This is a genomic window from Subtercola endophyticus (assembly GCF_021044565.1).
GTDB lineage: Bacteria > Actinomycetota > Actinomycetes > Actinomycetales > Microbacteriaceae > Subtercola > Subtercola endophyticus.
Map to the genome: position 1 here is coordinate 1,262,340 of NZ_CP087997.1, position 230,686 is coordinate 1,493,025.

The following is a 230,686-nucleotide window of genomic DNA, read 5'->3' on the forward strand; positions in this document are numbered from 1 at the left end:
TCAGAACGAGGTGGTCGCGTCATGACCGATTCGAATTCGAAGCGCGGGCAGGGGTCGCAGCCGGCGAACGGAGAGCGCCCGAAGCACCGTCGGCCAGGAGCCAATCAGGGTCGGGGGCCCGTACCGACTAGACAAGGCGCCACCATCGTTCAGCCGGCGCGGCGCATCGCCTTCGAAGTGATCCGTGCCGTTCGTGAAGACGACGCCTATGCCAACCTGCTGCTGCCCACGAAGATCCAGCGCGCCAAGCTCAACCCCGCCGACGCCGGGCTCGCGACCGAACTCACCTACGGCACCCTCCGCATGCGCGGCTACTACGACCGGGTCATCGAACTCGCCGCGGCCCGGCCCGTCTCCGAGATCGACGGAGTAGTGCTCGACGTGCTCGAGCTCGCCGCGCATCAGCTCTTGTCGCTTCGCGTGGCCAGCCACGCAGCCGTCAACGAGGCGGTCGAACAGGCGCGTGTCGTGGCGAGCCGATCATCCACGGGTTTTGTGAACGGCGTGCTGCGCACCATCACGCGCTCGACCCCCGATGAGTGGCAGCAGCGTGTGCTCGACTCGGCGCGCAACGACGACGAGCGGCTCGAGGTGCTGTATTCGCACCCGGCGTGGATCATCCGGGCGTTCCGCCGCGCGCTGCTCACCGACGGCGGCAGCGCGGCAGAGGCCGAGGTCGACCTGGTCGAACTGCTCGAGGCCGACAACGAGGCCGCGCGGCTCGGGCTCGTGGCCCTGCCCGGGCTGGCGACTCGTGACGATATCGCTGCCGACGGGCATCCTGCGGCCTACTCGCCGTTCGGCTTCATCACCGACGCGGGCGACCCGCGACAGATCGCGCAGGTGCGCTCGGGAACGGTGCGGGTGCAAGACGAAGGGTCGCAGCTGGCGGCGCTCGCGCTCGTGAATGCGGCTCCGATCGTGGCGGGGGAGCAGTGGCTCGACCTGTGCGCCGGCCCTGGTGGCAAGTCGGCGCTGCTCGGCGCCTCGGCGTCGCTTGCGGGCGCCACCCTCATCGCGAACGAACCGGTTGCCGCGCGCGCCGAGCTCGTGCGCAATGCCGTCGCCGCCCTGACCGCGCCACCCGAGGTCTGGCAGCTCGACGGTACCCGCCTCGGTTCGGAGCACGACGAGCAGTTCGACCGCATTCTGGTCGATGCCCCCTGCACCGGCCTCGGTGCCCTGCGCCGCCGGCCCGAGGCGCGCTGGCGCAAGTCGCCCGCCGATGTGTCGGCGCTCGGGCACCTGCAATCGCGGCTCATCGACTCGGCCGTGGCGGCTCTGAAGCCCGGCGGCGTTCTGGCCTACGTGACGTGCTCGCCGCACGTCGCCGAAACGCGCGGTCAGGTGGCGGATGCTCTGAAGCGCCACTCCGGAGTGCTCGAGCCGCTCGCCACCCAGTCGGTGCTGCAGTCGTTCGTCTCGTCGCCTCTGACGCTCGGCCGCGACGAGACGCAGGCCCAGCTCTGGCCGCACGCCCACGGCACCGACGCGATGTTCATCGCGCTGCTGCGCAAGGTGGGGTAAGGCTCCGGTATCGGGTGGGCGATGGTATCGCTCGCGATATCCACGACCAAACACAATTGCGCTTGTCCACAGGGTCGTGATTCGCCGACTTGTCCACCGAAAGGTTCTCTTCGTCACCGATGTCAGAGGGTGATGATTGAATCGAAGCATGAATCGAGCAAACCTCACCGCGAGCGACCCGCAGCCTCGGCACATGCTGCGCGAACGCTACGCTGCGGCGGTCAGCGCGGTCGTCAACGGCGCACACGAAGTCGCACGGGTGCACGCGCAGCAAGCTGCGCGAATCGAGAAGGCGCGACTGGCGTGCGAGGCGATGGGTTTCGCCGATCAGTCGACGGGCGGCCCCGGCTGGTCACCCGACGTCGTCACGCAGCGTGTGCTGGTGACCGAACTCGCGGTCGCCCTACATCTCAGCGAGACGGATGCCCGACGACAGGTCGACACGGCCGAAGGCCTGGCCGGCGCATTCGCCGCGACTCGACTCGCGCTCGAAGCCGGCCGCATCTCGTATCGGCACGCCGAGAAAATCGTCGAACATGGTCGCGCTGTGCCACCCGAGTCGCTGGCTGACTACGAGGCCAGACTCCTGCCTGTAGCAACTCGTGTCAGCGTTCAGCGGCTGGTACGCCACGCGCGGGCTGTCGCAGAAGAGGCGCAAGCCGCCACCTCGATCGAGCGGCACCAGGCGGCAATTGCCGATCGCCATATCACCTTCGACCCCGCCGCCGACGGAATGGCTTTTCTCACGCACTATCTGCCGGCCGTGGAGGCGGTCGCCATCTACAACCGCGCCACCGACGTGGCACGCGGGCTGAAGTCGTCCGGTGATCCGCGAACGCTTGCTCAGTTACGGGCCGACGTGCTCACAGACCTGATGGTGAACGGCGAGACGAGCATTCCGGGCGCGACGAAAGGCGTGCGGGCACACGTACTCGTGACGGTGCCTGCGCTCACGCTACTCAAAGACGAGCTCGGCGCAACACTGGAGCCAGGCAGCAGTCCGGCTCCCCACAGCCATCACGCGCTCGGCCCAGACGCCGCGCATGCCCACCCCGGGGATGCCAACGCCTGGGCCGCCGACCTCGACGGCTACGGCCCCATCGACCGGCTCACTGCGCTCGAGCTGACGCGAGAGGCGCCGAGCTTCTATCGAGTGCTGACCGACGCCGTCACGGGAGTTGCGCTCAATTACGGGCGCACACGCTACAAACCACCTGCCGATCTCGATCAGCTCATTCGCGCCGTTCACCTCGAGTGCACCTTTCCACTCGATTGTTCGCCCTCGAGCACCGCAGACCTCGACCACACCGAGCCATGGGAAAGCGGCGCCAACACAGCCTTCGCCAACCTCAGCCCCCTGTGTTCGAGTCACCACAAAGTGAAACACCACACCGAATGGAAGGTCGTCCAAGACCCGGCGGGCTCGGGCGCCATCATCTGGACATCTCCGGCGGGCTTCGAGTACGTCGTCGCATCGACCCCGATCGCGCGACCCGCCGCGCTGACTATTCCCCGGTTCGCCGAGGCCCCACCGCCCTACCGATATGACTCACCCCAGTTCTGAGATTTGTTCACCGCGCAGCCGTTCGCTAAGTCGTCTGTCGTCGCACGGTCATTCGCTGCGGGTGGGAGGCCGAGCGTGCCACGGCGATGGGGGCGAGGCGTGCGGCTCGAATAGGCTGGCGGGTATGCCCGTGCGAATTGACCCCAGCATCTTGGCCGCCGATTTTGCGAACCTCGAGTCGGAGCTGGGGCGCATCCGCTCCGCCGATCTGGTGCATGTCGACGTGATGGACAACCACTTCGTGCCGAACCTCACGCTCGGGCTGCCGGTGGTGGAGAGTCTGCAGCGGGTGTCGTCGCTGCCGCTCGATCTGCACCTGATGATCAGCGACGCCGACCGCTGGGCGCCGGTCTATGCGGAGACGGGCGCCTACTCGGTGACGTTTCACGCCGAAGCGGCCAGCGACGTGGTGGCCACGGCACGCAAACTGCGCGAGCGGGGCGCCCGTGCCGGGCTTGCGGTGAAGCCGGGCACCGACATCGATCCGTACCTCGAGCTGCTGCCCGAGTTCGACATGCTGCTCATCATGACGGTCGAGCCGGGCTTCGGTGGGCAGTCGTTCATGCCCGAGATGATGCCGAAGCTCCGCCGCGCATCCGCTGCGGTGGCGAAGAGCGGGCTCGATGTGTGGCTGCAAGTCGACGGGGGAATCGCCGCCGAGACGATCGAGATCGCGGCCGAAGCGGGCGCCGACACCTTCGTGGCCGGGTCTGCGGTGTTCGGTGCCGAGAATGCGGCCGAGCAGATCACGTTGCTGCGCGAGCTCGCGGCGAAGCACACGCACTGAGCTCAGGCACCGAGCACACGCACTGAGCACACGCACTGAGCTCAGGCACGGAACCCGCGGACCGAGCACACGCCTCGACCCGATACCCTAGAACCGTGAAAACCTTCGACGATCTGTTCTCCGAGCTCAGCGAGAAGCAGTCGCTGCGCCCCGAGGGCTCCGGCACCGTGCGCGAACTCGACGCGGGCGTGCATGCCATCGGCAAGAAGATCGTCGAAGAGGCCGCAGAAGTGTGGATGGCCGCCGAATTTCAGAGCGACCTCGAGACGGCCGAGGAGATGTCTCAGCTGATCTACCACGTTCAGGTCATGATGCTGGCAAAGGGCCTCACTCCGGCCGACATCTACCGACACCTGTAGCCCATCATTCGATGCGCCCCTGCCGCATCGAATGATCGGCCGAACTATCGAGCAGGCAGAGCGAAGATTTCTATCTCAAAGCACATGCGTCCCACACTCTTGAAAGCCAGAAAATGCTGAAAATCGCGGTGCCCAACAAGGGCTCCCTGTCAGAAACCGCCGCCCAGATGCTCGCCGAAGCGGGCTACAACGGTCGGCGCGACCCGCGCGAGCTGGTGATTCAAGACCCGAAGAACGACGTCGAGTTCTTCTACCTGCGCCCCCGCGACATCGCCACCTACGTGGGCTCCGGTGCGCTCGACGTGGGTATCACGGGCCGCGACCTGCTGCTCGACTCCGAGTCGCCGGCGGTCGAGGTTGCCGAGCTGAATTTCGGCGAGTCGACTTTTCGCTTCGCTGGTCCCGGCGGCGCTTTCGACTCTCTCGAACAGCTGCAGGGCCGTCGCGTAGCAACAAGCTATCCGGGCCTCGTCGGGGCCTTTCTGGCCGAGAGCAATGTGACGGCGACTCTGGTCAAGCTCGACGGCGCCGTCGAATCGGCCGTGCGCCTGGGTGTTGCGGATGCCGTGGCCGACGTCGTCTCGACCGGAAGCACTCTGCGCAAAGCCGGCCTCGAGATCTTCGGGCCGGTGATTTTGCAGAGTACCGCGGTGCTCATCAGCTCGGTGTCGCTCAGTTCAGGGTCGCTCGATGAAGGCACTCAGACACCCGGCGCTCTCACTCTGTTGCGGCGCCTTCAGGGCGTGTTGCTCGCCCGTCAGTACGTGCTGATGGATTACGACGTGCCGCGCATCCACCTCGACGCCGCCTCGGCCCTCACGCCCGGCATCGAGTCGCCCACGATCTCGCCGCTGGCCGACCCCGACTGGGTGGCCGTGCGGGCGATGGTGCCGCGGCTCGAGACCAACCTCATCATGGACGCCCTGTGGGAGGTCGGCGCGCGCGCCATTCTGGTGAGCCCGATTCACGCCGTGAGAATGTAGCGGACGGGGTCGAGAAATGAGCCTCGCCGTACGCGTCATTCCCTGCCTCGACGTGGCCGCCGGCCGCGTGGTGAAGGGCGTCAACTTCGAGAACCTGCGCGATGCGGGCGATCCCGTCGAGCTCGCCCGGCTGTATGCCGAGCAAGGTGCCGACGAGGTGACCTTCCTCGACGTGACCGCCACCGTCGACGAGCGCTCGACCACCTACGACATCGTGCGGCAGACGGCCGAACAGGTGTTCATTCCGCTGACCGTCGGCGGGGGAGTCCGCAGCACCGAAGACGTGGCGCGCCTGCTCGCCAGCGGCGCCGACAAAGTGGGCGTGAACAGCGCCGCCATCGCCCGGCCGGCCCTCATCGGCGAGATAGCCGATCGCTTCGGCGCGCAGGTGCTCGTGCTCTCACTCGACATCAAGCGCGGCCCCACGTTGTCGGGCGGCCGCACGGAATCGGGCTTCGTCGTCACCACCCACGGCGGCCGACGCGCGACCGAACTGGATGCCCTGGCCTGGGCCCAGACCGCCATCGAGCTCGGCGCGGGTGAACTGCTCGTCAACTCGATCGACGCCGACGGCACGAAAGACGGCTACGACCTCGAGCTGATCCGCCTCATGCGCGGCATCAGTACCGTGCCCGTGATCGCTTCTGGCGGCGCCGGAAAGACAAGCGACTTTCCCGAGGCGATCGCCGCCGGGGCCGATGCTGTGCTGGCCGCCTCGGTGTTCCACAACCGTGAATTGACCATCGCCGATGTCAAGTCGGCCCTCTCAGAAAGCGGGGTGGTGGTGCGATGAGCGACACAGCAGCTCTGGATGCCGCGGCTGGCGACACTGCAGCACTCGACATCGACGCAGCACTCGACATTGACGCGGTGCTCAGCCGGGCGACCTTCAACGACAAGGGGCTGCTGCCCGCGATCATCCAGCAGTTCGACAGCCACGAAGTGCTGATGCTGGGATGGATGGATGCCGAAGCCCTGCGCCGCACGTACACCAGCGGTCGCGTGACCTTCTGGTCGCGTTCACGCCAAGAGTACTGGCGCAAGGGCGACACCTCGGGGCACGCACAGTACGTTCGCGCTGCCGCGCTGGACTGCGATGGAGATACGCTCTTGGTACAGGTCGAGCAGATCGGCGCCGCCTGCCACACGGGCAACCACACTTGTTTCGACGGCGACGAACTGGCGCCGGTGCAGGGCTTTTCGCCGGCACAAAGCGTCAGCGATAGTAGCGACGACAAGTAGACGACAAGCAATATTGATAGCAAGCAATGGTGAGAGCAAGCAGATGGTGACGGCGGGCAGATGGTGACAACGCAGAGCAGGGCCGGCTCGACCTCGCGGCAGGAGTTCGATGAGCTGCTCGCCACGCATCGGGTGATTCCGGTCATCCGTACGCTCTTCGCCGACGGCGAGACGCCGATCGGCATCTACCGCAAGCTGAGCGACAACCGGCCGGGCACCTTCTTGCTCGAGTCGGCGGGCCAGGGCGGGGTCTGGTCGCGGTTCTCGTTCATCGGCGTGTCGAGCTACGGCGTGTTGAGCGTCGACGGCGACCGCGCCGTGTGGATGGGTTCTGGCCTCAGCACCTCCCGCGCCTTTCCGAACGGCATGCCCGGCGGGCCCCTCGAGGCCCTCGCGGCCCTCTACGAAGAGTGGAAGACCCCCGTCATCGCCGGCCACCCGCCGCTCACGGGCGGGCTCGTCGGCTTCATCGGCTGGGAGACGGTTCGCCAGATCGAGCACCTGCCCGACGCACCACCAGCCGACTTCGACATGCCGAGTCAGGCTCTTTCGTTCGTCTCCGACCTCATCGCGGTCGACCATCTGCTCGGAACCGTCACTCTGGTGTCGACGGTGCTCGCCGATCGTAAGAACCGAGAAGATTCCGGCGAGCTGTGGGCGGATGCGGTTGCCCGACTCGATTCGATGCAGCACCGCCTCTCGCGTCCGGCAGAGGCGTGGCTGGCGGAGGCCGACTTCGATGTCGTCGCTGCTCCCACCCCGCGAACGCTGCGTGAAGACTTTCTCGCCTCGATCGACGTCGCCAAAGAGCACATCAGGCAGGGTGACATCTTTCAGGTCGTCATCGCCCAGCGGTTCGATCTCGAATGCACGGCAGAGCCGATCGAGGTGTACCGCGTTCTGCGTACGCTGAACCCGAGCCCGTACATGTACCTGCTCAACCTCGAATCGCCCAGCCGGCGCCCCTACGCCATCGTCGGTTCGAGCCCCGAAGCGCTGGTCAAGGTCGAAAGCGGTCGGGCGTACACCCACCCGATCGCCGGATCGCGGCCGCGCGGGCACTCGATCGACGAAGACAACCGGCTCGAAGCCGACTTGCTGGCCGATCCGAAAGAGAAAGCCGAGCATCTCATGCTCGTCGACCTCGCCAGAAACGATCTGCTGAAGGTGTGCGCCGCGGGTTCCGTCGAGGTCACCGAGTTCATGCGCATCGAGCGTTTCAGCCACATCATGCACATCGTGTCGTCGGTCGAAGGCGAGCTTGCGCCCGACGTCACTGCGATCGACGTGTTCCGCGCGACGTTCCCGGCCGGCACGCTCTCGGGCGCACCGAAACCCCGCGCCATGCAGATCATCGACGACCTCGAGCCGGCTCAGCGCGGTGTCTACGGGGGAGTGGTCGGCTACTTCGACTTCGCCGGCGACGCCGACGTGGCCATCGCCATCCGCACCGCGGTGATCTCCGACGGCATCGCCCGGGTGCAGGCCGGCGGCGGTCTCGTTGCCGACTCCGACCCGAACTCGGAGTTCATCGAGTCGCAGAACAAGGCGGCGGCACCCTTGCGCGCCGTTGCCATCGCAAACGCCATGACGAGGGTCGGATGACCGGCAGCACAGATTCCCCAGAACTGAAGTCTGAAGAACAGAAGTCTGAAGAACAGAAGTCGTCGCAGTCGCGCCGCCTCAAGTCGCTGACGATCTTCGCCGTGGTCATCTGGAGCGCCCTCGTCTTTCTGGCCTGGTCGCAGCCGTGGTTCACGCTCAGCGCTCAAGGCCGCGCCGGCGACACGATCTCGGTCACCGTTCAGGGTGCCGCCGCGGCGCCCGCACTCTCGGCGCTCGCTCTCGCCGGGCTTGCTCTGGCAGCAGCACTGGCCATCGCCGGCCCCGTGGTGCGTATCGTGCTCGGCGTGCTCGAATTCGTGCTCGGTGCGTCGATTCTCGCTTCGACCATCGGCGCCCTCTCGAACCCCGTGCTGGCCGGGCAGTCTGCCGTCACGACAGCGACCGGGGTCACGGGCAATTCGTCGGTCCAGGCGATCGCCACGACCTCGGGGTCGTCGCTCTGGCCCTACCTCGCGCTGGTCGCGGGCACCCTCATGGCGCTCACGGGCATCCTGATCGTCATCACGATGCGCCGCTGGCCGGTGTCGGGCCGCAAGTACCAGCCCGTGCAGTTCGCGGCCGCGGATGGTCGTACCGCCGGTAATCCGGTCGACCTGATCAGTGACGAAGCGCAGTTCGACGAGGCCGAGCTCGACGATGCAGATGCAGAGGCAGATGCAGAGGCAGATCTCGACCGCGCAACCGACACGAGCGTGGCCGACACTTCTGACCAGATGACCGGCATCGACGAGGTGGCACGCGCCGCCGCCGTCGACAAGTGGGACAGCCTCAGCCGGGGTCAAGACCCGACGGCGTGACCCACGGCCCGATACACTTATTTTCGACCCGCGCACACACTTTTGAGGAGCACCATGAGCATTGAGTCAGCAGAACCGGGCCACGGCAGTTCGACCGCTTCGTGGACGGCGGTGGTCATCATGCTCGTAGCGTTCGCCATCGGCACCGTCGCGTTCTTCTTCTCCATCGTCTGGCTCGTCTGGGCCAGCGTCGGCCTGCTCGTCGCCGGTCTCCTCGTGGGATACGTGCTCGCCAAGCTGGGCTACGGCGTCGACGGAGCCAAAACAACCGCCAAGGGGCATTAGTACCAGTGCTCGAATCGCTTACCGCCGGCGCCGCAGAAGATGCGGCAGCCCGGCGAGAACTCGTCAGTTACGACGAGGTCGAACGTGCCGCACTCGAGAGCGAGCCGGCACTCGATGCCCTTGCCTTTCTCGCACCGGCCGAACGTGTCAAGATCATCGCCGAGGTGAAACGGGCCAGCCCGTCTCGCGGTGCGCTCGCTCCGATCACCGATCCGGCGGCGCTGGCGTCGACCTACCAATCCGCCGGGGCGAGCGCCATCAGCGTGCTCACCGAGGGCCGCAAGTTCAAGGGGTCGCTCGAAGACCTCGAGCTCGTGCGCGACACGGTGTCGGTGCCGGTGCTGCGTAAAGACTTCATCACCCTCGAGTACCAGGTGCTCGAGGCCCGCGCGGCCGGGGCCGACCTCGCGTTGCTCATCGTGGCGGCCCTCGACCAGCCGGCGCTCGTGCGCTTGCACGGTTTCATCGAAGAGCTGGGCATGACCGCGCTCGTCGAGACCCATTCCGCCGACGAGGTGGAACGCGCGCTCGACCTGGGCGCCTCGCTGATCGGCGTGAACGCCCGCAACCTCAGCACGTTCGAGCTCGACCGTGACCTGTTCGGAACCCTGGCCGACCGTATTCCGGCCGGCGTCATCCGCGTCGCCGAGTCGGCTGTGAAGACCGCCGCAGACGTCAGCCACTACCGATCGAGCGGCGCCGACGTCGTGCTCGTCGGCGAAGCGCTCGTGACCGGCGACCCGGCCCGCACGCTCGAAGAGTTTTTAGGAGTGCAATGACCGACACCGTGCCCACCGACGGGGCAGCAACCCACCTGCGCGACGAAACCGGCCCGTTCTTCGGCGAATTCGGCGGCCGCTTCATGCCGGAGTCGCTGATCGCCGCTCTCGACGAGATCTCTGCCGTCTACGAAGAGGCCAAGACCGATCCGACGTTCGCGGCCGAGCTCGCCGAGCTGCACCGCACCTACACGGGGCGCCCCTCGATCATCACCGAAGCACCCCGATTCGGCGAATACGCCGGCGGCGCGCGCATCATTCTCAAGCGCGAAGACCTGAACCACACCGGTTCGCACAAGATCAACAACGTGCTCGGTCAAGCCCTGCTGGCCCGCCGCCTCGGCAAGACGAGGCTCATCGCCGAGACCGGGGCCGGGCAACACGGCGTCGCCACCGCGACCGCCGCAGCGCTGTTCGGCATGAGCTGCGTCGTCTACATGGGCGAGGTCGACACCGTGCGCCAGGCGCTGAACGTGGCGCGCATGCGCCTGCTCGGGGCGGAGGTCGTCTCGGTCACCACCGGCACTCGCACACTGAAAGACGCCCTGAACGAGGCGTTCCGCGACTGGGTCGCCAATGTCTCCGACACGCACTACGTGCTCGGCACGGTCGCCGGGCCGCATCCGTTTCCTGTCATGGTGCGCGATTTCCACAAGATCATCGGCGAAGAGGCCCGCGCTCAGGTGCTCGAGCTCACGGGCGCGCTGCCCGATGCGGTGGTTGCCTGTGTCGGCGGCGGCTCGAACGCCATCGGCATCTTCCACGCCTTCCTCGACGATCCGGATGTTTCGCTGTACGGCTACGAAGCAGCCGGTGACGGCGTCGAAACTCTGCGCCACGCGGCCACCATCACGAAGGGCCGCCCCGGCGTGCTGCACGGATCGCGCAGCTTCATGCTGCAAGACGCCGACGGCCAGACACTCGACTCGCACTCCATCTCGGCGGGGCTCGACTACCCCGGCGTCGGGCCCGAGCACGCCTGGCTGTCGTCCATCGGCCGGGCCACCTACCTGCCCATCACCGACGCCGAGGCGATGAACGCGTTCCGCATCCTGTGCCAGACCGAGGGCATCATTCCGGCCATCGAGTCGGCACACGCTTTGGCCGGCGCCATCGAGCTCGGCCGTGAGCTCGGCCCCGACGCGACCATCCTGGTCAGCCTGAGCGGTCGCGGTGACAAAGATGTCGAGACGGCAGGCCGGTACTTCGGCGTGCTCGATGAACAAGCCTTGGTGGCGAGCACCCTCGAACAAAACGAACTAGAAGACGGCGAAGTCGAGGTCGAAGAACTCGATCGCGATGTCGCGCAGGGGTTGGGAACACAGCGATGAGCGTGCAGTCCACACCGACGTTCCGGGCGGTCTCACCGGTCGGCACGGCGATCCAAGCCGCGAACTCCGCCCGCAAAGGCGCACTCATCGGCTACCTGCCCGTCGGGTTTCCGAATCTCGCCGAGAGCATCGACGCAGCCGTCGCGCTGGTCGAGAACGGTGTCGACATTCTCGAGCTGGGGCTGCCGTATTCCGATCCCGTGATGGACGGCCCGGTCATCCAGAAGGCCACCCAGACCTCGCTCGAGAACGGGTTTCGGCTCAGCGACGCCTTCACGGCCGTCGAGGCGATCCGCGAGCGAGTGGATGCCCCGATTCTGCTTATGACGTATTACAACCCCGTGGTGCAGTATGGCATCGACCGTTTTGCCGACGATCTCGTTTCGGCGGGCGGAGCCGGGCTCATCACGCCCGACCTGACGGTCGACTCCGGCGCCGACTGGATCGCCGCGAGCGACCGAACCGGCCTCGACCGGGTCTTTCTCGCCGCACCGACCTCGACCGACGAACGGCTGCGCCTGGCGGTCGATAACAGCCGAGGCTTCGTCTACGTCGTTTCGACGATGGGCGTCACCGGCGCCCGTGGCGACGTCGACGCCGCCGCCCGCACCCTGGTCGAGCGCTTGCGGGCGAACGGGCTCGCCGAGGGTTCGCCCGCCGCATCCACCACCGGCGCCTGCGTCGGCATCGGCATCTCGACCGGCGACCAGGTCGCCGAGGTACTCGAGTACGCCGACGGCGCTATCGTCGGTTCGGCGCTCGTGCGCGCTCTGGCCGACGGGGGAGTCGCCGAGGTGGCGCGCGTCGCCGCCGGGCTCGCGGTGGGCACCGCCCGCTGAACCCGTGTGATGCCCCTCGGACTGACCCGTCAGGCTGAGTCGCGGCGCTGAGAGATCTCGCAGACGCCAGGTGTGCGTCTGAGGTTTTCGCCGTCACACCTTAGAATGACATTTGCCGTGTGCCCGCAGACGGCGTCGCCTACGTATGGAAGGTTTACCACCAGGTGTTTCTGCCGCAAAGCATTCCCAGCCCGCAAATCGACTCGCTCGACATAACAGGCTGGCTCCGTACGCTCGGAATCGACCTGCCTTTCACGATCGACATCCGCTTTTACGCGCTGTGCATTCTGTTCGGCATCGTGGTCGCGACCATCATGACCTCCCGGCGTCTCACCAAGCGGGGGGCCGAGCCGGGAATCGTGCTCGACATCATTCTCTGGGCGGTTCCGCTCGGCATCGTCGGTGCGCGCTTCTTTCACGTTTTCACCCACCCCGGCGACTATTTCTACGCCGGAGCCAACTTCTGGGAGATCTTCGCCGTGTGGGACGGCGGCATCGCCATCTTCGGCGGGCTGATCGGCGGCGCCATCGGTGCGTTGATCGGATGCCGCCTCACGGGCATCCGATTCTGGACGTTTGCAGATGCCCTGGCCCCCGGTCTGCTACTGGCTCAGGCCTGCGGGCGGTTCGGCAACTACTTCAACCAAGAACTCTTCGGCACGCCGACAGACGGCTGGTGGGGTCTTCAAATCGACGCGATCAACCCGAACACCGGTTTGGCCAACCCAGCGATTCCTGTTGGGCTCGCGCCGGGAACGCTGTTTCAGCCGACCTTCGCGTACGAGGTCATCTGGAACGGCCTCGGAGTGCTCTTCTTGCTGTGGATCGGCAAGCGCCTTAACCTGCAGTGGGGCAAGCTCTTCGGGGTCTACCTCATCTGGTACGGCGCGGGCCGCACGGTGTGGGAGACGATTCGAATCGACCCCAGCGAGATCTTCTTCGGTGTGCGTACCAACGTGTGGGCGGCCTGGCTCGCCATCGTGATCGGCATCGTGATCATCGTCGTGCAGTCGCGCCGGCACAAGGGCGCGGAGCGCAGCGCGTACGTTTCGGGCATTGCATGGTCACCGGCAACGCCTGAGGTAGACTCGACAGACCGGTACACAGACGAAGAACTCCGCGGCGACGGTGCCGCTGACGACGAGGCTGAGCCGAAAGATCTCGAGCCGAGCGCCACAAGCACTACCGGAGCGAAGCCCTAGGTTCCACCCACCGCACGGCACACATCACACCTTCCACCACATTCGGGCCACCGGCGTCCCAGTCAGAACAACCCGGTAGTGCGATTGCCGGGGGGATGGATTCTCATGGTTGAAACCTTCAGTGCTTCTCGGTCTCACTCGGTCGAGCCTGCGAGCAGCGCATTTTCGTCGCTCCCGGCCGCGCAGGGCATGTATGACCCGGCCGCGGAGAAAGACGCGTGCGGCCTGGCCATGGTCGCCACGCTGCGCGGCACCGCCGGCCACGACATCATCGACACGGCACTCGAAGCGCTGCGCAACCTCGAGCACCGCGGCGCCGTGGGTTCCGATGCCGGCACCGGCGACGGCGCGGGCATCCTGACGCAGATTCCCGACGAGTTCTTGCGCGCGGTCTCCGGGCTCGAACTGCCCGAGGTCGGCCACTACGCGGTCGGCAACGCGTTTCTGCCGCTCGACCACGACGAACGCGAGAAGGTCGTCGCCCGAATCGCCGAGATCGCCGACGAAGAGGGCCTGCGGGTGCTCGGCTGGCGCGAGGTTCCGGTGCGCCCCGACGAGCTCGGGCGACTGGCGCGCGAGGCGATGCCGGCCATCCGCCAGCTCTACGTAGAGGCGAAACACCATGACGCTACGGGCGAGAAGGCCACGGGCATCCACCTCGACCGGCTCACCTACCGGCTGCGCAAGCGCATCGAGCACGAGCATGAGGTCTACTTCATGTCGCTCTCGAGCCGTACGCTCACCTACAAGGGCATGGTCACCACGCTTCAGCTCGAGCCGTTCTACCCCGACCTCTCTGACGAGCGGTTCGCGTCGAAGCTCGCTCTGGTGCACTCGCGCTACTCCACCAACACGTTCCCGTCGTGGCCGCTCGCGCAACCCCTGCGCATGATGGCGCACAACGGCGAGATCAACACGGTGCAGGGCAACCGCAACTGGATGCGCGCGCGCCAGTCTCAGCTGAAGAGCACCGTCATGGGCGAAATCGCCCCGCTGCTGCCGATCGTCACGCCGGGCGCCAGCGACTCGGCTTCGTTCGACGAGGTCGTCGAACTGTTGACTCTCGCGGGCCGCCCGCTGCCGCACGCCATCATGATGATGGTGCCCGAAGCGTGGGAGAACAACGCCTCGTTCGACCCGGCCCGCCGCGCGTTCTACGAGTTCCACGCCACGCTGATGGAGCCGTGGGACGGGCCGGCAGCGCTGGTCTTCACCGACGGATCGCTCGTCGGTGCCACGCTCGACCGTAACGGCCTGCGCCCGGGTCGCTACCTCGTCACCGATGACGGCCTCGTCGTGCTTGCCAGCGAGATCGGCGTGCTCGACGTCGACCCCGCCAAGGTCGTGCGCAAGGGCCGGCTGCGCCCGGGAAAGATGTTTCTCGTCGACACCGAGGCCGGCCGCATCATCGAAGACGACGAGATCAAAGACGAGCTGGCCGCGAGCGAGCCGTACGCCGAATGGCTCGAGCAGGGCCGCATCAACCTGCGCGACCTGCCCGAGCGTGAGCACATCGTGCACACCCCGGCGTCGGTCACGCGCCGGCAGCGCACCTTCGGTTTCACCGAAGAAGAGATTCGCATTCTGCTGACCCCGATGGCCAAGAACGGCGCAGAGCCGCTCGGCGCCATGGGCTCCGACACTCCCATCGCGGTGCTCTCGAACCGGCCGCGGCTGCTGTTCGACTACTTCACGCAGCAGTTCGCGCAGGTGACGAACCCGCCGCTCGACTCGATTCGCGAAGAAGTCGTCACCTCGCTGCGCCTCGGGCTCGGCCCCGAACGCAACCTGCTCGACGCCACCCCCGGTCACACCGGCCAGGTCGTGCTCGACTTTCCGGTGATCGACAACGACGAGCTCGCGAAGATCCAGCACATCGACCCGAGCCCGGGCAGCTTCACCACGACCACCATCAAGGGGCTGTACCGTTTCGAAGACGGCCCGAAGGCGATGCAAGACCGCATCGCCGAGATGTGTCTCGAGGCCGACGAGGCCATTGCGAACGGCGCGAAGTTCATCGTGCTCAGCGACCGCGACTCGAACAAAGAGAACGCTCCGGTTCCGTCGCTGCTGATGTTGGCGGGTGTGCACCACCACCTCATCCGCACCCAGAACCGCATGAAGGTCGGCATGATCGTCGAGGCCGGCGATGTGCGCGAGGTGCATCACGTCGCGCTCTTGATCGGCTACGGGGCATCTGCCATCAACCCGTACCTGGCCATGGAGACCTGCGAGAACCTCGTGCGCTCGGGCATGATCACCGGCATCAGCCCCGAGAAGGCGGTGAAGAACGTCATCAAAGCGCTCGGCAAGGGCGTTCTGAAGATCATGTCGAAGATGGGCATCTCTACAGTGTCGTCGTACGCGGGCGCCCAGGCGTTCGAAGCCGTCGGCCTCGACAAAGAGTTCGTCGCGCAGTACTTCACCGGCACCTCTTCGAAGCTCGGCGGGGTCGGCATCGACGTCATCGCGGCAGAGAGCGCCAACCGGCACGCGGCAGCGTTCCCCGAAGACGGCAGTGTGACCGTGCACGAACCGCTCGCGGTCGGCGGCGAATACCAGTGGCGCCGCGAGGGCCCGCCGCACCTCTTCAACCCCGACACGGTGTTCAAGCTGCAGCACTCCACCCGCGCGCGTCGGTATGACATCTTTCGCGAGTACACCAAGCTGGTCGACGACCAGGCCGAGTCGCTGATGACCCTGCGCGGGCTCTTCAAGCTGCGAACGGATGCCCGTAAGCCCGTTCCGCTCGATGAAGTGGAGTCGATCGAATCCATCGTGAAGCGGTTCTCGACCGGCGCTATGAGCTACGGATCCATCAGCGAAGAGGCGCACACCACGCTCGCCATCGCGATGAACCGGCTCGGAGCCAAGTCGAACACCGGTGAAGGCGGCGAAGACACGGCACGCCTGCTCGACCCCGAACGGCGCAGCGCCATCAAGCAGGTCGCATCCGGTCGCTTCGGTGTGACGAGCATGTACCTCACGCACGCCACCGACATTCAGATCAAGATGGCGCAGGGTGCGAAGCCCGGCGAGGGCGGGCAACTGCCCCCGACGAAGGTCTACCCGTGGGTCGCCCGCACGCGTCACGCGACGGCAGGCGTCGGCCTCATCTCGCCGCCGCCGCACCACGACATCTACTCGATCGAAGACCTCAAGCAGCTCATCTTCGACCTCAAGCGCGCCAACCCCGAGGCTCGGGTGCACGTCAAACTGGTGAGCCAGAACGGCATCGGCGCGGTTGCGGCCGGTGTGACGAAGGCTCTGGCCGACGTCGTGCTGGTCTCCGGTCACGACGGCGGAACGGGCGCCAGCCCGCTCAACTCGCTGAAGCACGCCGGTACGCCGTGGGAACTCGGCCTCGCCGAGACCCAGCAGACGCTGATGCTCAACGGCATGCGTGACCGCGTAGTTGTACAGGTCGACGGCCAGATGAAGACGGGCCGCGACGTCATCGTCGGTGCTCTGCTCGGCGCCGAGGAGTTCGGTTTCGCGACCGCGCCTCTGGTGGTGTCGGGCTGCGTCATGATGCGGGTCTGCCACCTCGACACCTGCCCGGTAGGTGTCGCGACGCAGAACCCCGAACTTCGCGCGCGCTTCAGCGGCAAGCCGGAGTTCGTGGTCAACTTCTTCGAATTCCTGGCTCAAGAGGTGCGCGAATACCTCGCCGAGCTCGGCTTCCGCACGCTCGAAGAGGCCATCGGTCACCACGAGCTGCTCAACGTCGACCACGCCTTGGAGCACTGGAAGGCAGACGGTCTCGACCTGTCGCCGATCCTCGTCGGCCCGACGTTCAGCGACGACGAACCGCGCGTCAACCGCAGGCCACAAGAGCATGAGCTGGAGAAGCACTTCGACAAGCGACTCATCCGCGATGCATCCGAAGCCCTCGAGTTCGGCGAGCCGGTGGTCATTTCGCTGCCCATTCGCAACACCGAACGGGCCGTCGGAACCATGCTCGGCCACGAGGTGACCGTTCGGCACGGCGAACAGGGCCTGCCCGACGACACCATCCAGATCAGCCTGCAGGGCTCGGCCGGGCAGTCGCTCGGCGCCTTCATGCCGGCGGGCATCACCCTTCGGCTCGAAGGAGACTCCAACGACTACGTCGGCAAGGGGCTCTCGGGCGGGCGCATCATCGTGCGGCCGTCGCGTGAAGCAACGTTCGACGCCGCGCGCAACGTCATCGCCGGCAACGTGATCGGTTACGGCGCGACCCGCGGCAGCATGTTCATCCGCGGCATCGTGGGGGAGCGCTTCTTGGTGCGCAACTCGGGTGCCACGGCGGTAGCCGAAGGCGTCGGAGACCACGCGCTCGAGTACATGACCGGCGGAATCGCGCTGATTCTGGGCACCACGGGCCGCAACCTCGGCGCCGGTATGTCGGGCGGCACCGCCTACGTGTACAAGCTCAGTACCGATCTGGTGAACACCGATTCGCTGGCCAGTGGCGAGCTGCAACTCTCGCCCCTCGACGCGAACGACACCGAACTGGTGCGTTCGCTGCTCACCGAACACGAGGCCGAGACCGGGTCGACGCTGGCAGCGTCGATGCTGGCCGACTTCGACACCGTGGCGGCTGAGTTCGTCAAGGTGCTGCCGCGCGACTACGCCGCGGTTCTCGCTACTCGCCAGACGGCGGTCGACGAGGGGCTCGACCCCGACGGCGACGTGGTCTGGGAAAGAATTCTGGAGGTAACCGGTGGCTGATCCCAAGGGATTTCTGAAGGTCACTGAGCGTGAGCTGCCCAAGCGGCGGCCCGTTCCGATTCGGCTCATGGACTGGAAAGAGGTCTACGAGCCGGCTAATTCCAGCGAAACTCGGCGTCAGGCCGGCCGCTGTATGGATTGCGGCATTCCGTTCTGTCACAAAGGATGTCCGCTGGGAAACCTCATTCCGGAGTGGAACGACTTCACCTGGCGCGGCGAGGGCCGGCAGGCCATCGAGCGACTCCACGCCACGAACAACTTTCCCGAGTTCACGGGCCGGCTCTGCCCGGCGCCGTGCGAGAGTTCGTGCGTACTCGGCATCAACCAGCCTGCGGTGACCATCAAGCAGGTCGAGGTGTCGATCATCGACCAGGCGTTCGCGAACGGCTGGGTGCAGCCGCACCCGCCCGAGCGCCTCACGGGCAAGACGGTCGCGGTCGTCGGATCGGGGCCTGCGGGCCTCGCCGCCGCCCAGCAGCTGACCCGCGCCGGCCACACGGTCGCCGTCTACGAGCGTGACGACCGTATCGGCGGGCTGCTGCGTTACGGCATTCCCGACTTCAAGATGGAGAAGCGCCACCTCGAGTCTCGCCTGAGCCAGATGATGGCCGAGGGCACCCGCTTCCGCGCCGGAATCAACATCGGCGTCGACATCACCTGGGCCGACCTTCGCTCGCGGTACGACGCCGTGATCGTGTGCACGGGCGCAACCGTTCCCCGTGATCTGCCGATTCCGGGGCGCGACCTTGACGGCGTGCACTACGCCATGGAGTTTCTGGTTCAGGGCAACAAGGTCGGCGCCGGCGACACCGTCGTCGATCAGATCACGGCCGAGGGCAAGCACGTCGTCGTTCTGGGCGGCGGTGACACCGGCGCCGACTGCATCGGCACCGCGCACCGCCAGCAGGCCCTCTCGGTGACGAACCTCGCCATCGGCACGCAGCCGCCCACCGAGCGACCGGATGCCCAGCCGTGGCCCATGGTTCCGAATCTCTTCGAGGTGTCCAGCGCCCACGAAGAGGGTGGGGAGCGCATGTACCTCGCCTCGACCGTCGAGTTCCTCTCGAACGAGGCCGGCGAGGTGCGGGCGATCCGCGTCGCCGAGACGGAATACCTCGATGGCCGCCGGGTTCCCAAGGCGGGCACCGAGCGGGAGATCCCCGCCGACCTCGTTCTTCTGGCGCTGGGCTTCACCGGCCCCGAATCCGCCGACCTGGCCAACCAGGTCGGGGCACAGTTCGACGGCCGCGGAAACGTCGAGCGCAACGAAGACTACGAGACGAGCATCCCGGGCGTGTTCGTGGCCGGCGACGCCGGTCGCGGTCAGTCGCTCATCGTCTGGGCCATCGCCGAGGGGCGCGCCGCCGCCGCTTCGGTCGACCGCTACCTCGAGGGCGACACCGAGCTGCCGTTCCCCGTCGCGCCGAACGACCGGGCGATCTCGATCTGAGTCGCTGGGCTTCGACCCGTTCATCCATTTTCGACCGTTCACCACCACGTCACCTTCGAAGGCAAGATCACGAACTGATCGTCACTTCGAATTACCCGTTCACCACCACGTCACCTTCGAAGGCCATAATGGGCCTGTGAGTGCAGTGGACTATTTCACCAATGCGCACCCGCGCAGAAGCATGGAGCACACCAAAGAATGAGACGCGCAAAAATCGTCGCCACGCTGGGGCCGGCCACCTCGTCGTACGAGAACATCCGGGCCATCATCGATGCCGGAGTCGACGTCTGCCGCATGAACCTGAGCCACGGCTCGTACGACGTGCACGAGGGCATTTACGCCACCGTGCGCCAGGCCGCAGAAGACTCGGGCCGCGCGGTAGCGGTGCTCGTCGACCTGCAGGGCCCGAAGATCCGTCTCGGAAAGTTCGAGGCAGGCCCCTACTACCTCGAGCAAGGCGACATCTTCAAAATCACCACCGAAGAGGTCATCGGAACGCGCGAGCTCTCGGGCACCACGTTCAAGGGCCTTCCGCAAGACGTCGCCCCCGGCGACTTTCTGCTGATCGACGACGGCAAGGTCAAGGTCAAGGTTCTGGAGACCGACGGCACCGTCGTCACCACCGAAGTCATCGTGGCCGGCAACGTGTCGAACAACAAGGGCATCAATCTGCCCGGCGTCGCGGTCAACGTGCCGGCGCTCTCAGAGAAAGACGAGGCCGATCTTCGTTGGGGCCTTCGTCTCGGCGCAGATCTGATCGCGCTCTCATTCGTTCGTGACGCCGCCGACATCAAGCGAGTCCACGAGATCATGGCAGAAGAGGGTCGCAAGATTCCCGTCTGCGCCAAAATCGAGAAGCCGCAAGCCGTCGACAACCTCGAAGAGATCATCGACGCCTTCGACAGCATCATGGTCGCCCGTGGTGACCTCGGCGTCGAGCTGCCGCTCGAAGCGGTGCCGATCGTGCAGAAGCGCGCCATCGAGCTCTCTCGCCGCATGGCCAAGCCGGTCATCGTGGCGACGCAGATGCTCGAATCGATGATCTCCTCGCCGATTCCCACTCGGGCTGAGACCTCCGACGTCGCCAATGCGGTGCTCGACGGGGCCGACGCGGTCATGCTCTCGGGCGAAACGTCTGTCGGCGAGTACCCGGTCATCACCGTTCAGACCATGGCCCGCATCGTGGAATCGACCGAGGTGCACGGCCTCGAGCGCATCCCCGCGCTCGGCACCAAGCCGCGCACCCAGGCCGGCGCGGTCACCCTCGCCGCGGCCGAGGTCGCCGACTTCGTCGAGGCGAAGTACCTCGTGGTGTTCACCGAGTCCGGTGACTCCGTGCGGCGCATGGCGCGGCTGCGGTCGTCGATACCGATTATCGGGCTCACCCCTGAGCCGGGCATCCGTCGCCGCATGGCCCTGTCGTGGGGTGTCGATCCGTACCTGGTCGATCGCGTCAAGCACACCGACCAGCTCATGGTTCAGGCCGACGACGTGCTGCTCGGCGAGAACATGGCCCAGCTCGGCGACAAGGTCGTGGTGATCTCGGGTTCCCCTCCCGGAAAGGCCGGCACCACCAACGACATGCGCGTGCACATCGTCGGTGAGGGCCACAACCCGCAGAAGCCGTCGCCCGACGAGCTCGACCACTAAGCCGTCAGACAACAAAAAGGCCCGGGAGATCTACTCTCCCGGGTCTTTTCGTAATTCTGTACCGGTGGCGGGACTCGAACCCGCACGTCTTGCAACAACGCATTTTGAGTGCGCCGCGTCTACCATTCCGCCACACCGGCTCGCATCAACAGTGATCAGAATACCGTAGGGTTGAGGTGTGACTGACCAAGATACTCCAACGACTGCGCCACGCCGCGTTGTCGTCGCCGAAGACGAATCCCTCATCCGCCTCGACATCGTCGAGATTCTGCGTGACGCCGGGTTCGAGGTCGTCGGCGAGGCCGGTGACGGCGAAACCGCCGTCGCTCTGGCCACCGAACTGCGCCCCGACCTGGTCATCATGGATGTCAAGATGCCGCTTCTCGACGGAATCTCCGCTGCCGAACGCCTCAGCAAGGGCCACATCGCGCCCGTCGTGCTGCTCACCGCATTCAGCCAGAAAGAACTCGTCGAGCGCGCCACCGAGGCCGGCGCCCTTGCTTACGTGGTCAAGCCGTTCACGCCGAACGACCTGCTTCCCGCCATCGAGATCGCTCTCTCGCGTTACGCGCAGATCATCACCCTCGAGGCCGAGGTCGCCGACCTCGTCGAGCGGTTCGAGACCCGCAAGCTCGTCGACCGGGCGAAGGGTCTGCTCAACGAGAAGATGGGGCTCACGGAGCCCGAGGCGTTCCGCTGGATCCAGAAGGCGTCGATGGATCGCCGCCTCACGATGCACGACGTTGCACAGGCCATCATCGAGCAGTTGAGCGTCAAGAAGAGCTAGCTTCGCGTGCGTTCGGTACGGGCATCCGGATGCCCGGGGTTCGCGTTCTCAGAGGCTCAGACCTCACGAATGATGTTCGTGATGCGCACCGTCGAAAGTCGCCGACCTTTTTCGTCTGAAATCGCCACCTCGTGCACCGTCAACGTGCGCCCGAGCTTGATGGCGGTGCAGACACCGGTCACCGTTCCGCTGCTCACCGAACCGGTGTGACTGGCGTTCACCTCGATGCCCATGCCCACCTTGCCCGGACCGGCGAACACCGTCGCGGCAGACGACCCCAGACTCTCTGCCAGCACCACATACGCGCCGCCGTGCACCACACCGAACGGCTGAGTGTTGCCCTCGGCGGGCATGGTGGCGACCGAATGCTCTGGGGTGATTTCGAGGAACTCGATTCCCATCTTCTCGGCGAGTGAGCCCTTGCTCAGGCCGCTGAAGACGGCCTCGAAGTCGAGAGGCTCGGCGCCGGCCGTCACTCCTGTCGGCACATCGGACGGCGCACTGGTCGGAACATCGGACGGCACGGAGGGAGGCGGCGTTGACATTTGTTACCCTAACTGCGCTGTTGAGCATCCGGAGCCCGCTGAACTGCCTGCTCGAACGCCCCATCGGTGCGCCGAATCTGCGTCGGAAGACTGTCGGAGGGCCTGTGTAGGCTTGGCGTGTGTCCGACATCGAACAGCCTACCCTTCTCATAATCGACGGGCATTCGCTCGCTTTCCGAGCGTTCTACGCGCTTCCCGTCGACAGTTTTCAGACCAGAGACGGGCAGCACACGAACGCCATCCACGGCTTTTTGTCGATGCTTTTGCTGCTTCTGAAGAACGAGAAGCCGACACATCTGGCTGTGGCGTTCGACATGTCGAGGCAGTCGTTCCGCACGCGTGAATACCCCGAATACAAAGGCACACGACACGAGACCCCGCCAGAGTTCTCGGGCCAGGTTCCGCTGCTGAAAGACGCCCTCAAGGCGATGAACATCGAAACGCTCGAGAAAGAAGACTTCGAGGCCGACGACATTCTCGCCACGCTCGCCCGGCAGGGCACCGAGCAGGGGTATCGCGTGCTTGTCGTGTCGGGCGATCGCGACGCGATCCAGCTTGTCAACGACAACGTCACGCTGCTCTACCCGTCACGGCAGGGTGTCACCGAACTCACGCGGTACGACCGCAACAAGGTGTTCGAGCGCTACGGCATCGAGCCGCACCAGTACCCCGAGGTTGCCGCGTTGGTCGGCGAGACGAGCGACAATCTGCCGGGCATCCCGAAGGTCGGCGAAAAGACCGCGGTCAAGTGGCTGAACCAGTTCGGCAGCCTCGACGAGATTCTGCGCCGCTCCGACGAGATCGGCGGCAAAGTCGGCGAGAGCCTGCGCGAGTTCCAAGAGAACGCGGTGCGCAACCGCAAACTGAACCGGCTGCTCACCGACGTCGAGCTGCCGCTCGGGCCGGCCGACTTCGGCAAGCGGCCGATCGACGAGCAGGCCGTGCGCGACCTGTTCGCTCGGCTGGAGTTTCGCACACTGCTCGAGCGGGTGTTCAAGCTCGAGGGTGTCGGCGACGACGGCACCGGCAGCAGCGCGTTCGGCGGCGGCCTCGGCAGTGGTGCCGGTGCTGGCGGCGCCGGCGCGGGCGGCCGTCTTGTCGACGAAAAGGCCGCCGTGGCTCCGGCCCCGACGACGCTGCTCGACGAAGAACTGCAGGCGTGGCTGGCCCGGGCCGTTGCGGCCGAGCCGTTCGGCCTGGGGCTCGAGGTCGAGTTGCTCGACGGCAAACCCATCGGGTTCGGCCTCGCCAGCGCCGAATCGACCGTCTTTCTGCCGTGGATCCCTGACCGCGCCGACTACCTGCCGTTCGAGAACTGGCTGGCGAGCCCCGCACCGAAGCTTCTGCACGGCGCGAAGCACCAGCTGAAGACTCTGTTGACAGCAGGCCTCACGGTCGATGGAATCACCTTCGACACGTCGGTCGCGGCATGGCTGCTCAAGTCAGACAGCGCGTCGCCGGCACTCACCGATCTGGTCGATCGCTACCTCAACGAATCGTTGCCGACACCCGATCCCAACCAGCTCGTGCCCGACGACGACTCGGTGGTCGGCCCGGCGGGCACCGCCTGGTACGTGGCGCGCGTCGCGCGAGCGATCAATGAGAAGCTCGACGACGGGTCGCGCTCGGTTCTCGTCGACATCGAGATGCCCGTTCTGGCCGTACTGGCCCAGATGGAGCTCGACGGCGTCGCCGTGAGTCACACCCAGCTCTCCGAGCTGTCGAACGAGCTCACCACACGCTCGGCCCAGATAGCGAGCGACGCGTTCGGCATCATCGAGCGCGAGATCAACCTGGGCTCGCCGAAGCAGATCCAAGAGGTTCTGTTCGACCAGCTCGGCATGCCGAAGACCCGCGCCACGAAGACCGGCTACTCCACCGACGCGGTCGCGCTGGCCGACCTGCAGGCGAGTTCGCCGCATCCGTTTCTCGATCTGTTGCTGCTCCACCGCGACGCCACCAAGCTCAACCAGATCGTCGAAACCCTCGACAAGTCGATCAGCACCGACCGGCGCATCCACACCACGTACATCCAGACCGGCAGTTCGACCGGCCGCATCTCGTCGACCGACCCGAATCTGCAGAACATTCCGGTTCGCACCGAGGAGGGCCGGCGCATCCGCAAGGCTTTCATGGTGGGGGAGTCGTACGAGACGCTGCTGACCACTGACTACTCGCAGATCGAGATGCGCATCATGGCGCACCTCTCCGAAGACGAGGGGCTGATCACCGCTTTTCAGTCGGGCGAAGACCTGCACCGGTTCGTGGGCGCCCGCATCTTCGGTGTCGAGCCTGAAGACGTGACCTCGGCCATGCGGTCGAAGGTCAAGGCCATGTCGTACGGCCTCGCCTACGGTCTCTCGGCGTTCGGGCTCTCGAAACAGCTGCGCATCCCCACCGCCGAGGCGAAGCAGCTGATGACCGACTACTTCGAGCGTTTCGGTGCGGTGCGCGATTACCTGCGCAACGTCGTCGTGCAGGCGCGCGAAGACGGCTACACCGAAACCATCTTCGGTCGCCGCCGCCTCTTTCCCGACCTGTCGAGCCCGAACCGCGTTCTGCGTGACAACGCCGAGCGCCAGGCGTTGAACGCGCCCATCCAGGGCACCGCCGCCGACATTCTGAAGATCGCCATGGTCAACATCTCTCTTGACCTCGCGTCGCATTCTCTGCAGTCGCGCATGCTTCTCCAGGTGCACGATGAGCTCGTCTTCGAGGTGTTTCCGGGCGAGTGGGATTCCCTGGCCGCCATCGTCGAAACCCGCATGTCGACCGCCGCCGAGCTCAAGGTGCCGCTCGACGTGCAACTCGGCCGCGGCCAGAACTGGAACGAGGCGGCGCACTAGCGCCCGCCCTCCTTCTTGCGCCGCCCTCCTTCCCGCGCCGCCCGCCTCCTTTCCCCCTCCAGAGGGTTGAAAGCGACGTTTTCGGACGAGCGCGACCGCCCCGGCGGCTCATCTCGACCGCAAACGTCGCTGTCGCACGTGTTGCCATGGCGGTCGGCTCAGCGAAAGTCGCGGGAGCGGGTGGGGGCGCCGAGGGGCAGCAGCTCGAAGCGGTCGGCGATGAGGTTGAGAATGCCCTCGGGGGAGCGCTCGATGATGCCGCGCACGATCATCGCCGGCGCCTCACGAGCGACACGGCGGTAACGGCTCCACACGCCGACACTGCAGATGACGTTCAGGATGCCCGTCTCATCTTCGAGGTTCACGAAGGTGATTCCGCTGGCGGTCGCGGGGCGCTGGCGATGGGTCACGACTCCACCGACTTCGATGCGCCGGCCGTTCTCCGTGGTGGAGCATGCCGCGATCGAAAGGGCACCCCGGGCATCCAGTAGCGCCCGCGAGTGGGCGACCGGATGATCGTCGGGCGAGATGCCGGTGCTCCAGAGGTCGTAGATCACCTGCTCGGTGGGGTTGAGCATCGGCAGCAGAGGCGGCTGAACGCTCACGAACGTGCCCGGCAGGTATTCGGACTTGTCTTGAGCGGCGTTGCCGGCCTCCCACAGCGCCTCCCGGCGGGTGAGCTTAAGACTGGTGAACGCCCCCGACGAAGCGAGCGCCTCCATCTGCACGGTGTTGAGGTCGTTGCGCCGAGCGACGTCGGCCATGCTGAGGTACTCGCCGCCGCGGTCGCGCTCGGCCACGATGCGCTCGGCCACCTTTTTGCCGATCGACTTGATCTCGGCGAGCCCGAGCCGCACGTCGAGGTTGCCGTCGCGCCGGTGCTGCGCATGGTCGGGCGGCACCTCCCGGTCGAACACCTCGGCGGGCGTCGGCTGCTCGAACACCGCGCACGCATCCATCCCTGTCGCCGCCACCATCTGCGGCGATCGAGCTACGAGTTTGTGCGGGTGTTCGGTGCCAGCACCCGCACAAACTCGTAGCTCGATCGATTCCGCGGGCTCGAGCCCGGCCAGCACGCCCGAACGCTGGATGTCGGGGCGGTGCACCACGACGCCGTGCCGCCGGGCATCCGCCACCAGCGTCTGCGGCGAGTAGAACCCCATGGGCTGGGCACGCAGCAGCGACGCGAGAAACGCGGCCGGGTAGTGCAGCTTGAACCACGAGCTGGCGTAGACCAGCAGCGCGAAGCTCTGCGAGTGACTTTCAGCGAACCCGAAGTTCGCGAACGCCTCGATCTTCTGGTAGATCTGCTCGGCGACCTCAGGCTCAATGCCGTTCGCCGCCATGCCCTCGAACAACTTCGAGCGCAGCGACGAGATCTTCTCGATGCCGCGCTTGGACCCCATTGCGCGCCGCAGCAGGTCGGCGTCTTCGGCCGTGCAGTTGCCCACCGCTACGGCCATCTGCATGAGCTGCTCTTGAAACAGCGGCACCCCGAGAGTTCGCTCCAACGGAGCCTTGAGTTTCGGGTGCAGGTACGTGATGGGTTCGAGCTTCAGCTTGCGCCGGATGTACGGATGCACGGCTCCGCCCTGAATCGGCCCGGGGCGGATGAGCGCGATCTCGACCACGAGGTCGTACATCTTGCGCGGCTGCAGCCGCGGCAGTGTGCCCATCTGCGCTCGGCTCTCCACCTGGAACACCCCGATCGAGTCGGCTCGGCAGAGCATGTCGTACACGCCCTGCTCTTCTTTCGGAATGTTCTTGAGAGTCCAGTCTTCGCCGAGATGCTCCCGCACCAGGTCGAAGCTGTGCTGCAGCGCCGAGAGCATGCCGAGCCCGAGCATGTCGAACTTCACGAGGCCCATCCAGGCGCAGTCGTCTTTGTCCCACTGCAGAACGGTGCGATCATCCATTCGCCCGTTCTCGATGGGGCAGACCTCGCCGACGGGCCCGTCGGTGAGCACCATTCCTCCCGAATGAATGCCGAGGTGGCGCGGAAACTTGAGTACCTGCTCCACCAGCTCCATCACGTCGGCAGGAATGTCGTGATCTTTCGTCTCGACCGCCGGGCCCCAGCGCTCGACCTGCTTCGCCCAGGCATCCTGCTGGCCGGCAGAGTAACCGAGCGCCTTCGCCATGTCGCGCACCGCGAACTTGGGCCGGTAACTGATGACGTTCGCGACCTGCGCGGCATTTCGTCGACCGTACTTCGTATAGACGTACTGAATGACCTCCTCCCGTCGATCCGAATCGAAATCCACATCGATATCGGGTTCTTCGTCGCGCAGGTGCGACAAGAACCGTTGAAACGGCAGGTCGAACTTGATCGAATCGACGGCCGTGATGTCGAGGATGTAGCAGACCGCCGAGTTGGCCGCCGACCCGCGCCCCTGGCAGAGAATGTTCTGGCTGCGCGCGTAGCGCACCATGTCCCAGACGATCAGAAAGTAACCCGGAAAGTCTTTCTGCTCGATGACCGCAAGCTCGCTCTCGATGCGCTCGCGCACGGCATCGGTGGCGTCGGGGTAGTGGTCGGGCATGCCCTTCTCGACCAGTTCGCGTAGATAGCTCATTGGTGTGTGCCCGTCGGGCATCTCTTGGCGGGGGAGGCGCGGCCTGGCTGTTCGCAGCTGAAACGAGAGGTCATCCGCCACCTCCACCGTACGTTCGACAGCCCCCGGGTAACGCGCGAACCGTGCCGTCATCTCGGCCCCCGAACGCAGATGCGACCCAGCGGATGCCGGCAACCACCCCTCGAGGTCGGTGAGACTGCGACGAGCGCGAACGGCGGCGAGGCTCTGCGAGAGCTCGAACTGCTGCGGGGTGGCGTAGTGCACGTTGCCCGTCGCGACAACGTCGAGCCGGTGTTTCGCCGCCAGCTCGGCCAGCGCGTCGTTGAGGTCGCTCGCCAGCGGATCACCGTGATCGAACAGCTCGACCAGAACGTTGCCGCGCCCGAACAATGCGACGAGCCGGTCGAGTTCGCGCGAGGCGGCGGCGGGCCCGTCGGTGACGAGCGCCTGGCGCACGGCGCCCTTGCGGCAGCCGGTGAGCACCGTCCACGCGGAGTCGCCGAGCAGGCCTGCGCCTGCACCTGCACCCGCACCAGCGCCCGCGCCCACGCCCGCGTGGCTGGGGCGTCGCGCCGCCTCGGCCAGTTGCTCGAGGTCGAAGATCGGCCGCCCCTTCTCCGCATCGGTGGCCAGCTGTGCCGAGGTGATGGCACCCGCGAGCCGGTGATACCCCTCCTGTTTGCGTGCCAGCACCACGAGGTGCGAACCCTCGGGATCAGCTTCTCCGTTCTGCGGTTTGCTCAGCCCGAGCGAGAGCTCGGCCCCGAAAATCGTCGCCACCTGCGGATGAGCCTCCGCCGCTTCGGCGAGATGCACCACCCCGTAGAACCCGTCGTGGTCGGTGAGCGCAAGCCCGTGCATCCGGAGCCGGGCCGCCTCTTCGAGCAGGTCTTCGGGCGACGATGCGCCATCGAGAAAACTGAAGTTCGAGTGCGCGTGCAACTCGGCGTACGGCACGAGCGGCTCGTCGGGCGGTGCAGCGACCGTGACGGCCGGTGGCACGTACGGCTGGCGTTTGCGCGAGAACGCCGGCCCATCGCCTCCGTCTTTCTCGGGGCTGGTGCCGGGTCGCCGATCGGAAAGCGCGCGCTCGAGTTCGGCCCACTTGATGGGCGGATTATTGAACCCCATCGCTGCACCCTCCTCGGAATGTGCCGAAGTTTTCAGTCATAACGCGCCTCCGCCCACCAGCGCCGGTCGTGCAGCGCGAGCAGCCACGCCGTTCCCGAGGCGTCGACCACCTGAAAACGGTGGAACGCGCGGGCCTTCTCCGCATCCCACCAGCGCTCCTGCACCGGCCACGGGCCCGCCCACGCCTCCAGCGGCCGCAGCCGCTCGACCGGCGCGCCCGGCTCGTCGGCCACCGGCAGAAACAGGTTTGGGATGCCCGACAGCACCCCTCGTTGGCTCACCGTGATCGACTCGCCACCGGCACCCCGCACCGTGACCGCCTGCGGGCGCTCGAACACCGTCGACGGTGCCGGCAGCGGAACGGCCCCCGGCCACGGCGGCGGCACGGCTTTCGCCCCCTTCGGGGCGGCGGCACTCGCACCAGCACCCTTCGGCCCGGCTACCCGCCCGGCAACGCGCGCGGCCGCACTCTTCGTCACAGCGCCCTTTGCGCCTGCACGTGGTCTGCCGGCTGCGCCGGCCGTATGCTGCCCGGCCGCACGCTGCCCGGCTGCGTCTTGCGCCACCACCGCGTCACCCCAGGGCACCAAGACCTGGCGCTCGGCCAGCCCCCGCCCGCCGCCGATGCTCGCCGTCACCACACCCTCGTGCCCCAGCAGGCTCTGCACCCGCGACAGCCCGTGATGCACCCGGTCGTCGGGCGTGCTGCCCCAGAGCCCCGCCTCATAGTTGCCGATCGAATCGAACTCCTGCGGCACCACCCGCACCTTCGTGATGGCCGAACCGAGCGCGCCGTTGCCCGCGCCGGTTCGCCCCTGCACCTGCCAGCGGATGCGATCCACCACATCAGACGCACTGAACCAGCGCGGATGCCCCCAGCTGCGCTCGTGCATGGCCCCGTTCTCGGTGTGCAACTCCACCAGGATGCTCGTGCACACGAGCAGTGCCTGCGTGAGTTCTGCGACGAATCTCTCTGCCGCCGTACGAAAGGCGAACGTGATCTGGTCGACCAGCTCGAGCGGTGGTTCGAACGACATCTCCACGTCGCGCAGCTGAGGCGGCAGACGCGGAACGACCCGTCGAACATCGCTACCACTCGCGAGGGTGTGCGCATGCACCCCGGCTTCAGCGAACCGGGCCCGCACGTCGCGAAAGTCGAGCGCGGCGAAGTCGCCGAGGGTGGGCATGCCGAGCCGGCGCAGAAGCGTGGCCAGGGCGGGGTCGCCGATGGCCTCGATGGGCTGCGGCGCGAGAAACGCAGGCGAGCCGCCTGGCGGAACGATGCGGATGATCGGGGCCGGCCCCGGGGTCGGCCCCTGTGCCACCACCGGGGCAGACGCTTCCGGCCAGCCGGGCATCCGTGTGGCCTGCTCGGCAGCGAACCGCCCGTCGGCGATGGCGATGCGTGCGGCTGGAGTCGACCCGCCTTCGGCCGTCAACGCATACAGAGAGGCAAGCGTATTGAGCACCACCTGAGCCGCCTGCCGTTCACCTCCGTAATACCGGCTGGGCCCCCGCGCCCGCAGGGCACACATACCCGGGCGCAGCACCTGCACCCCCGGCATCAGCGCCTCCAGCGCCGACACGATCGGCTCGAAGCTGCGGTGATCGAGCGCCTCGTCGTAGTCGAGCGCGAGAAGCCCGGGGCACTTCGCCCGCGACTCGCGAATGCGCTGGCCTCGGCGCACCCCCTCGGCCCGGGCCGCCGCCGAGCACGCGAACACGAGCCCGCGGTCGACCACGGCAAGGGGGGAGTCGGGCGAGATCTCCACGGCGAGGGCGTGGGCGCGAACCGGCCAGTCCGGAACCCAGACGACCATCATTCGAGTGACATCGTTCACTGTATTCACCCGATCACCCCGCCAGCTTCTCGGGCGCGAAAGCCGCCCACTCGTCTGCACGGTCGGTCTGCGCCCAGCCGCCCTCGGCGCCCGCCCCGAAACCGGGATTCACCGGGCGAACCTGCTCCCGGGCATCCGGCAGCCACAGCCGCGCCTGCCGTTTCTGGCCGGAGAAGCCCTTGCCCGCCGAACTGACCACCACCTGCCTGCTCGCCAGATGCCCGTGGCCCTGCCCGATGCCGCCCCAGCTGCTCTCAGTGATGCGCAGGGTCGCCTCGCTGGCGGCCCACGAGCCCAGCACGATGAGCGTCGCCTCGCGCTGCCGGATGCGCGCCGCGAGCCGCGCGGCAACCGCATCGCTGAGGCGCGGTGGAGTCGCCGTGACCACCACCGTCACCACGTCGATGACGGCCGAGGCGACCGCGAGCCACTGGTCGCCCGGATGCGGCACCAGCACCAACCGATCGAGCTCTACTCCGGCGCGCGCCGCCGCCTCTGCCCCGAAGTCGGGGATGCCCACCACGGCGCACCAGGCCCCGGCGGCCGACGGGCCGGCCATCAGCGCCATCAGCAGCGCCTGCGACCCCTCGACGGAATACGACGCGCCCGCCTGCAGCGCGCCCCCCGGCAACAGCGGCGCCAAGGCAGGCACGGTCTGCAGGCTGCGGGTCGACAGCTTCGTGCTCTGCATCTGCTTGATGCGTTCTTGCAGTTCGCGCACCGTGCCCGACGCAGCTGCACCCGTCGCAGTCGTGCCCGACGCAGCCGAAACGGCCACGCGGGCGGGGCCCGGGGTGGCTTCGGCGAGAAGAACGGCTGGTTCAGACACCACCTAATATTCGAATATATGTTCGAATAAGTCAATGCGAAACCGGCCTGAATCGCCCCGAAATCGCGCCTCTCGGCGTGTCGTCACGGCGTCACGCGCAGCCGCACGATATGCATCGCGACAGGCTCACGTCTCTCCACTGCACACGGTAGATCCATCCACCGACACCGCTGGAATCGCACCCCCATATCGCGTAGCGTTGCCCCATGACCTTCGACAGAGAAGCCCGCGAGACCCGCCATGCCGAGCATGACGCCGCCAAGCACCACTCGAAGCATGGGCTGAGCGACCGCGATCTCACGGCTCTCGACCGCGCCTACGACCCGGCGAGCGAAGACGAGACCGAGGCGCTGCAAGACGACAGCGTCGCCGCGAGCGCGGCAATCGATTCCGACATCAACCAGGCCGACATCCTCGTTCTGCCCGGCACCGGCGGCCCCGATGACGACGGTGACGTCGAGGTCGACCCCGCCGAACTGAACATGAGCGGCGACTCGATTCCCGGGCATCCGAAGCCCGCATCGCACCCGCACTGAAAGTTATCCACAGCCTGACGCCCCGGCCCGATGGCTCGGCACACGCAGGCATAAGCTGAATGGATGATCGACTCCACCAGCTCCGAAACCTCCGGCCCGAGCATCCACTCGGGCGACACCCGCCCCGACGCTGCAGCACGCACCCCGACCCCCATCGACGCCATCGCTGAGCGCTGGGTCGACACACTGGTGCGCCTGCAACCCGCGGTTGGCACCTATATCGGGCACAACGAGGCGAACGACCGCTACGCAGACTACTCGCCGGCGGGCCACGACCAGCTGCTGGGCGAGGTGCGCAGCACCCTCGGCGAACTCGAGAGCGAAAAGCCGCTCGACGACGTCGATGCCGTCACTCTGGCCGACCTCGGCAGCTCGCTGCGCCTCACTCTCGAGAGCGCGGAGGCGCGACTGCAGCTGCGCGACCTGAACGTCATCGAGTCTCCGTCGCAAGAGATTCGCGAGGTCTACGACCTCATGCCCACCGAGACCGTCGACGATTGGGAGGTCGCGGCGACCCGCCTCTCGAACGTCGGAATCGCCCTCGACAGCTACATCGACACCCTGCGCGAGGGCATCAGAGAGGGCATCACGCCGGCCAGGCGGCAGGTGCGAGAAGTGCTGACCCAGGCGAAGAAGAACGTGGGCGAAGACGGCTTCTTCTACAACCTGGTGCGCTCGGCCGCCAATCCCGATTCGTCGGCCTCGCCGCTCCTTCCCGGTGAGCCCGGTTCCGGGGCGCAGGCACCGGATGCCCTGCCAGACTCCCTCGTGCGCCAGCTCACCCACGGGGCCGAGGTCGCCTCCGCGGCCTACGATCGCTTCGCCGAGTTCTTGACCCAGGAGTTGATGCCCGCCGCCACCGAGCACGACGGCGTCGGCCGCGAGATCTACGCCCTCGAATCCCGCAAGTTCCTCGGCGCCACCATCGACCTCGACGAGACCTACGAGTGGGGTGTCGACGAGCTCGCCAGAATGGTGGCCGAGCAGGAGTCGATCGCCCGCGAGATCCTCCCCGGCGCGACCGTACTCGAGGCCATCGCGCACCTCGACGCCGATACGTCGCGCAAACTGCACGGCACCGAGGCTCTGCAGCGCTGGATGCAGGAGACCAGCAACCGTGCGGTCGCCGAGCTCTCCGTGAGCCAGTTCGACATCCCCGACGAGATCAAGACGCTCGAGTGCCTCATTGCACCCACCAACGAGGGCGGCATCTACTACACCGGCCCGACCGACGACTTCTCGCGCCCCGGCCGCATGTGGTGGTCGGTGCCGGAGGGCGTCACCGAGTTCGACACCTGGCGCGAGCTGACCACCGTCTTTCACGAGGGCGTTCCCGGCCACCACCTGCAGATCGGGCAGGCCGTGGTGAACCGCGACAAACTGAACACCTGGCGCCGTCAGCTCGCCGGCACCTCTGGTCACGCCGAAGGCTGGGCGCTGTACGCCGAGCGCCTCATGCAAGAACTCGGCTATCTCGACGACCCGGCCGACCGGCTCGGCATGCTCGACGGCCAGCGCCTGCGCGCGGCCCGCGTCGTGCTCGACATCGGTGTGCACCTCGGCAAGCCACGACTCGACGGCACCGGCGTGTGGGATGCGCCGTACGCCCTCGACTTCTTACGCAAGAACGTCAACATGAACGACGGTTTCGTGCGCTTCGAGGTCAACCGTTACCTCGGCTGGCCGGGCCAGGCCCCCTCCTACAAAGTCGGCCAGCGCATCTGGGAGCAGCTGCGCGCCGACTACCGTGCCAAGCAAGGCGCCGCCTTCGACATGCGCGAGTTCCATCGTCGCGCCCTCGACCTCGGCGGCGTCGGCCTCGACACCCTCGTCTCCGCCCTCACGAAGTGAAGGCGACACTATGAGTTCTGGCGCGATCATCCACCGAGACACCATCGGCGAAGCCTGGCTCGGGGTCGCGCGAGTCATCCTCGACGAGGGCGTACCCGAGCACTACGACGGCCTGCCGATTCTCGAGATCGAGCACGCGACGCTTGTGGTTGAGGCTCCAGACCCGAACGACGAACTCATCGCCCGCTTCGGCGACCCGACACGCCTGGCCTGGATGCGGGCCAACTTCGTCGACCATGAAAGAGTCGAAGCGCTCGGGGGTGCTCGCAGCTACGCCAGCCGCTTCTTCGACTACGCAGCGACAGGCCGTGACCAGATGGCCTGGGTCATCGACCGCCTGCGCAGTGACCCCACCAGCCGGTCGGCGACCATCACGACGTTCGAACCGCTCATCGACACCACGTACATCCCGTGCGTCAGTCTGCTCGACTTCTGGCTGCGCGACCAGCCGGGCCGCCCTGGTGAGAAACGTGTCGAGCTGGTGGTCTACGCGCACAGCATCGACTTCGGCGCCAAAGGGTACGGCAACCTCACCGAGCTGGCGATCATCCAGCACCAGGTGGCGGATGCCCTGCAGCTCCCGGTGGGAACGCTGCGGTTCATCGTGAAGTCGGCCCACATCTACGACACCGAACGAGCCGAGATGGGGCAGATCGTCGCGGTTGCCGCTACCTGATTCCAGGGGCTAAGATTGATTGGCGCAATTTGCGTCGACATCGATTCATCCATCGCCGTGCGGTGACGAAACTCCCACCATCGAAAAGTGTGAGCTTTCTGCTGTGCGGCCCGAAATATGTCCATACTGGAGCAACTACTACATGACAATCGTAACGACCGACAGGGCACCCAAGCAGGTCGCCGTCAACGACATCGGGTCTGCTGAAGACTTTCTTGCCGCGGTCGAGAAGACACTGAAGTTCTTCAACGACGGAGACCTCATCGAAGGCACCGTTGTAAAGATTGACCGCGACGAGGTTCTGCTCGACGTCGGTTACAAGACCGAGGGTGTAATCCCCTCCCGCGAACTTTCCATCAAGCACGACGTCGACCCCACTGAGGTCGTACAGGTCGGCGACCTGGTCGAGGCCCTCGTTCTTCAGAAAGAAGACAAAGAAGGCCGCCTCATCCTGTCGAAGAAGCGCGCTCAGTACGAGCGTGCCTGGGGCGACGTCGAGAAGATCAAAGACGCCGACGGTGTTGTCACCGGTTCGGTCATCGAGGTCGTCAAGGGCGGGCTCATCGTCGACATCGGCCTCCGTGGCTTCTTGCCGGCATCGCTCATCGAGTTGCGCCGCGTTCGTGACCTCACGCCGTACCTCGGCCAGGAGATCGAAGCGAAGATCCTCGAACTCGACAAGAACCGCAACAACGTCGTTCTGAGCCGCCGCGCGCTGCTCGAGCAGACGCAGAGCGAGAGCCGCACCACGTTCCTGAACAACCTCCAAAAGGGCCAGGTTCGCAAGGGTGTCGTTTCGTCGATCGTCAACTTCGGCGCATTCGTCGACCTCGGCGGCGTCGACGGACTGGTTCACGTCTCCGAGCTCAGCTGGAAGCACATCGAGCACGCTTCAGAGGTCGTCGAGGTCGGCCAAGAGGTCACCGTCGAGATTCTCGAAGTCGACCTCGAGCGCGAGCGCGTCTCCCTGTCGCTCAAGGCGACGCAGGAAGACCCGTGGCAGGTCTTCGCCCGCACCCACGCCATCGGCCAGGTTGCACCGGGTAAGGTCACCAAGCTCGTTCCCTTCGGCGCGTTCGTTCGCGTCGCAGAGGGCATCGAGGGCCTCGTGCACATCTCCGAGCTGTCGGGCAAGCACGTCGAACTCGCCGAGCAGGTTGTCTCGGTCGGCGACGACGTGTTCGTCAAGGTCATCGACATCGACCTCGAGCGTCGCCGCATCTCGCTGAGCCTCAAGCAGGCCAACGAGGGTGTCGACCCCGAGGGCACCGAGTTCGACCCGGCACTCTACGGAATGCTCACCGAGTACGACGACCAGGGCAACTACAAGTACCCCGAAGGCTTCGACCCGGAGACCAACGAGTGGCGCGAGGGCTTCGAGACCCAGCGCGAGAAGTGGGAGCAGGACTACGCTGCCGCCCAGGCTCGCTGGGAAGCGCACAAGAAGCAGGTCGCCACGTCGAACGAAGAGCAGCCTGAGGGCTCCTCCACCGCTTCGGCCGGTTCCTCCTTCTCGAGCGAGTCCACCGGCGCCGGCACCCTTGCCGACGACGAGACGCTCGCCGCGCTTCGCGAGAAGCTCAGCTCAAATAGCTGATCCTTCGGATCACCGTTTTCACACCAAGACGGCCGTTCTCCTTCGGGAGGGCGGCCGTTTCGGCGTTCTGCCGTGTTACGTCGCGGGCACCGGATGCCCGGCAGCGGGCATCCGTTTCGATACGATATTCAGATGTACCTGATCGGTCTCACGGGCGGAATCGCCTCTGGCAAGTCAACCGTCGCCACGCGCCTCGCCGAGCACGGGGCCGTGCACATCGACGCGGACCAAGTCGCCCGCGACGTCGTCGAGCCCGGCACCGATGCCCTGCGGCAGATCGCAGAGACCTTCGGGCAGCACCTCATTCGCCCCGACGGGTCGCTCGACCGGCCGGCGCTGGGCGCCATCGTGTTCGGTAACGCGAGCGAACTCGCAAAACTGAACGCCATCGTGCATCCGGCTGTTCTCGACCTCAGCAACAGCTACATCGAGCAGGCCCAGACGCACGACCCGAATGCGATCGTCGTTTATGACGTTCCGCTGCTGGCCGAGTCCAAGCTTCCCCGGCGATTCAACCTCATCGTGGTCGTGCACGCCGATGACGAGACGCGCATCGAGCGGCTCATCAAGCACCGCAACCTCACCCGCAGCGAGGCGCAGAAGCGCGTCTCCTCGCAGGCGACCGAAGCCGAACGGCTCGCCATCGCCGACATCGTCATCGATTCCGACGGCACCCTGGCCGAAACCCTGGGGCAGTCGGATGCCCTTTGGGCTCGCCTCGTAGAGCTCTCCCGGGCATCCACCGCCTGAACCCGGCCTCGCGCGTCGATTTTGGCCGCATCCACTCGCTGTTTGCGGCAGAAATCGACGCGCGAAACGGAGATACGCCGCCGCAGCGGCCTCAGCCGAAGAGCAGGGCCGCCTCGTCGTAGCGTTGCTGCGGCACGGTCTTGAGCCTGCCGAGAGCCTCTTCGAAGCCGACGTGAACGATGTCGGTGCCGCGCAATGCCACCATCTGGCCCCAGCGCTCTTCGAGCACCGAGTCGCTCGCCGCCATGCCGAGCCGCGTCGCGAGCACGCGGTCGTAGGCGCTGGGAACCCCACCGCGCTGAATGTGGCCGAGCGTGGTCGCGCGCGTTTCGATGCCGGTCATCTCTTCGATCATGGGCGCGAGCCGCTCGCCGATCCCTCCGAGCCGGGGTCGGCCGAAGGCGTCGAGTCCGCGCTCGGAGTGCGCGTCGTCGGCCTCGCCGGGCACGAACCCCTCGGCGACGACGACGAGCGGTGAGCGTCCGCGAGCGTTGGCGCTCTCGACCCAGTCGGCGATCTGCTCCATCGTGGTCTTCTGCTCGGGGATGAGAATGGCGTGAGCGCCCGCGGCCATGCCGGAGTGCAGCGCGATCCAGCCGACGTGCCGACCCATCACCTCGGCGACCATGCAGCGGCTGTGCGCGTCGCCGGTGGTGCGAAGTCGATCCATCGCGTCGGTGGCGATCTGCACGGCTGTGTCGAAGCCGAACGTGTAGTCGGTCGCATCGAGGTCGTTGTCGATGGTCTTCGGCACTCCGGTGATCTTGAGCCCGGCATCCGTGAGCCGTTTGGCGGCAGCCAAGGTGCCCTCGCCACCGATGGCGATGATGGCGTCGATACCTTCGCGCTGCATGTTCTCGAGGATGCGATCGGGGCCGCCATCACCCTCGAAGGGGTTCGTGCGTGACGTGCCGAGAACGGTGCCGCCCTCTTTCGAGATGCCGCGCACGTTGGCACGCCCGAGTTCTATCAGGTCGCTGTTGACGACTCCGCGCCAGCCGCCCCTGAACCCGACGAACTCTTGCCCGTTGATCTCGGTTCCCTTCAAGACGACACCACGGATGACCGCGTTGAGGCCGGGGCAGTCGCCACCGCTTGTCAGAATTCCGATTCGCATCGTGTACCTACGTTCTCTCTCAGTGGATTCGGCTTTGGGCGTACCGGGGTTTCCGTCGCAGGGGAGGCAGTGTCAGTGCCTCTACGTAAACTTATTGCATGGAACCAACTCGCTCTGTTCGCCCCTTTGAAGTCGTCAGCGACTACACCCCCAGTGGCGACCAGCCGGCGGCGATCGCCGAGCTGACGGCACGCATCAACGCCGGTGAAACCGACGTGGTTCTGTTGGGCGCAACCGGTACGGGCAAGTCGGCCACCACCGCCTGGCTCATCGAGGCCGTGCAGCGCCCCACCCTCGTTCTGGCCCACAACAAGACGCTCGCGGCGCAGCTAGCGAACGAGTTCCGCGAGCTCATGCCGAACAACGCGGTCGAGTACTTCGTGTCGTACTACGACTACTACCAGCCAGAGGCGTACGTGCCGCAGACCGATACGTTCATCGAGAAAGACAGCTCGATCAACTCCGAGGTCGAGCGGTTGCGGCACTCCACCACGAACTCGCTGCTGAGCAGGCGCGACGTGGTCGTCGTCTCGACGGTGTCGTGCATCTATGGCCTCGGCACTCCAGAGCAGTACATGAACGCCATGATGGCCTTACAGGTGGGCATGAAGGTCGACCGAGACTGGCTCATCCGTAAGTTCATCTCCATGCAGTACCAGCGCAACGATGTCGATTTCTCGCGCGGCAACTTCCGCGTTCGCGGCGACACCATCGAGATCATTCCGATGTACGAAGAACTGGCGATCCGCATCGAGATGTTCGGCGACGAGATCGAGGCGCTGTACACGCTTCACCCGTTGACGGGCGACATCGTCACCAAACGCGACGCCATCTCCGTCTTCCCCGGCTCGCACTACGTCGCCGACACGAACGTCATGCACCGCGCTATCGGAACCATTCAAGAAGAACTGGCCCTGCGACTCACGCAACTCGAACGCGAGGGCAAACTGCTCGAGGCTCAGCGGCTCAGAATGCGCACGACCTTCGACCTCGAAATGATGCAGCAGATCGGCTTCACCTCGGGCATCGAGAACTACTCGCGGCATATCGACGGCCGCCAGCCCGGTGAAGCGCCGCACTGCCTCATCGACTACTTTCCCGACGACTTTCTCGTGGTGATCGACGAATCGCACGTCACCGTGCCGCAGATCGGCGCCATGTACGAAGGCGACTCGTCACGCAAGCGCACGCTGGTCGAGCACGGCTTCCGGCTTCCGAGTGCGCTCGACAACCGGCCGCTGCGCTGGAACGAGTTCAACAACAAGGTCGGCCAGAAGGTCTATCTCTCGGCGACCCCGGGCAAGTACGAGATGGGGCTGGCCGACGGAGTTGTCGAGCAGATCATCCGGCCCACTGGGCTCATCGACCCGGAGATCGTGGTGAAGCCCTCGAAAGGTCAGATCGACGACCTGCTCGAAGAGATTCGCATCAGAGTCGCCAAAGACGAGCGCATTCTCGTCACCACTCTCACCAAGAAGATGGCCGAAGAGCTCACCGACTTCATGGGGGAGCATGGGGTGCGCGTGCGTTACCTGCACTCCGATGTCGACACGCTGCGCCGGGTCGAGCTGCTGACCGAATTGCGCGCAGGAGTTTACGACGTGCTCGTGGGCATCAACCTCTTGCGCGAGGGTCTCGACCTGCCCGAGGTGTCGCTGGTCGCGATTCTGGATGCCGATAAAGAAGGTTTCCTCCGATCGTCGACGTCGCTCATCCAGACCATCGGCCGGGCCGCACGTAACGTGTCCGGTCAGGTCATCATGTACGCCGATGTCATGACGGATTCGATGGCCCGGGCGATCGACGAGACCACCCGTCGGCGTGCGAAGCAGGTCGCCTACAACCTCGAGCGCGGAGTCGATCCGCAGCCGCTGCGCAAGAAGATCAACGACATCACCGAGCTGCTGGCTCGCGAGGGCGCCGATACCGAGCAATTGCTGGCCTCTCGGGGTGGTAACGGCCGCAAACGGAGCCCAACGCCGAATCTGCGCCGTGAGGGCATCGCGGCCGCCGGCGCAAATGAGCTCGAGTCGATCATCGCCGACCTCAACACCCAGATGATGACGGCCGCCGCCGAACTCAAGTTCGAGCTTGCGGCGCGCCTGCGCGACGAGCTCGGCGACCTCAAACACGAGTTGCGCCAAATGGAGAAGGCCGGGCATATCTAACGCGTTGCCTCCGGCGCTAGCGCTGGGTTGTGTAACTGCGACTCCGTACCTCAGGCATAAGTGCCTCAGGTACAAGATCTATGGAGTCAAAAGCCTGCGAAACGCAGGCTTGAGGCATGACACGCATACGTTCTGAAGCGTCTCGCATTCTCGGCGAGCGAGTCAAAGCGGCCCGTTTGCGCATCGGAATCAGCCAAGAAGATCTCGGCGAGCTCGCCGACATCCACTTCTCGAACATCGGCAAGATCGAGCGCGGCAACTCCAACCCGAACCTCGCGACGATCGTCGCGCTGGCGGGCCCGTTGGGCATCGACCCGGGGGAGTGGCTCACCGGCCTAACGCCCGCCATGCTTCCCGGCCGCACCCACCACGTGACGGCCGCCGACCTCATCGCCGCTCGCGCTGACGAACGCTCCTAGCTCCGCCGTCGACCGCGCGCCCCACCTGTGAGGTCGTTTCGACTCTTTTGAGGTGGTTACGTCGGCCTCAAAAGTGTCACAACTGCCTCACCCGCACGGTCGTAAGTGCGCCCGTAGCGAAGGCGGGGCCGGGAGGGGAGGCAGTGTCGGTGGCGCAACATAGACTTCTGGAGTGTCGATTACAAAGGTAGATTCCGTCGGAAAACTGAGCGTACGCGGGGCCCGCGTACACAATCTGCGTAACGTCGACCTCGACATTCCGCGCGATTCACTGGTGGTTTTCACGGGGCTTTCTGGCTCCGGAAAGTCGTCGCTTGCCTTCGACACGATCTTCGCCGAGGGGCAGCGTCGTTACGTCGAGAGCCTCAGCGCCTACGCGCGCCAGTTTCTCGGTCAGGTCGACCGACCCGACGTCGACTTCATCGAGGGCCTGAGCCCCGCGGTCAGCATCGACCAGAAGTCGACCAACCGCAACCCGCGGTCGACTGTCGGCACCATCACCGAGATCTACGATTACATGCGCCTGCTCTGGGCGCGCATCGGCATTCCGCACTGCCCCGTCTGCGGCGAGCAGATCTCGGCGCAGACCGTGCAGCAAATAGCCGATCAGTTGATGGAACTCGAGACGGGCATCCGGTACCAGGTGGTGAGCCCGGTCATCTCGCAGAAGAAGGGCGAGTTCGTCGACCTCTTCAAAGAGCTGGCGGCGGGCGGCTACTCGCGTGCGGTCGTCGACGGCGACATCATCCAGTTGAACGACCCGCCTAAGCTGAAGAAGCAGATCAAACACGACATCTCTGTCGTGGTCGACCGGCTGGTGGCCGGCCCCGACATTCTGAGCCGACTCACCGACTCGCTCGAGACGGCCCTGCGGCTCACCGACGGTCTCGTGCAGGTGAACTACGTCGACGCCGACGGTCCGGATGCCTGGCAGACCTTCAGCGAGAAGCTGAGCTGCCCCAACCAGCACCCGATCCAGCTCACCGAGATCGAGCCGCGCACGTTCTCGTTCAACGCTCCGTTCGGCGCGTGCCCCGAGTGCTCCGGCCTCGGCACGCGTATGTCGGTGGATGCCGATCTGCTCTTGGGCGACCCCGAGCTCAGCATCGCTGAGGGTGTCATCATTCCGTGGACGACGCAAGGCAAGGGCCTCTACAACTACTACGAGAAGCTGCTCGAGGGCCTCGCTCGCGACCTCAACTTCGACCTCACGACGCCATGGAACGAGTTGAGCTCCACCGTTCAAGAGGCCGTGCTGCGCGGCGACAACTTCGAGGTGCGGGTGAAGTGGAAGAACCGCTTCGGCCGCGAGATGAGCTACACCTCGGGATTCGAGGGCGTGGTTCCCTACATCGAACGCCAGTACCTGCAGGCCGAAACCGACAATCAGCGCGCCCGCTGGGCGGAATACCTGCGTGAGGTGCCGTGCCCGGTCTGCAATGGCAAGCGACTGAAACCCGAAGTACTCGCGGTTCTGGTGAACGGCCACAGCATCGCCGACGTCACCGACATCAGCCTCACCGACGCGCAAGACTTCATGGCAGAGCTGACGCTCACCGATCGTGAGGCGCACATCGCCGCGCAGGTGCTGCGTGAGATCCGCCTGCGACTCGACTTTCTCATTCAGGTCGGGCTGAACTACCTCAACCTGGCGCGCGCGGCGGCGTCGCTGAGCGGGGGAGAGGCGCAGCGCATCCGGTTGGCCACACAGATCGGCTCGGGGCTCACCGGCGTGCTCTACGTGCTCGACGAGCCGAGCATCGGGCTGCACCAGCGCGACAACCGGCGCCTCATCGAGACGCTCGTGAAGCTCAAGAATCTCGGCAACACGCTCATCGTGGTCGAGCACGACGAAGACACGATCCGCACCGCCGACTGGGTGGTCGACATCGGCCCCGGCGCCGGCGTGAACGGCGGCAAGGTCGTGCACTCCGGCTCGTACGAGGGTCTGCTGAACAACCGCGAGAGCCTGACCGGCGACTATCTTTCCGGTCGCAAGTCGATCGAGATCCCAGACCGGCGACGCCCGCTCGACCCCAACCGCAAGATCACCGTCATCGGCGCCGAGGCGAACAACCTCAAGAACGTCACGGTCGAGTTTCCACTCGGCACCTTCACGGCCGTCACCGGGGTGAGCGGCTCGGGCAAGTCGTCGCTCGTCAACGACATTCTGTATCGCGTGCTCGCCAACCAGCTCAACGGCGCCCGCAAGATTCCCGGCAAGCACAAGCGCGTCACCGGGCTCGAGAATCTCGACAAGGTCGTGCACGTCGACCAGAATCCCATCGGCCGCACGCCGCGCTCGAACCCGGCGACGTACACCGGTGTATTCGACCGCATTCGCAACCTCTTCAGTGACACGCTCGAGGCGAAGGCGCGTGGATACATGCCCGGCCGGTTCAGCTTCAACGTCAAGGGCGGCCGCTGCGAGGCCTGCTCGGGCGACGGAACCATCAAGATCGAGATGAACTTTTTGCCCGACGTGTACGTGGCCTGCGAGGTGTGCGGGGGAGCCCGGTACAACCGCGACACCCTCTCGGTGCACTACAAAGGTAAGAACATCGCCGAGGTGCTCGACATGCCCATCGCCGAGGCAGCCGAGTTCTTCGAGCCGATCCAGGCCATCCATCGCTTCTTGAAGACGCTGGTCGAGGTCGGTCTCGGATATGTGCGGCTCGGTCAGAGCGCCACCACCCTCAGCGGCGGCGAGGCGCAGCGCGTCAAGCTCGCCACCGAACTGCAGCGGCGCACGAACGGCCGCAGCGTCTACGTGCTCGACGAGCCGACCACCGGTCTGCACTTCGAGGATGTTCGTAAGCTGCTGCTCGTCTTGAACGGTCTGGTCGACAAGGGCAACACCGTCATCGTGATCGAACACAACCTCGACGTCATCAAATCGGCCGACTGGCTCATCGACCTGGGGCCCGAAGGCGGTTCCGGCGGCGGTAAAATTCTTGCTACAGGAACACCCGAACAGCTGGCCAAAGTCAAGAAGAGCCACACCGGGTACTTTCTGAAAGAGATTCTCGACGCAGAAGAGGGCACGAGACGCAAGGCGTCATGACCGACACAGTTTCTTATCGCCCCAAGGCGGGCGAAATACCCACCCAGCCCGGCGTCTACCGCTTTCGTGATGCGAAGGGCCGGGTGCTCTACGTAGGCAAGGCGCAGAACCTGCGCGCCCGCCTCAGCAACTACTTCGCACCGCTGCGCAGCCTGCACGAACGCACGCGCCGCATGGTCACTACCGCCGCCAGCGTCGAGTGGACCGTCGTCGGCACCGACGTCGAAGCCCTGCAGCTCGAATACACCTGGATCAAGGAGTTCGAGCCGCCCTTCAACGTGAAGTTCCGCGACGACAAGACGTATCCATTCATGGCGATCACTCTCGCCGACGAAGCGCCTCGCGTCATGGTGACACGCAACCAGAAGATCAAGGGCGCCAAGTACTTCGGGCCGTATCCGAAGATCTGGGCGGTGCACGACACCATCGACCTGATGATCAAGGCCTTCCCCATTCGCACGTGCTCCGACTCGAGCTACAAGAAGGCCATGCAGAGCGGTCGCCCGTGTTTTCCCGGCCAGATCGGCCGCTGCGGCGGCCCCTGCTCGGGCAAGGTGACCATCGAAGAGCACCGCGAGATCGTCAACGACTTCATCGCCTTCATGAACGGCCACGACAAGCGTTTTGTCACCGAGGCGACCAAGAAGATGAAGGCCGCCTCCGAGGCGCAGGAGTACGAGAAAGCGGCCCGCTACCGCGACCAGCTGCAGGCTCTCGACGCCGTGCTGGCCAAGAGCAACGTGGTGCTCGCCGACAGCGTCGACACCGACCTGTTCGGCATCGAGCACGACGAACTCGCCGCGGCGGTGCAGCAGTTCGTCGTGCGCGGCGGGCGCATCCGGGGTGTGCGCGCGTGGATGGTCGACAAAGAGCTCGATCTGACCACGGCCGAACTCGTGGATTCGATTCTGCAGACCGCCTATGAAGGTCAGATTCCGCCGCGCGAAATCATCGTTCCCGACCTGCCCGACGACGCCCACGAGCTCGAGGTGTGGCTCTCCGAACGCCGCGGCACATCGAAGGTCGCTCTCAAGACCGCGCAGCGCGGCGAGAAGGCGGCGCTCATGCAGACCGCAACGCTCAACGCGAAGAACGCGCTGATGCTCTACAAGACGAGGCGCAGCACCGACTTCGTGGCACGCACCGAGGCCCTCACCGACATTCAGCAGGCCCTCGGGATGCCCGACGCCCCCCTGCGCATGGAGTGCTTCGACGTGTCGCACCTCGGCGGCACCAACGTGGTCGCGTCGATGGTCGTCTTCGAAGACGGTCTTTCTCGCAAAGACCAGTACCGGCGCTTCACCATTCCCGAGACCACCGACGACACCGACTCGATCTACCAGGTCATCACCCGGCGCTTGGCCTACCTACGCGAAGGTTCCGAGCGCGCCGATTCCGACACCGGCACCAAGAAGTTCTCGTACCCGCCGAACTTGCTCATCGTCGACGGCGGCCAACCGCAGGTGCAGGCGGCCGCCCGCGCTCTCGAAGAATCGGGCGTCGAAGGCATCTTCTTGTGCGGTCTGGCGAAGCGGCTCGAAGAGATCTGGCTTCCGAATGACGACTACCCGGTCATCCTGCCCCGCGGCAGCGAGGCACTCTTCTTGATGCAGCGCATCCGCGACGAGGCCCACCGTTTCGCCATTACACACCAGCGAACCCGCCGCAAGCGCGACATCACTTCGGTGCTCTCCGAGATCCCGGGTCTCGGCCCGGCGCGCGTGAAGACCCTTCTCAAGGAGTTCGGCTCCGTCAGCAAGCTGAAGGAGGCGACTGCCGAGCAGATCGGCGAGGTCAAGGGCGTCGGCCCCACCCTCGCCGCCTCCATCGTCGAGCAACTCCGCGCCTAACACCGAGCCATTCGCGTCCCAGAAACGTAGGCGAATTCGATGGGGTGCGCCGCATAGGGCGGTTCCCTGTCGGATTCTCCTACGTTTCAGCGCACGCCGCGGGGGAGGCGCCGTCTGCACAGCCGCACCGCCTCCGCGCTGCGGGCGGCCCGATAGTCTTAGAGTCGAAACTTCACGACAACACCGACGAGGCGAAAGCACCCACACGATGACACTCGACACTGCCGACCAGCAGGAAGTGCTCATTGTGACCGGCATGTCGGGCGCCGGGCGCTCGACCGTGGCCAACGCGCTCGAAGATCTCGGCTGGTACGTCGTCGACAACCTGCCGCCGCAGATGCTGCGTCCGCTCGTCGATCTCGCCGAGCGCGCGGGCGGGGCGTTGCCGCGTCTCGCCGCTGTGGTCGACGTGCGCGGGCGTGACTTCTTCAGCGATCTGCAGGTCATCATCGAAGACCTCCGCAGCGGCATTCAGTTGCGCATGGTGTTTCTCGAGGCGACGGATGCAGCGCTAGTACGGCGCTTCGAGCAAGTGCGGCGACCGCATCCGCTGCAGGGCAACGGCACCCTGCTAGACGGCATCGGCGCCGAACGAGCGCGCATGACGCCGATTCGGGAGTCGAGCGATATCGTCATCGATACCTCAGACCTGAACATCCACCAGCTCGCCACGCTCGTCGCCGAGCGGTTCTCGGCGGTCGACACCGCCGGCGTTCAGGTCACGGTGATGAGTTTCGGGTTCAAGTACGGTGCACCGAGCGACGCCGACGGCATCGCCGACTGCCGCTTCATTCCGAACCCGTTCTGGATTCCCGAACTGCGTGACAAGTCCGGCCTCGACGTCGAGGTCAGCGACTACGTTCTCGCCCAAGAGGGCGCCGAAGATTTCATCGAGAACTACGCCAAAGCCCTGGCCCCTGTATTGGCCGGCTACCAGCGAGAGAACAAACGTCACGCGACAATTGCCATAGGCTGCACAGGCGGTAAACACCGCTCGGTGGCGGTCGCCCGCAAACTCGCGGAACTGATCAGCACCAATCCCGGCGTCGCAGTGAGCGTGAAGCACCGCGACCTCGGGCGCGAATAACGACACGACACCCGCCGCCCACGAGGCGAACACCGGTACTCGTGTCGCATGAAGGAGATGGAATTCAGTGGCCCTCACCGCCGACGTCAAGAACGAACTGACCGGTGTGGTCGTCAGCAAGACGGCCGCACGTGCGGCCGAATTGGCGACCATCTTGCGCTTCGCCGGCGGCTTGCACCTCATCTCGGGCCGCATCGCGATCGAGGCCGAACTCGACAGCCCCGACCTCGTCAAGCGCGTTCGTAAAGATCTCGCCGAACTGTACGGCGTGCGCGGCGACGTGTCGCTCGTCGCCGCCTCGGGAGTGCGGCGCAACAGCTACTATCTCGTGCGCGTGCTCGACGGCGGCGAAACTCTCGCGCGCCAGACGGGGCTGCTGGATGCCCGGCGGCGCCCCATCAGAGGCCTCCCCAATCGGCTCACCACCGGGTCTGCCGAAGAGCTCGGGGCCGTCTGGCGCGGAGCGTTTCTGGCGCAGGGCTCGCTGACCGATCCGGGCCGCTCGGCGGCTCTGGAGGTGGTGTGCCCCGGCAACGAATCCGCCATGGCGCTCGTCGGTGCCGCCGCGCGTCTGCACGTCTCAGCGAAGGCCCGCGAGGTGCGCGGCGTGCACCGCGTCGTCATCCGCGACGGCGAATCGATCGCCGCGATGCTCGGGCTGATGGGCGCGAGCCAGTCCGTCGCCAAATGGGAAGAGATGCGACAGCGGCGCGAGGTGCGCGCCACCGCGAACCGGCTGGTCAACTTCGACGACGCCAACCTGCGTCGCTCGGCCCAGGCCGCCGTGGCCGCCTGCTCCCGAGTCGAGCGCGCGCTCGAGATCATCGGGGACGAGGTTCCCGAGCACCTGCGTTACGCGGGTGAACTCCGGTTGAACTTTCGGGACGCCAGCCTCGATGAGCTGGGCCACCACGCCGACCCGCCGATGACCAAAGACGCGATTGCCGGGCGAATCCGCCGGCTGCTCGCCATGGCCGACAAGAAGGCCTCAGACCTCGGCATTCCCGGCACCGACGCGAACTTGCCGCCCGACCTCGACGACTGAACGAACCGCCGCCGGGCATCCACTCGCCGTGCGTCACGCAGGGTAGTAGTGCGGGAAGCATTCAGTGGCCGTGCGGTTGACTTCAATAGAATGGTCAGGTGAGCAGGAGCGATTCTGCCCACACTACGAGTACAAGGAGACAAGCAATGGCTGAATACACCCTTCCAGATCTTCCCTACGACTATGCAGCTCTCGAGCCGCACATCAGCGCGAAAATCATGACGCTGCACCACGACAAGCACCACGCGACGTATGTCGCCGGCGCAAACGCCGCCATCGCCGGCATCAAAGAGGCGAGCGAGTCGGGCGATCTCGGCGCCATCAACAAGCTCGAGAAAGACCTCGCCTTCAACCTGGGCGGTCACGTCAACCACTCGATCTTCTGGACCAACCTCACCCCTGAGACCCAGACCCCCGAGGGTGAGCTCGCTGCGGCCATCGACGACTCGTTCGGTTCGTTCGAGAAGTTCCAGGCCGCCTTCACCGCCGTCGCTCTCGGCGTGCAGGGTTCCGGCTGGGCCGTTCTCGGCTACGACGTCGTCGGCGGCAACATCGTCACCTTCCAGCTCTTCGACCAGCAGAGCAACCTGCCCGCCGGTGTGGTTCCGCTGTTCATGCTCGACGTCTGGGAGCACGCGTACTACCTCGACTACCTCAACGTGCGTGCCGATTACATCAAGGCCATCTGGAACATCGCCAACTGGTCGAACGTCGCCGCACGCTTCGCGGCCGCGAGTTCGAAGACCGACGGCCTGCTGATACTGTCATAACCGAAACACCAGCACGCAGCACCAGTGGATGACCGGGCCCTCCCCGGAGGGCCCGCATCCGCTTCTTCCGCCATCTACACCGCTAATTTGATCTGCCCCGCGGGGCCCAATTACAGGAGCACTACGTGTCCGTAAAGATCGGTATCAACGGCTTCGGCCGTATTGGCCGCAACTACTTCAGAGCAGCGCTTGCCAAGGGCAGCGACATCGAGATCGTCGCGGTCAACGACCTCACCGACAACAAGGCTCTTGCGCACCTGCTCAAGTACGACACCATCGGCGGGCGTCTGAACGCCACCGTCGAGCTCGAAGGTGACAACATCGTCGTCAACGGCAAGCCGATTCTGGTTCTCGCCGAGCGCGACCCCTCCAACCTGCCCTGGGGCGAGTTGGGCGTCGACATCGTCATCGAGTCGACCGGCCGCTTCACCAAGTCTTCGGATGCCCGTAAGCACATCGACGGCGGCGCCAAGAAGGTCATCGTGTCGGCTCCGGCCACCGGCGACGACGTCGCGACGCTGGTTCTCGGCGTCAACGAGGGTACCTACGACCCGGCCATCCACGACATCATCTCGAACGCGTCGTGCACCACGAACTGCCTCGCGCCGCTCGCGAAGGTCTTGCTCGACAACTTCGGCATCGAGCGTGGCCTGATGACCACCGTTCACGCCTACACCGCAGACCAGAACCTGCAAGACGGACCGCACAGCGACCTGCGTCGTGCACGTGCAGCGGCCGCGAACATCATCCCGACCTCGACGGGCGCCGCCAAGGCTCTCGGCCTGGTCATCCCCGAACTCATCGGCAAGCTCGACGGCTACGCGCTGCGGGTGCCGGTTCCGACCGGCTCGATCACCGACCTCACGGTCGAGGTCACCAAGCCCGTCACGGTGCAGCAGATCAACGAGGCGTACAAGAACGCGGCCGAGGGCGAGCTCAAGGGCATCCTCAGCTACACCGAAGACGAGATCGTGTCGAGCGATATCGTCGGCGACCCGCACTCCTCGATCTTCGACTCGGGCCTCACCAAGGTCATCGGCAACCAGGTCAAGGTCGCTTCGTGGTACGACAACGAGTGGGGTTACTCCAACCGCCTCGTCGACATCACCGAGTACGTCGCCTCGAAGCTGTAGCCGAAAAAGAACCAGAGAAGTGACGATACGAACCCTCCAAAGCCTCGGGTCGCTCGCCGGTAAAACGGTCATCATCAGATGCGACCTGAACGTGCCGTTGAAAGACGGTGTCATCACTGACGACGGCCGAGTCCGCGCGTCACTTCCCACGCTTCGGGCGCTTGCCGCTCAGGGCGCCAAGGTGGTCATTGTGAGCCACCTCGGTCGCCCTGACGGCGCGCCCGACGCGAAGTACAGCCTCGCGCCGGTCGCTCTGCGCCTGTCCGAGTTACTCGAGGAGCCCGTCGCCTTCGCCACCGACACGGTCGGTTCGAGCGCGACGGATGCTGCGGGGTCACTGTCAGACGGCCAGTTCGCTCTGCTCGAGAACCTGCGCTTCAACGTCGGCGAGACGGCCAAGGCCGATGCCGACCGAAAGGCTTTCGCCGAGCAGCTCATCGCTGCCGTCCGAGCAGACGCCTTCGTCTCCGACGGTTTCGGCGTCGTGCACCGCAAGCAGGCCAGCGTCTACGAGTTGGCCGAACTTCTGCCGAGCGCCGCCGGACTGCTGATCGAAACCGAGCTGAAGGTACTCGACCAGCTCACCGAGACTCCCACGCGTCCGTACGCCGTCGTTCTGGGTGGGTCGAAGGTCTCCGACAAGCTCGGGGTCATCGGCCACCTGTTGCCCAAGGTCGACTCACTGCTCATCGGCGGCGGGATGCTCTTCACCTTCCTCGCTGCGCAGGGGTACCAAGTCGGTGCCAGCCTGCTCGAGAAAGACCAGATCGACACGGTCAAGGGCTACCTCGAGAAGGCGAAAGAGCTCGGGGTCACCATCGTGCTGCCCACCGACGTCGTCGTGGCGTCGAAGTTCGGGGCCGACGCAGAGCACACCGTCACCTCGGCAGAGACCATCGAAGAAACGCCGTTCGGTTCATCCGGTCTCGGCCTCGACATCGGCCCTGACACGTCTGCTGCGTTCGCTACCATCATCGAGTCGTCGCACACCGTGTTCTGGAACGGACCGATGGGCGTCTTCGAGCTTGCACCCTTCGCGGAGGGCACCCGTGCGGTCGCCGCCGCTCTCACCAAAGTCGACGGCCTCGGCGTCGTCGGCGGTGGCGACTCGGCAGCCGCCGTGCGCGCCCTCGGATTCACCGACGATCAGTTCGGTCACATTTCTACGGGCGGCGGTGCCAGCCTGGAGTTCCTCGAGGGCAAGCGTCTCCCGGGCCTGGAGGTCCTCGGATGGTAGCCAACACTCGCACTCCGCTCATCGCGGGCAACTGGAAGATGAACCTCGACCACCTTCAGTCGATCGCGTTCGTGCAGAAGCTGGCCTGGAGCCTCAAAGACGCCCACCACGACTATTCCGACGTCGAGGTGGCCATCTTCCCGCCGTTCACTGATCTTCGCTCGGTGCAGACGCTGATCTCGGCCGACAAGCTCGAACTGGTCTACGGCGGCCAAGATCTCTCCGCAGCAGATTCGGGCGCCTACACGGGTGAGATCTCGGGGGCCTTTCTCGCCAAGCTCGACTGCGCGTACGTCATCATCGGTCACTCCGAACGCCGCACCATGCACAAGGAGACCGACGAGGTCGTCGCCGCGAAGGTCGCGGCCGCCCTCAAGCACGGGCTCATTCCCGTGATCTGCGTCGGCGAGACGTCGGAAGACTTGGAGAAGTTCGGCCCGAGCGCCGTACCGGTGTCTCAGCTCAAGGGAGCACTGGCCGGCGTAGCATCCGACGCCGACATCGTGGTCGCCTACGAACCCGTCTGGGCAATCGGTTCGGGTCAGGCGGCGACGCCCGATCAGGCCGAGGCGGTCTGCGCGGCCCTGCGTGGTGTGCTCGCCGAGACACTGAGCGACGACGCGGCAGCAGCCACGCGCATCCTGTACGGCGGTTCAGTGAAGGCGGCGAACATCGCGGGCTTCATGCGCGAGCCGAACGTCGACGGCGCTCTTGTCGGCGGCGCCAGCCTCGACCTCGACGAGTTCAGCGCCATCGTGCGGTACAAGAAGCACGTCGGCGTCTGACCTTCGAGGTATACTTGCTGATGGTCTGGGGGAGCTGTGGCTCTTCCGTGTTCTCTGAAAGGTAATCCGTGCAAATCCTACAAGTCGTTCTTCAGGTACTTGTCGGCATTACCAGTCTGCTCTTGACGCTGCTGATTCTGCTGCACCGCGGTCGCGGTGGCGGACTGTCTGACATGTTCGGCGGCGGCGTGACCTCCAACCTCGGTGCATCAGGCGTCGCAGAACGCAACCTGAACCGCATCACCGTGATTCTCGGGCTGATCTGGGTTCTCTCGATCGTCGTTCTCGGGCTCATCACCAAATTCGATTCCGGCAGCTAACACCACCACCGGCAAGAGGGGCAATTCCATGGCATCAGGCGGCAGTGCAATTCGGGGGTCACGCGTTGGCGCAGGCCCCATGGGCGAACAAGATCGGGGTTACCACGCCGATCGCATCAAGGTCTCCTACTGGGACGCGTTGGGCAACGAGACCGTACGGTACTTCGCAGCCAACCTGCCCGCAGAAGAGATCCCCGAGATCATCGACTCCCCGCAGTCCGGCCTTCCCGCCGGCCGCGACCAGCTGAACCCGCCTTCGGTGGCCAAGCTCGAGCCGTACAAGACGCACCTTGCGTACGTCAAAGAGCGCCGCACTGAAGAAGAGGCCGCCCAGCTGCTCGAAGACGCTCTCGCTCAGCTCCGCGCGCGTCGTGGCACGGCGACCCCGGTTTCGAACTAGCTCTCAACCCTTCACGAAAGAAGCCGCCCGGCACCTGCCCGGGCGGCTTCTTTCTGTTTCGATCCGGCGGTGAATAGCTCGCCATTTTAATGAGCTATACTCGGCTTTCATGAAACTCTCTCGTACTCTCGCCTCACTTCTGGCGTGCGCTGTCGTCGCCGGCGTCACTCTCGCTGGAGGCAGTGCTTTCGCCGCCCCCAAGATCACACAGCCTTTCGCAACCCTGCCACCGTCATCACACCCCGTGGCTTTCTCCACCGATGAGGGCGAAGCCCTGTACACGGCCAATTCTGACGGCACGGTGAGCCGCGTCACCGCCGCCGGAGTCGTCACCGCGGCCTACGCGAGCCTGGGCGCCGGGGCGCAACCGTGTGGAATGACGACGGCCACCGACACCAACATCGTGTGGGTGGGCGACCGAGGAGCAAACGAGGTCGCGAAGGTGGCCTACGGGGGAGGGGTGACGAAATTCGCCTTGCCGGGGTCTGTGGCGCCGTGCGCCCTGGCCTCGAATAAGGCAGGCGACATCTTCGTCGCCGACGAACTCACCAACGTCGTCTCGAAGATCTCGGCAGCCGGCGTCGTCACCCCGGCGTTCGCCACCCTTGCCTCGACCGCCCACCCGCGAGCATTGGTCGTCGACAAGGCAGGCAATGTCTTCTCCGCCAATTCGGGCGATGACACCATTTCGAAGATCTCTCCCACCGGGGCTGTCACGGCTGCCTTCGCGTCGGTCGCACCGATCTCGGGCTCGGCGACTCCGGTCGCCCTCGCCATCGACAGCGCCGGCACCCTGTTCACGGCGAACTTCACCAGCCGCACGGTTTCGAAGGTCACGGCGGCAGGAGTCGCCTCGGTCTTCTCAGTGCTGCCGGAGTTCACGGCACCCAATGGCATCACCGCAACGGATGGCGACTGGGTCACCGTCTCGAACGGCGGCACGTCGACCCTGACTCTCATTCCACCGACCGGCGGCCGAGGTTCGACTGTGGCGAGCGTTCCGACGGGAGACGTCGTGGCAGGCCTCGTGGGCACCCAGCGAGGAATCGTCTACTCCGCCGACTCGACAACCAACGAGATCATCCGCGTCGGGCTTCGAGCCGAATTCTCGAGCGCGATTCCAACCGACACTCTGGTCACCGGACGGGCGTATTCGTTCACGTTCACCGCTACGGGAATCGACCCGATCGGTTTCAGCGCAGATGCGAGTACGCTTCCACCCGGCCTCACCCTCGACCCGATGACAGGCATTCTCACCGGAACCCCGGTCAAACCCGGCACGTATAGTTTTGCCGTCAACGCGCAGAACCCTCTCGGATTCGACGGCCAACGTGTCACCCTCACCGTTCTACCAGGGCTGCGCCCGCCGACGCACTTCTGACGCCACCTCAGTACGAAGGGGCGATGAGGTTCTCGGGGACTTCGGCGGCGGCCTCTTTGTCGACAAAGAACACGGTGCGCTTGCGGCCCTCGGCACCCGCCACGGGAACCTCGTCGACGCTGGCGCCGGCCAGCGCCAGGCCGAGCGCCGAGGCCTTGTCGGCGCCGGCGAGCACGAGCCAGATGCGGTCGGCCGAGCGGATGACCGGCAAGGTCAGGCTCAGGCGAAGTGGTGGAGGCTTGGGGGAGTTGCGCACCGAAACAACGGTCGCGTCGCGCTCTGTGATGCCCTCCATGCCGGGGAACAGGGAGGCGATGTGCCCGTCGGGGCCGACCCCGAGAAACAGAATGTCGAAGCGCGGGTAGAGTGCGGCATCCGGAGCGAACTCGACCAGCTCACGCGCATAGGCAGCGGCAGCGTCATCAAGATCTTCGATCTCGTCTGACGAGGCGAACGGATGCACCTTCGCCTCGTCGACGGGAATGTGATCGAGCAGGGCCTCACGGGCCTGCAGCTCGTTGCGGTCGGCGCTGTCTTTCGGCACGAACCGCTCGTCGCCCCACCAGAAGTGAATGCGCTTCCAGTCGACGTTCACCTGCGCGGGCGAATTGCGAATCGCCGCCATCAGATCGGTATTGACGCTGCCACCGCTGAGCACCACGTGCGCCTCATCGACCTCGTCGAGAATGTCGATGATCTTGGTGATGAAGCGAGCAGCGACAGCACCGGCGAGCGAAGCCTTGTCGGGGTGAACGAGAACACGGCGATCTGTGGTCATGTGATCCGACTTCTACTTGATGATGCTGATGACACCCGTGCTGAGCCCGACATCTGTCGAATCGAACAGCTCAGCGAGCCCTACCGAGATGATTTCACCATACAGGTCGTCGGGGTCGAGCCGGCGCAGCTCCTCGGCGAGGCAGTCGCGCAGGTTGCGGCGCGGCAGCGAGAGGTCGTGGGTCGGCTGATTCGGTTGAATCAGGGTGGCTACGTTGGGAATCTCGCGCACCAATTCGATCACACCGGATTCGCGCGTCAACTTCACGCTGTGAATACCGCTCGAACCGTTGGCGCGCTTGGTGAGGCCGTAGGTCACCGGCGCCTCGAGCTGGTGCCCGAGCCAGGCGGCGAGCAGCAGTGTCGACGGTGAGTCCGACGCGCCCTGCACCTCGACCGCGATGACCGGCTCGTACGGGGGCTGGTCGAGCACGGCGGCGAGCTGGGCACGCCAGAGCGTCAGCCGGGTCCACGCGAAGTCGGTGTCGCCGGGTGCGTACGTCTCTGAGAGACGAATGAGCGATTCGACCGGATTGGGGTGGTTCGATGCATCCGTGATGCGGCGCTGAGCGATGCGCCCGAGGCTCGAGGTCGAGGCCTTCTCGGGTGACTCGCCCGGCCACCAGACGACAACCGGGGCATCCGGCAGCAACAGACCCGTGACCAGGCCCTCTTCGTCGGATGCGGCAGCACCGTAGGCTTTGAGCAGAACGACCTCGCTGGCACCGGCGTCGCCGCCGACACGGATCTGCGCGTCGAGGCGCGCTCCGCGCCCCGTTCGGGCGTCATCAGGGTCGCTGTCGGTCGACACCACGATGACGCGCATCGGATGCTCGCGCGAGGCGTCGTTCGCTGCCTCGATGGCCTCTTCTTCGTGCCCGAGGCTCGTGCGGATGACGAGCGTCAGAACCCGCCCGAGAGCGACAGCGCCGCCCTCTTCGCGAATCTTGACCAGGGCCTTCGAGATCTTGCTGGTATTGGTGTCAGGAAAATCGACGATCATGGACGTCTCCAGGTTCGGCCGTCACGGGCGAGTAGTTCATCGGCAGAGTCGGGGCCCCAGGTTCCGGGCCGGTACTGGTCGGGCTGACCTTGGGTCGCCCAGTATTCCTCGATGGGGTCGAGAATCTTCCACGAGAGCTCCACCTCCTGGTGGCGCGGAAAGAGCGGAGGCTCGCCGAGCAGCACGTCGAGAATGAGCCGCTCGTACGCCTCGGGGCTGGCTTCGGTGAACGCGTGGCCGTACCCGAAGTCCATGGTCACGTCGCGCACCTGCACGCCGTTGCCGGGCACCTTCGAGCCGAACCGGATGGTCACACCCTCGTCGGGCTGAACGCGGATGACGAGCGCGTTCTGGCCGAGTTCCGAAGTCTGGCTCTGCGCGAACAAGTACTGCGGCGCTCGCTTGAAGACCACGGCGATTTCGGTGACTCGGCGCCCCAAGCGCTTGCCGGCCCGCAGGTAGAACGGAACGCCGGCCCAGCGCCGGGTACCGATGTCGAGCCGAACGGCCGCATAGGTCTCGGTGGTCGACTGCGGGTTCATGCCGTCTTCTTCGAGGAATCCCGGTACGTACTCGCCGCCCTGCCAACCACTCGAGTACTGACCCCGCGCGGTTGAGGCGCTGAGGTCTTTCGGCAGCTTGACCGCCGCGAGCACCTTTTCTTTCTCGGCCCGCAGATCGGAGGCGTTGAACGAGATCGGCTCTTCCATGGCAGTGAGCGCCATGAGCTGCAGCAGGTGGTTCTGGATCACGTCACGTGCCGCACCGATGCCGTCGTAGTAGCCGGCCCGGCCACCGACGCCGATGTCTTCGGCCATGGTGATCTGTACGTGATCGACGTAGTTCGCATTCCAGATGGGTTCGTAAAGCTGGTTCGCGAAGCGCAGCGCGAGGATGTTCTGCACCGTCTCTTTTCCGAGATAGTGGTCGATGCGAAAAACGTCATCCGGAGCGAACACCGATTCGACGACATCGTTCAGCTCGCGAGCCGTCTTCAGGTCGCTGCCGAAGGGCTTCTCGATGACGACTCGTCGCCACTGGCCGGGCTGCGGATGCGCGAGCCCCGACCGGCGCAACTGCTCGGTGACGAGCGGAAAGGCCTTCGGCGGAATCGACAGGTAGAACGCGTAGTTGCCCTTGGTGCCGCGCACACTGTCGAGATCGGCGATCGTCTCTTTGAGCTTCACGAAGGCCGAATCGTCGTCGAACTCACCCGAGACGAAGCGGATGCCCTCGGAGAGCTGTCGCCACACGTCTTCGTCGAACGGAGTACGGGCGTACTCCTTGACGGCATCGTGCACGACACGCTCGAAGTCCTGGTCTTCCCAGTCGCGCCGGGCGAAACCGACCAGCGAGAACCCCGGCGGCAACAGGCCGCGGTTGGCCAGATCGTACACGGCGGGCATCAGCTTCTTGCGTGACAGGTCGCCCGTCACACCGAAGATGATCAGACCGCTCGGACCGGCGATGCGATTCAGCCGCCGGTCGGTCGGAAGCCTGAGGGGGTTGTAATCCGGAGTGATTTCTACCGGTGACATCGTGCTCCTTGCTGCGGGATGCGCACGTCAGCGCGCCTCCCGAGATGTTCAGGTGAGGGAATCGAACAAACTGGTTACGTCGGCGGCCGGATCTGTGAGGTTGAGCCGCAGAACGGGTCGACCGTGCTGCTCGAGCACGCTCGCGTCGCCGGCGGCCTGGGCCTGGATCAACTGGCCGAACGTGAACGGGCGATCGGGTACGGCGAGATCGGCCGCGGCATTCTCGGTGATCTGCAGAAAGACCCCGATGGCGGGGCCGCCCTTGTGAAACTGACCCGTCGAGTGCAGAAAACGCGGACCCCAGCCGAAGGTGACCGGTCGGTCGATCTTCGCCGCAATGGCGTCGCGCAACTCTGCGAGTTGAGGCAGCGCGAGACGATCGACATACGCCTGGATCGCGACATACCCGTCGACCGGCGTCTGGGCAAGCAGAGCCGCGATCGCCGCAGACACCGTGTCGACGCCCGTGACGACCGATGCCGTGCCGCGCACCTCGATACCGCCGGCAGTGAACGCCCGCGCTTCGGGCTCAGGCTGGGCATCCAGCAGGCCGCGCGTGGCGACCTTTGCCGACTCGACGTCGGGCTGATCGAACGGGTTGATGCCGAGCAGACGACCGGCCACGGCAACGCCGTATTCCCAGGTCAGAATGAGTCCGCCGAGCGATCCGCTCATCAAGATCTCGCCGTCGTGACGGTTCTGCGGCAGCAGGTGGAACTGGTCGGCCTCGCGAACAAGACGCACAACCTGCAGGTCGGGCAGATTCTCGCCGAGTTCGGGGGAGTGCACGTCGAGTACGACCGGCAGCAGTCCGCGGCCGATCTTGCCCGTCGACTCGGCGATCAGCTGCTCAGCCCAGTCGGCGAAGCCCACGATGTGCGTGCCGTCGCTGACGATGCCGAGCTTGTTCTTGAGCGGCTTCGTACCCGCGATGGCGGCACCCAGGATGAGACCGGGGTTGTCTTCATCGTCGGTCGCCAGGTAGAGCTCGATCGCCTCGGCCTCGTCGAGCAACTCTCCGATGTCTGCGCCGGCGAGGCCGGAGGGAACCAAGCCGAACGCGGTCAGCGCCGAGTAGCGGCCGCCCACGTTCGGGTCGGCGAGAAAAACGCGGTAACCCGCCTCTTTCGCCGAGGCTTCGAGCGGCGAACCCGGGTCGGTGACCACGATGATGCGGTCTTTCGGGTCGATTCCGGCGTCGCGCCAGGCCTTCTCATACACACGGCGCTGACTGTCGGTCTCGACGGTCGAACCCGACTTCGACGACACGACCAGCGCGCTGGTCGCCAGTCGATCGGCGAGAGCGGCCTCGACTTGCCCGGGGGCCGTCGAGTCGAGCACCGTCAGCTCAACGCCGGCGGTGCGAGTGATGACCTCGGGCGCCAGCGACGAGCCACCCATGCCCGCAAGCACGATGTGGTCGACGCCGAGCGCCTGCAGCTTTTCGCGCAGCTCGACGATCTCTTCGACCAGCGGGCGCGATACCGATACGGCCTCGGTGAAGCCGAGGCGCTTCGACGCCTCGGCTTCGGCGTCAGGCCCCCACAGCGCCGGATCTTGCCCGGTGATGCTCGAGGCGACGAGGTCGTCGACCAGGGTCGGCACGGTGGCCTCGACGGCCTCCTTGACCCCGCCCGAAACGTGGATCTTTACGCTCACGCGTTGTCGCCGGCCTTCGCGGCATCAAGCGCCGTCTGCACGGTCTCGAGCAGTTCATCCCACGACACGATGAACTTCGAAACACCCTCTTTTTCGAGCAGTTCGGTGACCTCGGCGTACGAGATGCCCTGCGCGGCGACCGCGTCGAGCACCTTGTTCGCGGCGGCGTAGCTGCCGGCGATGGTGTTGCCGGTGATGACACCGTGGTCGAAGGTCGCGTCGAGCGTCTTCTCGGGCATCGTGTTGACCACCTCGGGGGCGGCGAGCTCGGTCACGTACAACGTGTCGGGCAGCGACGGGTCTTTCACACCGGTCGAGGCCCACAGCGGGCGCTGCTTGTTCGCGCCGGCGGCCAGCAGAACCTTGGCGCGCTCGGTGGTGAAGGCCTGCTCGTAGACCTCGTAGGCGAGCTGGGCGTTCGCGACGCCGGCCTTGCTCTTCAGCGCAAGCGCTTCGTCGGTGCCGATGGCCACGAGACGCTTATCGATCTCGGTGTCGACGCGGGACACGAAGAACGAGGCGACCGAGTGGATGCCCGACAGATCGATACCGGCCTCTTGAGCCTTCTCGAGCCCGGCCAGGTACGCGTTGATGACGTCGCGGTAGCGCTCGAGGCTGAAGATCAGCGTCACGTTCACGCTGATGCCGGCCGCGATGGTCGCCGTGATGGCCTCGAGACCCTCGATCGTCGCAGGAATCTTGATGAGCACGTTCTCTTTGTTGACCTTGTCGAACAGCTCTTTGGCCTGCTTGATGGTCTTCTCGGCGTCGTTCGCGAAGCCCGGCTCGACCTCGATCGACACGCGACCGTCGAATCCGTTGGTCGCGTCGTACACCGGCTTGAAGATGTCGCAGCCCTGTGCGACGTCGGCCGTCGTGATCTCGAACACGGCGTCGGTCACGTTGTAGCCTTTTGCGGCCAGTTCGCGAACCTGCTCGTCGTACGCCTCGCCCTTGGCGAGAGCCGACGCGAAGATCGACGGGTTGGTGGTCACGCCGACGACGTTCTTCTCGGCGATCAGCTTCTGCAGGTTGTCGGTACGCAGGCGCTCACGCGACAGGTCGTCGAGCCAGATGCTCACGCCGACAGCAGAGAGCTGGGCGGTGGGAGTCGTTGTTTGGGTGTCAGTCATTTCATTCTCCTAAAAAAGTCTGTGGTGCCGAAAAAGTCTTGGGGTTAGACGGCGGCCAGCGAGGCGAGCGAGGTCTTGGCGGCCTCGATGGCCGCGCCGGTGGTCATTCCGAACTCGCGGAACAGCGTCTTGTAGTCGGCGGATGCCCCGAAGTGCTCGATCGAGACGCTCTTGCCTGCGTCACCGACCCAGGGGCGCCAGGTCAAGCCGAGACCGGCCTCGATCGAGACGCGAGCCTTGACGGCAGAAGGAAGAACGTGCTCGCGGTACTCCGCGGTCTGCTCCTCGAACCACTCCATGCAGGGAGCCGACACCACGCGGGCGTTGATGCCGTCGGCCTTCAGCAGTTCGCGCGCCTCGACAGCGATCTGCACCTCTGAACCGGTCGCGATGAAGATCACGTCCGGCTCGCCGTTCGGAGCTTCGGCCAGGATGTAGGCACCCTTGGCGACGTTCTTCGCCGAAGCGAAGACCTCGCCGGATGCCTCGCCGTCGCCCCGCTCGAACGTCGGAATGTTCTGGCGGGTCAGCGCGATCGCAGCAGGACCGACACGACGCGAGAGAATCGTGTGCCACGCCCAGGCGGTCTCGTTCGGGTCGCCGGGGCGAACCACGTCGAGCCCGGGAATCGCCCGCAGCGTGGTGAGCTGCTCGATCGGCTGGTGGGTCGGACCGTCTTCGCCCAGCGCGACCGAGTCGTGCGTGTAGACGAAGATCGACGGCGACTTCATGAGTGCGGCCAAGCGGATGGCCGGGCGCATGTAGTCCGAGAAGATCAGGAACGTGCCACCGAACGGACGGGTGTTGCCGTGCAGCACGATGCCGTTCAGAATCGCGCCCATAGCGTGCTCACGGATGCCGAAGTGCAGTACGCGACCGTACTTGTTGCCGGTCCACTCGTGCGTCGAGTGCTCGCTCGGCACGAACGACGCGCCCGACTCGATGGTGGTGTTGTTCGACTCGGCGAGGTCGGCCGAACCGCCCCACAGTTCGGGCATGACTCCGGCGATGCCGTTGATGACCTTGCCCGATGCGGCGCGGGTCGAGACCTCTTTACCCGCCTCGAACACCGGCAGGGCATCCTCGATGCCCTCGGGCAGATCGCCCTTCAGCACTCGGTCGAGCAGCGCTTTGCGCTCGGGGTTCGCGGCGGCCCAGGCGTCGAAGCCGACCTGCCACTCTTCGTGCGCGGCCTTGCCGCGGGTGATCGCCTCACGAGTGTGCGTGATGACGTCGTCAGAAACGGCGAAGTGCTCGTCGGGATCGAAGCCGAGAACCTCTTTGAGGCCCTTCAGCTCGTCTGCGCCGAGCGCCGATCCGTGGATCTTGCCGGTGTTCTGCTTCTTCGGCGACGGCCAGCCGATGATGGTCTTCAGAATGATGAGCGAAGGCTTGTCGGTGACACCCTTCGCGGTCTCGATAGCGTCGTTCAGCGTGGCGACGTCTTCGACGTAGAGCCCCGTCTTCTTCCAGTCGACGACCTGCACGTGCCAGTGCAGTGCCTCGTACCGCGCCTTCACGTCTTCGGTGAAGGCGATGTTGGTGTCGTCTTCGATCGAGATCTGGTTGCTGTCGTAGAACGCGATGAGGTTGCCGAGCTGCTGGTGGCCGGCGAGTGAAGAGGCCTCGTTGGTGATGCCCTCCTCCATGTCGCCGTCGCCGGCGATGGTGTAGATGAAGTGGTCGAACGGGCTGGTGCCGGCCGCGGCATCCGGATCGAACAGGCCGCGCTCAAAACGCGAGGCGTAGGCGAAACCGACGGCGGACGACAGGCCCTGGCCGAGCGGCCCAGTGGTGATCTCGACACCGTCGGTGTGGCCGTACTCCGGGTGGCCCGGTGTGAGCGAGCCCCAGGTGCGCAGCTTCTTCAGGTCGTCGAGCTCGAGGCCGTAACCGCCCAAGTACAACTGGATGTAGAGAGTGAGTGAGCTGTGGCCCACAGAGAGAATGAACCGGTCGCGGCCGATCCATTCGTTGTCTGACGGGTCACGCCGCATCTTCTTCTGAAAGAGGAGGTAGGCGAGGGGGGCGAGCGAGATCGCGGTGCCCGGATGCCCGTTCCCGACCTTTTCGACAGCGTCAGCAGCGAGAACCTTCGCTGTGCTTACGGCCTGATCGTCAATAGATTCCCACTGCAGTGATGCCACGAGGTGTAGAGCCCTTCTTAGGTTGCGGACGAGGGGAGAAGCCCCGGAGCACCGTCGAGCCGTAGGTGTTTTCCCACCCTTCGTCCAGTATAGAAGGGGCAGGGGTAACCGCGCCCGCCGATGCCTGACTTCTACACGCCGTAGCGTAGAGTGAGGACGGTATGTCAGAAGCAGTTAGAGGAGCGATGGACGTAGCTGTAGAGGGCCGCATCGGGCGACCGCGCATCGGCGTGGGCCAGAAGGCCAGAGCGTACGTCGCACTGACGAAACCTCGCGTCATGGAACTGCTGCTCGTCACCACGGTTCCCGTGATGATTCTGGCGCAGGGGGGCATTCCGAACCTGTGGCTGGTGTTCGCCACGCTCGTCGGCGGCGCATTGAGCGCCGGGGGAGCGGGCGCCTTCAACTGCTACATCGACCGCGACATCGACCGCGTGATGAACCGCACCAAGGCGCGTCCACTCGTCACCGGTGAGTTGAGCGACCGCGAGGCCCTGGTCTTCGCCTGGATTCTCGCCGTGGTGTCGACGCTGTGGTTCGGCTTCTTCGTCAACTGGTTCGCCGCCGGCCTCTCGGTCATCGCGATCTTCTTGTACGCGGTCGTCTACACGATCATCCTGAAGCGCCACACCTCGCAGAACATCATCTGGGGCGGCACCGCTGGCTGCATGCCCGTGCTCATCGGCTGGGCCGCCGTCACCAACTCGCTCGACTGGCCCGCCTGGATTCTCTTCGGCGTGATCTTCTTGTGGACTCCGCCGCACTACTGGCCGCTCTCGATGCGCTACAGCGAGGACTACAAGTCGGTGGGCGTGCCGATGCTCGGCGTCACCCGCGGGCGTGCCGTCGTCGGCCTCCAGACCATCCTGTACGCGTGGGCCACCGTCGCCTGCTCGCTGCTGCTCATTCCGGTTGCGTCGATGGGCCTCGTCTACACCGTCGCGGCGATCGCCTCGGGCGGCTGGTTCATCTACGAGACGCACCGCCTCTACAACACCGCCATTCGGCACGGCGACGTTCGGCCGATGCGCGTCTTCCACGCCTCGATCACCTACCTCACGATCCTGTTCCTCGCGATCGCGATCGACCCACTGCTCCCGTTCTAACGCCCTCCCTGTGCGTTAGAACGCGGCACGGTTCGTCAGGCGTAAGGTTGTCATTCGCACGCCTTTAAGTGATGATTGCTCAATGAGATCATTGAGAATTACTCTACGCCTAGTCGTGGTTCTTCTCGTCGTCGCGCTCGGGTTTGCCGTATTCGGCTTCATTTCCAATAATTCGGGAGACATGGGGCGAAGCGTAGCCTCGCAGTATCTGAGCGATCTCAGTTCGGGTGACATCACCGGCGCCGCAGTTCTCGCCGACGAGACTACCGATTCAGACGTGGTCGCTGCCTACGCCCAGGCGAAGCACATTACCGACGCTCAGGTGACAGATCAAGATTCGTGGGGAGACGGCGATGGCAACTTCAGCGGTCCTGGCTATTCGACGAGTGTCGACGGCGGTATGGGCGCAGCCTGGGATGTCTCGTTCGAGCTGAACGGAGTGGCCCACACAGACCAGATCACCGTGGTCAAACACGCAGGCGCATGGATAGTCGATCAGGGCCTCACCGTTGATCTGCAGCCCGAACTCGACGTTCTCGCGACCGCTCATCTGGCCGGCACCAAGGCCTCCTTGAACCGGATGACGGGGTTGCCCTTCGGCGTCTACAACATCGTCGCACCCCCCGGAGTCGTGTTCGACCCGAGCATTCTCACGATCGACAGCACGACGGCAGACCCGTTCACGGAGGTGAATATCTCCCAGGGGTGAGACTGCGGTCGCCTCGTGCGAAGTTACACTCGTGGTGTAGGAAAACACGAGCTCGAACGGACGTAGATGCGCACTCCACGACTGCAGACCCCTCTTTCTTGGGCGGCAGAACGGTGGACTCTCAGCCCTCGCGCGCTGCGCTGGGCCACCACCGCCGCGCTTGTGGTGAGTATCTTCATCGTGCTCAGCGGCGGCATCGTGCGGGTCACCGGATCCGGACTCGGCTGCCCGACCTGGCCGCAGTGCGAAACAGGGTCGCTGACCACGACGCCGGCCCTGGGCATCCACGGCCTGATCGAGTTCACGAACCGGGCGTTGACCGGCGTGCTCATCGCTGCCGTGGGCTGGGTCATCATCGCCGCGAGGCTGCAGAAGCCGCGGGTGCGAGCGATGACGCGGCTCGCCTGGTCGCAGTTCTGGCTTGTCGTGGCGAACGCGGTCGCCGGTGGCATTACGGTTCTGGCGCAGCTCAACCCGTACATCGTGGCCTTTCACTTCGTGATGGCTATCGCGTTGCTCACCACGACGACGCTGACCTGGCATCGAGCTCATCGCGGACAATCCGCAACCGTGAGCCTGCCCGCCGCCGCACGAGTGCTGAGTGTGGTGCTGGTCGCGGTCACCATCGTGCTGATTCTGGTGGGAACGCTCGTCTCGGGCACGGGGCCGCACTCGGGCGACTCGGCCGACGTTCCGCGCATGCAGTTCAACTGGGGCGACATCACGATTCTGCACGGGGTGCTCGGTTCGCTCACTCTCGTGCTGGGAATCGTTCTGTACGCCGTGCTGCTGCGGGTGCCGGGCGCGCAACTGGCCCGGCGCCGCACGCTGACGTTCATCGTGGTGGTCGTCGCACAGGCGGCCCTCGGCCTGGTGCAGTCGCTCATCGGGCTTCCCGAAGCGCTCGTGGCACTGCATCTGCTCGGTGCCGCACTTGTCTGGGTCGGCGCGCTGCGAGTTCTGCTCGACGTGAATCCGGCGCTGTTCTCGGTAGACCGAACCGTTACCTCGGAGTCTTCAGGGTATCGACCTGAGGCAATCTCCACCCCGGTAGAATAAAAAGGTTGCCAGTTCCGTTGGAGCTTGTAATAGGAAGGGAGAAAGTCATGACAGACGTACTCATCGACCGGCCAGAACTTCAGAACCTGGGGGTGTACGAGTTCGGGTGGTCCGACTCCGACGCCGCCGGCGCGACCGCCAAGCGCGGTATCTCGCCTGAAGTCGTGAAGGGCATTTCGACGCTCAAGAACGAACCCGAGTGGATGCTCAAGGCCCGGCTGAAAGCCCTTCAGATCTTCGAGCGCAAACCGATGCCGACGTGGGGAGCAGACCTTTCCGGCATCGACTTCGACAACATCAAGTATTTCGTACGGTCGACCGAGAAGCAGGCCCAGACCTGGGAAGACCTGCCCGACGACATCAAGAACACCTACGAGAAGCTCGGCATCCCCGAGGCGGAGCGCCAGCGCCTCGTCTCCGGCGTCGCTGCACAGTACGAGTCCGAGGTCGTTTACCACACGATCCGCGAGGACCTCGAGGCTCAGGGCGTCATCTTCATGGACACCGATACGGCCCTGCGCGAGCATCCGGAGTTCTTCGACGAGTACTTCGGCACGGTCATCCCGGCTGGCGACAACAAGTTCGCCGCGCTGAACACCGCCGTATGGTCGGGCGGCTCGTTCGTGTACGTGCCGAAGGGTGTGCACGTCGAGATTCCGCTTCAGGCCTACTTCCGTATCAACACCGAGAACATGGGTCAGTTCGAGCGCACGCTGATCATCGCCGACGAGGGCTCATACGTGCACTACATCGAAGGCTGCACGGCCCCCATCTACAAGAGCGACTCGCTGCACTCTGCCGTGGTCGAGATCATCGTGAAGAAGAACGCCCGCGTTCGGTACACCACGATTCAGAACTGGTCGAACAACGTCTACAACCTGGTCACCAAGCGCGCCATCGCACACGAGGGCGCGACCATGGAGTGGATCGACGGCAACATCGGTTCGAAGGTCACCATGAAGTACCCGTCGATCTACCTGGTGGGCGAGCACGCCAAGGGCGAGACGCTCTCGGTCGCCTTCGCGGGGCCCGGCCAGCACCAAGACGCCGGCGCGAAGATGATCCACATGGCGCCGTACACGCAGTCGTCGATCGTCTCGAAGTCGATCGCCCGTGGCGGCGGTCGTGCCGGGTACCGCGGCGAGGTTCGGGTGGCTGAGAACGCACATCACTCGGCCAACACGGTTCGCTGTGACGCGCTGCTCGTCGACACGCAGTCACGTAGTGATACGTATCCCGCCATAGACATCCGGGTGGATGACGTACAGCTCGGTCACGAAGCAACGGTCTCCCGGGTCAGTGAAGAGCAGCTGTTCTACCTGATGAGCCGTGGATTGCCCGAAGACGAGGCCATGGCCATGATCGTGCGCGGCTTCATCGAGCCCATCGCTCGCGAACTGCCCATGGAGTACGCGCTCGAACTCAACAAGCTCATCGAAATGGGCATGGAAGGCAGCGTGGGATGACCTTTCTCCTATCGTCGAAAGGCAGCGTAGGTTAATGACCTCAGCAACACCTCCTTCTACGACTGTGCCCGAAAGCAGGGTGCCCGAAAGCAGCGTGCCCGAAGCGGCTGCCGCGGCGTTCGCGGCCCCGGCCCCCGGCGGTCACCGCGGCGCGCCGGTGGGGTCGAAGAGCCACACCGACGGCGCCTGGCACGAGATTCCCGTTCAGACGCGCTCTGAGCGGTACTCCTCGGCAGACGTCGGCGACTTCGACGACCCGAGCGGGCACGAGGTCGACTGGAAGCTCACGCCCATCAAGCTCGTCGCCGACCTCATCTCGGGGCCGCTCGACGGCTCTCCCTACGAGGTCACCGCTGCGCCCGTCGAGGGCTTCGCCCTGTCGTGGATCGACCGCACCGACGACCGCTTCGGCAGCGCTGGGCTTCCCGAAGACAAGGCGAGCGCCAACGCGTGGACATCCGTCGACAAGGCCCTGGCCATCGACGTGACCAGCGAGTCGCCCTCAGCGGAGTTCGTCGTGGCCCGTTCTGCCCTCGGCAGCGCCCCCCGCGGCGCGCACACCGTCATCACCGCCGCGCCGAACAGCCGCGGGCTCGTCATCCTCGAGAACTCGGGGGATGCCCGGCTCACCGAGAACGTCGAGATCGTCGTTCGTGACGGGGCCGAGCTCACCGTGGTGAGCGTGCAGGAATGGAACGACTCCGCCGTGCACCTGGCCAGCCACTTCGCCCAGGTCGGACGCGACGCAACGCTGCGGCACGTGGTGGTGTCGCTCGGCGGATCGGTCGTGCGAGTGAACCCGAGCATCCACTTGTCGTCGACCGGGTCGAACACCGAAGCGTACGGTCTGTACTTCGCCGATGCGGGGCAGCACCTCGAGCAGCGCGTGTACATCGACCACGAGGCCGAGAACTCGCGTTCGCGCGTGAAGTACAAGGGTGCGCTGCAGGGTGAGGGAGCGCACTCGGTCTGGGTAGGCGACGTGCTCATTCGCCAGAGCGCGAACGGCACCGACAGCTACGAAGAGAACCGCAACCTGGTTCTGTCGGAGGGCACCCGTGCCGACTCGATCCCGAACCTCGAGATCGAGACCGGCAACATCCTCGGCGCGGGGCACGCCTCGTCGACCGGACGCTTCGACGACGAGCAGCTGTTCTATCTGCAGTCGCGCGGAATCAGCGAAGAAGAGGCGCGACGCCTGGTGGTGCGCGGATTCTTGGCTGAGATCATCCAGAAGATCGGCTCGGATGCTGTCGAGGAGCGCCTGACGCGCGCCGTCGAGGCCGAGCTGGTGGATGCCGTCGCAGGAGCCGTCGCAGGAGCCGTCGCAGGTGCCGCCGCCAACGAGGGCGGGCTCGCCTGATGGCCGCGGTACGCATCTGCGCGCTCACCGAGCTGAACGAGAACGAGGCCCTGCGCGTCGAGATCGATGGCGTCGCCATCGCGCTCGTCAAAGACTCGGCGGGCGACTGCCACGCCATCGGCGACACCTGCACGCACGGCGACATCTCGCTGGCCGAGGGTTTCGTCGAGGATGACACGCTCGAATGCTGGGCGCACGGCTCGAAGTTCTCGCTGCTCACCGGCAAGCCGCTGACCCTCCCGGCCTATGAGCCGGTTCCCGTCTACGAACTCAGCATCGTCGACGGCGACATCTACATCGACCCGACCCTCACAAAAGAGATTGCTTAGAAAATGTCTGTACTCGAAATCAAAGACCTGCACGTCAGCGTCGACACCGAACTGGGTTCGAAGCAGATTCTGCGCGGCGTGAACTTGCGCATCGAGCAGGGCCAGACCCACGCCATCATGGGCCCGAACGGATCGGGTAAGTCGACGCTCGCCTATGCGATCGCCGGGCATCCGAAATACCACGTCACCAGCGGATCTATTCTGCTCGACGGCGAAGAGATGACCACGCTTTCGGTGGATGCGCGTGCCCGTGCCGGCCTCTTTCTCGCGATGCAGTACCCCGTCGAGATACCCGGTGTCACCGTCACCAACTTCTTGCGCACCGCGAAGACCGCGATCGACGGCGAAGCGCCGCCGCTGCGCGGCTGGATCAAAGACGTGAAATCGACCATGTCCGCGCTGCGCATGGATAGCCAGTTCGCCGAGCGCAACGTGAACGAGGGCTTCTCGGGCGGCGAGAAGAAGCGTAACGAGATTCTGCAGCTCGAACTGCTGAAGCCCAAGTTCGCCGTGCTCGACGAAACCGACTCGGGCCTCGACGTCGACGCGCTGAAAATCGTGTCAGAGGGCGTGAACCGCGCCAAAGAGAACACCGATCTCGGGGTTCTGCTGATCACGCACTACAACCGCATTCTGCGTTACATCACCCCCGACTTCGTGCACGTGTTCGTCGCCGGCCAGGTCGTCGAGTCGGGCGGACCCGAGCTCGCCGTTCAGCTCGAGAACGAGGGTTACGACGAGTACGTCAAGGCGAGTGCCGCCGCCGCAGCAGCGATCGCTTCTGCCGAAGCCGCCGACGCTTCCGCAGCTTCTGTCGCCGCTTCTGCTTCTTCGGCCGCGCCGGCCGTCAACGCCTGATCGCGCGTAGGATTCAGTTATGGTCACCACACTCGAACCCACGAAGTACGACCAGGTCGAAGAGGCGTTGAAAGACGTCATGGACCCGGAGCTCGGCGTCAACATCGTCGACCTCGGGCTCGTCTACGACCTCGGCTGGGACGACGAGAACAACGCCCTGATTATCAGCATGACGCTCACGAGCGCCGGATGCCCGCTGACCGACGTGCTCGAAGAGCAGACCGCCGAGGCGCTCGACGGCGTGGTGGAAGCCTTTCGCATCAACTGGGTATGGATGCCGCCGTGGGGCCCCGACAAGATCACCGACGACGGTCGAGACATGATGCGGGCGCTCGGCTTCTCGATCTGATCGACTTACCCTGCCGCGCTGGCAGAAGCTGAGTAATTGTTGCTATTCTCGATGTCGACGTAGTTGACCGAGAAGAAAGGCGCCGCGTGGGTAAGACGGCGTGAGCGCTTCCGACGGAGTGCGATCTGAGCCGTTTCGCGATGCACGCGTCGCGCGAGCGGTGTCGGCGGCGGTTCACACCAACGCTCGACACGCCGACCCCGAGCAGTTCAACACGGTCATCGGGCTAGATCTCTCGAGGTTCGGAGCACAAGACCTCTCTGGAATCGAACGTCTGGCGAACCTCGAGGCACTGCACGCCGCCGGGTGCGACATCAGAGAACTCGAGCCCGTCACCAGCCTGGTCCGGCTCACAGACGTGGATCTCTCCGGTAACGGCAGACTCATCGACGTGACTGCTCTGCGCGGGCTGACGCGGCTACGCCGCCTGAACCTCTCGCGTACCGGGGCATCGTCGCTGTCTTCGCTGTCAGCGCCGTCGAGGTTGCAATTCCTCTACCTCGAACAAACTCCTGTGCGTGACGTCACCGTGGTCGATCGCCTCAGTGAGCTGCTCGTGCTCTCGCTGGCCCACACTCCGGTGACCGACATCTCACCGCTCCGGTCGGCCGATCGACTGGTCGAACTGGATCTGTCGTACACCGACGTTGCCGACATCTCGCCACTCGCTCGCCTTCCCTGGCTGCACCTGCTCAACCTTGAAGGAACGCGTGTAACTGACGTCACGGAGCTCGAGCGAGCGGGGCGCATCGGCATTCGCATGCCCGATGGGTCGCACCGTGGCAAGACGACCGCACGAATAAGACGGGCCGCTCGCCTCGGTGCCGTCGGGGGCAGGGAATAGTAACAGGCGCACTCGTTTTATACTGGAGAGACTCCCTCCCACCCCTGCCGCGGCGACGCGACCAAAGATTTGGACTATTCCCGTGCTCAGTGTGCATGACCTTGAGCTGCGAGTTGGCGCCCGGATTCTGATGTCAGACGTGAATTTTCGCGTCTCGGCCGGCGACAAAGTCGGTCTGGTGGGGCGAAACGGCGCGGGCAAGACCACGCTCACGAAGACCCTGGCCGGCGAACTGAAGCCCGACGGTGGCCGCATCGACATCTCGGGTCAGATCGGGTATCTGCCGCAAGATCCACGCTCGGGCAACCCCGAAGATCTCGCTCGTACGCGCATCCTGGATGCTCGTGACCTCGGTCAGATCGTGCTGCAGATGCAGCAGGCACAACTCGATATGTCGTCGAGTGACCCCAAAGTCGTCGACAAGGCCATGAAGAAGTACGGCAACCTGGATGATCGTTTCAACGCTCTCGGCGGGTACTCTGCTGAGGCCGAAGCCGCCTCGATCGCCTCGAACCTGAGCCTGCCCGACCACATCCTCGACCAGCCGCTCTCGACCCTCTCGGGCGGACAGCGCCGCCGCATCGAGCTGGCCCGCATCCTGTTCTCCGGCGCCGACACCATGCTGCTCGACGAACCGACGAACCACCTCGACGCTGACTCTGTCGTCTGGCTGCGCGAGTTTCTCAAGGGCTTTCAGGGCGGCCTGATCGTGATCAGCCACGACGTGGCGCTCGTCGAAGAGACCGTGAACCGCGTGTTCTACCTCGACGCGAACCGTACCGTCATCGACATCTACAACATGGGCTGGAAGAACTACCTGCGCCAGCGTGCCTCCGACGAAGAGCGCCGCAAGAAAGAGCGCGCCAATGTCGAGAAGAAGGCCGGCGTGCTGCAGATGCAGGCCGCCCGGTTCGGTGCAAAGGCCTCAAAAGCGGCCGCCGCTCACCAGATGGTGCGCCGCGCCGAGAAGATGCTCTCGGGCCTCGACGAGACCCGCGTGGTCGACCGCGTCGCGAAGCTGCGCTTTCCCGAGCCCGTGGCCTGCGGTCGCACCCCGCTCATGGCGAGCGACCTCTCGAAGAGCTACGGCTCGCTCGAGATCTTCACGGCCGTCGACCTCGCCATCGACCGCGGTTCGAAAGTCGTCGTGCTCGGCTTCAACGGTGCCGGAAAGACTACCCTGCTGCGCATCCTGGCCGGCATCGACAAGCCCGACACCGGCCAGGTCGAGCCCGGTTACGGCCTGCGCATCGGCTACTACGCGCAAGAGCACGAGACCATCGACGTGAAGCGCACCGTGCTGCAGAACATGGTGTCGTCGTCGCCGAACCTCACCGAAACCGAGGCGCGGCGGGTTCTCGGCTCGTTCCTATTCACCGGGGACGACTCGCACAAGCTCGCCGGGGTTCTCTCCGGTGGAGAGAAGACCCGGCTCGCTCTGGCGATGATCGTCGTCTCGGGCGCCAACGTGCTGCTGCTCGACGAGCCCACGAACAACCTCGATCCGGCGTCCCGCGAAGAGATTCTGGATGCTCTGGCCAACTACGAGGGCGCAGTAGTTCTGGTCTCCCACGACGAGGGCGCCGTCATGGCACTGAACCCCGAGCGTGTGCTCATCCTGCCCGACGGCACCGAAGACCACTGGAACAAGGAGTACCAAGAGCTCATCGAGCTCGCGTAACTACCAGGTAGTCATGACGTGCGTGGCGCCGTCGGTCGTCGTAAAATCGAGTTCGTCGCCGAACACTCCCGATTCGGAGCGAACGTCACCTTCTGGGGATTCTCCGGAGGGCCACCATGCCGACCAGTGCCCGTTGTTCACCGTTGCGATGACGAAGGTGCCGTCTTTTCGGTGGACCCGGACTCCGATGACATCCTCGCCGGCGCTCCCGCCCACGAGCACAGCATTTCCGAGATCGTCGGGTAACGACGCGTCTTGTACCCACGCCTCACTCACCTGAGCAGCAGTGACGGGCGAAGCGTCGACGATGTTATCGGCAGGTATGAGGATCCAGCTCGCGCCCGCGGATGGAGTCGAGATGCAATATCCCGTTTCGTCACCGACTTGCATCATCTGAGCGGTGAAAGCGCCACGAACCTCGCTGGTAAACACCCGAATGTCTTTCGAGGTCGCTGGATGCGTCGCACTCGCTTGCGTGCATGCGTCGGCGAGTGCGGGTGATGGCGGTGTTGGCGTTGGAGTCGATGTCCAACTCGCAAGTTCTCCTCTGGCGGGAAGCGCGAAGTTGGAAACCGCAGGCTGCGGTGTCACGGCTCCTGTGGTCACCACGAGACCGATTACAAAGGCACCAACGGTCAGAGCACTGAGCCCCAATCCACCGAGCACAATTCGGCGGCTCTTTGCGTGGGATCGCTTCGTAACCTCGGCTGAGGTGACGCGCAAGAAGAGAGCATCTCGGCGAGCGGCTTGGCTGGCGGTGAGAGTGGTGGGCGGGGCGGGATCAAGAGCGTGCAGGTCTTCGAGGGGTGGGGAAGCGAGGTGAGCGGTCATGGGGTGGTTCCTAGCGTGAGAGGTGAAGCGGGTACGGGTGCCGGTGTCTCGCGCAATAGAGCGGCGAGGCGACGGCGGGCGCGGGTGAGGCGCATGGAATAGGTGGCTCGCGAGCATCCGATCGCGGCCGCGGCCGAGCGGGCATCGAGGTCTTCCCAGACGTGCAGGGCGAGCACCTCTTGGTCGGCGGCGCTGAGCGTGCCGAAGGCGGCACGAAGGTCGAGCTGACGCTCGAGAGCTTCAACGTCATCGGTCTGGGTGCCCGGCGCGTGCGTCGCGATACGCATCGTGAGCGCCTGCCGACGACCCGAACCGCGCGCGGAATTCAGCATCACATTGCGGGCGGTGCGATAGAGCCACGGCAGCGCTGGCATCGGCAGTGCATCCCGTCGCTGCCAGGCAGCGATGAACGTCTCGCTGACGACATCGTCGACGTTCAGCGGATGCGCACGCCGCGTCACGAACCGCAGTACTTCGGCGTAGTGGTCGGCATAGACCTGCTCGAAATGGGCATGAGGTGGTGGAGACAATCGATCCTCGTTTCCGGGCCTGATGAGCGGCCACACTAGGGAAATGTCCGGCAGAGGCAACGCTGCAACCGGGCAGGGAGAATTCTTTGAGTTTATGTCATCCAGGTACGGAATGAGCCAATTTCACATGATGTGAGTGGATGAACACTCTCGAATTCATCGTCAGCACGTCGCGTATTGGCACGGTGACCGGAGGCCAGACGGGCAGCATCTGCTCTGGGCGCTCGGTTGCGAATGCGGCGACGCGGCCGTAGCCGCAATCGCGAACTCTTTCACGGAGCCCAGACGTGACTGAAACGAGGCAGAGCACGAACAGATCTGAGTCGAGACGTCGCTGAGCCGAGTCGAGCCGACCCGACTCGAGCCGTCACTGGGCGGCGGGCGCTACCTCTGCACCGTCGGCGGCGTCGAGCGGCGTCACGGCGACAGGAAAGTCGCGCGCCAGCAAGAACTCCCGCAAGAACTCGACGTGCTCGTCGCAGGCGACCCACACCTTCACGCGGTCGGCCGAATGGATGCGCGGGTTACGCCATCCGATCGACCACACCGCCTCACTGCGGCAGCCGGCGCGCGAGCATTCCCGTGAGCCCGGCTCGGGCGCTAGCCCCAGCCCGAACGGTTCGCTCACTCGGGGCGCCCGCCGTACTCGCGCTGACGCGTCGTCGGGGGAACCTGGTCGAACGCCACCATCTGCCCGCCGGGCGAACTCATGGTGCCGGGCGTGTTCGCTCCCGTATTCGCGATCACCACGGCGAGCCAGGGCAACACCACGGCGGCGACGCCGAGCGCGATCATGAAATACCACTCGTGCACGAAGAGCAAAGCCGCAAGGCACAACAGACGAACGCCCATGGCAATCGAGTACTTGATCATGCGCGAGTGCCGCTCTTCGAGCGGGGACTGGGGCAGAGACGTAACCGACTGCTGTTGCTTCTTCATGTGTGCGCCACTTCGAACGGGGATCTTTTGAGTTTACGCTCCCTCTGAGTCTCCTAAGCTGATATGCGGCCCACGAAACGCCTGGGTTGACACCGCACGAAAAGGACTCCGCCATGACGACTCCCCGCACCGTAGTCATCACGGGAGGCAACCGCGGCATCGGTTACGCCATCGCGGAGGAGTTCGTGGCCGAGGGCCACCGAGTCGCCGTCACCGCGCGCTCGGGCGAAGGCCCAGACGGTTCACTCACCGTGCGCGCCGATGTCACCGACGCTGCATCCATCGACGCCGCCTTCACCGAGGTCGAAGCGGCGCTCGGGCCGGTCGAAGTCGTGGTCGCCAACGCCGGCATCACGCGCGACACCCTGCTCATCCGCATGACCGAAGACGACTTCACCGACGTCATCGACGCCAACCTCACGGGCGCCTGGCGCGTCGTGAAGCGGGCCTCGAAGGGAATGATGAAGGCGCGGTTCGGCCGCATCATCCTCATCTCGAGCGTCTCGGGGCTGCTGGGCGCGGCCGGCCAGGTCAACTACTCCACCTCGAAGGCGGGACTTGTGGGCATGGCCCGCTCGCTCACCCGCGAACTCGGTTCGAGGGGCATCACAGCGAACGTCGTCGCACCCGGGCTCATCGAGACCGATATGACCGCCGAGCTGCCGGATGCCCAGCTCGCCGACTACAAGAAGTCCATACCCGTGGGCCGCTTCGCTACGCCCGCCGAGGTCGCGAAGGTCATCACCTGGATCGCGGGTGACGACGCCGCCTACATCTCCGGAGCGGTCATCCCCGTCGACGGTGGACTCGGCATGGGCCACTGACCCGGCCGGAAGTCTGGGAGAGACTACACGTCGCACCGTTCGCACCCCGACCCCGCCCACCCATCAGGGATCGCACGCGGTAGTTCGGTGCCCGCGCGTTGGTTTGGCGCTTGCGCGGTAATTCGAACTACCGCGCGTGCGCCAAACTACCGCGCCTCTGTTGCACGCGTGGAGCGCAAGCCCGCAAGCCCGCGCTGCAGCGGATGGCGGGGCCGCGTCAGCCGCGCAGGCCGAGCAGGGGGAGCAGCTGGGAGAGGTCACGAGTGTCGAGAGCGAGGTGCGCCTGAGCGCGCACGATGGGGCGCGCATTGAACGCGACCGAGAGCCCGGCCGACTGCATCATGCGCAGATCGTTAGCTCCGTCGCCCACGGCCACCGTCTGAGCCAGCGGCAGGCCCGCGACCCGGGCCCATTCCACCAGCGCGTCGGCCTTGGCTTGGGCATCCACAACGGGGCCGCGCACGTTGCCCGTCAAGCGTCCGTCGGCGACCTCGAGGCGGTTGGCGTGCCAGTGATCGAGTTCGAGGTCTTCGGCCAGGGCATCCAGCAGCTCGTGAAAACCACCCGAGACGACTCCGATGCGCCCGCCCGCTGCGTGCAGGCCGGCGATGAGCTCGGGCACACCCTGGGTGACCCGGATGCCCGCTGCAACTTCTTCGAAACACGAGGTCGGCAGGCCGGCGAGCGTGGCGACGCGGGCGCGCAGGCTCTGCTCGAAGTCGAGTTCGCCCGACATGGCGCGCTCGGTGATTGCAGCGACCTCGGTGAGGCTGCCCGCGCAATCGGCAAGCATTTCGATCACTTCGTTTTCGATCAGTGTCGAATCGACATCGAGCACGACCAGAAAACGGGCTGTGGTCATGGTTCTACGGTTACTCCCTTGCCCACAACGGTGATGCCCGTGTCGGTCACAGTGAAGCCGCGTTCGCGGTCGCGAGCGTGGTCGATTCCGATCATGGCGCCTGCTGAGACCACCACGTTCTTGTCCAGAATAGCGCGGCGAACCACGGCGTCTGGATAGATGTGCACGCGGTCGAAGAGAACCGAGTCCTGCACTAACGCACTCGACTCGATGGTGACCCACGGCCCCAGCACGCTGCGTTCGATGCGCGCGCCCGAGATGAGGCAGCCGAGCGACACGATCGACTCGATCGTGGTTCCGCTGTTGCCCTTCGCGTCGCGCACGAACTTTGCCGGCGGCGAGTTGAGCTGCTGCGTGTAGATGGGCCAGGCGCTGTTGTACAGGTTGAACACCGGCAGCGCCGAGATGAGGTCTTGGTGGGCGTCGTAGAACGACTCGATGGTACCCACGTCGCGCCAGTAGTACCGGTCGCGGTCTGTCGCTCCGGGCACCTCGTTGCGCGACAGGTCGTACACGCCTGCGAGACCCTGCGACACGAAGTCGGGAATGATGTCGCCGCCCATGTCGTGGTTCGATTCGGGCTTCTCGCCGTCGCGAATCACGGCGTCGATCAGGGCATCCGCGTTGAAGACGTAGTTACCCATCGAAGCGAGCACTTCGTGCGGAGCATCCGCGAGGCCGACCGCCGTCTTCGGCTTCTCGAGAAACTCTGTGATGAGCGACGGATTCTCGGGGTCGGTCTGAATGATACCGAACTGGTCGCTGAGCTCCATCGGCTGACGGATGGCCGCGACTGTGACGGGCAGGCCGGAGGCGATGTGCGCCTCGACCATCTGCGCGAAATCCATGCGGTACACGTGGTCGGCGCCGACCACGACCACGATGTCGGGCTTCTCGTCGCGGATGAGGTTCAGGCTCTGCAGAATAGCGTCGGCCGAGCCGCTGAACCAGCGCTTGCCGAGCCGCTGCTGAGCCGGCACTGAGGCGACATACGAGTCGAGCAGCCCGGTCATGCGCCAGGTCTGCGAGATGTGCCGGTCGAGGCTGTGCGACTTGTACTGAGTCAGCACGACGATCTTCGTCAGCCCCGAGTTGATGAGGTTCGAGAGGGCGAAGTCGATGAGGCGGTAACCGCCGCCGAACGGGACACCGGGCTTCGCTCGGTCTGCAGTGAGGGGCATGAGCCTCTTACCTTCGCCACCAGCGAGAACGATGCCGAAAATCTTCTTTGATGCAGCCATAGCTCTAACAATAGGCCGTGAATCGCACCGCCGATGAGCCTCGACGCACGGCCCGATTGGTACTACGTTCATGGTTGTGCGCGTCGATGTGATTTCCAGAGAATACCCACCCGAGGTCTACGGCGGAGCGGGGGTGCACGTCGCCGAACTCGTGAAAGCCCTGCGAGTGAACATCGACGTCATCGTGCGCGCTTTCGGTGAGCCTCGCAGCGAAGAGGGCGTGTTCTCCTACCGCCCGCCGGTCGAACTCGTCGGCGCGAATCCGACGCTCACGACGCTCGGCGTCGACCTGCAGATCGCGAACGACGTCGCGGGAGCAGACGTGGTTCACTCGCACACGTGGTACGCCAACGCCGCGGGTCAACTCGGTTCGATGCTGCACGGCATTCCGCACGTCGTGACCGCGCATTCGCTCGAGCCGCTGCGCCCGTGGAAGGCCGAGCAACTCGGCGGCGGATACCGGCTCTCGTCGTGGATCGAGAAGAACGCCTTCGAGTCCGCCGACTCGGTGATCGCTGTGAGTGGCGGCATGCGCAACGACATCTTGCGCTCGTACCCGTCTATTCCCGAAGACCGGGTCAGTGTCGTCTACAACGGCATCGACCTCGAGAAGTGGAAGCCGGTGTACGACGACGAAGTACTCGAGCGCCACGCAATCGACACGACCCGACCATCCGTTGTGTTCGTCGGGCGCATCACGCGGCAGAAGGGCCTGCCTTACTTGTTGCGCGCCGCTGCGCAGTTGCCACCGGATGTTCAGCTCATCTTGTGCGCCGGCGCCCCCGACACGCCCGAAATCCTCGCCGAGGTCACGGCGGGGGTGCGCGAGTTGCAGCAGCAGCGGTCTGGTGTCGTGTGGATTCCCGAACTGCTCAGCCAGCGTGATCTCTCTGCGGTGCTGACAAGCGGAACGGTCTTCGTGTGCCCGTCGGTCTACGAGCCGCTCGGCATCGTGAACCTCGAGGCGATGGCGTGCGGTCTGCCGGTCGTGGGCACCGCGACGGGCGGCATCCCTGAGGTCGTCGACGACGGCGTCACGGGGAGACTTGTGCCGATCGATCAGGTCACCGATGGAACCGGCACTCCGATCGATCCGGAGCGATTCGTGCACGATCTCGCGGCCGCTCTGACCGAAGTGGTCGCAGACCCCACGCGTGCTCGCGCGATGGGCGCAGCCGGCAGGCTGCGGGCCGAAAGCACGTTCAGTTGGAAGCAGATCGCCGAAGAAACCGAACGCATTTACCGCAGCCTGATCTGAGCGTGCCGAGAGGGGCGATTCTGTCCATTCGAGGTCGTGGCGGCGGATAGGCTTGAGGGCATGCCCACAGTTCTTGACCTTGAAGACGTGTCGGTCGTTCGTAACGGAAACCGCATCCTCGATTCCATCAACTGGAAGGTCGACGCCGATCAGCGCTGGGTCATTCTGGGCCCGAACGGAGCCGGCAAGACGACCCTGCTGAACCTCGCCTCGGCGATGGTGCACCCCACCAGCGGCACCGCGCAGATTCTCGACTCGCGCATGGGCCGTGTCGATGTGTTCGAACTGCGCCCGCGCGTGGGGTTCGCGTCGTCGGCAATGGCGAAGCGCTTTCCGGCCGACGAAACGGTGCTCAACGTCGTTCTGACCGCCGCGTACTCCGTCACCGGTCGCTGGAACGAGCAGTACGACGAGATCGACCTGCGCCGCGCCCAGCGCGTGCTGGCCGAGTGGAAGCTCGACCACCTCGAACAGCGCCGCTTCGGCTCGCTGAGCGACGGCGAGCAGAAGCGCGTGCAGATCGCGCGCTCGGTGATGACCGACCCCGAACTGCTGCTGCTCGACGAGCCGGCTGCCTCACTCGACCTCGGCGCCCGCGAAGAACTGCTGCAGCTGCTCGGCGGTTATGCTTCGGCTCCCTCGGCACCCGCCATCGTGATGGTGACGCACCACGTCGAAGAGATCCCGCGCGGTTTCACCCACGTACTGCTCATCTCGAAGGCGCAGATCGTGGCGGCGGGGCCGCTGCAGGAAGCCCTCACCGCCGCGAATCTCGAGACCACCTTCGGGCTGCCGATCGTGCTCACCGAATCCGACGGGCGATACGCCGCGCGGGCCGCGTGACGCGCGCGTATCGGCTGCGTGAATCGACTTCGTAAATGCTCGGCGCGCTTCGTGATCATCCGGTTCTTCTGATAGACTCTCTAGCTGGCCCTGCCGCTGTTCGGCATGTCTGCCATGACTTTTGCACCACTTCACTCTCACCCCTCAAGTAGCATCAAGGATTCCCTCCATGAAGACCGACACTCACCCCGACTACCTGCCCGTCGTTTTTCGCGACCTGGCTTCGGGCGCAACCTTCCTGACCCGCTCCACCGTGACGAGCCAGAAGACCATCGAGTGGGAAGACGGCAACACGTACCCCGTCATCGACGTCGAGATCTCGAGCGAGTCGCACCCGTTCTACACGGGCAAGCAGCGCATCCTCGACTCGGCCGGTCGTGTCGAGAAGTTCAACAGCCGCTACAAGGGCTTCGGCAAGTAGGCAGTACCTACCGTCAAGCCGGCCCCCGTCCGGCTTGACGCACGCAAAGGGCGGATGACTTCGGTCATCCGCCCTCTTTGTGTGCCCGAGCCATGCAAAACAGCGGAGATATCGACACCGTAGGCCCAATAGGGCCGCACCACCTCGAAATCTCCTCCGTTTTCGCCGCGCGCTGGCCCCTTAGCCGATGGGCCACGCGGCGCGGGCGGTGAAGGTGGGGTCTTTGGTGCGGCGCATGTAGTCCTGGAACGAGGCGGACTGGTCACGAGCCCAGGCGACCTGGGAGTGGTGCAGCTGCTCGCTGGTGATGTCGAGTTCGGCCTCGAAGCGCAGGGCAAGGGCCTGGGCGACGCGGCCCGCGGCGATGGCGTCGGCACCGGCGTCGTGGGCGTCGAAGAGGTCGACCTCGTAATGCAGAGCGGCTGCCTCGAGCGTGCGCTTTCCTTTGCGATAGCGGTCGAGCGCCTTGTCGATGACGAGCGGGTCGACCACGGGCAGCGGCTCGCGCAGGGGAGTGATGCCGTGGCGGCGGGCCTCGCGGTCGAGCAGGGTGAGGTCGTACGGGGCGTTGTAGATGACGATCGACAGACCCTCGTCGAGGGCGGCGGTCAGAGCATCCACGATCTCGGCGATGACGTCGGGCGCATAACGACCCTCGGCGACCGCACGCTCGGTGCTGACACCGTGCACGGCCGACGCCTGCGCGGGAATCGGGATTCCCGGGTCGGCCATCCAGTCGAACCGCGACTGGGTGACACCGAGGTGGTCGATGATGCTCACGTTCGCGGTGACGATGCGGCTCGTTTCGACGTCGATTCCGGTGGTCTCGAGGTCGAACACGGCGAGCCGGTGCGCCCACGCGGGCCCCGCCGGTGCGTCGAGCAGGGCGGTGGATGCCCGTGGCTCTGCTCGCGTCGAGAACGCGCCCGCGGCGGCTTCAGCGGCCTGCCGCGACACCGGTACGAATGGCGCCGCCGGGCGCTCGGCCACTGCATGCCGGCCGTGCGGTTCAACCAGCGGCAGCACCTCTGCCGGCTCGATGTCGAAGAGTGTCGGCTGGAGGAGGTGCTCTGTCGGTTCCACGGAATTCACACTAGGGCGGGCTACCGACATTGCCAGGCGAGCCTCCCGGCGAGTGCGGAATTGGGTCGTTCTAATACACCTCTTCGGCGGCGGGCTGACCGATCTTCAGCCAGTAGAAGCTCTGCGTCGCCAGCGTGAGCGCCACAGCACCATCCGAACCGACGGTGGGGAATTCCCCTCCACCGAACAAATCGTTGAGGCGACGACCGGCGAACTCGCTGAGGTCGAGCGTCACCGACACCGGGTTGTGCGCGAAGCTGAAGACGCAGAGAATGCGCTCCGGAGCATCCCCCCACTGGTTCGCCGAGCCCGCGTACGAGCGCACGAAGGCGAGCACCGACTCGTGGTTGGTCGGCACCACTTTGAGGTCGCCGAGCCCGAACGCCGGATGCGCCTTGCGCACGTGGATCACGTTGCGCACCCAGTGCAGCATCGAGCGCGATTGGGCGAGCTGCGACTCGACGTTCACCAGCGTGTAGTTGTAGACGAGCGACTGCACCACCGGCAAGAACAGCTTGCCCGGGTCGGCGGTCGAGAACCCGGCGTTGCGGTCGGGGGTCCACTGCATGGGCGTGCGCGAGGAGTCTCGGTCGGGCAGCCAGATGTTGTCGCCCATGCCGATCTCGTCGCCGTAATAGAGAAACGGCGAGCCGTTGAGTGCGAACAGCAGCGCGTGCGCCAGCTCGAGTTCGGCGCGCGAGTTGTCGAGCAGAGGAGCGAGGCGCCTGCGGATACCGATGTTCGCGCGCATCCGCGGGTCGTAGGCATACCAGCCGTACATCGCCTGGCGGTATTCTTCCGAAACCATTTCGAGCGTGAGCTCGTCGTGGTTGCGCAAGAACACGCCCCAGCCCGCAGACTCGGGAATCTCGGTGACCTCCGACAGAGTACGGATGAGTTCGCCCGCCGTCTGCGAGCGAAGCGAATAGAAGATGCGCGGCATCACGGGAAAGTCGAAGGCCATGTGGCACTCGGGGTCTTCGTCGGTGCCGAAGAATGCGGCCACCTCGCGCGGCCACTGGTTGGCCTCGGCGATCATGATGCGGCCGGGATACTCGCGATCCACCATCTTGCGCAGCTTCGCCACGAACTCGTGCGTTTTCGGCTCGCCCTCGCCGTTACCCTCCTCTGACTCGTAGAGGTACGGAATCGCGTCGAGCCGAAAGCCGTCGACGCCGAGGTCGAGCCAGAACCGAACGATCTCGAACATGGCCTCGTGCACCGCGGGGTTCTCGAAGTTGAGGTCGGGCTGGTGCGAGAAGAAGCGATGCCAGAAGAACTGTCGACGCACCGGGTCGAAGGTCCAGTTCGACTCCTCGGTGTCGACGAAGATGATGCGCATGTTCTCGTACTTCTTATCGGTGTCGCTCCAGACGTAGAAGTCGCCGTACGGGCCATCGGGGTCTTCGCGCGACTGCTGAAACCAGTCGTGCGCGTCAGAGGTGTGGTTCAGCGGCAGGTCGATCACGATGCGCATGTTGCGCTCGTGCGCCTTGGTCACGAGGTCGCGAAACTCGTCGACCGAACCGAATTCGGGCAGAATCGCGCGGTAGTCCGAGATGTCGTACCCACCGTCACGCAGCGGCGAATCGAAGAACGGCGGCAGCCACAGCCCGTCGATGCCCAGCCACTGCAGATAGTCGAGTTTCGACACCAAGCCCGCGAGATCGCCGGCTCCGTCGCCGTTACTGTCGACGAACGAGCGGATCATCACCTCGTAGAACACCGAACGCTTGAACCACTGCGGGTCGAGCGTGAGTCCGGGCAGTTGAATGGGTGCGGTAAAGCTCACAGCAGACCTTCCCTGATCAATTCGAGGCGAGGGGCCGGCAGCCCACGCTTCACGATAGACCAGGTTTCAGGCCGCTCACGTTTTTGGCGGCAGGTCTTGCATTTCGGCGAGCGGATGCCCGCTTTGCTCCGCCTCGCCCGCTGCGGCTTCAGCTGGTATCAGGATGCACGGATTAGGGTGGTGGGGATGATTCCGCCCTCACCCCACGCCGCGCAGCTCGCCGCGAAACCGCTCACTCGCTCCTCGCTCGACGTGCTCGGTGGCACCACCGAGCTCTGGACCTACGGCCCCGTGGCGGGTGACACGGGCGAATCGGGCGGCAGCGACGACGGCGGCTCGCCCGCGGCGGGCGTCGTGGCGCGCGACTCTGCCCCGACCATCCTGCTCGTGCACGGCTTTCGCGGCGACCATCACGGCCTGGAGCCGATCGCCGCGAGGCTGCCCGGCTTCACCGTCATCGTGCCCGACCTGCCCGGGTTCGGCATCTCCACGCCGCTAAAGCGCACGCACGACATCGCGGGCTACTCGGCGTGGCTCCGCGATCTGGTCTCACAACTCGACCTCGGGCCCGACGCAGTCATTCTCGGGCACTCGTTCGGATCCATCATCGTGGCGGCGGCCCTCGCCGGCGGCCTCGAGGCCGAGCGGGTCATCCTGGTGAATCCCATCGCGGCACCGGCTCTCTCGGGCCCCCGCGGCATTCTCACCCGCCTCGCGGTCTTCTACTACAAGGTGGGGGCGTGGCTGCCGCAGAAGCTCGGCTTCGCGTGGCTGCGGCTCGCTCTGGTCACCAGATTCATCAGCATCACCATGGCCAAGACGAAGAACCGCGCGCTGCGCGCCTGGATCCACGACCAGCACCACCGCTACTTCGGCGCCTTCTCGAACCGCGCGGTGGTCGTGGAGGCCTTCGAAGCTTCGGTGAGCAATGACGTCTCGGAGTTCGCCGCACAGATCACCCCGCCCACCCTGCTCATCGCCGGCGATCGTGACGACATCACTCCGGTCGCGGCCGAAGAGCGCCTGGCGACGCTGATTCCGGATGCCCGGCTCGTCGTTCTGCACGGCGTCGGCCACCTCATCCACTACGAACGCCCCGTGGAGGCCGCCCGCGCCATTTCGGCGTTCGTCGCCGAGCGGCAGGCGCGGCAGGCGCTGAAGGAACGGGAGCCCCACGGAGCCCAGGCAGCCAAGCCGAGCGGGAAGCACTCCGCGTGAAGATCGTCTTCGACTGTCGCTACACGCGTGTAGGCCGGCACGACGGCATCAGCCGCTACACGGCCGGCGTCGTGAGCGCGCTGGCCGAACTCGTCGGCCCCGGCGGGGCCGCGGCCGGGAAACACACCGTCACCATGCTCATCAGCGACAAAAAACAGCTCGACAAGCTGCCCGACCTGCCGTGGAAGCTGGCCAGCTCGCCGACGAGCCCACGCGAGCCGCTTGTCGCCCTTCAGGTCAACTCGCTCGAACCCGATGTCGTGTTCACGCCGATGCAGACGATGGGAACCTTCGGCCGTAAATACCCGCTCGCGCTGACCGTGCACGACCTGATCTACTACTCCAACCCGACCCCGCCGCGCGAGTTCGCCTGGCCGCTGCGCCTGCTCTGGCGGCTCTACCACGTGTCGTGGTGGCCACAACGGATGCTCTTGAACCGCGCCGACGCGGTGGTCACCGTTTCGCGCACCACCGAGGCCCTCGTCGAAGAGCACCACCTCACGAAGCGCCCGATCGTGGTCGTGAGCAACGCCGCCGACGAACTCGAAGCCGGGGTGGCGGCGTCAGCGCCCGAAGGCTCAGTGAGCGTCGACGGCTCGGAACGAGCATCCACCGCCCCGACGCCGCGCTCGAAGTCGCTCGTGTACATGGGCTCGTTCATGCCCTATAAGAACGTCGAAACGCTGGTGCGCGCGATGGCGCTGCTGCCCGACTACGAGCTGCACCTGATGAGCACCGTGCGCGATGCCGATCGGGCGCGGCTGAGCGCACTCGCGCCGAGCGCAAAACTGGTGTTTCACAATGGGGCGAGTGATGCCGAATACGTGGCCGAACTCGACCGCGCCACCGCCCTGGTGACGGCATCGCTCGACGAGGGGTTCGGCATTCCGCTCGTCGAAGCGATGGGGCGCGGAACCCCGGTCGTGGTGAGCGACATCGCCGTATTCCGCGAGATCGGGGGAGAGGCAGGCCTGTATTTCGAGGCCTCCAGCCCCGAGCAACTTGTGGCGAAGGTCAGAGAACTCGAAAATGCCGCCGAGTGGGCCGCACGATCATCCGCGGGCCGTGTTCAAGCGGCGACGTTCAGCTGGGCGGCGTCAGCGCAGGCGCTTCTGGGCCTGCTTGAGCGCCTTCCAGTGCTAGCTCGTTCACGGGGTCGCCGTTGAACTCGTCGAGCCGCAACTCGCCGTCGACGTAACTGAAGTAGTGCACCGAACCGTTCGCGATGCGTTCGTCGGCTCGAGGGCGAGCGCCGTCGGTGGCATAGCGCACGAGGGAGCTGATGACGCCGCCGTGGCACACCACGATGAGCGCCTGACCGGGGCGTTCTTCGGCGATCTCGATGAGGGCGGAATGCACCCGCTCGCGCACCTGCTTGTGCGTTTCACGCCCGGGAACCACGGTCTGCGCGGGAAACCGGCGGTGAAGCTCCTCGAAGTCGAGACCCTCGGCCTCGCCGTAATGCCGTTCGACCAGACCTGGCACGGTTTCAGGCTCACCGAGGTCGAGCACGTTCGCGATGATCTCGGCGGTCTCCACGGCTCGCCCGAGAGGGCTGGTCAGAATGCCGTCCCAGCGCCCGTGCGCCAACACCTCTGCTGTGGCTCTCGCCTCCTTGCGCCCCGTCGCGTTCAGCGGAATGTCGGTGCTTCCCTGAATCCGCTTAGCAACGTTCCAGTCGGTCTGCCCGTGGCGCACGAGGGCGAGATAGGTCATAAAGGCGAATCCTCCGGCGGTTGAAAGCAGGTGGCCTCAGCGTAGGCCGGGTCGCTGCCTCGATCAAGTGCCGCGGGTCAGACCAGGGTCAGACCAGGCTCAGACCAGCAATCTCGCGGCGAGCGCCGTCAGCGTCTCCGACGTTCCCGCTTCGAGTTTGACGGTCGCGCGGGAGTCGCCCTTGGTCACCCCGCGGTTGATGATGACCACCGGCAGTTTGCGCCGGCGGGCCTGCTCGAGCAACCGGATGCCCGAATTCACCACGAGCGACGAACCGGCGATGATCATCGCCTCCGACGCACGCACCAGGTCGCTCGCCTCGCTGAAGCGCTCTTGCGGAATGAACTCGCCGAAGAACACCACATCGGGCTTCAGCGTGCCCCCGCAGACCGTGCACGACGGAACCACGAAGTCGCTCCAGTTCGTGACCTCGGCGTCACCGTCGGGGTTCACCGAGACGGCGTCGGGTTCGGTCATCCACGGGTTCGCCTCGTCGATCTGCTCGGCGACGCTCACCCGCGCGTACATCTGGCCGCAGTTGAGGCAGCGCACTCTGTCCATGGAGCCGTGCAGGTCGACCACGCGGTTCGAGCCCGCTCGAACGTGCAGTCCATCGACGTTCTGGGTCACCACGCCGTTGAGCACCCCGGCGTTCTCGAGTTCTGCGAGAACGACGTGCCCGCGGTTGGGAGCGGCGGAGTCGAACAGCTTCCAGCCGAGGTGGCTGCCCGCCCAATAGCGCTGGCGATAGGCGGGGCTGGCCAGAAACTGGTCGAACGTCATCGGGTTGCGCTTGGGAGCGCCCTCGCCTCGATAGTCGGGAATGCCCGAATCGGTGCTCATGCCGGCCCCGGTCAGAATCACGAGGCGCTTGCCGGCGAGCAGGCCGACGACCTCGTCGAGCGCGGACGACTGCGCTACATCGTTCTCGACATCGACAAGTGCCATGGTCAGCTCCTCCCTCGTACTTTCGAAGCCTTGAACAGAAGTCTAGGCAACCCGCTTTTCCGGAATGTTTCCGGCACCTGGCAGAGTGGGTCTTCATGCCCGTGATTCACATTACCGACCTTCACCCCGAGGGCCTGCCCGAAGACGCTCTCGCCGACTATCACGGGCTCACCGATGTGGCACTGCGTCGGGTGAGCGAGCCGGCGGGCGGCCTCTACATCGCGGAATCCAGCAAGGTGATCGAACGGGCGATAGCCGCCGGGCACCGCGCGCGATCGGTGTTGGTCGAAGAGAAGTGGCTCGCGGGCATCCGGAGCATCGTGCCCGACGACGTGCCGATCTACGTCGGGCCGAGCGACGTGCTCGAGAGCCTCACGGGCTTCAACCTGCACCGCGGCGCCCTCGCCTCGATGCACCGACCCGCGTTGCCGAGCGTCAGTTCGCTGCTGCAGGATGCCCGGCGGGTCGTGATTCTCGAGGATATTGTCGACCACACCAACGTCGGCGCCATCTTCCGCTCGGTGGCAGGGCTCGGGGCGGATGCCGTGCTCATCACTCCGCGCTGCGCCGACCCGCTCTACCGCCGCAGCGTGCGCGTCTCGATGGGAACGGTGCTGCAGGTGCCGTGGACGCGGTTGCCCGAGTGGAACGAGGCCGCCCCGCTGCTGCACGACGCCGGCTTCGAGATCGCGGCGCTCGCCCTCAGCGACGACGCCGTGACGCTCGACGAGTACGCAGCGGCGCCGCCGGCCCGCGTGGCCATTCTGTTCGGCACCGAGGGTGACGGCCTCAGCCGCCAGGCGCTGTCGGTGGCCGACACGGTGGTCACGATTCCGATGCTGCACGGAGTCGACTCGCTGAACGTGGCCTCGGCGAGCGCCGTCGCGCTGTGGGCCTTGCGCGTCTGACCCACCCGGCGTGGGAGTTTCGTCGGAGCTGGGCTCGTATCCCCGCAATACGTCGACATGGCGCGTGTGCTCCGACGAAACTCCCGCCGAAACGCGCGGCAGCCTCAGTCGTCGGCGCCAAGCGGGGGAGTGAGCGCGTAATGCACCGGCAGGGCATCCGGTCGTTTCGGGGTGATGCCGTCGCCCGAGCTCTGGTGCCGCACCCGACGCAGCACCCACGGCACGAAGTACTGCCGCGCCCAGACGAGGTCGCCGGAGCGCGCCTGACGCCAGCTCGCGGCGGGCAGCGGCTCGGGGGAGTTCGGCTGCAGGTCGTTGGGCACGTTGAGCGCGGCGAGCACCATGCGCGCGACTTCGTGGTGACCGTAGGCGTTCAGGTGCAGGCGGTCGGGAGCCCAGAATCCGGGGTCTTGAATGGATGCCAAGCCCCACTGATCGGCAACGATGAGGTCGTGGCGCGCCGCAATCGAGCGGATGTTCTCGTTGTAGATCGCGACCTTTCCCCGAATGCTGCGGAATACCGGCGAGAACCCGACGTCGGTTCCGGTGAAGATGACGATCGTCGCACCGCTGCTCTTGAGCTTCACGATGCCCGCGTCGAACTGCGCGGCAATCGCATCAGGGTCGGTGCCGGGGCGGATGACGTCGTTGCCCCCGGCCGCGATCGTGATGAGGTCGGGCTTCAACTCGAGGGCCGGTTCGGTCTGCTCGGCGAGAATCTGGCGGATGAGCCGGCCCCGAATCGCCAGGTTCGCATAGGAGAAATCGCCGTCGGCCTGGGCGCTGAGAACCTCGGCGACCCGGTCGGCCCAGCCTCGAAACCCGCCGGGGCTTGCGGGCTCAGGGTCGCCGATGCCTTCGGTGAACGAGTCGCCGAGAGCGACGTAGCGGCGCCAGGGGTGAGGTTCGGTCATGGCTGACCCTCCTTCGACTTCATCCCTCCAGACTACGGTTCGCACGCCAGAGGTGCATGCCGAGGTAGCTGCGCCACGGCGAGGCCTGCTCGGCGAACCGCACCAGTTCGCGTCGGTCGCCGGGCAGGCCGAGCCGGGTGGCCCCGGCCCGCAGGGCGAGGTCGCCGTCGAGCAGAATGTCGGTCGCCCCGAGCACCCGCATGGCCACGTAGCCGGCCGTCCACGGCCCGACCCCCGCGAAGGCCTGAAGATCGGCCATCAGCTTCGCCTGCGAAACACCGACGTCGACCACGAGCTCTCCCGAGGCGAGTGCCTCGGCGACGCGGATGATCGTGTCGATGCGCTTCGCCGGCCCCCGCAGCACCTCCCGCCCCACGGTGGCGATCTGCGCCGCCGTGGGGAACAGGATGCGCGGTGTGAGGTTCTGCGCACGTGCCTTCCGGTCGGCGCCGGGGCTGAGGGGGCCGGTGGCCGCATCGATATCCGAGCTCGCACCCTCGTCGATGCGATCGCCGAGCGCGTCCGCGAGCCTGCCGAGGGCCGTGCGCGCCGCCGCAACAGAGACCTGCTGACCGATGAGGGCGCGAAAAACGATCTCGTAGGCATCCACTGCCCCGGGCACCCGGATGCCCGGCACCCGCCGCACCGATTCGCCCAGCCCCGGCACCGAGGCCAGCGCCTCGTCGATGGCTTGAGCGTCGGCGTCGAGGTCGAACAACCGGCGCACGCGCGCCGACACGGTGGAGAGGTCGGCGAGGTTCTCGAGCCGCGCGCGGCACAGCACGCTCGTCTCGCGGGCCTCTAGTTCGATCACCGCCCAGCCGTGAGGGAGGCGCAGAGTGCGGCGGTAGATCCCCGCGCGCACCTCCTCAACACCGGCGACGGCTCGCGCGGCGAGAAAGTCGATCACGCCGCGCCCGTCGAAGGGCGCGCGGGCCGGCAGTGTCACCGTCACGAGAGCGCCAGGCGCATGCGCCGACGTTGTGCCTGCGATGCCCGACTCGCGCGACTCGCGCGTCTCGCGCGTCTCGCGCGTCTCGCCCGTCTCGCCCGTCTCGCGCCACTCGTTCGCCTCGACTGCCGCTCGCCGGAGACCGGCGGCACGAGCCACCCCGCCACCCGACATCCGGCCGCGCGCACGCCGCCCCTTCTCCCGCAGCGCCGACGGCGACATCTCGTACACAGCCGAGATGGTGTCGTTGAAGGCCCGTACGCTCGAGAATCCGCTGGCGTAGACGACCTGAGTGATCGGCAAGTCAGTGCTCTGCAGCAGAGTGCGGGCGCTCTGGGCGCGGTGCGCACGGGCGAGAGCCTGCGGGCCGGCGCCGAGTTCAGCGGCGAGCACGCGGGTGAGGTGCCGCGGTGTGTACCCCAGCCGCCTCGCGAGCCCGTCGACGCCCTCCCGGTCGACCACACCGTCGTCGATGAGCCGCATGGCACGGCCGGCCAGGTCGTCGCGCAGATTCCATTCCGGCGAACCCGGCACGGCATCGGGAAAACACCGCTTGCACGCGCGCAGGCCGGCCTCGTGGGCCGCGGCAGCCGTGAGGTAGAACGAGACGTTCTGGGGCTGCGGGGTACGAGCGGGGCAGCTCGGCCGGCAGTAGATTCCGGTGGAGTGCACGCCCGTGATGAACTGCCCGTCAAACCGAGCGTCTTTGGCCTTCATCGCGCGGTACCGCTGTTCGAACACGGGGTCGGTCTCGGTGGTCATCTGCCCAGTCTCGCTCACGGGCATCCGCTTGCCTAGCGAAAATCAGACACGGCGACAAGGAGGCGGATGCCCGCTTGGGCGTGCCGCGTAATGAGCAGGTAGGGTCGTCTGAAGTGACTACCGTGCCTTCTTCTAAGCCCCCGATCGGAACCTCGGCGGCCGAGCATCTCTCGCCCTCGTTCCCCGAACGAGCCGCCTGGGGTACCGCCGGAAAGCTCCGCGCCTGGCAGCAAGAGGCGCTCGACGCGTACTTCTTGCACGAACCGCGCGACTTTCTCGCGGCGGCCACACCCGGCGCCGGAAAGACCACCTTCGCGCTGCGCCTCGCCGCCGAACTGCTGGCCCGAAACACCATCGACCGCATCACCGTCGTCGCGCCCACCGAGCACCTGAAGAAGCAGTGGGCTGACGCGGCCGATCGGGCGGGCATCCGTCTCGATCCGATGTTCAAGAACAGTCACGGCCGGCATGCGCGGCACTACCACGGCGCAGCCGTGACCTACGCCCAGGTCGCCGTGAGGGCCGAGCTGCACCGCGACATCACGCTGAGCGGCCGCACGCTGGTCATTCTCGACGAGGTGCACCACGGCGGCGACGCGCTCAGCTGGGGCGACGCGATTCGCGAGGCGTTCGAACCCGCGACCCGGCGGCTGTCGCTGACGGGAACCCCGTTCCGCAGCGACACGGCACCGATTCCGTTCGTCGCGTATCTGCCCGACGAGCACGGAATCCGGCTCTCGCAGACCGACTACAACTACGGCTACGGTCGCGCTCTCGCCGACGGCGTGGTTCGGCCCGTCATCTTCATGGTCTATGCGGGCCACATGCGTTGGCGCGACGGCGCGGGCGAAGAGATGGAGGCGCGGCTCGGCGAGGGCAACACCAAAGACATCACCTCGCAGGCCTGGCGCACGGCACTCGACCCGAAAGGCGAGTGGATTCCGGCCGTACTGAAGGCCGCAGACCGACGCCTGAGCGAGGTGCGGCACTCGATTCCGGATGCCGGTGGCCTTGTCATCGCGACCGACCACTATGCCGCCCGCGCCTACGCGGAGTTGCTCGAAAACATCTCGGGCCAGCCGGTCACCGTTGTGCTCTCGGACGAGAAAGAGGCCAGCGACCGCATCGAAGAGTTCTCGAACTCGACCCGGCGGTGGATGGTGGCGGTTCGCATGGTGTCAGAAGGTGTCGACATTCCCCGCCTCTCCGTGGGCGTCTATGCGACCTCCGCTGCGACCCCGCTCTACTTCGCGCAGGCGATCGGCCGTTTCGTTCGAGCCCGCCGCCGTGGAGAGACGGCCTCGATCTTCTTGCCGAATGTGCCCTCGCTCATGGCGCTGGCCGGCGCCATGGAGCTCGAGCGCGACCATGCCCTCGACCGCCGAGAGACCGGCGACCCCGAGATCGACATGTTCGCGCCCGAAGAAGACATGATGGATGCCGCGAACCGCGAGGAGAAGGCCTCCGACGCGCTGCAGCAGGAGTTCAGCTTCGAAGCGATCTCGTCACACGCCACCTTCGACCGGGTCGTCTACGAGAACTCCGAGTTCGGCGCCGAAGCCATCGTCGGCAGCGACGAAGAGCTCGACTTCATCGGCATCCCCGGGCTGCTCGAACCCGATCAGGTGCGCGAGCTTCTCGCACACCGGCAGCAGCGGCAGGCCAAGCGCAAACACGAGCCCGGCTACGTCGCCCCGGTCGGGGAGACACCGGATGCGGCCCCGGCCGCACCGCTCTATCGCACGCTGAAAGAACAGCGTTCGCTGCTGAACAGCGTGGTGGGCATCTGGTCGAAGATCTCGGGCGAGCCGCACGGGCTCATCCACGCCGAGCTGCGGCGCGTGTGCGGCGGCCCTGCCGTCGCGCAGGCCAGTTTCACGCAATTGCAGGCCAGAATTGCACTAGTACGCAAATGGATGGGAACACACTGAGGCGATATCGCCGAAGCGAAACAACTGCAGACGAGGGAGCATCACCGTGGAGTATCGGAAACTGGGCAACAGCGGACTCGAGGTCTCGGCCATCACCCTGGGCTGCATGAGTTATGGGGTCGCCGACCGTGGCAACCACGAGTGGACGCTCGACGAAGAGAGGTCGCGCCCGTTCATCCAGAAGGCCCTCGAGGCCGGAATCACCACGTTCGATACCGCCAACGTGTACTCCGACGGCACGAGCGAGCAGATCGTCGGCCGCGCGCTGGCCGACTTCGCCAGCCGCGAAGAGGTCGTCATCGCCACCAAAGTGCACGGCACCATGCGCCCTGGGCCCAACGGCGGCGGCCTGTCACGGGTGCACATCATGAACCAGATCGACGCCTCACTGCGCCGCCTCGGCACCGACTACGTCGACCTCTACCAGATTCACCGCTGGGACGACACGGCGCCTATCGAAGAGACCATGGAGGCGCTGCACGACGTGGTGAAGGCCGGCAAGGCGCGCTACATCGGCGCTTCGTCGATGTTCGCCTGGCAGTTCGCCCAGGCGCAGTACACGGCAGACCTGAACGGCTTCACCCGCTTCGTGTCGATGCAAGACCACTACAACCTGATTCAGCGCGAAGAAGAGCGGGAGATGCATCCGTTCTGCCTCGACCAGGGCGTCGGTGTGCTGCCCTGGAGCCCACTCGCCCGCGGCCGCCTCACCCGGCCCTGGGGAGAGAGCACCTTTCGCGACGACACCGACAACGTCTCGGCGCGCGTGTATGCGGGCACCGAAGACTCCGACCACGCGGTGGTGGATGCCGTCGGCCAGGTCGCCTCGAACCGCGGCGTCGCTCGGGCTCAGGTCGCGCTCGCCTGGGTGCGTCAGCAGCCTGCGGTGACCTCACCCATCGTCGGCGCCACCAAGCCGCACCACCTGGACGACGCCGTGGCCTCCCTCGACCTCACCCTGACGTCAGACGAACTGGATCTCCTCGAGGCCCCCTACACCCCGCACGTACCCACCGGCTTCTGACTCCGACGCGAAGTGTTGCGTCAGACTTTGGGGTCGATGATGACGACCGGAATCTCGCGGTCGGTCTTGACCTGGTAGTCGGCGTAGTCGGGGTAGAGGGCCACCATCTTGGCCCAGAGGGCCGGCTTCTCTTCTGCGGTGGCAGTGCGGGCTGTGCCGTAGAACGACTTCGCGCCGACCTGCAGATAGACCTCGGGGTTCGCTTCGAGATTCAGGTACCAGACCGGATGCTTCGGGGCTCCGCCGAGCGACGCGACGATGATCTGGCGGCCCCCGTCTTCGCCGTGGATGAGCGCTGTACGGCGCCACACGCCCGATTTGCGACCCTTCGTGGTGAGCAGCAGCAACGGAGCCTGGCTCTTCGAGAACGTCAGATCACCATCCGTGGCCACGTACTCGTCAATCTGCTTCTTCACCCACTCCGCGTCGTTGTCGATGGGGTTCTCAGGTGTGGTGCCCGGTGCGTCAGTCATAAACCCAGCTTAAACAGAAAAGTGCCCGACATTTCTGCCGGGCACTTTTCAGGAAAGGATTAAAGCGAACGGATGTTTTCCGCCTGCGGGCCCTTCGGGCCCTGGGTCACGTCGAACTCGACGCGCTGGTTCTCGTCGAGCGACTTGTAGCCGTTCGAGGCGATTGCCGAGTAGTGAGCGAAAACGTCGGGGCTGCCATCTTCGGGAGCGATGAAGCCAAAGCCTTTTTCTGCGTTAAACCATTTGACGGTACCAATTGCCATGTTAAAACTCCTCCAGGAGCGTTCTATTCGGACCCCACTGCGGGGCCCTGATAGCGCGGTGCCTGTCATCCATCTTTCAAGCGCAATGGGCAACGGGGCTTGGCCGCGAGCATTCAGAACTGCGAGGCACAGCAACTTCAAGATCAAGACTACCCCAGCTCGGGGCAAAAGAAGAACGGGACCGCCGCATTTGCAACAATCCCGTTCACATACTGTCTCAACCAGTTCGTCGTGCCGCCGTACGAGGTACCGCCTCGTGCCGCCGTACGAGGTACCGCCCGTCTTGTTTGCGCGTGTCGCAAACAAGACCATAAGCACAGTGTCCGAAAGGGGACTTGAACCCCTACGCCCATAACAGGCACTAGCACCTCAAGCTAGCGCGTCTACCATTTCCGCCACCCGGACAGGTGTCTCGCCGCAACCCTGGGGCTGCGACAACAAAGTAAGACGATAGCACGGAACATCACCCTCCTAAACGCACACCGGCCACTCAGGCTGCCGGTAGCGTGAAGTCATGACCTCGACGACCGAGAACTCCCTTGACCGAACCGCCCGCATCACGCGCGATCTGATCCGGTTCGACACGAGCAACTACGGCGACGGCAAGTCCAACGGCGAGACCATCGCGGCCGAATACGTCGAGGCCGAACTCACGGCCTTGGGCCTGCACCCGCACTTGTTCGACTCGGCCCCGACCCGCACCAGCGTCGTCGCGCGAGTCGAGGGCGCGAATCCGGATGCCCCTGCCCTCGTCGTGCACGGCCACCTCGACGTCGTTCCGGCCATCGCCGACGACTGGTCGGTCGATCCCTTCGGCGGCGACATTCGCGACGGAATGATCTGGGGCCGCGGAGCCGTCGACATGAAGAACATGGATGCGATGATCCTCACCGCTCTCGGCGAGATTCTCGGCAGCGGCAAGCAACCCGCGAGAGACCTGGTCATTGCGTTCTTCGCCGACGAAGAGGCCGGGGGAGTGTTCGGTTCGCACTACATGGTGCGCGAGCATCCGGAGGTTTTCGAAGGCGCGACCGAAGCGATCAGCGAGGTGGGCGGGTACTCGATCGATCTCGACGGAAAACGCGCCTATCTCGTACAAACCGGTGAGAAAGCTCTCATCTGGATCAAGCTCATCGCCCACGGCCGTGCCGGCCACGGATCGCAGATCAATACCGAGAACGCCATCACCCGGCTGGCCGCCGCCGTCGCCCGCATCGGCAGCCAGGAGTGGCCGGTCAAGCTCACCAAGACCACGCGTCAGCTGCTCGACGCCGTCGCCGAGATTCTCGGGCAAGATCCGAAGCAGGTCTCGGCCGAAGAACTCGCGATCGCTACCGGAACGGCTTCGCGCTTCATCTCGGCGACACTGCGCACAGTCACCAACCCCACCCTGCTGAGCGGCGGATACAAGGTGAATGTCATCCCTGACCGGGCAGAAGCCATGATCGACGTGCGGGTTCTGCCCGGCGACGAGGTCGAGGTGATGGCCCGCATTCGCGAACTCGCGGGCGACGACATCGAGATCGAGATCATGCACGAAGACGTCGGTCTCGAGACCGATTTCGAGGGCCCGCTGGTCGACCAGATGATCTCGAGTCTGCACCGGCTCGACCCGGGCGCCGAGGTTCTGCCCTACCTGTTATCGGCCGGCACCGACAACAAAGCCCTCAGTCTGCTGGGCATCAAGGGCTACGGATTCGCGCCGCTGCAGCTGCCCGCCGAGCTCGACTTTCCGGCGCTCTTCCACGGTGTTGACGAGAGGGTACCGCTCGACGCATTAGTCTTTGGCACAGATGTCTTGACCGATCTGCTGCTTCGCTACTGACGCACCAGCCGCGTGCCCTGAGTGTGGGCCACGACCGAAAGTGAGTTCATGGAGTTTTTTCAAGCGATCATCTTGGGCCTCGTTCAGGGCCTGACCGAGTTCCTACCGATCTCGTCGAGCGCGCACATCAAGATCGTGGGCGAGCTGATCGGCACCGGCGGTGACCCGGGCGCGGCCTTCACCGCGATCATCCAGCTCGGCACCGAAGCGGCCGTGCTGGTGTTCTTCTGGCGCGATGTCGTGCGCATCGTCTCGAAGTGGGCCCGGTCGCTCGTGGGGCGCGTGCCGCGCAACGACCCGGATGCCCGTATGGGCTGGCTCATCATCATCGGCAGCATTCCGATCATCATTCTCGGGCTCATCTTTCAAAATCAGATCGAGACCGTGTTCCGGTCGCTCTGGATCGTCGTGTTCACCCTGATCGTGTTCGGCATCTTGCTCGGTGTCGCCGACCACGTCGGTGCCAAGAAGCGTCGCCTCAAAGACCTCACGTACCCGCACGGCATCATCTACGGCTTCGCGCAGGCTCTCGCGCTCATTCCCGGCGTCTCCCGTTCGGGCGGAACGATCACGGCCGGGCTCTTCATGGGCTACGAACGTAAGGCCGCAGCGCGGTATTCGTTCTTGCTCGCCATGCCCGCCGTGTTCGGCAGCGGGTTCTTTCAGCTCTACAAGTCGATCAAAGACCCGTGTGACGCCGCGGCCGCAGCAGCAACGCAGTGCACGCCCGAGATCTTCAACGGGGTCGACACGCTGGCCGCGACCATCGTCTCGTTCATCGTCGGACTCGTCGTGATCGCGTTCTTCATGAACTACATCTCGCGCCGCAGCTTCACGCCGTTCGTGATCTACCGCCTCGCCCTGGGCGTGGTGCTGGCCATTCTGCTGGCCACGAACACCATCGCGGCCTGAGCCGGGGCTGCTGCTGCGCTCGGCCTGGCGTTCGGTCACAGAATCAGCAATTAGAGTTCAGTAGTGCATTCTTGGCGTTCACCCGACGTTCCCACGCTGCCGGGCGAAGGCCCCGTGCCGCGCCTGTTCAACCAAGCGACCGGCCTCGTCGAACCGACGTCCGTCGGCGCCGACGATCGGGCCGGCCTCTACGTGTGCGGCATCACTCCGTACGACGCGACGCACCTCGGGCACGCCTCGACGTACCTCGCCTTCGACACGCTCAACCGGCTCTGGCTCGACGGCGGTTACACGCTGAACTACGCGCAGAACGTGACCGACATCGACGACCCGCTGCTCGAGCGGGCAGCCGCGACCGGCGTCGACTGGCGTGATCTCGCCGCCTCGCAGACCGATCTGTTCCGCGGCGACATGGAGGCCCTGCGCGTCATTCCGCCGCAGAACTACATCGCCGTGACCGAGGTCATCGACGAGATCGCCGCCGCGGCAGCCGAGCTGCTAGAGCTCGGTTTTGCCTACCGCGTGCCGACACCGGATGCCCTGCAGCCCGGTGACGAAGACGTGTACTTCGACTCGGGCGCCGCCGACCGCGCCACCAGCTGGTACCTCGGCTTCGAGAGCCGCTACGACCGCGCGCTCATGCTCGACCTGTTCGCTCAGCGCGGGGGAGACCCCGACCGGCCCGGTAAGCGCGATCCGCTCGACCCCCTGCTCTGGCGCGTGGCCCGAGCCGGCGAGCCGCAGTGGGCGGCCCCGATCGGCGCCGGGCGGCCCGGCTGGCACCTCGAGTGCACCGTGATCGCGCTGCAGCACCTGGGTACCGACTTCGCCGTGCAGGGCGGCGGCAGCGACCTCATCTTTCCGCATCACGAGTTCAGCGCGGCCCATGCGACGGCGCTCACGGGCAAGCCGTTCGCGGGCATCCACGCGCACACCGGAATGGTCGCCTACGAGGGCGAGAAGATGAGCAAGTCGCTCGGCAACCTCGTGCTCGTGTCGCGCCTGACGGCGGCCGGGGTGGATGCCCGGCTCATCCGGCTCGCCCTGCTGGCCCACCACTACCGCAGCGACTGGGAGTACACCGACGACGACCTGAGCCGGGCATCCGCTCGCCTGGCGGCCTGGAGTGCTCTGCCCGTGGCCGACGTCGACAGTGGCGCCCCCGAGGCGGCCCGAGTCGCCGCAGATGCCGACTCCTCAGCGCTGCTCGAGCGTCTGCGCGCTCGCCTCGCCGACGACCTCGATACCCCCGGTGCTCTCGACGAACTCGACGCCTGGTTCGCGACCGCCGACACCGTGCCGCCCCTCGTTCTCGAAGCGCTCGACGCCCTGCTGGGCATCCGTCTCGCCACCTGACCCGCGCCCGCCCCGGCGCGCACGCCCGCGCCGCGCTGCGCCCGCCGGCACAGCGCCGCTCAGTGCGACGTTTGCGGACGAGAGCGACCGCCCCGGCGGCTCATCTCGTCCGCAAAGGTCGCGCTCGGCAGCTCGGGCGCTCGGCAGCTCGGGCGCTCGGCAGCTCAGTCGCGCGGGCGCCAGGGCTCTGAGCCACCCGAGCCCGCGGTGCCGCCGCCCGAAGCGGGGCCGTCGCCGCGCTTGCGCAGGTAGCGCTCGAACTCCTGCGCGATGGCCTCGCCGCTCGCCTCGGGCGAATCGACGGTGTCGCGGGCCTGCTCGAGCTGCTGGATGTACGACGCCATCTCTTCGTCTTCACCCGCGAGGGAGTTGATGCCGGTCTCCCAGGCCTCGGCCTCCTCGACGAGCTCACCGCGCGGAATGTCGATGCCGATCAGGCTCTCGAGCTTCTGGATGAGCGCGAGCGTCGCCTTCGGAGAGGGCGCGTTGTGCACGTAGTGGGGAACGGAGGCCCACATGGTGAGCGTCGGGATGTTCGCCTGCTCGGCCGCATCGGCCAGCACGCTGAGTATGCCCACGGGGCCTTCGTAGGTGCTGCGTTCGAGGTCGAGCTCGGAGCGCACGGCGGCGTTCTCGCTCGTCGAGTAGACGCTGATGGGGCGGGTGTGCGGTACGTCGGCCAGCATGGCGCCGAGAAAGACGATGCCCGAGACGCCGGCGTCGACCGCGACGTTCAGCACCTCGCTGGTGAATCGTTTCCAGCCGCGCGACGGCTCGGTACCGATGAGCAAGAAGATGTTGCCGGCCTGCGCGGGCAACGGCGACTCGTCGGGTGTCTCGTCGGATGCCTCGACGGCAGCGTCGGATTCGGCACCGAGCGCCCCGCTCGCCGGGCCGAAGATCGTGGCCGTCGGCCAGACGAGGATGCGCTGCCCGTCGTCGTCGAATTCGTTCGTCGGGCGATTGAACTGATAGTCGAAGTAGTCCTCGGAGTCGATGTCGGCGATGGTCGCCAGGTCGAGCTCGTCTTTCACCATGCGAACGGCACCCGTCGCGGCTTCTCCCGCGTCGTTCCAGCCCTCGAACGCGACGACCATCAGTCGACCGCTCAAGAATTCTTTGCTGCGCGCGTCGTCGCCGGGCGCCTCGTTGCCGTAAACCACCGTTTAGTTCGACCTCTGCTTGCTTGCTGTGCCGTGCCATCGCCCGTTTGGGGATTGTTCAAGGATAGGCCGTCGGGCCTGCGGAGGGGATGAGAGGTCGTGCTCACCCGCGGCGGTCGTGATCACCAGGTCGTCAGGCAGTGCCGGTAGGCTGGCATCCCGTGACCGAACTGTACCCCGCCGCCGTTCTCTGGGATCTCGATGGCACGCTCGTCGACACCGAGCCCTACTGGATGAACGCCCAGACCGCCCTCATCGAATCGTACGGCGGAAGCTGGTCGCATGAAGAGGCGATGGATCTGGTCGGATCCGGCCTCTGGCGCACCGCCCAGACCATGCAACGCCATGGTGTCACGCTCAGCGAAGACGACATCGTCTCCCTGCTGAGCGAGCAGGTGATGCAGCAGATCAGCGTGAGTGTGCCCTGGCGACCCGGCGCGAAAGAGCTTCTGCTGGCTATTCGGCAGTCGGGCATCCCGACCGCACTCGTAACGATGTCGATCGGCCGCATGGCCGCGCACGTGGTGTCGTTCATTCCGTTCGACGCCTTCGATGTCGTGGTGTCGGGTGACCGTGTCACGAACGCGAAGCCGCACCCCGAGGCGTACCTGCTGGCCGCGGCAGAACTCGGGGTCGACGCCGCCGACTGCATCGCCCTCGAAGACTCGATCGCCGGTGTCGCCTCGGCGGCCGCCGCCGGAGTGCTCACCGTCGGAGTGCCGCACTTGCTCTCGCTCGACGAGAGCCCGGCCGACGTGCTGTGGCCGACACTAGCGGGCCGCGGGGTCGACGACCTCGCGCAGCTGGCGACCGCGCGAGCCACACGCCGAGCAGGAGCCGCCTCATGAACAGCACCTTCAGCGGGCCGTTCCGCGCCGGCGACCGGGTTCAGCTCACCGGGCCGAAAGGCAAGCTCAACAGCATCAGCCTCGAGCCCGGCAGCACCTTTCACACCCACCACGGCTTCATCGCGCACGACGACCTGATCGGGCAGCCCGACGGCACCGTCGTCGCGAACTCCGTCGGCGTCGAATACCTCGCACTGCGACCGCTGCTCACCGACTTCGTCATGGCCATGCCGCGTGGCGCGGCCATCATCTATCCCAAAGACGCGGCGCAGATTCTGGCGCAGGCCGACGTCTTTCCCGGCGCAACGGTCGTCGAGGCCGGCGTCGGCTCCGGCGCTCTCTCGCTCTGGCTGCTGCGCGCGCTGGGGGCGGATGGCCGGCTCTCGTCATTCGAACGGCGCGACGAATTCGCCGTGATCGCCCGAGAGAACGTGGCGGCCTTCCTGGGCTACGACCCGGGCAATTGGAACGTCACGGTCGGCGATCTGGCCGAGGCTCTGCCGAACATCCACCCCGACTCGAGCGTGGATCGTGTGATTCTTGACATGCTCGCGCCCTGGGAGTGCATCGAGGCGGTCGCCGACGCGCTCAAGCCCGGCGGAGTAGTGCTCTGCTACGTGGCGACGGTCACGCAGCTCTCTCGCGTCACCGAAACGATTCGCAGCACTGGCCTGTTCACCAACCCCGACCCGAGCGAGACCATGGTTCGCACCTGGCATGTCGAGGGTCTCGCGGTGCGGCCGGACCACCGGATGATCGGGCACACCGGCTTTCTCGTCACCGCGCGTCGACTCGCCCCCGGTGCCGTTCTGCCCGAGTTGAAGCGTCGCGCCTCGAAGTCGGAATACTCCGACGACGACGTCGAGGCCTGGACCCCGGGAGCCCTGGGCGAACGCGGAATCAGCCCCAAGAGTCTGCGCAAACGGGTTCGGCAAGCGGGAGCGAGCGCCGCCGTCGCACGCGAACGCGAACGGGAGACGAACGAGCTCTCAGAAACCGATCTATTAGAATAGGCCCGCTCGCCTGGTGCTCCGATGTTCTCCGTGCACCCGAATCGCCCGAGCGTAAAACTTTTGTGAAATGAGGATCCGTGCGTAAGTCCGTCGCGCTCATCGTGGCCGCAGGCCTGCTCGTCACCCTGGCCGGGTGCAGTTCGTCGTCTGACGCCGCCTCCGGGTGCACGACCGAAGCGAGCAGCGGCGCTGCCTCGAACCAGATCTCGGCGACGACGAACCCGCAAGACCCGGCCGGAACGTTCGGCAAGGCGCCGACCCTCACGGTCGGTACTCCGCTCGACACCCCGACGACGCAGTCCACGACGCTCATCAAGGGAACGGGCCCGACGCTGCCGACCGGCGGAGTGGTGAGCCTCGACTTCGTGCTCGTCGACTCGACAACGGGCGCCACTATTTCGAAGACGCCGTTCGACGGCAGCTCCTATCTCATCTCGGCCGTCTCGTCTGTCGGTCTGCCGGGTCTCGAGAAGGCGCTCGCCTGCGCCAGAGAAGGTTCGCGTCTGGCCATTGCGATTGCGCCTGCTGACGGCCTCGGCGCCAGCACGACCTCCACCGTCGCCGCGACCGACACCCTCGCGATGATCGTCGACGTGCGAGCCGCCATCCCTGCTCGCGCCGACGGCGCCGTTCAGGTTGCGCAGGCCGGCTTCCCGAGCGTGGCCCTCGGCCCCGACGGCCGCCCCGGCATCACCATCCCCTCCGGAAGCACACCGACCGAGGCCAAGACGGCCGTGCTGAAGAAGGGCGACGGGGCCACCGTCGCCGCCGGAGACGGTGTGTGGGTGCAGTACACGGCCGTTTCGTACACCACGAAGCAGGTCACGGCCTCGACGTGGAAAGACGGCGCGCCCGTACAGGTCACCGCCTCGACGACAGCGTCGACAACCGGCGTCACGGTGCCCGACCTCATCGGCCAGACCGTCGGTTCGCAGTACATCTCCATCGTGCCTCCCGCCAGCGGCAGCACTGACGCCACCGCGTGGGTCGTCGACGTACTGGGCATCACCCCGGTCGTGCAGCAGAGCCAGTAGCACTCGCCGTCGGCGAGGAGCGACGCCCAGAGCGCAATCGGCCACCCCGGGCATCCGTGCGCCGTAGAATTCTGGGGTGGCTAGCGACAACCCTGGGGCAGCGCCCGTTCCCGTCGAAGAACGGTTGTTCAGTCTTGTGCTCGCGCTGCTCGCGAGCGAGGCGGGGCTGACGAAGAACGACATTCTGTCCACCGTGCAGGGCTATCGTCAGAAGTTCGCCTTCGCCGGTGACAACGCGAGCCTCGAGCGGCAGTTCGAGCGCGACAAAGACGACATCCGCGAACTCGGCGTACCCCTCGAGACCATCGAGCCGCTCGACGAGCCGGGCAGCAACCACAACCTGCGCTATCGCATTCCGAAAGGCGCATACGACCTGCCGGCCGATATCTCGTTCTCGTCCGACGAGATCGCGCTACTGAACCTCGCCGCGATGGCCTGGCGCGAGGGATCGCTCTCCCGCGAATCCCGGCACGCCCTGCTCAAGCTGCAATCGTTGGGCATCGACTCCATCGAGCCTGTGCTCGGTTACGCCCCTCGCATCCGCACCCGCGAAGCGGCCTTCGACCCGCTGACGGATGCCCTGAGCCGCCGTGTGCTCGTACGCTTCTCGTACCTCAAACCGGGCGATCTGGTTCCCCGTGAACGCACCGTCGCGCCGCTGTCTGTCGTGCAGCACGAGGGCCGCTGGCACGTGCAGGGAATCGACCAGAACGTGCACGAACCCCGCACCTTTCTGCTCTCCCGAATCGTGGGGCCGGTCACCCGAACCCGCACGAGCTTCGTCAGCGACGACACCCACTCCGCCGAGACGGCACTCGCCCAGCTCGACGAGATCTGGCAGCGCAACCGTGCCGTGGTGCGGGTGCGCCCGAACTCCGATGCCGAGACACGGCTGCTGAAGAAGCGCGGCAGCTCGCGCGACGAGGGCGCCGCCCAATCCGACGAGATCACCCTGCACTTCACCGACCTGCACTTGCTTGCCGACGAACTGGCCGGATTCGGCCCAGAGGTCTTTGTGGTCGCGCCCGGTGACCTTCGTGACGCCGTTCGGCGGCGACTCGAGCTGACCGTCGCGACGCACCAGCCCGAAGGAGTGGAGCATGCCGAAAAGACCTTCTGAACGGGCATCCACCCCGGCCGCCCGCACCTCGTTCGTGCACGCCCAAGACAAGCTCGCCTTTCTGCTGTCGCTGGTGCCGTATCTGCTCGACCGCGAGCGGGTCACGGTGAGCGAAGCTGCAGCGCACTTCGACGTGAGCGAGGAGCAGGTGCGCGAAGCGGTGCGGCTCATTGCCGTTTCAGGTGTTCCGGGTGACACGGCCCATTACCAGCACAGCGACCTTTTCGACATCGCCTGGGATGCGTTCGAAGAGAACGACGAGATTCAGATCACCCACCGCGTGGCGCTCGACGACTCGCCACGGTTCTCGGCGCGCGAGGCCGCCGCCCTCATTGCGGGACTGCAATACCTGCAGGCGCTGCCAGAGACTCTCGACAGCTCGGTGCTCACGTCGTTGATGGCGAAGTTGTCGCGCGGAGCATCCGAGGCCCCCAGCCAAGTCGCCGTTGCCCGCTCGGAGGCGAGCGACAGTCTGCTGACCATCCGCTCGGCCGTTGCGGCGGGCCGGCAGATCGAATTCGACTATGTGAGTTCCAGAGGCGACCGCGAGCACCGTATCGTCGACCCGCTGCGCATCGATTCGAACAACGAGGACTGGTATCTGAGGGGCTGGTGTCACACCCGGCAGGGCATTCGCACCTTTCGGCTCGACCGCATGGCCGAACTCACCCAGACGGATGCCCCGAACACCTACAGCCCCGGCGACCTGCCGTTGCCCGACAGCCTCTTCGACGGCTCGGGCGAGACGCAGGGGGTCGTGCTCGAGGTGCTGCCTGCAGCAGTCGGGCTGCTGGGGGAGTACCTCGGCGAGGGTGAACCGCAGCTCGCCTCCGGCGCGCTCACCCGCGTCACGGTGCGGGTCGCGCACATCCACGGTCTCAAGCGACTCGTCGCAAGCCTGCCCGGCGTCGTGCGCGTCGTCGAACCAGCGGATGCCCGGCAGGCCGTTCACGACTGGGCAGCCTCGGCGCTGGCGGCCTACGACGACGACGACGACGATGCAAGTAGTCTTGCCGAATGACATGGTGGGCGTGGGTGATCATCTGGGTGGGGCTGGTGCTCTGCCTCTTCGGAATGCTCGCCTTTTTCGGCTACCGCTTGTTCAGAAAAGCCACTGTTACTCTCGCTGAACTCGCTAAACTCGGCGACCAGGTTGCGAAAGTTAACGACAACGTAACAGCACTTTCGCCCGAAGCACCACCACCCAACGCTATTCTTATGGGGTACCCAACCGTCTCTCGCCTGCGCGATGCATATCAGCAACAGCGAGAAGACCGCAAGCAAGTTCGCAGGGAAAAAGCCCTTCTTCGGGGTAAACTCCTTGTACGAACCGACTACAGACAAAGGACGTGGCCCCATGCTCGGTAACCTTCAGGGATGGCACCTGATTGTCATTCTCGCAATCGTGCTGCTTCTTTTCGGCGCTCCCAAGCTTCCCGGCCTCGCTCGTAGCGTCGGCCAGTCGATGCGCATCTTCAAGAGCGAAGTCAAGACCATGAAGACCGACGACCCGAAGGCCGACGCCGAGAACGCGTCGACCATCGCCGACCCGGCACCGCTGGCCGCTCCCACGACCGTTCAGGCAACGCCAGCAGCGACCGTTACGGCTCCAGCACCCCAGACCGCCACCGTGCTCAACGGCGTTCCGGTCGACACCACTCAGCCCAAGGCCTAAGGCCGCAAGGTCAGTAGCCGGTGGCAATAGAGCCGAAGACTCGGCCTCCGAAGAAGAGCGCCAAGAGCCGTGACGGCCGCATGTCGCTCGGCGAACATCTGGTCGAGTTTCGTAAACGTATATTCCGGGCGATTCTGGGCATCGCCATCGGGTCGGTGGTCGGCTGGCTGCTCTCCGATCAGATTCTCGTAGCCCTCAGTTCACCCGTGAGCGCCATCGTCGACTCGCAGGGTCGGGTCGCGTCGCTGAACTTCACCGACATCTCCGAAGCGTTCGACTTGCGTCTGCAGATCGCCATCACCGTGGGTGTCGTCATCTCGTCTCCCATCTGGCTGTACCAGATCTGGGCATTCCTGGTTCCCGGGCTGACGAAGAGAGAGAAGCAGTACGGCGTCGGATTCGTACTGACGAGCATCCCGCTGTTTCTGCTGGGCTGCGCCGCGGGCTGGTACGTGCTGCCGCACATGGTGTCGCTGCTCACCGGTTTCGCGCCGGCCGATACCACCGCGATAATCAGCGCACAGACGTACTACTCGTTTGTGCTCAAGCTCGTGATAGCCATCGGCATCGCCTTCGTGATGCCCGTTCTGCTCGTGCTCCTGAACTTCGCGGGCATCATCAGTGGCAAGGCCATCTTGCGGTCGTGGCGCATCGCGATTCTCGTGATCATCTTGTTCACGGCCATCGCCACTCCCGCCGCCGATGTCTTCTCGATGTTCTTGCTGGCGATTCCGATGATCGTGCTGTTCTACTCCGCCGCACTGATCGCCAACGTGCACGATCGCCGCAAAGCCAAGAAACAGGAGAAGTTCGACTCCGAACTGGTCGTTCCGTAATGCGCACGGTCGCCCGCTGATGGCGCCGTCGCAGGCCGCAGACGAGACGCTGTCTCCTGCGGAGCGCTACGCGCTGAGCAAAGTCAAGATCGCCAGCCCCGTCGTCGACGATTTTCGCCAGGGCCTGAAGTTCGACCTCGATCCGTTTCAGATCGAGGCCTGCAGGCTGCTCGAAGCCGGAAGCAGCGTGCTCGTTGCCGCACCGACCGGAGCGGGCAAGACGATCGTGGCAGAGTTCGCGGTCTACATGGCCATGAAGCAGCGCTCGGCGAAGGTCTTCTACACGGCCCCGATCAAGGCGCTCAGCAACCAGAAGTTTCAGGAGTTCGTGGCCGAGTACGGCCCCGACGATGTCGGGCTGCTCACCGGCGACACGAACATCAATCCCACCGCTCGCATCGTGGTCATGACCACCGAGGTGTTGCGCAACATGCTCTACGCCGGGTCTGACCTGCTGACGAATCTGGCATTCGTGGTGATGGATGAGGTGCACTACCTCGCCGACAGGTTTCGCGGCGCGGTATGGGAAGAGGTGATCATCCACCTTCCCGAGTCGGTGCGCATGGTCTCGCTGAGCGCTACCGTCTCGAACGCCGAGGAGTTCGGCGACTGGTTGCAAGCCGTGCGCGGCCACACCGAGGTCATCGTCTCAGAAGACCGCCCCGTTCCGCTCGACCAGCATATGCTCGTGCGCCACAAACTGCTCGACCTGTTCGATGGTACGGGCCAGGCCACAACCAGTCGCGTCAACCCCGAGTTGATGCGCATCGCCCGCTCGGCGGGAGCACCGGTCTCACGCAATCGAAACGACAACCGCGGCCGCAACGGCAAATCCCGCTACCGTCCGCAGGTCAGCGAGAGCGCCCGAATGGATCGCGCCGAGATCACCGATCTGCTCGACGAACACAACCTGCTGCCCGCGATCTTCTTCATCTTCAGCCGCAACGGCTGCGACCAAGCGGTGAAGCAGGTGCTGCGTGCCGGCGTTCGGCTGACCACAGCAGAAGAGCGCGACGAGATCCGCTACATCGTGGATGAACGGTGCCGCACCCTGCTCGATGAAGACCTTGCCGTGCTGGGCTACTGGGAGTGGCTCGAGGGCCTGGAACGCGGCGTCGCAGCCCACCACGCGGGGCTGCTGCCGGCGTTCAAAGAGGTCGTCGAGGAGCTCTTTCAGAAGAAGCTCGTGCGCGTCGTCTTCGCCACCGAGACGCTCGCGCTCGGCATCAACATGCCGGCGCGCACAGTCGTGCTCGAGAGTCTGGAGAAGTACAACGGCGAGGGCCGCGTTCCCATCACTCCGGGGGAGTACACCCAGCTCACGGGGCGGGCCGGGCGACGCGGTATCGACGTCGAAGGTCATTCGGTCATCCAGTGGCGAGACGGGGTCGACCCGCAGGCGGTCGCCTCGCTGGCTTCGCGTCGAACGTATCCGCTGAACTCGAGCTTCAAACCGACCTACAACATGGCGGTGAACCTCATCGACCGCTTCGGCCGTGTGCGCACGCGGGAGTCGCTCGAACTGTCGTTCGCGCAGTTTCAGGCCGACCGTGCCGTCGTCGACCTCGCCCGAAAGGTGCGTCAGCAAGAAGAGACGCTCGAGGGCTACAAGAAGGCCATGACGTGCCACCTCGGGGACTTCGCCGAGTATGCCGCACTTCGCCGCGAGCTGAGCGATGTCGAGCGTTCGGGCGCCGGTCGCGCCGACATGCAGACCCGTGCCGAGCGCGACAGCCGGCAGAAGAAGGTCACCGAGCTGCGCCGCCGCATGAAGGCTCACCCCGTGTCGAATTGCCCCGATCGTGAGCAGCACGCCCGCTGGGCCGAGCGGTGGTACCGGCTGAAGCGCGAAACTGACCATCTGAACGCGCAGATCAACACACGAACCGGTGCTATTGCGAAGGTATTCGACCGCATCACCGAGGTGCTGCTGCAGCTCGAATACCTGCAGGCCGACTCTGCGGGCGAACTCACTCTGACCGACACGGGCAAGAACCTGAAACGCATCTACGGCGAGCGTGACCTTCTGGTGGCGGAGTGCATCCGCCGCGGAGTGTGGGCGAATCTCGACCCGGCCGGGCTGGCGGCTATGGCGTGCTCACTGGTTTACGAGCCGCGACGGGACGAGAGCGAGATTCCCGAACGATTTCTGCCGCGCGGGCCCTTTCGCGGCGCGCTCGAGAAGACGAACGAACTCTGGCACGACCTGCAAGAGCTCGAGACGCGACACCGCTTGCCAGGGTCGTCGCCGATCTCGGTGGGCCTCGCCAAACCGATGAACGAGTGGGCCCGCGGTGCGAGCCTCGACACCGTTCTGTTCGACGCCGATCTGGCCGCCGGCGACTTTGTGCGCTGGACCAAACAGACCATCGACCTGCTCGACCAGCTGCAGAACCTGCCCGATGTGAAGGTGGCCACAACGGCCCGGCTCGCACTCGACCTCGTGAAACGCGGCATCGTCGCGTACTCGTCTGTCGCGTGAGTCGCGTGAGTCGAATAATCGCATGAGACATTCAGCCAGACCTACTAGAAACTGATTATGACCACCACCGAACGCGCCGCTACAGGGGCACCTTCCGGGCCAGGTGCGGCGCCCACCGACAGAGCCCTTCCGCGCTCCGTCACACGGCGGCTGTCACACCTTTCGTTGCGCACACGGCTGGTGGATGCCCGGCCGGCCGTCACCCGACCCCTGCTGCCGCTCTGGCTGGCCTGCCTCACCGCTATCGGCGGCGGAATCGCGCTCACCAACGGTTTTCCGGGCACCGACATCTGGCCGCTCACGCTGCTCGGCGTCGCCCTGACGCTGCTGAGTCTCATCGGGCGTTCTTGGCGGGGCGCACTGCTCGTGGGGCTGATCGGCGGCTTCGCGTTCTGGGGTTCGCTGATCAACTGGCTCACGCTCTACCTCGGCCCGGTGCCGTGGCTCGGGCTCGCGATTCTCGAGGCGATCTTCTTCGCTGTCGGCGCGGTCGCCATCGCCCTCGTCTACCGCTACGCGAACGCGGTCTGGACGACTCGCCTCGGCCGACTGGGCGTTCTTCCCGTCATCGTCGCCGGGCTCTGGACGGCTCGGGAGGCGATCACCGCCGTCGCACCCGAGGGCGGGTTCTCGTGGGGCCGGGTCGCGTTCTCGCAGTCGACGAGTCCGTTCGCCTCCCTGGTCGCCTATCTCGGCATCTCCGGGCTGAGCTTCGTGCTCGTGTGGCTCGTCGCGTTCGTCATTCAGCTGGCCCGTGAGGGGCAGGCGAGTGTGGTCGGCCGTGTCACGCTGGCGGTCGCCGCAGCCGCGGCTCTGCTCGTAATTCCGGCCTGGGCCGCGCCGACGCAGGGAACCACGCGTATTGCGGCAGTACAGGGCAACACCAAGTCGGGACTGCTCGACCGGGTCGAGGCCGGCGACAACCTGAACGCACACATCACCGAGACGCTCGCGCTCGAAGGCCAGAATGTCGACATGGTGGTCTGGCCCGAGAACGCCTCTGACATCGACCCCGAAACAGACGCCATCGCGGCTCAAGACCTCGACTTCGTCAGCAGCATCATGAAGGCTCCGCTCGTGGTCGGCACGATCGCCGAACGCGATGGCAAGTACTACAACACCTCACTGCTGTGGGAGAACGGCCAGGTCGCGGACTACTACGACAAGAGGCATCCGGTGCCGTTCGCGGAGTACATGCCGGCTCGTTCGTTCTTTCACGCACTGGCACCAGCCCTGGTCGACATGGTGACCCGCGACTACCAGATCGGCACCACCGACACGGTGATGAACGTGAACGGCGTGACGGCCGGAATCTCGATCTGCTTCGATATCACCGACGACCAGGCCGTTCAGTCGATGGTGAGCGACGGCGCACAGGTCATTCTAGCGCAGACCAACAATGCCGACTTCGGGCAGACCGACGAGAACTTGCAGCAGCTGGCCATCGCCCGGCTGCGGGCCATCGAGACGGGCCGTAGCGTCGTGAACATCTCGACGGTCGGCCACAGCGCCATCATCGGGCCCGACGGCAAGACGATCGACGCCATCGCGCCGTACACTCCTGGCTCGATGGTCGACAACGTTCCGCTGTCGACTACGACGACTCCCGCCACGCTTTTCGGCAAGGGCATCGAGCTGCTCGTGTCGGGCCTCGGTATCGCAGGACTGGTCTTCGCGCTCATCGCTGCCGCGGGCATTCGCCGCCGAAACCGCATTCGCGCCTAAAGACGTGCGCGCCCCGTCAACTGCAAGGCTGAGGGGCGCGAAAGTCTGCGGGTTTGCTAGGCGATATCGGTCGAAAGCGGCGGCGTGTACGCCGCTTTCGACGTTGGCAGCGGCCAATTCATTCGCGCCACAACCATTCGCACTGTGCGCCGCAGAAGCGGCGGCGCACAAATTTATTCAGGCGCCGATCTTTTGCTGGCCACGGCGGGCACGCAGGTAATCGAGGCGTTCTTGCAAGAGCTCTTCGAGCTCGGCACGGGTACGACGCTCGAGGAGCATGTCCCAGTGACTACGAGGCACTTTGGCCTCGGCACGGTCGAGAACAACAGGTTCTGAGCCGATCATCAAGATGGCCTCATTGCTGCAGAACTTGCATTCCCAGGTTTCGGGTGCTTCGGCCTCGGCCGAGAACACCATCTCTGTCTCTTTGCCGCACGTGCTGCAAAGATATGTGTGTGTCATGCGCGGAGAGAAAACGACTCCCTCTTCACTCTGAAGGCTTTGGCCTCCGAGTCTCATTCCGCGCAAGCTGCGATCTGCCATTGTGTGGTCTCCTCCCGCTTCGCTTACCTCTGTATAAACCCCTCAGCTGAGAGGATCATTCGTTTGCTCGGCTATTCCCAGAACACTCCCAGAGTGATATACGGGCTGACGTAGGAACGCCGCGGAGTGACAGGTACAGCCTTCTACTGCGATCGATGTGCTACAAGGTCTAGCGCAATGTCGATGCGATCGGTGACAATGCCGTCGACGCCGAGATCGAGCAGTCGAGTCATCTCTTCGGGCGCGTTGATGGTCCAGATGTGCACCTCGACACCGGCCGCGTGGATGCTGCGCAGCACTCGTGGCGTAACGATCGTCATTCCGGCTGCTCGCACCGGCACCTGCACGGCATCGATGCTCCGAAGCGCGAGGCGCACCACCGGAGTGAGCCCGATCTTCGCGGCGAGCAACGCGACCAGGAACGATCCGGCGGAGGCCGACGTTGCGACACCGGGCAGGAGCTTGAGCGCACTGCGGCGTCGCTTGCCAGAGAACGAGGTGACCAGAACCCGGTCTGTCGCGCTAGCGGCGCTAATGGCCGCAGCCGCCGGCGCAGCGGCCGCAGAGGACTTGATATCGATGTTGATTCGGGTGTCGGGCAGGGCCGCGAGAACGTCGACGAGGGTGGCGAAACCCGATCCGTCGCCGAGATCAAGACCGGCGAGACCGGCCGCGCTCAGCCCGGCAATGGTGTCGTCGCGACCCAGCAGGCGAGAGAGGTTCTCGTCGTGGGCGACGATCGCCTCGCCGTCGAGGGAGGCGTGAACATCTAACTCGACGTACGTGGCTCCGGCTTCTACGGCTGCACGGAAGGCGGCGATCGTGTTCTCCGCCTGGTCGGTCGCCAGCCCACGGTGTGCAAGCAGACGGGGGAGCGGGGGAGCGAAGTACGCGCTACGCTCGCGCCCGACAGCCTGCCCGCCCCCGCTGATTGCGCTCACTCGACCGGAGTCTCTCCGACCAGCGGAATCTCAGACAGAGGCGTGTCGAGAATCGACGGGGGAACCGGCTTCGTCGCAGCAGCCTTCGCAGCGGCAGACTCGGTCTCGGCGGTTTGTTTCGCCGCCGCAGCTGCTGCCAGCGCCTCCGCAGCTGCCTGCGGATCGAACGAACCGTAGCCCGGCAAGTCGGGCGACTTGGCGCCGAACCCCTTCGCGATGCCCTGCAGGGCGTTCGTGAACTCGCTCGGAATGAACCACAGCTTGTTCGCGGTACCTTCTGCAAGCTTCGGCAGGGTCTGCAGGTACTGATAGGCCAGCAGCTTCGGATCGGGGTCGCCGCGATGGATCGCGTCGAACACGGTCGAGATGGCCTCGGCCTCACCTTGCGCACGCAGCACGGCGGCCTTGGCGTCACCTTCTGCCGAGAGGATCTCGGCCTGCCGACGACCTTCCGCCTGCAGAATGGCCGACTGCTTCGTGCCTTCGGCGGTGAGGATGACCGCACGGCGCTCCCGCTCGGCGCGCATCTGCTTCTCCATCGAGTCTTGAATCGACACGGGCGGGTCGATGGCCTTCAGCTCGACACGGCCGACGCGGATGCCCCACTTTCCGGTCGCTTCGTCGAGCACTGCGCGCAGCTGGGCGTTGATCTCGTCGCGCGACGTGAGTGCTTGCTCGAGGTTCAGCCCGCCCACCACGTTGCGCAGGGTGGTCGTTGCGAGCTGTTCGACAGCACCCAGATAGTTCGCGATCTCATAGGTCGCCGCCCGGGCATCCGTCACCTGAAAGAACACCACGGTGTCGATCGACACCACCAGGTTGTCTTCAGTGATCACCGGCTGTGGCGGGAACGAGACGACCTGCTCGCGCAGGTCGATCAGCGGGCGCAGCCGATCGATGAACGGCACGAGCAGATTCAGACCCGGCATGAGGGTCTTGTGGTACTTTCCCAGCCGTTCGACCACGCCGGCCTGCGCCTGCGGAATGATGCGAATCGCCTTCGCCAGCGTGACGATGACGAAGATGACGATAATGAGCACCACGATGAGTGCCACGATTTGCCCGACCACGGTTGCGGTCATAGTTCAGGCCCTTCTGCTTCTTGTGGAAGCGCCGGTTCGGGCTCGACCAGGGCGGTCGCGCCGTCGATTGCTTTGACGAAGACGGTCTCACCGGGGTTCAGCAGCTGATCGGTGGCCGAGGGAAAGACCCGTGCCGTCCAGGTGTCGCCGTTGCTCAGGCGCACCGTGCCACTGGTTGTAGTCACAGAGGCGAGCACACGACCCTCGAGACCAAGAAGGGCCTCGACGTTGCTCTTGGCCGGATCGCCGCCACGGCGCAGGCGTCGCAAGAGAGGAGGCCGAAGCGTGAAGATGAGCAGCAGCGCGATGACACCGGCGATGGGAATCTGCAGCAAGAAGGGCGCGCCGACGAAATGTGCGATCAGACCGCCGACGCTGCCGACGGCGAGCATCAAGAAGATGAGGTCGAGCGTGAGAGTCTCGACAACGAGAAAAACCAGAATCAGCGCGAGCCAGATGACCCATGCATAGGAAGCCAGAAAGTCAGCCATTCGGTGCTCCTTCGCCAGTGGTTCTTCAAACGAAACTATCAGTTTGCTGCGCCGCTGAAGCAAAGTCACAGCGTGTCGGTAGCAATCTTCTGAGCATATCTCATTCTGATTCGCCGTGATTCGACACCGTGGGGGAGTGACCCCGCCATCGAGCGAAGCCGGTAGTCTCGATGCGGTACCTCTGCGCCTCGGCGCACCACAGATCTGAAGGAGCACGACGTGTCTAACCCTCTCGCCCCCGGTTCGCTTGCCGGAAAGCGGGTGCTCGTCACCGGCTCCTCGCGCGGTGTCGGTGCAGACACCGTCTCGTACTTCGCCGAGGCCGGCGCGAGCGTCGTCATCAACTTCCGCAACAAAGAGGCCCGCGCCATAAAGCTCGCCGACAAGCTCCGCGACGCCGGAGCAACCGCAATCACCGTGGGTGCCGACCTGACCGACGCGGGCTCGGTCGCGAAGCTGTTCGAGACGATTCGCGAGCAGCTGGGCGGCCTCGACATCTTGGTGCTCAATGCATCGGGCGGCATGGAGAGCGGCATGGCCGCCGACTATGCCCTCACACTGAACCGCGACGCGCAAGTCGACCTGCTCACCGCCGCGCTGCCGCTGCTGCAGCCCGGTTCGCGCGTCGTCTTCGTCACGAGTCACCAGGCCCACTTCATCCGCACCACGGAGACGATGCCCGAATACGAGCCCGTCGCCCTCAGCAAGCGCGCCGGCGAAGACGCGCTGCGCGCCATGGTTCCGCAGCTCGACGAGGCAGGGGTTTCGTTCGTCGTCGTCTCCGGTGACATGATCGAGGGCACGATCACCGCGACGTTGCTCGAACGGGCGAACCCCGGTGCGATCAGCGCGCGTAAGGAGTCGGCCGGCCGACTCTACAACGTGGCCGAGTTCGCCGCAGAAGTCGCCGCCGCAGCGGTCGATGCGATTCCCGATGACCACACGAGGTATGTCGGCGACATCAGCGACTTCGCCAAGGCGTAGAGTCCGTGCCTGAGACCCAGCCGCCCGCGCCCGAGGGAAGCGGGTACGACTTCATCAAATCGCGCGTGCTTCTGTTCGACGAGAACGACCGGGTGCTGCTGTTCTTCACGAAGGCGCAGGTCGAGACGAACCCGACACGCTGGGTGACGCCAGGCGGCCACGTCGAGCTGGGCGAGAGTCACGTCGAAGGTGCCGCGCGTGAACTTTTCGAAGAGACGGGGCTCACGGTGGCTCCGGATGCGCTCGGCGCTGCGGTGTGGTCACGTGAATTCAGCGACGAGCGCGAGCCCGGCCTGTTCAAGACGAACTACGAAGAGTGGTTCGTGTACCGCACGGTGCAGTTCGATCCATCGAGCGCCGGGTGGACGGAGTCGGAGCTCGTCGACATGGTGGCGCACAAGTGGTGGAGCGTGGACGAGCTCGAACACACCGAAGAAGTGATCGAGCCCGTCGAGTTGGCCACGGTCATCCGGAGCCAGCTCGGCACGAAACCCTAAGCGGCGACCTTCGCCTTCGGGGGAGTGCGCAGGGTGATCGCCGTGATGGCCTGAACGACACCGAGCACGATGAGTGCCCAGGCGGCGAACACGGTCAGAATGGCGAGAGTCCAGAGCGGCACGAAGATGCAGATGATGCCGGCGATGATAGCCAGAATGCCGAAGACGATGGGGAACCACTTGGTCTTGGCGCTCGACACCTGGGTCAGGGCGATGATGCCCTCGGTGATCCACGAGATGCCGATGAGCAGGGCGAGCAGCACGAGCGTCGCGCCGGGGTTCTTCAGAGCGAAGACGCCCGCGATGAGCAGCAGCACACCCAACACGATGCTGAGCACACGCCAGCCCGTCGAAAGGTCGCGGTCGATGATGCCCACGACCACTCGCACCAGGCCGATGATGAAGAAGTAGAGGCCGAAGAAGAAGGCCACGACTTCAAGGGTCGAGCCGGGCCAGACCAGAATGACGATGCCGATGACGACCGACAGAACGGCGCCGATCCACAGGGCGATCTTGAACCATTTCACGGTTGATGCAGTGACGTCTACGACGTCGAACGTGTAGGTCGGTGTTGTGTTGCTAGACACGGGGTCCCCTCAATGTTGGTGTATTCGACCAACATAGCGCGGCCTCTGTGCGCTGCGCAGCAGGCAGGCCGGATGCCCGTCAGAGCTCCTGGCGCGAGATGAAGTCGTCCATGCCCGGCACCGTGAACGCGACCACGCCGCGTTGAGGAGTGAAGATGAGCCCGCTGCGGATGAGGTCTCGGCGATTCACGGAGATATCAGTGGTGGAACGCTTGCCCAGCCGCACCACGAGGTCGGACATCGCCGACGGATCGCCGGCGTCGAGGGCCATGGCCGCCATGAACGCTTGCTGGGTGGGGGAGGAGCGCTCCCAGCGGGACTGGTAGAGACCCCGATCGATCTCTGCGCGGGCGGCCTCCACACCGATTTCCACATCGTCGAGAGTGATGAGGTTGGTCGCACGGGCGGCCCAGATGTAGCTGCCGTAGGCCTGGATGAAGTAGGGATACCCACCCGTGGCGTCGACGGCTTCGCCGAGCGCATCCTCGCTCCATTCTGCGCCGCCCGACTGCACGGGCACCGCCAAGGCATCGGTCGTCGCAGCCACGTCGAGCAAGCCGATGCGGCGGTAGTCGTAGAGTCGCTCGGCGTAGCTGGTGGCATCCGCGAGCACGGCGGGAAGCGACGGCAGTCCTGCGCCGACGAACACGACCGGAACCGGCGAGATCTCCTGGCCGAGCTTGTGCAGGGCCCTGTTCAGAGAGGCGAGATCGTTCGCCGAGGCTTCTTGCAATTCATCCACCGCCAGCAGCAGAACGGTGTTCACTTCGCGCGCCGCGAGCCCGATCTGTTCGAGCAGTTCGCGCAGATCGACGGCCAGATCGCCGCTGTCGGCCACTCCGAGAGACGGCTCGATGGTCACTCCGAACGCGTATGAGCCGGTGGGGTCGACACGCAATTGAAAGGAGCGAAAAGCACGGGCCGCAGCATGCCACGTGCGTCTCGCCTTGTCAGATGCGGACATCACGCGGCGCAGGGCGAGGTGGAGTTCTTTGGTGAGCGATTGAGCCAGGGGAGTGTCGCCGGATGCCTCGACCTTGATGAACATGAGCTTCAGGTCAGCGGCCTCCTTGCCGAACTGGTTGAGGAGCACCGTCTTTCCGACACCGCGGAGACCCGTGAGAATCCAGGGGCGGTCACCCTCGCCCGTTTCGCGGGCCTGGTAGAGCAGGCGGCGATACTCGGCAACGAGATCGGCGCGACCGGCGAGCTCGGGTGGGATGCGGCCGGCGCCGGGCTTGAAGGGGTTGAGCTGGTAGTCCATGACTATCACTCTATGCTTCTTTATTATACTATTCTATATAAGGGCACATAAACCGCTAGCAAAGAGAATTCGGAGTTACGCTGTCGCAAGTGCTTGCATTTTGCTAGCATGACTAGAGGAGGGGACATGGCGACATTGACAGTTCGAAATCTGGAGGCGACGATGATCGAAAAGCTGAAGGCGCGCGCGACTCAAAACGGGCGCTCAATGGAGGCCGAAGCGCGAGCGATTCTCGCAAAGGAATTCGCGCCTCCGCACGAGAGTGGCGCCGCCTTTGTCGAGCGCATCCGACAGCGTTTTACAGACGTCGATACGAGCGACCTCAATTTTGATCGAGATCCTGATCAGGGTCGGCCTGTTAGATATGAGCAATGATCGTTTTAGACACCAGCGTGCTCTCCGAGCTGACGAAACCGCAGCCGGCCGAACCAGTCGTTGCCTGGTTCAAGGCGCTAGCTGACGTAGACGTTCGGACTACTTCGATCTCTGCAGCTGAGCTCCTCAATGGTGTTGCACATCTTCCCGCAGGTCGTCGTGCTGGTCAGATTTCACAGAAGATCGCGCAGATGCTCGACATCGACTTCGCCGGAAAAATTCTTGCATTCGACTACGACGCAGCCGTGCATTATGCCGACATCGCGTCCCAGAGGTTCGGGGCAGGTCGTCCGATCAGTGTGAGTGACGCAATGATCGCGGCGACCGCACGGGCCGCCGGGGCACACCAACTCATAACTCGTAATGCGAAAGGCTTTTTCGAAACCGGATTAGTTGTGATCAACCCTTGGGATGCGTGACTCGGGCTCTTCGAAAGACGCTGATAATGCACATTATGTCAAGTAAAGTGCTACATCTTCGCATTGAATGCGAATTGGCCGGTACGCCTGGCCTCCGTTGTTCTAGGCCGATCGAGTGGCAGCAACGTTGGTCCGGACTGGCGGTAACGACTGTGGAAATCATCCCTTGCACCACGACCTACAACGGCCTGATCAGGACTTTCTTTCGGGATGTTGACATTTCTCGCACTTAGTGCGAATCTTTCGCATAATATGCGTACGATTTCAGATTCTACCGCCGGGGCGGTTCCCACTCATCTGCGGGCCCGCGTCGCGGTGCTGAATGTGGAAGAAAGCATGTGGGTAGGCATGCTGGACGGCTGGGCTGCGCAGCAGCTCTCCCGGAATCTGTCGGCATCGACGGTCGAAAAGCGTCGATCGGTCGCGATCCGGTTTCGGTACTTCGCGGAGTGTTATCCCTGGTCCTGGTCGGCCAAGATCGTCGACGAATTCTTCCTTGAACTACGCGCCTTGAAGGGCGCGTCTCATTCAACTGTACTCGGCTATCAGAACGCGTTGCGGCTCTTCCTGGAGTATTTGACCGATCCAGCCTACGGGTGGGCCGAACAATGTTGGGAGCGGTTCGGCGACCACCCTGCACAGGTATTTCACGAGTGGAACACCGCTCGGCACTCTCAAGACGCTATGGCGAGCCCTGGGAAGCGCCCCTACACGCGCGATGAGATCCAGGACCTGTTCGATTGCGCCGACGATCGGGTACTCCGGATCCGGCGCGCTGGCGCGAAGGGCTGGATCCCAGCATTCCGAATCGCCACGATCATGAAAGCGGCATACGCGTGGGGTCTTCGCCGGAACGAGGTCCGCCAGCTCGACCTGGTGGATCTCGCATCGAACCCAAAGGCTCGACAATTCGGTGACGTCGGGATCATCTACGTGCGATTCGGTAAGGCAATGAAGGGCGCTCCGCCGAAACGCCGCACCGTGCTGACCCTTCCGGAATTCGACTGGATCGTCGAGTGCATGCGCGAGTGGAAAGAAGAAGTCCGCCCACTACTCGCACCACCAGGATCAACATCGCTCTGGCCCAGCGAGCGAAGCGGTATGCTCGCTGCCGACTCCGTAAGCCGCGCGTTCAATGAGGTCAAACGCGAAGCCGGCCTCGACGACGACCTCGATTTCCATTCACTCCGACGCTCGTACGTGACGCATCTGGTCGAGGACGGCTACGACGCGTTCTTCATCCAGCAGCAAGTCGGACACGAGCACGCATCCACCACGTCTATCTACACGGGCCTCTCCCCCGACTACCGCGCCCGCGTTGTTGATGACGCGATCGCTCGGATGGCCGCACAGCTCGCGACGAAGGAGAACAAGTAATGCAACGTCGAATCCAACACACTTGGCGCCTGCGCGAACTGATGGCCGCCCGCGGGATGAACACGATCTCCGACCTTATCCCCCACCTCAGCGACCGAGGCATCCATCTCTCCGACTCGCAGATCTATCGGCTCGTCGGTGTCACACCCGAGCGCATGAATCTCGGCCTGCTCGGCGCAATCCTCGACACCCTCGACTGCACATTCGAAGAACTCTGCCCAATAACCGTTCAAGCAATACCGGACCGAGCCACCGGCACCACGGACACAACAATGACGAAAGACGCTTTCCGTCCGGCCCGGGCACGAGTCCGCCGTCCCGAATGAGTCGGCCCCGCTCCGCCCCGCAGTGCGTCCGTTGCGGGCATGCTGGCGTTCGGTTTGCTACGACCTGGCCGGAGGGCAGGGTCTGCCGTCGCTGTTACCAAAAAGCTACGCGCATCCACGGGAACTGCCCGATCTGTGGAACAGAACGGCTCCTCCCGGGGCTCGTCGGTGATCAGCACGCATGCGTCGACTGCGCCGGGATACCCAAGGACTTCCACTGCACGCGCTGCGGCCGCGAAGACGAACCCGTACGAACCGGACTCTGCGCTCACTGCTGCCTCACTGACGACCTCACCGACATGCTCGATGACGGCACCGGAACCATCAATCCCAGCCTCTCCCCTCTCTACACCGCACTCACGTCACAAAAGCACGCCCGAAGCGCCCGCGTCTGGCTCATCGTGAGCCCCGACGTCACCGACCTGCTACGAGGCATCGCACGCGGCGAGCACCCCATCCGCCACACCACATTCACCCAACATCCCCGACCAAAAAAGGTCGCGCACCTTCGCGAGCTCTTCATCGAACTCGGCCTGCTCGATCCGGTGCCGCTCGATATCGAACGCTTCCAAACCTGGCTCGAAAAAAAGCTCGAGACCGAACCACCCCCTCTCGCACGTCTAATCAAGCAATACGCGCGCTGGGTGCACCTGAACCGGATGCACCACCTCGCCGAAACCAGCACCCTGCGTAGAGGCACCCTACTGTCTGCGCGTCAGTCGACGACGGCCGCGCTCGAGTTCCTCCGCTACCTCGATGAACACGGCCACACCGCAAACCAGTGCACCCAATCCGACATCGACAACTGGCTCAGCACCGGACCAACGACCCGCAGTCTCGCGAGGGGCTTCGTTCGCTGGGGAATCACACAAGGACACATCCCACCCGTCGACTTCCCCTACCGAACAGCAAAAACCGAACCCATCATCAGCCAAGAAGAACGCCGGCGACTCCTACTCAGAACACTCGACGCTGACGCACCCGCCACAAACGCAGACAGAGCAGCTGCGATCCTGCTCCTGCTCTACGGGCAGCCTCTCACCCGCATCGTCTCCATGGAACTCACGCAGATCACCGTCACCGAAACTGTCATCATCAGAATCACCGACGACGACCTCACCATCCCACCACCATTCGACGCCGTACTTCGCCGCCACCTGAACACCTTGCCGAATCAGAACACATCCGCACACCGCGAACAGCAACGGCTCTTCCCCGGCGTAAGCCCCGGGCAACACCTACACCAAACCACAATCATGAACCGCCTCCGCGACTCCGGCATGAACCTCCGCGGCACCCGAAACGCATCACTCCGCTCACTCGCACTGGAAGTACCAGCCCCGATCATCGCTGACTCCCTCGGCTACAGCTACCAAGTCACCGACAAACACCGCCGAAACGCCGGCGCAACCTTCACCGACTACGTGAGTAGGCACGCTCTCTCAAACAAAAAGCCCAGCTAGCTCTACCCTGCAGGCTCATCCCCGGGTGCCCTGATTCCCTGCCTTCACAATCGATGCAGAAGAACAGATCGCCGCGACGAAGCTTGCGACCGCGCGCACCAAACATGAGCCGCCCTACCGCGGGCGACGTCGATCTTTTAGGGAAGATAGTGGAGTACGACGAGTTTGCTTAGCCGTTCGGAATCGGTCCAATACCGACTCTCCAGCTCAGTAATTCGCCGCGATTCCTGATCTGTAACCAGTGCATAAAGATTTCGATTGTCTTCCTCATGAACGGCTTCATAGTGATGTCCCACAACTTCGTCCATCCGCCTGACAAGATCAGCCGTCCGATGGGCTCCGACAATCTGAAGAGAATCTAGCGCTCGTTCATAGACCGCTGGCCCCCAGTTGCTATAGAACTCAAGGAACCCACCACTGTTCATATCTGATTCCAAGCGCCAGAGAGAAACTAGTTCCTGATCGTATTTGGAGAGATCGCCAAATTGCCAACGTGCAAGCTGCAACCTGTCGAGAGCGCCGTTGTATAGATCCTCCTGGAGAAGGTCAAAAGTATTCACCAGCCCTAATGGCCCGCAATCGCGCAGTTCTGGCCAGCACACTCCATGGAGATCGTCGACGAGTGTCCAGCCACTTAGTTCGGACGGTGAAGCCTGCGCGAGAATGGGAAACAGCGCAAGCCGCCGTGATAGCAGCCCACCACCCACAAGCTCTAGCTTCAGAAATTCGGCATCACACTTAACTGAGGATATATCGCCTGTCATCCAACAGACCGTAGCACTGCAAAGTCAGTTACACGCAGTCCACGCCCCCGGCACAATAGGCCGGTGAGGAATCCGCCGGGCCGCCAGTAGAAGTTACTCTTATTGCAGAAAGTGCAATCCGGTGGCGGATCTACGTCAGACGCTCAGCAGAGCTTCGGCTCTTTCGCGAATTTGATCAAGCACTCGGCGAGCCGTCTCCTGCTGCCTCTCATCGATCCCCTCGACAAGTTGAAGAGTTGCCTCCCGGACGCCGGAGCGTGCTGCCGCGAGCTCTGCGGTCCCGACCTGCGTCAACGTTCCCTTCTCATCGAGCAGTCCCGCGTCATGCAAGTCGCGGAGAATCCCGTGAATTTCGATCAAGTCAACCTTGAGCGCTTCGGCGACCGCATTCTGCCAGCCTTCGTTTGGGGCGGCCGGATCGGCGCTGCTCGCAGCATTGATGACGGCCCAGGCCGAGTAGCTGGCGATTGCGGTTGACGAGAGGGTCTTACCGAGCAACGCGCGTAAGGCGTTTTCGGTCGGCCCAATCACGGTAGGCAGTGGACGATCCGACGGCATCAGCGCTCCTAGAATGTTGGTGTGACCAATACTGTATTGGTATAACCAACAGGAGTCAAAGCAATGTCCCTTGATCTCGCCTCCATGCCCACGTGGGTCTTGAATTCAGCGGCGGTTCGATCCCATCAAATACTCCAGGCCGGACTCGCGACGGCCGGCGTCAACGGTTACGAGTTCCGATGCTTATCCGCCCTTACCGGTGCCGATCAGCTGAGCCAAACTGACATCGGCGCCGCTGCCGCCCTTGACCCTCGCGACGTCACCCATACCGTCCGCGCACTCGAGAGTCGCGGTCTGGTGTCGCGCTCGAAAGATCCGAAGCATGGGCGCCGTCAACTGGTGTCGCTTACTCCCCAAGGTCAGCGGATCGCGGAACACCTCACAGACGTCATGGAGGGCGTCCAGAATACGGTATTTCGCAAGCTAAGCCCCGACGCACGCGCGACCCTCGTCGAGCTTCTTGAGCACGTGGGCCGGGCTTGAGCGATTACCCACACCCGGCTGCGTCCCACTTTCCGCCTCACCCGCATTCATCATCTCTTGTGCACGCGAAACCCGCCCGCGAACTGCTCAGAAATCGAGGCCCTCAGAGTCAAAACGGACAACGGTCTTCACCAGTAGTGGTTACTTTGGCTGCGCTTTTGCAACCATGAGCCCCGCGTGGGCGTGTTACTCGCTTGCGGGGAATGCGCGCAGTGCCCTCTCTGCTACCGTTGCGAGCTGAGCGCGTGTCGCGCCGGCGGCGGCTTGGACCGCGAGTCCGCTGGACACAGTGGATAGATATCTCGCGAGTTCCTGGGCGTTCTCGGAGGAGGGCAGGTCGCCGTCATCGATCGCGCGCTGTAGTCGTTGCGCGATCCGCGCCTCTCCCCCGGCGCGGCTGTCGCTGAGGAAGTCGACGATCGGCTGATCTTCGCGACTTCCGGCCAGCCGCCTTGGATCGAGAGGCATCCGGCTGGCCTGCCAGGGCCGGTGATCGCGGCGACGTTGCTCCTGAGGTAATGCTCGGCGACCGCCCGCGCGGCGGGCTGAGCGATCGCTTCACCGACGTAGGCCATGTCTATTTCCGCGTACCGGGCGACCGCGAGCTTGAAAGTGTCTCCCTTGTTGCCGAACGCCGCATAGAGGCTCGGGCGGCTGATTCCCATCGCGGCTGTGAGGTTGTCAAGGGTCGCCCCCTCATATCCCTGCCGCCAGAACACCTCGACGGCTTGGTCGATTGCCTCGTCCAGGTCGAACTCGCGCGGTCTTCCTCGAACTGGCATTGCGACACCTCTCGAGCGAAGCGGACTACATCGAAGACCGCGAGGGATTCGCCCACTGGCTCATCGAAAGGGTCCGCAACAACTGAAGTCGCCCGGGCAGCCGGGCTCAGGAGCTGCCCCAACATCTAGAACTGGCCGGTCCAGAATCCGCCGGGTCACCACATATAAGCTGCCTGATTGAAAGATATGTAATGAGCGAAGATTTGGGTAAGGTATCCGGTCTCCCGATAATAAGCCTCTGATCAGGGATTCTGATACTCGTCCCGGCGTGCGGTCGTTGGGTATTTCGTGTAATTGATCGCGGCATGGCAAGTGGTTATCTCGCCTCTGATCAGCGTTTCTCTTGACGCTGATTTCCTTTATGCAATTATCTTTCACGTTATGAAGCCGATTGTGGATGGCCGTGACTGGAGCCTGGACGGTTATCGTTTCTGCCACTGGGTGACCAAGCGGCTGATCCTGACGTGTTCCTCGGTGAGGTATCGGACGGCTGGGGTCGTGCTCAGCGGTCTGCGCAATTCAGCGCGAACACCATCAGTTCAAAGCGCGCGCGGGTTCTGATCTGGTCGAGTTCTCCGGGCACTATCCGTGGGAATGGACAGTCGGCGACGCTGATGACTATTTCTCACGCGCTCGTGGAGTGCGGAACCTCGCCTACGCCACGATTCGCTCGTACCAGGGTGTAATCAGCATGTTCTGCGAGTTCGCGTCCGACGCCGCGTACGACTGGAACACGGAATGCGCCCGGCTGTTCGGCAGTGTCTTCTCGCAAGTGATCACCGAGTGGAATCGGATCACTCATTCTCAACCGTCGGAGGCGAAGTCGGTTAAGCGTGGCTTCTCGCAGGGTTAGCTGCAACAGTTCTTCGATCTCGCCGACCTCGAGGCGGAACGAATTGTCAACGCCGGCCGTCGCGGCGCTCTCGCGGGGATGCGCGACGCGGCCACGTTCAAATGCCTCTACGGCTGGGGCCTCCGCTGCGACGAAGCCCGCCATGTCCAAGTCGTGGACTTCTCCCGCAATTACAGCGCCCCCTACTTCGGCGACTATGGGGTTCTCCGCATCCGGTGGGGTAAACCTCACCGCGGCTCGGCGAAGAAGACCCGCTCCGTGCTGACCGTCTGGGACTGGCCTGCCGAAGCGCTCCGCACCTGGATCGGGCGGGGACTCCCCTTGTACGGCAATGAGCAAGGCCGGAACATGATCACCGCGTGTCTCACCGCACGGCAGGAGATCACCGAAGCCGGCAAATTCCTCACCTGGCTATACGACACCCGCGGCATGACCGCCGATCAGCTCCGACAACAACACGTCGACGAATACCTCGCCAACGGCCCCAGCACCAAAAAACACATTCGGAACTTCCTGCACTGGCTCAGCCGTGTCTCGCGTCAAGTAGTTGGCAGGGTTTCTTCTTTTTCGAAGTTGGGGATGGTGGGGTCGGCGAGGCCGGCGTGGACTTCGGCTGGCCGGTTCCAGGCGATCGCATCGTGGGGGCGGACGTGGTTGTAATCCTGTCGGTACGCCTTGATCTGTTCGATAAGGCTGAGGCTGTGCTCGATCTCCTCGCGGAATAGCCATTCGTATTTCATCGACCCGAAACCGCGTTCGCGTGACCCGTTCTGGCCAGGAGTTCGGACCCTCGTTCTGACGTGCCGGAGCTCGGGGTGCGCGGTAATGAACGCCTCGAACCTGAACGACCTGAACGGGCCGCCATTGTCCGTGACGATCGTGAGCACGGGACGAATTTCGCCCGTCTCCGGGTCGGCGACAGCATCATCGATGAGCGGGTGACCGAGCAGCTGTTCGGCCTCGGTCAGGGCGAGCTCAATCGCAGCGACCTGGTCGTGTTGATTACTGGTCGGTGAAACGTGGCAGTCGTACTCGTACTTCGACCAATAGTCCCGGCAGCCAGCGATCCGCCACACCCCACCCGTCGTGGTCTCGTAGTCGCTGAAATCCAGCTGCCACACCTGGTTCGGGCCGGTCGGTTCCTGAGCGAACGCAGCCTTGCGTCGTTCGGCGAGTTTCCGGCGTTCGCGCTGGTAATCAGCAGGCAAGATCAGGCCCTCGTCGCGCAGCAACCGCAGCACCGTGGCCTGCGATACCCGATGCCCATCGTGCCTTGTCATCGCCCACACCTTCCGGTGACCCCACGCCGGATGAGCTGCCGCATGCTTCACAACCAGCTCCCGGGCACCCGCCCGTGCCGGCCGCGGCCACGGCCCTTTCGGTGGTCGTGACGTGCGTGCTTTCGCCTGCCAGCGCCGCCAGGTGCGTTCGGGCATGTCGAAGAGTGCGCAGAACCTCGAAGTCGACATGCCCGCATCCTTACGGATCACCTCGAGGTCCTCGAAGGGCCCAAACGGCCCTCAGCGCTCTTCTTCCAGACGCGGATTTCGACCGCGGCCTCGCCCAACGCTTGGGTCAGTTCGCTGACCTCTTCTTCGAGCTGCCGCTCACGCGACGAGGGCTTCGATTTACCTGTCTCGATACCCGCCTTGCCAGCCTCGAGGAACTGGCGTTTCCAATTCCCGATCGACTGCTCAGACACCTTCTCACGACGCGCCGCCTCAGCAACCGTGATCTCGTTCTGCAGGATAGACAACACAATACGGAGCTTCTCCTCCGCCGGGATCGTCGGTGCACGACTCATTACTCAGACCTTTCAACAGGGGCGCTGCTCACGCAACTAACAACCCCTGCCAACTATTCTGACGCGCGACAGCCGCAACCAAGCACGGCGCCGCCGCATCACCACCAGCTACCGAAAAGCGATCACCACCCCTCTCATTACTCAGGATCAACGCGTTGAACTCGTCGCCAACTGCCTCACCTTCGAACAAGTCGCCCTCTCCACCCGCGTCGCCGCCCCGATCTTCCTGCTCTGGGCACAGCCGCTCAACAAGATCAGCCAACTCACGACCGCCGCAATCGACATGTGACCCGACGGAATGCGCATCACGCTTGGCTCATCAGAATCTGACGTACCAGCACTCATCGCCGGCCCACTCTGGGAACACGTCTCCGATCGCGGCAATCAGCGGACCACGAACACCGGCAATAATTGGTTATTCCCTGGTTACCGCGCCGGACAACCAATCCACCCGACAACCCTCGCCGACCGATTCCGCACCCTCGGGATCGACACGCAACGCGCCCGCAACACCAGCCTCCGCGACCTCACCCACCAACTCGACCCACGATCCCTCGCCGACCTCCTCGGCTACAGCCCCCGCATCATCGCCCTCCACGCCGCCCGAGCCGCCACACCGATGAGCGACTACATCACCCTTAAGCGCTCGAATCGATGAGCCATGACAACGAAAACAACAGGGAGTCGCCATTCAAGCCGATGGCAGTGCTGACGCCATGAATGTCATCGATTAACCCCATCAAAGTCAGTTCAAACGTCAAAGCGCCGATATCACATGCTCTAGGCCACGAAGAAAATGGGGCGCACCGACTGCTCTTAGTCGAGTCATCAGCCGCCGCAAATAATGTACTTGTCGCTGGTCTGACACCAAGACGCACCCAATGATGACGCGTACAAGCCCAACGCCGCTTGTGCATCCTCGTTGGTTGCATTCTCATTAATAACCGAGTGGAAAATGATGCGAATTACACCGTGCAAGGGGGTGTATCCCTCCCACGTCTTCTCGAACACGAGGTCGAATAGCTGCTTCTCGTAAGGGTCTACGCCACTCCCACCGTTTCCAGCAGAACCTGAGCCACTCGAACCAGACCCGGTGGAACTGCCTCCACCGTCACTTATGTCCCCACCGGCCGTCGAATTACCGTCACCCGACGAATCTCCGCCCGAAGAGTCACCGCCAGACGGCTCTCCATCGGGTTGAGTCTGAGCCGGAGGCTCCTGCTCTGCGAGGGCGCGAGCTGCTGGCGCAAAGGCTGTCAGTGCGATGCAGAGTGCGATTGCTGGGAGGGTAAGAGTTCTCATCAGAGCAGAATACCTCATTAATTGAGATTTCATCATTAGACTGCACCCTGGGCGCTCACGCAATCACGAGCCATACGCCAACTGAGGCCCCCACTCTTCGGCAAGATTTCAACCGCTGGACTCTCGCTACCGCCGCAATGGATTAGCCGGCAAATTCGGACTCAAGACGTGAGTGAACAAACGGATAACCAGCTTCGCCATCAATAAGCTGCTCGATTGAAGGATATGTAATCAGCAAAGTCTTGGATAAGGCGCGCTGCCTACCGATAATCAGCCTCTGATCAGGACTTCCGATGCTTCGTCTCCGCGTGCCGTCTTGGGTTCTGTGTATCTTTCGCGTCAAGGCAAGTGGTTATCTGAGCTCTGATCCATGAGCGAATACATCACACTCAAACGCACGAAGCGCTGATCCGTGTCAGACGACAGAACTACAAGCGTCGTTGGCGAATCCGGCATCGCTCAGCAGAGTGAACGGATGCTCTCCGCCGCAGCCGACCCAACACAGTCACGATGTGTTGCCAATCGCATAAGCTACTGAGCAGCCCTCATTTAAGCGATTCCCGCCGATTCGTGATCGGAGCGCTCGACGACAATGACTAACTAGACAGGAAGGTGGGTCCCATGAACATCCAGCGTCAAGGCCGATGGTTGTACGGCGCTGCAACCTATTTGCCCGTCGATATCGTCAGCCTGAACTACGACTTCTGGTACGAACTCGCCAAAGCTGACCATCAATTGGAGCCTGACGAGCATCCGACGCCTCTCAACGCGGAGGGCGTTCTTTACTACTACCGCTATCGCCAGGCGGCTAAACCCTCGGCTTCAGTGTGCCCTGATTCCATCGGTTACACCGAAATTGAGGATGCGATGAAGGCAGCAGAAGAACGATCACCGTCACCGATCCAGTGGGACTGACAGCCCACCACTGGCTAAACTCTGGCCAGCCGTGCGCGAGTTCCCAGGACTTCGTCGTGGGAAGACATAAGGCCAATGCGCCGTCTCGAAGAGGAGGCAATGGATACCCATGAAGCAAGAAACGGATAGTCAGCTTCACCAGTAATGAGTTGAGCCACCGACATGCTGGAACTTCCCGACTCTGGTGTACTCGCACCGTGACAGAGCACTCTCATGTTCACGACGGTTGAGCACCTCGGCTCCGACGACCCCCGCAGTGCCTCTCCCGTCAGCAACCCGCTGTTCCGGCGGGTGTGGTCGGAGCACTCCGCCCGCCTGCTCGCCAGCGGGACGGCGTGGATCAGTATCGACGGCAGCGAGATGGTGGGGGCACCTTGGCAGGTGCCCGCCCACCACCTCGTTGCAAGCGTCACTGTTGTATGAACGCCAGCAAGTCCGGGTTGATGACGTCGGCGTGGATCGTGAGCATTCCGTGGGGGTAGCCCTCGTAGATCTTGAGCGTCGAATTCGCGAGCAGCTCGTGCTGCTTCAGGGAGGCATCTTTGTAGGGGACAACCTGGTCGTCGTCACCCTGCGTGACCAGAACCGGAACGGAGATTGCTTTGAGATCGTCTGTCTGGTCGGTTTCAGAGAACGCGGCGATGCCGAGGTAGTGCGCCTGCGCGCTGCCGGTCATGCCCTGGCGCCACCAGTTCTGGATCACCGGCTCTGACACCTTGGCCCCCTCGCGGTTGAAGCCATAGAACGGCCCGGATGCGACGGCCTGGTAGAACTCGGCCCGGTTCGCGGCAAGAGCGCTCCGGAAGTCGTCGAACACAGAAATCGGCGTTCCTTCGGGGTTGTCTTCGGTCTGCACCATCAGCGGCGGCACCGACGACACCAGGATCGCCTTCGCGACGCGGCCCTGCGGCTCACCGTACTGGGCGACGTACCGCGCGACCTGGCCACCGCCGGTGGAATGACCGATGTGGATGGCGTTCCGGAGGTCGAGGTGCTCGACGACGGCATTCGCGTCGCTGGCGTAGTGGTCCATGTCGTGGCCGGTGCCGACCTGCGACGAACGCCCGTGGCCGCGACGGTCGCTGGCGATGACCCGGTAGCCCTTTTCGAGAAAGTAGAGCATCTGGGCATCCCAGTCGTCGGCAGACAGCGGCCAGCCGTGGTGGAACATGATGGGCTGCGCGTCGGGGCTGCCCCAGTCCTTGTAGTAGATCTCCACGCCATCTTCTGTGGTCACAAAAGCCATGATCGAACCTCCCGTTGATGTCGAACCAGGGCTTCCCTCGGGACGACGGATTTGGCACTACCGCTCCTCGATGAGCCGAAGAGTGACTCAAATCTAGATCCAAGACAAGCACTACGGTTCCGACATCTGCCGAGGATCGGCCAACCGAAATTGCTACGCCCGGACGCGACAGCGAAAACCCCCGACCACTCAGATCATGGTGGCAGCACTTGTCGAAGATGGCCGGCAGCTCCGAAGAAGCTCCTTCGAGAGAGAAGGACCATCCGCTGATTTCTTGACTGGCCCTCCCCGGGTCACTCTGCTGACGACCCCGAGAGACGATCGGGCTGCCCCCACGCCGCACGTAGGGTAACTTAAGCGGGTGTTCCACTTTCCAGCTCGAAACGCGACTCCTGTGACCAGCCGACGCGGTGGTTCGCGACGCGGCTGGCCTGCCCCTTGAGCGGCCGTTCAGCCGTACTCGCTGACTTCCTTCGCAGCCGGCGCGCACGACTGGATCCAGTCGAGTTCGGACTTCCGAAGTGCAATAGGCGCGTGCCGGGTTTGCGACGGGAAGAACTCGCTAATCTCGCCGGCATCAGTCGGGATTATTACACCCGACTAGAGCAGGGCCAGGCGCACCAGATGTCCGACCAGGTGCTGAAGAGTCTTGCCGGCGCACTGAGGCTCGACGACTACGAGCGCACCTATCTCGCAAGAATCGCGCACACCGGTTCAACACCGACGCCCCGTGCGAAGGAACCGACGCCCATCAGCGATCAGGTCTTGACGCTGCTGAAGAACTGGTCGCACGTTCCGGCCTATGTCTTCGACAGTAATCAAGACGTGATCGCCATCAACGAGATGGCCGACATTCTGAACCCGGGTTACAGGATGTACGGCGACAACATCATTCTTGGTGCCTTTGCCGTTTTGCGAGACTTCCCCGAGGTCGAGAACTACACCCAAACCGCGAGAATCACGGTAGCTGCTCTGCGATTCCACAGCGATCCGGAAAATCCTCGGCTGCGAGAGATCGTGGGTGAGCTCTCCGTAAGCAGCCCGGTGTTCCGGCGAATGTGGGCCGAACACGATGCCCGCCCCCTCACCGAAGGAACGACCATGATCAGCATCGAGGGAAGCGAGATGGTCGAGTATCCCTTTCAGATCCTCGAGGTACCAGGGGGGTTCTTTATGGCATTCTGGCCCGTGACGGACGGAACGCGCGCATTCGATTTATTGGCGCACCTCCGCGAAACCAAGATGACCGGCCGACCGATCCGCGGATCATTGCGAGGTTGGCCGGCCGGCTGAGCCTCAGCGACGATTGAGCCTCATCGCCGGTTCAGCCTGAGCGCCGATTCAGCTTCAGCGCAGTGGCGTGATGCCCTGCGTGCTTCGGGGGAAGGTCGCGAGCACGCTCTCGGGAATGTTGAGGTGCGCCGCGGCCAGCGCGGGTGGCACGTGAGCGAGCCAGTTCGCGAGGGAGACCTCTTCGTAGTGGTCGCTTCTGAAGGTCTCGAGAAAGACGAGGGTGTCGTCGCCGGTGTTCTCGATGTAGTGCCCGAGGTTGCGTTTCACGACCCCGACGTCGCCGGCTCGAAAGTCGGTGGTGTTCGCGTGCGGGCCGGTGTTGAACACGGTCATCCGCCCCTGTCCCTTCAGCCAGTACTGCCATTCGTCGGCGTTGGGGTGCCAGTGCAGCTCGCGCATCGATCCGGGCTCGATCGTGACGAGGCCCGCGGCGATCGTCTTGGAAAGTGGAAAGTTGCTGCTGTCGGCGAGCTGGATCTTGCCGCCGCTGTTCTGGTAGGTCGGTTCCGTTCGCGAGAGGCGGAAGATCACCGCTTCAGTGTCGGGTTGCGCGCCGGCAGCAGTGCGGTCGGCCTCAAGATCGCCCGGGACCTCGCCCGGGAAGATCCACAGATTGTGCAGCGGGATGTCGCGGAAGACCTCCTGCGCAACGCCGAAGTTCTTGGCGAGCACCTCGGGTGGCGTGTGCGCGAACCAGTCGGTGAGCAGGAGCGTGTTGCTCTCGCTCTGTGCGCCGTCGTCGAACGCGAGCACGAATTCGGCGCCGTCAGGGCCGAGGCCCTGCAGGGAGTGTGGGAGTCCGGGCGGGAAGTACCAGAGGTCACCCTCCTGAACGTCGTCGACGCTCGGCATCCCGTCGCGGCTCAGGGTGGTGATGCGGCAGTTGCCGCGCGTCATGATCGCCCACTCGGCGGTCTGGTGCCAGTGCAGCTCGCGGATTCCGCCGGCTTCGAGGTACATGTTCACCCCCGCGATCTCCTCCGAGATCGCGAAGTCGGCCTGGGTGAGTTCGCGGGCCCACCCTCCACGCTGCACCCGCCGCGGCGAGATGTTGAACGATGACCAGAAGAACTGCTGGGTCGAGATGTCGGTGGCGGGGGCATCCATCTGGTTCGGGAACTGGGACTCGATGACCGGGTTCTGCGGGCCGGTCATCACTGTCGCCTCCGGGTCGTCGACGGTGTTGACCTCGCCCTCCTGGGGCAGGTCGGGATCGCCGAAGACGGGGGTTTCGTGATGGGCTGCAGCGCCGTCGAGGGGTGTCATCGTTCTCCTTGGGTTCGTTCCCGCTTTTATCACCAGACGTTAGAGCAGCGATGAGCGTGCGCGACAGCGACTATTGACGACATCGTTTGCGACGAACAGTCGGACGCAGCGATGGTGCGGGTATGCATGAGAGGGCCACGCAATCGCCCGCGACCCAGACATATCGTGAGGGTCATGATGAACATCCAGGAAATCGTCGATGAGCTCGCAGTAGCACTCGACCGGTCGGTCGTCATCAATGACCTCGACCATCGGCCGATCGCCGCCAGCGCTCAGGGCGACGCCATCGATGCGATTCGTGCGGCCACTCTGCTGCAACGGCGAACGCCACCGGCGGCGCGAGCGCTCGTCGAACAGCTGAAGATTGCCCAGGCACGTCAGCCGGTTCAGGTGGACATGAGCGAGCTCCAGGCGCTTGATCGGCTCTCGATCCCCATCCGCGACGACGGCGGGCCACTCGGCATCATGTGGTTGATCACCGGCGGCCTTCCTCCACTCACCCCTGCGCATTACAGCGCGATCGATGCGGCGGTGCTGCTGGTGCGGGACGAACTCTCACACCAGATTCCTTTGGAAGACAGCACCGCACGAATATCGGTGATCGCACGCCTGCTCGCTGTCGACGGCGCAATCGCTCGGCGTGCGTTCAGCGACGCCGTCTCCAATCTGTGGCTGGAGCGCGGAAGCGGCACTCTCGTCGTTGCGGTCGCTCTCGGTTCCAAGGTGGGCGCCATCGAACGGGTGGCCTTCGGCCGCCAACTCGATGCGCGCCGAACACAGGGCATCTTCTATCTGGGCGAACGCGGCACGACACAGCTGTTCATCGTTCGGGCGGCGGAGTCAGCTCCGGTCATCGAGCAGATCCAGAACGAGGCAGCGGATCGTTCTCTTCCTCTCCGTGCAATCGGCACGGCCCGACTGGATCGCTACGCGGAAGACATCCGCACCACGGTCGACCACGCCGTGACCGCAGCCCATACGGTATTGCAACTCCCCCACCTCACAGGAGTGGCCGACATCAGTGAGTTAGGCACCTGGTTGATGCTCTCCTCGATCGCCGAGGACACGGCCCAGATCGCCCTGTTCTCCCCCGCCGCCTATGCGTTGTGCGTCGACGGCGACGCCGTGCAACGATCGACCATCGAAACGTATCTCGACGTGCGTTCGCAGGTGAAGGAAGCCTGTCAGCTTCTGCACATCCACCGCACCACCCTTTATTACCGCCTCGAGAACATGCCACCCATCGTGAAGCTCGCACTCGACGACGGCGTGGCACGGAGTACCCTGCACCTCTGCTTGAAACTCATCCGATTCTGGGAGACGAAAGCACAAGTATCCCGCCAGGAACACAGTTCGCTCAGGGAGTAGCACCCGAAGCAAGCAGACGAGCGAACGTCGAGGCCGACTCCTCCGTCGCCGGGCCCCACACGAGCAACGAATCCTCGTCGTTGCCTGGAACCCGCAGCACCTGATACCTCATCTGGATGGGCCCGACCGAAGTGTCGGTGAAGTCGATCACATCGCTGGACTTCGCCGATGTCGAGTCATCTGCCCACGCAGCAGAGAAGTCGATGCTCATCACCGACAGGTCTCCGACGATGCCCCGGAACTGCGCGTCACCCGCGTGCTGGTTCAGCGACTCCCGGAGAAGTGCGGCCACCTGGTTCGCCGCGGTGTCATACATGTCGCGGCCCCTGTCGATACCTGCGTCGAGAAACGTGAAGCGAGCCAAGTTGATGCCCTCCGTGAAAGCGGGCGACAGTGCGCGGGCTGCGCCATTCGAGGAAACGACTGTCATGTGGCGGTCGCACAGCAGCGCCGGAACACCAGACCATGACGAGATCATCGCCTGGATTGCGGAGCGGGATTCAGCGTCGACTTCATCAGCATTCACGTTTCCACGCTAACGCCGAGAATCGACGTCGTCTTGTCACATCGTCGCAAGATGACTCGACAGCGGTCCGATTTAGCCCGAATCGGCCTTTTCTACAATCGGACCACCGCAAAGGGACGAAGTGCGCCGTCATCGCCCTGGCCCGCGTGGTGGCCTCCGCTATCGAGACGCCGCCGGCATCCGCTCCCCCACCGGCCGCAACGTGGTCAGCGATCCGCGAGGGCGATCTTCTCCTCGCTCCGTGTGTCGAAGTGCGCGAAGAATGCGGCCGCCTCATCGATACCACCGGCGGTGAAGGATGCGGCCCCACCCTCGACAGCCTTGCCGAGCACTGCAACAGGGTCTAGGAAGACCATGCCGGCGACGACCTGCTTCGGCACCGACACCACGAACGACGCATCCTGAGGAATCGATGTCGTTGCCTCCAAAATGCCGTTGCGAAGGATAAGTCCGACGTTCTCACCCGTGTCGGCGACGTGCACACCGGCCGAGACGATGCCAGCTGCCTTCTCCGGGTCGACCCGGAACCGAAGGCTCTCGAGGAGGGCCGATCCGGGCATAGCCGCGATCTGATCGGGGGCGTTGATCTGTATCGCGAGTGAGTAGTCGATCGTACCGTCGAGCTCCCGCGCAGCCGTGAGGTAGAAGTTGCGCCAGTTCGAATTCGGCGTGCCATACCCGAGGGTACGGAGAGCGCTCGCCTTGAGAAGCCGCGCAGGCTGGTCGGTGGGGTCGGTGCGCACGAGGTGGCTAATCAGCTCTGCCGCCCACTGATGGTCGCCCGCGTCGGCCGCGGCCTGAGCGGCCTCTTGTACCGCCTCGCGGCCTCCGATGAGGTCGATGTAGTGCTGAGAGGACACGCGGATGTTCAGCGGAGCGAGGGTGGTGGGATCGGCGTTGAACCAGCCGAGCTCCCCGAAATAGATCTGCCGCACCGAGTGCGGCACACCACCGTAGAAGTCGCCAAGCCACTCGCTGCTCGAGAGCGTTTCAGGCAGCACGACTTTCTCTACCAGGTCGTCGGGCAGGAAGCCCTTGTTGATGTGGCGAAGGGTCTGGTCGTAAACGTAGGAGATCGCATCGCGGTAGTCGGTGAGCACCTTCGCGACCTCGGTACGACCGGCAAGAGGGCGGCCGTGAGAGGGCACCATGAAGTCGGCCGGGAGGGGCCGGAGGTTCTTGTCGATCGACTTGAACCAGGCCTGGGGATCGCGGTAACGACTGCCGCGGATGGAGTGCAGGTTCGGGAACGATTCGCCTTGAATGACCTCGGCCGACTGCAACACTCCCAGATCGGGGAACCACGTCACGATCTCGTCGATCGCTTCCGACGGCGCCCAGAAGATCTCCATCCGAACGCCGGCGACGGTCAGCTCGAGACGGTCGTCGACGAGGGTGTTCGGGGTGACCAGTGACATCGTCTCCATGATGAAGTCCGGACCCAGACCGCCGTTCACGCGCCCTTCGGCGCCGACTTCGAGGAGGCTGCCGAGGGAGTAGTCGGCGCGTACGGCGATGATGGGGCCGTCTCCAGAGATGGAGTTGGCGATGATGTTCGCCATGAAGTCGCGGTGTGCAATGACGAGCACTTCGCCGGAGTCGGCCTGTTCCTGGGTGATGAACGCCTTCACGCCGGCATTGTGGTCGGTGTGCCAATGCGAGTACAAGATCGCTTTGATCGGCAGATCGCTGATCTTCCGCAACTCGACGAGCTGCCGCTTACCCTTCTCCACATCCTCCGGGGGATCGATCAGAATCAGACCGTCATCGCCCACCACCACGGTGAGCGCCGAGAGCGCATAGCCGAAGATCTGGAACACGCCCTTCCCGATGATCTCGAACACCCCCGCGTCCATCGTGCGCGAGTGCTCCGTCATCTCTGCCGGAACGGTCTCTGCGAAGTCGGTGAATGCTGTGTTCTCACCCGACGGGGTGAAGGTCACGCCCTCTGCTGCGCCCAACCAGTACTGGCCCATTACTTCCCCGCGTCTCGAGCACCCATTGCCCGTCTCCGCAATCGAACCACGAACGAGCGTGCTGACGGAAGAGTCAGAATCACCCGATACCCGAGGCGCGTAAGATCACTCCGGTACCTCATCAGCGCGGCGATCCTGATGCTTCTCCCCCCGTGTCGAGCCATTGCTGGAACGTTTGCACCCCGAGTCTTGTACCGGGAGTGGGAAGCAGGCCGCCGTTCCGCATTGCGGCGCCCATCGCACCCGGCAGGGGCACGCTCAAGACAGCCGTCTTGCGCCCACGGGCTCTGAGGTAGCGCCGCACCATGTCGGGCATGTTTTCTTCGAGGGGGCCAGCCAGATCCGGGGCGAGACCGATGGGCCCATCAGTAGCGATGCGCACGAGTTCTGCAGCGACTTCCGCGGCGGCGATCGGTTGTGAGCGCATGGTAGGTACGAACTGGATTCCGGCTACGGCGCCGCGATTCACCGTCTGCTCAGCGAACTCGTGGAATTGAGTGGTGCGAAGCAGTGACCATTGGTCGCCCGAGGTCATCACTTTTCGTTCCTGGGCGCCCTTGCCTGCGTAATAACCGGAGTCCGCGTTCGCTGCTCCGATAATGGAGAGAGCGACATGGTGCGGCACTCCTGCCAGGCGCTCCGCGGCGAGGAGATTGTCAGTCACCGATTCGAAAAATGCCACAGCGACCTTTGCGGAGAGACTGCCCGTCGAGGTCACGTCTATCAGCGCATCGACACCCTCCAGCCGGCCGGCCACTCCCCCAGCGGATGTGAGATCCACTCCCCCCGCTCGGCTGAGTTCGACCGTCTGATATCCGGCCGCCTGTGCCGAGCTGAGCACACGTTTGCCGATGGTGCCGCTTGCTCCGGCGATGGCGATTTTCACTGGCTGTTCTCTTTCTGGTTGACGGGAATGCGCGAAGGAAAAAGGAGCACGATGCCGAGGCTAGCGCTGAGCCCGAGCGAAACAATGTTGCCGACCTTGTCGGTTGTCGACCCCATGAGATGGGTGGCGTGATAGATGAAATGCAGCACGCCGAACACGGCCCAGCCCAGTCCGGCCATCCGTCCTGGCAGGGCGGTGCGGGCGAACAGTGCGGCGATGCTGATGGCGCCGAGGGCCAGGTAGAAGCTGCCGACATCGCTGATGAGGTGATCGTTGAACGGGCCCATCATGCTGATCCAGTGCAATCCCAGCCCGGGAAACGAGTCATAGAACGAGCGGTGAAAGAACTCTGCCCAGATGCCGACGAAGAGTCCAAGTACCGCGGTGAGGGCGAGCATCACTCGCCGAAAAGGTGTGTTCATACTTATTACGACGACACAGGCACGCGAAGTGTGAGGCCAGCCCTCACATTTTGCGTTGCAGCGTCGTCTTAAGGGGTGAGGAGGCGATCGTGAGCGATAACGCCAGGAACGGCATCGACGACAAACTCATCGGAGAGCGCCGACATCTGCTCGCTCTGGCGTTTCGCATGCTCGGCACGATATCCGAAGCAGAAGATGCGGTTCAAGAAACCTATACGCGTTGGTACCGGATGCCGCAACCAGATCGTGATGCCGTTGTCGTTGTCGCCGCGTGGCTCACCCGCACGACCGGCCGGATCTGCTTGGACATGCTCGGATCTGCGCGCGCACGACGGGAGCGGTACATCGGCCCGTGGCTACCAGAGCCGCTGCCCCTCGCGACTTTCGACGCCCGAGCCGACGACCCACTCGACCGCGTGGCTCTGGACGACTCGGTCAGCACCGCACTCTTAGTCGTTCTTGAACTGATGACGCCGGCGGAGCGAGTGGCGTTCGTGCTCCACGATGTGTTCGCCGTGCCGTTCCCCGAAGTCGCTGAAATAGTCGGTCGATCGCCCGCCTCATGCCGTCAACTGGCAACCTCCGCACGTGCACGCGTGCATCAGCACGCATCACGGATAGTGCCCCGTCGGGAACACGACCAGGTCGTTCGCGCTTTCGCGCAAGCAAGCCGTTCGGGCGACTTGGATGCGCTCATTCGAGCGCTTGACCCGAACGTCGTACTACGCTCCGACGGCGGCGGAATCGTGACTGCCGCCCGCAATCCCGTGTATGGAGCCGAACGTGTCGGCCGGTTCCTCTTGGGCTCACTCCGCAAGCGCGAGGGAGTCGAGGTGATCGAGCAAGAGACGAACGATGGTCTCGGATTCGCCCTGTGGGACGAGGGCCGCATCGTCGGAGTCGTGACGCTAGAAGTTGCCTCGGGACTGATTACGAACGTTCGCATGGTGCTGAATCCGGAGAAACTCTCGCTCTGGAACTGACGACCCGACTGAACGTGGGGTTTTCTCAGCACGCGCGGATCGCTACGTGCCACCCTTGAGGCATGGATCTCGTCGTATCACCCGCGCTGACGATTCCGTCGTCTGAACTCGGCTGGCGATTCTCGCGATCGTCGGGTGCCGGGGGCCAGCACGTGAATACCTCCGACAGCCGGGTCGAACTGTTCTGGGACGTGGTCGGCTCGGCGGCACTCTCCGAGAGCCAACGCACGATCATCCTGTCGCGGCTTGCGAAACGGCTCGTCGGCGGCTCTGTTGTTGTTACGGCCTCCGAGCGCAGGTCGCAGTTGCGCAATCGCGAGACCGCGCTGACGAGGCTTTCTGACTTGGTAGCGACCGCGCTGGCTCCGGATGCCGCCCCTCGCCGCCCCACGAAAGCGACACGCGGGTCAAAACTCCGGCGGCTCGCCGCAAAGGAGCAGCGGTCGGAGACGAAGAAACAGCGCCAGCGGCCCTCTGACGATTGATTGCGTCGGCGCCGCAGGGGTCGTTCGGGGACACTAAACCGCGCTTGCGTCCGCCGGTACCGTCGCCGGGATGGCGTTGTCAACGAGCACGGCTGCGATGGCGGCGGCCGTGGCGAAGGCGTCGGCGTTGAGCACTCTGCTGCGGGCGGAAGCGCCGTCGAGCAGCATCGCCAATTGCTCGCCGAGTTGCTCGGGGTCGTTGGCCCCGGCTTCGCGGGCCGATTCGGTCAGCCGCACAGCGAAGGCCTTCTTGTAGTCCCGGGCGAAGAGGCGAGCCGGATGATCGGGGTCTTGAATCTCGACGGCAGCCCCGATGAACGGGCAGAGGGGCGAGTGGATGTCGAAGACAGCGAGGAGACGCTCGCGCGGTGCAAGATCGGCGCTCTCGAAGACTTCGGGCAGAACATCCGGATCGAAGCGGCGCAAGTACTCGGCGATCAGCTCGTCTTTGCCGGCGAAGTGCTGGTAGAGCGTGCGTTTGGATACTCCCGCCACCGAGCAGAGCTGGTCTATGCCGGTGCCGTTGATGCCCTGATCACGGAACAGTTGTTGTGACGCGCTGACGATTCGCTCTCGCGCTCCCCTCCCGCGGCGCACGCCTTGCGGCCCCTTCTCCAACTCCGTCATGTGTTCCATGGTACTCCGATTGGTACCGATCGGTGTGCATAACTTGACAGTCCACGCATCGCCGCTTACGTTAAGTACGCAGATCGGTGTACATAGCACCGGCGCGGTAGGTGAATGGAGTGGTTATGGGAAAGCTCGACGGCAAGGTTGCGGTCATCACGGGTGCGACAAGCGGGATGGCGTTGGCCGGCGCGAAGTTGTTCGTTGACGAAGGGGCGTACGTCTTCATCACAGGCCGACGTCAGAATGCGGTAGATGAGGCCGTTGCGCTGATCGGCCGGAATGTGACCGGCGTGCAGGCCGATTCGGCCAACCTCGACGATCTCAACCGCCTGTTCGAGACGGTCAAGAAGGAGAAGGGCTCGATCGACGTGTTGTGGGCAAGTGCCGGGGGCGGCGTGCCGAGCAGGCTCGGCGAGATCACCGAAGAGCAGTTCGACGCCGCCTTCACGCTCAACGCGCGCGGCACGCTGTTCACCGTTCAGAAGGCGCTGCCGCTGCTCAACGACGGAGGCTCGATTCTGATGACCGGATCGAATGCGTCGCTTCGCGGCTACCCCGAGTGGAGTGTGTATGCAGCGGCCAAGGCCGTTCTGCCCGCGTTCGCACGGGTGTGGGTGGCGGAACTTCGGGACAGGAAGATCCGAGTGAACGTGCTGACTCCCGGGTCGGTGGAAACGCCCATGATGGGCGACTCGCTGACGGCGGAGATGAAGACGATGTTCGCGTCAGTGATTCCGAGGCGCGAGATGGGTCGCCCTGAAGAGATCGCGACGGCCGCGCTGTTCCTCGCCTCAGACGACTCCAGCTACATCAACGGCATGGAACTGGTCGCCGACGGCGGCACCACCGTGATCTGACGATCCGCCCACACTCGACCGAACCATAAACACAGAGGGAACCACATCATGACCGCCATCACCATCATCGGCTCAGGCAACATGGCCGCCGCCATCGGCACGAGAGCCGCCAAGCACGGCCACACCGTCGAGCTCATGGGCCGCGACAGAGCCAAGGCTGAGGCGCTCGCCGCCGAAATCGGCAACGGAACCACCGTCGGAACGTTCGGCGCACAGCCAGCCGGCGAGATCGTCATCGTGGCGGTGTTGTACGCCAGCGCAGTCGAGGTGGTCGCGCAGTACGGCGACGCCCTGGCCGGCAAGATCCTCGTCGACATCACCAACCCGTTCAACGCCGACGTCAGCGGAGTCGTGACGACCGCGGGCACCTCGATCTCCCAGCAGATCGCCGCCATCGCCCCCGAGGGCGCACACGTCGTGAAGGCATTCAATTCGATCCTTCGCGGCGTTCTTGCCGAAGACAAACCCGTCGACGCGTTCTTCGCCGGCGACGGTACGGAGGCGAGGGCGCGTGTTGCGGCGTTTCTGCAGAGCTTAGGCATGCGGCCCCTCGACGCAGGAGGGCTCGAGCTGACCTACGCGCTCGAATGGGCCGGCGTGCTTCTGGTGGGCGTGGCGAACAACGGAGCCGGCTTCGACATCGCTCTCGGCGCCAAGGTGCTCTGAAGCTCTCGAAGACGCCTAGGGAACCAACACGACCTTGCCGTGTGGCGCCCCCGACAGGCTGAGTTCTGCGGCAGCCTGCCACTCATCGAGCGGGAACACGTGCGCAATCGGAATCGTGAAGTCTCCGGAAGCAGCCAGAGCCGCGTAATCGGCTAGAAAATCGGAATTCGGAAGGCCGCCCGCAGCCAGGAGCTCGTCGACGTTGACACGGGCGCCCTGGCTGCGCGCCTCGCCGTGGTTACTGATCGTCACGACGCGCTTCGGATCACCCACAATTTCGATGAGGGCGGCGATCGCCCCCGCGTTCGGCCTCGAGGTGTCGAGCGCGTAATCGATCGGCCCGCCAGCAAGGGCTCGAACACGATCCACCATGCCGTCACCGTAGGGCGTCACGAGGGCGCCGAACCATTCGAGGTCGGCGGCGAACGTCGAGCCTGCCGTGGCGATCACGCGGGCTCCTCTGCGCAACGCGATCTGTACGGCCGCGAATCCGACCATGCCGCCCGCTCCGTTAATGAGCACGGTCTCGCCCGGCCGTACATTCATGAGGTCGAGAGTCCAGCCCGCCGTTTGAAGCACCATCGGCAGAACGGATGCTCTAACCACATCGAGACCGTCGGGCACCGTGAACCACCCGTTCATGATCGCGAAGTCGGCCGCGCCGGCACTCGGCTGCGCCGCGAAGTCAGACGACCCGAAGACGAGGTCGCCGACCGCAACGTCGTTCACTCCCCCGCCGACGGCATCGACGACGCCGGCCACGTCGACTCCGATTCCTCGCGGAAGGCTTCCCGGCATGAATCCGCGGCAGAGCTCCCAGTCGGCAGGATTCAGCCCCGTGGCGGCAACCCGAATGCGGATTCTGCCTTCGCCAGGGTCGGGAATCTGGGTTCGTTCCTGCCGCAACACATCGAGGGGCTCGCCGACCTCGTGGAATCGGAGGGTTCGAGATTCGACTGCGCTCATGATGCTCCTTCAGACGTGTACCGCTTCGTAGTGACAGTCACAGACTCTAACACGTTGCGACAGTGACTGCCGTTACGGGCTAGAATGAAGACATGCCGAGAAGTGGTAAAGAAGCACGGGCACGTCTAGAAACGGCGGCGCTCGAACTGTTCGCAGAGCGCGGATTCGATGCCGTCACCACCGCCGAAATCGCCAGTCAGGCCGGGCTGACAGAACGCACCTATTTCCGGCACTTTCCCGACAAGCGCGAGGTGCTCTTCGATGGCGAACGGCGCCTCACGGCGTGGGTTATCGATGCGCTGGCTTCGGTGCCGGCCGAGACGCCGCCGTGGCAGGCCATGCGACGCACGATCGATGCCATCGTTCCGCCGCTCGAGGCCAATCGGGCCGCGGCCGATCGACTCTCGATCATCGTGACAGCGACGCCTTCACTTCGGGAGCGCGCGGCCTCGAAGGAGGCCCATCTCGTCGGCCTGATCACCGACTTGCTCGTCGACCGCGGAAGCTCCCCCGACGAAGCCGCCCTCGTTGCACGCACTGCCTGGGGTGTTCTCACCCACGCGATGGGAGTCTGGCGAGCGGCGCCTGGCACAGCCCTGCAGCAGCACGTCGACCACGACTTCTCCCTGCTCGGCGGTCTCATCATCGCCTGAGACGTCACGTGCCGCGCTACCCCTCCCGGAAAGGCCGGAAGAAATCACGAAGCTCGGCGACATAGAGTTCAGGCTCTTCGAACGGCGCAAAGTGCCCTCCCCGAGGCGGCTCGGTGATGCGTACCGCGTTAGCGGTGCGCTGCATCCATTCGCGCGGAGGCCTCACGATGTCGCCCGCGAAGATCGAGAAGCCAGACGGAACCTCGACCCGTCGCGCCAACTGCTCACGCGGGATCGCTGCGTTCGCGTTGTACATGCGCATCGACGAACCGATCGTTTCGGTGAGCCAATAGATCATGACGTTCGTCAGAATCTCGTCTTTCGTGTACGCGGTCGTGATGTCACCATCACTCCAGGCGGCCAGCTTTTCGACGATCCACGAGGCCAGGCCGACGGGGGAATCGTTCAGGGCCGCCGCGAGCGTTTGCGGCTTCGTTCGCTGTATGGCGCCGTACGCGCCCTCTGTCTGATTCCACTGCTGCACCTCGGCGAACCACTGCTGTTCGGCGGGCGACAGCTGTGTCACGTCACCATCGAAGACGGGCAGCCCGGCATCCATTCGGTGCACGGCGGTCACCCGCTCAGAGAAGTCGAGTGCGAGATAACGACTGACGTGGCTGCCGATGTCGCCAGAACGAATCGGGCCAGCCGTGATTGAGCAGTAGGGGCAGCGGCTGCCGAGGGCCCTGTGCAGCACGCGCGTGCACGAAGTGGATGCTCAGACCATCGATCGTCGCCTGAAATCGGGGCAATCGGGCGAGGCGTTCCTCGTGCGCGGGCCAGTCGAACTGTTCGACTCAGTACTGCACAAGCTCCCGCAGAAAGACCGGATCGGTGCCCAGAGACCAGCCCAGCTTCCCCGGCGCATCCGGCCACCTCGTGGCGATCAGCCGGCGCCGCAGGTCATCCAGCTGCGACGGTGACGCTCGTTTATCGAAGACACGGATGCTCGGCAGCCCCTCTGACATGCCCCCAACGTTACGCCCGAGACTCGCGCGGAATCCACGTTGTACTGTCGAAGGGATGAACGTCGACACACCTGCAGGCCCCCACTCCCGAGCGTGGCTTGCCGTGGCACCCGCGGTCGTCGTGCTCGCCTGGGGCGGAAACCAGTTTCTGCCGCTGATGCAGTTGTACCGCCAGGTCGACGGATTCACCCAGGTTCAGGTCGACATTCTGCTGGCAACCTACGTGCTGGGCATCGTGCCCGGATTTGCTCTGTCGGGAGCCTGGTCGGATCGTTACGGCCGCAAGCGGATTCTCATGGCGGGCCTGGTGCTCGGCGTGGTGGGCAGCATCATTCTCGCGTCGTCGGGCACAAGCCTTGCCGGGCTGTGCGTCGGCCGGTTCGTGAGCGGGCTGAGCGTCGCAGCCGGCATGGTGGTCGGAACGTCGTGGATCAAGGAGCTCTCGGTGTTGGGCGGAGCATCCACTGCCGGCGCCCGCCGCGCCTCGGCGGCTTTGACCATCGGGTTCGGGGGCGGGGCTGGTATCGGCGGTCTGCTCGCGCAGTGGGCGCCGTTGCCGACGGTTCTGCCCTACGTCGTGCAGATCGTGGCGTGTGCGGCCGCATTCGTGGCCCTGATCGGGGCGGTCGAGACACGCTCGTTCGACGCCAACGTGACGCGGCTGCTCGGAGACCTGCGCATTCCGAAGGCGGCTCGCGCGCGATTCGTCGGCGTGGTGCTGCCGCTAACACCGTGGGTGTTCGCGGCTCCCGCGCTGGCCTTCGCCGTGGGGCCGAGCCTGGTCGGCGAAGCGACTCCGGGCTTCACCGTGGCGTTCGCCACGCTGATCACCGTGATCACCCTGACGTTCGGCTGGGTGACGCAGTTCTTCTCCGGGCCGCTGATGGTGCTGTTGCGCGGGCGGGCGGGCATCGTGGGCGTGCTGCTCATCGGGCTCGGCGCCCTGCTCTTGATTCCCGCGGCCAACTCGCAGCACGTGTGGTCGGTACTCGTCGCGGCGCCGATCTTCGGCATCGGCTACGGTCTGGCTATGGTGTCGGGGCTCACCGCGGTTCAGGAGATGGCGACGCCTGACGATCTTGCGGGGCTCACCGGGGTGTACTACTCGATCACGTACGCGGGCTTCTTGCTGCCCGCGACGCTCGCCGCCCTGACGCAGTTCTCACCCATGTGGGTGTTGCTCGTGGCGACGGCCGCCGCGTGTGTTCTCTGCACGCTGCTCGCCGCCCCGGGCATCCGCAGGGCTCGGCGATAGCGCGGTCGAGCAGAAGCATCGCTACGGTGGAGACATGACCGATTTTAACGACAAGATCATTGCGGAGTTCCGTGCGAACGACGGCGTCGTGCAGACCGCTGGTTTCGGCGCGAGCCTCGTGCTGCTTCACACGACGGGCGCCAAAACGGGCGCCGAGCGGGTGAGCCCCGTGATGGCTCAGCCCCAGCCCGACGGGTCGTGGCTGGTTGCGGCCTCGAAGGCCGGCGCTCCCGAGAATCCCGCCTGGTATCTGAACATGCTCGCCCACCCTGACATGGCGATCGAGGCCGTGACCGGCAACGGCGTGGAGACGGTCGAGGTGGTCGCCGAAGATCTGAAGGGCGCCGCCCGTGACGCCGCCTGGGCGACTTTCACGGAGAAGGCGCCCGGGTTTCTCGACTACCAGGTCACAGCGGGAGATCGACTGATTCCTGTCGTAAAGCTCTCACGGCGCTAGGCAACGCCGGCCCGACGCTCAGCAGTCCACTGCTCAGCAGTCCGTCGCTCAGCAGTCTGTCGCCGACGGGCGCTTCCTCGTACGTCTCGAACGCCTCGAGAGGCGGGCACGAACAGGCCAGATTGCGGTCGCCGTAGGCCTCGTCGATGCGGCGCACCGGTGACCAGAACTTGTCGCCCTCGAGCGACGCGACCGGATACGCGGCGGTACGCCTGCTGTACGGGTGGTCCCAGATCGGCGCCGTCACACTCGCCACGGTATGCGGGGCATTCACGATCGGATTGTCGTCGGCCGGCCAGACGCCGAGGGCCACCTCGTCGGCTTCGGCTTTGATCATGATCATCGCCTCGATGAACCTGTCGAGCTCGTCGAGGTCTTCACTCTCGGTGGGTTCGACCATGAGCGTGCCGACCACGGGAAAGTTGACGGTGGGTGCGTGAAAGCCGTAGTCGATGAGGCGCTTCGCGACGTCGATCGAAGTGATTCCGGATGCCCGATGAAGCGGTCGCAGGTCGAAGATGCACTCGTGCGCGACCAAGCCCTGCTCCCCTGTGTACAGAACGGGAAACACACCGCTGAGCCGCTCTGCGATGTAGTTCGCCGCCAGTACAGCGGATCCGCTCGCCCGTCGCACGCCGGCGAGGCCCATCATTCGTAGATACGCCCAACTGATCGGCAGAATGCTGGCACCGCCGAACGGTGCCGCCGACACCGCGCGCCCGCTGTGCACATAGTTCGCACCCGACGCCCCGGAGTGATCGAGCTCAGGAGCGAACGGATGCCCGGGCAAGAACCGTGCCAGGTGCGCCTTCGCCGCAACCGGCCCGACACCCTGCCCGCCTCCGCCGTGCGGAATCGCGAAGGTCTTGTGCAGGTTCAGATGCGAAACGTCTCCGCCGATGTCGCCGAATCTGACGTACCCGAGGGCCGCGTTGAGATTCGCGCCGTCGATGTACACCTGCGCGCCCGCGGCGTGCGCGAGATCGCAGAGATCGGTGACGTGATCTTCGAAGACGCCGTGTGTCGAGGGGTAGGTGATCATCAGCGCCGCCATCCGGTCGGCGTGATCGGCGATTTTCTGCCGTGCGTCGGCGAGGTCGACATTGCCGAGTTCGTCGCAGTCGACGAGCACAACCCGCATTCCGGCCAGAACGGCCGAAGCCGCGTTCGTGCCGTGCGCGCTCGACGGAATAAGACACTCATCACGCCGCCCCTCGCCACGCTGCAGGTGATATGAACGGATGGCCAGCAGCCCGGCGAGCTCACCCTGACTGCCGGCATTCGGTTGCAGCGAAACCGAGTCGTACCCCGTGAGCTCTGCAAGCCAGACCTCGAGCTGATCGATCAGTTGCAGGTAGCCCTGCACATCTTCGGCGGGCGCGAAGGGGTGGATGCCCGCAAAGCCCGGCAGGCTCGCTGCCTCCATCGACACCGCGCTGCTGAGCTTCATGGTGCACGAGCCGAGCGGAATCATTCCGTTGTCGAGCGCGTAGTCCTTGGCACCGAGGCGGCGGATGTAGCGCAGCAGAGCCGTCTCTGAACGGTAGCGACGAAACACCGGGTGCTCGAGAAAAGCACTCGTTCGTTCGAGCGAGCTCGGGATGCTCGGCCCCGGCCGCGCGGAGCGCTCCCCCACGGTCGACACCGACGCGAGAGCACTCATCACCGCAGCGAGGTCTTCGCCGTCGGTGGTCTCGTCGACAGAGAACCCGAGGGTGTCGTCGTCGACCACGCGCACGAGATAACCCTGGCCATGGAGCTCGTTGGCGAGCTGTACGGCCCGCTTCGGCACGCTGACCTGAATCGTGTCGAAGAAGTCGTCGTACAGCACTCGAAGCCCTCCGCTGTTAAGCGTCGCCGCCAGCAAGCGGGCAGCTCGATTCACCTCCGTCGCGATGCGGCGCAGCCCCTCTGGGCCGTGGTAAACCGCATACATCGACGCCAGCACGGCGGGCAGCACCGCCGAGGTGCAGATGTTCGAGGTCGCCTTCTCACGGCGGATGTGCTGCTCGCGCGTCTGCAGGGCGAGCCGGTAGGCCACGGCTCCGTCGGCGTCTCGACTGACTCCGACGAGTCGCCCGGGGAGTTGCCGCTCAAGACCGGCCCGCACGGCGAGAAAGCCGGCGTGCGGGCCCCCGTAGCCGAGCGGCAGGCCGAAACGCTGGGCGGAGCCCACGGCCACGTCGGCCCCGAGCTCACCGGGCGGCGTGAGCAGCGTCATCGCCAGGAGATCGGCCGCGACCGCGACACGAGCTCCCCTCAGATGGGCCGTCGCGATCAGGGCGGCCGGATTCCAGATGCGCCCGGATGCGCCCGGGTACTGCACGATCACTCCGAAGGCGGGCGGCAGCTCGGCGGTGCTCGCCGAGGCGAGATCGATTTCGACAAGAGTGATGCCCAGGGCATCCGCTCGCGCCGCGAGAACCGACTTGGTCTGCGGAAAGAGATCGGCGTCGACCACGAAGACACTCGATGAATTCGAACTGGCGCGTCGCAGCAACAGCATCGCCTCCGCAGCGGCAGTGCTCTCGTCGAGCATCGACGCATTGGCCGTGTCGAGCCCGGTCAGTTCGGCCACCATCGTCTGAAAGTTCAGCAGAGCTTCAAGCCTCCCCTGCGCGATTTCGGGCTGGTACGGCGTATATGCCGTGTACCAGTGGGGGTTCTCGAAGATGGTGCGGCGGATGACGGCGGGCATCGCGGTGTCGTAGAAGCCGAGACCGATCATCGACCGGTTGACGACGTTGCGAGACGCAAGCTCACGCAACTCGGCCGCAACACGCACTTCGCTCAGAGTTTCGGCAAGAGTCGAGGGCGACAGACCACGCCCGGCGCGAACGGATCTGCCGCGAACAGATGCGGGAATGGCCGCGGTCACCAGCTCGTCGAGACTGTTGTGACCGAGAACCTCGAGCATCGCGAGCTGAGCCGCTTCGTCGGTGCCGATGTGACGGTCGGCGAATCGTTGGTTGTGCATTGTTCTGCCCCCTTCGCAGTGCGCCGTTCATCCCGTTTGAGATTTTAGAGAATACCTCACAAACGAGATTTATTCAGATAATATCCCGGCGAATCAAACAACCGACCCCTCCCAGAACAGGGCACATTCTGCGGAGTGCCTATTTAGGCACTTGGTGTCATAATCGAGAAGGCGGTGGAACGAACCGCCGCCGAAGGTTGAGATCAAAGGAGATTCTCGTGACAGGTCGACTCGAAGGTAAGGTCGCTTTCATCACCGGCGCAGCGCGCGGACAAGGCAGGGCACACGCGGTCAAGCTCGCGAAAGAGGGCGCAGACATTATTGCGATCGACCTCGCCGGCGAGATTCCTCTTGTGCCCTACGACTCGTCATCGCTCGACGACCTTGCGGAGACCGTTCGGCTGGTCGAGGCCGAAGACCGCCGCATTCTGTTCCGCCAGGGCGACACCCGCGACCTCGAAGGAATGCGGGCGCTCGTCGACGAGGGAGTGGCCGAATTCGGCAAGCTCGACATCGTCGTCGCCAACGCCGGAATCTGTATTCCTGCAACCTGGGACGAGACGACACCCGAGATCTTTCAGACCACTATGGATATCAACGTGGTCGGGGTCTGGAATACCGTCATGGTCGGCGCTCCTCACCTGGTGACGAACGGCGGCGGCTCGATCATCCTCACTAGTTCGTACGCCGGCAAGAAGATGCAGCCCTTCATGGTGCACTACACCGCAAGCAAGCACGCCGTGACGGGAATGACGCGAGCGTTCGCCGCCGAACTGGGCAAACACAGCATCCGGGTCAACAGCGTGCACCCCGGCGCCGTGAATACGCCCATGGGCTCAGGCGACATGATCGCCGCCATCACTCACACGAACGAAAGCAACCCGCCCCTCGCAGCGATGGGAACCCCGTTTCTGCCCGTGTGGGCGGCAGAGGCCGAAGACATCGCGAACGCCGTTGCTTTTCTCGCATCTGACGATGCGCGCCTCATCACCGCGGAGCACCTCAGCATCGACGCCGGCGCGCAATATTTCTGATCATTACTCATTAATTCTTGCTCGCGGTGCCCTGCAGCGCGATGGCTCAGGGAGTCGTGTCGCAGGGTAACGGACGACTCGTCGAGACGTCGCTGCTGAGTTCGGGCTCGTCGCGCTGAAGGTCGGACCGAACAGCATTCCCATGTTCGACAGCTCCGGGCTCATCCAGCTCGGGGCTGTCGGCAGTACAGCACGGCGATGCTGACCGGCGGCACCGACCTGGTGAACCTCGACGCCACCATCGGAACACTCGCCGCCTCGGCACACGAGAGCGTCGGTGGCGCCCAGTCCGGGCAGTATCGGCTGGCTGAGGTGAGCATGAACGTCGGCGGCACGCTGGTCTCGGTGCCGACGGAGGCGCTTCGGCCGGTGCTTGCCACTCTGATCGCCGCACTGAACACGGCAGGAGTGACCGGCGTGACCAATCCGTTCACCGCCGGCGGAACGATCACGCTGACGCTCGCCGATCTGCAGGCGGCGGGGCTGGGGGCCGATCTCAACAATCTGGCACCGGATACGAACGTGCTCGACTACGTACCGCTCGCCGTCGTCAACAAGATCACGGCGCTCACCAACGGCGTGATGACCAAAGCCCAGCAGGCGCTCTCCGGCCTGACCGGAGCGGCCCGGGTCGCGGTGCAGCTCGCCCTCTTCTCGGCGAACGGGATTGTCACTCCTCTGCTGACCGCCTTGACGACCTCGCTCCTGGTTCCGTTGCGCACGGCCATCGACGCCGTCGCTCAGCTCGATGTGAATCACCGATCGAGTGTCGCGGGCACCCTCACCGAGACCGCATTGCATATCGGGCTCGGTAGTGCCGGCGCCCTCGCGACGGTCGACCTGGCCAGCGCTGCTGTCGGGCCGAATGGCGGGCCCGTCGTCGCTCCGCCCACCACTGTGCCGACCCCGAACCCGACCCCGACGTCCAGTACCACGCCGGCGTCAACGAAAACGCCTTCGACCGGTGGGGGCACCTCGTCGGAGACGCTGCCGCGGGTCGACGGCTGATACCCGCGTCTCGCTGGAGAGCGTCTTTCTGAGAGTTCACGGTGCCCTCGCTGCATGGCAGCGGGGGCACCGCTTGTCTGTTTCGACACGCTCAGGTGCCATGTCGAACGGCCGACCGCTGTCGGGCGTACTCTGGCGAAGAACAGGTTGGTTCGGCATCACCAGAGGGTGGGGAAAATTGCCTCAAGAAAACATGGCAGCCAGCGTATTCGCCGCGATAACGAGCAGCCTCGAGACACTGCAGAACTACGGCCCCGAACGCATCGTCATGACCTCCGATGGGTACAACCGCGAATGGCGCGACGCTCAGGTCGCCTACGACGTCGCCACGAAGGCTCTCGAATGGGCCCGCGACGCGGTGATGTGGATGACCATTCCCGAGTTGCCCGGCGACTGAACGACTGCCCCCGCCGCCTACCCGCCGATCTCGTGCGTGCGGTACTCGCGAAGCACCCGCAGGTGCACGGCCGCCCACGAACGAAAAGGACGCCAGCCGTCGCTGATCGCGACGATATCGTGGTCGGCACCGTATCGTTCGGTGATCTCGGCGTTCAGTCGTGCCTCATTCGTCGGCAGCGCGTCTGGCGCGTTTGCCCCGCGAATGACCACGAGTTCTGCGGCGAACGGCCCGAGCCCCTTCACTTCTTGCACACGAGCGATGGCCTCGGCAGGGTCGAGCGCGCGAAGCGACGCGCCGTCGAGCAGGCCCGAGAGCGCCGCCTCGGCGACCGCACGAAGGTATTCCGGCTTGCGACCCGGCAGATCGAGCTCTGCTGAGAGCAGGGCCTCTGGCGAAGCAAACGCTCCCTGCTCGCCGTAACGCTCAGTCAGCTCGGTGCGAAGTCGCGCTGCCTGAGTAATGCGAATGCGCTGCGACAGCACCGCCCAGGCCGCCGCCTCATAGGGTGAATGAAAACCACACGGGCGCAACCCGGGCACCTGCTTCTGGGCGTCGGCGATGACCGGGTCGCGCCTGCCGACATCGAGCCAGCCCCGGGCGTCGATGTCGAGGGAGAGAAAACGCGCCACTTGATCGACGGCGGCATCGAGGTCTCCGGCGCCGCGCACCTCGATGTGCGCCGAGTTCTCGTTCTGCGTCACCGTCGTGGTCACGGGCATCCAGTCGGCCTCGCCGACGAACACCGAACGAATCTCTCTGTCGACGCCGGCGTCGGGAAGCGCTGCCGGAGCAAAGCCCTCCCAGAACGCCTTACTCGTCGAAAGCGACCACGGGCCGCGCACTTCGAGGTCTACTTCACGTCGTCGGTCGTTCGCTGTGGTCATGCAATGACGTTAGCGCCCACTGCCGACATCGACTGCTGCCGTCGGCTGCAACAACTCGTCGAACAGGGCGATGGTCACGATGGCCGAGCGATCGGCCGCGTCGTCGACGTGACTCACGAAGTCAGAGCCGGCGACGGGCCCGCAGAGGTCGGAGATACCTCGCACCGAGAGAAAGGGGCGCCCGTACACGTGACAGGTCTGAGCGATGGCGACCGACTCCATATCGGTGGCGAGGGCACCGGGAAACTGCCCGATGATCTCGGCAGCGCGCTCAGCAGTGACGAACGAGTAGCTGGAGACGACCAGACCGACATGCACGCTCGCGCTGACGTCGGCTACCCGCAGCACCGCGCGATCCGCGGCCTCACGGTGCGCCGCGAGCGCGCTGTACCGGGCGGGCATCTTCGGCACCTGGCCGAGTTCGTACCCGAAGACACGTGCGTCGGCATCGACATTCACGTAGTCGCTGCCCACAACGACGTCGCCCACCCGAACGGCGGGCCCCACTCCCCCGGCCGTTCCGGCGCTGATGACGAGCGGTTCGACGCCGTCGCTCTGTGTCGCCAGAATGGCCGATGTCGCTGCCCCCGCCGCGTTCACCAGCCCGATTCCGCTGCGCACGACGAGCATCGGATGCCCGGCGAGCGTGACCCGTCGGTACACTGCATGGCCCACCCGCGTGGCCTCGCCGACCTCCGTCGCCCGATCGAGAAAAGGCTGCGCCTCGTCGTCCATGGCCGTGATGATGATGGCGTCGACCTGCATAGTGCTCAACTCTACGAGGCTGCGCCGCCCGAAGACGTGGCCTCACCTGACTTCGCAGCAACCTTCTCGGCTCGCCTCACTTTGCGTGCCGCCTTACTTGCGGCATCGTCTGCGCGCATCAGCGCCCTCGTCTCGGCGGTCGGCCCGAGCGCCGGCCGAGTCCAGCGCGACGCCGGGTCGGAGTCGACGAGCAGCGTCTTGCCGAGCAGCGTGAGCGGAATCGCCAGAATGGCGCCGATCGGGCCGATGATCACGGCCCAGAACAACACGGAGAAGAAGGTCAGCGTCTGACTCAGTGACACGGCGCTGCCGACGACCCGCGGCTGAATGATCGACTGCACGACGGCGTTGATGATGCCGTACACGACGATCACCGCAATCACCATGCCCCAGCCGCCCACGAGATACCCGAACACGATCGGCGGAATCAGTGCGAAGAAGTATCCGACGTTCGGAATGAAACTGCACAGAAACACCAGAATGCCCCAGAGCAACGCCGACGGCACACCCATGATCCACAGCGCCAGCGCGCTCAGCACGCCTTGTGTCACGCCCAGCACGGTCGTGACCACCATGTAACGACGCACGTTCGAGGCGTATTCGCCGAGCGCGGTCACGAAGTGCGGCTGTCGCTCCGAGAGCTGTTTGAGAATCGTCGGCACATAGACCGCGTCGGCCGACATCAGAATCATGAACGTCAGCACGATGACAAGCGACGTCGTGATGCTGAACACGCTGCCGAGGATGCCCTGCGCCGCAGCCACGATGGTGCCCGGGTTGATGCTGCTGGTGATCTGACTGATCTGCGCCGGATCGATGCCGATACTGGCCAGCCAGGTCGTGATACTCGCGCCCGCGGCAGTGAGTTGGTCGGAATACTGAGGCAGCATCGACGCGAACTGGGCGAACGCGATGACCAGCGTGTAGGTGAAACCGGCCAGTAGCCCGAACACGACGAGAATGACCGACCCTGTGGCGATTCCGTGCGGCACACCGCGCTTCTCCAGCATCGTACGCACCGGGTGCGCGCAGATCGTCAGGATGAGAGTGAGCAGGGTGGGCGCCAAGATGCCGCGAATGCCACTCAGACCGATCGCGGTGACGGTGGCCGCAGCGAGGCCGACAAGGATGACCGTTCCTCGCGGGTAGCGGCCGCTCACTGCTGCGATGCCGTTCGTGATGCCGGTGCGTGCACTCCCGGGCTCGGCCGCATCGACGTCGTCGACCGTGTCAGTCATTCGAAAGTCCCCTCACAGTCCGATTCTCGAACACAGAGACTGTACCGGACTCGACAACGCTCCCGGGCACTGGCCGCGCGTCGACGAGGCTTTGTCTCCCACCTTCCGGATGAGAAACGTCGCGCGGTGCCGACATCGTCTGTTGGCAAGCCGGGCCCGATGCCATACTCGACTCACCTACAGAAGGCGGGTTCGCGTGAATTCTCAGCAGATCACCCTGCTCGTATCGATTCTCTTCTTCGTCGTCGACCTCGCCGTGAAGATAGCCGCGCTCATCATCATTCCGCGCGACCGTAAACCGACCGCGGCGATGGCCTGGTTGCTCGCCATCTTCTTCATTCCGTACCTCGGCATACTGTTCTTTCTGATCTTGGGCAGTTCGAAACTGCCGAGGAAGCGCCGCGACAAGCAGGTGAAGATCAACGAGATGATCGCCGCCGGGGTGCCCGACGTCGAGTTGGTCTCCGACCGCTCGACGTGGCCGCAGTGGCTCGAGAACGTCACGCTCATGAATCAGAATCTGGGAGCCGTACCGATCGTCGGCGGAAACACGGCCCGTCTCATCGACGACTACAACGGCGGTATCGTCACGATGGCGGCCGAGATCGACACCGCGACGACGTTCGTGCACGTCGAGTACTTCATCGTCGCGTTCGACTCGGTCACGAAACCGTTCTTCACCGCGATGGAGAACGCGGTGAAACGCGGAGTAAAAGTTCGCCTGCTGGCCGACCACATCTCGTCGAAGAAAGTTCCGAAGAGCACCGAGACGTTCGCCGAGCTCGATCGCATCGGTGTCGAGTGGAGCTGGATGCTCCCCGTCATGCCGTTCAAGGGCAAGTACCAGCGCCCCGATCTGCGTAATCACCGCAAACTGGTGGTGGTGGATGGCCGGGTCGCCTTCATGGGTTCGCAGAACCTCATCGACCGCAGCTACAACTCCCCCAAGAACATCAAGCGCGGCCTGCAGTGGCAGGAATTGATCACCCGCGTCACGGGGCCGGTCGTTTCGGGCATCAACGCGATCTTCTTGAGCGACTGGTACATGGAGACCGACGAGGTCATCGAGAACGAGCGCGTCAGAGTCACGGAGGTCGCGGCATCCTCGGGCCCCGACGCCCTGGACTGCCAGGTGGTTCCGAGCGGACCGGGCTTCGAGGGTGAGAACAACCTGCAGCTCTTCTTGGCGCTGCTGTATTCGGCGCAGAAGAAGGTCATCATCACGAGCCCGTACTTCGTGCCCAACGAGTCGATGCTCGACGCGATCATCGCGGCGTGCAAGCGTGGTCTCGAGGTGCAGCTGTTCGTGTCGGCGATCGGCGATCAGGTTCCCGTGTTCCACGCGCAGCGTTCGTACTACCGGCCACTGCTCGAGGCAGGGGTGCAGATCTGGCGCTACCCGGCCCCGTACATTCTGCACGCGAAGCACCTGTCGATCGACGACGACATCGCGGTGATCGGTTCGAGCAACATGGACATCAGGTCGTTCCTTCTCGACCTGGAGATCTCGCTGTTGGTGCACGGAAAGACATTCGTCGATGAAATGCGCGCTGTCGAAGCGCACTATCGTGAGATCGGTAGTCTGTTGACACTCGATGAGTGGAACAGAGAACCGCTGAAGTCGACCGCGCTCGACGGATTGGCCCGACTGACCTCGGCCCTGGAGTAAGACTCGGCGGCGCAGCACCCACGAACCGCTTTCGTCACAAAGGGGAACCCGCCGCATGCTCCAGGCTCTGGGACATCTGCTGCCGATCGCTGTCGCCGTGGCCCTGAGTTCGGTGCCGATCACGGCGACGATCGTCATTCTGATCTCTCCTAAACGCAATCGCGCCGCGATTCCGTTTCTGGTGGGCTGGGTCTTCGGCATCGCGCTGGTCATCTCGCTCGTCTCGCTGTTCGCCCAGGCCCTGCCCGAGCAGTCCGTCAAAGAGCCCACTCTCGCCATCGGAATCGTCGAGATCGTGCTCGGCGTCGCGATGATCGTGTTCTCGTTCATCACCTGGCGCCGAGCTCGGGGCAAGCCGCCGGCCGCCGACGACCCGAAATGGCTTCGCGCCATCGGCTCGTTCGGCGCTCTGCCCGCCTTCGGAATCGCGTTCGCCCTCAACTTTCGGCCGAAGGGCCTTCTGCTGGGCATCGCCGCCGGCCTGGGCCTGCACACCGCCGGAATCGACCCCGCAGAGGCCGCCGTAGCGATCGCCATCTACACGGTGATCGGCGCGTCGACTGTCGCCGCACCCATCATCGTGACGCTTGCCGCACCGCAGAAGATGCAGCCCCGCCTGCTGTCTGCGCGCTCGTGGATCACCCGCAACAGCCGCATCGTCACCGTACTCATCATGCTGATGATCGGCGTCGTGATTCTCGGCTCGGGGCTGACCGACCTCTAACCGCGCGCCCGGCCCTCCGCACCGCATAATGGGAGAATGACCGCCCCGGCCACCCCCGCGTTCGCCGCCGTGGGCGATGCGTCTCGAACGGGCGGCAGGATGCTCGAAAAGACCGGCACGGTCGAATTCGTCGCTCGGTCACGCCTCGACGCCCGCGCGAGCGCACTTCACGAGACGAGCAGTTTTGTCGCCGAACGCGGCCGCTGGTTCTACCTCGATGGCATCATTCACGAACCACGACTCCGGGGGGCCCGCGCATGACCAGCGATCAGATCACCATCATCGTCATCGTGGCGGCCCTGCTCGTCGACCTCGCTGTGCGTATCACCGCGATCATCGTGGTGCCCCGTAACCGACGCCCGGCCGCAGCGATGGCGTGGCTTCTGGCGATTTTTCTCATTCCCTACATCGGCGTCTTGTTCTTTCTGCTGATCGGCAGCTACAAGCTGCCGAAAAAACGGCGCGACAAGCAAGCGGCCATCAACAGCTTCATCATCGAGACCACAAAGGGTATCGAGCTCGTCAGCGACGAGGAGCCGTGGCCCACCTGGCTGCGTTCGGTGGTGCGACTGAACCGGCAGCTGGGAGCGATGCCGCTGGTCGGCGGCAACACGGCAACGCTGATCGGCGACTATGCCGCATCCATCGCCGCCATGACCGCGGAGATCGGGCGCGCCAAGACCTTCGTGCACTGCGAGTTCTACATCATCGCCCTCGACCCGGTGACGGCCGACTTCTTCGACGCCCTCGAGGCGGCGGTGAAGCGGGGGGTCACCGTTCGGGTGCTGCTCGACCACATCGCGTCGGTACGAACATCCACTCACCGCGCGACGTTCAAGAAACTGACCGACATCGGAGTGACGTGGCAGTTCATGCTGCCGGTGCAGCCGCTGAAGGGCAAATGGCAGCGGCCCGACCTGCGCAATCACCGCAAACTGCTCGTCATCGACGGCAGGGTGGGGTTCATGGGGTCGCAGAACCTCATCGATCGCAGCTACAACAAGAAGAGCAACATCAGGCGGGGATTGCAGTGGCAAGACCTGATGACCCGTGTCGAGGGGCCGGTGGTGAGCGGCATCAACGCCATCTTCATCACCGACTGGTACAGCGAGACGAACGAGTTGCTCGCCCGCGAGACCGTGGAGATCGGTGACGAACTCGTCAACACGTCACCTGACGCGCTCGATTGCCAGCTGGTGCCGAGCGGCCCCGGCTTTGAAGGAGAGAACAATCTGCGGCTGTTCTTGGCGCTGATGTACTACGCCCAAGAGAAGGTCATCATCACATCGCCCTACTTCGTGCCCGACGACTCGATGCTCTACGCCATCACCACAGCGGCTCAGCGCGGCATCGAGGTCGAACTGTTCGTCTCAGAGATCGGCGATCAGGCCGGCGTCTATCACGCGCAACGGTCGTACTACGAGGCACTGCTGCGGGCGGGGGTGCGCATCTGGCTCTACCGCTCGCCGTACATTCTGCACGCCAAGCACTTCACGATCGACAACGAGATCGCCGTCATCGGCTCGAGCAATATGGATATCCGCTCGTTCAATCTCGACCTCGAGATCTCGCTGATGGTGCGCGGAGAGAGCTTCGTGCGCGATATGCGCGCTGTCGAAGACGGGTACCGCGAACTGAGCCGCGAACTCACGCTCGAAGAGTGGCTGAGGCAGCCGCTGCGCTCGACCATCCTCGACAACCTCGCACGCCTGACGTCTGCGCTGCAGTAACGCCGCCGTGCCCGGTCGGGCACCGGATGCCCGATCCGCCGCCGATCGTAGGTTCCGCCCCTCGGGTGTGACATGCTGAGCGAAACGTCGGACTCTGGCACACTGCAGATCACAAGCCTTCGCGCTTGGAGCTGAAATGTCACTCGATCCGCCATCCATAACCCGGCAGATCGTCGGCCGTCGAACGGTACTCGCCGTTTCCGCCTGGAGCGTTCCGGTCGTCGTGCTCGCCATCGCCGCACCCGCCGCTTCGGCCAGCGGGCCGATCACCGACTTCAGCCTCGCGGCCACGGCCCTCACACTGTCATCGATTCCGAGCGGTGGCGGCTCGAGCCCGCTCACGCTGACGATCTCGGAGGTGGGCGGCGCGGCATCCACCGGCCCGATCGCGGTTTTCGTGACGCGGCTCAATGCGGCGAACGGCTTGACGGGCGTCTCGGATTCCTTCGTCGCCGATGCCGTCGACGGCTGGACCGTGGAGCAGACCGACGACCATTTCGCCTTCACCTACACCAGCGGCATCGCCGCCCACTCGAGCTCGACCACGCTGACGGGCACTTGGAAGATCGCGCTTGCTCCGGCGCGGCTCGTCTCTGCCATTGCCACGGCGACCATCACAGCCGGGTCGGGGGGAGACACGAACGTCGGCAACAACCAGGTCTCGCTGCCTTTCGCCACCACGAACCAGATCGATCTCGGAGCGGCCACCGATTACACCCTGATCGGCCAGGCGGCACTCACCGACACGGGAGGCGCATCGACGTTCGACGGCGCCATCGGGTTCGAGCCCGGCGCTGCGCTCACCGGATTCTCTCCAGCCGCTCAGGCGTTGTTCGGCTCTGCAGCGAGCAACGCACAGGCCGAGACCGACACCCGTTCGGCGCTGGCTACGGCCACGGCCTTGCCCGCCACCGCTGCACTACCCGGCGCACTCGGCGGAGTCACCCTGCTGCCCGGAGTGTATCGACTGGCGGCAGCCATCGGTCTGACGGGGGTGCTCACCTTCGACGCCGGCGGCGATCCGTCGGCGTCGTTCATTCTGGTCACCGGCGGAGCCTTCACGACCGCCGCGTCGAGCTCCATGGTGCTGAGTGGCGGCGCACGTGCTTCGCGCATCTTCTGGGTGACCACCGGCGCCGTCACCCTCGGCGCCGACTCGGCGTTCGTCGGTACCGCGCTCATCGGCGCGGCGGTCACCGCCGGAGCCCGGGCAACGGTGACTGGCCGACTTCTTGCGACGAACGCCGCGGTCACCCTGTCGGCGAATCCGATCAGACTGCCCTAGCAGCCGGTCTTACGGCCGGGGCAGGGACCGGGACCGCGGCCGCGGCCGCGGCCGACGTGTAGCCGCCGTGGTAGTAGCCGTAGCTGCGCCCGTCGGCGCCGGTGTGCGGCACGCGGTTCAGGATGATGCCCAGAACCTTGCCGTTGGTGAGAGTGATGCCGGCCACCGCCCGTTCGAGTTCGTCGATGGTCGTTCGGCCCGCCGAGACCACCACGAGGGCGCCGTCGGCCTGAGCGGCGAGAATCGCCGCGTCGGTCACCGGCAGCAGGGGCGGAGCATCCACCAGCACGATTGCGTCTTCGGCGAGGTGACGCAGCAGCAGGTTCATGCCTTTCGTGCCGAGCAACTCGCTGGGGTTCGGCGGAATCGACCCGGCGCCCAGCACGTTCAGGTTGCCGGAATCGCCCCAGGGCTGCAGAACATCCTGAACCTCGGCACTGCCGATGAGCAGGTCGGTGACACCCACTCCCCCGACCACGCCGAACGACGACGCCACCATCGGTTTGCGCAGATCCCCGTCGACCACCACGACCTTCTGCCCGGCCGCCGCCAGTGCGATCGCGAGGTTGGCCGTGACCGTGGACTTGCCGTCGTTCGGCGACGGGCTCGTGACGACGATGACTCGCGGCGGGTCGTCGATGTGCATGAAACGCAGATTGGTGCGCAGCTCACGAAAAGCTTCGCCGAGCGCGCGACTCTGCGCCGTCGCGACCGACCCGGCGACCGTGCCGTCGCCGGAGGTGAGCCGGCTGAGATCGCTGAGGGCCTTGTCGCGCGGAAGAGTGCCGACCACCGAGAGCCTGAAATGCTGCTGGATGATCGCGGCCGACCTGATTCGCCGGTCGAGAACGTTGCGCACCACGGCGTAGACCAGCGCCACCATCAACCCGAGCAGCGCGCCGATCAGCACCGAGATACGGGTGTTCGGAAAGATCGGGCTCTGCGGGGCGACCGCCGCCTCGATCGGCTCGAGAAAGGTGGCGGGCTCTGCGGTGACGGTGGTGGATCCGGCGGTGACCGTCTTGCTCTCGATCGTCTGGATCTGTGCGGCCATCCCCACGATCCAGGCGTCGGCGAGCTGCTTGGCTCTCACCCCGCTCGAGGCTCTCGCAGAGATGTTGATCGTCGGGGTGTCTTTCGTGTTCGTCACCGTGACGCGGTCTGCCACCGACTCGGCGGAGTCGGTGAGACCCAGTTGCCCGATCACGATGTCGGCGACGGCGCGGGACTGCCCCACGGCGACGAATGTGGTCGCCTTCGACTTCGCAAGAGCATCCGTCGCCACCGACTCGCCGATAGTGCCGTCAGAGACCATGCTCACGATGCCGGTCGAGTTCGCCGAATAGACCGGCGTCTGCAGAAACGTCCACCCCCAGGCCGTGAGCGCACCGACCAGGGTGAAGACGAGGAGGGCCGCCCAATGCGCCTTCAGAACACGTACGTAATCCTGAAGGGTCATGCGACCTCGCTCTGTAGGCGGCTCAGTCTACGTCAGCACGTCACGTTTCGGCCCTCTTTCAGGTGACAGCCAGACTCTCGGGGTCGGCGTTGATGGCCGCCGCCGCCACGCGCGCGAGGGGCGTTCGAATCATGTGGTCTGATGCCTGAACCATGTGCACCGTCACGCCGCGCATCTTCTCGATGATGGCGATGCTGCCGGGGGCGATGAACTCGTCGAACCGGCCGTACACGACGTCGATCGGAACTTCGACGTGCGCGAGGTCGCTGATGATGGTCTGCACCTCGATGCAGTGCTGCATGGACTTCACAAATGGCACCCAGTTGTCTTCGGTGATCTCGAGCACATGCTGCACGGGAAGCATGCGCGAGACCACTGCGGCCCTGGCGACGGTGAAGTCTTTGTTTTGCAGCAGATAGTCGTAGATCTTCAGGTAGCCCGACACGCGCTTTCGCAGCTTCGGGTCGCCGATCTCCATGGGGTTCAGGTAGATCGGCGGGCTGACCAGCACGAGGTGGGTCACCACCTTCGGATGCGTCGAAGCGAATCGTGAGGTGATGAGACACCCGAGCGAGTGACCCACCAGAACGAACGGTTCGCGCAGGTGCAGGGAGTGGATGGTCGCCGCCAGGGCGTCGACGTGCTCGTACATGGTGTATTCGGCGTCGGGCGGTTGAGGCGACTCGCCGAACCCGAGAATGTCGATGGCGATGACCCGGTGACCGGCCTGGATCAGCGGAATCACGTAATGGAACGTCGCCGACGAAGACGCAATGCCGTGCACCAGAATGACGGGCGGGCCCGATCCCTGGTCGACGGCGACGTGCAGCAACGGCGCTCTCGGCTTGTGCAGGGCGGCGAGCGCATCCGAGAGTATCGACATCACCCCACCCTTGCCGTTCGCGCGGGCCCGGTCAACACAGACGCGCACTTCGGAGCATCCGCGTCTGCTCGAGCTGCAGCGGTTGCGCCGAAGTGCGCGTCAGCGGGTCAGGTGCGGCTGCGCAACAGGGTGAAGGAGGTGCCGGCGACGATGAGCGTCGTGACCTCGCCCTCGACCTGCTGACCGGGGTCGCTCGAGAGAGCGAGCTCCCATTCCGCGCCGGGTGCGCTCGGCACCTGGAACTCGACACCGTTGGCGGCGGCATTGAGCAGCAGTGCGAAAGAATCGGCACCCTCGTGTTCGAGCACGAAGGCGATCGAACGGGCATCCGGATTCTTCCAGTCTTCGGCGCTGAACCCCTCGGCGTCAGAGCGGTCGATCACCACGGTGTCGTCGCCGCCGTCTTCTGGTGCCTGCCGAAACCAGGCCGGATGCAGCGCGGGGTTCTCGCGGCGCAACGAGATGAGCTGCTTCGTGAACTCGAGCAGCTCGGTGTCGGCCCCGGCCCAGTCGAACCACGAGATCTCGTTGTCTTGGCAATAGGCGTTGTTGTTGCCGCCCTGCGTGCGGGCGATCTCGTCGCCGCCCAAGATCATCGGCACACCGGCCGAGAGCAGAAGCGTGGCCAGAAAGTTGCGGCGCGCGAGGTCACGGCGCTGGCACACGGCCTGGTCGTCGGTGGGGCCTTCTGCTCCGCCGTTCGACGACTTGTTGTCGCTCTCGCCGTCGTTGTTGTCTTCGCCGTTCGCCGCGTTGTGCTTCTGGTTGTACGAGGTGAGATCGGCCAGGGTGAACCCGTCGTGAGCGGTGACGAAGTTGATGCTCGACAGCGGGGAGCGGCGGTCGGCCTCGTAGACGTCGGGGCTGCCGAGCACACGCTGCGAGAGCGTGCCGAGAATGCCGTCGGTGCCGAGCCAGTAGTCGCGCACGTCGTCACGGAACTTGCCGTTCCACTCGGACCAGTCGGCCGGAAAACCGCCGACCTGATAGCCCGCCGTGTCCCACGGCTCGGCGATCATCTTCACCGGCGCGAGCACCGGGTCTTGCGCGATGAGCGTGAGAAAAGCGCTGTGCAGCTCGGCTTCGCCGCCTTGCCGGGTGAGCGTGGTGGCGAGGTCGAAGCGGAATCCGTCGACGTGCATCTCGGTCACCCAATAGCGCAGCGAGTCCATGATGAGGCCGAGAGCGGTCGGGTGCGAGACGTTCAGGCTGTTGCCCGTACCGGTCGTGTCGAAGTAGTTGGCACGGTCATCCTGAACCAGGCGGTAGTACGCCTCGTTGTCGATGCCCTTGAACGACAGCGTCGGGCCCAGGTGGTTGCCCTCGGCGGTGTGGTTGTACACCACGTCGAGAATCACCTCGAGGCCGGCCGCGTGCAGCGACTTCACCATGGCTTTGAATTCGGCCACCTGGCCTCCGCCGTCGCCGGCTGCGGCGTAGTCGCCGTGCGGGGCGAAGAAGCCGATGCTGTTGTAGCCCCAGTAGTTGCGCAGGCCCTTCTCGAGCAGGTGCGAGTCTTGTACGAACTGCTGCACCGGCATGAGTTCGACGGCGGTGACGCCGAGGTCGGTGAAGTACTTCACTGCTGCAGGATGCCCGAGGCCGGCGTACGTGCCCCGAATCTCTTCTGGCACCTCCGGGTGCAGCTTCGTGAACCCCTTCACGTGCGTCTCGTAGATGATCGTCTCCGACAGCAGCGTGCGCGGAGCGACATCGGCGCCGCCCTCGTTCCAGTCGAACGACGGGTCGGTGATGACGCAGCGCGGCATAGAAGACGCCGAATCGCTGTCGTCACGCTCGTCGGGGTTGTTCATGTCGTGACCGAACAGCGCCTGGCCCCAGTCATAGTCGCCCTCGATGGCGGTGGCGTGCGGGTCGAGCAGCAGCTTGTGCTTGTTGTGGCGCAGGCCGTTCGCCACATCCCACGCGCCGTCGACGCGGATTCCATAGCGAGTACCGATGCCGGCGCCGGGCACGATGCCGTGAAAGACGTGACCCGTTCGCTCGGTGAGGCGCGTGGCGGTCTCGGTTCCGTCGTCGGCGAAAGCGCAGAAGTCGACAGAGTCGGCCGTCTCGGAGTAGACGGCGAACGAGATCGCGCCATCGAGCAGGGTGACACCGAGCGGATAGGGCAGAGAACGGGGTTCGGGTGCAGGCATTGCTCCATCATGACCGAGCGCCGCGCCTGAACGGATTCCGGTGGTGGGGGCTTGACGACGGCTTCCTGTGCTCGTATGACGCAAAATCGGGCCCGGCGCAAGGGGTCAGCCTGGCCTCCTCACCGCGCCCGGCGACCCCCTACAGTGAAGATCCGGGAGGAGGGTGCACCATGCAGCTGAGCGATTCTCTCGTGACGTTCGGGCCTCGTTCTGCAGCAGCGGCGCCAAAGACGAACGGGCTCGAGACGAACGGGCTCGAGAGGAACGGGCTCGAGAGGAACGGTCCAGAGCCGACCGGGCCGGAGCCGACCGGGCTCGAGCCACAGGTTCAGGATGCCCTGCAGAGGCTGCTCGACGTGCCCGCCCCGACCGTGGCCGACGCCCTCGCCTTGGCTCGCGTGATCGGCGCGACGGGCATCCGCCCGGGCATCGGACGCACGAAACGGCTCTGGGAGCTGCTGGCGACCGTAGGCGCCCACGACCTCGGCAGCGCGCGGGCCCTCGAGCCGCACCTCGACGCGCTGGCGATTCTCGCCGAGTCCGGCTCCGGTTACGAGCCCACCTCGGGCCTGGACGACGCCGTTGCAGGTGCTACCTGGGGCCTGGACGACGCCGTTGCGGGTGCTACCTGGGGCGTGTTCGCCTCGGAAGGCGGCGGCGGAGCGCCGGTGACCGCCAGCCGAACGGCCGATGGCGCCTTCTCGCTCAGCGGCCTCAAGCCGTGGTGCTCACTCGCCGATCGCCTCGACCGCGCACTCGTGACGGCCACGCTCGATGCTGGCGCACTCGATGCCGCCACAATCGCTGCTGCCGCACTCGATTCTGCCGCCCCAGCGCGGCAACTGTTCGCCGTCGACCTGCGCCACCCCGGCGTGACGGTGCTTCCGGGCGAATGGCACCCACGGGGGCTCAGCGAGATTCCGAGCGGGCCGGTGCGCTTCGAGGCTGTGCCCGCGCAGCCCGTCGGCGCCCCCGGCTGGTACCTCACCCGCCCGGGGTTCTGGTGGGGCGCCGTCGGCGTCGCCGCGTGCTGGTACGGCGGCGTGGTCGGTGTTGCGCGCACGCTCTTCGATGCAGCTCACGCACGCCCGGCGCCCGACCCGCTGCTGCTGATGCACCTCGGCGCAGTGGATGCCCAGCTCAACGATTGCCGCCGCGCCCTCGCCGAAGCAGCGGCGCTCGTCGACGCGGGTGCCGCCACGGGCGCCCACGGGGGTCTGCTCGCGAATCGGGTGCGAGCAACGGTGGCCCGGGCATCCGAATCGGTGCTGCTGCATGTCGCCCACGCCCTCGGGCCGGCACCGCTCGCGCAGAACGCGGTGCACGCCAAGCGCGTGGCCGACCTCGAACTGTACGTGCGCCAGCACCACGCCGAGAAAGACGACGCGGCGCTCGGTCAGCAGTTGCTCGCGCCTGGCGAGGGGGGTGCACGGCCGTGGTGACCTTCGACTCCCGCGAGCCTGGAACCACCCGGGCAGAATGGGCGGCCGACGCGCGCTGGGCCGGGCTGCCCGAGCTGACTCTCGACTCCGTCGACCGGCTGATCGTGGTCGCCGCCCACCCCGACGACGAGACCCTCGGCGCGGGCGGACTCATCGCCGAGTGTTTCGCCCGGGAGATCGCGGTCACCGTGGTGATCGTGACGAACGGCGACGCCTCGCACCCCGGCTCCCCCACGCTCGACGCCGAGGGGCTCGCGGCAGCACGCTCACGCGAGGTGCGCGAAGCGGTCGACCTACTCGGGCCGGGAACGCCCATCGTCGAGCTCGGCTTCGGCGACGGAACATTGGCCGACAGTCCCGAAGCCGTTCACGCAGCACTGGTGCGCGTGCTGTCGTCGATCGTGGGCGAGGGGGCAACCGCAGCCTCGTCGGGTGCCCGAACACTGCTCGCCGCGCCCTGGCGCGGAGACGAACATCCCGATCACCGCGTCATCGGCGAGCTCTGCGCCACGCTCGCCGACGAGCATGGCCTCGAGCTGCTCGAATACCCCATCTGGCTCTGGCACTGGGGTTCGCCCGACGCACCGCAGACGCCGTGGTCCGACTTCGTCAGCCTCCCCCTCAGCGACTGGAGCGCCCTCTCGAAAGACCGGGCCATCTCGGCTCACCGCTCACAGACAGAGCCGCTCAGCCCGGCGCCTGGCGACGAGGCCCTCTTGCACGCCACCTTTCTCGCCAACTTCGACCGCGACGATGAGATCTTTGTTCGGGCCGCCACGACGACTCCGGATGCCCGTTCCGACGCCACAGCGACCATCACACCCTCACCGACCACCACCTCGGGCACCCCCGCTGCCACCTCGAGCGCCGTAGCCATGCCGGCCGAGTACTTCGACGCCACCTACGCCCGCTCGCCCGACCCCTGGGGGTTCACCGACCGCTGGTACGAAGAACGCAAACGTGCCGCTACCCTCGCCGCTCTTCCCCGGCAGCGCTACTCCCGGGGGTTCGAGGTCGGCTGCTCGATCGGCGTACTCACCGAACAGCTCGCACCCCGCGTCGCCGCCCTACTGTCTGTCGACATCGCACCCGCCGCCGTCGAGAAGGCCCGGGAACGCCTCGCCGCAGCCCCCAACGTCACGTTCCGTGTGGCGAACGCGGCAACATCGCCGATAGACGGGCCCTACGACCTCATCGTGTTCTCCGAGGTCGGCTACTACTTCACCGAGTCGACTCTCGATGCGGTGCTCGATCGCTTCGGCACCGCGCTTTCGTCCGACGGCCACTTCATCGCCTGCCATTGGCGGCACCCGGTGAGCGATTATCTGCAGACCGGCGACGAGGTACACGCGCGCATTGCTGCCTTCGCCGAGGGCACCGGCTGGAGCAGGCTGGTGCAGCACCACGAAGAGGATTTTCTGCTCGAGGTGTATTCACCAGACCCGCGATCCGTCGCCGCCGAGACGGGGCTGGTGTGAAAGCCGACGGGTCGAACGACCGCATCGCGGGCGTGGCCGTCGTCGTGCCCGCTCGCAACGAGGCCGCCCTGATCGCCGACTGCCTGCGTTCGGTCGAAGAAGCCGTGCGCCACCTCGGCACGCGGATGCCCGTGGTGACCGTCGTGGTCGACGACAGCAGTTCCGACGGTACCGGTCACATCGCTCACGAGTTCGACGACGTAATCGTGCTGCAGGCGCCCGGCGGAAACGTCGGTCTCGCACGAGCCCGCGGGGTCGAGCACGCTCTTGCGGCCCTTGCGGCCCTCGGCGTTGCTCCCGAGCAGCTGTGGATCGCCAACACCGACGCGGACTCCACGGTTCCCGAGCACTGGCTCGAGGCGCAGCTGGGCCTCGCCGAACACGGAGCCGACGTCGTGATCGGCACCGTTCGCCCCACTTTCGCCGAGCTCGACGCTGAACAGGTGGAGGCCTGGCTGCAGCTGCACGAACCGGGAGTGGCGCGCGGCGACGTGCACGGCGCAAACCTCGGTTTACGCGGTTCGACGTACCTCGACGCCGCAGGGTTCCGGCCGCTCGCCGAGCACGAAGACGTCGACCTCGTGACCCGACTGCGCGCCGCGAACGAGGCTCGCGTCGTCGCCAGCGCCGCGGCCGAGGTCGTGACCTCGGGCCGGCTGTGGGGCCGAAGTCCGGGTGGATTTGCGGGTTACCTTCGCACCCAGTTAGGCCCCGGCAAACTTGTCGTACGGTAGAGCGTGACTTCTGCCCCGAGAAAGCATGCCAACGAAGCTGCTGCACCCGAACATCCGCCCCTCACCACCGACGCCGAGACGGCCACCACCCCCATCAGACGGCGTGGTTACGTCGATCTGCGCTCGTACGGCGCCATCGGCGACGGCCGAACCGTCGCCCTCATCGCCCTCGACGGAAGCGTCGACTGGTTTCCCATTCCGAACCTCGACGCAACGCCGGTTTTCGCCCGTCTGCTCGACGAAGCCGAGGGCGGGTCGATCGAGCTGACCCCCACCCAGCCGTTCACCGCGAAGCGCCGCTACGTCGAAGGCACCAACGTGCTCGAGACCACGTTCACCACCGAAACCGGCGTCGCTACGGTCACCGATGCGCTGGTCACCGGCGTCGCCGGCCGGCTGCCCTGGGCCGAACTCGCGAGGCGCATCGACGGCGTCGAGGGCACTGTTCGCTTCCGCTGGAAGGTGGCTCCGGGAACCTGCCTCGCCACCGCTTCACCGTGGGTGCAGAAGTCGCCGCACGGGTCGGTAATACGGGTCGATTCGGTGATGATCGCCGTGCGCGGCGTCGACCACGGCCCCCGCGGCGGCGGCGACCGGGCCATGGTCGGCCGGTTCAGCACGTCGGGCACCTCGCGGCACCTGCTCACCGTTGTCGGCACCGCCAACGAACCGCTGCACCTGCCCGACCCGAACAACGTCATCGACAGCGTCGACCGCACCATAGCGAACTGGCAGAACTGGTCGCGCGAGTTCTCGTACAACGGGCCGTGGGCCGAGGCCGTCACCCGCAGTGCGCTCGCGCTCAAGCTGCTCATCTACAGCCCCACCGGTGCGATCGCGGCTGCGGCCACGACGTCGCTGCCCGAGAACGCGACCGGTGGAAAGAACTGGGACTACCGCTACGCCTGGGTGCGCGACACGGCATACATGTTGCACGCGCTCATCCGCTTCGGCCTGCGTGAAGAGACACACGCGGCCGTGTCGTGGCTGCTGAAGACCATTCGCCGGCACGGCCCCGAACTGCACGTCTTCTACACCCTCGACGGAGAGCTGCCCGGGCCCGTCGAAGAGCACTCGGTGTCGGGCTGGAAAGATCGCGGCCCCGTCGTCGTCGGCAACCCCGCGAGCACTCAACTGCAGCTCGGCGTCTTCGGCGACCTCTTCGACGTGATCAAGCTCTACGTCGAGGCCGGCAACGTGCTCGAAGCCGACACGGGGCGGATGCTCGCGGCCGTCGCCGACCGCACCTGCGACGCCTGGCGCCGCCCCGACGCCGGCATCTGGGAGCTGGGCGACGCGCGGCACTACACCTCGTCGAAGATGGGCTGCTGGCAGGCGCTGACCTGCGCCATCGAGCTCTGCGAACTCGGCCAGATTCCCGGCGACGCGACCCGTTGGCGCGCCGAGCGCAGCCTCATCGAAGAGTGGGTGCGGGTGCACTGCTGGTCAGAGAAGAAGCAGAGCTACGTCGCCTACCCGGGCACCGACGAACTCGACGCGTCAGTGCTGCTGCACGGCCCGAGCGGGTTCGACCGCGGCCCGCGCATGTCGTCGACCATCGACGCCATCATCGAAGAACTCACCGACGGTGCGCTCGTCTACCGCTACTCCGGTGTCGAGGCTGAAGAGGCCGCCTTCGTGGCCTGTTCGTTCTGGCTCGCGTCGGCGCTGGTCTGCGTCGGCCGGCACGACGAATCCGTGCAGCTGATGAACGAGTTGGTCGCCCTCTCGAACGACGTCGGCCTGTATTCGGAGATGATCGACCCGGCGGATTCGTCGTTCCTCGGCAACCTGCCGCAGGGCCTCAGCCACCTCGCCCTCATCAATGCGGCGATCACCATCGAAGAGCTCACCCGCAACCAGCCGAAGGCAACGGGCAAGAGAACGCGCTCTAGCTGATTCAGGTGGTCAGGAACGTATTCGGCAGTCGGCCCGTCGTGCCGGTGTCGATGCTGAAGAGGGCGCCCGAGAGTGGATGCTCGACCAGCTGCTGCTCGGTGAGGTTCTCCCGCGCGCTCGCGACGAAAAGCGTCGACAGCCCGGCACCGCCGAAGGCGACCGACGTGACGTTGGGCGTCGGCAGTTCGACCCGCAGGATCTCCTCTCCCGTGCCGCTGTACTTCACCACCGCGCCCTCTCCGTAGAGCGCGCCCCAGAAGTTGCCGTCGGTGTCGAGAGTGAGGCCGTCGTGTGGGCCGCCGTGCAGCAGCACGATGTCTTCGCTCACGTCGCCGCTCGACGTGTATCCGCCGGCGTAGACGGTTTCGACGCTCGTGTCGGTGAAGTAGAAGGTGCCGCCGTCGGCCGACCATTCGAACCCGTTGGCGACACCGAGGCCGCCTCGAAGCACTCGAAGCGTGGGTGGGCCGGAACGGGCATCCACCGAGTAGATCGCGCCGTCGGGTTCACCCGTGGTGAGGTTCATCGAGCCGGTCACCCAGCGGCCGGCGGGGTCGACCTTGCCCTCGTTGAGGCGCAGGCCGGCGTGGGCGTGCGGAATCGTCGCGAGTTCGCGCACGATGACGAACGCCGAATCGGTGAGAACAACGCGATCTCTGAGCGAGACCACAAAACCCGCTTCCCCCGCGATCACCGCCGGGTGGAACGACGCCACCGGAGCCGGCAGCGCGAACGTTTCGTCGTCGGAGCCGTCGACCGCTCCGCCGACCGGGCTGCGGTGCACCAGCCCCGCGGTGATGTCGCACCAGAACATCGACTCGGCGCCGTCGAAGAACAGGCTCTCGCCGAGAATCGCCCCAGACGTTCGAAACACCGTCGGTTCGGCCACGAAATCGCTCATAGAACCATCACATCACGCCTGTTGTCAACCATCCCCGCCCAACATGACGGGTTGACAAGCCGCGCGTAGCCTCGAAGACATGGATCTCGGCATTTCAGGCAAGAAAGCACTCATCTCTGGCGCGGACTCGGGAATCGGCTGGCACACCGCCCGGCTGCTGCTCGCCGAAGGCGTGACGGTCGTCATCACCGATCAAGACCAGAAGAGCCTCGACGAGGCGGCGAAGAAGCTGAAGGCCGACAAGGGAAAGCTCTTCGCGTTCTCCGCCGACCTCACCAGCGTGGACTCGATCGCTGCCCTGCACGAGAGCGTGACCGATGCCGTGGGCGACATCGACATTCTGGTGCAGTCGGCCGGAATCACCGGCGCTCAAGGTCTCTTTCACGAGATCACCGACGAGGGCTGGACCAACACGATTCTCGTCGACCTCATGGGGCCCGTGCGCCTGGTCAAGGCGTTCCTGCCCTCGCTTCGAAAGGGCGGCTGGGGCCGGCTCGTGTTCGTCGCGTCTGAAGATGCGGTACAGCCCTACGACGACGAGATTCCGTATTGCTCGGCGAAGGCCGGCATTCTGGCGCTCGCAAAGGGGCTCTCACGCAGCTATGCGCTCGAGGGGCTTCTGGTCAACTGCGTGTCTCCCGCGTTCATCCACACCCCGATGACCGACGCGATGATGAAAAAGCGCGCCGATCAGCTCGGCACCAGCGTCGACAAAGCCATCACGAGCTTTCTCGACGAAGAGCGGCCGTACATGGAACTCAAGCGCCGAGGCGAGCCCGACGAGGTGGGGAACGTCATCGCGTTTTTGTGCTCCGAGGCCGCGAGCTTCGTCAACGGCTCGAACTACCGCGTCGACTCCGGCTCCGTCGCCACCATCTGAAATCATTCCCTCCCCAACAGAAAGGCAGCTGACATGTCAACCTCAACGATCGAACGAGATGTTCACGTTCCATCCGATGGCGGCCCGAAGAGCACCCGCCGCCAGGGCGTCGAGCGCGGATTCAAAGCGCCGAAGCCGCTGACCGACGCGCTGCAGCAGGTGCTCGTCGACCTGGTCGAACTGCACATTCAGGGCAAGCAGGCGCACTGGAACGTCGTCGGCAAGAACTTTCGCGACCTGCACCTGCAACTCGACGAGATCATCGACTCGGCTCGCGAGTTCAGCGACACGGTCGCCGAGCGCATGCGCGCGCTGCACGCGGTTCCGGATGGTCGCAGCGACACGGTCGCGGCCACGACCACCCTGCCGGAGTACCCCAATGGCGAAATCGACACCGCCGAAACGGTCGACCTCGTGACGATTCGCATCGAGTCGGTCGTGGCGACGATGCGCGATGTGCACGACACGGTCGACGACGCCGACCCCACCAGCGCCGACATTCTGCACGCCGTCATCGAGGCGCTCGAGCAGTACGCCTGGATGGTCTCGGCCGAGAACCGCACCGCCACCAAGAAATAAGCGGCGCGCAGCGGGCGCCCTGAACGGGCGCTCGCTCTATGCGCGGCGCATTGATTGCTCGAACGTTCGCCCGCGCCTATTCAGGTCAGGCCTCGCCGAAGCCACTTTCGATGAGGGCGGCCAGGGAGTCGAGCGCGGGCTTGCCTTCCTGGTCGTCCGTGGTGAGGGTCGCGGTGGTGCCGCGAATCAAGCCGAGCGACATGATGCCGAGCAGGCTCTTCGAATCCTTGCCGTTGATCAGCACCTTCGACGGGAACGTATTCGCCAGCTTCACGAACTCGGCCGCGGGCCGAGCGTGCAGCCCGTCTTTGTTCACGATCGTCACCGTTCGACGGAGCGCGTCGTCATCTGCGGGTGCCGCGGCTGCGTCGGGCCCGGGCACGGCTCCGGATGCACCGCGAGCCGTCTCCGCCGCAGCCACCACCTCGGCGAGCGAGCCGCCCGTCTCCGCTGTCACCGAGGCTGCCACCGCGCCCTCGACCAGCGGGGCATCCACAATGCGCACGCGCGCCTGAACGTCGTCGTCGAGAAAGTCGAGCGCCGTCTCGGCGGTCAGGATGGCTGACCCGAGATCTGCCAGCACGACGACGCCCACGCCCGAATCCACCTCACCGATTGCGGCCGACACCTTGTCGAAGCTCGTGCCGATGCCCCCCTCGTCGGTGCCACCCGCCGCGGCGAGAGATGTTGCGGGTGCCATCTGCGAAGCGAGATCGACGAGACCCTCGGCGATCTTCGGACTGTGCGAAACGAAGACCAGCCCGACCTTTCCGTCTGTTCCCGGCACGCTAGGCGCCTGAACCCTCGGCCGTGCGGGCGACATCGGCAGCAGCCGTGTCGGCGGCGGCGCGCAGGAGAAGTGCCGACGACTGCGAACCGGGGTCGCGATGCCCGATGGCCCGCTCGCCGAGGTAACTCGCACGACCCTTGCGGGCCACGATCGGTTCGGTCAACTTCGCACCCTCGGCTGCCGCGTCGGCCGCTGCCTCGAGAATCTCGACCTCGTTCTTGCCATCGGCGAGTGCGGCCGCGGCCGCATCGACCGCCGGCGTCCACGCGTCGACCATGGTCTTGTCGCCGACGACGGCCTTGCCGCGCAGCACGACGCCGTCACGCGCGGCCGTCAGCATCGCGACGATGGCCGCGCCATCGAGTTCGGGCTCTTTGCCGACCGCGCCGGCCGCCTTGAGGTAGGCCGTTCCGAGCAACGGACCCGAGGCTCCTCCGACGGTGGAGATCAGCGTGGTCGCCACCATTTTTAGAGCATCACCTGGAACGGAATCTGGCGGCAGGTCGTCGAGCTTGGCCAGAACGGCGGTGAACCCTCTGTCAAGATTCTCGCCGTGATCGCCGTCACCGATCTCTCGGTCGAGGGTGATCAGTTCGACTCTGTGCTCAGAGACGACGCGCGCGCTTTGCCTGATCCAGTCCGTTACCCAGGTGATGCCCAAACTCACTTCTTCTACCTTCCCCACCGAAGAGCGGCGGTCTGCACAGGGGCATCCCACAGCTCGGTCAGTTCGTCGTCGAGCTTCGAAACCGTGATCGACGCGCCCTGCATCTCGAGCGAGGTGACGAAGTTACCGACCAGCGTGCGGGTGACCACGATGCCCTTCTCAGCGAGCACCTCCGCGGCTCGGCGGAAGAGGATGTACAGCTCCACCAGCGGCGTTCCACCCATACCGTTCACGAAGAGCAGAACCTCGTCGCCCGACTCGAACGGCAGGTCTTCGAGAATCGGCGCGAGCATGCGGTCGACGATCGCGTCGGCCGGCTCGAGCTTGATGCGCTCGCGGCCTGGCTCGCCGTGGATGCCGATGCCGATCTCGATCTCGTCGTCGGCGAGGGTGAAGCTCGGCTCTCCGGCGTGCGGCACGGTCGGGGCGGTGAGGGCGATGCCGAGAGTACGCGTCTGCGCGTTCACCTTGGTGGCGATGGCCGCGACGGTGTCGAGGTCGTCACCACGCTGAGCTGCCGCACCGGCGATCTTCTCGACCAGCACCGTGCCCGCAACACCGCGACGACCCGCCGTGTAGAGGCTGTCTTTCACCGCGACGTCGTCGTCGACGATGACCGTGCGTACCTCGATGTCGTCGGCACCGGCCAGATCGGCGGCCGTCTCGAAGTTGAGCACGTCACCGGTGTAGTTCTTCACGATGTGCAGAACACCTGCTCCACCGTCGACCGCCTTGGTCGCGGAGAGAATCGGGTCGGGTGTGGGAGAGGTGAAAATGGGGCCGGGAACGGCGGCATCGAGCATCCCGTAGCCGACAAAACCGCCGTGCAGCGGCTCGTGGCCACCGCCACCGCCGCTGACCAGTCCGACCTTACCCGACACGGGCGCGTCTTTGCGCACGATGTAGAGCGGATCTGTAGAAACGACCACGATGTCGCCGTGGGCTGCCGCCACACCGGCCACCGCCTCGTCGACGACGTTCTTCGGATCGTTGATGAGCTTCTTCATTGAAAAATCCTTCATCTCGAGTAATTCGAGCCGACACGACAGTCGGTGCTCGACCACAAACCTACGCCCATTTGGATGCTCGCGAGTAGAGTGATCGCACGATCGAACTAGCTCAAATCTGAGAGGTCAACGTGGACAATCTAGGAATTGATTTCGTATCGGAACTGGTGGGCACAGCCCTGCTGGTTCTGCTCGGCTGCGGCGTCGTCGCCAACGTCGCTCTGACCAAGACAAAGGGGTTCAACGGGGGCTTCTTGATGGTGAACATCGGCTGGGGCCTCGCGGTCTTCGCCGGTGTCATCGTCTCGTACGCCTCTGGCGCTCACCTCAACCCTGCCGTCACGCTCGGACTCGTCGCGAACGGCGCGACGCACTTCGGCGGGGCGAATTCGCAGGTCGACGTGAACTTTCTCACGGTCATCGCTTATATCGGGGCACAGCTGATCGGCGCCATCATCGGTGCTGTCGTCGTGTGGCTGGCCTACAAGCAGCACTTCGACGAGGAGCCTGAGCCGGCCAACAAGCTGGGCGTGTTCTCGACCGGTCCCGCGATCCGCTCATACGGCTGGAACCTCGTCACCGAGATCATCGGCACCTTCGTACTGGTCTTCGTCGTCATCGGCTTCTCCCGCAACTCGGGCGGCGGCGGCCTCGACGCTCTCGCAGCCCTGCCAGTAGCCCTTCTGGTCATCGGCATCGGCGCCTCCCTCGGTGGCCCGACCGGTTACGCCATCAACCCGGCCCGTGACCTCGGCCCGCGCATCGCCCACTTCATTCTGCCCATCAAGGGCAAGGGCAGCTCGGACTGGTCGTACTCCTGGGTTCCTGTCGTCGGCCCAATTATCGGCGGCGTCATCGCCGGTTTCGTCGCCATCCCCCTGCTGCCCATCCTGACCTGACACGCAGGTCGCGGCCGCCGATCGTCAGATCAGCTCTGGGTGGCCGCGACCCACTGGTCGAGTTTCGCAGCGGCCGCCCCGGAATCGATCGCCTGGGCGGCCGTTTGCATGCGCTCGGTGAGGCGCTCCACCATGCCGCGCTGCACCTCTGAAGGGTCGCGAGCCAGATCGAAGGCGACCTGCCCTGCTGCGGCGTTCAGAAGCACAATGTCGCGAACGGCACCAGGTTCGCCGCCGAGAACCCGCCGCACGGTCTCGGCATTTGCGTGGGCATCCCCGCCCCGCAGTTGATCGATGCTGCTGCGCTTCAGGCCCAGGTCGCGCGGCTCGATGTCGTGTTCGGTGACGGCGCCCCGCGACACCTCCCAGATGTGGCTGTGGCCGGTGGTGGTCAACTCGTCGAGACCGTCGTCGCCCCGCAGCACCAGCGCCGTCGCGCCTCGGGTCTGAAACACTCCGACGAAGAGGGGCACCCGGTCGAGCTGAGCGACACCGACGGCCGACGCTTCGGGCCTGGCCGGATTGCACAGCGGCCCGAGGTAGTTGAAGACCGTCGGAATGCCGAGTTCACTGCGCACAAGAGCGGCGTGCCGGAAGCCGGGGTGGAACTTGGCGGCGAACGCGAATGTGATGCCCGCCTCGCCCAGCACGGCAGCGACACGGTCTGCGTCGAGGTTGAGATCGACGCCGAGCGCACCCAGCACATCAGAAGAACCCGAGAGCGAACTCGCGGCTTTATTGCCGTGTTTGACGACCGGCACGCCGGTGGAAGCAGCAACAATCGACGACATCGTCGAGATGTTCACGGTGCCGAATCTGTCACCTCCTGTGCCCACGATGTCAAGGGCCATCGGATCGACGGACAACTCGACTGCGTGTTCGAGAATCGCGTCTCGAAAGCCGACGATCTCATCGACCGTCTCGCCTTTCGCCCGCAGAGCGACGAGGAATCCGCTCAATTGCGCGGGTGTCGCCAGGCCCGACATCACCTCGTTCATGGCCCACGTGGCGTCGGAGACAGACAGGTCTTCGTGCTCCAGAAGAGACGAAATTATGTGAGGCCAACTCTGTTCAGACGACATATCAGCGATCCTAAAGGGTGTGTGCAGCAAGACACGCCGACACCGACTTCTACAACCTGTGGCAAATGCGAAACGCGCGATAAGAAATCGGACATAATGGAACCGTGACGAGCCAATCGCTGACCCAAACCTCCACCGCACCCCTGGTGCAGCGGCCCAATGTTGTGGCCGTCGGCACGATCGTCTGGCTGGGCAGCGAAGTCATGTTCTTCGCCGGCCTGTTCGCGATCTACTTCACGCTGAGGTCTACCTCGCCTGAACTCTGGAACACCGAAGCCGGTCACCTGAACGTACCGTTCGCAACCGTGAATACGCTGATCCTGGTGTCGAGTTCGTTCACCTGCCAGTTCGGTGTCTTCGCCGCCGAACGGCTGCAGGCGCGGGCCACGGGGTGGAAGCCGACGCAGTGGGGCATGGTCGAGTGGTTCTTCCTCACCTACATCCTCGGTGCGCTGTTCGTCTCCGGCCAGGTCTGGGAGTACTCGAACCTGGTGCAAGAAGGCATCACCATCAGCTCCTCGGCCTACGGCTCGGCCTTCTATCTGACCACCGGATTCCACGCGTTGCACGTAACCGCGGGTCTCTTCACCTTCTTGCTGATGATCGGCCGCGCCTTCGCGGTCAAGAACTTCGGTCACCGTGAGGCCACCAGCGCCATCGTCGTGTCGTACTACTGGCACTTCGTCGACGTGGTGTGGATCGGCCTCTTCCTCGTCATCTACATCCTGAAATAGTTCAGAGCAGCGACGATTCTCCCGTCGCGTCTCTACGAACAGCTCAGCACCACCCAGTGTCACAAAAGAAAGTAGAGAGAATGGCCCGCAAACCTGCGAAAGCGAACAGACGACACCCTCTAGCCACTGTCGTTCTGATCGCCATCGGGCTTGCCTTCACCGGCGGCGGGTACGCACTCTTCACCAGCACCGCTACGGCGCAGACCGATACCTCTACCACCACGACGGCGTCGAGCGTCGCTGAGGGCTCCAAGCTCTTCGCGGCCAACTGCGCCACCTGCCACGGCATGAACCTCGAGGGCACCTCGGCCGGTCCGAGCCTCCTCGGCGTCGGTGCGGCCTCGGTCGACTTCCAGGTCGGCACCGGTCGTATGCCGCTGGCCATGCAAGGCCCGCAGGCCATGGAGAAGCCGCCGCAGTTCACCGCTGAGCAGACTCAGGCGCTCGCCGACTACGTCGCCTCGCTCTCCCCCGGCCCCTCGATTCCCACCGACGACCAGCTCACCGCGAACGGCAATGCGACCAACGGTGGCGAGCTGTTCCGCATCAACTGCGCTATGTGCCACAACGTCGCCGGCGCCGGCGGTGCACTGACCGAAGGCAAGTTCGCCCCCGATCTGACCGGTGTCGACTCCAAGTACATCTACGAAGCGATGCTCACGGGCCCGCAGAACATGCCCGTCTTCAACGACCACAACATCACGCCCGAAGACAAGCGCGACATCATCACGTACCTGAAATACCTGCAGAACAACCCGTCTCCCGGCGGATTCGAGCTCGGCAACCTCGGCCCGGTCGCCGAGGGTCTGTTCATCTGGATCTTCGGAATCGGCGCTGTCGTAGCGCTGACGGTTTGGCTGACAGCAAAGTCGAACTGACACCGAACGTCACTGAAGATCAGCGTCAGCGTTCTGCACGTACATTTTGAGGCTCGAAAGGGAACACCATGGCACACGACGACAGCAGCGGTAAGGACATAACCGCTACCTCGTCTGGGTTAGACGCAGGTGCTGGCACGGCGGTCGTACCCGCAAGCGCCCACGCCGAAGCCGACGGCGGTTTGGCAGTCATCACGACCGACGGGTTCGAGAACCCCGGTCATCCGCCGACCCGCCCGCGCGTCACCGACCTCGACCCGAAGAAGGCCCGCCACGCTCAGCGTGCGGTCTACACCCTCTTCTACATCTCTATCGCGGGAAGCATTTTTGCGCTCGCCGCCTACATGGCCTTTCCGATCAACGACGACTTGAGCTCTGTACGACTCAACACGGTCTTCCTGGGAATCGGCATCACGTTGGCTTTGTTCGGCATTGGACTCGGTGCCGTGCACTGGGCCAAGTCGCTGATGAGCGAAGAAGAAGGCGAAGACATTCGCCACCCCGTGCGCGGAACCGACGAGACCCGCCTGCGTGCCGTGCAGATCTTCGATGAAGCGAACAAGGAGTCGGGCTTCGGCCGCCGCACCCTCATTCGCAACAGCCTGATCGGTGCTCTCGTCGCCTTTCCGCTTCCCGCGGTCATCCTCTTCCGCGGTTTGGCGCCGGAATACAACAACCCGGCCGCACTGCTCGAGACCACCATGTGGAAGACGGGCACCCGCCTGACGCTCGACCCGTCGGGCCTGCCTGTCAAGGCGGCAGACGTCACCATCGGATCGGCCTTCCACATCATTCCCGAGGGCCTCAACGACCAGCCCGACCGCCTCGAGCAGAAGGCCAAGGCGGCCGTTCTGCTCATGCGCATCAACCCGGCAGACCTCAACGTCAGCCCGGGCCGTGAGACCTGGAACTACGACGGCATCGTCGCCTACTCCAAGATCTGCACCCACGTCGGATGCCCGGTAGCACTCTTCGAGCAGCAGACACACCACCTGCTGTGCCCGTGCCACCAGTCCACGTTCGACGTGAACAACGAATGCCAGGTCATCTTCGGCCCGGCAAAGCGTCCCCTGCCCCAGCTGCCGATCACGGTCGACAGCGAGGGCTACCTCGTCGCGCAGAGCGACTTCACCGAGCCAGTCGGCCCAAGCTTCTGGGAGCGCTCATGAGCACCATCGAACGATCAGACGCACCTCACGAGATCGTCGATCCCGTCTTCTCCGATGTTCCGAAGGCCGCGAACACCAACGCCTCTCGCTTCACCGCCGCCGCAGCAAACTACATCGACGAGCGCACCAGCATCTCGGCGGTCGTCAAAGAGTTCGGCCGCAAGATCTTTCCCGACCACTGGTCGTTCATGCTCGGCGAGGTCGCGCTCTACAGCTTCGTCGTCATTTTGCTCACCGGTACGTTCCTGACGTTCTTCTTCCAAGCCTCGATGGCTCCCGTGACCTACAGCGGGCCGTTCGTGCCGCTGAAGGGTGTGGAGATGTCGTCGGCCATGGATTCGGCCCTCAAGATCTCGTTCGAGGTGCGTGGTGGTCTGCTGGTTCGCCAGATCCACCACTGGGCGGCTCTGCTGTTCATCGCGTCTATCGGCCTGCACATGCTGCGCATCTTCTTCACGGGCGCATTCCGTAAGCCGCGTGAGCTGAACTGGACGATCGGGTTCTTGCTGTTCATCCTGGCTCTGGCCGAAGGCTTCACCGGCTACTCGCTTCCCGACGACCTGCTCTCGGGTAACGGCCTGCGCATCATCGACGGCATGGTGAAGGGAATTCCCTTCGTCGGCACCTGGATCTCGTACCTCATCTTCGGTGGTGAGTTCCCGGGTGAGCAGATCGTCGGCAGACTCTATACGCTTCACATCCTGCTGTTGCCTGCCATATTGGTGGCGATGATCGCTCTGCATCTGGTGTTCGTGGTCGTTCACAAGCACACGCAGTACGCAGGTCCCGGCAAAACGAACCAGAACGTCATCGGTTACCCGGTTCTGCCGGTGTACGCGGCGAAGGCCGGCGGATTCTTCTTCATCGTGTTCGGTGTGATCGCGCTCATCGCGTCGTTCTTCACCATCAACCCGATCTGGAACTACGGGCCATACGACCCCTCGCCGGTTTCGGCGGGTACCCAGCCCGACTGGTATATCGGTTTCGCCGACGGTGCGCTGCGGCTCATTCCGCCGGGGCTCGAGTCGGTGATCTGGGGCCACACGTACTCGTGGAACATCCTCATTCCCATCGCGGTTCTCGGCCTGTTCATCGCAACCGTTGCCCTGTACCCGCTGGTCGAAGGCTGGGTCACGGGCGACAAGCGCGAGCACCACATTCTCGATCGTCCGCGTAACGCTCCGACCCGTACCGCCATCGGTGCTGCAGGTGTCACGTTCTACGCAGCTCTGTGGGCCGCGGCCAGCTCCGACCTCATCGCCACTCACTTCGAGTTGTCGATCGAAGCGGTCATCCACGCCATCCAGGCAACCGCGATCCTCGGGCCGATCATCGCCTACTTCATCGCGAAGCGGGTGTGCCTCGCGCTGCAGAAGAAAGACCGCGAGATCGCCCTGCACGGCTTCGAGTCGGGCCGCATCGTGCGTCTGCCCGGTGGCGAGTACATCGAGGTGCACCAGCAGGTCGACGAGTACGAGCGCTGGCGCCTGGTGACCTTCAACGAGTACAAGCCGCTGATGATCCGCCCGAACGCCAAGGGCAAGATCACGGGCACGCAGCGCCTGCGCGCTCGCATGTCACGCTGGTTCTTCGAAGACCGCATCGCGCCGGTCACCAAGAGCGACGTCGCGCGCCAGTCGCACGACCACCACTAGGCGCACAAGCACCACTCGGCGGCACAATCGCCCAAGCGGATGCCCTCCCCCACTTGTTGGGGCGGGCATCCGCTTTTTAGCGCCGGCGCGGCCTCGCCGCCCGGGGAGCATTCACCGTCAGCGCCAGCCTTTGCCCCACGTTCGTCGGCGCCACGGTCGGTCGCCGCAGACGCGGCCCGAGCGAACGCGACCTCTCCAGACGAGATGAGCCGAAGAGGCGGTCGCTCTCGTCCGGAAGGGTCGCTCTCGCGGCTGAAGCGGTGCGCTAACCGCGGCGGAGAAGGCGATGGCGCGGAGCGCGGCCTCCGCACTCCGCCCGCGGATGAGTGCGGCCTCGACCCTCTGGGAACGCAGACAGGAACAGGGCTCGTTTCAGGATCTGAATGCCACGCCCTGACGGGTGCTCGCCACGAATCGAAGAGCCTGATCAGCGCGTGTGACGGGGGCGAGGCAGGCCTAGGCGGCGAGATCCCCGGCGGTGTTGAAGTGTTTGCCGGTGACCTCGGTGAGGAGCCGGGCACGGTGAGGAGCCGGGCGGCGGTCCTGACGCCGACTCCGAGCATGCTCGTCAGCACGGGCTGAAGAGGGTGGCCTCCACGAGACGCTCGACCTCAGCCGTCATCTCGTCGCACTGCCGACGCTGTCCAGCGAGTTGCTCCGCGAGCCGCGGGAGCACCAGACTTGCGGCGTTCGCCGACGAGAACATCGACCTGGTCGTACTGCGGGAGATCGGTCGGAGGACACACGACATGGCCGCGTATTGCAGGCATGCGGCGTCAGCTCCGACGAAAGCCCGGACGTCGCTCACGGAAAAGGCCCTCCTGGCCACCGCATGACTGCGGGGCGAGGAGGGCCTGAGAAGCGCCTGAGCGGGGTTCTAACGGGCGAAGAAGCCCCGGTAGTACTCGTAGACCCAGCCGACGATGGCGATGAGAATGAGGCCGACCGCGATGAAGGAGATCCAGGTGCCGATAGCGAGCCCCGTAACGAAGATCGCCAGCGCACCACCGAGGATGATCGGCCACCAGCTCCAGGGGCTGTAGAAGCCCATCTCCGGGTCGCCGTCGTCGATGTTCGACGTGAGCACGTCTTCGGGCAGTTCACCGCCCTGCGCCGAGTGCACGCGGCCCAGGTAGAAGGCGATGAACCCACCGAGAATGGCCGCAAGAGCGATGCCGATGGTACCGACCCATTCCACCTCGCCATACGAGACGAGTGACCAGAAGATGTAGACCGCGTCGGCGAGCAAGAAGAAGCCGGCGAGAATCCAGAAGACGTTTCGATTGGCGCGCACCTTACTTCACCTTCTCGCTCTGAATATCGTAGGTCGGGGCATCCGGAGCGTCTTTCGCTGGACCCACGCCGACCGGCACGCCGGCCTCGGGGTGGTTCAAGTCGAACGCGGGAGACTCGCTGCGAATACGCGGAATCGAAGTGAAGTTGTGTCGCGGCGGCGGGCACGAGGTGGCCCACTCGAGCGAACGGCCGTAACCCCAGGGGTCATTCACCGTCACTCGAGGCGCCTTGCGGGCCGTGATGTACACGTTCAAGAAGAACGGGATCATCGACGACGCCAGCAGGAAGGCACCCACGGTGGAGATCTGGTTCATCCAGGTGAAGCCGTCGTCGGGCGCATAGGTCGCGTATCGACGAGGCATACCGATCACGCCGAGCCAGTGCTGAATGAGGAACGTGGTGTGGAAGCCGATGAACAGCAGCCAGAAGTGCCACTGGCCGAGCTTCTCGTTGAGCATCTTGCCGGTCCACTTGGGCCACCAGAAGTAGAAGCCCGAGAACATGGCGAACACGACGGTACCGAACACCACGTAGTGGAAGTGCGCCACGACGAAGTACGAGTCGGAGACGTGGAAGTCCAGGGGCGGCGACGCCAGGATGACACCCGTCAGACCACCGAACGTGAAGGTGATCAAGAAGCCGATGGCCCACATCATGGGTGTCTCGAACGTCACCGAGCCACGCCACATGGTTCCGACCCAGTTGAAGATCTTCACGCCTGTCGGCACCGCGATGAGCATTGTCATCAGAGCGAAGAACGGCAGCAGCACCGAACCGGTGACGTACATGTGGTGAGCCCACACCGTGACCGACAGCGCACCGATCGAGATGGTCGCGTAGATCAGGGTCTTGTACCCGAAGATGGGCTTACGGCTGAAGACCGGCAGAACTTCGGAGATGATGCCGAAGAACGGCAACGCGATGATGTAGACCTCCGGATGCCCGAAGAACCAGAACAGATGCTGCCAGAGCAGCACGCCACCATTCGCCGCATCGTAGATATGCCCGCCGAACACTCGGTCGACACCGAGCGCCGACAGGGCCGCTGCGAGAACCGGGAACGCCATCAGCACGAGGATGGACGTGACCAGAATGTTCCAGGTGAAGATGGGCATGCGGAACATCGTCATTCCGGGGGCGCGCATCGTGATGATGGTCGTGATGAAGTTCACGGCGCCCAGAATCGTACCGAAACCACTCAGCACGAGCCCGAACACCCAGAGATTACCGCCGTCTCCCGGTGTGAATGTCGTACTCGATAACGGGGCGTAGGCGAACCAGCCGAACGAGGCGGCGCCCTGCGGGGTGAGGAACCCGCCGACGGCGATGGCCGAGCCGAAGGTGTACAGCCAGAACGCGAGCCCGTTCAGACGCGGGAACGCGACATCCGGAGCACCGATCTGCAACGGCATGAGCACGTTGGCGAAGCCGGCGAACAACGGCGTCGCGAACATCAGCAGCATGATCGTGCCGTGCATGGTGAAGAGCTGGTTGTACTGGTCTTTCGTGGCCAGCAGTTGCTCACCCGGCTCGAACAGCTGTGCGCGGATGACGAGCGCCATCACGCCGCCGAGGCAGAAGTAGATGAACGATTCGATCAGGTACATGTACCCGATGGTCTTGTGGTCAGTAGAGGTGATCCACTTGACGAAAACGTTGCCCTTGCGCTCGACTGGCGTCAGCTTGGGGGCGGTTAGTGTTGTCATCTTCGCGCCTTCTAGTTCGAGCTGCTCGTTGTGACGGATGCTGCGCCCACGGTATCGGCGACCGAGGCTGGGGTAGCCGCAGGGGCCGACGGCAGTGCGTCGCCGCCCTCGTCGAGCGGTGAGGTCTTGCCCGGGAGGTTCGTATTGCGGTTGTAGTCGTCGCCCAGCTGGCCGACGTTGCCCTGAGCCTTCAGCGAGGCCGTGTAGGCGTCGAAGTCGGCCTGCGACACGACCTTCACGTTGAAGAGCATGTCGGAGTGGTATTCGCCGCAGAGCTCGGCGCACTTGCCTGCGAAGGTTCCGATGCGCTCGGGCGTGACGTACATGTAGTTCGTCTTGCCTGGGATCATGTCTTTCTTGTACAAGAAGTCGATGACCCAGAAGGAGTGGATGACGTCGCGGGAGTGCAGCTCGATGGTGATCTTCTTGCCGACCGGCAGGTAGAGCGTCGGAATCTGGCTCTCGACGAGCGACCCGTTTGCGTCGGCGGGGTCGGCCTGAGCCTGAACGCCGGCAGTGTAGGTGTTCTGGTCGACGTAGTTGAAGTCCCACGCCCACTGCTTGCCGTAGACCGAGATGGTCTGGTCGGGCTGCGCGTAGGGCTGCTCGATGTCGGCCTGGTCTTGGGCGGTGAACGCGAAGAAGCCGAGCACCAGAATCAGCGGAACGATCGTGTAGAAGATCTCGATCGGCATGTTGTAGCGCAGCTGAACCGGAAGCCCGGTCTGCCCACGACGGCGGCGGAAGACGACCACGGCCCAGATCGTGAGGCCCCACGTGATGATGCCGACACACAGCAGAACGATCCACGAGGTGACCCACAAGCCGGTGACCATGCTGGTGTTGTTCGTGGTGTCGGAGTCACCCGGCAGGAAGCCCTGCAGCTGTTGCTGCGAGCACCCGGCGAGCAACAGACCCACGGTCACAATGACCGGAACCGCAACCCATCTAAGACGACGTTTCGAGCGCACCTGTAACCCTTCGGATGTACTGCTGGCAGAACTTGTGTCAAGTGTATTTGACGCTGCCTAGCCTACTGTGTCGAATTCAGCCTGAAAGTTTATAGGGGCGGGTCTGCCAAGCGTGTCTGAGTCTGCTAGAGCATGAAAATACCCCCCGAGATCCGCGTATTCACGGGCCTCGGGGGGTAAAGCTGAGTAATTCTACCCAGCGTAGAAATTTTTTCGATCAGCGGCGCGTGGCCACCGGTCGGGGGCGTCTTAGTGGAACGAGTCGCCGCACGCGCAGCTGCCGGCCGCATTCGGGTTGTCGATGGTGAAACCCTGCTTCGAAATGGTGTCTTCGAAGTCGATGGTGGCACCCTCGAGGTACGGAACGCTCATTTTGTCGACGATGACCTCGACGCCGTCGAAGTCGACCACGCCGTCGCCGTCGAGTTCACGCTCGTCGAAGTACAACTGATAGATGAGCCCCGAGCATCCGCCGGGCTGCACCGCCACGCGCAGACGCAGGTCGTCACGGCCCTCCTGGGTGAGCAGGCTGCGCACTTTGTTCGCGGCCTGGTCGGTGAGACCGACCTTGTGTGCGGGTGCTTCGACCTGTGGGGCGAGGGTGTCGCTCATGTATGTCTCCTAACGGGTGACCAGCAATGACCTAGATTCTAAACCAGCAACCTGCGAGTGCGGCGGATCATTCCGCACTCGGTGAAGAAAGTTCGGCGAGTGATTTCTCGGCGAGACGCGACAGCAGCAGTGCCTCGGTCAGAATCGCGCGCTTGAACACCCCGAGGTGCAGCGATTCATTCGGGCTGTGCGCACGGGTGTCGGGGTCTTCGACACCGGTCACCAGAATCTGGGCGGACGGAAAGACACGCACGAGGTCGGCGATGAACGGAATCGAGCCGCCGACCCCGGTCTCCACCGGTTGCACACCCCAGCCGTCGGCCATCGCCCGCTTCGCCTCGGCCACCGCCCAGCCGCTGGTGTCGACGAGAAAGGCCTGCCCCGTGTCGACGTCGGTGATGTCGAGGTGGGCCCCGAAGGGAGCGTGAGCACGCAAATGGGCGTCGATGGCGGCGTAGGCCTGCCGGGCATCCTGACCCGGGGCGACACGCGCACTGATCTTCACGGCGATCTGCGGCGAGAGGGTGTTCGACGCGTTCACGACGGTCGGAGCATCGATTCCCGTCACCGTGATGGAGGGCTGCGCCCAGAGCCGGCTCAAGATCGGGCCAGAGCCGATGGGCGTGACGCCCGGCAGCAGCCCGGCATCCGCTACGAAGGTCTCTTCCGGGCTGTCGGGCACGGTCTCGCCAGAGGAGGTGAGGCCGTCGACGGCCACGCTGCCGTCGGCATTCCAGAGCGAGTCGAGAAGACGGATGGTGGCGAGCATCGCATCGGGCGCTGCTCCCCCGAACATGCCCGAGTGCGAAGCGTGGGCGAGCGTCGAGACCGTCAGCTTGAACGTCACGTTGCCGCGCAGGCTGATGGTGAGGGCAGGAGTGTCGGTGTTCCAGTTGTCAGAGTCGGCGACGATGATGACGTCGGCGGCCATCTGCTGCCGGTGCGTCTCGAGAAAGTCGGCGAACGACCGCGATCCGAACTCCTCTTCGCCCTCGATGAAGACCACGAGCCCGAGCTCGAGTTCGTCGCCGTAGCTGTCGGCGAGAGCCTGCACCGCCGCGACATGCGACACCACGCCCGCTTTATCGTCTGCGGCGCCGCGGCCGTAGAGCCGGTCGCCGCGCACGGTGGGCTCGAACGGGGGCGACTGCCAGTCGGAGTCGGCGCCGGGCGGCTGCACGTCGTGGTGGGCGTACAGCAGCACCGTCGGGCGCCCGTTGCGGGCCGCGCGGGTTGCGAGTACGGCGGGCTGGCCCGGTGTGCCGTCGTCGGTGGATGCCCGGGCGACCGTCACCTCGTCGAACACTCCCGTGCCCTCGAACAGCGCAGCCACGGCCTCGGCGCTGCGGGCCACCTCGGCGGGGTCGAACGAATCCCACGACACCGACGGAATGCGCACCAGATCGGTCAGATCGGCGATCGTCGACGGCAGCGCGGCCTCGACGAAACTCCGGATGCCCGCCTCGCGTTCGCCGCCAGCGTCTTCTTTCTCGGCATTACTGCCCTGTTGCTCGGTCATACCGGTAATCTTAGAAGGGCGGGCCGTTCCGCTTGCCCGCGTGACCCAAGGACTGACTGTGGCTAAGACTTCTTCTTCATCAGCTGATGTGATCGACACCGCTCCCGAGACCGCTCCGTCGGGCAAGGGTCACGCCACTCCCACTCGCAAGGAGCGTGAGGCGGCCAACAAGAAGCCGCTCGTTCCCAGCGACCGCAAAGAGGCAGCACGGTCGGCCAAGACGCAGAACCAGGCGCAGCGTGAGCGCGCCCGGGTCGGTATGGCCGCCGGCGAAGAGAAGTACCTGCTCGCGCGCGACAAGGGTGTGCAGCGCCGCTTCGTGCGCGACTACATCGACGCGCGCTGGAGTGTCGGCGAGGTCATCATCCCCGTCATGTTCGGCGTCATCCTTCTGATGCTCGTGCCGAACACGAGCATCCAGACCTACCTGATGCTGGTGCTGTACGCCTTCGTGCTCGTGGCCGGCATCGACATCTTTCTCATGGGCAACCACATCAACAAGAAGCTGATGGCCAAGTACGGGTCGCTCGACCGGGGCCTGCGCTGGTACGGCGCGATGCGCGCCCTGCAGCTGCGCCCCATGCGCCTGCCGAAGCCGCAGGTGAAGCGCGGCCAGTTCCCCTCGTAACGCCGGTTTAGTTGTAACCCCGGTTTCGTCGTAAACACGCCTTGACGATGAAGGCCCACGAGCTGAAGCAGCGCTCGTGGGCCTTCATCGTTTCTGCACTCGTTACGGCGCGGTGAGCACGTTCAGCGCGTAAACGGTGTCGCGCACCTGCGAGTTGTAGTGCGCCTCGAGGGTGATCGAGTCGGGGCCTGGATGCGCGGGGTCAGGCGTGAACGTCGCCGTTCCGTTCTGCGGATCGAAGTTCGTCACGGTACCGAAGTGCGGCTGGTTCACGATGCTGTACGTCAGCGATTCACCCGGCAGCTGGCTCCAGCCGACCGGTGCGCCCAGGAAACAGTTCGGATTGATACGAACCGGCGTCTTCGCGTCGGTCGTGCTCGAGCCGTTCATGCAACTCGGAACGACGTCGCTGATGTGAATGGGAATCGTGAGATCGCCGGAGGAGATACCGAACGTGTCGACGGCCTTTACCGTGATCTGGTCGTCGTACTCGCCCTTGATGAGACCCGCTGGCAAGTAATGCAGCTCAGAACCCTGGAACCAGGCCGTACCCTTTGTCGCATCCGTGACGATCTGCGGGGTGAGGTAATCGCCGCTCTGCGCCTGGAACTGGTCGCGGTCGACATCGGTGAACCAGCTGTCGGTCGACATCGTGGATTCCATACCGCGCAACACGTTCACGGTCGGTGATCCGTTCGCCACTGGTGCGTTACGAACCCGGAAGATCACGTTGAACGGGAACGAGTACGTTCCGTCAGCGGAGACCGCCCAGACCAAGGAGGAGACGAACTGGCCGCTGGCGGCGGATGTCGCGGTGTAGTCGATCTTCGTACCATCGGTGCTCACCAAGGGAATCCCGAGCGACGTGTCGGCGTACGTGTGATCGATGACGAGACGAACGGGCTTCTTGTCGGGTGCCGCTTCGCAGCCGGCCTGATCGATGCTGAAGCTCGTGGCGAGATCGGGGCCGGCGTCGACGACGCCGCCGTCGCAGATCGGCACTGTTCGGGCTGAATCCGTGTCGACGCCCAGCATTCCGGTCTTTTTGCTGATGAGGTGGCCCGTGTCGAGGTCACAGGTGAAGACGCCGTTCTTGCCGACACACGAACTGACGTCGTTGTTCGTGGTTGCGAACACCGCGCGCGCAAGCTGCGAGTCATCGTGGGGAAGCATCGGGTCAGTCATGTTGAAGATCACGTTGTATCCGACAACCAGGTCTGTGACGACGGTGCTCATGACCGGAGTGACCCGAGCGATGTCCTTCAGACCGTCCGACCCGTTTACACCTCCCATGCCGTAGACCCCTCGAGTCATGCTGGTGCCGTCGCTCTTGCCCCACGAGAACAGAAACTTGTTTCCGTTCGGTCCAAGGTCTTTGCCGGCGTTCTTGTTCTTGATGACCTTGAGGCCTTTGGGTACGGCGTTCTTGTCGATGCCCGAAGCATCCGGGCGTCGACCGTCTTCGTCGGCGGTCGATCCTGTTGCGCTCTGCGTGTAGGGAAACGCCGGAACTCCCGCGTAGATCTCGTTGTCTTCTCGCCCCGAGCTATCGTTGAGAACCATCGTGTCCCAGTCCAGCTTGATACCACCTGCTACCGCGGCGGCGGCATAGTCAGCGGCAGCCGAAGTGATCGCCGAGGCATTCGGCGCTGTAGCGTCGGCAAAGAGGCTGCTGTCGAGATAACTCGCCTGAGCGTCGGCCGGGTTCAGCTGCGCGTTGTCGCCGAGTGGCGGTACCGGCGAGGCATCGGAGTACGGTTGCACCGAATAGTCCGGTGCGTCGACGGGCGTGGCGTCGGGCGAATCCTCACCGTAGGCGGCGTTCTCGTTCTCCCATTGCTCCTGCAGGTAGTTCTGCGAGTAGGGGCAATCGTTGTCGTCGTATTCTCCGGCTCGAGGGTTGCTGTTGCCGGTGTTGTCTCCCGAGGGATTGCCAAGGCAGGTGTACGCGCTCGCGGCAGTGACGGGGACGATGGCGCCGAAAAGGCCCACCACCACCGTTCCGCACACGAGCATGGTCAGAGATCGCTTGTGTTTCATTCGTGACTCCGTAGATCTGAAGGCGTGAGTCGCCCTCGTTGCCTACCTAGAGTCGATCGACGGCGATCTATTACGCCAAAACCCAGAAGTGACGCATGAACGGGCGCGACTTTGGTCGTGTCGCGGCTGCCGACAGAAAGGCCGCAGCACCAAAGGCCCACGAGCCGAATGCGTGCTCGTGGGCCTCGGTTGTCAGACTCGGCTAGGGCGCGGTGAGCACATTCAGTGCGTAAACGGTGTCGCGCACCTGCGAGTTGTAGTGCGCCTCGAGCGTGATCGAGTCGGGGCCCGGATGCGCGCGGTCAGGTGTGAACGTCGCCGTTCCGTTCTGCGGATCGAAGTTCGTGACGGCACCGAACTGCGGCTGCTTCACGATCGAGTAGGTGAGTGATTCACCGGGCAGCTGGCTCCAGCCCACAGGGGCCCCGAGGAAGCAGACAGGGTTGATCCTCGTCGGCGTTCTGGCATCGGTGGTGCTCACGCCGTTCACACAGCTCGGCACGACGTCACTGACGTGGATCGGGATCGTGACCTCGCCTGACGAGATTCCGAAACGATCGACGGCCTTGATGGTGATCTGGTCGTCGTACTCACCCTTGATGAGGCCAGCAGCCATGTAGTGCAGGTCTGAGCCCTGGAACCAGGCCGACCCCTTCGACGCGTCTGTCACGACCTGATAAGCCAGGTGATCACCACTCTGCGCTTCGAATTGATCACGATCGACATCAGAGAACCAATTCGCCGCCGACACGGTGGACTCCATGCCGCGCAGCACGCTGACGGTCGGCGTACCTGCGACGATCGGAGCATTTCGCACACGGAAGATCACGTTGAACGGCATCGAATAGGTGCCGTCATCAGAAACGGCCCAGACCAGAGACGACACGAACTGACTGCTCGCGGCAGAAGTCGCGGTGTAGTCGATCGTCGTTCCGTCAGCACTCACGAGCGGGATGCCGAACGAGGTATCGGCATAGGTGTGATCGATCACGAGGCGAACGGGCTTCTTGTCGGGAGAGGCTTCACAGCCGGCCTGATCGAGGCTGAAACTCGAAGCGAGACCGGGACCTGCATCGACAACACCGCCCGCGCAAATCGGAAGTGTGCGATCCGAATCCGTGTTCACGCCGAGCTTTGCCGTGTTGGTACTGATCGTGTAGCCCTTATCGAGGTCACACACGAATGTGCCGTTCTTTCCGGTGCACTGGCTGACGTTGTTATTGCTCAACGCAAAGACCGCGCGTGCCAGTTGAGCGTCATCACTGGGCATTGCGAATCCCAGATCCCACGTATTGAAGCTGATCGTGTAGCCGACAACTAGATCGGAGACGATCGAACTCATGACGGGTGTGACGGTCGCGAACTTCTCGAGCCCGAACATGCCGTCTTTGACCCCTTGGGTCAGGGTTACGCCGTTACCCAGCGTCCAGGAAAAAGTGAACTTGTTGTTGCCCGCACCGAGATCCTTACCGACGTTCTTATTCGAGATGACCTTCAATCCTTTGGGCACCACGTTCTTGTCGACCCCCGACTGATCTGACCGGCGCCCGTCTTCGTCAGCGGTCGACCCAGTGGAGCGCTGTGGATACGGAAAGGCGGGAACACCCTGATAGATCTCGCCGTCGACCTTCGGTGCAGCTTCACTGATCGCCATTTTGTCCCACGGCAAACTGATACCACCCGCGACTGCAGCGGCTGCGACAGAGGCCGCTGCAGTGGCTGCTTCACTCGCACCAGGCGCGACCGCGCTCGCGAAAAGGTCACTCGACAAATAGCTCGATTCTGTGTCGAGAGGATTCAGCCGACCGTTGTCGCCCAACGGTGGCACGGAAATCGTGTCGGTGTAGGGAGTGATGGAGTAGTCCGGCGCATCAACCGGTGTCGCGTCAGGCGAATCCTGTTGATAGCCCTCGTGGAGGTTGCGCCACTGCTCTTCGAGTTGGGCTTCCGTGTACGGGCAGTCGTTGTCATCGTATTCACCCGCCTCCGGATTGCTATTGCCCGTGTTATCTCCGCTGGGATTGCCTAAACACGTGTAGGCGCTGGCGGAGGTGGCCGGGATCGCAGCAATCGCTCCGATGACGGCCAGACCACAAACCAGCATCGCGGTCGTGCGTTTGTGCTTCAATTCAAGACTCCGAGAATCCGGCGGCGAGTGTCGCCCCCTGCACTGAGAGAGTCCAGTTGGTGCGTTCCATTACGCGTAACGTCGAAAAATTCGCTGGACGTCGGGCGACGACGAGACTCAGTGAGCCCCGCGCAGGCGCAGCAGGCCGCGGTTGATCTCGCACGCCCAGAGGGGGCCGCGGTAGAGGAATGCGGTGTAACCCTGCACGAGAGTGGCTCCGGCGTCAAGACGCGACGCCACGTCTTCGGCCGTTTCCACGCCGCCGACCGAAATGATGCAGAGCGAGGCGGGTACGACCGAGCGAAGAAGGCGGAGCACCTCGAGCGAGCGAGCGGCCAGCGGCGCACCCGAGAGTCCGCCGGCTCCGGCCGCCGTGATCTTCGCGGGGTCGCTGACGAGTCCGTCGCGCGAGATGGTGGTATTGGTGGCGATGATGCCGTCGAGACCGAGCGAGACGGCGAGTTCGGCGATACGCCGCACCTCGTCGTCAGTGAGGTCGGGGGCGATCTTCACCAGCAACGGCACGGAGCCAGCCTCTTCGCGCACGGCAACGAGAAGGGGCGCGAGTTTGTCGAGCTCTTGCAGCCCTCGCAGCCCGGGGGTGTTCGGCGAGCTGACGTTGACGACGAGATAGTCGGCCACGGGAGCCAGGGCGCGCGCCGAAGTGCGGTAGTCGTCGATGGCGTCGTCGACGTCGACAACGCGGCTCTTGCCGATGTTCACTCCCACGATGGGGCGTCGGGGCGCGACCGTCGTCTCTGCGATGCGGAGTGCGGCAGGGCCCGCTCCTCCGTTGTTGAAGCCCATGCGGTTGACGACAGCACGGTCATCCACCAGCCGGAACAGGCGCGGGCGTTCGTTGCCGGGCTGCGCCTTGGCGGTGAGGGTGCCAACCTCGACGTGCCCGAAACCGAGTTGGCCGAGGCCGAGAATCGCGCGGCCGTCTTTGTCGAAGCCGGCAGCGACGCCGAAGGGCGAGTCGAAGGTGAGGCCGAGCGTGGAAACCGCGAGTGAAGGGTCGGGAGCGGTGTAACGGCGCATCCAGTCTCCGACGCGGGTGCGTGGCAGAGCGCGAATGACGTCGAACGCGAGGTGGTGCGCGTCTTCGGGGTCGAGGCGGGTGAAAAAGTGACGAAAGAGCAGCGAGTAGGCGCTCACGAGGCGTCGCTCGCGCCTGGTTTCGCGCTCTCGTGCTCGACCCGCAGCAAGGTGATGGCGGCCTCGAAGTCGTCGAGCGAGTCGAACCCCTGGTACACGCTGGCGAACCGAAGGTAGGCGACCTCGTCGAGCTCACGAAGGGGCTGCAGAATGGCCAGACCGATGTCGTTCGCTTCGACCTGAGCGGCCCCGGTCGAGCGAACCGTTTCTTCGACACGCTGCGCCAGCATGGCCAGGTCGGAGTCGGTGACCGGCCGGCCCTGGCAGGCTTTACGCACGCCGTTGATGATCTTCTCGCGGCTGAACGGAACCACGACTCCGCTGCGCTTGATGACGTTCAGGCTCGCGGTCTCGGTGGTGCTGAAGCGTCGACCGCACTCGGGGCACTGGCGGCGGCGCCTGATGGCGACCCCGTCGTCAGAGGTGCGAGAGTCGACGACGCGCGAGTCGGGGTACCGGCAGTACGGGCAATACATGGTGCAGCCAGTTTACCGGGCAAAGTGGGCGGCGAGGCTCAGCGCCGGGCCGTCAGCGCGAAGGCTTCCCGGGTAACCGCGCAGCGGGAGTCACCGCGAGGCTCCGCGGTTACCCGGGTCGCTAGAGCTCAGCGGGAGGGCTCAGCGCGACGGCTCCGCCGGAAAGCGCGCCGCGACGGCCTCGGCGTGCGCCGGCAGGTTCTCGCTGGTGGCCAGCGCGTGGATGTTCGCGCTCACGCTCTGCAGCGCATCGTGGTCGTACCGGATGATCTGCTGCGGTTTGAGGAACGTATACGCCCCGAGCCCCGACGAGAACCGCGACTGGCCGCCCGTCGGCAAAACGTGGTTCGAGCCCGCGAGATAGTCGCCGAGGCTGACGGGCGAGTACGAGCCGATGAAGATGGCCCCGGCACTGTGGATGTTCGCCAGCACCGCATCGGCATCCTCGACCTGAATCTCGAGGTGCTCCGGCCCGTAGGCATCGCTGAAACGCGCCGCCGCCGCCAGGTCGTCGACGAGCACGATCGCCGACTGTTGCCCGCGTAACGCCACGAGCACGCGCTCTGCGTGAGGCGTCTGGTTCGCGCAACCTTCAAGTTCAACTCGAACTTCATCTGCGAAGGCGGGCGACGTGGTGACCAGCACCGCCGCCGCGAGCTCGTCGTGCTCGGCCTGACTTACCAGGTCGGCAGCGACGTAGGCCGCGTCGGCGGTTTCGTCGGCGATGATCAGGATCTCGGTGGGGCCCGCTTCTGAGTCGATACCGGTGCGGCCGCGCACGATTCGTTTGGCGGCGGCGACGTAGACGTTGCCGGGGCCCGTGATGATCTGCACGGGCTCGAGGCCGATGTCGTGCACGCCGTAGGCGAGAGCGCCGATGGCGCCGGCGCCGCCCATCGCGTAGACCTCATCGATGCCGAGCAGACCGGCGGCCCCCAGGATGGTCGGGTGCACTCCCCCGCCGAACTCCGCCTGCGGTGGTGAGGCGAGCGCGATCGACTGCACCCCGGCGGCTTGAGCCGGTACGACGTTCATGACCACGCTCGAGGGGTAGACGGCTTTTCCGCCGGGAACATAGAGCCCGACCCGCTCGACCGGCTGCCAGCGCTGTTCGACGACCGCTCCCGGGCCGAGCTCGGTGGTCTGCGACGGCGGAATCTGCGCCGCAGTTGCCCGCCGCACCCGGTCGATGGCCTCTTCGAGCGCGGCACGAACATCCGTCGGCAACGCCTCGACCGCAGCCGCGATCTCGCTGGCGGGCACCCGGATGCTCGCTGCCTCACCGCCGTCGAACCGCTCCGCCTGGGCGTGCAAGGCCTCGACCCCGCGCTCCCGCACGTCGTCGATCAGCTGCTGTGCAGCCTCGGTCGCGACGGACACGTCGGTCTCGGCCCGCGGAACGAGCTCGAGGTACTGGGCACGGCTCGGGGTCATGCCCCGCAAATCGATGGTCTGGATCATAGCGCTCCAACTTTACGCGGACTGAGCCGCCCCTGGGCGCTGGCGGGCGCCCTTTCGCCCACTCCCCCTCGTTCGCGCGTCGTTTTTCGCCGATATCCGGGGCGGCAGACGACAAGAAACGACGCGCGAACGAGAGGGTGGGGAGGCGGTGGCGCTAGGTGAGGCAGGCGGGGCCGAGCAGGGATTTGAGCTCGCCGTAGAGGTCGGCCGTGACGCTGACCCGATACGGAATCTCGAACACGCGCGCGGTGGGGCCCTTGATGAGCTTCAGCCGCACCTCGCTGTCACCCGAGTGCCGGATGAGCACGTCGTTGAGTGCTTGCACGGTCTCGGTTGTCGCGCGGGCATCCGCCATCGAGATCTCGAGCGGGCCATTGTCGCCGCCCGCCTGCCCGAGATCGGGCGAGAACAGGCTGAAAGCGTGCAGGTTGAGCCCGTCGTCGCGCATCGACACCCGGCCGCGCACCACCACGATGGAGTCGTTGGTGAGCGCGGGCGAGAACTCCTGGTAGGCCTTGCCCATGAACATGGCGGTGACCTCGCCGCCGAAGTCTTCGATGACGATCGAGCCGTACTGGTTGCCCGAGTTGCGGGCGACCCGGTGCTGCACGTTCGTGATGAGCCCGGCGATCGTCACCGTCTCGCCGTCGGCGATGTACTCGCTGGTCAGCAGCTCGCTGATCGACACCGAGGCGTGTTTGGCGAGCGGTGTCTCGAGCCCGGCGAGCGGATGATCGGAGACATACAGCCCGAGCATGTCGCGCTCGAAGGCGAGTTTGTCACGTTTGCTCCACTCGGGTCGCTCGGGCACCTGCCGGTTGTCTTGCGGGGCGTCCCACAGCGAATCGAAGTCGAAACCGACCTGTCCGTTGGCCTCCGCACGCTTCTCGCTGACCGCCGCCTCGACGGCACCCTCGTGGATCTCGACGAGCGCTCGCCGGGTATCGCCGAGCGAGTCGAAGGCACCCGCCTTGATCAGCGACTCGACGGTGCGCTTGTTGGCCGCCTGCAGCGGAATCTTCTGCAAGAAGTCGTGGAACGAGGTGAAGCGGCCCTTCTCTTCGCGAGCGGCGCGAATACCCTCCACCACGTTCGAGCCGACGTTGCGCACGGCACCCAGCCCGAAGCGGATGTCATCGCCGACGGCCGCGAAGAACCCGATCGACTCGTTCACGTCGGGCGGCAGCACCGTGATGTTCATGCGCCGGCATTCGTTGAGGTAGATGGCCGACTTGTCTTTCGAGTCGCCCACGCTGGTGAGCAGCGCGGCCATGTATTCGGCCGGGTAGTGCGCCTTGAGGTAGGCGGTCCAGTACGAGATGACCCCGTACGCGGCCGAGTGCGCCTTGTTGAAGGCGTAGTCGGAGAACGGCAGCAGAATGTCCCAGAGCGTCTTGACGGCCGCTTCCGAGTAGCCATTCGCGTGCATCCCGCCAGAGAAGCCCTCGTACTGCTTGTCGAGTTCGCTCTTCTTCTTCTTGCCCATCGCGCGGCGCAACAGGTCGGCCTGGGCGAGCGTGAACCCGCCGAGCTTCTGCGCGATCGACATGACCTGCTCTTGGTACACGATGAGGCCGTACGTCTGCCCGAGCACCTCGCGCAGCGGCTCTTCGAGCTCCGGATGAATCGGGGTGACCTGCTGCAGCCCGTTCTTGCGCAGCGCGTAGTTCGTGTGCGAATCCGCACCCATCGGCCCCGGGCGATACAGCGCCAGGATGGCCGAAATGTCTTCGAAGTTGTCGGGCTTCATCAGCCGCAGCAGCGACCGCATCGGGCCGCCGTCGAGCTGGAACACCCCGAGCGTGTCGCCGCGGGCCAGCAGCTCGTAAGCCGGCACATCGTCGAGTTCGAGCTCTTCGAGCACGGGGCGGAATCCTCGGTTCGACTGGATGTTGTCGAGCGCGTCGTCGATGATCGTGAGGTTGCGCAGCCCCAAGAAGTCCATCTTGATCAGCCCGAGCGACTCGCAGGCCGGGTAGTCGAACTGCGTGACGATCTGGCCGTCTTGCTCGCGCTTCATGATGGGAATGATGTCGATGAGCGGGTCGCTCGACATGATGACGCCGGCCGCGTGCACACCCCACTGCCGCTTCAGGTTCTCGATGCCGACGGCCGTCTCGAAAACGGTGCGTGCTTCGGGGTCGGTCTCGATGACCGCGCGCACGTCTGCCGCCTCTTTGAACCGCGGATGATCGCGGTCGAAGATGCCCGAGAGCGGAATGTCTTTGCCCATGATGGGCGGCGGCATGGCCTTCGTAAGCTTCTCGCCCATGCCGAAGGGAAAACCGAGCACACGCGAGGAGTCTTTCAGCGCCTGCTTGGCCTTGATGGTGCCGTACGTCACGATCTGGGCGACGCGTTCGTCGCCGTATTTCTCGGTGACGTACTTGATGACCTCGCCGCGGCGCCGGTCGTCGAAGTCGACGTCGAAGTCGGGCATCGAGACGCGATCGGGGTTCAAGAACCGCTCGAAGATGAGGCCGTGGCGCAGCGGGTCGAGGTCGGTGATGCGCATGGCGTAGGCGACCATCGAGCCGGCTCCGGATCCGCGGCCGGGCCCGACTCGAATGCCGTTGTTCTTCGACCAGTTGATGAAGTCGGCGACCACGAGAAAGTAACCCGGGAACCCCATCTGCACGATGACGCCGACCTCGTAGTCGGCGCGCTCGCGCACCTCTTGCGGAATGCCGTTCGGGTATCGGTCGACGAGGCCCTTCTCGACCTCTTTGATGAACCAGGTGTCTTCGGTCTCGCCGGCCGGCACCGGGTAGCGCGGCATGTAGCTCGCCGAGGTGTCGAACTTGACCTCGCAGCGCTCGGCGATGAGCAGCGTGTTGTCGCAGGCTTCCGGATGATCGCGGAAGATCTGCCGCATCTCAGCCGCCGACTTGAGGTAGAACTCGTCGGCGTCGAACTTGAACCGGTTCGGATCGCTCAGCGTCGACCCGGACTGCACGCAGAGCAGTGCGGCGTGGCTCGTCGCGTCATGAGCATGTGTGTAATGCAAGTCGTTCGTTGCGACGAGCGGCAGGTCGAGGTCTTTCGCCAGGCGCAGCAGATCGCCCATGATCTGGCGCTCGATGCCCAAGCCGTGATCCATGACTTCGGCGAAATAGTTCTCGCGGCCGAAGATGTCGCGGAAGTCGCTGGCCGCTTTCACAGCCTCGTCGTACTGCCCGAGACGCAGCCGCGTCTGAACTTCGCCCGACGGGCATCCGGTGGTCGCAATGAGCCCGTTGGAGTACTGAGCGAGCAGTTCGCGGTCCATGCGCGGCTTGAAGTAGTAGCCCTCGAGCGAGGCGCGCGACGACAACCGAAAGAGGTTGTGCATGCCCGCGGTGTTCTCGCTCAGCAGCGTCATGTGCGTATAGGCGCCCGAGCCGGAGACGTCGTCGCGGCCGGAGTTCGGGCCGCCCCAGCGCACGCGGGTCTTGTCGCCGCGGTGCGTGCCGGGCGTGATGTAGGCCTCGGTGCCGATGATGGGCTTGATGCCGGCGTCGGTGGCCGTCTTCCAGAAGTCGAAGGCACCGAAGACGTTGCCGTGGTCGGTGACCGCCACCGCGGGCATCCCTTGTTCGACGGCGGCTTCGATGAGCGGCTTCACGCGCGCGGCACCGTCGAGCATGGAGTACTCGCTGTGCACGTGCAGATGAACGAACGAATCGGCTGTATTCGCGGGTGACAAGAATGCTCCGACTAGCTAGATGGCGGAGCTTAAGTTTACCTGCCGGGGGCCGACAGTGACATCGCGTCACGGCCTGTCGACACGATTTCTCAGTCTTCGCGAAGCACGTCGAGGGCGTGCTGCAGGTCGGCCGGGTAGGTCGACTCGAACGACACATATTCTCGCGACGCCGGATGCACGAAGCCCAGTTTCAGCGCGTGCAACCACTGCCGGCTCAGCCCCAGCCGGGCCGAGAGCGTCGGGTCGGCGCCGTACATGGCATCGCCGACACACGGGTGCCGTTGGGCCGCCATGTGCACGCGGATCTGGTGGGTGCGCCCAGTCTCGAGGTGGATCTCGAGCAACGAGGCGCTCGGAAAGGCCTCGATGGTCTCGTAGTGGGTCACGCTCGGCTTTCCTGCGGCTGTGACCGCGAACTTCCAGTCGGAGCGCGGGTGGCGGCCGATCGGCGCGTCGATGGTGCCGGCGAGGGGATCGGGGTGACCCTGCACGACGGCGTGGTAGATCTTGTCGACCTCGCGGTCGTGAAAAAGCCGCTTCAGCCAGGTGTAGGCGTCTTCGCTCTTGGCGACCACCATGAGCCCGCTGGTGCCCGCGTCGAGGCGGTGCACGATGCCGGCGCGCTCGGCGGCGCCCGAGGTCGAGACGCGAAAGCCGGCCGCAGCCAGCGCGCCGAGAACGGTGGGGCCGGTCCAGCCGACAGACGGGTGGGCGGCCACGCCGACGGGCTTGTCGACCACCACGATGTCGTCGTCGTCGTGGATGATCGTGAGGTCTTCGACGGGGGTCTCGACTATTCTCAGCTCTTCTTTCGGCGCCCAGCTCACCTCGAGCCAGGTGTCGCGGCGCAGTCGGTCGGACTTACCGACGACCTTGCCGTCGACGACGACTCCGCCCGACTCGACGACGTCGGCCGCGAAGGTGCGCGAGAAGCCGAGCAGTTTGGCGAGGCCGGCGTCGACCCGATCGCCGTCGAGCCCGTCGGGAACCGGCAGTTGGCGGTATTCCATCGGCTAAGCGTCGTCTTTGTCGACGGGGGTCTCGGCGGCGGATGTCTCGGCGGCGGCCGGCGCTGCAGAAGCGGGCGTCTCGTCGGTGGCCTCATCGCTTGGAGCCACTACAGGTGCCTCGACCTCGGCATTCGCTCTGGCGAGCTTGCGACCATCCAGCCCCACCCCACGAATCGTCTGGATGAGAAACAGCACCATTGCGGCGCAGATCGCGGTGTCAGCGAGATTGAAGATGGCCGGAAGCAGCGGAATCTTGATGAAGTCGACGACGTGCCCCACGCCGAACCCGGGCTCGCGGAAGAGCCGGTCGGTGAGGTTGCCGAGCACTCCCCCGAGCAGCAACCCGAAGACGACCGCCCACCCGATGGAACGGATGCGGCGGGCGAACCAGATGATGAACACGAGTACTGCCAGCGCCAGCACCGAGAAGATCCAGGTGTAGGCACTGCCGATAGAGAAGGCCGCGCCGGAGTTCGTGACGTAGAAGAACTGCAGCACGTTGCCGAGCACGGGAACGAACTCGTTCAGCGGCAGGTGCGCAACCACGAGGTACTTGGCGATCTGGTCGATCGCATAAACGCCCACGGCGACAACGACGAGAACGACCAGTGCGCGAGCACTGATCGTTCTCGAGGGTGCAACAGGCGACTCAGCGACTGGAGCGGCGGGTTCTTGCTTAGAGCCCGCCGAGTCAGTACCTAGTGGGCCGGTAGTGCTCAAATTCGCGCGTTCATCATATGGAGACGGAAGACTGAGCTGCGCCTTCGGAACTCTCAGACCCCGACGAGTCGAGGCCGTGCAGCTGGTCTTCGATGTACTTGCGGAGCGTCTGGCGATACTCCTTCTCGAAGGTGCGCAGTTCGTCGATGCGGTGCTCGATGCCCGCCTTCTCCTGGTTGAGCTTGGCGAGCTCGGTGCGCTGCTTCTGCTCGGCCTCTGCGACGAGGCGGTCGGCCGTGGCCTGACCCTCGGCGATGAGCTCGGCGCGCTTGTCGGCACCCTCTTTGACGTGCTCGTCGTGCAGCTTGCGGGCGAGCTGCAGCAGGCTCGTGGTGCTCGCTGCGTCTTCGCCGTAGGCGGCTTCGGCCGGCACGGCAGCGGCCACAGGAGCCGCCGCAACGGGCTCGGGAGTGGGCTCGGGCTCCGGCGTCTCTTCGACGACCTCGACCACAGCGGTCTCTTCGGAGACGGCAGGCTCGCTCACGGCAGAATCGGTGCTCACTGCAGCTTCATTGCTGGCGGGAGCAGCTGACGGCACGATTCCGGCGCGGAGTTCTTCGTTCTCGGAGATGAGACGGCGAAGCTCTACGACCACCTCGTCGAGAAAGTCGTCGACCTCGTCTTGGTCGTAGCCTGCGCGGAACTGGGTCTGCGAGAAGCGCTTGTTAACCACTTCTTCTGGAGTTAACGGCATGTTCTTCCACCTTTATAAACTTGGACTGTTGAGGGAACGTGTTGGCGTTTCTTGAAACTACGATACATGCATCACGCAATGACTCTGATGTAACTCGTCACCGAGAGCAAGATGATCACCAGCAGCATCACGATGCTCCAGCCGAAATCGAAGGCGACCGGCCCCACACGAAGCGGCGGAATCACGCGCCTGAAGAACTTGATCGGTGGGTCGGTGACGGTGTACGTCACCTCGGCGAGCACCAGAACAGCACCCTGGGGGCGCCAACTGCGTTGAAAACTGCGCACCAGATCGAGGATGAACCGCCCCCACATCACAAAGAAGTACAGCAGAAGGGCGAAATACGCGACTGTTGCTAGGACGGCGACAAGGGAACTCACCCGTCAATTATGACTGGACGAAGAACGATGCCTCTGCACGTGTGTCGGTTCCCGCGTCTCCCGACACCGAAACATGAGCGGGCGACAGCAGGAACACCTTGCTCGTGACGCGCTCGATCTTACCGTAAAGACCCTGCGAGAGGCCGCCGGCGAAGTCGATCAGGCGGCGCGCATCGGCATCCGTCATCTGCGACAGGTTGATGATCACCGGAATGCCTTCGCGAAAGCTCTCGGCGATGACCTGAGCGTCTTTGTACTGCTTCGGGTGAACCGTGAGAATTTCATTCATTTCGAGCGGCGCCGCATTCTTCGTAGGTGTGGTTCGGCGGAGGGGGGTCACAGGAGCCCGGTTGCCGTGGTTCTGTGCGGGCTGAGCGTTCGAGGCGTGCGAAACCGGAGCCGCTGCTTGATAGTTCGGCGCAGCCTGTGCTTGCTGGTTCGCGACGTGGGCCACCGGCTGCGAGGGCTCGTCTTCGTACTCGAGCTCTTCGTCAGCGAGGCCGAGGTAGACCATCGTCTTGCGTAATGGATTGGCCATGGAGTTCCTCCGGTTGAGATGCGGTTGCCTGGTTAGAGATTAACGTTGCACCGGTCTGTTTCCCGTGATTGCCGAGCCGATTCGTAGGTGTGTCGCACCCTCGGCGATGGCTTCGGCGAAATCGTTCGACATGCCCGCCGAGATGGCGGTGGCCTCGGGAACGCTCTGCCGAACATCCTGCGACACCCGGCGCAGCCGCTCGAACGCCGCGCGCGGCTCACCGTCGTTGGGAGCGACCGCCATCACTCCGAGCAGGCGCAGACCCGGTAGCGCGGCGATGTGCGCCGCCAGAGCCTCGGAATCACCCGGGGCGACTCCCCCGCGGGCCGGGTCGTCCGTGAGATTGACCTGCACGAACGTGTCGATGGTGAGGCCCTCTGCCTGCCGTTCGTCGCTGGCGAGCAGATCGGCGAGCGACGCCCTGTCGAGCGAGTGGATGACCGTGGCATAGGCCGCGACCTGGCGTGCCTTTTTGCTTTGCAGCTGCCCGATGAAGTGCCAGGTCGGCTCGAGGTCGGCCAGCGCATCCGCCTTCTCGCGGGCCTCTTGGTGCCTGCTCTCGCCGAAGTCGGTGATGCCGAGCGCGGCCAGCTCGCGCAGCAACGGCGCTTCGTGGAACTTGGTGACGGCGATGAGGGTGAGCTCGTTCGGGCTGCGACCGGCGGCGGCCGCGGCGTCGGCGATACGCGCACGAACGAGGGCGAGCCGATCACGCAGATCGGGCTCGCCCTCGGTGGGTGTCGATTCGGGCATCCGGTTGTTCGGGCTGACGGCCGGCTTACTTCAAGAAGTCGGGCACGTCGAGATCGGAGTCGTCGTCGTCTGACGCCGGGTCGAGCTGGGCCGTGCCGGTGATCGAGTTGTGCTCGACCGGCTGCGACCAGGCCGCGGCAGCTGGCTCTTCGACGCGGTCGCGACGCAGCGCGCCGCCCGTCGATGCTGCAGACGACGTGCCGGCGAAGAGGTCGCTGGCGTCGTCGGGAACCTTGCCGAACGCTCGCTTCGCCTCTGCAGCGCTTGTGGCATCGCCGCCGTCGAAGCCGGCCGCGATGACCGTGACGCGAACCTCGTCGCCCAGGGTGTCGTCGATGACGGCACCGAAGATGATGTTGGCCTCGGGATGCACGGCGTCTTGCACCAGCTTGGCGGCGTCGTTGATCTCGAAGATGCCGAGGTTCGAACCGCCCTGGATGCTCAGCAGAACTCCGTGCGCACCCTCGATGCTCGCTTCGAGCAGCGGAGACGCGACGGCCAGTTCGGCGGCCTTGACCGCACGGTCGGCGCCGCGCGACGAGCCGATGCCCATGAGGGCCGATCCTGCGCCCTGCATGACGCTCTTCACATCGGCGAAGTCGAGGTTGATGAGGCCCGGGGTGGTGATCAGGTCGGTGATGCCCTGAACGCCGGCGAGCAGCACCTGGTCGGCGGTCGAGAAGGCCTCGAGCATGCTGATGCCGCGGTCGCTGATCTCGAGCAGGCGGTCGTTCGGAACGACGATGAGGGTGTCGACCTCGTTCTTCAGAATCGCAACGCCGTCTTCGGCCTGCGACATGCGGCGCTTGCCCTCGAAGCCGAACGGCTTGGTGACGACACCGATGGTGAGAGCGCCGATCGATTTCGCGATGCGGGCGACGACGGGCGCGCCACCGGTTCCGGTGCCACCACCCTCCCCCGCGGTGACGAACACCATGTCGGCCCCGGCGAGGGCCTCCTCGATCTCTTCGGCGTGGTCTTCGGCGGCACGGCGACCCACCTCGGGGTCGGCTCCTGCGCCGAGACCGCGGGTGAGCTCACGGCCCACGTCGAGTTTCACGTCGGCGTCGCTCATCAGCAACGCCTGGGCGTCGGTGTTGATGGCGATGAACTCGACGCCACGCAGGCCGAGTTCGATCATCCGGTTGACGGCGTTCACGCCACCGCCACCGATGCCGACCACCTTGATCACTGCGAGGTAGTTCTGGTTTGATGTCACGTCCGGCCTCCGGTAGCCCTCAATCTCCCACGAGGTCTAAACCTCAAGTTGAGAGTTAATGTTATGCTGAGTATGTATTTCCTACGACGAACCTACGGTCGTACCCGCGCGCCACGATGCTAGGCGCGCCGCGTGTCGGATTAACCCGCGCGAATTGCCCACGTCTCCACCCGCCCGCGCGCGTCCCGGTGGCGACGAGAGCGACATTTCCGGTCGAGATGAGCCGCCGCGGCGGTCGCTCTCGTCCGAAGCAGTCGCTCTCGCATGCCCGGGCCCGGGCGCGGGCGCGGGCGCGAGCAGGTGCGCCGGGGCGCGGGCGGGTCAGGAGACGATGGGGGTGTCGGGAGACGAGACGTCATAGGTGCTGTTGTCGCCCTGGGCGGCGATGAGCTTGTCGAGCACGACGGCCTTGAGGGCCGAATTGTCGACGCTGCCCCAGATGACTTTCTGGCCCGCATCGGTCAGCACGAGAGTCACAGAGTCGGGGGTCGCGGCGCTGACGGTACCGACCTTGGCGAGCAGGTCGGCGGGCAGGGCGCGCAGCACGGCCGTCGCGGCGAGAAAGCCCGGGCTGCCGACGGCGGCGACCGTGGTATCGATCTGCGGATACCCGGTGGGGCGCTGGTCGGAGTGCTCGATGACGACACCGGCCGCGTCGACCAGGTCGAATCCGGTTCCGCTCGGCACCGAGCCCACCGGCTGGCGCTCGACGATGCGGATCACGAGCGTGTTCGGCAGCTCCGACTCGATCGCGTAGCTCTGAATCAGGGTGAAGGTGGCCAGATCACGGTTGATCGCGCCATAGTCGACGAGGGCGAGCGGCTTGCCCACCTGGTCGGAGAGAGCGAATTCGACCTGCGCGGCGTCGATGCGCGACGTGCCCTCGATGTCGACCGTGCGCACCGCGAACAGGGGCGAGTAGGCCGTGAACACGACCAGCAGCACGAGGGCGACCACGATGCCGGCGGAAACCAGCCAGAACAGCCGCCGACGCCGCGAGCGTTCGGTGAAGCGGCGGGCTTCGGCCCGCTCGTAACGGCGACGCTCGCGCTCGGTGGCGCGAACGTTCTTGCGGGCCAGCGATTCGTCGCTGCGTGACCGGCTCGGCGACGCGGGTGCGTAGGAGGCTGCGGCGGGAGTGGCGGTCGGTCGCGACGGCGTCGGGACGGATGCTTTCGGGCTGACCGCCTTCGAGGTGGCGGCTTTCGAGGTCGCCGCCTTCGAGGTGGCGGCTTTTGAGGTGGCTGCCTTCGTGGGCGCCGCCTTCGAGGTGGCTGCCTTCGAGGTCGCCGCCTTCGTGGGCGCTCCCTTCGAGGTCGTCTCGTTCGAGGGCTCTGGCGCTATCGGTTCGGTGCGGATGCCCGGCAGCACACCGCCGATGGTGAAACGCCCGGTCGTGGCGGAAGTGGGCGTTCGCTCCTCGGCCGGGGTGTCTCGGTCGGCACTCCCCGCAGCGGCGGTCGCGGCACTCGCTTTCGGCGCGCGGATCGGCCGCACCGACTTCGGCGGAGTGGGCGCGCTCGGCGCCTCGGGTTCGGGCGGCGGGGGCGGCGGAAAGCCGTTGGGGCGCTTCACCGGCGGCTCAGCTCACGCACCGGCAGCGTCCGCCGCACTCTCGGCCGCGGCGCCATGAGTGCCGATAGCGTCACCGCCACCGCCCGTCACGCCGTCAGCGCCCTCGCCACCGGCGCCATCGCCCTCGCCACTCTCAGCAGCCGCGAGCGACGCCAGCAGCTGCGGCACGATCAGGTTCACGTCGCCACAGCCGAGGGTGATCACGAAGTCACCGGGGCGAGCGATCGAGGCCGTGAAGTCGGCCGCCTTCTGCCAGTCGTCGATGTAGGCGACCTTCGACGGGTCGGTGAACCGCGACGAGACGAGCTCGCCCGTCACACCGGGAACCGGGTCTTCGCGGGCGCCGCAGACGTCGAGCACCACGGTGAAGTCCGCCGTGCGCTCGAGGGTCTCCGCGAAGTCGCCGGCGAGCAACTGGGTGCGGCTGTACAGGTGCGGCTGGTGAACCGCGATGATGCGCCCGCTACCGACCACGGTTCGTGCCGCGGTGAGTGCGGCATCCACTTCGGTCGGGTGGTGGGCGTAGTCGTCGTACACACTCACGCCGCCGATGGTGTCGTGCAGCTCGAAGCGGCGCCCGGTGCCGTCGAACGCGCCGAGGGCGGCGACGGATGCCGCGGGGTCGAACCCCGAGCCCACCAGAACCGCGAAGGCGCCGGCCGCGTTGATGGCGTTGTGGATGCCCGGCACCCGCAGTCGCCCCGAATAGCTCTGACCGCGGTAGTCGAGCCGGAACGACACGGGCCCGTCGGCCACGATCTCGCTCACCCGAACATCGGCGTGGGCGGACACACCGAACGTCAGCACCCGAGAAGCGGAGAGCCGCGACGAAACCCGCACCGCCCCCGCGTCGTCTGACGAGATGACGACCAGCTCAGAAGCCTCGTCGGCGAACGAAACGAAGGCGTCTTCGACGGCCTCTTTCGAGCCGTAATGGTCGAGGTGGTCGGGATCGACGTTCGTGATGAGCGCGATGGCCGTGTCGTAGAGCAGAAACGAGCCGTCGGATTCGTCAGCCTCGAGCACGAACAACTCGCCCTCACCCCAGGCCGAGCTGGTGCCGAGCGACGAAATGACGCCCCCGTTGACGAAGCTCGGGTCGGCACCGAGCTCGAGCAGCGCGGTGACGATCATGCCGGTCGAGGTGGTCTTGCCGTGCGCGCCGGCCACCGAGACCAACCGGCGGCGGTTCACCAGCCAGGCGAGCGCCTGCGAGCGGTGCAGAACGGGCAGGCCCTTCTGCTGAGCCAGAACGAGCTCGGGGTTGTCGGGCCACAGCGCGCTCGTGACCACGAGAGTGTCGGCGTCGCCGACGTTCGCGGCGTCGTGGCCGACGTATACGGTTGCGCCCAGGTCGCGCAGCTTCTGCGCGGTCTTCGAGTCGGTGCGGTCGGAGCCGGATACGGTGAGGCCGGCCTTCAGAAACAGCCGCGCGATGCCGCTCATGCCGGCACCGCCGATTCCGACGAAGTGCACGGCACCGAGGTTCTCGGGTATCTCGAGGGAGAGGTCAGGTTTGATCACAATGCCTCCAACGTTACGCTCACGCCAGCGCTTCCCGGGTCACGACAGGGCTTCCATGATGAGGTCGACGGTGCGTGCCGAGCCGTCGCGAACGCCCGCAGAGGCGGCCGCCACGGCCATCCGCTCGACGCGCGACCGGTCGGAGATGAGCGGAATCAGGGTCGACGCTACCCACGCCGGAGTGAATTCCGCATCCGCGACGAGTACCGCCCCGCCCGCAGCCACGATGTCCTGCGCGTTGAAACGCTGCTCTCCATTGCCCACCGCGTACGGCACCAACGCCGATGGGATGCCCAGCGCCGCCAGCTCGGAGACCGTCGCCGCACCGGCTCGCGACACCGCGAAGTCGGCCACGGCCAGGGCGAGCTCCATTCGATCGCAGTACCGCAGCATCCGGTACCCGGGGATGCCCGGGTCGACGAGACTCGAACGCTCCCCCACGATGTGCAGCACCTGGTACCCGGCGGCGATGATCGCCGGGGCCGCTTCGAACACCGTGCCGTTGATGCGCTCGGCGCCGAGCGAACCGCCCGTCACGAGCAGCGTCGGGAGGTCGGGCGAAAGGTCGAAGAAGGGCAGCGCCTCGGCGCGTGCCGCCGGTACATCGAGCTTCTCGATCTCGCGGCGCAGGGGCATTCCGGCGAAAAACGCGTGCGGCAGCGGGGTGCCGCGAAAGGCGACGGCCACGAAGGGAGTGAAGCGCGCCCCGAGCTTGTTGGCCATGCCCGGCTTGGCGTTGGCCTCATGGATGACCAGCGGCACCCGCGCGCGCCGAGCGGCCAGGTACGCCGGCGCGGCCGCGTACCCGCCGAACCCCACCACCACATCGACCTGCCGGTCACGGATCAGCCGCGCCAGATCGGAGATCACCCGGGCAAGCCGCGGGCCGAAGCTCACCGCGGCCCGGTTCGGACGGCGTGGAAACGGCAGCTTCGGAATCGTGACCAGCTCGTACCCGCGGGCCGGCACGAGCCGCGCTTCGAGCCCCGCGGCCGTGCCGACCACGATGATCTCGGCGTCGGGCTGTCGCCGGCGCAGTTCGTCGGCGGTTGCGAGCAACGGATTGACGTGGCCCGCGGTTCCGCCGCCGGCCAAGAGATACGTGGTCATCGAGAGCGCACCCGGCCGGTCGCCGAGGCGCGCGGTGCGCGAGGCGCGCGTGGTGCACGAGGCGCCGAGGCAGCAGGCGTGCGTGCGGCTGTGGAAAGGGCATCCGTCAGCGCAGGTGCGGTCGTGCTGCTCTGGGCGCGCGCGATCGACAGCACCACCCCGATGGCGATCAGCGTGGTCAACAGCGCCGAGCCTCCCGAAGAGATCAACGGCAACGGAACGCCGAGCACCGGGATCACCCCCAGCACGACGGCGATGTTCACGAAGGCCTGGCTCATGATCCAGACCATCACCGAACCCGAGACGACCTTCGAGAACAGATCGTTACTCGCGCGCACGATGCGCAGGAAGGCGATGGCCAGCGCGACGAACAGCCCGATCACGACGAGTGCGCCGATGAGGCCGAGCTCCTCGCCGATGATCGCGAAGATGAAGTCGTTGTCGGCCGCGGGCAGCCACGACCACTTGGCTTTCGAATTACCGAGCCCCACGCCGAAGATTCCGCCCGCGGCCAGCGCGAACATGCCGTGCTGGGTCTGCCAGCACTCGCCCGTGGTGTCGGTGCACTGCGAGCCGAGAAAGCTGCCGATGCGGGCCGTGCGGCTCGCGCTCGAGAAGGCGATGGCCACGATCGCGCTGGCGCCGATGAGAAGCGGCAGCAGGATCATCCGCAGCCGCACGCCGGCGAAGAACAGCGCACCGAAAATGAGCGCCGCCATGATCATCACGGTGCCGAGGTCACCGCCGAGCATCACCAGCAGCACCGCCCCGCCCGCGACGGGCAGGATCGGGATAGCGAGATGCCCCCAGAGGTGCAGGTAACGCTGCTTCTTCGCCAGAATGACGCCGAGCCAGATGACGAGGCCCAGCTTGATGATCTCGGAGGGCTGAATGTTGAAGCCCGCCACGTACATCCAGTTCAGGTTGCCGCCGACCTCGATACCGAGCGGGGTGTAGAGCACGAGCAGTTGCAATACCACTCCGCCGGCCAGGGCGATCCAGCCCCAGCGCTTCCAGAAGGTGATCGGCAGGCGCGAGATGACGAGCATCAGCGGAATGCCGATGAGAGCGAACAACCCCTGGCGCCAGAAGATACCGAAAAAGCCTTGCTGGGCGGTGTAGGAGTCGACCGACGACGATGACAGCACCATCACCAGCCCGAAGACCACGAGAAAAAGGGTCGTGCCGAGCAGCAGGTAGTAGTTGCTCGATTCGGATTCGAACGCTTTGCCGAGCGAGATGCGGGCCGTTCGAACCCCCGAGCCGATCGGTGCCTTGTCAGTGCGTGGGGGGCGCATCGTGCTGGTCAGCTGCCCCACCTCCAAGATAATCGCGAACGGCCTGGGCGAATCGTGTACCCCTGTCGCCGTAGTCGACGAACTGGTCCATCGAGGCGGCGGCCGGTGCCAGCAATACAACATCGCCCGGTTGGGCGACCGTCGCTGCCAACCGCACCGCGGCCGACATGACCTCTTCAGTCTCGGTGTCGTCGACCTCGAACACGGGCACCCCGGGCGCGTGTCGCGCGAATGCGTTTCGCAAGTCGCTGCGGTCGACCCCGATGAGCACGGCGGCCCGAAGGCGGGATGCCCGCGAGAGCACCAGCGGATCGATATCGACGCCCTTGAGCAGGCCCCCGGCGACCCAGACCACCGACTCGTACGCCCCGAGCGAAGCATCGGCCGCGTGGGCGTTCGTCGCCTTGGAATCGTCGACCCAGCTGACCCCGCCGAACTCGGCGACGAGCTCGATACGGTGATGATCGAGCTCGAAGTGCTCCAGGGTGCGCCTGATCGAATCGATCGGCACCCCATAACTGCGGGCAAGGGCACAGGCGGCAAGGATGTTCGCCACGATGTGCGGGGCGGCGAGCCCGCGCAGCACCAGGTCGGTCACCGTGGTGATCTCGAGCGCGGCGATACGCCGTTCGTCGGTGAACGCCCGGTCGCACAGAATGCCGTCGACCACGCCGAAGTCGCTCAGCCCCGGAACACCGAGCCCGAAGCCGATGGCACGAGCCCCGTCGACCACTTCCGCGTTCTCGACCATGGTCATGGTTCGTGCGTCGCTCTTGTTGTAGACGCAAGCGACCTTCGTGTTCGTGTAGACCTTCGCTTTCGCAGCGATGTACGCGTCGAGCGAGCCGTGCCAGTCGAGGTGGTCTTCTGCGACGTTCAGGCACACCGAGGCGTACGGCGACATGCTCGAAATCGAGTGCAATTGGTAGCTCGAGAGCTCGACCACCAGCACGTCGAACCCCTGTGGGTCGCGAATGGCGTCGAGCACGGGAATGCCGATGTTGCCGCACGGCGCCGCCCGAAACCCTGCGTCGACGAGCATGGTCGCGGTGAGCTGCACCGTGGTGGTCTTGCCGTTGGTGCCCGTTACCGCGATCCATTCGGCGGGTGCACCGACCTTGTCGCGCAGCCGCCAGGCCAGTTCCACGTCGCCCCAGACCGGGATGCCGCGCTCGGCGGCCCAGACGAGCACCGGATGATCGGGGTGGAACCCGGGCGACACGACCAGCAGCTCGGGCTCGAGGCTCACGAGCTCGGCCGGCGGAGCATCCAGTGTCTCGTCGAGCACCAGCCCGGCACCGATCACCTCGACCAGCTGCACCTGCGACGGCTCGGCACGCTGAGCGACCACGAGTACTTCTGCGCCCAGCTCGACAAGTGTGTCGGCCACCGAGAATCCGGTCTTGCCGAGGCCCAGCACACCGACTCGCAGCCCCGCCCAGTCGGAGTGCCAGCTGGTGAGCTCAGAAAGCCGGTCGGTCACGTCTGCAGAATCCATTCGAGGTAAAAAGCTCCGACGCCCGCGGCCACGCAGAGACCCGCGATGATCCAGAAGCGCACGACGATCGTCACCTCGGCCCAGCCCTTGACCTCGAAGTGGTGATGAAGCGGGCTGGCGCGCCAGATGCGTTTTCCACCCGTGAGCCTGAAGTAGGTGAGCTGCACCACAACCTGGCCGGCCACGATGACGAAGATGCCGCCGATCAGAATGAGCAGCAGTTCGGTGCGGCTCAAGATGGCCAGCGCGGCCAGCGCGCCACCGATGGCCAGCGATCCGGTGTCGCCGAGAAAGATCTTCGCGGGGTTGGTGTTCCACCAGAGAAAACCGATGAGCGCGCCGGCGACCGCCGCCGCGACGATCGCCAGATCGAGTGGCTGAGCCACGTCGTAACACTTGAACGCCACAGCGGGGTCGAGTGTCAGGCTCTGGCACGACTGGTTCGACTGCCAGAACCCGATGATGACGTACGAGCCGATAGCGAGAATCGCCGAGCCGGGGGCGAGGCCATCCAGCCCGTCAGTGAGGTTCACCGCATTCGAGGTGGCCATCACGATGAGAATGATCCAGATCAAGAAGGCGACGAATCCGGCGATCAGCACCCAGCCGACGCCGCCCAAGAAGTTGAAGTTCAGGTCACGAACGACCGAGATGTGGGTCGACGCGGGCGTCAGCCCGTCTTTGTTCGGAAACTGGATGGCCAGCAGAGCGAAGACGCCGCCGAAGAGTATCTGACCGGCCAGCTTGGCCTTCGGGCCGAGCCCGAGGTTGCGCTTCTTCTGCGTCTTGATGAAGTCGTCGATGAAGCCGACAAGGCCGAGCCCCACCATGAGAAAGAGCACCAGTAGCACCGAGATCGACGGCGGGTTCTGGGTGATCAAGAGAGCCACGAAATAGCCGAACAGCACCGCGAGAATGATGACGATGCCGCCCATCGTGGGCGTGCCGCGCTTCACCTGGTGCGTGCTCGGGCCGTCGATGTTGATGTATTGGCCCCAGGCCAGCCGCTTGAACAGCCGGATGAAGACCGGTGTCATGAACAGGCTGAAGATCATCGAAAGCCCGCCGGCAGTGATCAGAGTGATCATGCGAACCGCTCCCCCAGCCTGTCGCCCAAGAAGCGCAGACCGGCGGAATTCGACGACTTCACCAGAACCACGTCTCCCGCACGCAGCTCGCGCTCGAGCACAGCATAAGCCTCGTCTGCGGTCGGGAAGAACACCGACTCGCCATCCCACGAGCCCTCGACCGTCGCGGCGAGGTGCAACGCGAGAGCGCCCTCGCCCACCACGAACAGCCGCTCGATTCCGAGCCGCACGATGGTACGGCCGATACGATCGTGCTCTTCGAGCGAGAACTCGCCCAGCTCGCTCATCTCGCCGACCACGGCGACGCGCCGGATGCCCTCACCCGAGATCTGGGCGAGCGTCTTCAACCCGGCGAGCATCGAATCGGGGCTGGCGTTGTAGGCGTCGTTGATGATGGTGATGCCCTGCGTTCCCGCCAGCACCTCCATGCGCCAGTGTTCGGCACGAGTCACCGACTCCAGCGCCGAGACGATGTCGGCGAGCGGCACCTCGAGGGTGTGCGCCACGGCAGCGGCCGCGAGGGCGTTCATCACGTGGTGTTCACCGAGCACCGAGAAGTTCACCACGCTCGACCGGCCGTCGGGCAGGCTCAGAGTGAAGACCGTGCCGGTGGGGGTGCTTCGAATATCGGAGGCCCGAACATCCGCCCGCTCGTCGAGCCCGAACCAGAGCACGTTCGCCCGGGTCTTCTCGGCCATACCCGCGACGCGGTAGTCGTCGATGTTGAGCACCGCGACATCGGTCGGCAGCAGGTCGGTCACCATTTCGGTCTTGGTCTGCAGCGTCTTCTCGATGCCGCCGAACTCGCCGGCGTGGGCGAGCCCGACCATGAGCACAACCCCGATGTCGGGGCGGGCCATGCGCACCAGCCGCGTGATCTCGCCGGGCTTCGAGGCGCCCATTTCGGCGACCAGGTACTCGGTGTCGGGTTCGAGCTTCAGCATGGTGAGCGGAGCGCCGACCTCGTTGTTGAACGAGTCGCGCGGCGCGATGGTGGGCCCACGGCGCTCGAGAATCGTGCGCACCAGGTTCTTCGTGGTGGTCTTGCCGTTCGAACCGGTGATGCCGACGACCTTCAGCAGGCCGAACTCACGGATGCGGCGCACCACCTCGGTGGCCAGGTCGCCGAGCGCCTGCACCGAGTCGCCGACCACGATCTGCGGAACCGTGAGGTCGTCGAAGACGCGCTCGACGATCACGAGTTCGGCGCCGCTCTCGATGGCGGCGGGAACGTAGAGGTGCCCGTCGCTGAACTCGCCAGGCTTGGCCACAAAGATGCCGCCGGGCACAATTTCGCGCGAATCGGTGTCGACCGTTCCGCCGACGATGGTCGACTCAGACAGGCCCTCCTGCACGGAGTGGTCCCCGAGCACCAGGGTGCCGCCGGTGATACGGGCGACCTCGTTGAGGGTCAGATCAAGCATGGGGTGATTCCTGCGCTGTCTGTGCGTGCTGCACGCTGGGTGAGTCTTGCACTGTTGGGAGCCAGCCGAATTCGTGCAGCGCGAGCCGCGCATCGTCTCTGGCCGAATAAGGGAGGTGTTCGCCGCTGACCTCGTGGTAATCCTCGTGCCCCGGGCCCGCATAGAGAATCGCGTCGGCGGGCGTCGCCAGGCTGAGCGCCTTTCGAAACGCTTCCCGCGGGTCGCCGACCTCGTAGACCTCGCGCTCGGGCACGGCGGCTCGTGCCGCGTCGACAAGCACCTTGCGAATAGCCGCCGGGTCTTCGGTGCGCGGATGGAAATCGGTGATCACCACGGCGTCGGAGAGCCGGGCGGCGATCTGGCCCATCTCTTCGCGCTTGCTCGGGTCGCGGTCGCCGTCGGCCCCGAACAGCATGATGATGCGGCCGTCGGTGACCCGCCGCAGCGAGTCGAGCGTGCTGGTGAAGGCATCGGGGCTGTGCCCGTAGTCGATGAACACGGCCGGCCCGTCGTTCGCAATGCGTTCGGCGCGCCCCGGAATGTAGACCTGAATTCCGCCGTCGCGGTCGAGCGCCTGCTTGATGTCGGCGAGCGGGATGCCCGACTCCACCAGCATCACAATGGCAAGGGCTGCGTTCTCGGCCATGTGCCGGCCGAGTACCGGAATCGAGGTGGTGAGGTTCTGGTCATCCGGCCCGCTCAGAATGAACCGGGTCTCATCGACGGTCTCGCGCAGAATCGCGGCGTACCAGTCGGCAGGGCGACCGGGGTAGGTCGACAGGGTGACCACCGGAATGCCGGCGGTGCGCGCAAGGCGCACCCCCCACTCGGCGTCGTTGATGACGACCCCGCGACGGGCTCGATCGGGCTGGAACAGCGGGGTCTTGGCCTCGAAGTACTTCTGCATGGTGCCGTAGTCGTCGAGGTGATCGTGGGTGAGATTCGTGAAACCCACCACGTCGAACACGATTCCGTCGACCCGGTGGCGGGTGAGCGCCTGAGCCGAGACTTCGATGACCACCGCGTCAGCGTCGGCCTCGCGCATCAGAGCGAGCAGGCCGTGCACCTCGGTGGCTTCGGGAGTGGTGAGAGCACTCGTCATGGCCAGGTCGCCGATGCGGCGCTGGGCCGTCGTACTGATGCCGGCGAGAATGCCCAGCTGACGCAGAATCGCTTCGAGAATGTACGAGACGCTGGTCTTGCCGTTGGTTCCGGTGACTCCGAAGAGCGTCGGCGCGAAGTCAGCAGTGCCGTACACCCAGGCAGAGAGCGCGCCGAGGGATGCGCGGGGGTCGTCGATGACCAGCACGGGCAGCCCGCTGCGGGCCGCGAGGGCCTCGCCACGGGCATCCGTCACGATGGCGACAGCGCCGTTGGCCTTCGCTTCGTCGGCGAACTGCGCGCCGTGCGCCCGCACACCGGCGAGCCCCACGTAGAGGTCGCCGGGCCGAACCTGCTTCGACGACAGCGTGATGCCAGTGATGGTGAGCCCGTCGAGACCGGGGCGCCCGTTCGGCACGTCGAGACCGAATTGCGACACCAGGTCGGTGAGCTCTCTAGCGGTGGGGTGCGCAGGCCGCAAGGCGTTCAGCTGGCCACTCGCGCTCACCTGGCTCCTCGTTGTTGTCGATGCAGTTCTGAGGCTGCGGTTGGTCGATGCAACGGTTGTGATGCACTCGGTTCTGGGTGTGGGGCTCGTGCTGTCTCGGCGACCCTCGTCAGTACGACACGGGGTAGTTGACGGGCGGTGTCGTCGAGGGCAGCACGCGGTACTTCTGCAGCACTTGCGACATGACCTTCTGAAAGACCGGTGCCGCAGCGCTGCCGTCTTCAATGGTAACGGGCTTCATCAGGTTGACCGAAACGACGTACTGCGGGTCTTCTGCCGGGGCGACGCCGGCGACCGAGGTCAGGTAGCCTCCGCCGTAGGCGCCCTGACCGTTGCTCACCTCGGCGGTACCCGTCTTAGCCGCCACGTTGTAGCCCGGAATGGCGAGCAGGTCGGCCGCATAACCACCGCTGACGACGCTCTCCATCATGTTCACCGTCTGCTGCGCCGCACTGGCCGAGACGACCTGCTCGCCTTGGGCCGCAGGCACCTCGGTTGTCGTACCGTCGGCCTGCTTGCACCCTTCGACAAGTTGAACGGGCATCCGCACACCGCCGTTGCCGAGCGTCTGGTAGATGCTGGCGATCTGCGCGGCGGTGGTGGTGACACCCTGCCCGAACGAGCTGTTGTAGAGGGTCTGCTCATCCCACTTGTTCGGGTCACCGAGAATGCCCTCTGACTCACCCGGAAAGTTCACCTCGGTCGTTTCGCCGAGGTGGAACTTCTTCATGTAGTCGTAGCGCTGCTGGGTGGTCAGCATCGCGGAGAGGATCGAGATTCCGACGTTCGACGAGGCCTGGATCACTCCCGTGAGAGTGAACGGCAGGTCCCCGTGGGACTCGGAGTCCGTGATCACGGAGCCACCGGGCGCGGTGTACTTGTACGGCGTCAAGACCTGCGTCGCGGGGGTCGCCTTGCCCGCATCGATGAGCGCGGCGGCGGACTCCGACTTGAAAGTCGACCCTGGCTCGAACGGGCTGCTGAACGCGATCGCCCCCCAGTAGTCCGGATCTGTCGCGTCGAGGTTGTTGGGGTCGGCGGTCGGGTACTGCGCCACGGTGAGCAGTTTTCCGGTCTTCACTTCTTCGATCACGACGCTGCCCCACTGCGCCTTGGTCGCGGTGACCTGCTGCGCGAGAACCTGCTGGGCGTAGTACTGCAGGTCGCTGTCGATCGTCGTCACGACGGTACCGCCTGTGACGGGCTGCTTGTTGACCACGAGCGTGTTCGGAATGGCGACCCCGTCGGCGCCCTTCTCGTAGGTCTGCTCACCGTCTGACCCGGCGAGGCACTGGTTCTCTTTGGCCTCGAGACCCCCGGTGCCGGTGACGACTCCGGTCGAATCGGTGCCCATGTAGCCCACCAGGTTGCCCGCCACACTGCCGTTCGGGTATACCCGCTGCGGATCGGTCTCGTAATAGAGCCACGGTATCTGCAGGGCCTTGATGGCGTTGTACTGGTCGAGGCTCACATCTTTGATGATCAGCGCGTACGAGGAGGTCTTGTCGGCGGTGAGTAGCGCGTACACCGCATCAGCCGTCTGACCCGTGATCGCCCCGATCTGCGCGGCGGCCTGAACGGGAGTGACGAGCGCTTCTGCGGCACCCGTTTTCGGGTCTAATGGAGTGAAATCCGCCACATCGACCGGCGAGGCGGTGATCGTGTACTTGATGACAGTGGTCGCCAGCACCGTTCCATTCGCGTCGACGATGTCGCCGCGGGCACCGTAAATCGATTGCGGCACCGACAGGGTGCTGTACGCCTGCTGATTGAGTGAATCGGCCTGCACGACCTGAATGTCGACCAGGCGCACCACCAGCACGGCGACGATGGCCGTGATCACGATGATGGCGAACGCGATACGGTTTCGGGTCGAGCGGGCAGAAGTCACGAAAGCAGGCGCCTTTCGGGTCGTTTCAATAAAACTGGATGATCGGCGCTGTCGTCACGAAGCGTCGCCGTGTTGGCTCAGTGGGTCGTGGGCGACGGGAGGTCACCCTGCCACGGTACTGTCGCATCGGTCGCGGCGGCCGCAGGCGCACCCGGCGTGGTGGCGGCCGGAGTTGTACCCGCGGCGGCCGTACCTGCAGCAGCTGCACCCGCCGCCGTCGCCGCCGGAGGTGCCGCCGGTGTGGCCGGCGTTGTGGCTGCGGGCGGCACGAGCGAGGACTGACCGCCGGTGAAGGTGCCCGAGCCGGCCGTAGCCGCCTTGGGCGTGCCGAGCACCGCGCCATCCGAGAGCCGCAGGTAGACGGGGTTCGAGTTGCTCACCATTCCGAGCGACTGCGCGCTCGCCGCCAGGTTCTGCGGCGACGAGAGGCTGTCGAGCTTCTCTTGCAGGTCGGCATTGGTGCGGTCGATGGTCTTCTGCTGATCTTGCAGAGACTCGATCTGGTAGGCGCCGTTCGAGAGCCCCACGCTAAGCAGCAGTTGGGTCACGACGATCGCCATCACACCGAGAATCACCACGGCGGCATAAACGAGCTTCGGCTTGCGGCGGCGCAGAACGAGGTCTGAGGCGAGGGTCAGTCGCGAGCGAATGCTCGGGCCGAGCCCAGTAGCCGGAAAGTCGTCGAACGGTTCGGCCGCGGGGTCGAACGCGGCTCGGTTGTACTCGGCCGGGGTGAATCGGGGTGACGGGGCGACGCTGCTCATGCTGCTCTCACTCGTTCGGCCGCACGCAGACGCACGGGGGTCGATCGGGGGTTGGCGGCCTTCTCGTCGTCAGTGGCGAGTTCGGCCCCACGAACGAGAAGGCGAAGTCTCGCCTGGTGCTCGGGAAGTTCGACGGGCAGCCCGGGCGGGGTGCTCGACGTGGTTGCAGCGGCCAGAGCACGCTTGACGATGCGGTCTTCGAGGGATTGGTAGGACAGAACAACCAAACGGCCGCCCACGGCAAGGGCTGCGATGGCGGCGGGAATGGCCCTCTCGAGTGCCACGAGCTCTTGGTTGACTTCGATGCGCAGCGCCTGAAAGACCCGCTTGGCGGGGTGACCCTGCCGTGAGATCGCCGCCGGGGTGGCCTTCTGAATGAGCTCGACGAACTGCGCCGAACTGGTGAGGGGGGCGGATGCCCGGCTCTCCACGATGCGTTTGGCGTACCGTGACGCGAGCCGCTCTTCGCCGTACTCCCAGAAGATGCGGCGCAGGTCAGCCTCGCTGTAGTCGGCGAGCACCTGCTCGGCGGTCAGGTCGGCGGTGCCGTCCATCCGCATGTCGAGGGGGGCGTCTTTCGAATAGGCGAAGCCGCGTTCGGCACGATCGAGCTGCATCGACGAGACGCCGAGGTCGAAGAGGATGCCCTGAACCTCGGTGTAGCCGAGGCCCTGCAGTGCATCCTGAATCTCGTCGTAGACGCAGTGCACGAGCTTGGCGCGCTCACCGAACGGCGCCAGCCGCTCGGCCGACAGTTTGAGCGCCTCGGGATCGCGGTCGAGACCAACGACGGTGAGCTGCGGAAAGCGGGTGAGAAAAGCCTCGGTGTGACCGCCGAGCCCGAGAGTCGCGTCGACGAGCACCGCGCCGGGTTCGCCGATGGCGGGCGAGAGCAGCTCGACGCTGCGTTCGAGCATGACCGGGGTGTGGATTTTGGTGACATCCATGAGGTGAAGACTCAGGTCTCGTGATCTCTGATCCCCATCCATTCCTGACCTGGCACCGGGGAAGTGTGTCAGGGCCGAACGGCTGGGAGTCACAGACAACGAACTAGAAGAGCCCGGGAATCACCTCCTCCTCGGTGTCGGCGAACGCGGCTTCTTGCTCGGCCAGGTAGGTCTCCCACGCCTGGGCGTCCCAGATCTCGGCTCGGCTGCCCGCGCCGATGACCACGAGCTCACGCTCGAGACCGGCGTAGGTGCGAAGTGGTGCCGGCACAGTGACCCGGTGCTGGCTGTCGGGGTTCTCCGCACTCGCGCCAGACAAAAAAACGCGGAGGTAGTCACGCGCTTGCTTGCTGGTCACGGGAGCTTGGCGGATCTTTTCGTGCAAAGACTCGAACTCGCGGGCACTGAAGACGTAGATGCAGTGCTCTTGGCCGCGGGTCATGACGACGCCGTTCGCGAGCTCGTCGCGGAACTTCGCGGGAAGGATGATGCGCCCCTTGTCGTCGAGCTTGGGGGCGTAGGTGCCAAGAAACATGCCACTCTCCCCCTCATTTCCGGCCAGACTGCGGGTGTTCCTCCACTTTACTCCACTTCGCCCCACTTAACAATCATTTCCCTCCACTTCTGCCCCACTCCCTCCCCCGAGGTCGCCGGGTCGCCGTTTTCGGGCACAAAAAAAGGACCGGCCCGAAGGCCGATCCTTTTTCGTAGAACGGAAGAGTCTGGTTATTCGTTCTTCTCGTCGCGGTTGTCCCAGCGATCACCGAGGCGATCCATGAGACCCGCCTTGTTGCCCGACGATTTCGACCCTGACGACGACGTCTTGGCCGAACGCGAAGCGGATGCCCGCCCGAGCTTCGAGGGGCGAAGTGCCAGCAGCACACCGGTGAACATCACCGCGAACCCCAAGATGCCGACGATGGGTGCGTGCAAGATGACCCCGACGATCACGACAGCGAGACCGACGATGGCCAGAAGCACACCGAGAACGAGTGACCCGTAATTCAATCGGCCCCTGCCACCACCGACAGCCGACACGAAATCGGCATCGTTGTGGTAGAGACTGCGCTCCATCTCATCGAGGAGCTTTTGCTCTTGCTCCGAAAGCGGCATTTTCTTCACCTCAGGTTCGGGATCGACCGGCCGGGCGACCTCCCCATGCGGATGCATCAATCGGTCGTCGTACGGCAAATCTTACTGCGCAGTCTGTAGCTAGGCTAGGCGCGTGACAGAAAGTACACACCTGACGAAGCTCGTCGATAATCGCATCGCGAACTTCGTCACAGAACGTGAACCTATTCTCGTCTCTATTGCGCCCGAATTGGCGACTTTCGCCGATTTCTCGCGGGATCTTCTCAGCGGTGGCAAGCGATTCCGAGCCCAGTTCTGTTATTGGGGCTGGCGTAGCGTCTCCGACCTCCATTTTTCGGGCTCGACCGCCGCGTCGACGCGGGCAGAAAACGAGTTCGCGGCCCTCGTCGAGCTGTGCACCGGGCTCGAGTTCTTTCACGCCGCAGCGCTTGTTCACGACGACATCATCGACAAGTCCGACACTCGGCGCGGCCGGCCCTCGGCTCACCGACGTTTCGAGACGCTGCACCGCGACAGGTCATACACGGGTGACGCCGAAGACTACGGCCGAGCGAGCGCCCTGCTGATGGGCGACCTGCTCCTCGCCTGGAGCGAAGAGCTGGTGGGGCAGGCGCTCGAGCGGCTCGACTCGTCTGCCATTCCGACCCGCCTCGAGTTCAATCGCATGCGCACCGAGGTCACGCTCGGGCAATACCTCGACATTCTCGACGAGAACGCCTGGCCGGTGCTGGCCGAAGACGAGCTGTTCGGTCGGGCCGAACGCGTGATCGTGTACAAGTCGGCGAAGTACAGCGTCGAAGCGCCGCTCGTGCTCGGGGCTCGCCTGCACGGCGCCTCCGCCGAGCAGATCGCCGCGCTTCAGGCGTTCGGCCTGCCGCTCGGCATCGCATTTCAGCTGCGGGATGATCTGCTCGGCGTCTTCGGCGACGCCGACCGTACAGGCAAGCCCTCAGGTGACGACCTGCGCGAGGGCAAACGCACCGTACTCATCGCGCTCACCCGGCAGACGCTCTCGCCCAGCGCGAAGCGGCTCTTCGACGAGCTGCTCGGCGATCCTGATCTGAATGCGCAGCAGATCTCCATGCTGCAGGCCACCATCTCCGACAGCGGAGCTGCGGATCGCGTGGAGGAGCTGATCGCCGCACACGCCGAGAATGCCCTGCACGCGCTCGCCACGGCACCCCTAGCCGAGCCCGCCAAACTGCAACTGGCCACGCTAGCCACGCGCATCACGCAGCGCGACGCCTAACCGGCGCGCACGGTCGAGACCGCCACGTGCGGCCGAGATCCGCGGGTACACGCGCCGATTTCGGCCACCGGTGCCGGTCTCGTGCCCGAGTGGTCAGCCGAGAGCTTGGGCTACGCGGCGCACTTCGGCCTTGCGGCCCGCGCGCAGGGCGTCGATGGGGGCCGCGTCGAGCGAGTCTTCGGGCTCGAGCAGCCACTGCATCATCTCGTCGTTCGAGAATCCGCTGTCGCCGAGCACGATGATGGTGCCCTTCAACTCGCTGAGCGGCTGGTCGTCGACGAGAAAGTCCTCGGGAACAGAAAGTACGCCGTCGCGGCGAACGGCAAGCAGCGAGTGCTCTTCGATGAGCTTTCGCGCCTTGCTGGGGGTTATGCCCAGCCGTTCGGCCAGGTCGTTCAGGGGTAGCCAGGTTCGGGCTGAAGTTGTGTCACTCACAGCACAAGCCTGCCACGCGGGTCGTACCGCAGCACAATCCCTTGCGTAAAACGGAGGCGTCGGGGTGCGAACGTCTCGATTCGGTAGCGGTATCGGTGCGGCGCAGTGTCGATACAGCTTTCCGCGGAGTCGGCAATTTAGACTACGGGCGTGACCAGCGCGCCCACCGATCCGATGCTCGACCGTCTTGTCGACGGCCGATACCAGGTGGTTTCGCGCATCGCCCGAGGCGGAATGGCGACGGTCTACGTGGCGAACGACCTGCGGCTCGACCGCCGTGTCGCCATCAAGATCATGCACGGGCACCTCGCCGACGACGAGGCGTTCCGCCTTCGGTTCGTGCAAGAAGCACGGTCGGCGGCCCGGCTCGCCCACCCCAACGTGGTAAGCGTGTTCGACCAGGGGCAAGACGACGAGATGGCCTACATGGTCATGGAGTACCTGCCGGGCATGACCCTGCGCGATCTGCTCAAAGACTACGGCCGGCTCACCACGGAGCAGACGCTCGACATCATGGAGGCGGTGCTCGGCGGGCTCGCCGCCGCGCACAAGGCCGGCATCGTGCACCGCGACGTGAAGCCCGAGAACGTGCTGCTCGCCGACGACGGGCGCATCAAGATCGGCGACTTCGGGCTCGCCCGTGCCGCCTCGGCCAATACCGCGACGGGTCAAGCGCTGCTCGGCACCATCGCCTACCTTTCTCCTGAGCTGCTGACTCGCGGGGTGGCGGATGCCCGCAGCGACATCTACGCCTCGGGAATCATGATGTACGAGATGCTCGTCGGCGAGCAGCCCTACCAGGGCGAACAGCCGATGCAGATCGCGTTTCAGCACGCGAATGAGACGGTGCCGGCGCCGAGCGCCAAGAACCCGTCCGTGCCGCCGGAGGTCGACGCGATCGTGCTGTGGGCGACCTCGCGCGACCCGAACGAACGGCCGCACGATGCCCGAGTTCTGCTGGACGAGCTGTTGCACGCCGATACGGCGACCTCGGCATCCATTGCCGCCACCGCGGCCATGCTGCGCACCTCGGTGCTGCCACCCGCCGGAATAACCGACCCTCGCCCCGACGTGACCGAGCGGTACGGCGTGGCCGCGGGTTCGGGTTCGGGCGCAGGTTCTGGCGCTGGCGCGGGTCATGGCGGCCGCGCCGATGACGAGTTCGATACCGAGATCGTGAATGCCGAGACCGAGGTGTTCCGGCCTGCGCGGGCGCGCGGCTGGGGTCGCAAGCGCGCCGCAGCGGCGGCAGCGGCCGGTGTCGCCGGCGGCGGAGCGCTTGCCGCTGGTGCCGGAGCCGGAGCGGCTTCTGCCGGAGTCGGCGCAGCGGGCCAGGCGGGTGCTGCGAACGTCGGCGGTGTGGTGACGGCCGGGGCAGGGGTGGCGAGCAGCGGCTATGCCGGGGCAGGTGTGATGACTCCCGAGGCGCCGACGGCCGCGGGCATCGTTTCCAGTGATTTCGCCACGACCTACCACGGCAGCGGTTACGCTAACGCCTCCGGTTCGGCCACGGCCACGGCTCCCCCACCGGTTCGGCCGGCGGGCCCGCGAGGCCCGGTAGACGCCCTTGCCGCCCGCGGCAAACACCGCCGCCGCCGCGGCTGGATCATTCTTGCTCTCGTCGTGCTCATCGTCGCGGCCGCTGGCGGAACCGGCTGGTACTTCAGCGCCGGCCCCGGCGGACAGGTCACGGTTCCGACCGTCGCGGCCGGCTCGGCCCCGGCCGATGCCGTTGCCGCCCTTACTGCGCTTGGGCTCACGACGACCGACGCCACAGCGAACTCCCCGACGGTCGCGACGGGAACGGTCATCGGCACCGATCCGTCTGGCGGGTCGTCGGTGCTGAACGGCTCGAGCGTGACGGTCATCACCTCGATCGGGCCGGCGCAGTTGCCTGTGCCGACGTTGATCGGGCTTTCGGAGGCCGACGCCACCACGGCCGCCCAGAACGCGCACTTCACCGTCGACAGCGGTGCGAAAGCCACCCAGTTCTCGGCCGATGTCGCGTCAGGAGTGGTGATCGCCGCCCTCGGAGCCGACGGCCAGCCGCTCGGGGCGACCTATGCCGACCAGCAGCCGGTTCATTTCGTCGTGTCGCTCGGTGCGATTCCGGGGATCGACGGCCTGTCTGCCGACGCTGCCGCAGCGGCGCTGAAGGCCGTGGGGTTGGTGTCGACCGTCGGATCGACGGACTACAGCGACACCGTTGCATCCGGTGCCGTCATCTCGCACGAGGTGCCCGCCGACCCCGTGCAGACCGGTGCCACCATCACGTTGCACGTCTCGAAGGGGCCGGAGCCCACCGTTCCCGATGTCACCGGCAAGTCGTGGAGCGATGCCAAGCAGGCCCTCACCGCTCAGGGCTTCGAGATCGCCTACAACAACGACGCCTCCGGCAAGGTCGCCGACGCCTTCCCCGCGCTCATCACGGTCTCGGCCACCGATCCCGTCGCCGGAACCCGCAGCCCCGGCGGCACCACCATCACCGTCAGCTTCAACGGCCTCCCCTGACCTCAGGTCGCCGCCCCTGTGCTAGCCACCCCCTGCTCGCCGCCCCTGTGGTCTCGCTCCTCTGGTCTCGCCCCTCTGGTCTCCCCCCGCACCCTCCCGCCGATCCACTTTGCGCAGAAGCACCTAAAGCGCGGGTCATAGGTGCTTCTGCGCAAATCCGATGTCGGAGGTGCGGGCGGAGAGGAGGGCAGGGGCAGGGGCGGGGCGGGGACCTTCGCGGTACCTACGCCTTTGCGCCCCGGAGTTCCTCGGCCACCAAGAATGCCAATTCCAACGACTGCATGTGATTCAGGCGGGGGTCGCAGAGGGACTCGTAGCGGGTTTCGAGGGTGTGCTCGTCGATGTGCTCCGAGCCGCCGAGGCACTCGGTGACGTCGTCGCCGGTGAGCTCGACGTGGATGCCGCCCGGGTGCGTGCCGACCGCACGGTGCGCCTCGAAGAAGCCCTTGACCTCGTCGACCACGTCGTCGAAACGGCGGGTCTTGTAGCCGTTCGGAGTGGTGAGTCCGTTGCCGTGCATCGGGTCGGTGACCCACAGCGGGGTCGCATCCGAGGCCTGTACGGCTTCGAGCAAGGGCGGCAGAGCATCCCGAATCTTGCCCGTGCCCATGCGCGTGATGAACGTCAGGCGACCGGGCTCGCGCTCGGGATCGAGCTTGTCGATGAGGCGCAGCATGTCGTCGACCGAAGTCGACGGGCCGAGCTTCACCCCGATGGGGTTGCGCAGACGCGACAAGAAGTCGACGTGCGCACCGTCGAGGTCGCGCGTGCGTTCGCCGATCCACTGAAAGTGGCTCGACGTGTTGTAGGGCGTGCCGGTGCGCGAGTCGATGCGCGTCATCGGCCGCTCGTAGTCGAACAGCAGCGCTTCGTGCGCGGTGTAGAACTCGGTGCGCTTCAGCGCCTCGAAGTCGGCACCGCAGGCGATCATGAACCGGATGGCCCGGTCGATCTCGCGGGCGAGGTCTTCGTAGCGCGCGTTGGCGGGGTTCGAGGTGAAACCCTGGTTCCACTGGTGCACCTCGCGCAGATCGGCGAAGCCGCCCTGCGTGAACGCACGGATGAGGTTCAGCGTCGAAGCTGAGGTGTGGTACCCCGCCACGAGGCGCGCCGGGTCTGCCGTGCGTGACTCGGGCGTGAAGTCGTAGCCGTTCACGATGTCGCCGCGGTAGGCGGGCAGCGTGACACCGTTGCGGGTCTCGGTGTCGCTCGAGCGCGGCTTGGCGAACTGGCCCGCCATGCGGCCCATCTTGATGACGGGCATCGAGGCGCCGTAGGTGAGCACGACCGCCATCTGCAGCACCGTCTTGATGCGGTTGCGAATCTGGTCGGCGGTGGCCCCGGCGAAGGTCTCGGCGCAGTCGCCGCCCTGCAGCAAGAAGGCGCGACCGGATGCCGCCTCTGCGAGGCGGTCACGCAGGGTGTCGACCTCACCCGCGAACACCAGCGGCGGCAGCACTGACAGTTGCGCCGACGCCGCCTCGACCGCGGAACGGTCGGGCCACGAGGGCTGCTGCTTGGCCACCAGTGTGCGCCAATAGTCCAGACCGTCAATCACAGAAGGCTCAGCCTCGATGACACGTTCGGTTAGATCTATCACAGCAACACTTTTTCTGGGTTGGGGGTGGGTGTGGGAGGGGTGGATGCTCGGTGAGAGCGAATGTCGACGAAATCCGACAAAGCGGCCAAGGCCGCTTTCGTTCAGCGCGCGACCCGTGCTCGCTTCTCTTTGACAGAAGTCGCATAGACGTCGGAGTATTCCTGCCCGCTGATGCGATGCAGTTCATACATGATCTCATCGGTGATCGAGCGCAAGACGTACCTGTCGGACTCCATGCCCTCGAACCTAGAGAAATCTAGCGGCTCTCCGAAGACGATGCCAACCCGCCTGATGCGAATCGGCTGCCCGACGCTCATCACCTTCTCGGTGTCGATCATGGCGACGGGGATGATCGGTACCCCTGCTTCGAGCGCCATGCGCGCGATTCCGGTGCGGCCCCGGTACAGCCGGCCGTCGGGGCTGCGGGTACCCTCGGGGTAGATGCCGAGCAGGTCGCCGCTGCCCAAGACCTCGAGCCCGGTGTTCAATGACGCCTCCGAGGCCTTGCCGCCGGAGCGGTCGATCGGCAGCTGCCCGGTCGCGGTGAAGAACAGCCGAACGAGCCGGCCCTTGAGGCCCTTGCCGGTGAAGTACTCGCTCTTGGCCAGAAAGCTGATGCGGCGATCCATCATCAGCGGCAGAAAAACGGAGTCGGCGAACGAGAGGTGGTTGCTCGCGAGAATCGCTCCGCCGGTCTTCGGGATGTTCTCGACCCCACGAGTCCACGGGCGAAACAGGGTCTTCACAATCGGCCCTGCGACCAGGTACTTCATGAACCAATAAAACATCGTCGTCTCTCTGCCGTCAGTCGATTGTACTGGGCGTGAATCCGCGCTTCAGTGCGTTCGACGCCGACACAGGCAACAGTTTGGTGTCAGATCGATTCGGCCCTAAATCGATTCGGCCCTAAATCGATTCGGCCCTAAATCGATTCGGCGTAGATGCGTGCCAGGTCTGCCGCGCCCACCACGCCGGCATCGTTCACCAGCTCGGCGATGCGGAACTCCGGCTCCGGGTGAAACCCGCGGGCCGGCAGAACGTCGAGATACGCGGCACGGATCGGGTCGAGCAGCAGATCGCCGGCCTGGGCGACTCCCCCGCCGATGACGAACAGCTGCGGGTCGAGCACTGCGCCGAGACTCGCGGAAGCCTGGCCGAGCCAGTGACCGAGCGTGCGCAGGGCAAGCAGCGCACCCGGGTCGCCTGCTTGAATGAGGTCGCTCACGTCGAGGCCGGTCAGCGTTCCGACGCGGCCTCGCACCTCGGCAAGGCCGATGCCGATTCCGCCGGCGTCGGCGAGCTCGTTGGCGGTGCGCAGAAGTGCTCGGCCGCTACCGTACTGCTCGATGCATCCGCGCGCCCCGCAGCCGCACGGCAGCCCGTCGGGCACGACGCGCATGTGGCCGAGCTCGGCAGCAGCGCCGAAGCCGCCGCGAAAGAGCTTGTCGCCCGAGACGATGGCGCCGCCGACGCCCGTGCCGATGGTGAGGATGACCATGTCGCTCACCAGCCGGCCCGCGCCGAACCGGAACTCGGCCCACCCCGCGGCATTGGCATCGTTCTCGATGATGATGTGCTTGTGCAGCCGGTGCTCGAGCTTTTCGCGAAAAGGCTCGTTGCGCCAGTTGATGTTCGGGGCGTAGTAGACGATCGACTGCGAGGCGTCGATGAAGCCGGCGGCGGCGACGCCCACCGCTTCGACCTCGACGCCCTCTGAGAGTCGTTCGACCATCGCGACGACGGCGTCTTCGATGAGCTGAGGGTTGCTTGCGGTGGTCGGTTGGCGATCGGCGCGAAGGATATTACCCAGCTCGTCGACGAGCGCGCCCGCGATCTTTGTTCCGCCGATGTCGATTCCAATGGCTTGCACAGTTCATCATTACACGTCTGTGCTGACCCGTTCGAGAGCGCCTCGACACGTGCCCAGGTAGACTCGGACCCTAAGAACCGAAGGAGTTTTGCCGTGGACCAGTTCGTCGCCCCCGCCATTGTCGAGGCCGATCCCGAGGCGAATACCACCGACTTGCTGGTCAAGCGGGTGGCGCTCGCCCCGAACGAGCCGCTCTTCGCGCTGCCCGCGAAAGACGGCGGCTGGAACGACGTCAGCGGCGCCGAGTTCCTCGCCGAAGTGCGCGCTCTGGCCAAGGGCTTGATCGCCGCCGGTATCGAGCCCGGCGACAAGATCGGCCTGATGTGCCGCACGCGCTACGAGTGGACCCTCATAGACTTCGCGACCTGGTTCGCCGGCGCGGTGCTCGTGCCCGTGTACGAGACCTCGTCGCCGTCGCAGGTGCAGTGGGCGCTCAGCGACTCGCAGGCGACTGCCGTCATTCTCGAGACGCCCGACCACTTTGCGCGCTTCGACGAGGCGCACCCCGACCTTCCGCTCATCACGAAGGTCTGGCAGATCGACCTCGGCGACCTGAACAAGCTCGTCGCGGGCGGCGTCGCCGTCAGCGACGAAGAGGTCGAGCGCCGGCGCACCCTCGCCAAGGGCAGCGATCTGGCCACGCTCATTTACACCTCGGGAACCATGGGGCGGCCGAAGGGCTGCATTCTCACGCACTCGAACTTCGTGGAGCTGTCTCGCAATGCCGCTGTGAAGCTGGCCGATGTCGTGCACCCGGGCGCATCCACTCTCTTGTTCATCACCACAGCTCACGTCTTCGCGCGGTTCATCGCGATCATCTGCGTGCACGCCGGCGTCAAGGTGGGGCATCAGGCCGACACGAAGCAGCTGCTGCCGGCCCTCGGGTCGTTTCGGCCGACCTTCTTGCTGGCGGTGCCGCGCGTGTTCGAGAAGGTCTACAACTCGAGCGAGCAGAAGGCCGAGGGTGACGGGCGTGGCAAGATCTTCCGTGCTGCCGCCGCCGTGGCGATCGCGCACTCCGAAGCTCTGGATGCCGGCAGCATCCCCCTGGGTCTGAAACTGAAGTTCGCCCTCTACGACCGCCTGGTCTACTCGAAACTGCGCGCGGCCCTCGGTGGGCGCACGAAGTACGCCGTGTCAGGATCAGCGCCGCTCGGCCATCGCCTCGGGCACTTCTACCGGAGCCTGGGAATCACCATCCTCGAGGGGTATGGCCTCACCGAGACCACCGCGCCTGCGACGGTGAACCTGGTCGACCAGTTCAAGATCGACACTGTGGGTCCGCCGTTACCGGGGGTGGGCATCCGCATCGCCGCCGACGGCGAGATTCAGGTGTCGGGTATCAACGTGTTCGCCGGCTACTGGAACAACGAGAAAGCCACCGCAGAGGCGATGGACGGCGAGTGGTTCAAGACCGGCGACCTCGGCTCGCTCGACAGCGACGGTTTCTTGACCATCACCGGGCGCAAGAAAGAGATCATCGTGACGGCCGGCGGCAAGAACGTGGCGCCTGCCGTGCTCGAAGACCCGATTCGCGCGAATCCGCTGGTGGGACAAGTCATTGTGGTGGGCGACCAGAAGCCGTTCATCTCGGCGCTGGTGACACTTGACACCGAGATGCTGCCGGTGTGGCTCGGCAACAACGGCCAGAAGGCCGACCTCACGCTCGAAGAGGCGTCGCAGAACCCGGCGGTGCTGGCCGAGATTCAGAAGGCGGTGGATGCCGCGAACACGCTGGTCTCGCGCGCTGAGTCGATTCGCAAGTTCGTGGTGCTGCCGGTCGACCTCACCGAGGAGTCCGGCCATCTGACCCCCAAGCTCACCATCAAGCGGGGCGTCATCGTCAAGGATTACGCCGACACCATCGAGCGCATGTACTCCTCAGCGCCCGCCACCGAGGCGATCTCGCTGCCGCACTGACCCTCGGCGCGCCGCCGACGCCGCGCGCGCCGCCGTGGCGTTGTCGCGCGCCTTCTACACAGTTCGCGCGTCGATTTTGGCCGCCTACGCGCGGCCTTTCAGACACAAATCGACGCGTGAAACGGCGAAAGACGGGTCAGAACCAGTCGGATTCGCGAACGGCGCGCATGGCGTCGCGACGGGTGTCTTTTTCGAGTCGGTCGAGGTAGAGCAGGCCGTCGAGGTGGTCGGTTTCGTGCTGCAGAGCCTGGGCGAGCACTCCAGTGCCCGAAACCTCGACCTCGTTGCCGTCGAGGTCGGTGCCGACGGCACGCGCGAACGGATACCGCTTCGTCTTGAACCAGAGGTTCGGCACCGAGAGGCAGCCCTCGTCCATGAACTCGGGCTCGCCCGAGAGTTCCACGATGCGGGGGTTCAGCAGGTAACCCAGCTCGTCGTCGACGAAGTAGCTGAATGCGCGCAGGTTCACGCCGATCTGGGAGGCGGCCACGCCCGCGCGGCCCGGTACTTGCACTGTCTCGAGCAGATCATCCACCAGCCCGCGCACCCGGTCGTCGATCACACCGATTTCGTCAGAAACGGTCTTGAGCACGGGATCACCGAAGATGCGAATCTCACGCACGGTCATTGTGGAGTTCTCCTGGGGGTGGAATCGAGCGGATCCTCCCACGATACTTGCCCCCAGACCTGCTCTCTGCCACGGCCCGGCGGCGCCGAGTTTGCGAAAAGACCCCCAAAACTCGGTTCTTAGGGGCCTTTTCGCAAAGTGGATTGCGTCGAAGGGGGGGCGGAGGGAGGGGACGGGAGAGAGAGGGGGGGAGGTGCTCAGGGCTCGATGACCACGAGCAGGTCACCCGCCTCGACCTGTTGGGTCTTGGGGATGGCCAGGCGGCGCACGGTGCCCGCGACGGAGGTCGTGATGGCGGCCTCCATCTTCATGGCCTCGATGGTGGCGACGGCGTCACCCGCCGCGACGACGCTACCCTCGTCGACTTTGAGCGTGACGACACCCGAGAAGGGAGCCGCGATCTGGCCGGGGCGTGAGGCGTCTGCCTTCTCGGCCTGGGTGATCGTGATCTTCACGCTGGTGTCGCGCACCGAGACGGGGCGCAGCTGGCCGTTGAGAATGGTCATGACGTTACGCATGCCCTTGTCGTCGACGTCACCGATCGCCTCGAGGCCGACGAACAGCTGCACACCGGGTTCGAGTTCGACCACGTGTTCGTCGCCCTGTTCCAGGCCGTACAGGTAATCGACGGTGTCGACCATCGAGAGGTCGCCGTAGGTCTCGCGCAGCTCTTCGAACTGCGCGGTCGGGCCGGGGAACAGCAACCGGTTGAGGGTGGTGCGCCGGTCATCCGACGACCCCTCGAGCAGCGCCTTGTCGCCGTCGCTGACCTCGGTGACACCGACCTTCACGTCGCGGCCCGCAAGCACCTTGCTGCGGAACGGCTCGGGCCAGCCGCCCGGCAGGTCGCCGAGCTCGCCGGCCATGAAGCCGATCACGGAGTCGGGAATGTCGTAGTTCTGCGGGTTCTCGGCGAAGTCGGCCGGGTCTGCACCGACGGCCGCGAGGTGCAGAGCGAGGTCGCCGACGACCTTTGACGAGGGGGTGACCTTCGGAATGCGGCCGAGAATCTGGTTCGCCGCCGCGTACAGGTCTTCGATCTTCTCGAAGTGGTCGGCGAGGCCCAACGCGATGGCCTGCTGGCGCAGGTTCGAGAGCTGGCCACCGGGGATCTCGTGCTTGTACACGCGCCCGGTGGGGCCGGGCAGACCGGATTCGAACGGGGCGTACACGTGGCGCACGGCCTCCCAGTACGGTTCGAGGTCTGAGACGGCCTGCAGCGAGAGTCCCGTGTCGCGCTCGGTGTGCGCGAGTGCGGCGACGAGGGCGGATGCCGAGGGCTGCGAGGTGGTACCGGCCATGGGGGCGCTGGCCACGTCGACGGCGTCGGCGCCCGCACGCGAGGCCGCGAGCAGCGTCGCGAGCTGGCCGCCAGCGGTGTCGTGGGTGTGCACGTGCACCGGCACCCCGAAGTTCTCGCGGAACGCGGTGACGAGCTTCTCAGCCGCGTAGGGGCGCAACAGGCCGGCCATGTCTTTGATGGCGAGAATGTGCGCACCCGACGACACGATGTCTTCGGCCAGCCGCAGGTAGTAATCGAGTGTGTAGAGGTCTTCGGCCGGGTCGAGCAGGTCTCCGGTGTAGCAGACCGCGACCTCGGCGATCGTGGTGCCGGTGGCGAGCACCGACTCGATCGCGGGGCGCATCTGATTCACATCGTTCAAGGCGTCGAAGATGCGGAAGATGTCGATGCCGGTATCGGCAGCCTCACGAACGAACGCGTCGGTGACCTCGGTGGGGTACGGCGTGTAACCGACCGTGTTACGGCCACGCAGCAGCATCTGGATCGCCACGTTCGGCAGCGCCTCACGCAGCGCCGCCAGGCGCTCCCACGGGTCCTCGCCGAGGAACCGCAGCGCCACATCGTAGGTCGCCCCGCCCCAGGCCTCCATCGAGAACAACTGCGGGGTGAGCCGTGCCACGTAGGGCGCGACCGCGACCAGGTCTTTTGTGCGAACCCGGGTTGCGAGCAACGACTGGTGGGCATCCCGCATCGTGGTCTCGGTGACCGCCAGCGCGGTCTGCGACCGGAGTTCGGCCGCGAAACCCACCGGTCCGAGCTCGAGCAGACGCTGACGTGATCCGCTCGGCGCCGGCAACGACAGGTCGACGACGGGCAGCTTGGCTTCGGGCCCGATCGACGAGGGGCGCTTGCCGTTGGGCTGGTTCACCGTGACGTCGGCGAGCCAGTTCACGATCTTCGTTCCGCGGTCTTTCGACACGTGGGTGGCGAACAGCTGCGGGCGCTCTTCGATGAACGAGGTGCTGAGGTCGCCGGCGACGAACGCCGGGTCGTCGAGCACGGCCTGCAGAAACGGG

The 230,686-nt window shown here is 65.0% G+C and carries 208 protein-coding genes, 2 tRNA genes and 2 pseudogenes (2 of these 212 only partly in view); 112 read left to right on the forward strand and 100 right to left on the reverse strand.

All coding sequences use genetic code 11. The annotated features are described in order from the left end of the window. The 18 genes from fmt to pyk all read left to right on the forward strand — a co-directional run. Positions 1-25: the final stretch of a methionyl-tRNA formyltransferase gene (fmt, locus tag LQ955_RS06000; protein ID WP_231027273.1), read on the forward strand. Its footprint begins 917 nt before the window's first position; the window shows 25 of its 942 coding nt (coding positions 918-942); its start codon lies beyond the left edge, outside the window; it ends in the stop codon at positions 23-25. After that, complete coding sequence (locus tag LQ955_RS06005; protein WP_231027274.1) at positions 22-1,527, forward strand: RsmB/NOP family class I SAM-dependent RNA methyltransferase; 1,506 nt, start codon at positions 22-24, stop codon at positions 1,525-1,527. The genes fmt and LQ955_RS06005 overlap by 4 nt, the downstream gene beginning before the upstream one ends. Before the next feature lie 148 nt (positions 1,528-1,675). Beyond that, positions 1,676-3,091: an HNH endonuclease signature motif containing protein gene (locus tag LQ955_RS06010; RefSeq protein ID WP_231027275.1), complete on the forward strand. Its 1,416-nt coding sequence runs from the start codon at positions 1,676-1,678 to the stop codon at positions 3,089-3,091. Positions 3,092-3,215: 124 nt separating this feature from the next. Beyond that, the gene (gene rpe / locus LQ955_RS06015; protein ID WP_231027276.1) at positions 3,216-3,878 is read left to right on the forward strand and encodes a ribulose-phosphate 3-epimerase; all 663 of its coding nucleotides are present in this window, start codon (positions 3,216-3,218) and stop codon (positions 3,876-3,878) included. A 95-nt stretch (positions 3,879-3,973) separates the two neighbouring features. Continuing rightward, positions 3,974-4,237, forward strand: coding sequence for a phosphoribosyl-ATP diphosphatase (locus LQ955_RS06020; protein WP_231027277.1), 264 nt, complete (start codon positions 3,974-3,976; stop codon positions 4,235-4,237). A 113-nt stretch (positions 4,238-4,350) separates the two neighbouring features. After that, a complete protein-coding gene (hisG, locus tag LQ955_RS06025) occupies positions 4,351-5,220 on the forward strand; it encodes an ATP phosphoribosyltransferase (protein WP_231027278.1) in 870 nt (289 codons plus the stop codon). A gap of 16 nt (positions 5,221-5,236) precedes the next feature. After that, the gene (gene hisF, locus LQ955_RS06030; RefSeq protein ID WP_231027279.1) at positions 5,237-6,013 is read left to right on the forward strand and encodes an imidazole glycerol phosphate synthase subunit HisF; all 777 of its coding nucleotides are present in this window, start codon (positions 5,237-5,239) and stop codon (positions 6,011-6,013) included. After that, a complete protein-coding gene (gene hisI / locus LQ955_RS06035; RefSeq protein WP_231027280.1) occupies positions 6,010-6,462 on the forward strand; it encodes a phosphoribosyl-AMP cyclohydrolase in 453 nt (150 codons plus the stop codon). The genes hisF and hisI overlap by 4 nt, the downstream gene beginning before the upstream one ends. A 60-nt stretch (positions 6,463-6,522) precedes the next feature. After that, positions 6,523-8,067, forward strand: coding sequence for an anthranilate synthase component I (locus tag LQ955_RS06040; RefSeq protein WP_231027281.1), 1,545 nt, complete (start codon positions 6,523-6,525; stop codon positions 8,065-8,067). Next, positions 8,064-8,885 (forward strand): Trp biosynthesis-associated membrane protein, encoded by an 822-nt coding sequence (locus LQ955_RS06045; protein WP_231027282.1) that lies wholly within the window; start codon positions 8,064-8,066, stop codon positions 8,883-8,885. Before LQ955_RS06040 ends, LQ955_RS06045 begins: the two co-directional genes overlap by 4 nt. Positions 8,886-8,939: 54 nt before the next feature. Continuing rightward, on the forward strand, positions 8,940-9,170 hold the full coding sequence (locus tag LQ955_RS06050) for a DUF6704 family protein (protein ID WP_231027283.1): 231 nt from the start codon (positions 8,940-8,942) through the stop codon (positions 9,168-9,170). A 5-nt stretch (positions 9,171-9,175) separates the two neighbouring features. Further along, positions 9,176-9,949, forward strand: coding sequence for an indole-3-glycerol phosphate synthase TrpC (gene trpC / locus LQ955_RS06055; RefSeq protein WP_231027284.1), 774 nt, complete (start codon positions 9,176-9,178; stop codon positions 9,947-9,949). Continuing rightward, complete coding sequence (trpB, locus tag LQ955_RS06060) at positions 9,946-11,280, forward strand: tryptophan synthase subunit beta (RefSeq protein WP_231027285.1); 1,335 nt, start codon at positions 9,946-9,948, stop codon at positions 11,278-11,280. The genes trpC and trpB overlap by 4 nt, the downstream gene beginning before the upstream one ends. Next, on the forward strand, positions 11,277-12,119 hold the full coding sequence (gene trpA / locus LQ955_RS06065; protein WP_231027286.1) for a tryptophan synthase subunit alpha: 843 nt from the start codon (positions 11,277-11,279) through the stop codon (positions 12,117-12,119). Before trpB ends, trpA begins: the two co-directional genes overlap by 4 nt. 119 nt (positions 12,120-12,238) lie before the next feature. Beyond that, the gene (gene lgt / locus LQ955_RS06070) at positions 12,239-13,321 is read left to right on the forward strand and encodes a prolipoprotein diacylglyceryl transferase (protein ID WP_390623445.1); all 1,083 of its coding nucleotides are present in this window, start codon (positions 12,239-12,241) and stop codon (positions 13,319-13,321) included. 189 nt (positions 13,322-13,510) lie between these two features. Next, a complete protein-coding gene (gene gltB / locus LQ955_RS06075; protein ID WP_231027287.1) occupies positions 13,511-18,034 on the forward strand; it encodes a glutamate synthase large subunit in 4,524 nt (1,507 codons plus the stop codon). Then, positions 18,027-19,484: a glutamate synthase subunit beta gene (locus LQ955_RS06080; protein WP_231027288.1), complete on the forward strand. Its 1,458-nt coding sequence runs from the start codon at positions 18,027-18,029 to the stop codon at positions 19,482-19,484. The genes gltB and LQ955_RS06080 overlap by 8 nt, the downstream gene beginning before the upstream one ends. A 198-nt stretch (positions 19,485-19,682) precedes the next feature. Beyond that, positions 19,683-21,134, forward strand: a complete 1,452-nt coding sequence (pyk, locus tag LQ955_RS06085; protein ID WP_231027289.1) for a pyruvate kinase — start codon at positions 19,683-19,685, stop codon at positions 21,132-21,134. A gap of 59 nt (positions 21,135-21,193) precedes the next feature. Here pyk and LQ955_RS06090 read toward each other — a convergent pair. After that, positions 21,194-21,274: transfer RNA gene (locus LQ955_RS06090), tRNA-Leu, on the reverse strand. A 38-nt stretch (positions 21,275-21,312) separates the two neighbouring features. On the opposite strand from LQ955_RS06090, the gene LQ955_RS06095 reads away from it, so the two are divergent. Then, positions 21,313-21,921 (forward strand): ANTAR domain-containing response regulator, encoded by a 609-nt coding sequence (locus LQ955_RS06095; protein ID WP_231027290.1) that lies wholly within the window; start codon positions 21,313-21,315, stop codon positions 21,919-21,921. Positions 21,922-21,977: 56 nt separating this feature from the next. Here the strand turns inward: LQ955_RS06095 and LQ955_RS06100 are convergent, their stop codons facing one another. After that, positions 21,978-22,322 (reverse strand): PaaI family thioesterase, encoded by a 345-nt coding sequence (locus LQ955_RS06100; protein WP_231028067.1) that lies wholly within the window; start codon positions 22,320-22,322, stop codon positions 21,978-21,980. Between the two features lie 263 nt (positions 22,323-22,585). Here LQ955_RS06100 and polA point away from each other — a divergent pair, with 263 nt between their 5' ends. Then, on the forward strand, positions 22,586-25,312 hold the full coding sequence (polA, locus tag LQ955_RS06105; RefSeq protein WP_231027291.1) for a DNA polymerase I: 2,727 nt from the start codon (positions 22,586-22,588) through the stop codon (positions 25,310-25,312). Positions 25,313-25,470: 158 nt separating this feature from the next. Here polA and LQ955_RS06110 read toward each other — a convergent pair whose 3' ends face one another. Genes LQ955_RS06110 through LQ955_RS06120 form a run of 3 tightly spaced genes read right to left on the reverse strand, consistent with a single transcriptional unit; the run spans position 25,471 to position 31,689 of the window. Next, positions 25,471-29,019 carry an error-prone DNA polymerase gene (locus LQ955_RS06110; protein WP_231027292.1) on the reverse strand — a complete coding sequence of 1,183 codons (3,549 nt, stop codon included), beginning with the start codon at positions 29,017-29,019 and terminating at the stop codon, positions 25,471-25,473. Positions 29,020-29,051: 32 nt separating this feature from the next. Next, on the reverse strand, positions 29,052-30,860 hold the full coding sequence (locus tag LQ955_RS06115) for a DNA polymerase Y family protein (protein ID WP_231027293.1): 1,809 nt from the start codon (positions 30,858-30,860) through the stop codon (positions 29,052-29,054). A gap of 13 nt (positions 30,861-30,873) precedes the next feature. Next, a complete protein-coding gene (locus tag LQ955_RS06120) occupies positions 30,874-31,689 on the reverse strand; it encodes a hypothetical protein (protein WP_231027294.1) in 816 nt (271 codons plus the stop codon). A gap of 206 nt (positions 31,690-31,895) precedes the next feature. On the opposite strand from LQ955_RS06120, the gene LQ955_RS06125 reads away from it, so the two are divergent. From LQ955_RS06125 to coaE, 5 genes are all read left to right on the forward strand, one after another. Further along, on the forward strand, positions 31,896-32,225 hold the full coding sequence (locus LQ955_RS06125) for a hypothetical protein (RefSeq protein ID WP_231027295.1): 330 nt from the start codon (positions 31,896-31,898) through the stop codon (positions 32,223-32,225). A gap of 63 nt (positions 32,226-32,288) precedes the next feature. Continuing rightward, entirely contained in the window at positions 32,289-34,076 is a 1,788-nt protein-coding gene (locus LQ955_RS06130; protein ID WP_231027296.1) for a DUF885 domain-containing protein, read from the forward strand. 10 nt (positions 34,077-34,086) lie between these two features. After that, positions 34,087-34,752 carry a thymidylate synthase gene (locus LQ955_RS06135; RefSeq protein ID WP_231027297.1) on the forward strand — a complete coding sequence of 222 codons (666 nt, stop codon included), beginning with the start codon at positions 34,087-34,089 and terminating at the stop codon, positions 34,750-34,752. A 142-nt stretch (positions 34,753-34,894) separates the two neighbouring features. After that, positions 34,895-36,349: a 30S ribosomal protein S1 gene (gene rpsA / locus LQ955_RS06140; protein WP_231027298.1), complete on the forward strand. Its 1,455-nt coding sequence runs from the start codon at positions 34,895-34,897 to the stop codon at positions 36,347-36,349. A gap of 132 nt (positions 36,350-36,481) precedes the next feature. Further along, complete coding sequence (gene coaE, locus LQ955_RS06145; protein WP_231027299.1) at positions 36,482-37,099, forward strand: dephospho-CoA kinase; 618 nt, start codon at positions 36,482-36,484, stop codon at positions 37,097-37,099. A 91-nt stretch (positions 37,100-37,190) separates the two neighbouring features. Here coaE and LQ955_RS06150 read toward each other — a convergent pair whose 3' ends face one another. Then, positions 37,191-38,216, reverse strand: coding sequence for an ATP-dependent 6-phosphofructokinase (locus tag LQ955_RS06150; protein ID WP_231027300.1), 1,026 nt, complete (start codon positions 38,214-38,216; stop codon positions 37,191-37,193). A gap of 98 nt (positions 38,217-38,314) precedes the next feature. Here LQ955_RS06150 and uvrB point away from each other — a divergent pair, with 98 nt between their 5' ends. The 13 genes from uvrB (at position 38,315) to LQ955_RS06215 (ending at position 53,875) form a co-directional block, all read left to right on the forward strand. Beyond that, a complete protein-coding gene (gene uvrB, locus LQ955_RS06155; RefSeq protein ID WP_231027301.1) occupies positions 38,315-40,384 on the forward strand; it encodes an excinuclease ABC subunit UvrB in 2,070 nt (689 codons plus the stop codon). A 116-nt stretch (positions 40,385-40,500) separates the two neighbouring features. Further along, the gene (locus LQ955_RS06160; protein WP_231027302.1) at positions 40,501-40,803 is read left to right on the forward strand and encodes a helix-turn-helix domain-containing protein; all 303 of its coding nucleotides are present in this window, start codon (positions 40,501-40,503) and stop codon (positions 40,801-40,803) included. A 172-nt stretch (positions 40,804-40,975) separates the two neighbouring features. Further along, positions 40,976-43,867: an excinuclease ABC subunit UvrA gene (gene uvrA, locus LQ955_RS06165; RefSeq protein ID WP_231027303.1), complete on the forward strand. Its 2,892-nt coding sequence runs from the start codon at positions 40,976-40,978 to the stop codon at positions 43,865-43,867. Then, positions 43,864-45,717 carry an excinuclease ABC subunit UvrC gene (gene uvrC / locus LQ955_RS06170; RefSeq protein WP_231027304.1) on the forward strand — a complete coding sequence of 618 codons (1,854 nt, stop codon included), beginning with the start codon at positions 43,864-43,866 and terminating at the stop codon, positions 45,715-45,717. The genes uvrA and uvrC overlap by 4 nt, the downstream gene beginning before the upstream one ends. A gap of 208 nt (positions 45,718-45,925) precedes the next feature. After that, positions 45,926-46,804: an RNase adapter RapZ gene (rapZ, locus tag LQ955_RS06175; RefSeq protein WP_231027305.1), complete on the forward strand. Its 879-nt coding sequence runs from the start codon at positions 45,926-45,928 to the stop codon at positions 46,802-46,804. Positions 46,805-46,871: 67 nt separating this feature from the next. Beyond that, the gene (whiA, locus tag LQ955_RS06180) at positions 46,872-47,849 is read left to right on the forward strand and encodes a DNA-binding protein WhiA (RefSeq protein ID WP_231027306.1); all 978 of its coding nucleotides are present in this window, start codon (positions 46,872-46,874) and stop codon (positions 47,847-47,849) included. A 146-nt stretch (positions 47,850-47,995) separates the two neighbouring features. Next, positions 47,996-48,619, forward strand: coding sequence for a superoxide dismutase (locus tag LQ955_RS06185; RefSeq protein WP_231027307.1), 624 nt, complete (start codon positions 47,996-47,998; stop codon positions 48,617-48,619). A 125-nt stretch (positions 48,620-48,744) separates the two neighbouring features. Then, positions 48,745-49,752 (forward strand): type I glyceraldehyde-3-phosphate dehydrogenase, encoded by a 1,008-nt coding sequence (gene gap, locus LQ955_RS06190; RefSeq protein WP_231027308.1) that lies wholly within the window; start codon positions 48,745-48,747, stop codon positions 49,750-49,752. A 19-nt stretch (positions 49,753-49,771) separates the two neighbouring features. Continuing rightward, positions 49,772-50,989, forward strand: coding sequence for a phosphoglycerate kinase (locus LQ955_RS06195; protein WP_231027309.1), 1,218 nt, complete (start codon positions 49,772-49,774; stop codon positions 50,987-50,989). Further along, complete coding sequence (gene tpiA / locus LQ955_RS06200; protein ID WP_231027310.1) at positions 50,983-51,774, forward strand: triose-phosphate isomerase; 792 nt, start codon at positions 50,983-50,985, stop codon at positions 51,772-51,774. Before LQ955_RS06195 ends, tpiA begins: the two co-directional genes overlap by 7 nt. Positions 51,775-51,842: 68 nt before the next feature. Next, positions 51,843-52,094 carry a preprotein translocase subunit SecG gene (gene secG, locus LQ955_RS06205; protein WP_231027311.1) on the forward strand — a complete coding sequence of 84 codons (252 nt, stop codon included), beginning with the start codon at positions 51,843-51,845 and terminating at the stop codon, positions 52,092-52,094. Positions 52,095-52,122: 28 nt separating this feature from the next. Next, the gene (locus LQ955_RS06210) at positions 52,123-52,494 is read left to right on the forward strand and encodes an RNA polymerase-binding protein RbpA (RefSeq protein ID WP_231027312.1); all 372 of its coding nucleotides are present in this window, start codon (positions 52,123-52,125) and stop codon (positions 52,492-52,494) included. Between the two features lie 109 nt (positions 52,495-52,603). Continuing rightward, positions 52,604-53,875 (forward strand): Vgb family protein, encoded by a 1,272-nt coding sequence (locus LQ955_RS06215; protein ID WP_231027313.1) that lies wholly within the window; start codon positions 52,604-52,606, stop codon positions 53,873-53,875. Positions 53,876-53,882: 7 nt separating this feature from the next. Here LQ955_RS06215 and pgl read toward each other — a convergent pair whose 3' ends face one another. The 6 genes from pgl to tkt are packed head-to-tail and all read right to left on the reverse strand — an operon-like array spanning position 53,883 to position 62,132. Continuing rightward, entirely contained in the window at positions 53,883-54,653 is a 771-nt protein-coding gene (gene pgl / locus LQ955_RS06220) for a 6-phosphogluconolactonase (protein ID WP_231027314.1), read from the reverse strand. Between the two features lie 12 nt (positions 54,654-54,665). Then, entirely contained in the window at positions 54,666-55,655 is a 990-nt protein-coding gene (locus tag LQ955_RS06225; RefSeq protein ID WP_231027315.1) for a glucose-6-phosphate dehydrogenase assembly protein OpcA, read from the reverse strand. Further along, positions 55,652-57,193: a glucose-6-phosphate dehydrogenase gene (gene zwf / locus LQ955_RS06230; protein WP_231027316.1), complete on the reverse strand. Its 1,542-nt coding sequence runs from the start codon at positions 57,191-57,193 to the stop codon at positions 55,652-55,654. Before zwf ends, LQ955_RS06225 begins: the two co-directional genes overlap by 4 nt. A gap of 48 nt (positions 57,194-57,241) precedes the next feature. Beyond that, positions 57,242-58,852, reverse strand: coding sequence for a glucose-6-phosphate isomerase (locus LQ955_RS06235; RefSeq protein ID WP_231027317.1), 1,611 nt, complete (start codon positions 58,850-58,852; stop codon positions 57,242-57,244). Next, positions 58,849-59,985 carry a transaldolase gene (gene tal / locus LQ955_RS06240; protein WP_231027318.1) on the reverse strand — a complete coding sequence of 379 codons (1,137 nt, stop codon included), beginning with the start codon at positions 59,983-59,985 and terminating at the stop codon, positions 58,849-58,851. The genes LQ955_RS06235 and tal overlap by 4 nt, the downstream gene beginning before the upstream one ends. A gap of 44 nt (positions 59,986-60,029) precedes the next feature. Continuing rightward, positions 60,030-62,132: a transketolase gene (tkt, locus tag LQ955_RS06245; RefSeq protein ID WP_231027319.1), complete on the reverse strand. Its 2,103-nt coding sequence runs from the start codon at positions 62,130-62,132 to the stop codon at positions 60,030-60,032. A gap of 185 nt (positions 62,133-62,317) precedes the next feature. Here tkt and LQ955_RS06250 point away from each other — a divergent pair, with 185 nt between their 5' ends. The 10 genes from LQ955_RS06250 (at position 62,318) to LQ955_RS06295 (ending at position 71,896) form a co-directional block, all read left to right on the forward strand. Next, on the forward strand, positions 62,318-63,238 hold the full coding sequence (locus LQ955_RS06250) for a heme o synthase (RefSeq protein ID WP_231027320.1): 921 nt from the start codon (positions 62,318-62,320) through the stop codon (positions 63,236-63,238). A 181-nt stretch (positions 63,239-63,419) separates the two neighbouring features. Continuing rightward, the gene (locus LQ955_RS06255; RefSeq protein WP_231027321.1) at positions 63,420-63,947 is read left to right on the forward strand and encodes a hypothetical protein; all 528 of its coding nucleotides are present in this window, start codon (positions 63,420-63,422) and stop codon (positions 63,945-63,947) included. Between the two features lie 66 nt (positions 63,948-64,013). Then, on the forward strand, positions 64,014-65,006 hold the full coding sequence (locus tag LQ955_RS06260; protein ID WP_231027322.1) for a COX15/CtaA family protein: 993 nt from the start codon (positions 64,014-64,016) through the stop codon (positions 65,004-65,006). A 47-nt stretch (positions 65,007-65,053) separates the two neighbouring features. After that, complete coding sequence (sufB, locus tag LQ955_RS06265) at positions 65,054-66,472, forward strand: Fe-S cluster assembly protein SufB (protein WP_231027323.1); 1,419 nt, start codon at positions 65,054-65,056, stop codon at positions 66,470-66,472. Between the two features lie 34 nt (positions 66,473-66,506). Next, positions 66,507-67,835, forward strand: a complete 1,329-nt coding sequence (gene sufD, locus LQ955_RS06270) for a Fe-S cluster assembly protein SufD (protein ID WP_231027324.1) — start codon at positions 66,507-66,509, stop codon at positions 67,833-67,835. Continuing rightward, positions 67,835-68,164: a non-heme iron oxygenase ferredoxin subunit gene (locus tag LQ955_RS06275; RefSeq protein WP_231027325.1), complete on the forward strand. Its 330-nt coding sequence runs from the start codon at positions 67,835-67,837 to the stop codon at positions 68,162-68,164. Before sufD ends, LQ955_RS06275 begins: the two co-directional genes overlap by 1 nt. 3 nt (positions 68,165-68,167) lie before the next feature. Beyond that, the gene (gene sufC, locus LQ955_RS06280; protein ID WP_231027326.1) at positions 68,168-69,022 is read left to right on the forward strand and encodes a Fe-S cluster assembly ATPase SufC; all 855 of its coding nucleotides are present in this window, start codon (positions 68,168-68,170) and stop codon (positions 69,020-69,022) included. A gap of 19 nt (positions 69,023-69,041) precedes the next feature. Further along, positions 69,042-69,371 (forward strand): metal-sulfur cluster assembly factor, encoded by a 330-nt coding sequence (locus LQ955_RS06285; protein ID WP_231027327.1) that lies wholly within the window; start codon positions 69,042-69,044, stop codon positions 69,369-69,371. Positions 69,372-69,471: 100 nt separating this feature from the next. Further along, complete coding sequence (locus LQ955_RS06290; RefSeq protein ID WP_231027328.1) at positions 69,472-70,215, forward strand: leucine-rich repeat domain-containing protein; 744 nt, start codon at positions 69,472-69,474, stop codon at positions 70,213-70,215. Positions 70,216-70,297: 82 nt separating this feature from the next. Beyond that, complete coding sequence (locus tag LQ955_RS06295; protein WP_231027329.1) at positions 70,298-71,896, forward strand: ABC-F family ATP-binding cassette domain-containing protein; 1,599 nt, start codon at positions 70,298-70,300, stop codon at positions 71,894-71,896. Here LQ955_RS06295 and LQ955_RS06300 read toward each other — a convergent pair whose 3' ends face one another. The 4 genes from LQ955_RS06300 to LQ955_RS06315 form a co-directional block, all read right to left on the reverse strand. Beyond that, on the reverse strand, positions 71,897-72,727 hold the full coding sequence (locus tag LQ955_RS06300) for a hypothetical protein (protein ID WP_231027330.1): 831 nt from the start codon (positions 72,725-72,727) through the stop codon (positions 71,897-71,899). After that, positions 72,724-73,257, reverse strand: a complete 534-nt coding sequence (locus tag LQ955_RS06305) for an RNA polymerase sigma factor (protein ID WP_231027331.1) — start codon at positions 73,255-73,257, stop codon at positions 72,724-72,726. The genes LQ955_RS06300 and LQ955_RS06305 overlap by 4 nt, the downstream gene beginning before the upstream one ends. 367 nt (positions 73,258-73,624) lie before the next feature. Beyond that, positions 73,625-73,885, reverse strand: coding sequence for a hypothetical protein (locus tag LQ955_RS06310; RefSeq protein ID WP_390623446.1), 261 nt, complete (start codon positions 73,883-73,885; stop codon positions 73,625-73,627). After that, the gene (locus tag LQ955_RS06315) at positions 73,882-74,196 is read right to left on the reverse strand and encodes a DUF3099 domain-containing protein (protein WP_231027332.1); all 315 of its coding nucleotides are present in this window, start codon (positions 74,194-74,196) and stop codon (positions 73,882-73,884) included. Before LQ955_RS06315 ends, LQ955_RS06310 begins: the two co-directional genes overlap by 4 nt. 113 nt (positions 74,197-74,309) lie before the next feature. Between LQ955_RS06315 and fabG the strand changes: the two genes are divergently transcribed. Further along, positions 74,310-75,020 (forward strand): 3-oxoacyl-ACP reductase FabG, encoded by a 711-nt coding sequence (gene fabG / locus LQ955_RS06320; RefSeq protein ID WP_231027333.1) that lies wholly within the window; start codon positions 74,310-74,312, stop codon positions 75,018-75,020. A gap of 217 nt (positions 75,021-75,237) precedes the next feature. Here the strand turns inward: fabG and serB are convergent, their stop codons facing one another. Both serB and LQ955_RS06330 read right to left on the reverse strand, forming a co-directional pair. Continuing rightward, on the reverse strand, positions 75,238-75,882 hold the full coding sequence (serB, locus tag LQ955_RS06325) for a phosphoserine phosphatase SerB (RefSeq protein WP_231027334.1): 645 nt from the start codon (positions 75,880-75,882) through the stop codon (positions 75,238-75,240). Beyond that, positions 75,879-77,123, reverse strand: a complete 1,245-nt coding sequence (locus LQ955_RS06330) for a glucose-1-phosphate adenylyltransferase (RefSeq protein ID WP_231027335.1) — start codon at positions 77,121-77,123, stop codon at positions 75,879-75,881. The genes serB and LQ955_RS06330 overlap by 4 nt, the downstream gene beginning before the upstream one ends. 76 nt (positions 77,124-77,199) lie before the next feature. On the opposite strand from LQ955_RS06330, the gene glgA reads away from it, so the two are divergent. The 3 genes from glgA to LQ955_RS06345 all read left to right on the forward strand — a co-directional run bounded on the left by glgA (position 77,200) and on the right by LQ955_RS06345 (position 79,645). Further along, entirely contained in the window at positions 77,200-78,381 is a 1,182-nt protein-coding gene (glgA, locus tag LQ955_RS06335; protein ID WP_231028069.1) for a glycogen synthase, read from the forward strand. Positions 78,382-78,441: 60 nt separating this feature from the next. Next, positions 78,442-79,224: an ABC transporter ATP-binding protein gene (locus LQ955_RS06340; protein ID WP_231027336.1), complete on the forward strand. Its 783-nt coding sequence runs from the start codon at positions 78,442-78,444 to the stop codon at positions 79,222-79,224. Between the two features lie 169 nt (positions 79,225-79,393). Continuing rightward, the gene (locus tag LQ955_RS06345; protein ID WP_188679140.1) at positions 79,394-79,645 is read left to right on the forward strand and encodes a type B 50S ribosomal protein L31; all 252 of its coding nucleotides are present in this window, start codon (positions 79,394-79,396) and stop codon (positions 79,643-79,645) included. 180 nt (positions 79,646-79,825) lie between these two features. Here LQ955_RS06345 and LQ955_RS06350 read toward each other — a convergent pair whose 3' ends face one another. Both LQ955_RS06350 and treS read right to left on the reverse strand, forming a co-directional pair. Continuing rightward, the gene (locus LQ955_RS06350) at positions 79,826-80,728 is read right to left on the reverse strand and encodes an exonuclease domain-containing protein (protein WP_313788389.1); all 903 of its coding nucleotides are present in this window, start codon (positions 80,726-80,728) and stop codon (positions 79,826-79,828) included. 70 nt (positions 80,729-80,798) lie between these two features. Next, positions 80,799-82,520 (reverse strand): maltose alpha-D-glucosyltransferase, encoded by a 1,722-nt coding sequence (treS, locus tag LQ955_RS06355; RefSeq protein WP_231027337.1) that lies wholly within the window; start codon positions 82,518-82,520, stop codon positions 80,799-80,801. 186 nt (positions 82,521-82,706) lie between these two features. Between treS and LQ955_RS06360 the strand changes: the two genes are divergently transcribed. Continuing rightward, positions 82,707-83,738 carry an alpha/beta fold hydrolase gene (locus tag LQ955_RS06360; RefSeq protein ID WP_231027338.1) on the forward strand — a complete coding sequence of 344 codons (1,032 nt, stop codon included), beginning with the start codon at positions 82,707-82,709 and terminating at the stop codon, positions 83,736-83,738. Continuing rightward, complete coding sequence (locus LQ955_RS06365) at positions 83,735-84,904, forward strand: glycosyltransferase family 4 protein (RefSeq protein ID WP_231027339.1); 1,170 nt, start codon at positions 83,735-83,737, stop codon at positions 84,902-84,904. The genes LQ955_RS06360 and LQ955_RS06365 overlap by 4 nt, the downstream gene beginning before the upstream one ends. Here the strand turns inward: LQ955_RS06365 and LQ955_RS06370 are convergent. Continuing rightward, positions 84,822-85,454, reverse strand: coding sequence for a histidine phosphatase family protein (locus tag LQ955_RS06370; protein WP_231027340.1), 633 nt, complete (start codon positions 85,452-85,454; stop codon positions 84,822-84,824). The two genes, LQ955_RS06365 and LQ955_RS06370, sit on opposite strands and share 83 nt — an antisense overlap. Before the next feature lie 99 nt (positions 85,455-85,553). Then, positions 85,554-86,402, reverse strand: a complete 849-nt coding sequence (locus tag LQ955_RS06375) for a Sir2 family NAD-dependent protein deacetylase (RefSeq protein ID WP_231027341.1) — start codon at positions 86,400-86,402, stop codon at positions 85,554-85,556. A 95-nt stretch (positions 86,403-86,497) separates the two neighbouring features. Here LQ955_RS06375 and LQ955_RS06380 point away from each other — a divergent pair, with 95 nt between their 5' ends. Next, positions 86,498-87,310: a TrmH family RNA methyltransferase gene (locus tag LQ955_RS06380; RefSeq protein WP_231027342.1), complete on the forward strand. Its 813-nt coding sequence runs from the start codon at positions 86,498-86,500 to the stop codon at positions 87,308-87,310. A gap of 104 nt (positions 87,311-87,414) precedes the next feature. Here the strand turns inward: LQ955_RS06380 and LQ955_RS06385 are convergent, their stop codons facing one another. Next, on the reverse strand, positions 87,415-88,224 hold the full coding sequence (locus LQ955_RS06385) for an SGNH/GDSL hydrolase family protein (protein ID WP_231027343.1): 810 nt from the start codon (positions 88,222-88,224) through the stop codon (positions 87,415-87,417). A 19-nt stretch (positions 88,225-88,243) separates the two neighbouring features. Then, entirely contained in the window at positions 88,244-89,938 is a 1,695-nt protein-coding gene (locus LQ955_RS06390) for a DNA-3-methyladenine glycosylase 2 family protein (protein WP_231027344.1), read from the reverse strand. Positions 89,939-90,060: 122 nt separating this feature from the next. On the opposite strand from LQ955_RS06390, the gene LQ955_RS06395 reads away from it, so the two are divergent. Next, positions 90,061-91,869 (forward strand): DEAD/DEAH box helicase, encoded by a 1,809-nt coding sequence (locus LQ955_RS06395; protein ID WP_390623447.1) that lies wholly within the window; start codon positions 90,061-90,063, stop codon positions 91,867-91,869. A 46-nt stretch (positions 91,870-91,915) separates the two neighbouring features. Further along, positions 91,916-92,893: an aldo/keto reductase gene (locus LQ955_RS06400; RefSeq protein WP_231027346.1), complete on the forward strand. Its 978-nt coding sequence runs from the start codon at positions 91,916-91,918 to the stop codon at positions 92,891-92,893. A gap of 20 nt (positions 92,894-92,913) precedes the next feature. On the opposite strand, the gene LQ955_RS06405 is transcribed toward LQ955_RS06400, so the two are convergent. The 3 genes from LQ955_RS06405 to LQ955_RS06415 form a co-directional block, all read right to left on the reverse strand. Beyond that, a complete protein-coding gene (locus LQ955_RS06405) occupies positions 92,914-93,366 on the reverse strand; it encodes a nitroreductase family deazaflavin-dependent oxidoreductase (protein WP_231027347.1) in 453 nt (150 codons plus the stop codon). Between the two features lie 59 nt (positions 93,367-93,425). Beyond that, on the reverse strand, positions 93,426-93,629 hold the full coding sequence (locus LQ955_RS06410) for a cold-shock protein (protein WP_104243768.1): 204 nt from the start codon (positions 93,627-93,629) through the stop codon (positions 93,426-93,428). A gap of 320 nt (positions 93,630-93,949) precedes the next feature. Then, positions 93,950-94,034, reverse strand: a tRNA-Leu gene (locus tag LQ955_RS06415). Between the two features lie 109 nt (positions 94,035-94,143). Here LQ955_RS06415 and LQ955_RS06420 point away from each other — a divergent pair. The 3 genes from LQ955_RS06420 (at position 94,144) to mshC (ending at position 97,722) form a co-directional block, all read left to right on the forward strand. Next, positions 94,144-95,454, forward strand: a complete 1,311-nt coding sequence (locus LQ955_RS06420) for a M20/M25/M40 family metallo-hydrolase (protein WP_231027348.1) — start codon at positions 94,144-94,146, stop codon at positions 95,452-95,454. A 48-nt stretch (positions 95,455-95,502) separates the two neighbouring features. Further along, a complete protein-coding gene (locus tag LQ955_RS06425) occupies positions 95,503-96,366 on the forward strand; it encodes an undecaprenyl-diphosphate phosphatase (protein ID WP_231027349.1) in 864 nt (287 codons plus the stop codon). Between the two features lie 63 nt (positions 96,367-96,429). Continuing rightward, positions 96,430-97,722 (forward strand): cysteine--1-D-myo-inosityl 2-amino-2-deoxy-alpha-D-glucopyranoside ligase, encoded by a 1,293-nt coding sequence (mshC, locus tag LQ955_RS06430; RefSeq protein WP_231027350.1) that lies wholly within the window; start codon positions 96,430-96,432, stop codon positions 97,720-97,722. Between the two features lie 164 nt (positions 97,723-97,886). On the opposite strand, the gene LQ955_RS06435 is transcribed toward mshC, so the two are convergent. Continuing rightward, complete coding sequence (locus LQ955_RS06435) at positions 97,887-98,819, reverse strand: PAC2 family protein (RefSeq protein WP_231028071.1); 933 nt, start codon at positions 98,817-98,819, stop codon at positions 97,887-97,889. Positions 98,820-99,046: 227 nt separating this feature from the next. Between LQ955_RS06435 and LQ955_RS06440 the strand changes: the two genes are divergently transcribed. The 9 genes from LQ955_RS06440 to lnt all read left to right on the forward strand — a co-directional run bounded on the left by LQ955_RS06440 (position 99,047) and on the right by lnt (position 109,618). Then, positions 99,047-99,733, forward strand: a complete 687-nt coding sequence (locus LQ955_RS06440; RefSeq protein WP_255713709.1) for an HAD family hydrolase — start codon at positions 99,047-99,049, stop codon at positions 99,731-99,733. Then, positions 99,730-100,746 (forward strand): tRNA (adenine-N1)-methyltransferase, encoded by a 1,017-nt coding sequence (locus LQ955_RS06445; protein ID WP_231027351.1) that lies wholly within the window; start codon positions 99,730-99,732, stop codon positions 100,744-100,746. The genes LQ955_RS06440 and LQ955_RS06445 overlap by 4 nt, the downstream gene beginning before the upstream one ends. A gap of 77 nt (positions 100,747-100,823) precedes the next feature. Continuing rightward, complete coding sequence (locus LQ955_RS06450; RefSeq protein ID WP_231027352.1) at positions 100,824-101,780, forward strand: FKBP-type peptidyl-prolyl cis-trans isomerase; 957 nt, start codon at positions 100,824-100,826, stop codon at positions 101,778-101,780. 76 nt (positions 101,781-101,856) lie between these two features. Continuing rightward, a complete protein-coding gene (locus LQ955_RS06455; RefSeq protein WP_231027353.1) occupies positions 101,857-102,900 on the forward strand; it encodes a helix-turn-helix transcriptional regulator in 1,044 nt (347 codons plus the stop codon). Next, positions 102,881-103,921 carry a helix-turn-helix transcriptional regulator gene (locus tag LQ955_RS06460; RefSeq protein ID WP_231027354.1) on the forward strand — a complete coding sequence of 347 codons (1,041 nt, stop codon included), beginning with the start codon at positions 102,881-102,883 and terminating at the stop codon, positions 103,919-103,921. The genes LQ955_RS06455 and LQ955_RS06460 overlap by 20 nt, the downstream gene beginning before the upstream one ends. Positions 103,922-104,257: 336 nt before the next feature. Beyond that, positions 104,258-104,575, forward strand: coding sequence for a Sec-independent protein translocase subunit TatA (gene tatA, locus LQ955_RS06465; RefSeq protein ID WP_231027355.1), 318 nt, complete (start codon positions 104,258-104,260; stop codon positions 104,573-104,575). A gap of 20 nt (positions 104,576-104,595) precedes the next feature. Continuing rightward, positions 104,596-105,411 (forward strand): twin-arginine translocase subunit TatC, encoded by an 816-nt coding sequence (gene tatC, locus LQ955_RS06470; RefSeq protein WP_231027356.1) that lies wholly within the window; start codon positions 104,596-104,598, stop codon positions 105,409-105,411. A gap of 19 nt (positions 105,412-105,430) precedes the next feature. Further along, entirely contained in the window at positions 105,431-107,893 is a 2,463-nt protein-coding gene (locus LQ955_RS06475) for a DEAD/DEAH box helicase (protein WP_231027357.1), read from the forward strand. A 57-nt stretch (positions 107,894-107,950) separates the two neighbouring features. Further along, on the forward strand, positions 107,951-109,618 hold the full coding sequence (gene lnt, locus LQ955_RS06480) for an apolipoprotein N-acyltransferase (RefSeq protein ID WP_231027358.1): 1,668 nt from the start codon (positions 107,951-107,953) through the stop codon (positions 109,616-109,618). A 177-nt stretch (positions 109,619-109,795) separates the two neighbouring features. Here the strand turns inward: lnt and LQ955_RS06485 are convergent, their stop codons facing one another. From LQ955_RS06485 to LQ955_RS06500, 4 genes are all read right to left on the reverse strand, one after another. Then, positions 109,796-110,161, reverse strand: coding sequence for an RNA polymerase-binding protein RbpA (locus LQ955_RS06485; RefSeq protein ID WP_231027359.1), 366 nt, complete (start codon positions 110,159-110,161; stop codon positions 109,796-109,798). A gap of 143 nt (positions 110,162-110,304) precedes the next feature. Then, positions 110,305-111,102, reverse strand: coding sequence for a glycerophosphodiester phosphodiesterase family protein (locus LQ955_RS06490; protein WP_231027360.1), 798 nt, complete (start codon positions 111,100-111,102; stop codon positions 110,305-110,307). After that, entirely contained in the window at positions 111,099-112,184 is a 1,086-nt protein-coding gene (locus LQ955_RS06495) for an SPFH domain-containing protein (protein ID WP_231027361.1), read from the reverse strand. Before LQ955_RS06495 ends, LQ955_RS06490 begins: the two co-directional genes overlap by 4 nt. After that, positions 112,181-112,675: an NfeD family protein gene (locus LQ955_RS06500; RefSeq protein WP_231027362.1), complete on the reverse strand. Its 495-nt coding sequence runs from the start codon at positions 112,673-112,675 to the stop codon at positions 112,181-112,183. The genes LQ955_RS06495 and LQ955_RS06500 overlap by 4 nt, the downstream gene beginning before the upstream one ends. A gap of 219 nt (positions 112,676-112,894) precedes the next feature. Here LQ955_RS06500 and LQ955_RS06505 point away from each other — a divergent pair, with 219 nt between their 5' ends. Both LQ955_RS06505 and LQ955_RS06510 read left to right on the forward strand, forming a co-directional pair. Continuing rightward, a complete protein-coding gene (locus LQ955_RS06505; protein ID WP_231027363.1) occupies positions 112,895-113,659 on the forward strand; it encodes an SDR family oxidoreductase in 765 nt (254 codons plus the stop codon). 5 nt (positions 113,660-113,664) lie between these two features. After that, complete coding sequence (locus tag LQ955_RS06510) at positions 113,665-114,156, forward strand: NUDIX hydrolase (RefSeq protein ID WP_231027364.1); 492 nt, start codon at positions 113,665-113,667, stop codon at positions 114,154-114,156. On the opposite strand, the gene LQ955_RS06515 is transcribed toward LQ955_RS06510, so the two are convergent. Together LQ955_RS06515 and LQ955_RS06520 are read right to left on the reverse strand one after the other, a co-directional pair. Continuing rightward, positions 114,153-114,743 (reverse strand): HdeD family acid-resistance protein, encoded by a 591-nt coding sequence (locus LQ955_RS06515; protein ID WP_231027365.1) that lies wholly within the window; start codon positions 114,741-114,743, stop codon positions 114,153-114,155. The two genes, LQ955_RS06510 and LQ955_RS06515, sit on opposite strands and share 4 nt — an antisense overlap. A 79-nt stretch (positions 114,744-114,822) precedes the next feature. Next, positions 114,823-116,007, reverse strand: a complete 1,185-nt coding sequence (locus tag LQ955_RS06520) for an ATP-binding protein (RefSeq protein WP_231027366.1) — start codon at positions 116,005-116,007, stop codon at positions 114,823-114,825. 126 nt (positions 116,008-116,133) lie between these two features. On the opposite strand from LQ955_RS06520, the gene LQ955_RS06525 reads away from it, so the two are divergent. The 5 genes from LQ955_RS06525 (at position 116,134) to LQ955_RS06545 (ending at position 119,967) form a co-directional block, all read left to right on the forward strand. Continuing rightward, positions 116,134-116,382: a FitA-like ribbon-helix-helix domain-containing protein gene (locus tag LQ955_RS06525; protein WP_231027367.1), complete on the forward strand. Its 249-nt coding sequence runs from the start codon at positions 116,134-116,136 to the stop codon at positions 116,380-116,382. Beyond that, on the forward strand, positions 116,379-116,801 hold the full coding sequence (locus LQ955_RS06530) for a PIN domain-containing protein (protein WP_231027368.1): 423 nt from the start codon (positions 116,379-116,381) through the stop codon (positions 116,799-116,801). The genes LQ955_RS06525 and LQ955_RS06530 overlap by 4 nt, the downstream gene beginning before the upstream one ends. Positions 116,802-117,053: 252 nt before the next feature. Beyond that, complete coding sequence (locus LQ955_RS06535; RefSeq protein ID WP_231027369.1) at positions 117,054-118,178, forward strand: tyrosine-type recombinase/integrase; 1,125 nt, start codon at positions 117,054-117,056, stop codon at positions 118,176-118,178. After that, positions 118,178-118,504, forward strand: coding sequence for a helix-turn-helix domain-containing protein (locus LQ955_RS06540; protein ID WP_231027370.1), 327 nt, complete (start codon positions 118,178-118,180; stop codon positions 118,502-118,504). Before LQ955_RS06535 ends, LQ955_RS06540 begins: the two co-directional genes overlap by 1 nt. A 299-nt stretch (positions 118,505-118,803) precedes the next feature. Further along, on the forward strand, positions 118,804-119,967 hold the full coding sequence (locus LQ955_RS06545; RefSeq protein ID WP_231027371.1) for a hypothetical protein: 1,164 nt from the start codon (positions 118,804-118,806) through the stop codon (positions 119,965-119,967). A 137-nt stretch (positions 119,968-120,104) separates the two neighbouring features. On the opposite strand, the gene LQ955_RS06550 is transcribed toward LQ955_RS06545, so the two are convergent. Both LQ955_RS06550 and LQ955_RS06555 read right to left on the reverse strand, forming a co-directional pair. Beyond that, complete coding sequence (locus tag LQ955_RS06550; RefSeq protein ID WP_231027372.1) at positions 120,105-120,731, reverse strand: DMP19 family protein; 627 nt, start codon at positions 120,729-120,731, stop codon at positions 120,105-120,107. A gap of 135 nt (positions 120,732-120,866) precedes the next feature. Then, on the reverse strand, positions 120,867-121,289 hold the full coding sequence (locus LQ955_RS06555; protein ID WP_231027373.1) for a hypothetical protein: 423 nt from the start codon (positions 121,287-121,289) through the stop codon (positions 120,867-120,869). A gap of 63 nt (positions 121,290-121,352) precedes the next feature. On the opposite strand from LQ955_RS06555, the gene LQ955_RS06560 reads away from it, so the two are divergent. Beyond that, entirely contained in the window at positions 121,353-121,772 is a 420-nt protein-coding gene (locus LQ955_RS06560) for a MarR family winged helix-turn-helix transcriptional regulator (RefSeq protein WP_231027374.1), read from the forward strand. Positions 121,773-121,996: 224 nt separating this feature from the next. Here the strand turns inward: LQ955_RS06560 and LQ955_RS20170 are convergent, their stop codons facing one another. The 3 genes from LQ955_RS20170 to LQ955_RS06570 all read right to left on the reverse strand — a co-directional run bounded on the left by LQ955_RS20170 (position 121,997) and on the right by LQ955_RS06570 (position 125,211). Next, positions 121,997-122,554 carry a TetR/AcrR family transcriptional regulator gene (locus tag LQ955_RS20170; RefSeq protein ID WP_390623449.1) on the reverse strand — a complete coding sequence of 186 codons (558 nt, stop codon included), beginning with the start codon at positions 122,552-122,554 and terminating at the stop codon, positions 121,997-121,999. Positions 122,555-123,946: 1,392 nt separating this feature from the next. Further along, positions 123,947-124,876 (reverse strand): integrase core domain-containing protein, encoded by a 930-nt coding sequence (locus LQ955_RS06565; RefSeq protein WP_313788390.1) that lies wholly within the window; start codon positions 124,874-124,876, stop codon positions 123,947-123,949. A 17-nt stretch (positions 124,877-124,893) separates the two neighbouring features. Continuing rightward, complete coding sequence (locus tag LQ955_RS06570; protein ID WP_231027376.1) at positions 124,894-125,211, reverse strand: transposase; 318 nt, start codon at positions 125,209-125,211, stop codon at positions 124,894-124,896. Positions 125,212-125,509: 298 nt separating this feature from the next. Between LQ955_RS06570 and LQ955_RS06575 the strand changes: the two genes are divergently transcribed. The 3 genes from LQ955_RS06575 (at position 125,510) to LQ955_RS06585 (ending at position 127,851) form a co-directional block, all read left to right on the forward strand. Then, a complete protein-coding gene (locus LQ955_RS06575; protein WP_231027377.1) occupies positions 125,510-125,869 on the forward strand; it encodes a hypothetical protein in 360 nt (119 codons plus the stop codon). A 1,265-nt stretch (positions 125,870-127,134) separates the two neighbouring features. Beyond that, positions 127,135-127,428, forward strand: coding sequence for a hypothetical protein (locus LQ955_RS06580; protein ID WP_231027378.1), 294 nt, complete (start codon positions 127,135-127,137; stop codon positions 127,426-127,428). A 213-nt stretch (positions 127,429-127,641) separates the two neighbouring features. After that, the gene (locus LQ955_RS06585; RefSeq protein ID WP_231027379.1) at positions 127,642-127,851 is read left to right on the forward strand and encodes a hypothetical protein; all 210 of its coding nucleotides are present in this window, start codon (positions 127,642-127,644) and stop codon (positions 127,849-127,851) included. On the opposite strand, the gene LQ955_RS06590 is transcribed toward LQ955_RS06585, so the two are convergent. Beyond that, positions 127,838-128,674, reverse strand: coding sequence for an alpha/beta fold hydrolase (locus tag LQ955_RS06590; protein ID WP_231027380.1), 837 nt, complete (start codon positions 128,672-128,674; stop codon positions 127,838-127,840). The two genes, LQ955_RS06585 and LQ955_RS06590, sit on opposite strands and share 14 nt — an antisense overlap. A gap of 438 nt (positions 128,675-129,112) precedes the next feature. Between LQ955_RS06590 and LQ955_RS06595 the strand changes: the two genes are divergently transcribed. Then, positions 129,113-129,967 (forward strand): helix-turn-helix transcriptional regulator, encoded by an 855-nt coding sequence (locus tag LQ955_RS06595; RefSeq protein ID WP_231027381.1) that lies wholly within the window; start codon positions 129,113-129,115, stop codon positions 129,965-129,967. Between the two features lie 54 nt (positions 129,968-130,021). Here the strand turns inward: LQ955_RS06595 and LQ955_RS06600 are convergent, their stop codons facing one another. Continuing rightward, positions 130,022-131,233 carry a cupin domain-containing protein gene (locus LQ955_RS06600; protein ID WP_231027382.1) on the reverse strand — a complete coding sequence of 404 codons (1,212 nt, stop codon included), beginning with the start codon at positions 131,231-131,233 and terminating at the stop codon, positions 130,022-130,024. A gap of 174 nt (positions 131,234-131,407) precedes the next feature. On the opposite strand from LQ955_RS06600, the gene LQ955_RS06605 reads away from it, so the two are divergent. Next, positions 131,408-132,601, forward strand: coding sequence for a PucR family transcriptional regulator (locus LQ955_RS06605; RefSeq protein WP_231027383.1), 1,194 nt, complete (start codon positions 131,408-131,410; stop codon positions 132,599-132,601). Here LQ955_RS06605 and LQ955_RS06610 read toward each other — a convergent pair. The 4 genes from LQ955_RS06610 to LQ955_RS06625 all read right to left on the reverse strand — a co-directional run bounded on the left by LQ955_RS06610 (position 132,591) and on the right by LQ955_RS06625 (position 136,411). After that, positions 132,591-133,127 (reverse strand): MmyB family transcriptional regulator, encoded by a 537-nt coding sequence (locus LQ955_RS06610; protein WP_231027384.1) that lies wholly within the window; start codon positions 133,125-133,127, stop codon positions 132,591-132,593. The two genes, LQ955_RS06605 and LQ955_RS06610, sit on opposite strands and share 11 nt — an antisense overlap. Before the next feature lie 206 nt (positions 133,128-133,333). Further along, positions 133,334-135,103, reverse strand: coding sequence for an alkyl sulfatase dimerization domain-containing protein (locus tag LQ955_RS06615; protein ID WP_231027385.1), 1,770 nt, complete (start codon positions 135,101-135,103; stop codon positions 133,334-133,336). A gap of 121 nt (positions 135,104-135,224) precedes the next feature. After that, entirely contained in the window at positions 135,225-135,989 is a 765-nt protein-coding gene (locus tag LQ955_RS06620; RefSeq protein ID WP_231027386.1) for an SDR family oxidoreductase, read from the reverse strand. Further along, positions 135,986-136,411, reverse strand: a complete 426-nt coding sequence (locus LQ955_RS06625) for a hypothetical protein (RefSeq protein WP_231027387.1) — start codon at positions 136,409-136,411, stop codon at positions 135,986-135,988. Before LQ955_RS06625 ends, LQ955_RS06620 begins: the two co-directional genes overlap by 4 nt. An 89-nt stretch (positions 136,412-136,500) precedes the next feature. Between LQ955_RS06625 and sigJ the strand changes: the two genes are divergently transcribed. Both sigJ and arfB read left to right on the forward strand, forming a co-directional pair. After that, positions 136,501-137,394 carry an RNA polymerase sigma factor SigJ gene (sigJ, locus tag LQ955_RS06630; RefSeq protein WP_313788391.1) on the forward strand — a complete coding sequence of 298 codons (894 nt, stop codon included), beginning with the start codon at positions 136,501-136,503 and terminating at the stop codon, positions 137,392-137,394. A 62-nt stretch (positions 137,395-137,456) separates the two neighbouring features. After that, entirely contained in the window at positions 137,457-137,879 is a 423-nt protein-coding gene (gene arfB / locus LQ955_RS06635) for an alternative ribosome rescue aminoacyl-tRNA hydrolase ArfB (protein ID WP_231027388.1), read from the forward strand. A gap of 33 nt (positions 137,880-137,912) precedes the next feature. Here the strand turns inward: arfB and LQ955_RS06640 are convergent, their stop codons facing one another. Next, positions 137,913-138,506, reverse strand: coding sequence for a TetR/AcrR family transcriptional regulator (locus tag LQ955_RS06640; RefSeq protein WP_231027389.1), 594 nt, complete (start codon positions 138,504-138,506; stop codon positions 137,913-137,915). A gap of 125 nt (positions 138,507-138,631) precedes the next feature. On the opposite strand from LQ955_RS06640, the gene LQ955_RS06645 reads away from it, so the two are divergent. Beyond that, entirely contained in the window at positions 138,632-139,366 is a 735-nt protein-coding gene (locus LQ955_RS06645) for an SDR family NAD(P)-dependent oxidoreductase (RefSeq protein WP_231028074.1), read from the forward strand. Between the two features lie 48 nt (positions 139,367-139,414). Beyond that, the gene (locus LQ955_RS06650; protein ID WP_231027390.1) at positions 139,415-140,032 is read left to right on the forward strand and encodes an NADPH-dependent F420 reductase; all 618 of its coding nucleotides are present in this window, start codon (positions 139,415-139,417) and stop codon (positions 140,030-140,032) included. A 15-nt stretch (positions 140,033-140,047) separates the two neighbouring features. Here the strand turns inward: LQ955_RS06650 and LQ955_RS06655 are convergent, their stop codons facing one another. Continuing rightward, positions 140,048-140,998 carry an NADP-dependent oxidoreductase gene (locus LQ955_RS06655; protein ID WP_231027391.1) on the reverse strand — a complete coding sequence of 317 codons (951 nt, stop codon included), beginning with the start codon at positions 140,996-140,998 and terminating at the stop codon, positions 140,048-140,050. Between the two features lie 92 nt (positions 140,999-141,090). Between LQ955_RS06655 and LQ955_RS06660 the strand changes: the two genes are divergently transcribed. After that, entirely contained in the window at positions 141,091-141,651 is a 561-nt protein-coding gene (locus tag LQ955_RS06660) for a TetR/AcrR family transcriptional regulator (RefSeq protein WP_231027392.1), read from the forward strand. A 16-nt stretch (positions 141,652-141,667) separates the two neighbouring features. On the opposite strand, the gene LQ955_RS06665 is transcribed toward LQ955_RS06660, so the two are convergent. Genes LQ955_RS06665 through LQ955_RS06675 form a run of 3 tightly spaced genes read right to left on the reverse strand, consistent with a single transcriptional unit; the run spans position 141,668 to position 142,619 of the window. Beyond that, positions 141,668-142,228 (reverse strand): alpha/beta fold hydrolase, encoded by a 561-nt coding sequence (locus tag LQ955_RS06665; RefSeq protein WP_231027393.1) that lies wholly within the window; start codon positions 142,226-142,228, stop codon positions 141,668-141,670. A gap of 4 nt (positions 142,229-142,232) precedes the next feature. Further along, positions 142,233-142,403 (reverse strand): epoxide hydrolase N-terminal domain-containing protein, encoded by a 171-nt coding sequence (locus tag LQ955_RS06670; RefSeq protein ID WP_231027394.1) that lies wholly within the window; start codon positions 142,401-142,403, stop codon positions 142,233-142,235. A gap of 45 nt (positions 142,404-142,448) precedes the next feature. Then, positions 142,449-142,619, reverse strand: a complete 171-nt coding sequence (locus tag LQ955_RS06675) for a hypothetical protein (RefSeq protein WP_231027395.1) — start codon at positions 142,617-142,619, stop codon at positions 142,449-142,451. A 55-nt stretch (positions 142,620-142,674) separates the two neighbouring features. On the opposite strand from LQ955_RS06675, the gene LQ955_RS06680 reads away from it, so the two are divergent. Together LQ955_RS06680 and LQ955_RS06685 are read left to right on the forward strand one after the other, a co-directional pair. Then, the gene (locus LQ955_RS06680) at positions 142,675-143,874 is read left to right on the forward strand and encodes an MFS transporter (RefSeq protein WP_231027396.1); all 1,200 of its coding nucleotides are present in this window, start codon (positions 142,675-142,677) and stop codon (positions 143,872-143,874) included. A 34-nt stretch (positions 143,875-143,908) separates the two neighbouring features. Then, positions 143,909-144,331: a nitroreductase/quinone reductase family protein gene (locus LQ955_RS06685; protein WP_231027397.1), complete on the forward strand. Its 423-nt coding sequence runs from the start codon at positions 143,909-143,911 to the stop codon at positions 144,329-144,331. On the opposite strand, the gene gcvP is transcribed toward LQ955_RS06685, so the two are convergent. Further along, positions 144,282-147,308, reverse strand: a complete 3,027-nt coding sequence (gene gcvP, locus LQ955_RS06690) for an aminomethyl-transferring glycine dehydrogenase (RefSeq protein WP_231027398.1) — start codon at positions 147,306-147,308, stop codon at positions 144,282-144,284. The genes LQ955_RS06685 and gcvP overlap by 50 nt on opposite strands. Before the next feature lie 218 nt (positions 147,309-147,526). On the opposite strand from gcvP, the gene LQ955_RS06695 reads away from it, so the two are divergent. The 3 genes from LQ955_RS06695 to LQ955_RS06705 all read left to right on the forward strand — a co-directional run bounded on the left by LQ955_RS06695 (position 147,527) and on the right by LQ955_RS06705 (position 149,747). After that, a complete protein-coding gene (locus LQ955_RS06695) occupies positions 147,527-148,342 on the forward strand; it encodes a mycofactocin-coupled SDR family oxidoreductase (protein WP_231027399.1) in 816 nt (271 codons plus the stop codon). A 198-nt stretch (positions 148,343-148,540) separates the two neighbouring features. Continuing rightward, entirely contained in the window at positions 148,541-149,350 is an 810-nt protein-coding gene (locus LQ955_RS06700; protein WP_231027400.1) for a hypothetical protein, read from the forward strand. Positions 149,351-149,543: 193 nt separating this feature from the next. Further along, entirely contained in the window at positions 149,544-149,747 is a 204-nt protein-coding gene (locus LQ955_RS06705; RefSeq protein WP_231027401.1) for a hypothetical protein, read from the forward strand. A gap of 17 nt (positions 149,748-149,764) precedes the next feature. Here the strand turns inward: LQ955_RS06705 and LQ955_RS06710 are convergent, their stop codons facing one another. From LQ955_RS06710 to LQ955_RS06720, 3 genes are read right to left on the reverse strand one after another with little or no spacing between them, the layout of a single operon-like run. Then, positions 149,765-150,634: a DNA-3-methyladenine glycosylase family protein gene (locus LQ955_RS06710; RefSeq protein WP_231027402.1), complete on the reverse strand. Its 870-nt coding sequence runs from the start codon at positions 150,632-150,634 to the stop codon at positions 149,765-149,767. A gap of 9 nt (positions 150,635-150,643) precedes the next feature. Then, the gene (mtnN, locus tag LQ955_RS06715) at positions 150,644-151,399 is read right to left on the reverse strand and encodes a 5'-methylthioadenosine/S-adenosylhomocysteine nucleosidase (RefSeq protein WP_231028075.1); all 756 of its coding nucleotides are present in this window, start codon (positions 151,397-151,399) and stop codon (positions 150,644-150,646) included. Positions 151,400-151,410: 11 nt separating this feature from the next. After that, a complete protein-coding gene (locus tag LQ955_RS06720) occupies positions 151,411-152,637 on the reverse strand; it encodes an AI-2E family transporter (protein WP_231027403.1) in 1,227 nt (408 codons plus the stop codon). 196 nt (positions 152,638-152,833) lie between these two features. Here LQ955_RS06720 and cls (LQ955_RS06725) point away from each other — a divergent pair, with 196 nt between their 5' ends. The 5 genes from cls (LQ955_RS06725) to LQ955_RS06745 all read left to right on the forward strand — a co-directional run bounded on the left by cls (LQ955_RS06725) (position 152,834) and on the right by LQ955_RS06745 (position 158,045). After that, entirely contained in the window at positions 152,834-154,306 is a 1,473-nt protein-coding gene (gene cls, locus LQ955_RS06725) for a cardiolipin synthase (RefSeq protein WP_231027404.1), read from the forward strand. A 55-nt stretch (positions 154,307-154,361) separates the two neighbouring features. Continuing rightward, positions 154,362-155,030 carry a GAP family protein gene (locus tag LQ955_RS06730; protein WP_231027405.1) on the forward strand — a complete coding sequence of 223 codons (669 nt, stop codon included), beginning with the start codon at positions 154,362-154,364 and terminating at the stop codon, positions 155,028-155,030. A 36-nt stretch (positions 155,031-155,066) separates the two neighbouring features. Beyond that, positions 155,067-155,291 carry a YchJ family metal-binding protein gene (locus tag LQ955_RS06735; RefSeq protein WP_231027406.1) on the forward strand — a complete coding sequence of 75 codons (225 nt, stop codon included), beginning with the start codon at positions 155,067-155,069 and terminating at the stop codon, positions 155,289-155,291. Next, positions 155,288-156,760, forward strand: a complete 1,473-nt coding sequence (cls, locus tag LQ955_RS06740) for a cardiolipin synthase (protein ID WP_231027407.1) — start codon at positions 155,288-155,290, stop codon at positions 156,758-156,760. Before LQ955_RS06735 ends, cls (LQ955_RS06740) begins: the two co-directional genes overlap by 4 nt. A gap of 136 nt (positions 156,761-156,896) precedes the next feature. Further along, the gene (locus LQ955_RS06745) at positions 156,897-158,045 is read left to right on the forward strand and encodes a DUF3494 domain-containing protein (protein WP_231027408.1); all 1,149 of its coding nucleotides are present in this window, start codon (positions 156,897-156,899) and stop codon (positions 158,043-158,045) included. Here LQ955_RS06745 and LQ955_RS06750 read toward each other — a convergent pair. The 3 genes from LQ955_RS06750 to glgX form a co-directional block, all read right to left on the reverse strand. Beyond that, positions 158,032-159,504, reverse strand: coding sequence for a polysaccharide biosynthesis tyrosine autokinase (locus LQ955_RS06750; protein WP_231027409.1), 1,473 nt, complete (start codon positions 159,502-159,504; stop codon positions 158,032-158,034). The genes LQ955_RS06745 and LQ955_RS06750 overlap by 14 nt on opposite strands. A gap of 58 nt (positions 159,505-159,562) precedes the next feature. Next, complete coding sequence (locus LQ955_RS06755; RefSeq protein WP_231027410.1) at positions 159,563-160,387, reverse strand: alpha/beta fold hydrolase; 825 nt, start codon at positions 160,385-160,387, stop codon at positions 159,563-159,565. A gap of 107 nt (positions 160,388-160,494) precedes the next feature. Then, entirely contained in the window at positions 160,495-162,546 is a 2,052-nt protein-coding gene (gene glgX, locus LQ955_RS06760) for a glycogen debranching protein GlgX (RefSeq protein WP_231027411.1), read from the reverse strand. Positions 162,547-162,716: 170 nt separating this feature from the next. Here glgX and LQ955_RS06765 point away from each other — a divergent pair, with 170 nt between their 5' ends. The 4 genes from LQ955_RS06765 (at position 162,717) to LQ955_RS06780 (ending at position 168,099) form a co-directional block, all read left to right on the forward strand. After that, positions 162,717-163,988, forward strand: a complete 1,272-nt coding sequence (locus LQ955_RS06765) for an acyl-CoA dehydrogenase family protein (protein ID WP_231027412.1) — start codon at positions 162,717-162,719, stop codon at positions 163,986-163,988. Continuing rightward, positions 163,982-165,466, forward strand: coding sequence for a bifunctional PIG-L family deacetylase/class I SAM-dependent methyltransferase (locus LQ955_RS06770; RefSeq protein WP_231027413.1), 1,485 nt, complete (start codon positions 163,982-163,984; stop codon positions 165,464-165,466). The genes LQ955_RS06765 and LQ955_RS06770 overlap by 7 nt, the downstream gene beginning before the upstream one ends. Then, complete coding sequence (locus tag LQ955_RS06775) at positions 165,463-166,200, forward strand: glycosyltransferase (protein ID WP_231027414.1); 738 nt, start codon at positions 165,463-165,465, stop codon at positions 166,198-166,200. Before LQ955_RS06770 ends, LQ955_RS06775 begins: the two co-directional genes overlap by 4 nt. A 93-nt stretch (positions 166,201-166,293) precedes the next feature. Further along, positions 166,294-168,099, forward strand: coding sequence for a glycoside hydrolase family 15 protein (locus tag LQ955_RS06780; protein ID WP_231028076.1), 1,806 nt, complete (start codon positions 166,294-166,296; stop codon positions 168,097-168,099). 1 nt (position 168,100) lies between these two features. On the opposite strand, the gene LQ955_RS06785 is transcribed toward LQ955_RS06780, so the two are convergent. Beyond that, entirely contained in the window at positions 168,101-169,000 is a 900-nt protein-coding gene (locus LQ955_RS06785; protein WP_231027415.1) for an SMP-30/gluconolactonase/LRE family protein, read from the reverse strand. Between the two features lie 79 nt (positions 169,001-169,079). Between LQ955_RS06785 and LQ955_RS06790 the strand changes: the two genes are divergently transcribed. Both LQ955_RS06790 and LQ955_RS06795 read left to right on the forward strand, forming a co-directional pair. Then, positions 169,080-169,880 (forward strand): SDR family NAD(P)-dependent oxidoreductase, encoded by an 801-nt coding sequence (locus LQ955_RS06790; protein WP_231027416.1) that lies wholly within the window; start codon positions 169,080-169,082, stop codon positions 169,878-169,880. 33 nt (positions 169,881-169,913) lie between these two features. After that, the gene (locus tag LQ955_RS06795) at positions 169,914-170,459 is read left to right on the forward strand and encodes a Dps family protein (RefSeq protein ID WP_231027417.1); all 546 of its coding nucleotides are present in this window, start codon (positions 169,914-169,916) and stop codon (positions 170,457-170,459) included. Between the two features lie 85 nt (positions 170,460-170,544). On the opposite strand, the gene dhaM is transcribed toward LQ955_RS06795, so the two are convergent. Genes dhaM through dhaK form a run of 3 tightly spaced genes read right to left on the reverse strand, consistent with a single transcriptional unit; the run spans position 170,545 to position 172,923 of the window. Next, positions 170,545-171,246 (reverse strand): dihydroxyacetone kinase phosphoryl donor subunit DhaM, encoded by a 702-nt coding sequence (gene dhaM / locus LQ955_RS06800; RefSeq protein WP_231027418.1) that lies wholly within the window; start codon positions 171,244-171,246, stop codon positions 170,545-170,547. Position 171,247: 1 nt separating this feature from the next. After that, the gene (dhaL, locus tag LQ955_RS06805; RefSeq protein WP_231027419.1) at positions 171,248-171,916 is read right to left on the reverse strand and encodes a dihydroxyacetone kinase subunit DhaL; all 669 of its coding nucleotides are present in this window, start codon (positions 171,914-171,916) and stop codon (positions 171,248-171,250) included. A gap of 5 nt (positions 171,917-171,921) precedes the next feature. Next, a complete protein-coding gene (gene dhaK, locus LQ955_RS06810) occupies positions 171,922-172,923 on the reverse strand; it encodes a dihydroxyacetone kinase subunit DhaK (protein WP_231027420.1) in 1,002 nt (333 codons plus the stop codon). A gap of 131 nt (positions 172,924-173,054) precedes the next feature. Here dhaK and LQ955_RS06815 point away from each other — a divergent pair, with 131 nt between their 5' ends. Next, positions 173,055-173,822, forward strand: a complete 768-nt coding sequence (locus LQ955_RS06815) for an MIP/aquaporin family protein (RefSeq protein WP_255713716.1) — start codon at positions 173,055-173,057, stop codon at positions 173,820-173,822. Between the two features lie 29 nt (positions 173,823-173,851). On the opposite strand, the gene trpD is transcribed toward LQ955_RS06815, so the two are convergent. Further along, positions 173,852-174,904, reverse strand: a complete 1,053-nt coding sequence (gene trpD, locus LQ955_RS06820; RefSeq protein ID WP_231027421.1) for an anthranilate phosphoribosyltransferase — start codon at positions 174,902-174,904, stop codon at positions 173,852-173,854. 104 nt (positions 174,905-175,008) lie between these two features. Between trpD and ctaE the strand changes: the two genes are divergently transcribed. The 4 genes from ctaE (at position 175,009) to qcrB (ending at position 179,340) form a co-directional block, all read left to right on the forward strand. Then, complete coding sequence (ctaE, locus tag LQ955_RS06825) at positions 175,009-175,638, forward strand: aa3-type cytochrome oxidase subunit III (protein ID WP_231027422.1); 630 nt, start codon at positions 175,009-175,011, stop codon at positions 175,636-175,638. Between the two features lie 80 nt (positions 175,639-175,718). Beyond that, positions 175,719-176,516: a cytochrome bc1 complex diheme cytochrome c subunit gene (qcrC, locus tag LQ955_RS06830; RefSeq protein WP_231027423.1), complete on the forward strand. Its 798-nt coding sequence runs from the start codon at positions 175,719-175,721 to the stop codon at positions 176,514-176,516. A gap of 68 nt (positions 176,517-176,584) precedes the next feature. Next, positions 176,585-177,685 carry a cytochrome bc1 complex Rieske iron-sulfur subunit gene (gene qcrA, locus LQ955_RS06835; RefSeq protein ID WP_231027424.1) on the forward strand — a complete coding sequence of 367 codons (1,101 nt, stop codon included), beginning with the start codon at positions 176,585-176,587 and terminating at the stop codon, positions 177,683-177,685. Then, positions 177,682-179,340, forward strand: coding sequence for a cytochrome bc1 complex cytochrome b subunit (qcrB, locus tag LQ955_RS06840; RefSeq protein ID WP_231027425.1), 1,659 nt, complete (start codon positions 177,682-177,684; stop codon positions 179,338-179,340). The genes qcrA and qcrB overlap by 4 nt, the downstream gene beginning before the upstream one ends. 346 nt (positions 179,341-179,686) lie before the next feature. Here qcrB and LQ955_RS06845 read toward each other — a convergent pair. The 6 genes and pseudogenes from LQ955_RS06845 to LQ955_RS06870 all read right to left on the reverse strand — a co-directional run. Continuing rightward, a pseudogene (locus tag LQ955_RS06845) lies at positions 179,687-180,031 on the reverse strand (transposase); the annotation flags it as partial. Between the two features lie 186 nt (positions 180,032-180,217). After that, positions 180,218-180,634: a cytochrome c oxidase subunit 4 gene (locus LQ955_RS06850; protein WP_231027426.1), complete on the reverse strand. Its 417-nt coding sequence runs from the start codon at positions 180,632-180,634 to the stop codon at positions 180,218-180,220. A gap of 1 nt (position 180,635) precedes the next feature. Continuing rightward, positions 180,636-182,342 (reverse strand): aa3-type cytochrome oxidase subunit I, encoded by a 1,707-nt coding sequence (ctaD, locus tag LQ955_RS06855; RefSeq protein ID WP_231027427.1) that lies wholly within the window; start codon positions 182,340-182,342, stop codon positions 180,636-180,638. 11 nt (positions 182,343-182,353) lie between these two features. Beyond that, positions 182,354-183,313 (reverse strand): aa3-type cytochrome oxidase subunit II, encoded by a 960-nt coding sequence (ctaC, locus tag LQ955_RS06860; protein ID WP_231027428.1) that lies wholly within the window; start codon positions 183,311-183,313, stop codon positions 182,354-182,356. 249 nt (positions 183,314-183,562) lie between these two features. Further along, the gene (erpA, locus tag LQ955_RS06865; protein WP_231027429.1) at positions 183,563-183,925 is read right to left on the reverse strand and encodes an iron-sulfur cluster insertion protein ErpA; all 363 of its coding nucleotides are present in this window, start codon (positions 183,923-183,925) and stop codon (positions 183,563-183,565) included. A gap of 67 nt (positions 183,926-183,992) precedes the next feature. Beyond that, complete coding sequence (locus LQ955_RS06870; protein ID WP_231027430.1) at positions 183,993-185,444, reverse strand: dipeptidase; 1,452 nt, start codon at positions 185,442-185,444, stop codon at positions 183,993-183,995. 58 nt (positions 185,445-185,502) lie between these two features. On the opposite strand from LQ955_RS06870, the gene LQ955_RS06875 reads away from it, so the two are divergent. Then, positions 185,503-186,072: a DUF3043 domain-containing protein gene (locus LQ955_RS06875; RefSeq protein WP_231027431.1), complete on the forward strand. Its 570-nt coding sequence runs from the start codon at positions 185,503-185,505 to the stop codon at positions 186,070-186,072. A 102-nt stretch (positions 186,073-186,174) separates the two neighbouring features. Here LQ955_RS06875 and LQ955_RS06880 read toward each other — a convergent pair whose 3' ends face one another. The 26 genes and pseudogenes from LQ955_RS06880 to LQ955_RS07005 all read right to left on the reverse strand — a co-directional run bounded on the left by LQ955_RS06880 (position 186,175) and on the right by LQ955_RS07005 (position 218,175). After that, positions 186,175-188,112 carry a hypothetical protein gene (locus LQ955_RS06880; protein WP_231027432.1) on the reverse strand — a complete coding sequence of 646 codons (1,938 nt, stop codon included), beginning with the start codon at positions 188,110-188,112 and terminating at the stop codon, positions 186,175-186,177. 202 nt (positions 188,113-188,314) lie between these two features. Further along, positions 188,315-190,240: a hypothetical protein gene (locus LQ955_RS06885; RefSeq protein ID WP_231027433.1), complete on the reverse strand. Its 1,926-nt coding sequence runs from the start codon at positions 190,238-190,240 to the stop codon at positions 188,315-188,317. A gap of 117 nt (positions 190,241-190,357) precedes the next feature. After that, the gene (locus LQ955_RS06890; protein WP_231027434.1) at positions 190,358-191,398 is read right to left on the reverse strand and encodes a quinone-dependent dihydroorotate dehydrogenase; all 1,041 of its coding nucleotides are present in this window, start codon (positions 191,396-191,398) and stop codon (positions 190,358-190,360) included. After that, the gene (gene nrdR / locus LQ955_RS06895; protein WP_231027435.1) at positions 191,395-191,874 is read right to left on the reverse strand and encodes a transcriptional regulator NrdR; all 480 of its coding nucleotides are present in this window, start codon (positions 191,872-191,874) and stop codon (positions 191,395-191,397) included. The genes LQ955_RS06890 and nrdR overlap by 4 nt, the downstream gene beginning before the upstream one ends. Before the next feature lie 141 nt (positions 191,875-192,015). Further along, the gene (hisD, locus tag LQ955_RS06900; RefSeq protein WP_231027436.1) at positions 192,016-193,335 is read right to left on the reverse strand and encodes a histidinol dehydrogenase; all 1,320 of its coding nucleotides are present in this window, start codon (positions 193,333-193,335) and stop codon (positions 192,016-192,018) included. A 154-nt stretch (positions 193,336-193,489) separates the two neighbouring features. Then, positions 193,490-196,960, reverse strand: coding sequence for a DNA polymerase III subunit alpha (dnaE, locus tag LQ955_RS06905; RefSeq protein ID WP_231028078.1), 3,471 nt, complete (start codon positions 196,958-196,960; stop codon positions 193,490-193,492). A 149-nt stretch (positions 196,961-197,109) separates the two neighbouring features. Then, a complete protein-coding gene (locus LQ955_RS06910; protein WP_231027437.1) occupies positions 197,110-198,030 on the reverse strand; it encodes an RluA family pseudouridine synthase in 921 nt (306 codons plus the stop codon). 3 nt (positions 198,031-198,033) lie between these two features. Next, the gene (gene lspA / locus LQ955_RS06915; RefSeq protein ID WP_313788397.1) at positions 198,034-198,654 is read right to left on the reverse strand and encodes a signal peptidase II; all 621 of its coding nucleotides are present in this window, start codon (positions 198,652-198,654) and stop codon (positions 198,034-198,036) included. Between the two features lie 109 nt (positions 198,655-198,763). After that, positions 198,764-199,444 carry a DivIVA domain-containing protein gene (locus tag LQ955_RS20070; protein ID WP_304961529.1) on the reverse strand — a complete coding sequence of 227 codons (681 nt, stop codon included), beginning with the start codon at positions 199,442-199,444 and terminating at the stop codon, positions 198,764-198,766. Positions 199,445-199,515: 71 nt separating this feature from the next. After that, positions 199,516-199,824, reverse strand: a complete 309-nt coding sequence (locus tag LQ955_RS06925) for a YggT family protein (RefSeq protein WP_255713722.1) — start codon at positions 199,822-199,824, stop codon at positions 199,516-199,518. A gap of 7 nt (positions 199,825-199,831) precedes the next feature. After that, positions 199,832-200,362, reverse strand: coding sequence for a cell division protein SepF (locus LQ955_RS06930; RefSeq protein ID WP_231027439.1), 531 nt, complete (start codon positions 200,360-200,362; stop codon positions 199,832-199,834). Positions 200,363-200,401: 39 nt separating this feature from the next. Then, a complete protein-coding gene (locus tag LQ955_RS06935; RefSeq protein ID WP_231027440.1) occupies positions 200,402-201,115 on the reverse strand; it encodes a YggS family pyridoxal phosphate-dependent enzyme in 714 nt (237 codons plus the stop codon). A 25-nt stretch (positions 201,116-201,140) separates the two neighbouring features. Next, a complete protein-coding gene (ftsZ, locus tag LQ955_RS06940) occupies positions 201,141-202,334 on the reverse strand; it encodes a cell division protein FtsZ (RefSeq protein WP_231027441.1) in 1,194 nt (397 codons plus the stop codon). A 321-nt stretch (positions 202,335-202,655) separates the two neighbouring features. Further along, positions 202,656-203,909, reverse strand: coding sequence for an FtsQ-type POTRA domain-containing protein (locus LQ955_RS06945; protein WP_231027442.1), 1,254 nt, complete (start codon positions 203,907-203,909; stop codon positions 202,656-202,658). Positions 203,910-204,053: 144 nt separating this feature from the next. Then, a pseudogene (gene murC / locus LQ955_RS06950) lies at positions 204,054-205,433 on the reverse strand (UDP-N-acetylmuramate--L-alanine ligase); the annotation flags it as partial. Between the two features lie 39 nt (positions 205,434-205,472). Further along, the gene (locus LQ955_RS06955; RefSeq protein ID WP_231027443.1) at positions 205,473-206,543 is read right to left on the reverse strand and encodes a UDP-N-acetylglucosamine--N-acetylmuramyl-(pentapeptide) pyrophosphoryl-undecaprenol N-acetylglucosamine transferase; all 1,071 of its coding nucleotides are present in this window, start codon (positions 206,541-206,543) and stop codon (positions 205,473-205,475) included. After that, positions 206,540-207,862: a putative lipid II flippase FtsW gene (ftsW, locus tag LQ955_RS06960; protein WP_231027444.1), complete on the reverse strand. Its 1,323-nt coding sequence runs from the start codon at positions 207,860-207,862 to the stop codon at positions 206,540-206,542. Before ftsW ends, LQ955_RS06955 begins: the two co-directional genes overlap by 4 nt. Continuing rightward, positions 207,822-209,339, reverse strand: coding sequence for a UDP-N-acetylmuramoyl-L-alanine--D-glutamate ligase (gene murD, locus LQ955_RS06965; protein WP_231027445.1), 1,518 nt, complete (start codon positions 209,337-209,339; stop codon positions 207,822-207,824). The genes ftsW and murD overlap by 41 nt, the downstream gene beginning before the upstream one ends. Beyond that, positions 209,321-210,427, reverse strand: a complete 1,107-nt coding sequence (mraY, locus tag LQ955_RS06970) for a phospho-N-acetylmuramoyl-pentapeptide-transferase (RefSeq protein ID WP_231027446.1) — start codon at positions 210,425-210,427, stop codon at positions 209,321-209,323. Before mraY ends, murD begins: the two co-directional genes overlap by 19 nt. Further along, positions 210,424-211,851, reverse strand: coding sequence for a UDP-N-acetylmuramoyl-tripeptide--D-alanyl-D-alanine ligase (locus LQ955_RS06975; protein WP_231027447.1), 1,428 nt, complete (start codon positions 211,849-211,851; stop codon positions 210,424-210,426). The genes mraY and LQ955_RS06975 overlap by 4 nt, the downstream gene beginning before the upstream one ends. Next, positions 211,844-213,460, reverse strand: a complete 1,617-nt coding sequence (locus tag LQ955_RS06980; protein WP_231027448.1) for a Mur ligase family protein — start codon at positions 213,458-213,460, stop codon at positions 211,844-211,846. Before LQ955_RS06980 ends, LQ955_RS06975 begins: the two co-directional genes overlap by 8 nt. Before the next feature lie 109 nt (positions 213,461-213,569). Continuing rightward, positions 213,570-215,351 (reverse strand): peptidoglycan D,D-transpeptidase FtsI family protein, encoded by a 1,782-nt coding sequence (locus LQ955_RS06985; RefSeq protein ID WP_231027449.1) that lies wholly within the window; start codon positions 215,349-215,351, stop codon positions 213,570-213,572. 77 nt (positions 215,352-215,428) lie between these two features. Continuing rightward, positions 215,429-216,115, reverse strand: coding sequence for a hypothetical protein (locus tag LQ955_RS06990; RefSeq protein WP_231027450.1), 687 nt, complete (start codon positions 216,113-216,115; stop codon positions 215,429-215,431). Further along, positions 216,112-217,062 (reverse strand): 16S rRNA (cytosine(1402)-N(4))-methyltransferase RsmH, encoded by a 951-nt coding sequence (gene rsmH, locus LQ955_RS06995; RefSeq protein ID WP_231027451.1) that lies wholly within the window; start codon positions 217,060-217,062, stop codon positions 216,112-216,114. The genes LQ955_RS06990 and rsmH overlap by 4 nt, the downstream gene beginning before the upstream one ends. Before the next feature lie 103 nt (positions 217,063-217,165). Beyond that, complete coding sequence (gene mraZ, locus LQ955_RS07000; protein ID WP_231027452.1) at positions 217,166-217,597, reverse strand: division/cell wall cluster transcriptional repressor MraZ; 432 nt, start codon at positions 217,595-217,597, stop codon at positions 217,166-217,168. 191 nt (positions 217,598-217,788) lie between these two features. Further along, on the reverse strand, positions 217,789-218,175 hold the full coding sequence (locus LQ955_RS07005; RefSeq protein ID WP_231027453.1) for a DUF3040 domain-containing protein: 387 nt from the start codon (positions 218,173-218,175) through the stop codon (positions 217,789-217,791). Positions 218,176-218,287: 112 nt separating this feature from the next. On the opposite strand from LQ955_RS07005, the gene LQ955_RS07010 reads away from it, so the two are divergent. After that, positions 218,288-219,403, forward strand: coding sequence for a polyprenyl synthetase family protein (locus LQ955_RS07010; RefSeq protein ID WP_231027454.1), 1,116 nt, complete (start codon positions 218,288-218,290; stop codon positions 219,401-219,403). 93 nt (positions 219,404-219,496) lie between these two features. Here the strand turns inward: LQ955_RS07010 and LQ955_RS07015 are convergent, their stop codons facing one another. Beyond that, on the reverse strand, positions 219,497-219,838 hold the full coding sequence (locus LQ955_RS07015; RefSeq protein WP_231027455.1) for an Rv2175c family DNA-binding protein: 342 nt from the start codon (positions 219,836-219,838) through the stop codon (positions 219,497-219,499). A gap of 150 nt (positions 219,839-219,988) precedes the next feature. Here LQ955_RS07015 and LQ955_RS07020 point away from each other — a divergent pair, with 150 nt between their 5' ends. Beyond that, entirely contained in the window at positions 219,989-222,349 is a 2,361-nt protein-coding gene (locus tag LQ955_RS07020; protein WP_231027456.1) for a Stk1 family PASTA domain-containing Ser/Thr kinase, read from the forward strand. 223 nt (positions 222,350-222,572) lie between these two features. Here the strand turns inward: LQ955_RS07020 and LQ955_RS07025 are convergent, their stop codons facing one another. The 3 genes from LQ955_RS07025 to LQ955_RS07035 all read right to left on the reverse strand — a co-directional run bounded on the left by LQ955_RS07025 (position 222,573) and on the right by LQ955_RS07035 (position 225,819). After that, positions 222,573-223,907, reverse strand: coding sequence for a class II 3-deoxy-7-phosphoheptulonate synthase (locus tag LQ955_RS07025; protein WP_231028080.1), 1,335 nt, complete (start codon positions 223,905-223,907; stop codon positions 222,573-222,575). A 143-nt stretch (positions 223,908-224,050) separates the two neighbouring features. After that, positions 224,051-224,737: a lysophospholipid acyltransferase family protein gene (locus LQ955_RS07030; RefSeq protein WP_231027457.1), complete on the reverse strand. Its 687-nt coding sequence runs from the start codon at positions 224,735-224,737 to the stop codon at positions 224,051-224,053. 134 nt (positions 224,738-224,871) lie between these two features. Next, positions 224,872-225,819, reverse strand: a complete 948-nt coding sequence (locus tag LQ955_RS07035) for an ROK family glucokinase (protein WP_231027458.1) — start codon at positions 225,817-225,819, stop codon at positions 224,872-224,874. Between the two features lie 93 nt (positions 225,820-225,912). On the opposite strand from LQ955_RS07035, the gene LQ955_RS07040 reads away from it, so the two are divergent. Then, entirely contained in the window at positions 225,913-227,739 is a 1,827-nt protein-coding gene (locus LQ955_RS07040) for an AMP-dependent synthetase/ligase (protein ID WP_231027459.1), read from the forward strand. A 136-nt stretch (positions 227,740-227,875) separates the two neighbouring features. Here LQ955_RS07040 and def read toward each other — a convergent pair whose 3' ends face one another. Together def and LQ955_RS07050 are read right to left on the reverse strand one after the other, a co-directional pair. Continuing rightward, positions 227,876-228,367, reverse strand: a complete 492-nt coding sequence (gene def, locus LQ955_RS07045; protein ID WP_231027460.1) for a peptide deformylase — start codon at positions 228,365-228,367, stop codon at positions 227,876-227,878. 197 nt (positions 228,368-228,564) lie between these two features. Next, a protein-coding gene (locus LQ955_RS07050) for a pyruvate carboxylase (protein ID WP_231027461.1) crosses the window boundary here: on the reverse strand, positions 228,565-230,686 show its 3' portion. 1,280 nt of this gene lie beyond the right edge of the window; the window shows 2,122 of its 3,402 coding nt (coding positions 1,281-3,402); its start codon lies beyond the right edge, outside the window; the stop codon is at positions 228,565-228,567.

Bases quoted from the DNA above. Each gene is read 5' to 3' on its own strand.
- LQ955_RS06005 (WP_231027274.1), top strand. From the start codon at position 22: ATGACCGATTCGAATTCGAAGCGCGGGCAGGGGTCGCAGCCGGCGAAC.
- LQ955_RS06010 (WP_231027275.1), top strand. From the start codon at position 1,676: ATGAATCGAGCAAACCTCACCGCGAGCGACCCGCAGCCTCGGCACATG.
- rpe (WP_231027276.1), top strand. From the start codon at position 3,216: ATGCCCGTGCGAATTGACCCCAGCATCTTGGCCGCCGATTTTGCGAAC.
- hisG (WP_231027278.1), top strand. From the start codon at position 4,351: ATGCTGAAAATCGCGGTGCCCAACAAGGGCTCCCTGTCAGAAACCGCC.
- hisF (WP_231027279.1), top strand. From the start codon at position 5,237: ATGAGCCTCGCCGTACGCGTCATTCCCTGCCTCGACGTGGCCGCCGGC.
- hisI (WP_231027280.1), top strand. From the start codon at position 6,010: ATGAGCGACACAGCAGCTCTGGATGCCGCGGCTGGCGACACTGCAGCA.
- LQ955_RS06040 (WP_231027281.1), top strand. From the start codon at position 6,523: ATGGTGACAACGCAGAGCAGGGCCGGCTCGACCTCGCGGCAGGAGTTC.
- LQ955_RS06045 (WP_231027282.1), top strand. From the start codon at position 8,064: ATGACCGGCAGCACAGATTCCCCAGAACTGAAGTCTGAAGAACAGAAG.
- LQ955_RS06050 (WP_231027283.1), top strand. From the start codon at position 8,940: ATGAGCATTGAGTCAGCAGAACCGGGCCACGGCAGTTCGACCGCTTCG.
- trpB (WP_231027285.1), top strand. From the start codon at position 9,946: ATGACCGACACCGTGCCCACCGACGGGGCAGCAACCCACCTGCGCGAC.
- trpA (WP_231027286.1), top strand. From the start codon at position 11,277: ATGAGCGTGCAGTCCACACCGACGTTCCGGGCGGTCTCACCGGTCGGC.
- gltB (WP_231027287.1), top strand. From the start codon at position 13,511: ATGTATGACCCGGCCGCGGAGAAAGACGCGTGCGGCCTGGCCATGGTC.
- pyk (WP_231027289.1), top strand. From the start codon at position 19,683: ATGAGACGCGCAAAAATCGTCGCCACGCTGGGGCCGGCCACCTCGTCG.
- LQ955_RS06100 (WP_231028067.1), bottom strand. From the start codon at position 22,322: ATGGGAATCGAGTTCCTCGAAATCACCCCAGAGCATTCGGTCGCCACC.
- LQ955_RS06110 (WP_231027292.1), bottom strand. From the start codon at position 29,019: ATGGGGTTCAATAATCCGCCCATCAAGTGGGCCGAACTCGAGCGCGCG.
- LQ955_RS06125 (WP_231027295.1), top strand. From the start codon at position 31,896: ATGACCTTCGACAGAGAAGCCCGCGAGACCCGCCATGCCGAGCATGAC.
- LQ955_RS06130 (WP_231027296.1), top strand. From the start codon at position 32,289: ATGATCGACTCCACCAGCTCCGAAACCTCCGGCCCGAGCATCCACTCG.
- LQ955_RS06135 (WP_231027297.1), top strand. From the start codon at position 34,087: ATGAGTTCTGGCGCGATCATCCACCGAGACACCATCGGCGAAGCCTGG.
- rpsA (WP_231027298.1), top strand. From the start codon at position 34,895: ATGACAATCGTAACGACCGACAGGGCACCCAAGCAGGTCGCCGTCAAC.
- coaE (WP_231027299.1), top strand. From the start codon at position 36,482: ATGTACCTGATCGGTCTCACGGGCGGAATCGCCTCTGGCAAGTCAACC.
- LQ955_RS06150 (WP_231027300.1), bottom strand. From the start codon at position 38,216: ATGCGAATCGGAATTCTGACAAGCGGTGGCGACTGCCCCGGCCTCAAC.
- uvrB (WP_231027301.1), top strand. From the start codon at position 38,315: ATGGAACCAACTCGCTCTGTTCGCCCCTTTGAAGTCGTCAGCGACTAC.
- LQ955_RS06160 (WP_231027302.1), top strand. From the start codon at position 40,501: ATGACACGCATACGTTCTGAAGCGTCTCGCATTCTCGGCGAGCGAGTC.
- uvrC (WP_231027304.1), top strand. From the start codon at position 43,864: ATGACCGACACAGTTTCTTATCGCCCCAAGGCGGGCGAAATACCCACC.
- rapZ (WP_231027305.1), top strand. From the start codon at position 45,926: ATGACACTCGACACTGCCGACCAGCAGGAAGTGCTCATTGTGACCGGC.
- LQ955_RS06185 (WP_231027307.1), top strand. From the start codon at position 47,996: ATGGCTGAATACACCCTTCCAGATCTTCCCTACGACTATGCAGCTCTC.
- tpiA (WP_231027310.1), top strand. From the start codon at position 50,983: ATGGTAGCCAACACTCGCACTCCGCTCATCGCGGGCAACTGGAAGATG.
- LQ955_RS06210 (WP_231027312.1), top strand. From the start codon at position 52,123: ATGGCATCAGGCGGCAGTGCAATTCGGGGGTCACGCGTTGGCGCAGGC.
- LQ955_RS06215 (WP_231027313.1), top strand. From the start codon at position 52,604: ATGAAACTCTCTCGTACTCTCGCCTCACTTCTGGCGTGCGCTGTCGTC.
- pgl (WP_231027314.1), bottom strand. From the start codon at position 54,653: ATGACCACAGATCGCCGTGTTCTCGTTCACCCCGACAAGGCTTCGCTC.
- LQ955_RS06225 (WP_231027315.1), bottom strand. From the start codon at position 55,655: ATGATCGTCGATTTTCCTGACACCAATACCAGCAAGATCTCGAAGGCC.
- zwf (WP_231027316.1), bottom strand. From the start codon at position 57,193: ATGTCACCGGTAGAAATCACTCCGGATTACAACCCCCTCAGGCTTCCG.
- tal (WP_231027318.1), bottom strand. From the start codon at position 59,985: ATGACTGACACCCAAACAACGACTCCCACCGCCCAGCTCTCTGCTGTC.
- LQ955_RS06250 (WP_231027320.1), top strand. From the start codon at position 62,318: ATGGACGTAGCTGTAGAGGGCCGCATCGGGCGACCGCGCATCGGCGTG.
- LQ955_RS06255 (WP_231027321.1), top strand. From the start codon at position 63,420: ATGGGGCGAAGCGTAGCCTCGCAGTATCTGAGCGATCTCAGTTCGGGT.
- LQ955_RS06260 (WP_231027322.1), top strand. From the start codon at position 64,014: ATGCGCACTCCACGACTGCAGACCCCTCTTTCTTGGGCGGCAGAACGG.
- sufB (WP_231027323.1), top strand. From the start codon at position 65,054: ATGACAGACGTACTCATCGACCGGCCAGAACTTCAGAACCTGGGGGTG.
- sufD (WP_231027324.1), top strand. From the start codon at position 66,507: ATGACCTCAGCAACACCTCCTTCTACGACTGTGCCCGAAAGCAGGGTG.
- LQ955_RS06275 (WP_231027325.1), top strand. From the start codon at position 67,835: ATGGCCGCGGTACGCATCTGCGCGCTCACCGAGCTGAACGAGAACGAG.
- sufC (WP_231027326.1), top strand. From the start codon at position 68,168: ATGTCTGTACTCGAAATCAAAGACCTGCACGTCAGCGTCGACACCGAA.
- LQ955_RS06285 (WP_231027327.1), top strand. From the start codon at position 69,042: ATGGTCACCACACTCGAACCCACGAAGTACGACCAGGTCGAAGAGGCG.
- LQ955_RS06300 (WP_231027330.1), bottom strand. From the start codon at position 72,727: ATGACCGCTCACCTCGCTTCCCCACCCCTCGAAGACCTGCACGCTCTT.
- LQ955_RS06315 (WP_231027332.1), bottom strand. From the start codon at position 74,196: ATGAAGAAGCAACAGCAGTCGGTTACGTCTCTGCCCCAGTCCCCGCTC.
- fabG (WP_231027333.1), top strand. From the start codon at position 74,310: ATGACGACTCCCCGCACCGTAGTCATCACGGGAGGCAACCGCGGCATC.
- serB (WP_231027334.1), bottom strand. From the start codon at position 75,882: ATGACCACAGCCCGTTTTCTGGTCGTGCTCGATGTCGATTCGACACTG.
- LQ955_RS06330 (WP_231027335.1), bottom strand. From the start codon at position 77,123: ATGGCTGCATCAAAGAAGATTTTCGGCATCGTTCTCGCTGGTGGCGAA.
- LQ955_RS06340 (WP_231027336.1), top strand. From the start codon at position 78,442: ATGCCCACAGTTCTTGACCTTGAAGACGTGTCGGTCGTTCGTAACGGA.
- LQ955_RS06345 (WP_188679140.1), top strand. From the start codon at position 79,394: ATGAAGACCGACACTCACCCCGACTACCTGCCCGTCGTTTTTCGCGAC.
- LQ955_RS06360 (WP_231027338.1), top strand. From the start codon at position 82,707: ATGATTCCGCCCTCACCCCACGCCGCGCAGCTCGCCGCGAAACCGCTC.
- LQ955_RS06370 (WP_231027340.1), bottom strand. From the start codon at position 85,454: ATGACCTATCTCGCCCTCGTGCGCCACGGGCAGACCGACTGGAACGTT.
- LQ955_RS06375 (WP_231027341.1), bottom strand. From the start codon at position 86,402: ATGGCACTTGTCGATGTCGAGAACGATGTAGCGCAGTCGTCCGCGCTC.
- LQ955_RS06380 (WP_231027342.1), top strand. From the start codon at position 86,498: ATGCCCGTGATTCACATTACCGACCTTCACCCCGAGGGCCTGCCCGAA.
- LQ955_RS06385 (WP_231027343.1), bottom strand. From the start codon at position 88,224: ATGACCGAACCTCACCCCTGGCGCCGCTACGTCGCTCTCGGCGACTCG.
- LQ955_RS06390 (WP_231027344.1), bottom strand. From the start codon at position 89,938: ATGACCACCGAGACCGACCCCGTGTTCGAACAGCGGTACCGCGCGATG.
- LQ955_RS06405 (WP_231027347.1), bottom strand. From the start codon at position 93,366: ATGACTGACGCACCGGGCACCACACCTGAGAACCCCATCGACAACGAC.
- LQ955_RS06410 (WP_104243768.1), bottom strand. From the start codon at position 93,629: ATGGCAATTGGTACCGTCAAATGGTTTAACGCAGAAAAAGGCTTTGGC.
- LQ955_RS06420 (WP_231027348.1), top strand. From the start codon at position 94,144: ATGACCTCGACGACCGAGAACTCCCTTGACCGAACCGCCCGCATCACG.
- LQ955_RS06425 (WP_231027349.1), top strand. From the start codon at position 95,503: ATGGAGTTTTTTCAAGCGATCATCTTGGGCCTCGTTCAGGGCCTGACC.
- LQ955_RS06435 (WP_231028071.1), bottom strand. From the start codon at position 98,819: ATGGTCGTCGCGTTCGAGGGCTGGAACGACGCGGGAGAAGCCGCGACG.
- LQ955_RS06445 (WP_231027351.1), top strand. From the start codon at position 99,730: ATGAACAGCACCTTCAGCGGGCCGTTCCGCGCCGGCGACCGGGTTCAG.
- LQ955_RS06460 (WP_231027354.1), top strand. From the start codon at position 102,881: ATGCCGAAAAGACCTTCTGAACGGGCATCCACCCCGGCCGCCCGCACC.
- tatA (WP_231027355.1), top strand. From the start codon at position 104,258: ATGCTCGGTAACCTTCAGGGATGGCACCTGATTGTCATTCTCGCAATC.
- LQ955_RS06475 (WP_231027357.1), top strand. From the start codon at position 105,431: ATGGCGCCGTCGCAGGCCGCAGACGAGACGCTGTCTCCTGCGGAGCGC.
- lnt (WP_231027358.1), top strand. From the start codon at position 107,951: ATGACCACCACCGAACGCGCCGCTACAGGGGCACCTTCCGGGCCAGGT.
- LQ955_RS06485 (WP_231027359.1), bottom strand. From the start codon at position 110,161: ATGGCAGATCGCAGCTTGCGCGGAATGAGACTCGGAGGCCAAAGCCTT.
- LQ955_RS06495 (WP_231027361.1), bottom strand. From the start codon at position 112,184: ATGACCGCAACCGTGGTCGGGCAAATCGTGGCACTCATCGTGGTGCTC.
- LQ955_RS06500 (WP_231027362.1), bottom strand. From the start codon at position 112,675: ATGGCTGACTTTCTGGCTTCCTATGCATGGGTCATCTGGCTCGCGCTG.
- LQ955_RS06520 (WP_231027366.1), bottom strand. From the start codon at position 116,007: ATGGACTACCAGCTCAACCCCTTCAAGCCCGGCGCCGGCCGCATCCCA.
- LQ955_RS06525 (WP_231027367.1), top strand. From the start codon at position 116,134: ATGGCGACATTGACAGTTCGAAATCTGGAGGCGACGATGATCGAAAAG.
- LQ955_RS06530 (WP_231027368.1), top strand. From the start codon at position 116,379: ATGATCGTTTTAGACACCAGCGTGCTCTCCGAGCTGACGAAACCGCAG.
- LQ955_RS06535 (WP_231027369.1), top strand. From the start codon at position 117,054: ATGCGTACGATTTCAGATTCTACCGCCGGGGCGGTTCCCACTCATCTG.
- LQ955_RS06540 (WP_231027370.1), top strand. From the start codon at position 118,178: ATGCAACGTCGAATCCAACACACTTGGCGCCTGCGCGAACTGATGGCC.
- LQ955_RS06545 (WP_231027371.1), top strand. From the start codon at position 118,804: ATGCTCGATGACGGCACCGGAACCATCAATCCCAGCCTCTCCCCTCTC.
- LQ955_RS06550 (WP_231027372.1), bottom strand. From the start codon at position 120,731: ATGACAGGCGATATATCCTCAGTTAAGTGTGATGCCGAATTTCTGAAG.
- LQ955_RS06555 (WP_231027373.1), bottom strand. From the start codon at position 121,289: ATGCCGTCGGATCGTCCACTGCCTACCGTGATTGGGCCGACCGAAAAC.
- LQ955_RS06560 (WP_231027374.1), top strand. From the start codon at position 121,353: ATGTCCCTTGATCTCGCCTCCATGCCCACGTGGGTCTTGAATTCAGCG.
- LQ955_RS20170 (WP_390623449.1), bottom strand. From the start codon at position 122,554: ATGCCAGTTCGAGGAAGACCGCGCGAGTTCGACCTGGACGAGGCAATC.
- LQ955_RS06565 (WP_313788390.1), bottom strand. From the start codon at position 124,876: ATGTCGACTTCGAGGTTCTGCGCACTCTTCGACATGCCCGAACGCACC.
- LQ955_RS06570 (WP_231027376.1), bottom strand. From the start codon at position 125,211: ATGAGTCGTGCACCGACGATCCCGGCGGAGGAGAAGCTCCGTATTGTG.
- LQ955_RS06575 (WP_231027377.1), top strand. From the start codon at position 125,510: ATGCGCATCACGCTTGGCTCATCAGAATCTGACGTACCAGCACTCATC.
- LQ955_RS06580 (WP_231027378.1), top strand. From the start codon at position 127,135: ATGAACATCCAGCGTCAAGGCCGATGGTTGTACGGCGCTGCAACCTAT.
- LQ955_RS06585 (WP_231027379.1), top strand. From the start codon at position 127,642: ATGTTCACGACGGTTGAGCACCTCGGCTCCGACGACCCCCGCAGTGCC.
- LQ955_RS06590 (WP_231027380.1), bottom strand. From the start codon at position 128,674: ATGGCTTTTGTGACCACAGAAGATGGCGTGGAGATCTACTACAAGGAC.
- LQ955_RS06600 (WP_231027382.1), bottom strand. From the start codon at position 131,233: ATGACACCCCTCGACGGCGCTGCAGCCCATCACGAAACCCCCGTCTTC.
- LQ955_RS06605 (WP_231027383.1), top strand. From the start codon at position 131,408: ATGATGAACATCCAGGAAATCGTCGATGAGCTCGCAGTAGCACTCGAC.
- LQ955_RS06615 (WP_231027385.1), bottom strand. From the start codon at position 135,103: ATGGGCCAGTACTGGTTGGGCGCAGCAGAGGGCGTGACCTTCACCCCG.
- LQ955_RS06625 (WP_231027387.1), bottom strand. From the start codon at position 136,411: ATGAACACACCTTTTCGGCGAGTGATGCTCGCCCTCACCGCGGTACTT.
- arfB (WP_231027388.1), top strand. From the start codon at position 137,457: ATGGATCTCGTCGTATCACCCGCGCTGACGATTCCGTCGTCTGAACTC.
- LQ955_RS06640 (WP_231027389.1), bottom strand. From the start codon at position 138,506: ATGACGGAGTTGGAGAAGGGGCCGCAAGGCGTGCGCCGCGGGAGGGGA.
- LQ955_RS06645 (WP_231028074.1), top strand. From the start codon at position 138,632: ATGGGAAAGCTCGACGGCAAGGTTGCGGTCATCACGGGTGCGACAAGC.
- LQ955_RS06650 (WP_231027390.1), top strand. From the start codon at position 139,415: ATGACCGCCATCACCATCATCGGCTCAGGCAACATGGCCGCCGCCATC.
- LQ955_RS06655 (WP_231027391.1), bottom strand. From the start codon at position 140,998: ATGAGCGCAGTCGAATCTCGAACCCTCCGATTCCACGAGGTCGGCGAG.
- LQ955_RS06660 (WP_231027392.1), top strand. From the start codon at position 141,091: ATGCCGAGAAGTGGTAAAGAAGCACGGGCACGTCTAGAAACGGCGGCG.
- LQ955_RS06675 (WP_231027395.1), bottom strand. From the start codon at position 142,619: ATGTCAGAGGGGCTGCCGAGCATCCGTGTCTTCGATAAACGAGCGTCA.
- LQ955_RS06680 (WP_231027396.1), top strand. From the start codon at position 142,675: ATGAACGTCGACACACCTGCAGGCCCCCACTCCCGAGCGTGGCTTGCC.
- LQ955_RS06685 (WP_231027397.1), top strand. From the start codon at position 143,909: ATGACCGATTTTAACGACAAGATCATTGCGGAGTTCCGTGCGAACGAC.
- gcvP (WP_231027398.1), bottom strand. From the start codon at position 147,308: ATGCACAACCAACGATTCGCCGACCGTCACATCGGCACCGACGAAGCG.
- LQ955_RS06700 (WP_231027400.1), top strand. From the start codon at position 148,541: ATGCTGACCGGCGGCACCGACCTGGTGAACCTCGACGCCACCATCGGA.
- LQ955_RS06705 (WP_231027401.1), top strand. From the start codon at position 149,544: ATGGCAGCCAGCGTATTCGCCGCGATAACGAGCAGCCTCGAGACACTG.
- LQ955_RS06710 (WP_231027402.1), bottom strand. From the start codon at position 150,634: ATGACCACAGCGAACGACCGACGACGTGAAGTAGACCTCGAAGTGCGC.
- mtnN (WP_231028075.1), bottom strand. From the start codon at position 151,399: ATGCAGGTCGACGCCATCATCATCACGGCCATGGACGACGAGGCGCAG.
- LQ955_RS06720 (WP_231027403.1), bottom strand. From the start codon at position 152,637: ATGACTGACACGGTCGACGACGTCGATGCGGCCGAGCCCGGGAGTGCA.
- LQ955_RS06730 (WP_231027405.1), top strand. From the start codon at position 154,362: ATGCTCCAGGCTCTGGGACATCTGCTGCCGATCGCTGTCGCCGTGGCC.
- LQ955_RS06735 (WP_231027406.1), top strand. From the start codon at position 155,067: ATGACCGCCCCGGCCACCCCCGCGTTCGCCGCCGTGGGCGATGCGTCT.
- cls (WP_231027407.1), top strand. From the start codon at position 155,288: ATGACCAGCGATCAGATCACCATCATCGTCATCGTGGCGGCCCTGCTC.
- LQ955_RS06745 (WP_231027408.1), top strand. From the start codon at position 156,897: ATGTCACTCGATCCGCCATCCATAACCCGGCAGATCGTCGGCCGTCGA.
- LQ955_RS06750 (WP_231027409.1), bottom strand. From the start codon at position 159,504: ATGACCCTTCAGGATTACGTACGTGTTCTGAAGGCGCATTGGGCGGCC.
- LQ955_RS06755 (WP_231027410.1), bottom strand. From the start codon at position 160,387: ATGTCGATACTCTCGGATGCGCTCGCCGCCCTGCACAAGCCGAGAGCG.
- glgX (WP_231027411.1), bottom strand. From the start codon at position 162,546: ATGCCTGCACCCGAACCCCGTTCTCTGCCCTATCCGCTCGGTGTCACC.
- LQ955_RS06765 (WP_231027412.1), top strand. From the start codon at position 162,717: ATGCAGCTGAGCGATTCTCTCGTGACGTTCGGGCCTCGTTCTGCAGCA.
- LQ955_RS06785 (WP_231027415.1), bottom strand. From the start codon at position 169,000: ATGAGCGATTTCGTGGCCGAACCGACGGTGTTTCGAACGTCTGGGGCG.
- LQ955_RS06790 (WP_231027416.1), top strand. From the start codon at position 169,080: ATGGATCTCGGCATTTCAGGCAAGAAAGCACTCATCTCTGGCGCGGAC.
- LQ955_RS06795 (WP_231027417.1), top strand. From the start codon at position 169,914: ATGTCAACCTCAACGATCGAACGAGATGTTCACGTTCCATCCGATGGC.
- dhaK (WP_231027420.1), bottom strand. From the start codon at position 172,923: ATGAAGAAGCTCATCAACGATCCGAAGAACGTCGTCGACGAGGCGGTG.
- trpD (WP_231027421.1), bottom strand. From the start codon at position 174,904: ATGTCGTCTGAACAGAGTTGGCCTCACATAATTTCGTCTCTTCTGGAG.
- qcrC (WP_231027423.1), top strand. From the start codon at position 175,719: ATGGCCCGCAAACCTGCGAAAGCGAACAGACGACACCCTCTAGCCACT.
- qcrA (WP_231027424.1), top strand. From the start codon at position 176,585: ATGGCACACGACGACAGCAGCGGTAAGGACATAACCGCTACCTCGTCT.
- qcrB (WP_231027425.1), top strand. From the start codon at position 177,682: ATGAGCACCATCGAACGATCAGACGCACCTCACGAGATCGTCGATCCC.
- ctaD (WP_231027427.1), bottom strand. From the start codon at position 182,342: ATGACAACACTAACCGCCCCCAAGCTGACGCCAGTCGAGCGCAAGGGC.
- erpA (WP_231027429.1), bottom strand. From the start codon at position 183,925: ATGAGCGACACCCTCGCCCCACAGGTCGAAGCACCCGCACACAAGGTC.
- LQ955_RS06870 (WP_231027430.1), bottom strand. From the start codon at position 185,444: ATGACCGAGCAACAGGGCAGTAATGCCGAGAAAGAAGACGCTGGCGGC.
- LQ955_RS06880 (WP_231027432.1), bottom strand. From the start codon at position 188,112: ATGAAACACAAGCGATCTCTGACCATGCTCGTGTGCGGAACGGTGGTG.
- nrdR (WP_231027435.1), bottom strand. From the start codon at position 191,874: ATGTATTGCCCGTACTGCCGGTACCCCGACTCGCGCGTCGTCGACTCT.
- hisD (WP_231027436.1), bottom strand. From the start codon at position 193,335: ATGATCCAGACCATCGATTTGCGGGGCATGACCCCGAGCCGTGCCCAG.
- dnaE (WP_231028078.1), bottom strand. From the start codon at position 196,960: ATGCTCGACGGTGCCGCGCGCGTGAAGCCGCTCATCGAAGCCGCCGTC.
- LQ955_RS06910 (WP_231027437.1), bottom strand. From the start codon at position 198,030: ATGGAATACCGCCAACTGCCGGTTCCCGACGGGCTCGACGGCGATCGG.
- LQ955_RS20070 (WP_304961529.1), bottom strand. From the start codon at position 199,444: ATGCCGTTAACTCCAGAAGAAGTGGTTAACAAGCGCTTCTCGCAGACC.
- LQ955_RS06930 (WP_231027439.1), bottom strand. From the start codon at position 200,362: ATGGCCAATCCATTACGCAAGACGATGGTCTACCTCGGCCTCGCTGAC.
- LQ955_RS06935 (WP_231027440.1), bottom strand. From the start codon at position 201,115: ATGCCCGAATCGACACCCACCGAGGGCGAGCCCGATCTGCGTGATCGG.
- LQ955_RS06955 (WP_231027443.1), bottom strand. From the start codon at position 206,543: ATGACCACGTATCTCTTGGCCGGCGGCGGAACCGCGGGCCACGTCAAT.
- murD (WP_231027445.1), bottom strand. From the start codon at position 209,339: ATGGATTCTGCAGACGTGACCGACCGGCTTTCTGAGCTCACCAGCTGG.
- mraY (WP_231027446.1), bottom strand. From the start codon at position 210,427: ATGATCACTCTGATCACTGCCGGCGGGCTTTCGATGATCTTCAGCCTG.
- LQ955_RS06975 (WP_231027447.1), bottom strand. From the start codon at position 211,851: ATGCTTGATCTGACCCTCAACGAGGTCGCCCGTATCACCGGCGGCACC.
- LQ955_RS06990 (WP_231027450.1), bottom strand. From the start codon at position 216,115: ATGAGCAGCGTCGCCCCGTCACCCCGATTCACCCCGGCCGAGTACAAC.
- rsmH (WP_231027451.1), bottom strand. From the start codon at position 217,062: ATGGATGTCACCAAAATCCACACCCCGGTCATGCTCGAACGCAGCGTC.
- mraZ (WP_231027452.1), bottom strand. From the start codon at position 217,597: ATGTTTCTTGGCACCTACGCCCCCAAGCTCGACGACAAGGGGCGCATC.
- LQ955_RS07005 (WP_231027453.1), bottom strand. From the start codon at position 218,175: ATGCCGCTTTCGGAGCAAGAGCAAAAGCTCCTCGATGAGATGGAGCGC.
- LQ955_RS07030 (WP_231027457.1), bottom strand. From the start codon at position 224,737: ATGTTTTATTGGTTCATGAAGTACCTGGTCGCAGGGCCGATTGTGAAG.
- def (WP_231027460.1), bottom strand. From the start codon at position 228,367: ATGACCGTGCGTGAGATTCGCATCTTCGGTGATCCCGTGCTCAAGACC.